Genomic DNA, 230,686 nt, shown 5'->3' on the forward strand with positions numbered 1-230,686 from the left:
AATTTCTAGAACTAGCATATTTAGTAGGATCTATAGAGTGCATTCTTTGGTAAATAGAATCTATGTCTGTGGGGAATTCTTGCATTTTACTCGTTTATTTTATACAATATATTGAGTATTGCAACCAACAACGAAAGCCTTTTCTTATTTACTGCTATTTAAAATCAAACTAAAACAAAAAACAGCGTGAAAACCCCCACTCTGTTTAAAAACTTAACCGATTAAATTAAACTACAAAGACGACTCTTATTTTATACGGTTGTTTAAAAAATACACCAAACAAACTCCAGAGCAATTTAGAGCAGCACAATATGGTGGAAATGGAAGAAGATGCTGCTAAAACAGCTTAAAGACCAGTAGTGTTAATTAAATATTTTTTTACATTTTTGAAACCTTAATTTGGTAAATTTGAACATGACAAAAATTGGATTAGGCTTAGCTGCATTGGGAAGACCCGAATATATTAACATTCGAAAAGAAAAAGACATAGATAAAAGTGAAACCGCTTTTAAAGCTAACGCTTTAGAAATGTTAGATACTTCTTACAAATTAGGTATACGTTATTTTGATACAGCTCCGTCTTATGGAAAAGGGGAAGCTTTTTTACAAGAATGGCAAAACACCAGAAAACATACCGATTCGCAATTGGCTACCAAATGGGGATATACCTATGTGGCCAACTGGAAATTGAATTTTAAAGGGGCACACGAGGTTAAAGAACACAGTATAGACAAACTATTAGAACAGTGGGAAATTTCTAAAGATTTATTACCTGCCTTAAAAGTATATCAAATTCATTCTGCTACCTTCGACAGCGGTGTTTTAGAAAATCAAAAAGTACTAAAAAAACTTTCCAAAATTAAAGAAGAAACAGGCCTGTTAATTGGCTTAACAAGCAGTGGTCCTAATCAGGCAGAAATTCTAAAAGAAGCTGCCGCTATAAAAATCCAAGGACAATTTCTTTTTGATGCTTTTCAGGTTACTTACAATATTTTTGCCCAAAATACTCTTGAAATATTATCGGAGCTAGTACAACAAGGCAAAAAAGTAATAATAAAAGAATCACTAGCCAATGGTCGTGTTTTTACCAATACTCCAAATCTAGTTTTAGATCTTGCTACAAAATACAATGTAGGAATAGATGCTATTGCTATTCGTTACGTTATAGACTCTCTAAACCCTTCTATCGTTTTAAGTGGTGCTGCCTCTAAGCAACAATTAACAGAAAACTTAAAAGCTTTGGATTTTAAGCTCACTTTGGATGAAATTGAAGCTTTAAAATTTTTAGCTTTGGAGCCTAAAAAATATTGGTCTGAGCGAAAAGCCTTAGCATGGAATTAAACCTTACATGAAGAAAAATTTAATCAGTAGAGATATCGATGTTTTCTATACCAAAGCATCAGAAGAGTCACGCCTAGAAAAAGGAATGGGTGTGTTTGAATTTGAGCGTATCAAATCATTAATCAATAGATATTTACCCAAAGAAAAAGCAACCATTATTGACGTAGGTGGTGGAACAGGTAAATATTCCGAATGGTTGGCTAAACAAGGCCACGCTGTTACCATGATAGAACCTGTGGACAAACATTTGGTATTGGCTCAAAAAAGATCGGACAAGCTTAAAAACAAATTCAAAGTTTTAAAAGGTGCTTCCCAAAAACTAGATCTAAAAAACAATAGTGCTGATTTTGTAATTCTTCATGGTCCTTTATACCACCTTCAAAAAGAAGAAGACCGCCTACAGACTATAGCAGAAGCCAAAAGAGTATTAAAAAAAGACGGAATTATTTTAGGATTTGCAATCAACCATGCAGCATCTACCGTTGCTGGTTTAATGCAAGGTTTGGTTCATAAAAAGCCATTCTTAGAAATGTGCAAAGAAGAATTAACTACAGGAATTCACACCCCCCCTAGTGAATATCCTTGGCTCTTGGCAGAAGCTTATTATCATAAACCAAGTGAACTAAAGCAAGAATTCTTAAGTCAAGAATTAGAAATACAAAATCTAATTGCTGTTGAAGGAATGATTTGGTTAGACAAAGACTATTTTGCCAATATGCTAAATAATAAAAACAAAAAAAACTTAGACCAATTACTAAAAGTAACCGAAGAAAACGAAGAGTTGTTGTCTTTTAGTCCTCATATGTTACTCGTTGCTAAGAAATAAAAACATTTTTTCTGATTTTATCTTTATATAGTATTGATAAATATCTATTTTTAAAGAAAAAAAATCGTGAAAAAATTCCTTGTAATAATTTCTTTTGTTGTAAGCTTTACCTCTTTTTCCCAAGAAGGACATTCTAAAAAAACTTTTTATAGAGACGGTGTTCTGGCTATAGAAAAATGGTACGGATTGGATTCTAAAATTGACAGCCTAAAATCTTATGATAGAACAGGAAAACCTAGTGAAATATTCTATTATAATGAAAAAGGAAAATTTCATGGTTTGTGCTACAAACTAGATACAAAAGGAAAGAAAACAACATCTTGGAAATTTAACAATGGTAAATTAATAGAAAGAGTAGACCACATTAAACATTATACCCTAAAGAATAAGGACATTATTTTAAAAAGGTATGAGAAAATAGAAAAACTAAATAAAAGATTAAAAAGAAAATACTCTTTCTCAGCTTTCTACAGTAGAGCTCATACCAGAGATCTACTTGGAGATCATACGCTTGCGCTACATGACTTCCTTTGGCTAAAAAAATTCTATGAAAAATATAGAGATAAAGAAACAGATTCGATTGGATTATTACGTAAAAACAAAACTCTAGCTTCTATTTACAATGTTTTGGGAGGTCTATATAGCTCTTATGAACAAGAAGAAAAAACAATTCACTACAGGTTTTTGGCTAAAAAGCACAAACCAAACGATGCTGTTTATGATTATAACCTAGGAGGATATTTAGTTTCTATTCAGCAATACAAACTTGGAATTCATTACTTAGAAAAACTACTAGAAAGAGGCTCTAAACACTCCTTTGCCAACTGGGCTATGAGTATTGCTCACACAGATTTAGGTAACTACCAAACGGCTCAGGAATATTTAAACACTGCTAGAGCTCACGAAAGAAGCTTATATACCCGTGGCTATGGTGCATCAGATAAAGAACTAAACACTTTAGAAGGATACCTTAGTCATAAATTAGGAGATACAGACAAAGGAATTAAATTTTTGAACAAAGCTTTAGAAATAAAACCAGACAATTCCTATGCGATGAAATATCTAGGAGAAATTTATTTAGATCTAAAAAATTATGACATTGCTTGCGAGTATTTAGAAAAATCTAAAGAGCTCGGTTATGAGAAAAAATTTGACAGAGACGACCTACAGCCGCTAATAGACCAAGCCTGTGATCGTGTTGTAGATACAACTCAAAAAGAGTTAGATGTATTTGCCAGTCCTAACCCTGTAATATACTTTACAGAAATACAAAACTTCCCTAAAAACTTTAACTACATATTGTTTGATTATGAACAAAGAAAAGTTAAAAGCGGAAAAGCGGTTGGAAATACTCTTAATTTAAGCTCATTACAATCAGGTTTATATATACTACAAATAGAAAACAATGGTGTAGTGAAAACACTAAAGATTATTAAGCACTAATCCTCTTGTAAATATTTTGTTTTTTCCGTAAATTAAAGTGAACTCAAAATGTTTATCATATGGATACTATTAAAAATATTGTCGTTTTTGATGGAGCTTTAGAATTGCCCAACCCAGACTTAAACAAATACGACCGATCAAGAGCAATTGTACAAAAGGTAACACGTTTTTTAATGAGCAGAGATTCAGATATAATCAAACAGATAAATAAAGAAAAAGCTACGCTCTATATTTATAGATATTCTGGTCAATGGAAAATTAAAAATGCAAGTAGAAAACTAATCAACCGAATTTTTGGGTAAAAGTAAACATAAGTCACCCATTTTTAACGGATAAGAGTCCTTTTAAAAAAAATATACACCCCTATTTTCTGTACTTTTAAAACTTTCTAAATTAAAATCTACAATTAGGATGAAATTAAAAGTACTTGCTTTATGCTGTCTTTGTTTAACATGGACACATGGAAACGCACAGCAGTCAAAAACACCGCAAAAAAACATCTGGAGTTCTTTAGACAATCACAAAGCCGCTCCTGAGTGGTTTAAAGATGCTAAATTAGGAATCTACTTCCACTGGGGTGTTTACACGGTACCTGCTTATGGTAACGAATGGTATCCTTATCATATGTATCGTAAAGACTCCGAATATTTCAAACACCACAAAGCCAAGTATGGAGATCAATCTAAATTTGGTTACCACGAGTTTGTTCCCATGTTTAAAGCAGAAAAATTCAATGCTAAAGAATGGACTCAACTTTTTAAAAAAGCTGGAGCTAGATTTGCTGGACCTGTGGCTCAACATCATGATGGGTTTGCAATGTGGGATAGTAAAGTAAATCCTTGGAATGCAAAAAACAAGGGGCCTAAAAAAGATATTACAGGTTTATTAGAAAAAGAAATAAAGAACGAAGGAATGAAGTTTATTACAACATTTCATCATGCAAGAAACTTACAACGCTACAGTAATAAAAAAGTAAAAGGCTTTGCTAGTCATTTTACCTACAATAAAGATTGGCATACATCTACTATCAATACAGAATTAAAAAAGTTATATGGTAATGTAGATAAAAATTGGTTCCATCAATATTGGTATGATCAGATTGATGAAGTAGTAACCCAATACCAACCTGATATTATTTGGTTTGACTCTTGGTTAGATTTTATTCCTGAAGATTTAAGATTTAAAATGGTTGCTAATTATTTGAATAAAAGTGCTAGTAACAATCAAGAAGTAGTTATAGCATACAAGCAAAACGATATTCCTAAACATATTGGTGTTAAGGATATTGAACAAGGAGGTAAAAGAGATGTTACCGAAAAAACTTGGATGACAGATATTACCTTGAGCAACAAATCTTGGTGCTATGTTAAAGGGCAAACTTATAAACCTACCGCTCTGGTCATTAGAAACTTTATTGATGTGATTAGTAAAAACGGTGTGGTTTTACTTAATATCTCTCCCAAAGCTGATGGTAGTATTCCACAGGTACAAAAAGATATTTTACTAGAAATGGGTGCTTGGTTTGATATTCATGGAGAAGCGATCTTTAATACACGTCCTTGGATTATGTATGGTTTTGGTAACGCTAAGGCTGATTCTGGAAAACACGGTGGACAAAGTGCTACCGTAAAATACACAGCTTCTGATATTAGATTTACACAATCTAAAGACAAAAAAACATTGTATTTATTTTCTTTAGGAGTACCTAAGCAAGGATGGACTGAGAAGTATTATTTAATGGCTGAACACAGGTATTTTCCAAATCAAAAAATTAAGAATGTATCGCTATTAGAAACTAAAGAAACTCTTGAATACGATTTAGACGGTTATGGTTTTAGCATTAAATACCCAAACACCTCCAAGCTCAACACATTCGCTAGTGTTGTTAAAATTGAATTTGAATAACACTTTTTACCAAAAAACCCGCTCGAATATCGGAGGCTACTGACAAAGTATGCTTATTTTGTAAAAAAGGTTTTTCAAAAAGAGATTTGACATGTAAATGTTGAATCTCTTTTTTTATTTCAATACTTTTTTGGGTTAATTTTTGAGACTTTAAAAGAGTTTGAAGAGGTTGTTTATAGCCTTTTTATAGGCTTTAGTTTTAGAACTATTCGTTCTTAGCTTAATTTCAAAATTCTTTTAAGATTTACAGCAAAAATGGTCAAAGCACCTTGCATTTGCATATTTTCAATACCATACGAGGTAGCTCTTCCATAACCATGAACATTTTTTAGTTCACCATTTTTAGCTTCTATCTTATAGCGATGCTTTGATTTTTCTTTAAAATAGTCTGTTTTTTCAAAATCAATTTGCTCTTGGTGTATTTTTGATTTTATGGATATCGAATATGTTTTTGACTTAGCTCCTTCTTTATAACATCCTTTTCTTAAAGGGCAGTTTTTACATTTTTCGACATTAAAATAATAGGTGATTACTTGATTTTTCTGAGTATTCTTCTTGCCTTGAATTGCTTTTTTTGTTGCTAGATGTCCAGCAGGACAAACAAACATATCTGCATCTTTATTATAATCAAATTCATTTTCTTTTTTTCTGAATCCTTGACTAATCGCAGGATTTAACTTTGCTACTATTTGAATGTTTTTTTCTTTGGCTAATTCTAAATTTTTCTTGCCTGAATAAGCTGCATCCCCAATAACTGTATCTACAGCTATTCCATTTTTTTGACTTTGCGCTATAAGTTCTGGCAAAATAGGTCCATCTCCTTTTTCGCCTGAAGTAACAACGGCTCCTGTGATAATTCTTTCTTGTGTCATGGCCAGATGACTTTTAAATCCAAAAAAGGAACTATCTGATGACTTGTGTCCTATTTTAGCATCCATATCTTTAGATACAACTTCTTGTTGGTGTTGTTCTATATCATCGATAGATTCTTTTAATAGGTTCAATTTTTCTTTTACAAAAGGTACTTCGCTAATTGTTGGGGAAGCTTCAAGTAAAGTTTCTAACTTTTTACTATAGGTCATTTCTTTTTCTAAATCATTACAATCGTTTTTAGTAGGCATTTTATGTTTCCAATCTTCCTTGTAGGTATAAACAGCTTTTCGAAGTTGTTTTGATCTTTCTCGCAAGATATCAATAGCTGAAGATGGATTAGATTTGGATAAAGTATGCGTAGCATCAACAATGATAGAACCCGAACGGATGATTCCTTTTTCGACAGCAATACTTACGGTTTTGTTAATTAATAAATCTAGTAAATTGGTGTCTTTAAGACGTTGCCTACGGAATTTTGTTAAGGTACTTGGATTGATTACTCCCTGCTCAGGTAGCATTTCTAAAAAATACTTAAAAGACATGTCATAACGAGAACGATCTACCACATCAACATCTGATAAAGTGTAAATCACTTTTAATAATAGGTACTTGAAAAGTTTTACAGGGCATTCAGCTGTCCTACCTTGATCTATGGAGTATTTATCTAAAAGTTCTTCATAAATAAAACTAAAATCTATTAAGTCATTGATTTTTCTTAATAAATTATCTTGGGGAACTATCAAATCGTAAAGTGAACTATATTCACTTAGACCTAAAGTTTGTTGTTGATTCAGCATAAAGAAAAATACAAAAAAAGAAGAATAGAATTTAATAATTCTATTCCTCTTTTTTATAAATATACTTTTTCAGTAGCCTCAAATATCGAGCGGGTTTTCTTATTGGTATCATCTAAGACTACTTATCTTTATTCAACTCTTCTAATGTCCAATACTCTTTTCGTTTGTTTGCCTGACGAACTTTAAAAACATCTCTAAATGGATTTAAAGCACTCTCATCATTCATAGCTCTAACATAACTAAGTACACTTGCTATCCATTTATGATCGTTGTCTTTTAAAGACATCATAACTCCATAGTCTACTCCATCCACTTCACCTATTAAACCATTCAACACTAATTTCACCAAACGTTTTTTATCTCCTTTTACCCTAGGACTTCCAATTAAAGGTGGTGCTACTAAAGAACCATCTTCTTTCTTAACTCCTTTTAAATCTCTAGCATGACAAGTAATACATAATTGATTGTAAATATCGTATCCCTTTAAGATAGTAACCTGATCGCCATCTGATCTATCAGCAATTCTTTTCTTTAAAGCTAATAAGGCTTCATCATCTTTCTTTAGACTTTCTTTAGTAGAATTTGCAATCGACATATTACCTGCATACTTTAACTGAATTCTTTTTAACAAAGAAGTAGATTGTTTGGTATCGTTGTATCGTAAACTTAACGCTAACTGATTAACAACTTCCTCAGAAGAATCCTCTGCCAAAACTTTATAATACTTGTACAAGTTGGTTTCTTTGTTCTTTAAAAAGTTTTCACTTAAACGGATTGCAGTAATTCTAACCCTAGGATCTTCATCAGAGAATTTTTCTACCAATAATTCTTTATCTACAATTCCTAATCCTTCTAAAGTCCACAACGCATGAATTCTTTCTAATCCGTAATCTTTATCGTTATTACCAAACCACTTAGACCAACTAGACTGATTGTTTTGCACAATTGCCTTTAACAAAGGAACAACAGACATATCCTCTTTTAAGATTAACAACTTCTGTGCAGTATTTCTATACCATCCATTTCTATGCCCTAAATAAGGAATTAACTCCTTAGCTGTTTTGTTTAATAATTTTGGCTGAACGTCTGGCTTAATATCTTCGTGTACAATTCTGTAAATACGTCCTCTACCAATGTTTTTATCTAAATTTTTACGCTTAATTACAGGTCTAATTTTACTTCCCTTTCTTGTCCAATTACTTTCCTGAATAATTCCTCTATACATATCTACTACATATAAAGTTCCATCGGGTCCTGTTTGCGACCATACAGGTCTAAAATTTAAATCTGTAGAACCCAAAAATTCTGTTTGATAATAGGCATTCTTTAACACTCTTAAACCATCTACATTTGTAACCTTAGCTCTTCTAATAAATCTACCTACTGGTTCAGGAATAAATAAATCTCCATACATATTCTTAGGCAATTTATGTCCTCTGTATATTTCCTGACCGGCAACTCCTGTAAAGTGGTTAAGTGTACCATCTTCTTTTAATCTTGGTGGTCCTCCTTGCACATCTGGAGTTCCTACAATTGGCCAAGTTTCGTTAAACCCTTCTTCCAAACGTTCCTTTGGGCTAAAATCTCCATACTGAGCAGGTTGACCAAAACCATACGCAGGATTTTCTCCACCAGCAGTAGAATAATACATTATCCCCATATCGTCTTGAGTTAATCCCCACTGCCCTCTTGGCATTCCAGTTAACTTGTACGCTTCTACAACTCCTCCTTTTTTAACCTTAAATCTGGTTGGATTATAAGTTGTGTATATGTAATTATCTAAATTCCAAAGTAAACCACTTTGCTGATGCTCTAAATTCCCTCCCCTTCTAGCTCCATTTCCATAAACTCTCTTTTTACTATCTGCTACACCATCGTTATTTGTGTCTTTATACAACCACAAATCATACGAGTAAGTTTCATTCACTAACAACTCACCATCTTCTAGAGGTAAAATCATTCTTGGCAGCATTAAACTATCAATAAAAACGGTACTCTTATCCATCTTACCATCACCATCTGTATCTATTAACTGTTTTATTTTGCTTACCGATCTATTGGTTCCCGAACCATCAACATCTTGCATGTAAGTATTCATTTCTGCAACATACATTCTTCCATCACCATCCCAAGCAATAGTAACTGGTTCATCTATCATAGGCTCACTAGCAACCAATTCTATTTTATATCCTTTAGGTAAATAAAAAGAATTTAAACTTTCTTCTGGTGTTTGAACCGCAGAAGAGGCTTCTTTTACAATTTCTGGTTTTGTATATTTTACATCAAAGTAATTCTTTTCACTTTTTTTACAATTCACAAAGAACAATAAAGGCGTTAGATACAAAAACTTTAATTTACTTTTTATCATCATAAATAGTTTTATTTTAATTTACTAGTAAGTACTGTTATATTTTATTAAATAAATAGAGGGATTCTCCATTAAAAAATACAGTTCTTAAAAATAATCATATCTACACTACTTTTGTTTAATTTTTTTCATTGAATGAAAACAAACAAAAAAACTTCTATAATTTATCGGTTTAATGGATAAGAGCTGTCAAATAAACATACCTTTTTTATAAAAAAGACTTAACAACTTTACTCGTATTTGGGAATGGTGAAATGAATACAAAGCTCTGTTTATATTCTATTTAGATTTAAAAATATAAATCCACAAAGTCCTTGACAGTTTAACGTTAAAATAAGTCAACAACACTAAAACAGTAGCTATAAAAGGAACTACTCTTAAATCAAAAGCATCTTTTAAAAACGGTATCACTAATACATAGGTAAGTATAGCCTCTACAACTCCTAATGCATAACTAACATACATAGCTCCAAAGAAAAAACCAGGCTCTTTTTCAAACTTATTGCTACAACTAGGACAAGTAGAATTCATTTCTGGTAAATTCCAAAAATTCTGTTTTGATTTAAAGATAGCTCCTGTATTACAATTAGGACATTTACCTTTAAAAATATGGGATACGTTTTTAAACATTCTATACTATTTATTAGCAAAATTAAGACACAACTCTCCTTAAAAAACCAACGATATTCACTACTTTTAGCACATTAGAGACACTTTATGAAAGAACTCCCTATATATACTATTGACCGTTTTAATAAAAACATAAAAAAGGATTTATATATAAACACATTTCACCAACACCTTTTAGAGCACGATTTTATTGAAAACTCGCATAGTCACGACTTTTACTTACTGGTGCTATTTACCAAAGGAACAGGAAAGCATAAAATAGACAATAATACGTTTCAGATAAAAAGAGGTAGCTTGTTTGTAATACAACCAGGCCAAGTTCATAGCTGGAGTTTATCTAGAGATATTGAAGGCTACATTGCTTTTTATTCAAAAGAGATTTACAATGTGTATTTTGGGAATCAAAAATTAAACTCATTCTCTTTTTACAATTCAAACAATCATATCTCAGAATTATTGTTAAACGAGCGTGAAATAGCACAAATCTCTATTTACTTTGAATTACTGATTAAAGAAAACAATTTAAAACTCCCTAACAAAATAGACAAAATACTAAACCTATTAGATTGTATTCACATAGAAATTGATAGAAAGAAACTGTCTGAAAACAGACACCAACAAAGTTCTTACTTAAAAAAAATGGAAGTCTTTAACACATTACTAGACACCCATTACAAACATTATAAAGCACCTTCTTTTTATGCAGATAAAATGTGTGTTAGTCTAAAACACCTTAACAGAATGTGTAAAGAAACCTACGATAACACCGTTACAGAACTGGTAGCACAAAGAGTGGTTTTAGAAAGCAAAAGGCTCTTAACTTTTACCTCATACCCTATTAGTAAAATCGCAGAAGAGCTAGGATATGTAAACCTTTCTTACTTTACCAAACTTTTTAAAAAGTACACCCACAAAACTCCAAATGAATTTAGAAAAAAACTAAAACAAGAAAATTGGTAAACATAAAAAAGCTCCCAAATTTCTTTGGGAGCTTCATCAGTTATAATAAACAATATGTTTATTATGCTATTTTATAAATACAAAATTCGTTTAAACTTAAAATGCTCTCAAACACTTTCTAAAAAACCAAACCAAAATATTTTTTAGAATTCCTAAAAGTTTAAAACTGTAATCTTATACCTTCTTTTGAAAAATTTTACTAAAAACCATAAATAAAATACCACATAACAACCACGCAGGGAATGTTACAAAAGATAAGAAAACATCGAACTTAACAGATATAAAATAAAACAATCCAAAACTAATTGCCCATGCTAGAATAACCGATTTATTAAATTGTAAGCCTGCCACCTCTGCATAATTTTTAGTAATCCCCCAGTCTTTATGGAAAAAATGCTCGAAAGCTATAATTGCACCAAAAGGAGAAAGAATGAAACCATACAAAGCGACAAAACCTAAAAGTTTCATTGCAAACGCTGGGAATAAACCAGCAATTGTTGCTACAACTCCCGCTATAATAGTTACTGTTGCAGTAGACAACTTTGGTAAAATTGCCTGAAACGCTAAACCTGCTCTATATATAGTTGGATTTGCTGTAGTCCAACCTGCAAGCACAACCGCTAAAATTCCTAAAAACCCAATAGCATTATTAGCCATAGGACCCGGAGCTACCGGTGGAGCTTGTCCATTGTTTAAATAAGATAACGCTTCTGGAGATTTAATATATACAGCATATAATAATGCAGCTGCAATCCATGCCATGTAGTGACCTACATACATACCAGCTGCTGTAGCCCATCCTGCATTTGCTTTCTTCGCAAATCTAAAAACAGATAAATCAGACATACCAATATGCATGGCTCCATTAGCAAACCAAGACCAAATAACTACATGCCAAAAGGTAAACTTTATTTGTCCAGGAAATGGTTCTGCACCTTCTCCCCAAATGTTCCAAAAGTCTGAAAAACTAGAAACATTTAACTGTGTTAAAGCCACAATACCACATGCTACAAAAGCTAAGACAATAATTGGAGACATCCAATTTGCTGCTTTTGTTACGGTATCGTATCCTCTTGCTGCAATAACAGATATTACCGCTCCAATTAAGACAACAATAATAACCCAAGTCATTCCGTTAGGCAATGTATCGTCCAGTTTTGGCATAGGCATATCAAAAGGAATACCTACAGCCGTGGCAGATACAGTAATCATAGATCCGGCTAAGAAGCAGAACAAGACACCATTTGCAAGATTATATGCAGTTACTAATTTCTTACCACATATTTTCTCTAATTGAAAATACAACGTTAATCTATTCTTTACGGCAATTTCAGCTGTTAAATACCTCCAGCTTAAAACAGCTAAAATATTACCGAAAATTAATCCTACAATTAAGTCAAAAGCACTAACACCAGCAGTTAAAAACAAGGGTCCTATCATAAACTCTGTTCCCGCTGCATGCTCTCCAGCATACATTCCAATAAAACTTTTCCATCCTTTTAATTTCGATTGGGGTACGGGCTCTCTTTCAAATTCTCCCGAAACTTCTTCTACTGCTGCTTGTTCTATATTTGCCTGACTCATATTATTTAATTTTAATTACTTAAAAAAATTCTATTGGTACTTAGCGTAAACTACACGTGTGTGTAAGTACTCTTCCATACCATGTTTACCATCTGCTCCTCCAATTCCAGATTTTTTCCATCCTGCATGGAAACCTTGAATCGCTTCGAAGTGCTCTCTATTTACATAAGTTTCTCCGAAATCTAAATTATTCGTTGCATGCATAATTTTATTATAGCTCTCAGAGAAAATAGATGATGTTAATCCAAACTGACAATCATTTGCTAATGCAATTGCTTCGTCTAAATCTCCAAACTTCATCACTGGTAAAACAGGTCCAAATACTTCTTCTTGTATAATTTCCATGTTTTGTTTTACGTTTGTAAGTAAAGTAGGATTGTAGAAATATCCTTTGTCAAACTTTTCTGGGGAATTACCACCTACAAGTACTTCTGCTCCTTCTTTCTTAGCAAACTCTACCATTTCTGATACTTTATCTAACTGTGCTTTAGACACCAAAGCACTCATATCTGCACCAACACCAGTTAAAGCATCTTCTACTGTTACTTGACTCATTTTAGCAGAAATCTTACTTACGAATTCATCGTAAATACTATCTTCTACATAAACACGCTCTGCACAGTTACAAACTTGTCCACTAAAAATAACTCTAGAAGAAACAACTGAATTTACAGCCAAATCTAAATTAGCATCAGCACAAACAATTGCTGGAGCTTTTCCTCCTAACTCTAAAGATACTTTAGTAATATTTTCTGCTGCTGCAGAAATAATTTTTTGTCCAGCACCTACACTTCCTGTTAAACTAATAATTCCTGTAATAGGACTCTTAGACAATGCATTTCCTACCGTTCTTCCAGATCCACAAACAAAGTTTAAAACTCCTGCTGGTAATCCTATAGACTGAATTAAATCTACAAATTCCATAATTGTGTTTGGAGCTTCAGAACTTGGTTTAATTACACAAGTGTTTCCAGTTATTAAAGAAGCGGCAACCTTTCTTGCCATTACAAAAAATGGGAAGTTCCAAGGACAAATACCTACAGCTACACCAATTGGCACTTTGTGTAAATAAATATGCTCTTTTTCACGATCACTCTGAATAATTTCTCCTTCAATTCTTCTAGCCCATCCTGCATTGTAATCAAAATAATCTGCAGTAACATCTATTTCTACTTGAGCCAATCCAATAACTTTTGCTTGCTCTTTAGACAAAGTCTCTGCTAAAAAAACTCTGTTTTGTCTAATAACAGTAGCCATTTTGTGTAAAAACTCTGCTCTTTTAATTGCTGGTAAAGCTGCCCATGCCTTTTGAGACTGTTGAGCTGCTTCTAATGCATTGTTTGCATCTTCTACCGTTCCCGATGAAATTGTACTTAATACTTCTTCCGTACAAGGGTTTAAAATTTCTATAACAGAGGTTGCTTTTGACTCTACAAACTCTCCGTTAATATATTGCTTATAATGTTTCATTTATAAAATTATTATTTACTAATTCGTACTTTTAAAAAGACTTTTAAGTTTTGGCAAACTCAATAACAAAAAAAACACATGTATCAAGCACAAGGCTTAACACACATGTTTTCTGTGTTTATGATAAAAACTTTTTTCTTAAATCTTCTACTTGATCGTCGTTAATAGGTACCATTTCTCCTAAAGAATTACCTAAAACGATAGACTTTGCACTAAACTCTGCAACTTCTAAATAATCAAAAGTTTGTAATAATTTGTCTCCTGTAACAATTACAGAATCATTTTCTATAATTAAGGCTGTAGAACAATTTTCTACAATCTTAGAATAGTTCTCATTTGCTTTAAAATGAGCTCCATACTCAACAGTATCTATATCTTGTAAAAAGATCCAACTTTCTGGAATAGTTCTTACATTAAGATAAGCTCCTGTAACTCCAAATGCCATTAAATAAGGAGACTGAGTCATAATGATAGAGTTAATATCTGGATTATTCTTGTAAATTTCTTGGTGAATCCAACTTGCTCTACTTGGTTTTTTCCCTTTCTCTCTCTTACCATCTTTAATCTGAACAACATCGTCTATATCTATATCCCATCTGTTCAAATTTGTAGGCGTAATTAAGAAATCATCTCCTTGCCATCTCATAGAAATTGTTCCGTAAGAACTAATCATTAAACCTTGCTGACAAGATCTCTTAACAATCTCACAAATTTCTAATCTCTTTTCAACTTCGTCAGAAGAATAAGTTGTGCTTTCCATTTCTGGTAATTCAATCGCAGCTTGTTCTTCAAACTCTTCAATCTGACTATCTGTTAAATACTTAGGCTCACCAATTTGTGTACCATGTAGTATTGTTTTTGCACAAAATTCTAAAGCTTCAAAACGTTCGTATGCATCTGTTAAATCACTACCTCCTAATACAGTACCGTGATTTTCCATTATGATTGCTTTGAAACCTTTTTTAAACTCATCTGCAATTACATCACCTAAATCTTCACTTCCTGGTAAACGGTAATCTGCATAACCAATAGGTCCACAAATATGTTTTGCCTGAGAAATAATGTTCGTATTTGGTATTTGACGTACAATACTAAAAGAAACTAATGCTGGTGGATGCGCATGAATAACCGCCTTTATATCTGGTCTTGCCTCATAAATAGCTCTATGGAAAGGAAACTCAGAAGAAGGTTTGTGTTTACCAATGATGGTACCATCTTTCTTAACACAGATAATATCTGAAGATCTTAAAGATCCTTTGTCTATTGCAGATGGGGTTACCCAAATATCTCCATTTTCATCTATAATAGAAATGTTACCTCCAGAAGTAGTAGTCATACCTCTTTTGTATATTCTATCTATTACCTCTGTAATTTGGTCTCTTGGATGAATAAGTTTAATATTTTTTGACATTATATTCTATTTTTGATTAAGTAACAATGAATGGAACATGCTTTTTAAGGGCATAATTCTCTTTTAAAAACTTTGAATTTAGTTTTGTATCTGAAATGGATATAGCAGCTCCTAAAGCTGACCCCAATGAAGCACTGGTGGTTCTTAACTTTTTATCTCTAAAGTAATGAGACAAAAGCTTTATATAAATATCATTATCTCCAAAACCTCCATCTATATACAATTCAGGAATTTCATCCTCTCCTATAGCATCTTTAATATACTTTATTTGCAGTAGGACCAATTCTGTCATTAATTGATGGTATGCAGATTCAAAATTATCATGTGTATACACAGTTTCTTTTGACATGTCAGCATCTTCTATACTCTCCCACTTAAAAGAAGGTTTGTAATCCTCAATTATTGAAGAATATATATCATAATTAAACTTTACAGATTTATGACGATCTTCATCTACTCCGTAATGTTTATTTAATTTTTCTACCTGAACCTTATATTCGTTTCCTAAAAATAATCGTGAAGCCTTTACAGGTTTACCATTAATCCTCATGTAATTAATAGCATCATTTTCATTCTCCGAAATAGCATTCTCTGTAAAAGGATTAAAACTGATACTCCAAGTACCTGTAGAGATAAGGATAAACTTATTCTTTATACTTCTTACATATGGTAATAAAGCCGCAGAACTATCGTGAATACCTACACCTATCTTCATACGATTACCATTGTAATTCATATTAATACTTGTTTCTGTAGAAACAATTGGAGGTAATACATTGTTAATACCTTCTTTATATACCCATGGGTGGTAATCTTTTTTACCATAATCCCACAAAGCAGTATGACAACCTATACTTGTATACTCACTTAAAGCAATCCCTGTAAACACATAACTTAAATACTGTGGCAAGTGCATTGAGTATTTAATTTTACTAAACACTTCTGGTTTGGTTCTCTTTAACCAGAACAATTGTAACCCAGAGTTAAGCATACTTAAATCTCCGCAACCTGTATTTTTTAAGAATTCGTCTTTAGGACCATAAGATTCAAAGAAAGAAGTAACAACTTCTTTGGGTAACACCTTTGTATAATTATACAAAGGTGTTAATGGATTCCCTTCTTTATCTATATGTACAAAACTAGCTCCGTAAGTTGAAAAGTTTATTGCTTCTACAATAAAGTTATCTGATTTTAAGATCCTATTAAAAACATCTTTTAACCACTTCTGCAATTCAGCTAAGTTCTCTGTAGGATGACCATCTTCATCTTCTATTTCTTCAAAAGAAATATACTCTTTATGAACTTCTTGGAAATCCTCATCAAATAAAAAAAACTTCTTATTTGTTTTTCCTATGTCGAAAACGGCTGTTACTTTTTGTTTCATAACTAATTATTAAAGTCCAGTAGCTACTGTATTTCTACCTCTTTCAGTAATTAATTGATTTCTGATATCTAAAGATCTATAAGCTTGAATAGGGCTAATTACTCCACCTCTATTTAAACGAGCTTTTTCAATTAATGGACGTACATCTGTTCTATAAGCTCCTTGTAATATTTCTTGACATTTTACAACATCATTGTCTATTTGAGCTGCTTTTAATGCTGCCTGATCTATTAATAAAGCTTTTGCATATGCCTCTTGAATAGCTTCTAAAGATTGTATTAAATCTTCTAATGGATCTTTTACATTGTGACTTGCATCAATCATCCAAGCTAAATCTGGATTTTGAGGATTGTTTTCCATACCATACACTAATTCATTAAAAATTAAGAACAATGCATAAGGCTTAATACTTCCAACAGTTAAATCATCATCTCCGTATTTACTATCGTTAAAGTGGAATCCTCCTAACTTACCTTTTAACTGTAAAATAGATACAATTTGTTCTATGTTAGAGTTTGGTAAATGGTGTCCTAAATCTACAAGTGTAAATGCCTTATCTCCACACTCATTAGCCAACATTAAAGAAGCTCCCCAATCTTGAATAACAGTGCTGTAGAAGTTTGGCTCGTAAGGTTTATACTCAACTAACATTTTCCAATCATTTGGTAAATGCTTGTAAATATCTTTTAAACTATCTTGTGTGTTTTGAAAAGCAGTTTGGAAATTATTCTGACCAGGAAAACAAGAACCATCTGCCAACCATACCGTTAAACTTTTAGACCCTAACTTATCTCCAATGTTAATAACATCAATGTTATGTTGAATAGCCTGATCTCTAACGGCTTTACTTACATTACTTAAAGACCCGTACTTGTAGCTTTCTGCTGCATCTTTCTGATCTTGAAAAGTGTTTGAGTTTACAGAATCAAATTTAATATCTAAAGATTTTGCCAACTCTCCTATTGCATTGTAGTCAGAAGGTACATCCCATGGAATGTGTAACGAAACCGCTCCAGCTGTTTGAGTTAAAGAATGTAAAACACCAACATCTTCTATCTTTTGTTCTAAAGTAGAAGGCTCTCCATAATGAGAAAATCTACCAAAACGCGTACCACCAGCTCCTAAAGCCCAACTTGGAATAGCAACCTGAAAAGCAGCTAATTTGTCAATTATTGTATTAACATCATGACCATTCTTAGCAAGTTTATTAGTGATAAAATCATAATTTTCATTGTGATCTTGAATTCCAATCTTGTTATATTCTGAAATTTGATTCTTGTTTATTTTCATATTCTTACATTTTATAAAGGAAACTTTTTGCAAAACCTAAGCGTATTTTACAAAGAAGTTTCCTTTTACTAACTAAAACACTTATTTTTAATATTTTCTGTTTTTTTATCTTACAAAAGCATTAGCCATTCCTCCATCAACATTAATTATATTCCCTGTTGATTTATCTAAAACACCTACTAATGAGAATACTCCATTTGCAATATCTGCTGGTGTAATAATCTCGTTTAATAAGTTTCTTTTTGCATAAAATGCTGGCAACTCTTCTACGGTAATTCCATTTGCTTTAGCTCTTCCTTCTGCCCAAGCACCTTCCCATATTTTACTTCCTACAATAACACCATCAGGGTTTACTGTATTTACTTTTACTTTATCTTTAGCTAATTCTGCTGCTAATAATCTAACCATGTGCTGTTGAGCCGCTTTGGCTGTTCCATATGCTACATTGTTAGGGCCTGCAACCAATCCGTTCTTACTTGCAATAGAAATATAATCTCCTCCTAAACCTTGTTTACGAGCTAAGGCTGCAAATTGTTTTGCCAAGTCGAACTGACCTTTTACTAGGATATTCTGTAAAATATTCCAATCTTTATCTGTAGTATCTTCTATAGGTTTAGATATTGCCAATCCTGCACTGTGTACAATAATATCTACTCCTCCAAATTCTAAAACTGCTTTTTTATATGCTCCCTCTATAGAATCTGTACTTGTTACATCACAAACTGCGTAAGTAGACACATCTCTCTTGTACGTTGCATTTGCCTCTACTAAAGCCTCTTCATTAATATCTGTTAAAACAATATTGGCTCCTTGTTCTGCTAACTTGTCTGCAATTGCTTTACCAATTCCACCACCTGCACCAGTAACTAAAGCAACCTTACGAGACAAAGGCAATTCTTTAGGCATACGTTGTAACTTTGCCTCTTCTAACAACCAGTACTCAATATCAAACGCTTCTTGTCTTGGTAAAGATGTGTACGCAGTAATTGCCTCTGCACCTCTCATTACATTAATTGCGTTGATGTAAAATTCGCTAGCAACTCTTGTTGTTTGTTTGTTTTTAGCAAAACTGAACATCCCAACTCCAGGGTAAATAATTATTACTGGGTTTGCATCACGAATTGCAGGACTATTGTCTTTTTTACAAGTATTATAGTAATCTGCATACTCTTGACGATATGCTTCAAAAGCAGGTTCTAACTTTGCTTTTATTGCATCCGCATCAGATAAATCTTCATTTTTATCCAAGGTTAAAACTAAAGGTTGAATTTTAGTTCTTAAAAAGTGATCTGGACAAGAAGTTCCCATTGGAGCTAATCTTTCTAAATCGTTACTGTTAATGTATTGCATTACAACATCAGTATCCGAAAAATGACCAATCATTCTATTTTCTGAAGAACACAAACCTCTTAATAAAGGCATTAATTGAGCTGCTTTTTCTAAACGCTCTTCTTTAGGTAAACTTTCAACTTTTTGACCACCAAAAACCTCACCTTGTTCTTCTAATTTTTGTTCTATATACTCAGAAGCCATTTCAATAACCTCTAAACTATTCATGTAACACTCGTAAGATGTATCTCCCCAAGTAAATAAACCATGACTACCTAATACAATACCTCTAATTCCTGGATTATCTGCCAAACACTTCTCTAATTGTAAACCTAAATCAAAACCTGGTTTCTGCCAAGGCACCCACCCCATTGTATCACCCCAAATCTCTTTGGTTACTTTCTCACTATCTTCTGCAGCAGCTACAGCAATCAATGCATCTGGATGCAAATGATCTATATGTGCAAAAGGCAACAATCCATGTAATGGAGTATCAATAGAAGGTGCTTTACTATCTAAATCGTAAATACAGTGATTAAACAAACCAACCATTCTATCTTCATCATGTAAACCTTGATATACATTTTTTAAATCACGTAATCTTCCAGTGTATAAACCTGCAATACCAGCTCTGTTTAACGTACCAATATCACCACCAGAACCTTTAACCCACATCACTTCTACTTCCTCATTAGTTAAGGGATCTTTCTCAATAGTTTTACAACTAGTGTTCCCTCCACCATAATTGGTTATCCTTAAATCTGCTCCTAAAATATTAGATCTGTACAAAAATAATTCAACCTGATCATCTCCTATTGCAGCTACTTTTGCTTCATCCCACAAATAGTCAACATATTTAAAAGTCTTAGTGTTGTTTTCCATGATTAAATTTTAAAAAGGTTATTCTATATCCCAAAAATATCTTTAAATAGAAGTTAAAGTATCCTGTACTGTACCGTTCACCTTATTTTTCCTTTTTAAAACTTCTAAAAAACTAACTCACTATTAGTTAGACTTATCAACAGAACAGTACACTTCAGTAGTCTTACCTAAAAATGGAGAACTAATTTGTTTTTTTACTGGTAGAAAATAATTCTACCTTAAAATACGCAATTCATAGGTATGAATCAAAATTATATTACTCTTGGGGAGCTTATTATAAACTATGAAGTTGACATAGCTGGCATCTTAGATATTACAAGTGCAGGCAGAAACGCTACTAGTTTCCAAAGAACACTTAACATTGTGCCCAACAAACTACACGAAAGAGTTCCTATTTTTTGTAGTTATGTTGGTATACTAGAAAAAGTAGAATTCTTAGTTTAAAGTAAAAACCATTAGCCTCTACTTTTTTATAAAAAACAGGGTATCGCTACAAATTAGCCAAACCCTGTTTTTAATTTTACATCAGTTTAAAATTAATGTTATCCTACTTATATTCTTTGTAAAAGGATGTCCCTTCTTCTAGGTTGATAACGTTGTTTTTAAAAACCAATTGTGTTCCATTTCCTACATAAACATCCTTTAGCTTATTTTCTCCTTTTAAAGTAACTATTGCAAATATACCTTTAAAAGAAAGTCCTAAACTAGCATTGTTATATTCCTGACCTTTAGACAAGGTAAGAATGTATTGTGTAATCTTATCCGTACCTACAGTGCTCTTTACAATTAAGCCCTTGTAAATTCCGTTCTCCTCTAATTTTTCTACAGTATCTACAGTAGGAGTCTCACTAGCATTGTAAGGCTCAAAAACTACCGCAAATGGTTTCTCCCATGCCTCCCCATTATTTCTAATAACGACTGTTGGAGTTTTTTTATCCTTATATGCCTTTGGTGCTTCGTAAGTTGCTGGAGCTTTTACTTTAGAATATTCCCTATTTGGAAAACCAACAATATGCATATCCATATACACAGGGGTATCTTTTAACTTTTCGGTTAAAAAAGTAACCTTTACATTGTTACTATAAGGTTTAGATGTATAGACTTTATCAAAGAAATGCCAGCCTGGATTTCGGTATTTTCCTCTCCCCCATTCTAACTTAGAAGATTCCATATATCTATTAGGGGTTGATTTTAATTTTAAATCTGTTTTATTAAACACCAGCTTATCACCTATATTATGATATAAGTAATCATGAAATTCGTTTGGCAACGTTGATTTTGAACGAAATACATCTACATAATAACCTGTTGTTGGAGAGGTTCTTACTAAAGCCAATGTCCTTTCTTGATCTGCTTCTGCTTTTTCTCCTTTGGTATCTTTAAAGCTGGTTTGACTAAAAGAATAGTTAGGAGATATCGCTTTTGTATTTATTTGTGGCTCCATAGTAAGTACCTTTACCTTGTTAATCCCTAAATTAGACCAACCTCCTTTTCCTCTAGAGCTTCCATTTACAATAACAGTATTGTGTGCAGCATATAATCTTGAATAATTTTCATGTATATCTTTTGCATATCTACCTCTACCATTATCTACACCTAAAACTTCTCCCTCTCCGTACAACTCTATATTCATTCCCTCCGCGTGTCCATGCACCATATGTGCCCCACCTACAAAACACATTAAACCATCTTTAGCATTGTTAGTGGTGCTTATATTACGCTGCATCACTATTCCTGCATGAAAAACTTTGTCCGTTCTTGGCAACTTAAACACACTAGGATCAGCATCTATAGGGCTGGTACTCCAAAATAAATTTTCTAGCTCTTTTCTATTGTACTGTTTGTTTTTAAGCACCCTACTTAGGATTGGTCCTAATTCATCAGTAACCTCTGTATTATTATCCATTTTAGCTAATCTATAAGCATTTTCTATTGCTTCATAAGGAGCATGTCCATGTCTATGCCCATCTCCCCATCTTATAATTTGCTGGTTTGGATACACAAAATAATCCAACCTTGGCAAAGCAAATAGAACATTAGGATACTTTTTAGACATATTTAAACTTGGGTTATACCTATTTACAACTAACATTAATTTTGCTAGAATAGCTGTAGAATGGTTTAAATACTGAGAAGTTTCTGGCCAAATGTCTCCTTTTTCTTTGTAGTTTTTTGCCATCACATCCAAAGCGTCTTGATGTTTTGTAGATGTAGTTAAAAAATAGGACAGCCATCTTTCACGTTCTTCTGGATTATCCATTGCCAAAGCATTGTATACCAAACTTGGAGCCTCTAATACTGAGTGATTAGAACCTGTATGACCATAATGTACAGTTATTGATGCATACGTTTTAAATACATCCTGTACTTCATGTATTGGAAATTCAACATATTTATGCTGCAACAAATCAAAAGCTTTACCTCCACTTTGCAAGTAAGGTGCTATAAAATCATAAATTAAAGGTATTCTGTAACCAAGAACTCTAACCTCTCTAAATCCGTCGTAAGGAAACAGCCACCCCCCACGCGCATGCCAACTAGACAAGGTTGATTTTTGTGAAGATTTTACAAATGAGTAGAGTATTGACGAAGCAAGTGCTGCATATTGTTTATCTTCTGTAAGATAATACATTACCCCGCAATCTAAAGCAAGCTGAAGATTATCTATTAGTGCCTGTGCGGGTTCCCATTCTTCTCTAGTTGCATTATCTAAATTTTTATGCACTCCATTTACAACATGATCTGTCAATCGAAACGCAGGAAACTCTTTGGTTCTATAATTTAAATTCTCAAAAGGTAATTGTTCTAGAATTTTTTCGGGAGCTATTTTAAAAAGCTTTACCGCAACATTGGTTTTACGAGCTAACTTTGTGTATATTTTATTTCCCCAAGTAGTTGTTTTTATCTTTTTTAGAACTTGCTCTTTGTCGCTTTCTTGCACTAAAATAAATGGCCGCTTACGGTTTTGTGCATTGGTATACAAAAAAGATAAAAACAAGATTAATATTAGTCCTTCTCTTAGGTATGTTTTTACCCCTTTAAATCGCACCATTTTTATTGACATTTTTAGTATTAATTCCTTCTTTATATTTTTCTTTTTAGCAATTCTATTTTCGCTTTTAGATGTTTTTTAAAGATCAAATCTGAATCGTAAAAAACATTTAAACACAACAAACCTATTCTTAAAAAAGGTACTCGCTTGTTACTTGTATTTTTTTACCCCATCTTTTTTGGGAAAAGGCACCTTTTCTCCATTTTCAACCCAAGTTCCAGTAGGTGCTTTGTTTTGTTTTAACCACGCTAACATATCCTTATTCATGTCTAACGCAATTTTCATTTCCTTAGTTGTTGGGTTTTCTAAAAGATTGTTTTTTTCTGATAAGTCTTTGTTTATATGATACATTGCAAATGAATCAGACTCATAGAAGTAAAAAAGCTTATAATAATCGTCTCCTACTCTTTTCTGAATAACAGTTGACGGTGAAAATCGCTCATCCATATAACCAGGAAGGTGCCAAAATAAATTCTCTCTATCTAAAGCTTCTTTTTTACCCGTTAAAACGTTTGCAAAAGAAACACCATCAAATTTAGGTTTTTCGCCATTCTCCTTTTTTAAACCAGAGATATCTGCCCCTGTAAATTCGGCTAAAGTTGGAAGAAAATCTATACAATGAACTGCTTGATTTGTAATTGAATTTTCTGGTATTACGCCTGGATAACGAAAAATTAACGGTACTCTAATTCCACCCTCTGTTAAATTCCCCTTTTTTCCCGTTAAAGGTCTATTGCTAAACATTCCTCCATTGTCTGAGTACACAATCAAAATGGTGTTATTTGTAATATCATCCGAAAAATCACCATCTCCGTTAGGATCTTTTATCGCTTTATTAATCTTCCCTATATTTTGATCTAAAAGCTCAATCATAGAGGCATATTCTGCCTTTCTTTTATTCAATCCTTTTTTAGCATATTTTTCGGTTAAATCTTTTCTCCCTACTACCTTGGAATGTACAGCATGAAATGGCACATATAAAAAGAAAGGGGTTTCTTTATTTGCTTTTTCTTTGATGTAGTCTACAGTAAAATCACCAATAGCATCTGTAAGGTGTTTAGGAGTACCATTTAAAACAGATAGATCACTATTTGCAGCATATGGTTTTAATATTTCGTTGATGTATTTTTCATCGTATGGACTTGCATATGCATCTACATATTTTGAAGAAAAAGTCCATCCTTTTCTATCCGATTTTAATGCTAAATAATACGATTTTGTTCTAGTTCCATTAATAGGAGCCGCAATTATATGATGAATATCTGCAGGCAAGTCTATTCCATAACCACCTTTTAAAGGATGTGGTGTACCATGACTTTTTCCTACCAATGCGGTTTGATACCCTTGTGTTTTTAGAACATCAAAAATATTAATCCCGTCTTTAGAAATAACTTTTTGTTGTTTAAACGGCTTAATTGGCAAATTTGGAAATCCCTTTGTCCTTTTATCTTGTCTGCTTAACGAACCTACATTATACACCTGATTGTCTATACCAGTTGGATATTGACCACTGATTAAAGAGGCTCTTGAAGGAGCACAATTTTGATTGGTGTATGCGTTGGTAAAAGACATCCCTTTGGCTGCAATTTTATCAATTTCAACTGTGTGATATAATTTAGAACCTCTATTGCCATTGGTATTTCCTGTACTTACATCTGTCCATCCTAAATCGTCTGCAAACAACAATACAATATTAGGTTTTACTCCATTCTTTTTTTTAGTCTGAGCAAAACTTAACAAGGGTAATATTGAAAAAAAGATTGTTGAAAATTTTAAAAACTGTTTCATTCTATTTTATTTTTTATCAAAAAAATTAGTTGCTTATTTTTACTAGTTGTTCCTTTTTTTTGTTCTAAACTCGAATTTTTCGAAAGCAAAAGATGGAATATCCGTGTTTATTCTAATCACCGATCCTGCTGATCCGTCAGTACGTGGAGTGGTTTTAATTTTTTTCCACTTTGTATATTTAAAAGTATTTGGATTTTCGTAATTCTTGTAAGCTTTTAACCCTTCCTTATTTAAAATTTTAGACGGAGATCCCTTGGCATCAAATCCTTTTTTCACCCATCCTGATGCAGGTTCGTTCTCTAAAAAATTCTGAAGCTTATTATGTGATTTGTTGTACGCAATACTTCTGTAATATATTTTTGTCTTAACGGGTAATTCTGTAGTTAATACAATTTCCACAGGTTCTTTTTCTACATACGCTAACGACTTGCTATTGTAATTATACACCAAAACATCGTAGGCAGATTTTTTTTCGTCTTTAGCAAAAAAAGCATCCAAACAATTATTTCTAGTTTTAGGTTTCCCAGCAATATCTGTTGTATAAAGCACTTTCTTGTTCATAGAATTTAACGTCGTAATTCCTGGTGAATCTATAGACCTTTTTCTATTTCCCCATCTGTAAATAAAGCCAAAACCTTGTTCTTTATTTTTATAAAAAATATTAGAAAAAGACAATTCTATAATTTCTGTATGTGTAGTTTCTGCAGTAATGTATGCGTTTCCTAAAGGATGCATCATTGTTATAGTTGCATACTCCATAATATCTACTGTAGCACTTTTATTCCATTTTGGATGGTTAACCAAAGCTCCAAATAGTTTATCGTATTTAGTACGCATGTTTCTTAAACCTGCATTCTTTAAAATTACATAATCAGATACTCCCCAAAAATCGTAACGTATATTATTGTCGTAACAATAACGTATCAAACCATCTGCAAAAGAAGCATACGGTTCTCCTTTATAATTTAACACAGTTCCCTTTTTGTATAAAAAATCAGGAGCTCTAGTATGCAACCCAATTTTAGCATCTGGCAACACAGCTCTTATAGCATTCACAGTATTTACAAAATGTTCTATAAAATCTTGCTTGGTACCAAACCAATGGTCTGGTGTTTCTATTTCTGACCCCACTCTAAAACGCCACGATGTTACTTTTTGCTCTCCATAAGTATCAACTAATTTTGTTATCAAAGCTTTTATATAATCATGATACGCTTTTTTATCTGCTGGTGGAAGTGAGTTTCCATAAATAGACATTTCCTCATTTTCTCTAAAATGAATACTGTCTATTGTACCTTTGGGAATAAATGTATACCCATGTTGAAAAGCCCAACAAGGTTGATCTAACACTATTTGATGAATCTCAGTTTGAGAATTCACAATTTTATTTAATCTTCGAATTAAACGCTCAAACTTATACACATAAGTATTGTTTACAGAATCATACAAACAGGTATCAAAATCTAAATCCTTTACAAATTTCCCATTTACCTTTTTTCTAATTCCACCAATCATTCGAATCGTGTTTATTTTAAGTCCCTCCCTTACATTAGAACCATATTTAGGACTAATTCTATTTGCTACAGACCAAATATTATGCATACTCGATTTCTGATATCCATCATCAGAAAAATCAGTTGACAATTGCACCTGACCAACAGCTGTTGAAGTACATATAAGAACAAAAACTATATATTGATTGAAAATTATTTTAGTAAACATAAATACCAAGTGTTATAAACTTAATTATAGAAGTAAAGCGTGTTTATTTGGTTCAAAAAACCTTGTCTTATTCTTTACACAACTCTTTAGCCAATTGATTAAAGAGTTGTAAATGCTCTTACAGCGATTCTTTATTTATAATTCTTTGCTTGTTCTTGCTTTTCCCTCAAAGCTTTTCGCATGTCTTCAAGAACTTTCTTATAGCTGGCATCTGCCACAACATTCTTGTTCTCTTCAGGATCTATTTTACGGTTGTATAACATCTGCTCACCGTTTTCATATAAAGAATATGTAAAATCCTCACTTACAATAGCATCAGCCTTTTTAAAACGTGCATAAGTATTTTCTCTAAAAGACTTCTTTGGATTGTTTAGAACCGATTTAAAGCTCTCGCCCATGATATAATCAGGTGTGTTTAAATTCGCCAAATCACAAAGTGTAGGATAAATATCAACGCTCTCCACCAAAGCTTTGGTTTGCTGTCCTTTTACTTTTCCTGGTACTTTTACAATTAATGGTACTTGCAACGCATTATGCAAAGTGTTGTGTTTACCCCAAAACTCATGTTCTCCCAAATGCCAACCATGGTCACCCCATATTACAACAATCGTGTTGTCTGCCAACCCAAGATTTTCAAGTTCTGCTAGAACATCTCCAACCATTTGATCTACATAACTTACACAAGCATAATAGCCATGACGCATCATTTTATGAAACTCTTTGGTATTTGGCTTATAATCACCAAAGCTATAGCTTTTAAACTCTCCACTACCACGCAACAACTTAGGTGCATTTTTAGGTAACTGACGATTCTCTGCAATTTTTATTGAATCTCTGTTGTATAAATCCCAATACTTTTTAGGTGCATAAAAAGGCATATGAGGACGAAAAAATCCACAAGCCATAAAAAAGGATTCTCCAGTTTTCTTAAAGCGACGTAAATCGCTTATCGTTTTTTGTGCAATTTTATAATCTGGATACGCGTTCTCATCAACTTCTGGTGCTTCATATATACGACCATTACCAGATTTCATTAATACTTTATTGGTACTTTTATCGTAACTCACTCTATGACCACCGGCTGGCATCCATGGATTTTCACTCCAACTCGCTTCTTTAACATCCTTATTATAATGAAAAATCTTTCCGTTTGAAATACTCGTATATCCTGCATCTTTAAAAATACTCGGAAGCGTTTTTGCATTAGGTACATCTTCCTGTGCCTTGGCTCTATAATCTACAAAACGCGTTTTTGTAGGTAAAATACTAGTTAACAAACTAGCTCTTGAAGCTCCGCAAACTGGTACATTACAATACGCTCTATTAAAAACAACCGCTTCTTTTGCAAATTGATCTATGTTTGGTGACTTTACCTGTGGTGCATTATAACACCCTAATTCGGTTCTTAAATCGTCTATAGCAATAAACAAAACATTCATTGGCTTGTTTTGGTTTGCAATCTTTGTTTTATTAGGCTGACTTTTACACGATACAATAAGCACAACTATAGTTGCTAACAAACTAATTTTCTTCATAATATAATTGGTGCTTTTTATTACCAATGTTTAATAATTTTATAATCTTCAGGGTTCAATGTATTTTTTATTGAATCTGGTATTTTTCTTCTTGGTGTGTCACGATCTAGTTTAAATCCTTTTTTCCCTTTGGCCGTTATAAGAGGCATATTTCCTATTGTTTCATCTAAAAAATCTCCCTGAGATTGCATCCAAGTAAACATGTCTTTTTTCAACTTTTCTTTAATGGATTGCAAGGCAGGATTATTGGCCAAATTGGTTGCTTCGTAAGGATCCTGTTGTAAATCGTATAATTCTTCTAAGGGTTCATTTTTATATTTGTTTGCACCTCGTTTTATAAAGTAGTCTATATTAGATTTCCCCGTTAAATTTTGTTCAACAACTTCAATAGAATTAAAATTTCTTATGTATTTATATCGTTGGTCACGAATCATTCTAGAAGGAAATACTTCAGAATTTAAAATGTTTTGATTTGTTCTAACTCCATAAACATATTGGTTTATTGCAACCTCCTTACCTTCTAAAATCGGTAAAAAACTCTTCCCATCCATGTTATCAAAAGACTTGGCACCAGCCATGTCCATAAAAGTTGGCAACACATCTGTGTAATGAATTAATTGATCTGACCTAGAACCTGGCTTAATCACCTTTGGCCAACGAACTACAAAAGGAACTTTTAAACCTATATCTTTTACGGTAAACTTTCCAGAAACCCCATGATCTGCACTATAAATAAACATGGTATTTTCGTTTAAATAACGATCTACTAATGCCAATACTTTTTCTATTTGTGTATTATCCTCTTCAATACTTCTGTAATAGCCCGCTTTGGCTTTTACAAATTCAGGTTTGTTTTTTTTACTCCTATTAAAAGGGTAAAACTTTATCTTATTTGCATCTGGGTTTTTAACATCAAAGTATTTACCATGTGGGTATTTTGATGTAATGAACATACAAAATGGTTTTCTTGACGTTTTAAAATAATTTTCAATGCTATCTAAAGGAATGTAATCTCTAGGTACATTTTTCTTAGGAACCGGTTCCCATTCTTTGTCCCAAGTATAAACAGAAGAAGGCTTTACATGACTTTTTCCTGCCAAAACAACCTCATAGCCCATTTTTTTCATACGAGTAGTTACACTCTTAATTGTAGGTCTTGTAGCAGAATGGTTGGCAAAACAACCATTTTTTAGAGGGTAATTCCCTGTAAAAAGCTGCGATCTACTTGGTGCACAAATTGCTTGAGCAGTAAAGGCATTCGTAAATAACATTCCCTCTTTTGCTAGTCTATCTACAGCTGCGGTTTTCACTTTTTTATTTCCATAACAACCATAATCATATACATCTTGGTCATCTGCTAAGTAAAAAATCATATTTGGTTTTTCCGCACTTTGTACATCTAACCCTACTTTACTTTCTTGATTTTTAGGTTTGCTTGCACAACCAGTAATTAACAGTAACAACACACCTGCCACTAGCTGTTTCAAAACTTTACTAATTTGTATCTGTTTTACACTCATCATTTAATATTAGCTCTATTTTATTTTTTTTTCATTCATACTCCTTTCTTTCTGATTCACAAAATAAGGTTGAAAGGTATATTTAGAATCTATACTCCAAGAAGCATTGGTTTTTGGCATATAGTTTTTCATTTCTTTTATCTTATCCGTGTACAAAGAATTATTCCATTGATTGTGCCATTCATTAGGATCTTTGGAATGATCGTAAAATTCTCCCGTACCGTCTTCGTATTGTATGTACCTATACCCCTCTACTTTTACAGCATGATTATTCATTCCGTAAGTAGTAAGTGCATAAGCTTTATTTTTAACAGCTCTGCCTTGTAGTAAAGGAACAAGACTTACACCTTCGTTTCTATGATATGCTGGTAAATTACTTAACTCTAATAAAGTTGGATATATAGATAACATCTCAACAGGTGCATTCACTTTCTTATTTTTTTGGATATTAGGACCTGCAAAAATTAGCGGTGCTTTTGTTGCTGTTTCCCACAATGCGTGTTTGGCAAATGTTCCTTTTTCCCCAAGCCTATATCCATGATCTGACCACAAAACAACAATAGTGTTTTTAGAGTATTTACTTTTCTCTAAAGCATCCAACACACGTCCTAATTCATAATCTACATAACTCATACAAGCCAAATAAGCTTGTACTATTTTTTTCCACTCCCCCGTTTTTTTAGCCCAATCGGTTGAAGGCATCATTGGTAAATCGTTAATTCTGCACCCTACCGGAGGCACATCGTCTAAATCATTCTCCAAATAAGGCGGTGTTTCTATTTCCTCTAAAGGATGCATATCAAACCATTTTTGAGGTACATATAAAGGCACATGTACTCGTAAAAAACCTAAGCCCATAAAAAAAGGCTTGTTGTATTTTCTCTTTAAGCGTTCTACTACCCAATCTACAGATTGATGGTCTGGCATTAACGTATCGTTTTCTGGAAAAGCTCCCCAATCGGTACTTGTTCTTCCGTGGACTCCTTTAATACCATCCCCATATCCATTCCAAACAAATCGTTCTTTTGGGTAAGGACCAAAACCTTTTACTCTACCTCCCGATTCATCAAATACATTTTTAGGAGCATGGATATGAAACAATTTACCAATACCCATTGTATGATATCCATGTTCTTTAAAATACTCTGGTAAAAAAGTAATGTCTTTAGTTGCTGAGTTGGTATTACTTCTAATTTTATTATCCGGAGTCATTCCATATATTCCTGTGGTAGAAGGACGTAATCCTGTCATGATTGAAGCTCTAGATGGTCCACACAATGGAGCTTGTACATGCGCATTGGTAAACACCACCCCCATTTTAGCCAACCTATCAAAATTAGGTGTTTTTACATTTGGATAATTATCAATACAACCAATCCAATTATTAAGATCGTCTACCGCTATAAATAATATATTGGGTTTTGAAACTGGCTGTTTTACCGTTCCTGTTTTGTTAATATTACAAGAAATAACAACTAACAAAGAGGACAATAATAATATATTTATATTTTTCATATTGTTTTCTTATGATGGTATATATACTATTATTTAGGACCTATCTATAAGTCTTTTAGAAATAAACATAGTTGATATAATTTCTCCGTAAATTGAGTCTATATATTTTAACTAAGATAGTTTTAGCACTTAGGTTAACTGTTATGGAGTCTTATGAGTATTTAACTCTTAAACACAGTTTTGAAAATTTAAAAAGCATTTTTTATTGTTTAAAATTGACAAATAAAATGGAACAAATCTCTTAAACTACCAGGGATAGAACAGCAGATATCCATGTGCATTTATCAACAATTAAAACATATAAATAAAAAGCATGCTACTTGTTAAAATAAGTGTTATTAAAACAATCTGAATTATAGTAATCTTTGTCTTATTGTAATTCATACTACAAAACTAAAAAGCTCCGTTTGTATGTAAGTCTTAAAATGGTGTACTAAAAATCCAAAACACTAGAAAACAGGAAACAAATGGTTAAAATCAATCCATTGAATCGTCACTAAATTTGTCCATATATTGTGTAGGTGTTAAACCGTATTTTTTTTGGAAACACTGACTAAAGTATTTTGGCCTTTTAAACCCTACTTTATACCCTACCTGAGAAACTTTAATTTTATTTAGCTCTAAGAGATGAGCTGCTCTTTTTAATCTAATTTCTCGTATAAATTCATTGGGTGTAAAATTAGTCCAGGCTTTAATTTTAGTAAAAAGTAAAGATCTACTTATTCCTAATTCAGACGCAAAACTAATCACATCAAAATCTTCGTTTGAAATATTATTCTCTACGACAGAAAAAGCTTTTTTTAATAAAATTTCGTCTCTAGAATTTACAACCATATCATTTGGAGCAATTGTATCTTCTGTCTTAAATTTTTCGCTAAGCTGCTTTTTTAATTTTAATAGATTTCTAATTTTAAGTTTAAATTCCTTTAAATTAAACGGCTTGCTTATATAATCATCTGCTCCACTTTCTAAACCTTCAAATTTATATAATAATGAAGTTCTAGAGGTTAAAAGAATTACAGGTATATGACTCGTTTTGATATCTTCTTTTAATTTAGCACACAACTCTGTACCTACCATTTCTGGCATAATTACATCACTCACAATTAAATCTGGAAAATGTTCTTTGGCTTTTTTATATGCTACTTTTCCATTTTCTGCTTCAAGAATATTATATTCATCTTTTAAAAGCTCTTTCATAAACTTCCTTAACGAAGCATTATCTTCTACCAATAAAATAGTATTCTCTTTTTCTTTTAAAGCTACTTCTGTTAACTCCTTTGTTATTTTCTCCTTTTCCTCGTTCAGTTGAACTCGATACTGAGACACATCATCACTTTTCTTGAAATTTTCTAAAATCTCACTATCATTCAAATGCGCTCTTCCCAGTTTTAACTTTACTGTAAAAACAGCTCCTTTGTCTTTGTTGTTCTCAACACCTATTTCACCTTGGTGCAGTACTACAATGTTTTTAGCAATAGATAAACCAATACCTGTTCCTTGGTTGTATTTTTTATCAGGATTGTTATGAATTGCAACTTCAAAGAATCTATCAAAAATTTTATCTAGGTGTTCTGTTGCTATTCCAACACCAGAATCTTTTACCTTAATAGATACTTCATCCTCTAGTTTCTCTACAACTACTTCTATAGTACCTCCATTAGGGGTATATCTAAAAGCATTTGAAATTAGATTATAGAATACTCTTTCCAATTTATAACGATCATAATACACCTGTATTTCCTCTTCTTTACACACAAAAGAATACGTATAATCTCCTGCTTTAGCATACTCGGTAAAAGATAGAAAAACCTCATTTAAAAATTTAACTATATTTCCTTCTGCTGCTTCTATTGTAAATTGCTTATTCTCAAATTTTCTAAAATCCATTAACCTATTTATCAAACGTAATAAATGGTTTGCACTACTCTCTACAACCTTTAACTTTTTATACATTGCATTTGACCCCGAATAATCTTCTAGTATTTGCTGTAATGGTCCTAAAATTAATGTTAATGGAGTTCTAAACTCGTGAGATATATTTGTAAAGAACTGTAACTTGGCCATGTTAATTTCTTTGGTCCTTTCGCTTTCTAAATACTCTAACTCTAATTTGTGCTGAAGCTTTGTTTTAGATTCCATTATTCTATTTAGACCTAACAACCCTAAAAGAATTATCATACCATACAATGTAAATGCCCACCAAGTTCTCCAAGGTGCAGGTTCTACTTTAACCACTAATTTAGTTACATACTTATTCCAAATTCTATCGTTATTAGCACCTCTAACCTCAAATGTATAAGTACCCGGATTTTGTAGTGTATAATAGACTTCTGTTTTGTTGGTATAATTCCAATTCTTCTCTAAGCCTACCAACCTATACGCATATTCATTGTTATGAGAATTGATAAAACTAGGCATCGCATAACTTATAGAGAAATTAGAGTTGTCATGACTTAGTTTTATCTTTTTAGTAAATGAAATATTTTTAGTTAATACTTTGTTCTCGTCGTTAATACCTACAGTTTTGTTCTTAATTTTTAAGTCTGATAAAATTACCTTTGGAGCATAGTAGTTTTTTACAATATCTCTAGGATTAAAAAAAACAACTCCATTTCCTCCACCAAAACAAAACTTGTTTTCGTTTATTACAGCACCAGAATTGGGAAAATATTCATGAGAATTATTTCCTCCTTCTTGATTAAAAAGGGTGGATTCATTTTTTTCTGTATTGTATTTAACAATACCTCTATTGGTACTTAACCAAAGGTTATTGTTACTATCCTCTAAAATGGTATAAATGGTAGATACTGGAGTTACTCCGTCTAAATCTATTTTTTTAAAACCGTCTTTGGTGTATTTTTTAAGTCCTTTAACATTGGTTCCAAACCAAATAACACCTTTAGAGTCTTTAAAAATAGTTTTAATATTACCTCCAGTCTTAGTATCTATATTATATTTTTCAACAGAATGCGTACCGTTATTGTTAAACTTTACCATGTTTAAACTTCCTAAGCCCCCTGCCCAAACATTGTCTTTATTGTCTATCCAAATAGTTTTAAAAATATTCGTAGACAAATGAGGGTTTTCCCCTAAGGTTAAACCAAACACTTTAAATGATTTATTTTTAATATCATATCGTATCAATCCTTTTCCAAAAGTTCCTATCCAAATACAGCCTGTATGATCTTCTTTTATAACATATACACCTGTATTTTTTAAATAGGCTTCTAGTTCTTTTGAAATCGCATTGCGAATTCTTTTTTTGGTTTTTAAATCATAAATAAAAAGTCCGTGGCTGTGTAATCCTACCCATAGTTGATCTTTATTGGTTATGAACAGGGTTTGAATTGAGTAAAACCTTGAATTATCCTTGTCAGATATAGATATTACCTCTTCTACAGATAAGTTTTTATCAATCTTAGAAATTACACCTCCTTCTGTACTGTAATAGAGCTCATTTTTCTGAGTCAAAACAATGGAAGTAGCTACATTATTATTTAAAAAAGGGTTGTTTATAGTAACAAAATTTTCATTTTCTTTATTCCATATATTTACACCTCCTGTATAAGTTCCTAACCATATAGAACCATTACTATCTTTAAAAATAGACCTGATATGATCTCTACTTAAACTTGCACTATTAAATTTATTACTGGATACTTTGTAGACTTTTTTACTTGGTGTAACAACCATAACTCCATGAGTTGTTCCAATCCATATATTTCCATCATTTGCCTTCTCTAGTATTCTTACATCCGAATTACTTGCAATTTCTGGATAAGGGTTTAAGATATACTCTTCTTTTAAAGTGTCAAAAAGTAAAAAACCATTATATCTGGTAGCTATTCCTAAAATATTATCACTTACCTGAATAATGTCTTGAATAAAGAATGTTGTGTCTTGTAAATTGCTATTAGACTTAAAGCGTTTAAACTTAAACTTATTATCTTTTCTATTTGTATACTTGGCCAACCCATTATTAGTACCTAACCAAATTTGATTATTTGAATCTAAAAAAACGCGCATGATATTCCTTGAAGGAATCCCCTGTTTATTGGATGCTTTAAAAGGTATACTTATAAAAGTTTCAGAAACTTTATTGTAAATGGATATACCTCCGGCTGTACCAAACCATATTTCTTCATTTGGCATTTCGGCACTACAGATAACTGCATTATTAATAATTGATTTTTCATCTTTCCCTCTGGTATAACGAGTAAATGTTTTGGTTTTAGGATTGTATTTATTTAAGCCACTATAAGTTCCTACCCAAATAAATCCATCAGAATCCTCAAAAACATCAAAGATGTCATTATTACTTATGCTATTAGGATCTTCAGGATCGTTTTTAAAAACCTCAAAATCAACCCCATTGAATTTGTTTAAACCATTTCTTGTTCCCAACCAAATATTACCTAATTTGTCTTGAGTAATACTTATTACAGAATTATTAGAGAGTCCATCTAAGGTAGAAAGATGTCTAAAATGAAACTCATTATTCTGAGCATTTGTATTGATGGTAATTAAACAAAATAATGTTAGTAGTAATAATCTCATTCTTATTAAGGTGGCAAAGTGTATAGCCTCTACAATATAAAAAAACTATCTAAAATATAATTTTAGATAGTTTTTAATTTTAAACAAAATATAAACCTACTAATTGAAAATTAGTATTTGACTTGCTCCTTTATTAGATTTGATAAAATACTTTCCTTTAGATAAACTTGAAATATCAACTACTTTTCCGCTTCCTTTTAATAAACTTTGACCAAGAATAGTGTATACTTCCCACTCTACATCTTCTGCCAAAGTAAATACTCCTCCTTCTGAAGGATTTGGAGTAACAGATAATTTAGTTTTCTTAATGTTACCACTACTTAAAGTCTCAGATTCTAATTTAATGTCTATATAATCGTAATTAGGTCCTCCAGAAACATATCTAGGTTGTAAAACATAAGTACCAGCATCTAACTCTACATCTGCTTTTACAAAATCTCCATATGTAGATGAATTTCCTGTATTTGGTAAACCTTCATTTATTATAGTTCCTTCACTAGCTAAAGTAGAAGCATTTCTTAAGAACAGTTGCAAAGTCTTGTTAGTTGCTGACCCGTGTGCATATCTTACAGTGAAAGTATACTTACCAGATGTAACAACGTTTACAGTATGCAATTGGTATTCTTGCCCCTGAACACCTGAAACAACTTGTCCTATAATATTAAAACTCTCATCTTCAAGATCTGTAATATCAACATCTCCTCCTCTTAAAGTTGAAGTTCCTAAATTCCCCGCAGACTTATCATAGTAAGTACCTGTACCTGGAGGTGTAGAGTGACTTGTGTGTGTTACATTTACTCCATCAACACTAGAAGCTGTTCTATCGTAATTCTCAAACTCTAATCTAGCTGTACTTCCTACCGAAGTTCCAATTTGTAAAGCTGTACCAGAAAATGGCTGCCCAATGTATTGAGCATTAAGAGTAGTAAAACCTACCAAACTAAGTGCAGTAAGCATCACTGATTTGTGTAATTTTAATTTCATAAATATATGTTTTTGATTTCTATTTAAAACTACGAGCTATTTATTATCAAACTGTTATGAAGTCTACCGAAGTAAAATATTAGACAAATAAAAAGGGCTGTTAAAAAAAACAGCCCTTTTCGCGTAGTATAAATAACTTTAATAGAATAGTTAAATATTTCCTTTTATAAACCTATGTCTTCTAAACCAAACTTATATTTTCTTGTCATCTTGTTGGTTGGTAACACATGCGCTACAGAATTTCCATTAGAGAAAATATAGTTATGTAAAGATGTAACCGCATTAATTCTTCCATTTCCTCCTGTAATAAGATCTGGAGAAGTATTTAAAACCATTCTGTACTGCCAGTCTCTACTAATAGTCATTGTTTTGTTATTAGGATCGTCTGTTAGAGTGTTAAATACATAATGAACATCTAAAGTTTTAAGATTATCTGGTCCTTGATCCACATACTGATCTAAGATAAGATGCTTCAAAATTTCTCTCATAATATCTACATCTACTCTAGCATCATCAAAAACATCTACAGGATCTAAAGATGCAGTATTTCTAAAACCAAATTGTCTACTAAATACTCCATTTCCGTTGTTGGTAAAAGCTCCATCTTTCATTATAAAAAAAGTATAGTTTACCGTTTTGTCATTGTACAAATCAACCAATCCTGTACGTTGGATTGCTTCAATCATAAAATTATACTCACCTCCTGGGTTTGTTTCTAACCACTCCCATAAAGATGTTTCTCCAAAAGTTACCTGTGGAGCAACTTCTGAATCAAACTCCCAAGTTTCTTGTAATTCTAAATCACATCCTACAAATGTTAATGCTGCTAACAGTAGTAACATTGTAGAAGTAATTCTATGTTTAATATTTAATGTTTTCATTACTTAATATTTTTTACTGTTATTATTATTTATAAGCTTCTGTTTGCTCCAATTTAGGGTTATCTATTAAGTGATCAAAGTAGATTGGGAATGGAATAGTTTCTTCTGTTTGACCATTTATTGGTCCCATAACCTCTACAGCTTTGTCTGTTCTTACTAAATCCCACCATCTGTAACCTTCTGCTAATAATTCAAACTGTCTTTCGTCTAATATAAAATCCTCTAAAGCATCTTCATCTGTTGGATTTGCAATATCAGGAACGGTACCTGAATTCACCTCTGGCAATCCTCTAGCAACTCTAATGTCATTTAAAATATCTAAAGCTTCTGCCTGTCTTCCTGTTTTGTTTAAAGCTTCCGCTTTTAAATACAAGATTTCTGCTAATCTGAATAAAATAATGTTTGTATCATCAATAGCGGCAGCATTACGTGACTTAGCATATTTAGAAACTACAAGTGCTCTTTCATCGTCTCCTAATTGAGTAAAACATTCGTAAAGTCTGTAATCTCCGTAAAACAAGTCTCCATCTTCACTTAAATCATCTGTTGCATGTGGTAAAACACCTGGATACTTAGTTACCCATTCTGTAGAATCAGTAGGATATCTTTCGATCCATTTGTTTATTAAATTTGGAGATCCCCAGTAGTTTGGTAATCCTTGGAAATAAGTTGAAAAAATACCCGATGCATTATTTCCATCTTCCACTAAATCATATCTAATAGACATAATAATTTCTGGTCCGTCTTGTCCTTCTCCTGGATAATTTACTTCATCATTGATAAACAAATCTCTCCATTCTTTTTGACTAGAAGCTAAACTAAATGGTCCTGCTTCTACTACAGCAATTTCGGTTAAAGCATCTTCATATCTCTTTAAGTGCATATATACTTGTGCCTTTAAAGCAGCTACACTTGTTTTAGTAAAAATATGCTTATCATTAGCCGTAGAAATATTCTCTTCTGCTTTTGCCAAATCAGACAATACTAAGTCTAACACCTCTTGAGCTGTAGCTCTTTCTTTAAATGAATCATCAGAGAATGATAACACTCCTGTTTGGAATATTGGTACACCTCCCCAAACTTTGTAAGCATCAAAATAAGCCATTGCTCTTAGTGCGTAAGCTTCTCCTAAAAGTTGAGGATTGTAACTTTGAATTTGAGGAATTTTCTCAATTGCTAAATTCACTCTAAAAATCATTTGATAGAACTCATTCCATCTTAAATAATTAGGAGATGATTCTGCAGATAAATTGTTCTCAATCAAATCCTGAGTTATAGGCTGTGGTAATTCCGAAACTACGTAATTGTCTCCTCTAAATTCCCCCCAATACATTTTCTTTAATCGGTAAGTTTTTTGCATTGCATCATACGCTGCAGCCAAACCTACTTCGGCATCGTTATTTGTTTTCCAGAAAACATCGTCAGAAATCTGACTCACTGGCTTTACGTCGTCTAGTACGCTTTCACAAGAACTTAAGACCATAATGGAAAAAAGCAGTGAAAACACCCTATATATATTAACTTTATTTTTCATGTTTTTATAATATTAGATTTTAAACTTTTTAGAACTGAGCATTTAACCCAAAAATGAATTCTCTTTTGTTAGGGTAACGCAATCCATCCCAACCTGGTCTTAATGGATCTCCTCTTCTTCCTAATTTAGGGTTGTAACCTTCATAATTTGTAAACATGAATAGGTTATTAGCAGATGCAGTAAACTTTAAACTCTTAACAATACCAATTTTCTTAAGAATCTTTTTAGGCACTGTATAGTTTAACCTAACATTACTTAACTGAATGTAATCTGCTTCACTTACGTATTGAGATTGGTAACCTGTTCTGTTTTGTGGTCTATTACTGTGTAATATTGGATAAACAGTAATGTCTCCTTGTTGTTTCCAAGCCTGATCAATTCTGTCTGGGTGTGGTGGTTGGTTAGAAGAAGCTCCTCTGTTTCTGTTCCAATCGTACCAACGGTAAATATCGTTTCCAAAATTAAAGTTTAACAAGAATGACATAGATAAACTCTTGTATCTAAATGTATTTGTAAAACCTCCTACGAAATCTGCCAAACCATTACCAATAACTACACGGTCATTAGAAGCTTCAATGTTAAAGTCACCATTCTGATCTTGGAAAATGTAATCTCCTCCTCTTAAGACTCTGTTTTGAAAACGTAATTGACTAACATCTCCTGTATATTCTTCACCATTTAATGTGTGATTTACAAAAGTTCCATTTTCATCAAAATTTGGTGTTAATTGAACTCCATCAGCTGTAAAAGCATTAGATTGATCGTATCTAAACACTCCTAAGTTCTTGTATCCATACATGTTACCAACAGACTCTCCTTCTCTAATAATGTATCCATTATTTTCAAATCCGTCCTCGTCTGCTAACTTAAGAACCTTATTCTCGTTGTAAGAAACGTTGAATGCTGTGTTCCAAGTAAAGTTTTTAGTTTTAACTGGTGTACCAGAAATAGAAACATCCCATCCTTTGTTTTGTACAGAACCAATATTTGTTCTAATTGTGTTAAATCCAGTTTCTTCAGGAATTGGAACACTATACAATAAGTCATCTGTAGTCTTAATATATCTATCAACCGAAATGCTAAATTTATTTCTAAAGAATGATAAATCTACACCATAGTTCTCTTGAGTTGTTTCTTCCCAACCTAAATCGTTATTTCCTAGCTGACTTGGAGCAATACCACTAACTGAGTTGTAAAAGTTACCTGGATCATATAAAGCTACACTCTCAAAATCTCCAATACGCTCGTTACCAGTAATAGCGTAACTCGCTCTAATTTTAAATTCGTTAAGAACAGATTTAATAGGCTTCATAAACTTCTCTTTGGCTACTTGCCACCCTACCTGAGCTGCAGGGAAATTACCCCATCTTCTGTTAGCACCAAATCTAGAAGATCCATCTCTACGTAACGATCCAGAAACTAAATACTTTCCTTTATAGTTGTATTGAAGTCTTCCGTAAACTGAAGATAAAGCATTAGAAGTTTCTGTTGTTCCTGTATTATCTAAGTTAAACTCTTTAACGTTGTTAAATGTTGGAATGTAATCGTTATTAAATTCAATAGCTCTTAAATCTGAAAACTCTCTAGTCCATTTCTGAACAGACATACCTAATAAAGCATTTACATTATGATCTTTAAAAGATTTAGTATATGTAAAGTAACTTTCACTTTGATAATCTATATAGTTTCTTTGTCTTTCTCTACCGTTAATTTTAGCTCTATCAACATCTACAGTTGCCTGAGGGTTAAATTCACTTAACTTTTGGTTTCTGTAATTAAGCCCTAAAGTAGTTTTAAACTTTAAACCATCGAAAATATTAATATCTATGTAGTTAAAAATAGAACTTCTTAATTCTCTAGTATCATTAGTAGCTAAAGTTGCATTTGCAATTGGGTTTGCAATTCTATACTTCTCACGGATAAAAGAACCATCAAAATCTATTAAAGCAACATCTGGTCTTCTAATAGCTAACTGATAAAATGTTCTTCCTTCGTTTAAACCATTTCTAAGAGAATATGAATTGTTAATACGAATTCCAGCTTTGATAGATTTATTCAGCTTTGAATCTAATCTTAAGTTAGAAGTAATTCTTTTGTAAGAACTACTAATAATAATTCCATTGTCCTCTAAGTAACTATTGTTCCAGTAGTATTTTGTGCTTTTATCACCACCACTAACACCAATATTTACTTGGTTTTTAATTCCTATTCTTTTAATTGCTTCCTGAGCATCTTCTACAATTTGATTACGAATTCCTAAAGAATCGGCAACCTGCCCTGTAGCATTCGTTCCAGTTGGAGATCTTAAAGCTCTAAACACATTGTATTGTCTTGTGTTAGACACAGGAATCTTACTTGCTAAAATACTGGCAGATCTAATGTAATCTACTTTTAACCTAGGATAACCTGGTTTTCCTTGCTTAGTTGTAATTAAGATTACACCATTTACAGATCTAGATCCGTAGATTGCAGCAGAAGCTCCATCCTTTAACACATCTATTGTTTCAATATCTGCTGGGTTAATATTATCAATATCATCTACTTGTTGACCATCTACAACATATAAAGGAGACGTACCAGCACCAAATGTAGAGATACCTCTAATTGTAATATCTGCAGACTCTCCTGGAGACGAACCTGGTGTAATTTGCACACCTGCAATACGTCCTTCTACACCATCTAAAGCAGATACTGGAGCCGCTTGTTGTATGGCTTCACTTTTTACAGAACCTACAGCACCAATTACATCCTTCTTTTTAACAGCACCATATCCAATTAATACTACCTCCTCTAAGTCTTCTGTACTTTTTCTTAGACTAATAACAATGTTTTTTTTGTTTTTAGCAGAAACCTCTGCCGACTCATATCCTAAGTACTCTACAGTTAATACTTTATTAACTGACTTTAATTTAATTGAATAGTTACCATCAAAGTCTGTTAACGTAGCGTTAGAAGTTCCCTTCTCTACTACATTAGCCCCTGCAACTGGTTCACCATCTTCTCCTTTTACCGTTCCAGTAACAACATTATCTTGTGCCGAAACAGTAAAACTACAGACAACAAACATCAGAAATGCTGTAAGTAGCTTATACCTACTCACAACACTTTTTGGTCTTTTAATTTTTTCTTCCATTTTTGGTTAGTTTGTAATTAATTTATAAATATTTAGTTTAAGAAAGCCGAAATCAATAAGAGTTTTAACTTTCTTCTAACAAATAACTTGTTTTATTGTAAAAACACTATCCTGAACAGTACTGACAACAAAACAAGAAAGTAGATAACAAATAGACCCTTTCTCTGTTTTTTCTATACAAAAAACAACCAACAACACTACATGTCACAATGTTTTCTCTTAAAATTTAGATAATTTCTAAAAACAGAAAACACAACAGTATAAGTTCTATAAAGTGTAGGTGCGTTTGCAAGAATTTTACTTTTTTGAAAAAGCTCTTTTAAAACCAAGAAAATATAAAAGAGCTTTTTTTAAAATTATAAAAATAATCCTTTTTAAAAAAGTATTGATAAAGAGTCTAAACTCATTAAGCAGATTCTCTATCTATAAAGTTAAATGGAGTTTTAACTTTGTCTTTCTTATGATTCAAAATCATATCTGCGGTAAGTTTCCCCATAACAGTAAAGTCTGTAGATATAACTGTAATACCTAATAGAGCTTTAAGAGGAGTATCATTGTACGAGATAATTCCTAAATCATCTCCAAGTGTAAAATCACTTAATTTTACTTGATTCATTAAATTAACAAGATCGTCTTCTTTAATGGTGATAAATAAATTCCCTCGTTCTAAATGTATATCTTCTTTAACTTCCTCTAGAATTTCAAATTCTAAATTGTGATGAACACAAAACTTTCTAAAACCATGTAATATTCTCTTTGGATAAGGATATAGGGATTTTTCGGGATATACCAATGTAATCTTATGGTATTTATTTACTTTATTGATCCCTTCTTTTAAGGCATTGTAAATATCATCTTCAAAATCCTGATATACTTCTGCTACCTCCCCTTTTAGATTGTGTTTATCATTATCTAAAATGACTAATTTATCTTCTGGAATAGAGTTCAACATTTTATTTACATTGTCTGTAAAACTTACATGCTTTAAATTCTCAGTCTTAAAATGAGGCATTACAACATAATAATCATATGCCGATTTGTATTTCTTTATAAGTTCTAAAAATAGATATTCATCGCAGTGATATACTTGCAAATCTGTATGAATGTTGTCTCCTAAACTTTCTCTAAAAGAGTTAAATATTTTAAGCTTGTAGTTACTTAATTTATTCACTAAGAAAAGGATGTTAACTTTAGATATTAATTTTGTTTTGGCAATGTAATTTCCTTTTCCTTGGATTGATACAATCACCTTACGTTCTTTTAATATGTTGTAGGCACGAGCAACCGTATCTCTGGACAAATAATATTCTACGCTTAAAGAATTTATAGAAGGAATCTTATCACCCGCTGTAATATTCCCTACTGAAATATTATGAACAATAGAATTAATAATTTGCAAATACTTTGGAATAATTGAATTCTCATCAATTTTTATGAACTCTAACATCATTGAACTACACATATCTAAATCGTTTTAAGTTATACAATACTACGATTACAAATCTAGACACATTCGTATAACCAAAAATCTAAAAACAGTGAACCAAAAATCTAACTAACTGATTTTAAACAACTAAAAAACATCATTATAATACTGCACTTTGATAAACATGTACAGTTTTGTATTAAAAAAACTCCGTTACAACTATTCATTTTAAGACCCTAAACCCAATAACACACCTATTTCTTATACTTTAAAAACATCTTTTTAAAAATAAAGACACCCAACTGTTATATCTATTTTAGAACGAATTATTAATCTATAAACAACTCATCTATATACAAACTACTTCCCTCTGTAGTTTGCAATTTTATATTGTTTGCACCAGATCTTAATCTAATTATTGTTGGAACAAACTTCCATTCTTTTTCCCAACCTCCAGTAGCTTTAAACTCTAATGTTCTTATATATTCATCGTTTACAAATAATTTCATTGGATATAATTTTCCTTTGTTATTATGCATGTAACGAAACCTAATACTGTAATCACCGGCTTCTCCATCATTTTCTTGATACCAAGTTATTGAACCTTGTCCGCCTTTAAAATCTACAAATCCACTTCCTTTAAAACGACGTGCTTCTTTACTTGCTTTTGCGGTACCCGTTAATTGTCCTTCTTCTGCAGAAATATTTACACCTCTACCAACCCATAGATCTAAAGAATGTTCATCTCCCCAAAAAAGTCCTTCGTTTTTACCAAAACATTCTTCCATCTCTATTATTACAGTATCGTTTTGCTTTACAATTGCTTTTACCGTAGTCCCATATTTTACCTTAAACGGTTTTGTATAAGCAAGAGCTTCTTTTTTTGGATCTGTACCATTTATAGTATAGAATATCTTTATATTCTCATTTTTTTCATCTCCCAATAATTTAATGTTTTGTACATCAATAGCAACTTCATCAGAAATAAACAATGCTTTATCTCCTAAAATAGAACCTACTATTACAGATGCAGATGTTGCATTTTGCTGCTCTTCTAAAAACAATCTTACTTTTCCAAAAAACATACTTCTAAAGGTTGCTTTGGTTCTACTTGTTGGGTCTATTGGATTTCCATTTTCAATAGATACTTTATCTATAGCTCCATTTAAATGGTAATACACTTTGTTTTCCGCATAAGGGAATAAGTTTCCTGTATGGTCAATTCCTTCTGATGTTAAAATATAGCTAGACCTAAAGCTATCCTCTGCAGGTAGTTTTAAGATCGTATTTTTTAATGCAGCGGGCTGTTTACTGGTTGTAAAAGAAGTCCTGTTAACTTCTTTACCATTGATATAACCAACCGCTTCTAGTTTTCCTTCCTCATAAGGAACCTTCCATTCGCACTGCATCTGGTTCCAAACCGTACCTGGAATATCTTTACCCAGAGATCTACCGTTTAAAAATAATTCTACCTCTTCTACATTTGCATATACCCAAACAGGAACAACAGTCCCTTTTTTCATTCTTGGATGTGACCAGTGTGGTAAAATATGAATCATTGGCTCTTGGGTCCACTGACTTTGATAAAAAGCATATAAATCCTTTTTAAAACCTGCTACATCTAACACTCCTCCCATAAATAAGTTAAAAGGCAAACCTCCATGTACCAATCCTGCTTCTCCATAATAATCAAATCCTGTCCATCTAAAATTTCCACTGTGCCAAGGATTGTCTCTTACTACTTCCCAATATTTTCTAGCAGAAACTCTTACAGTTGCATTGTCATATGAAGAATTAAATCTTTGTTTCCTATTTTTCCACTTCTTAGGATTCATACCTTCATAAAAGAAGATTTCCTTTTCAGTTAAATTTGGTAACTCATAAGTTCCTGGTAACTCATTATCTCTCCACCATGTTTGAGTTCTATAGTAACCTCTTGTTTGCCATGTATGTGGTGCTTCTGTAGATACAAAAGGTCTCTCGTATTTTTTATTTTCAATAAAGCTTTTATTCTCAGACCCTCCATTTACTCCAATAATGTCCATATCCTCCGGATTTCCAGCTCCAGAAGTAAACAATCTAGTAGCATCTAAACTTTTTCCAAATTTCACCATTTCTGGAGCAATAGCACTATGCGTTTCGTTCCCCAAACTCCAAACAAATATACTTGGGTGGTTTCTATCTCTTGTAATCCACTCTTTAACATCTACCTTCCACCACTTGTCAAAAGCTTGTTTTCCATAATCTTGTGGTGCTTTTTTATGCCATCCATCAAAAATTTCATCCATTACTAACAAACCTATTTCATCACAAATATCATAAAACATAGGAGGTGTTGGGTTATGAGAAGGACGAATAGCATTAATTCCCATTCCTTTTAAAGACTCTAGCTTCCAACGTAACATTGGTTTGGTCCATGCTCCACCTACAGGCCCACCTTCCCAGTGTTCGCAAACACCTTTTAGTTTTACATTTTCACCATTTAACCAAAACCCTGTTTTAGCATCCCATGCTACTGTTTTAAAACCAAAATTGGTTGTTACTTTATCTAAAGTTTTCTCTCCCAATATAAGTTCTGTTACCATTTTATACAAAACGGGGGTATTTGGACTCCATAATTTTGGAGCTTGTACTTCTAAGTTTGTGTTAGAAAAACCATTAACTACCAAAGTAGTTTCCGTTTTTAAAACATCTCCTTTTGAAGACAAAATAGAAGCTCTAACTTTTAATCCTTTAATAGGATTTATAACCGTTAGCTTTGTATTTACTGCAGCATTTCTTTCCGTAATACTTGGTGTTGTTACAAAAATTGTATTAGGCTTTATGTGTGTTTTGTTCTTTTGCAATAAAGATACTGGTGCGTATATTCCACACGGATGATACCACCTTGCAGAAGGTTCTAAACTATTATCTACACGAACTGCAATTGTATTTTTCCCTTCTTTTAAATAATTAGAGATATCGTATCTAAAACTAATATAACCATAGGGTCTTTTGTTTATATAGTTTCCGTTTACCCAAACTTGGCTATTCATATACACTCCGTCAAAATTAACATAGGTAACCTTATTTATGTTCTCTTTTGAGACTGTAAAATATTTTCGGTACCAACCAATTCCTCCATCATGATAACCTCCTCCTTGTCCTTGGTCTCCTCCTTTGCGTACTCCTTTTTCAAAAGACCAATCGTGAGGTACATCTATACGATTCCACAAAGTATCCTCTAATTTTTCATTAGAAAAACTCTTGTTATCTTTTAAAATAAACAACCAATCATTATTAAAGTTTACGGTACTACTCTGGGAAAAAACAGAAATAGTAAGTAAAAACAATACTAAAAATCCCATTCTATTTTTAAGATGAATCATAAACACTGCTGTTTTCATAATCTAGATTACTTTATTGTTTTCTTTTTTGTGGAATTATATCTTTCCCTTTTATAAGTAAGACCTCGCTTTTTAAGCGTTTAACAGGCCCATTGTCTCCTAACAAATACATTTTTCTAAAATCAGAACCTGGTTCTTTTTGAGCCACAATTAATCTTGCATCTGGGTGTGGATTTTCTATCAACGACGAAATAGCAAACTTTGACTTTGCCTTTGTTAAATACACCTTGCCTCTTTTAAATTTATCTCCTCCATTAAAACTGTCCCATCGAACAACCTCTCCTTGTCCATTAACATTGGTACCAGCAATATAAAAACTTACATTGGCAGCTTTATGAACCTCTATATCTCCGGCTCCTAGTGGCAAACCATCATTAACACTTGCTTTCCATTCTAAGCCGTTCCACTTATAGTGATTCATTCTTTTTGACTTGCTTCTTTTACCACTTATATACTTCCCTATAGTTATTGCCACATGTGGATTTCCTTTTTCGTCTAGATCTGTTATTCCCTGAAAAGTCCAATGGCCATCAGTTCTTGTAATTAAAGTTTTCTTATCTGCAACTTCTTTTGTTAGCGGCATTGGTAAAACTTCTCCTTTTACATTTTTCCAAAGATTTGTTTTGGTATCCATAACCATGTAATATAGGTTGTATCTCTCTGCAATGTGACCTAGACTTTTTTTGTCTTTGGCCAAATCACTACATAAATGATAATCAAAAGCAACTATTAATTCGTCTCCTTTTCCTCTTGTAATCCAAGGATACCATGAATCTTCTGCTGCTTTGTCTGTTCTTCTTTTGTGTTTTAAAAAAGACACCGGCTTTGCAAACGTTCTTCCATTGTCTGTAGATTTCTGATATACCCAATTACTTCTATGCGCTCCATGACGGTAAAAAATGTACAAATCTCCATTATCCATTTTCACCAATTGATTATAGGTTCCAAAAGGAGGAATTGTATTTAGCTTTTCCCAACTAGAAATATCTAGAGGCTTTTTAGAAACCACGTGTTCATTTTCACCACCATTATAATTTCCTAGTTTATTTACCCCATATTTTCTAGTAGCTCCATGACCACCAAAAAACAAATGGATGTAGCCTAAATCATCTATAATGATAGACGGTTTTCCGTGATTGTCTATTTTCTTTCTTCGATAAGGGTCTTTTCCTAAAACACTTGTAGCTGCCTTAAATGGCCCACTCCAAACTTTTGTTTTATGATTGTACGAAGCCACATAAGGATCTTCTAAAGCACCTTGATAACAAACATAAGTAACACCTTTATGATACACACCTGCAGGATGTTGCACCACAGCGACAGCATTTCCAAACCCATTGTCCGAAAAATATTCTACTCTCTCTTCCTCCTTCTTAGAGTCAACCGTTTTGGTATGCATATGACAACCTGTAAGTAACAAGCCAACCAATACTAAATATTTACAAACGTTATGTATCATTTTCTATACTTATTTTCTGAACCTTATGTATAACTTTTATTTAAATGGCTTTACCATTACCGTGTACATTCTACAATTTTCTGGTAAGTCTCCATCACTGTTACCTGCCATAATAATACTTTCTCCTTCTTTGGCTACTCTATGAAACACAGACATTTTTACCTTTTGAACCACCACATCATCTCCTGTATCCTTATAATCTTTTAATAAAAAGTTAGGCCTGGTTACACGATCATCATGTAAAACATAAATATGCATTTTTTTACCAGCAATAAACTGCAATTGATCTCTTGCCCAATAACGTTTATCTGCGTTAGGAGTTCTTACATATTCACAACCATTTAAATACCTAGGTAAAACAGTATAGTTATATTCCAAATCTGTATAAGCCTTTTTTCCCCAGTGAATATTGGTTCTTAACACGGCTTTATGATCTCCTGTATAACTAAACTTTTTAAACAAGTTACTCTTATTGGTAATACCAGGAACATATACAGGAATTTTAGGACTGTATTGTGGTAGCGGCTCTTCTTTTAAACTTGTTTGGTAAATTTGAGGCAATTCTGTTGACAATCCATCGACCAACGATACTTCTTGTGAATTGATTTCTATATTTGCTGATGTCAATCCATCAGTAGTAGCAGTTACCTTTACCAATCCTGCTTGTAAAGTAGAACGAATAGCAACTCTGTTAATTCCGGCTTCTATATTTAAATATAAATTATTGGTACTATTTGCCATACCACTATTATATCCTCCTCGCCATATGGCAGGTCCAGAAACCTTAAACTGAACTTTGTTTTGTGCTAAAGGACATCTTCTTCCTTTGGCATCTACCGCTTCAACATCCAATAAAACAACATCACTACCATCTGCCAACCATCCTTTCTGACCTGTAATTGCTTTTAATTTAAGCGCTACTGGTGCTCCTGTTGTTTCTTTTGTCTGCTGAGTCTTTAAGTCGCTATTAATGTACCCTTCTGCTCTAATTTCTCCTTCTTTCCATTGTACATTCTTAAATTTAAATACGTAACCATTAACAGCTTTTTTATTAACACCAATTAATTCATCATTAACAAATAATTTAACCGACTGACAATTAGAAATTACATACATATCTTTTTTAGTTGAATCTTTGTAATTCCAATGTCCTACAATATGTACCTGTGGTTCTGGTCTCCACATAGATTTTAAGGCATAGAAACCTTCTTTGGGTAAACGTACTGCATCTACTTCTCCACTAGCTCTTGTTACCTCTGTCTGACATCTTCCTCCATGTGGTCCATCGGTAAAAATCCAATTTGCTCCACCAGAGTGGTAAGCTTTTTTACCCATTTTGTTCCACCAATGATCTGCTTGTCTTACTGCAAATTCTTCTGAACTAATTCTATAGGTATTTTTTTTAATGTTAGGGTGACTCCAAAAATGATCGTCTGGGGATTGTTTGTCCCAAATTCTTCTTGGAGCTTCATCTCTCATATATTCACTTTCAATTATTGGAATATTTGGGTACTCTCTTTCCCATCCTTCGGTACCAATTTCTATTGATACATACCCTTCAGAATCATTTTTAACATCAGCTCTTCTGTTCCCCATTAAACGCTTTCCTTCTGGATCAAAAGTATTAATGATAGTAAGAATTTGTTCGTAATGAGCTTTAGATTCTGCCCAATTTCCACCTTCCCAAATAAATATAGAAGGATGGTTTCTGTAGTAAACAATTAAATCTCTAAAGGCATTGATACGAATATCCCATGTTTCTCCTTCATCTTCTGATTCACCACTTACTCCTGGCATTAATGTTACAAAACCATACTTATCTCCCATGGCAACTTCTGCCGGAGAACTCGCACAGTGTCCCCATCTTATAAAGTTTCCACCTGCTTCGTCCATTAAATTATAAGTAAAGTCTCTTAACCAATCTGGTAACGCAGCACCTAATCCTGCCCAACTATTGGTAGGTTTTTGTCCCCATCCATGTAATTTCACATTTTCTCCGTTAATCCAAAAACCAGAATCTTTGTTAAATTCAAAATTTCTAATCCCCAAAGGAGACTCATAACTATCTACAATTGTTCCTTCCTGTTCTATAGAAGTAATCACCTTATAGGTATATGGGTATCTTGTATTCCATAAAATTGGATTTGTAATACTTGCAGTCGCTTTTATAATATTTTTTTCTCCAGACTTTACACACTGCTTTATTTTTTTTGTAGCGACTACATTTCCATCCTTATCAACAATTTCTGTAACTAACGTAAATTTCTTTTTTGTAGCGTAATTGTTTACTACTTCTGTTTCTACAAAAACATCTGCTTTATTAGCATTAATATTTTTAGCATAAACATAGGTACCTGTAGTTTTTAAATTATCATATAATGGAAGTGTAATGTGTAATGGATCCATAGTATGCAAGAACACATTTCTATAAATCCCTCCATGTATTGGGTGCCAGTGTTCGTGATTCCATACCAAAGGAAAGTTATTTCTAAAATTGTCTCCTCTATCGTTGTTTACTTTTACCGCAATAATATTTTCCTCTCCAAACTTTAGGTAAGGAGTTAGATCAAATCCAAAGGGTATAAAACCTGTTTGGTTTTGTCCCAAATGCACTCCATTAATATATACATCTGCTATTTGACGTACCGATTCGAACTCAATAAATACTTTCTTATTTTTAGCTACAGTTGGAAGTTTAAAGTGTTTTCTATACCAAACTGTACCTCTCCACTGATTTTCTTCTCCATTGTGATGACCAAGACTAAAATCATCAAAGGTGTCTACATCGTTAAATGTATGTGGACAACTAACAACACTCCAAGAAGCATCATTATAATTAAACGCTTCTGCATTTTTTGGATTGGATTTGGTGAATTTCCAATCTAAATTAAAATTAAACTTGGTTCTATTGCTACTCTTAACGGTTTGTGCAACTGCTCCATTAATAGTAAAAGCAATAAATAAGAGTACTAAAAATTTGTTTTGTAAATTACAGGTATTCATAATTATTTTCTAGGTAAATCATTTTGTAAAAAAGGAACATTGTTCTTTGGGAACCCAGCTTCTATTAATGCTTTCATTTCTTGTTCAACTTTTGCATATTCCGGATTTCCAGCTCTGTTTACAAAAGAAAGTAGGCTATTTTTATGTTCGTACAATTCAGCAGCTAGTACATTATGTGTTTTAGAATCTCTCCACTCAGTATACCTCCAGTCTCCGTTAGTAGTAGTACAGCCCATTATGTTTTTACCTCTTGCATACAAGCTATATGCTGCTTTACTCCATGGCATTGTAGGCTTGTCTATTAATTTTGATAAGCTCTTACCATCTGATTTTATTTTATTAAGACCACAAATATCTACTAGCGTAGGAAATATATCTACATTCTCTACCAACGCATTAGAAACTTTACTAGTTACTCTTTTTTTGTAGTTGGTTTCTCTACTTATAATTAAAGGAACTCTAACATCTATTTCTACATTAGAATGTTTACACCATGCTCCATATTCTCCAATTTTATAACCATGGTCACTCATAAAAACAATCATCGTATTTTTACGCAAATCCAAATTATCTAAAGCATGCATCACTTTTCCTACCTGCGCATCCATATAACTAACAGCTGCATGATAACCGTGAATTAAGGTTCTAGTTATATCATCATTTAATGGATCTTCTTTAGGAATACCATGGTAACCTTTTAACTCTCCCCACTTACTTAACGCCAATCTATACATTCCTTCTGGCTTTTGTTTTGAAGGAATTTCAAACTTCTCCTTATCATGCAAATCCCAATATTTTTTAGGAGCATTAAAAGGCAGGTGTGGTTTGGTTAAACCAACAAATAACACAAACTTATCATCTTTATACTTATTTAACATTTCAATAGCATGGTTTGCTATTTTACCATCTACATAAGCTTCATCTGGAACATCTGCACCTTCATATGCAGGTCCTTTAACTCTCTTTTTACCACTAGCTTTTGCAGCTGTAATTACTTTTTTAGTTTCTGGATCTAAATAAACTTTAGAAGGTCTTGGAACAAGTTGCGACCAATTTTCTTTATCATCTATAGTATGATGGTAAACTTTACCTGTACTTATAGTTTTATAGCCGTTTTGTTTAAAGAACTGAGGTAATGTAACAACCTCTTTGTTTATTTTCCTTAAAGGAGTAAATATGCTATATACACCCAACGTTTGAGGTCTTAATCCTGTTAAAATACTCATTCTTGATGGTGCGCATATAGCCTCTTGACAGTATGCTTTATTAAATAAAACTCCTTGACTTGCTAACTTGTCTATTTGTGGTGTTATAGCTGTCTTACTACCATAACAACCAAGTTCAGCTCTTAAATCATCTATTAAAAAAACCAACACATTGGGTTGTTCATCTTTCTGAGCCATTACTGTAAGCGAAAATAATGCTACGAATATCCCTACTACTTTTCTCATATTATCTTTCTGTATTTTGTTACCTTAAAAAACTACTAATTAACTGGTTTAGGAGATTGAACCACACCAGTTCCTTTTTCAAAAAGCCAAAAAGGAATGGCATTTTTCTTTTTACCAAAAGAATACCCCCACTTGTTCATATAATATTCTCTGGGTTTAAATTCATCATTAACTGATTCTAATGCTAGTTTTAATTTTTGATCCAGGTCTTGCTTGATAGCCTCATAATTTTTATCGTCTAAAAGGTTATTTAACTGATAAGGATCTTTTACATTATCAAACAACATACTTGGCCCTTGCAACGTTTTTGTATAGGTATACCTATTGGTTCTAATGGCTCTATATTCTGGATCTCTATGATTAGAACCAAAAGGAACTGCATTCATAACCAACGCAACTCTATCTGCTTTTGGGTCTGGGTTTCTAATCAAATCAGACAAATCTTCTCCTTGAATCACCTTTGGTACTTTAATACCTGTTAACCCTAACAAAGATGGTAATACGTCTGGAGTATTAATAGGTGCATATACCGTTGCCCCTTTATTTTCACCAATATTAGGATAACTAATTAAAAAAGGTACTCTTATGGATTCATCCCAAGCCAATTGTTTTACAAAAGGCTTTACTCCGTGTGCTCCCATCATTTCTCCATGGTCTGCAGAAAAAACAATAATTGTGTTATCCTCTATTTTTAGCTCTTTAATTTTATTTAATATCAAACCAATAGCCTCATCCGTTGCTGTGGCATGGGCATAATATCCCTGTAACTCTTTTCTACTAGATGCTTTGTATTTTTCTGCAACGTTTGGATTTAAGGTTAAGGAATCGGGATTGTACAGGTTCTTATATTTCTTTGGTGCACTACCATGTGGATAATGTGGTGCTGCAATAGATACAACTGCTAAGAACGGTTTTGCATCCAAAGCATGAGCTTCTAAATATTTGTTAGCATCTTTAGCAATTGCAAATGGAGAATACTCTTTCCAATATTTTTTCTCTGGATTATTATTATCGTAATAAGGCATTTTATTGTAGCTATGAGAACACTCCAAAGCTCTCCAAAACTCAAACCCTTGTCTTCTTTCTTTAGGTATATAGGTTTCTCGTCCATGACCGTCTAAATGCCATTTACCCCAATAAGCAGTATTATATCCTTCTTTCTTAAAAATTTCGGCAATGGTTAATTCTTCTGCTGGCAAATAAACATCGTTTACTACCATTCCTGTTGTTGTTGGGTACCTACCTGTAAACAAAGCCGCTCTATGTGTAGTACAAATTGGTGTTACGGATACTGCATTTGTAAAATTAACCGCACGCTTAGAAAAAGCATCTAAATGAGGGGTTTTTACATCTGGATTACCTGCATAACCTAATGCAGAACCTCTCCACTGATCTGTTAATAGATAAATAATATTAGGCTTCTTTTTAAGACTAGTAGTCGATGCTTTTTCTTTTGTTACTGTTTTACAATTTGTAAGTAATAAAAGAGTTCCTAAAGCATAAGGTAAAATTCTTGCAAGCTTCATTTAAATGAGTTTATATAGAGAACTCGTAAGTTCCAGGTTGAACAATTAACTTAACTACGTTGTTTTCTTTTCTTAATATTTTAATATTCTTATTCTCTTTTACTACTGCTCCATTTTCTCTAATTACTTCTTTATGAAACTGACTAGGAATTATAATTTCTGCTGTAGTATTAGGCGGTATTACAACCTTTAAGTAAAAGTTTTGATTCTTAATTTCCCACGAAGTAGCTACTTTACCGTAAGGTGTATGTAAACTAGCAGCAGCGGACGTTAATGGTTTTCTTGGCTCAGGAGCAATTTGAATGATTTTATACCCTACTTCTGCAGCCGAAATACCTGCAATTCTTTCGTACATCCATTGCCCAATAGCACCGTACGCATAGTGATTTAAACTATTCATGCTCATTGCATTATATCCTTCTTCTTTATTGTAGCTATTCCATCGTTCCCATATGGTAGTTGCTCCTTGGTTAATTGAATAAAACCAAGACGGATATGTTTCATTAAACAAAAGCTTGTAAATTACATCTACCTCTCCTACTTTGTCTAAAACTAGAGATAGTAAAGGAGTTCCTAAGAAACCTGTTCTTAAATGATTATCTGCTTCTTCTAACTTTCGTAACAAGTTATTCTTTGCATTTGTTTGCTTGTCTGTAGGTAACAAATCAAAAGCCAATGCCAATAAATAAGACGTTTGTGTTTCTGCAACTCCTTTTATTTTTCCTGTTTCATCAAAAAATTCTGTATCAAAAGCTTTTGCTACTGTTTTAAAAATAAGTTCATATTTAGCCTGTTCTTCTGTTTTACCAAGAGCTTTGGCTGTATTTGCAGTTAACTTAGCAGAATAGGCAAAAAAAGCTGTTCCAATTAATTTTCTAGAAGTATCTCCTGTGTTTTTTCCATTCTCTGGAAAAGGTTGCAACCAATCCGAAAAAGACATCATATTAGATATGTTTTTTCTAGATTTCATTTTATGATGAGCTACCCAAGCTTTCATCATTTCGAAATTATCTTCTAAAAAACCAATATCTCCTGTTCTTTTATAAATTTCCCAAGGAATTATAGTACAAACATCTCCCCATCCAGAACTAGCAATTTTATTAGCTCTTGTAGCAGGAACCGTCCAAGGTATTGCACCATCTTTTAACTGTGCCTCTCGAACACTCTGAAACCAACCTGCCCAAAATTTATATACATCTGCATTAAACATAGATGTTGGTCCAAATACCTGAGCATCTCCTGTCCAACCCAAACGCTCATCACGTTGCGGACAATCTGTAGGAAGATCTACAAAATTCCCACGTAGTCCCCACACAATATTACTTTGTAACTGATTCAGTTTTTTATGAGATGAAACAAATGTTCCGTTATCCTCAAAATCGGAATACTGAACAATTCCCGTTACCCAATCTTTAGTTGGCTCCTTAGAAGTATCGAACCCTTTTAACTCCACAAAACTAAAACCATGAAATGTAAATTTTGGCTGGTATTCTACCTCTCCATCTTTAGAAGCAATGTAGTAATCTGTAGAATGTGCACTCCTGTAATTTTCTGTGTAGAATGTACCGTCTGGAGCTAACATTTCTGCAAATCTAATTCGTAAAGTATCTCCTTTAATCATAGGAACCTTAATACGTGGTACTCCTACCATGTTTTGTTTTAAATCGAAAATTACTGCTCCATCCTTTTTAAAAATTTCTTTGGTAGTAAGTGCTATTTTTTCTTTAACTGTTGCATGTCTTTTTGGCTCTAGTTTTACATGAGTATCAACTTCCTGTACTTCAACAGCCCTCCAATTTATATCGTTATAATTACAGGTAGTCCAGTTTGCCATTTCTAAATTCGCGTTATACACTTCTCCGTCATAAATTTCTGCAAATTGAAGAGGTCCATTGGTCGTTCCTTTCCAATCTGCATTAGACACGATTGTTTTTTTTGAACCATCTTTTGATATTATTTCTAATTGACATAAAACTTTAGGAGAAACAGTGTTGTCCCAAGGAGTATTTCCCCAAAGCAATCTACCAGAATACCAACCAGAAGCCAATTCTACTCCTATAGCATTTTTTCCTTTAGTTAATAAATTGGTAACATCGTATGTTAATGTTTCTATACGTTTGTCATAAGTTGTAAAACCTGGAGACAAAACATCGTTACTAACATTTTCACCATTTAACGATACATCAAAAATTCCTTTAGCGGTAATGTATAATCTTGCTGAAGCAATCGCATTAGAAAGCTCAAAATCCTTCCTTAAGTATTGAGGTTTATGAATTAAAACATTTTCTGTTCCTCTTACACTGTCTTTTGCAGTGTTTAAGCCAATCCATTTAGCTTTCCAATCCGAATTCTGTAATAACCCTAACTCAAAACTATTTACATCACTCCAAGCAGATGCCTTTTCATCTTCGTTCCAATATTTTACCTGCCAATAAACCTTCTGTCTAGATTGTAATGCTTTGCCCTTATACTTTATATAAATAGATTGAGATGATTGCGTTTTTTTAGAATCCCACAAATCTGCATTGTCTGGTAACAGACTAGGAGAACTTGCTACAACCACCCTATAAAAAGACTGCGATTTTATATTCTCTTGTACAGGTAATTTCCAAGAAAATGTGGGTTTAGAATCATAAAATCCTAATGGGTTTTTAAACCCTTCGGAAACAGTAAGGCTCCAAGGTTTTTGAAGTTTTTTGTTACCACAAGAAACAATGGAAAACAATAAAAAAAATGTGATGCAAAAAGTATGTAAAAACCTATTTTTCATATTTATAATTGTAAAAGAAATTGAACCGAAATCTAACATACAATTATATCCATTTAAGCATATTAAGCTATCCTGAACTGTATTGGAAGATTTTTAATTATTTGACAAATAACACATTGATAAACACATTATTTCTTAATTGTTTCTAACATAAGAAGTAGTATACTCACTACCTCTTTTCCACATAATTAAGGAGGATTGTTTTTACATCTTTAACAGTCCCCATTTTTAAACCACCATTTACATTTGCTCCTGTAATCCAATACAAAACCATACCAGCATCAGAACAATCCCATTTTCCCTTTTGGAACTTAACTACATTATCTACCTCTGCTATTTTCCCTTGTACCCATACCTGTTGTATGCGTTTATCTTTGTGATCTCTAGCCCAATCCCACTCAGAAATTTTAACTTTTAGATTTATATTCTGGTCTGGAATTCTTACTTCTTCAACACCAAAATCTAAAATTTGTTTCCAAGTATAAAAATCCCCTGCATTGTCGTTTGCAGGATGGTGTGTAATTACTTTTACATACTTATGCTTACTTTTTTTAGAAGCATCTAACGCAAAGCCTATAATGTCTGGCTCACCAGCTTCTATAATCCAAAGTGGATCTTTTTTAGAAGATTTGTTAATGGCTGTAATTAAGTCTTTAATTGTCTTTTCTTTTTCCCATTTGGCATCTAAAAAAGTTAAATGGTTAAAACCTCCCCACCTTCTAGCGGTTACATCACAAGCACTTTGCATAAGTCCATGACGTTCTTTTTCGGCTTTATCAGAAATTCTTTGCGGTCTTACCAAATCGCAACTATGAGAATAATGTACCAACTTTGCCTCTAAGCCTACCGCTCTTAACAAAGCTAAAGAAACAGCTGTTCCTCCTAAATCGTCTGGGTCGGGAGAATTACCATCTGCTACAATTGCAATTCTCCCTTGGGGTGGATTAATTACTTGCGAAGAAACAAATGTATGCATCAGTAAAGAACAAGAAAGTACTAAAAATATATGCCTCATATCTATTGATTTAATCTATTTTGATATTTAAAAAAACGCTAATAACCTTAAATTTAAAGCGTACAAATAAAGATAACCAATAACTTTCTAGAAGCTGTCCTGAACTCTATTGCAGAAGTGTGCTGATTAAAATAAGACATAAAAAAAGGCCTGAGAACTTACAATCTCAGGCCCAAACCATATAGTAAACGATCACTCTAGACGAGTAACAAACTTAAACTCTAAGCCATATAGAACACCTCTTCTAAAGAGGTAGAAACTGGAGAATTATCCTCATTTACCTCCATAACATCGGCCATAAAATCCCACCATTTCTTTACAATTTTATTCTCTGACAAATCTTGAGAACTCCCTGTACCAGAAACCTTTTGAAAAGCAAACAACACATCTGTTTCTTCATCAAAAAAGATAGAATACTCACTTACACCACAATCCTTTAAGAGCTGTGTAAGTTCTGGCCAAATTTTATCATGGCGTTCTTTATATATCTCTTTTTGATTTTTATTTAATTTCATTTTAAAAGCCAATCTTCTCATACCATTTAACTTATTATGTAATTCAAATAAAAAATCTAACTATAGGCAAACATATAGCGAATTAAAGTTAATGCCATCCTGCACTGTGCTGTTATACACAATGTAGCTGCATTATAAATTACCTAATCACCAATTTTGAGTAGTATTCAGTTCTATGTTCATCTACTATTTTTATCAAATACAAACCAGGGCTAAACTGCCCATTATTGTAAATTTTAACTTTGCCAGATGTTATAATAGTCTGGTATACTTGTTTACCTAACACATCTGTAATACTAACAGTTGCTTTGTTTCCTTTACTTAATACAATCGTAAATGTATCGCTTGCAGGGTTTGGATACAGTGCGACTAAAGTAGGATCTAAACCTATCTCTTCATTACTCAACGTAGTAGATTCAACAATCCATTTAGACCTATCGTCTGTATTAGCAATATGTTCTATAACCCCATTTGCACTGTGATATAGATAATTAGCATTGTTTCTGGTTTTAAACTGGTATGTTTTATCCGTACTATTGTAACTAATTACAAACTGCTTATCACTATCTTCTCTTGGAGCTCCAAAACCGGTATTAATTATATCATTCGCAGGGTTTCCTGCAGCCCTAAGAATACCTCTATCTCCTCTTTTACTTTCAATATTAAAGTAATCACCTGCAGTTACAAACTCCCATTCTTTATCACCACTTTCTTCATTTTCTCTATCTGAGCTCTCCACAACATCACTTCCCACGGAATGTAAATACTTACCTGTTACATAATTTTTAATTCTGTAAACGTCTCCCGTTAAATCTAAAGGATCTTTTATTTCTAAATTTACCTTTACCTCATTAGAACTTAACATTTCGTTGCTATTATTATAAGCAACTACTTGCAATGTATATTCTCCTTCTGTTGTTGGCAACCAATCTATAGCATAAGGAGCTGCTGTGGCTTCTCCTATAACGGTATTGTTTACTAAAAACTCTACTTTAGAAATACCTCCACTTTCATCTATAGCATTTGCTTCTATTTTTACCGTTTGCCCAACATTGTAAGTTGCTCCGTTTACTGGAGTTTGAATGGAAGTTCTAAAAGGCACAAAATCTATCCCTAAATCTATTACTTGTAAATAAGTTGCTCTTGCACTCCCAGAAGTTGCTCTTTCCATTAGGTAATAGTACAATTTACCCTTAGAAATATACACCACTCCATGATTGAATCTTCTTCCTGAAGTTGCTTGATAAATTCTTGAAAAATTATTGGTACCACCAGTCGCCTTTTCTACAAATACATATCCGTTATTTAAACCTATTAGGTAAACATTCCCTGCATAAGTATACAATTCAGATCCTCCCGAAAATTCTGAAGTAGTTACAAAGTCTGATGCACCAGCTTTTCTATAGGTATGTAAATTTTTAGTTACATTATTTTCATTATCTCTAACTTGACTAATAATATGCTCATCCCCATTTTCGGTAACAGTCCAATCGAACCCACCTACTATGTAAACTTTATTTTGCGCTGTTGTCGTTACAAAATCTCCTGGCTCTACTACTTTTGTTTTATCTGCATCTAACAATGGTAAATTAAAAGTTTCTCCTTTGTGATTTTTCCAATCTGTTGCTCCTGTCTGATCGTCTGAATACGCATAATACACTCCATTTTGATACAAGTATTTATCGTTGTTATTTGCAGACCTTCTTTGAAATCCAACTCTAATTTTACCATTTACATATTTCATATTACCGTAAAGACCCCAGTTAAAACTTTCGCCTTTAGATTTTGCATTTAATACATTAAAATGTGTAAAATCTGACCAGGTAGAAGTAGCTGCATCGTATTTAGAAAATTTATACGCTCCATTATTATTTCCTCCTTCTCTTATGTAAACAAATAAATCTCCTAGATTGTTTAAAAAGAATTGCGGATAAGTAAGTGCAGAAAACGCACTGTAATTCTCAACAGCATTTAAACCCAAATGCTTGTATCCTCCGGATGTGTTTTTAATAAACTGATCCAATGTAAAATCATCATCGGATACTGATGCAGCATTCTTTTTAGAAAAACTATATCTAAAATAATCGTTTGAAAAAGAACCATCCGTAGGCTTAGTTCTACTGTAAGCATGCATGTCATAAATCATATGGATTGTTCCGTCTAAAGGACTTATCCCTATAGCTATTGAATTATGAGATTCTCCAATCCACCATTTATTTAAATACCCAGTGTGTCTATGAGGAAATTCAATTGTTTTTTGCGTACCTGTAATGGTATTGTAACGTGTTAACATAACATGTCTATCTTCCTTTCCTCCTCTGTACCATGTCATAAAAATAAACTGCTCGTACGACTTTACACAATCTCCATGTACGGTATTTTTGTTCCCAAAAAAATAGTCATAGCTATCACCAATGTTTTCAGTTTCAAAAGGTACTTTGGAACCATCAAAAAACAAGGCTGTATCTGTTATCTTTATTTCATTTTCTAAAACTACTTGAGAAAAAGAAGTAATTGAAAATAAGAAGAATACGACTATTAAAGTTTTGTATAGTCTCTCTGTGAATATTACATTTTGTAATCTCATAATATTTAATCTTTAGTGTATTGTATTTGATAAGATCCAGACCCCAATACAATGTTACCATCTAAAAATTTAGCCTTGTATTTATTCTCTTTTAAAGAGAACTTCTCTCCATTAATCTTTAAAGATTTTAACTCCTGTGAACTTAGTTTAACGTTAGCCTTTGTATTAAAAGGAACTTTTAAATTCATTGTAAAACTCTTACTTTCTAGCACCCAACTATTGGCTATATCTCCATATGGTGTAGGCACTACAACTTCTGCATTTGTTACCTTACTTGGGAAAATTGGATTTACATTAAACTCTTTAAAACCAGCATTGTTTTTAGATGATTTAATTCCTCCTATACACTCAAAAAAATAGGCTGCAAAACCACTATGCATAGGATGGTTTAAAGAATTGCTTAACCCTTTCATTGTTTCCCACTCAAACTGTCTCTCTGGCCAAGTTGTAAAACCATAATTCATTACATACGTCTGACTAGGAAATTCTGGTGTTGTTAATATATCGTATGCCAAATCTGGTTTTCCATATTTAGACAAAACTGTATATATGTATCTATTTCCATGAATCCCTGTTGAATGATGTCCCTTTTTAACAACATTAATATCATACACCAATCCATTTACCACATTTTCTATTTCTTCTTGTGGCACAGCATTAAACTGTAATGCCATTACTGTAGCGGTTTGACTTCCATACCACTTATACGTTGTATTAGGAATTTCTTTTAAGTAGACTTTATTAAAAGCTTGTTTTAATTCGGCTCTTTCGTTGTTTAAAAAATCAGCATACTTTGCATCTCCATTAATTTTAGCAATGGCCTCCATAGCCTCCAACACATCAATAAAATATGCATTTGCAGATACTACAGGATGACACTCCATTGCTTTAGGATTACTTCTTCTATCCCATCTTGGAGGACACCAGTCTCCCATTCCATTCTGAATAATTCCTTTTGCATCTTTAAAAGACAAGTAATAATCTGTTAGTCCTTTCATATCCTTGTAATAATTACTTACCATCTCTTTATCTCCGTAGTACAAGTAGTTGTACCACGGTAAATACATGGTTGCAATTCCCCAATCCAATTTAGCAATGCTAGATGTTCTCTTACCCGGAGCAATCATAGTAGGAACGTTAAACTTTTTTAAAGGATCGTTAAAAGCTTTTACAGGTCTCATTTGCGTTTTAATATCCTCCATATATTTTTTATAAAAATGCTCCATATTGTAATTGTATAATGCGTATTCACAAAAAGCATGAGCATCTCCTAACCAACCACACTTTTCTCTATGAGGGCAATCTTCTGGTATTCCATGTACATTGTCTACAACCGTCCATTTACTTATAGCATGCATTTTATTAAAAAGAGGCTCCGAACAAGAAAAACTACCTTTCTCTTGTATATCCGTTGCCACCAACACAGAGGTAATTGTTGCTGCAGTAGGCTTGGTTGTTAAACCTTTTATTTCTGCATATCTAAATCCGTGATAACTGAATTTTGGTTCCCATTCTTCCTCTGCACCTCCTTTACAAACATATTTGTAAACCTGTCTCATACCATTAGCACCACCTCCTGTAGAACCAGGGTAAATATCTTTACCGTCTTGAGTTAATGCTTCTGTAGTAGTAATCTCTATTAATTTACCTTTGGTTTCTTTCACTTTAATTTTTACCCAACCAGCAATATTTTGTCCAAAATCTACAATCCAATTCCCAGTAGGTCCTTTAAAAATTCTCTTAGGTGTAAATTCTTTTAATTTCTTTATAGCTGGTATTTGCTGACCACTTAACTTGGTTACTTTAGGATATACAACCTTTGCATTTCTCCATGTAGCATCATCAAATTCAGGAGTCGTCCAATTCCCCAATTCGTAACGAGCATCATAAGTATCTCCTCCATAAATATTGTTAAAAACTATTGGTCCCGTAGACTCTTTCCACGCTTCGTTTGTTACAAATTCTTCTGTAGAAGAATCGTTGTATTCTACCTTTAACTTTAATCTAACAGCAGGAGTCCCATAAGACATATCTCTGCTTGCCTCTGGATCTCTTTTCCAAGAAATATCTTGACCATAAAAACCATTCCCTACAATTACACCAATAGAATTCACCCCCAATTTTAAATGTTCAAGTACATTATAATCTACATAATACGATTGCTTATCGTAGTTAGAAGGTGCAGGATCTAAAACATGATCTTCTACTTTTTGTCCATTTAAATACAGTTCATAATAACCCAATCCACAAACATAAACCGTTGCCTTTTTTATTTTTTTACCTACTTTAATCGTATTTCTAAAATAAGCTGCAGACTGCCCTTTAACAGGTACCCCCTTTTTCATTCTTCCTGTTTTATAAGAACGATAACTATGCTCTGATACTCTATCGTCTTTACTTAAAGCAATCCATTTGGCTTTGCTCCAATTTACTTCTGCTAACAAACCGGTTTTAAAAGACTGCGGTTTACTCCATTCTGATGTATTTCCAGACTCATCCCAGATCTTAACTTTCCACCAATATTCTTTTTCTGCCTGTAAACCTAAACCAGCATATTTTATATAAGTAGACTTAGAAGAGCTTACCTTTTTAGAATTCCATAAATCTGCATTAGCCTCATTTAAAAGATCTATTGTAGAAGCTACAATAAGCTGGTAAGAGGACTGACTCTTATGATATCCATCTGCATTTATAACCCACGAAAAGTTAGGGCTAATGGTGTTTATTAATGTTGGATTCTCTTTGGAATCACATAATAATTTTTCGAACTTAATTTCTGATAACTTATTTGAAACATTAGTCGTATTGTTCGTATGACACGAAATAAGCAATGTTACAACTGTGATAAGAAGAAACTGGAAAATTGATTTTCTCATTTTATTTTTAATTATTTACGGGAACTAGTTCTATTAATTTTACACTATTTGATTTCATATCCACTTTTAAAGTCAATTCGTTATTACTGGTACTAATAATTGAATCTTTAATAGTTTGAGGTAACACCGCCAATTGACTGTATTTACTTTTATTTGTAGTAAAGACATTCTTCCATCCTTCTTGAAAATAATCGTCTACTCTATTACCATAAATACGTCCGTTCTTAACTCCAATACCTGCAGCTTTTACATCTTTATAAAGTTCATTCATAAAAACACCATTGGTTTTATCTACCGTCCATTGGTTCATCTTCCATTTTTCTACTGTACTAAAGTCTCCTCCTTTAAATCTAGGAAAAACAACTCTACCGGTACTGTTTGCTCTAGCTGTATTGTGATTGTATATCAACGCATAATACTTTCCCTCTTTACGAACTGGAATTACCCCATAATAATTGTTATTGGTAACACTTGCTGTAGGTTTTACCGCTTTTAATCTTTCTCCATTTTCTAGCTTTAAAAACATTTCTGTAACATTTCTCCTACCAGAAGCCAAGCCTTCAGACTCTTGTCCCCAATCGTATATTTCTGTAATTTTATATTGAAACGCTAAATCGGCAATAGTTGCATACCAACTAGCCCCATACTCTGTAGCATCACTTAAACTTTGACCTCTTATTCCATTGTCTCCTCTAAGTATTCCAAACTCCTGAATATCGAAAGGAATATTTCTAAACTGAGGATAACTATTTAGTTTGTTTCTATATTCTGTTACTACATCCTTAAAATGCACTCTATTCTGATCTATTTTTTCGTAATACGAAAGACAAAAGAAACTCATTCTTGTACCTCTACCTCCTGTGGCATAATTTACTCCATTTGCACAGTGATCTATAATTTCGGTTTTCCATTTGGCTGCATTTTCGGTTAACAAATTCCCTGGCCCTATAATAGCATCTGGTATTACTTTTAAAACCTCATCTACAGTTATATCGTAATGCCTAAAAAATTGTTCTTGGGTTCCATTCCAATGATGAGGCACATAATTTGGTTCCGTTGCTACTCTAAACCTCCATGTTTTTACCTCCTCTATGCCAAATTCATTAATTAAAGTCGTTAAAAAAGCATTAATATATTGCCTCCAAATATCATAATTGTCTGCTGGTTTAGAATTTCCATAAGTATCTATAACTTTATCGGCAGTCATTTCCCAAGGAACATTATCTAACACAATTCTTGGTTTAAATCCTGTATTCATAAAAGCTCTCATACTAGATAGCAATCCAGAAAAATTGGTTCTTATTTTTCCATCTCCATCAACCCCTAAATAAAAAGTATTCTTATTATCGGTTCTACCTCCTAACACTCTTACTAGATTGTAACTCTTTACATAATTTTTTATAGGATCTAACGTATTTACAAAATTAGAACTTAAAAACCTCGTTTGGTTTACCATAGGTCTTGTAGACCAAAAATTATAAAAATCACCCTCCTGGTTATCTGCAGTAATCGTTACCAACTTGTTTACGTCTACTGCCAAATCCTCATCAGGAGTATTGTCTATTATTGGGTCGTCTACCGAGTCTACATTACTAGAACATTGTACAAACAAAAAAGGGAGAAATAAATACAGTAGTAATGTTTTATTCACTTTACACATGAAATTTATGCTATCATTAGGATTAAATAATCCAAAAATCTATTAATTATCTAAAAAAAGTAGCCTGTACTGTATTGATAACAATAGTATCTTAGTTATTTATTTTTAATGACATAGCCCACAAAAAAAGCTTCTTTTTAATGAAAATACACTTATGGCATATACATTAAAAAAAAGCTAAATTTTAAAAATAAAACACTGTACAATCAATATAGCACACCTTAGTGCCTATAGTACACGTTTTAATTCTTGCTAGACTTAGGCCCATCGTAGTCGTAAGTAAACCAATCTACATCTATATAACCTCCATCTTCTTTTTCGTTCCAAGAAAAGAAACCTAATCGATCTCCTGTCCACTTTCCAAACTCTATTGTAAATTCGGGACCAAACCTTTTGTAATCTGTTCCATCAAAACTATATTCATAAGTAGCTTTGTTCACTTTATTGTTTGTTCTTACATACAACTCATTTCCTATTAGTTTTGGACCTCTAGTTACTTCTCCCAAATGATTCATATAAAACAAAAACTTATCGTTATTTTCATCCATTTGTGCACCTAATAAATTGTACACTCCTCCGTACCTTACAAATCCTGCCAATTGATGTGGTTGCATTCCAGAAATATCAAATTTTGCAACTGCTGTACCAGTAGTTATCCCCATCATACGTTGGCTAATTGTATTACAAGCTCTCCAAAAATCCGAAGAGGAACCACTATCATTGGTCCACTCGTTTACCTTTGGCCCATAATTTTTCTCGTTTGGCAACACTTTACTTGCTTTTAAACGCAACCATCCTGTTCTTTCTGTTAAAGACCAATGTGTATTTCTTGGATTGTGATTCCACCCCCACTGAAGCCCTAATTTAGCACTCGAAAAATCATCATCCGATGCAGGTGCAGCAACCGGATATCCACTTATAGGTTTTTTATATCTTTTTACAGGTTCACCAATTCCATCATTGTCTTCGTCTACTCCAATAATTGGCCAACCATCTACCCAATTTACAGGTTCTAAACATTGTGGTCTTCCCTGAAAAGGAATGTCATCATTCTGAATTAATTGGTGCATGTACCACCACGATTTATCTGCTGTCTGAACCAACGCTCCCTGACTGGCACTTCTATTATTAAAAACAGTTCCTTTTTCTAAAACTGTTTTTACTTCATAAGGTCCATAAATACTTTCTTTAGACCTAAGTACAATTTGTTTTCTATCATTTTTTGGATTTTTAACCCCAGGCTTTGTAGACTTATCTCCAATGGTCCATTGTGCCAAAAAGATATACCAAGTATTATCAATTTTGTAAATCTTTGCTGCTTCTGCTCCCATTCCAGTATAAACCAATTTTCCTTCATCTAGAATTTCAGTTCCATCCCAACTCATTTCGTAAATTCTATTTTCATTCCCCTCAATAGTATTACTTGCTTGTTTTTGTTTACCAGCCGTGTTAACTATTACATACGCTTTATGAGCTTCTTCATCCCAATAAACAGCAGGATCGTCTAACACTTTGGCTTTAGGTAACATAATCTTTGGTTTGGACCATGGCCCCTTAATATCTTTAGCAGTAGTTACCATTAATCCATGCTGAAAATCTACCTGGTAACAAAACCAAGTATTATCATGATAGGCTAAATCTCCAGCCCATACACCAAAAGAATAACCATTCATTCTATCCCATTCATACTCCTTAGCCCAAGATAAACTACCAAATACATGCCCTACATTTGTCCAATTCACCAAATCTTTAGACTCTAAAATTGGCATTCCGGGTGATATATGTTGCTTAGAAGTAATCATATAATAAGTATCTCCTACTTGTTCTATATCATTATCTGGATAATCTGCATTTAGTATAGGGTTTACATAAGTACCATCTCCCTGATCTCCCCAACTACCTACATGTACCTGTTTTTCTACTTTTTGCTGTTCGTTGTTTTCTTTTGATTTACAACTGCATAAAACAGTAAGCAAAGCGCTTACGTAAACGAATGTTTTTTTCATCTTAGTATTCTTTAAACTCTAATTTTATTCCCTAGAACAAATAAATCTATTGGTTACAAAACTTTAAGAACCATTATATACAAATAGCTAGTTTTAAGTTCTAGGTATGCTAAAACTACAGTAAAATTAAAGTGTTACTATACTGTACTATATGTATTCAATCTATTACTGTACTAATAAAAGTCGTTATAATGTCCATAAACACAAGAATGATGATATATTTATAGAAGAGACTCTTAAGCAAAATCTATATTTAATAAATAATACATCTAATATTGCTTACATAATTTTTAAATCTATCTTATTCTATTTTATTAATATACTCAGGGTTTTTAGCTGTTGGAATTGGGGCATTTGTATCTTTCCACCATTTCTTTAATAACATTTTTAACGCTGCTACTTTTTGGGGATGTAGCGTTGCCAAATTGTGCCTTTCACCAATATCTTCTGATAAATTATACAATTCAACAGCATCATCCTCAAAATAATAGTGCAGTTTCCAGTCTCCATTTCTTACAACAGACCCTGGTCTAGTTCTAAACAATGGATCTCTGTTTTCATTATCATTTACGTTATAAGCTTCTAAATAAATAGGAAAATGCCAAAATAAAGAACGCTCTAAAACAACTTCTTCTTCTAAAATAGGTGCTAAATTAACTCCATCTAAATCTAGTGTGTTTGCATCTATTCCTGCATATTTTAACACTGTTGGAAAAATATCTAAGTTTGTTATAGGAACATCACTTTTAGTATTTGCTTTAATTTTATCTTTTAGCACAAAGAAAAAAGGTTCTCTAATACCACCTTCATAATAACTTCCTTTCCCTGCTCTTAATGGTTTTTGTTTGGTTATTCCATACAAACCTCCATTGTCCGAAGTAAAAACAATCAGTGTATTTTTAAACAGTCCTCTTTGTTTTAATTTATTAATAAGTAAGCCTATATTTCTATCTAAATTATCTACCATAGAAGCATATTTAACATTACCCTGACCTTGCCATGGCAACTTTTTTTCATATTTAGGCACAATGCTATCTACAGCCATTATTGGCACATGTACTGCATAAGGTGAATAATTTAAATAAAATGGTTTTTGAACTGTATCTACAAACTTTATAGCCTTTTCCATGACCAAATCTGTTAAATATTGGCTATTCCCTTTTTCAATTTTAACATTTTTATAAGGTGGATAATAACTTCTAGGTAACCCCGCATGACTCCCTCCAATATTTACATCAAAACCATAATCTAAAGGATTGTCACTTAAATGCCACTTTCCTGCATGACAGGTAGTGTAACCATTCTTATGTAACACCTTTGGTAAAATAAGATGTTTTGGAGATAAGGTATGCGTATTTTTTATAGGAATTATTTTTCTATCCTCAGATTTACCTCTGGTAGAAGGACTTACGGTGTAAACACCATGACGTGGTGTCCATTGCCCTGTCATTAAACTGGCCCTACTAGGTGCACAATTAGAAGCAGATGCGTAGCCATTGGTAAACACCATTCCTAAACTAGATAAATAATCTATATTGGGAGTTTCATAATATTCACTTCCCATAAAACCAACATCCTTCCACCCCATATCATCAACATTTATAATAATAATGTTTGGAGCCGTAGTATCTTCTGATTTGGTACATGCTACGGTTATTAATAGCAACAAAGACAGTATTCGTTTCATATATTATTTTAGATTTTATTAAAAGACTTACACTTATATTTTCGCCTTTTTCCGGTTGTATAGAACTCTTACAGGACTTTCAATTTAGAAACAACAATTTTAACCGGACCTAACAAACCTGATGGAAGTAATTTTGAATCTTTATGCCAATGTTTAAAAGCAGCTAAAGTTACTCGATCCGTTGGGCGTTTGGTTTTATTTAAAAGCCATTCTGGCCATTCTTTTATATGTGGCCCCCTACGCTTATAATCCAACGGTAATTGTTCATCTCCAATTAATCTATTAGGCCAAAGATTCGTTACTTTTACTTCAAGCGTATTAGTTCCTTTTACCACAGCTTCATCAATATTAATTTTAAAAGGAGGTCTCCATAATATCCCTATTTTTTTTCCATTCAGGATTACCTCAGCAATTTCCTTAACGTTACCTAAATCTAACTCTAAAGAATAACCAGACTTAAGTAAAGGTGAAGCTATTTGAAACTCTTTTTTATAAATGGCTGTTCCAGAAAAATAACGAATATCCTTTTCTTTTGCATTGGACCATGATGTTAAACTAGGAAATGTTTTCTCTAAATTAGTTTTATCTTTTAGAGGAAAACTCACATCCCAACTCCCAGTAATATCAATAGGTTTTGGTACTGACTTTACTTTAGATATTTTTGTTTCTCCAGTAGACAATTCATATCTAATTTCACCTGCATAGGGAGTTACCCAATTTAGTTTGTCATTTTTAAATGTCAATTTGGAGGTAGGAATGTCTTGTGTAAGCCTTAGCATACTTCCATCTGAAACTGAAACTTTTTGTTTTTCGTTGTTGGTTGTGTAAATTACATGCAAAGCTCTTTTATACTTATGGTCATTATCTTTAGAAAAAAGATCGTTTACTAGAATTTCATATTTTCCAGCAGCAACCATTGATTTTATCTTATCTGTAACATCATAAATTGGTTTGTTTGGAGGAATTCCATTTACCCCTGCAGCAAACTTTCCAAAGACTGCCTTTAACACCTTTAACTTTCCTGTATTTAAAGTATTTATATCTAGCCATTCTTTTTCCATAGCGTTCTTCAGAAACACCTCTTCTCCTATTTTGTATTGAACTCGTAATTCCTTTTTGTAACCAGGAGCAGGATCTCCAGAACAAAGACTACGAGTAGCGTGCACATGTAAATTATTGTTTTTAATACTTTGTACCACTACATCTGTTACATCAACCAAACCATCGGGTAAAAACGTTCCATACTCAGCTTTTATAATTTGCAAATTAGGCAACGCTTTTACTACTGGTTTTTCAACTAAAAAAGATGCATTTACAAGATGTTCTTCTGTAGCTATAGACTTTTTAAATACGACAAAAACAGAACCTTGTGAAGTAAAAGGAATAGAAACAGTTGTAGTACCATCTCCATTATTTTTCCATATAGAAGCATTTGTAATTTTTCCTGTTTCTGCATTCCAAAGTTCAGGTTGTTTTCCTGTAACTCTAAAACGACAGGCTAACTTTTTACTTTCTCTCTGAGAATTTACCACAAAATAAATATCACTTTCTCCTGTTTTTCTATGAATAAAATCTACTTGGTGATTACTTCCATTTTCAACTGAAAAATCTGGAGCTAATGTTCCTTTTTTTAAGAAATTTAAAATTGATTTTTCTTTTATAACTTTCGTATCCCATAAATTTATAGCCAACTGTTCTACTTGCTTATCACAAATTGGATACTTCTTAATACTTGGAGACCTTTTAGGCTTAGTTCCTATAATTTGCGCTCCTTGGCTAGCTAATTCTTTAATTTTAGAAAGTATTTCGGGGGTCATCCAATCTGTTGGAGGTAAAACCAATGCCTGGTATTTTTGTCCTACCGAAGTACAAACTAAGCCTTCCTTTACTGTTAACGAATTTATTTTATTCCCTCCAATTACATCATAATCGTAGCCTAATGCTTTTATTGCGGGCATTAAAAGAGCATCATTAGGAGATGCTTCTCCTGTGAATACTAAAACATCTGCCACAGAAGTACCTTGTTGTAATAAAAACTGTCCCCTACTAATATAAGACACAAAAGGTTTACCTTGATTCCACCACGTATTCAAACGGTTAAAATCAGTTCCAAAAAGTTGCAATGTTAAACCTGGCCCCACATTCCATGGCTGATGTACATAGGAATGAAAAACAAAACGATTGATTCCTTGTGCCCAAGCTAAGTCTCCCATAGCTTTAAGTGTACTTGGATGCTGATCCCAACCTCCCATTCCTGTAAAAGACTCTGCTTCGGCAATTGAATCTCCGTTTAATTTTGCAATAGAAGCCACAAATTTAGGGGAGTCAAAAAAGGCAAGGCTTCCGCTCCAAAATTCAGACATAACCCTATCTGCTTTTTCCCCAATTTGCATATTGTCAAAAGGTCCCCAGTAGGGTTCTATAGAAAGTAGCATGTTATTTTTATGACTTAGCTCCGCAAAACGTCCGTAATAATTTTCAGCAATTAAATCACCTATCGTACGACGGAAATCCCAAAGAAATCGCTCCGTTTCTTCCCCGCTTTCTACATAAAAACCTGCCAATGTAGGCAAATACAAATGACAGTCATAAGAACGAAGGTTCTTAAATTCTGTCGCAAAATTAGAAGTCCAATTGGTCGTACCAACTTCGTAACTATCTATATGACATCTTTTAACCGTAGTACCTACTAACGTGTTTAACTTTTTTAGAATAGGGTTTATGCTACCTTTCCAAAATACATCAACTGCTTGTTTGTTCATTTTATCACACTCTAAACCACGACCTCCGTCACTAGGAAAACGATTCATTTCACCTGTTGGTGTATGTCCAATTCTTAAAATAACCCAGTCTCCCGCTGGAGCATTCCACTCTAAAACTCCATTGCTGTTTAACTTAGCACTTAAATCAATAATATCCTGTTTTTTCACTACTGCTAAATCAGAAACATGCTTGTTATCAGGGTCTAAATGACTACGAACTTTATGAGAAAGTGTTTTTATTTCTAATTCAGAAATACGAACATCGCTCTTAGGTTTTGGAAAAGCCAATATGGCAATATCTTTATAATATCCTAATTTAGTTTTTGGTTGCTCTAACCTTGCTTTAAACAGTTTCCCCCCCTTATGTACAGTCTTGGTATAAACAAGTTCTTGCATTGCATATTCAGGAGTAATAGAAGGCCCTCCAGATGATGACCAACCTGCTCCGTTATGAAAACCAAGTTCAAATCCAAGACGTTGTGCTTCTAATGCAGCATAATTAAAATACTCCAACCACTCTGGCCCCAAATAAGGAGCAACTCCCATAGGGTTTCCCAAGCTAACATTAAATACAATCGCTCCTTGGATACCCACATTCTTCATGGCTTCTAAATCTGCAGTTATCCCAGTTTTCGTTACATTACCATTAATCCAAAACCAAATGGTCTGTGGCTTTGCATTTGATGGAGGATTTTTAAAACCCTGTTCCAATGACATATTTTGAGCTTGTAAAGCTGATACATACAAACTAAACAACAACACTACAAGAATAGTTTTACTTACCATTCTTCTACTTTTGTTACCAATTAATTTCTTGTGAAACATATTCAATACTTATTTTTTCGTTATTTTATTTGATAACCAAACCATCTATTAACAAACACGAACCACTCTTAAATTCAACAGTTTTTATAAACAGCTTTTATTTCTGAAGCTCCAAAACCAATTTTAAATTTTAAATACCTTTTATCTTCTTCTATAAACTGAATACCTTTGGTTTTCTTTTTCATTTTACCTTTACTCCACACACATTTTCCGTTTACAAAAACCTTTTCAATTGTTTTTTCTGTTTTAGGAATTCCGATGATCGCTTCTGTTCCTTCAGGCGAATTTAAACTTAGCTGATACTCTGAATCGTTAACGTTTATTTCAATATCAATATATCCTTTAACAGTAGGTATGATTTTCTTAATTTTTTTAAGCTGAACCAAAGCAGGCATAATTTCAAATTCACTCCAAGCTACTTTTGTCGGCCTTACACCTGCAATGTGTTTAGATAAAATTGTGTTTGGGGCATTCCATGCATGATTGTAACTACCTCCTTTCGGAAACATTTCATATAAGGTAGACATCGATTTTTTATCTACCTGACTTTGGTATTGATCTTTCATTCTTTCTAAAGAAGCCTTGTACCTTCCAGCAATACACATGGCATCTTCTGCGATCCATTCGAAATGAGGGCTAGAAAAACGGTTTGGAATTAAAACATTATCTACAATTTTATTGTAATATTCAGGTTTTGAAATTCCTGATACTATAGCAATAGCATTTGCTCTATCATCTTTAAACTTATCTAAATTAGAACTGTAAAAACCATCTTTCCAAAACATTTTATCAAATGCAGGCTTCATCATTTTCATTCTATCATCATACCATTTAACATCTTCTTTTTTAGACAACACTTCTGCCATTTTCTTAGCTTCTTTTAAGGCTAAATAATAAAATGCAGCTTGTATAGGTTTCTCATCAATACTATTTTTAACTCCCCAATCTACCCAATTCCAAGAATCAGGACTTTTACCCTTACGGTATTCTGGCAATCCATTTTCTTGCATTGGAAATAATGCTAAATAATCATACACAAACGGATATGCTTTTTCTAAGGTTTCTTTATCTCCGGTATTCAAATAGTATGGCCAAATTCCCTGAGCGATAAATTGTAAGCTTTGAGAAACTAGTTCTCTAACTCTTAACGGCCCTAAAGCTCCCATAACTCCATTTTCACTAAATGCTGTGGTCTGTAAAATAGCTTTTTTTAACAATTGACGACCCGCATTATCCATCGAGTAAAACAAATAACCTACTTGATCAGCAACGTCACCAATCCACAAAGCTCGTTCTCTATCCGGGCAGTCCATAAAGTTATCTCTAGCACATACAAATAATGTATTATTACCCATCCACCATAAACGCTGATAAAAAGGATCATCCATTTCAAACTTACCTGCCATTTTACCAACACTCATCCATCTATATTTCAAGGCTATTACTTTAACTCCTTTAGGAATAGTGTAATGTATCTCATTACCGTTCATCCAAGAAAAACTCTCAAAAGACTGTTTCCCTTCTTTGGTTATATATGTCGCGTGAATTCTATTCAATCTATTATCTGTAGTTATGAAAATAGTATCACCTGCTTTCGCTTCAATTTCTAAATATGGAGTAATTTGTTTATTGAAAGGCAATCTTGCCTTAATCGTTTTTCCGCTACTTACTAAAGGAAAATTTAAAGCATCATGATTTTCGTAATTCTTTAAACCATGATTTACTAAATGTGGAACTATATTTGATTTTACATTGTACCAAGGAGCAATTCCCAGTTTTCCTTTTTCGATAGCTTTTGGCCAATTTTCATCATTATAATTATTTTGATACCAAGCTTCATCAGACCAATCTCCCATAGATTTTTGCGCATCAAACAGCACGCTATATTGTATTATTGCTTTACTAGCTGGTGCTATCGTATTATCGTACCCAGGGTGCTGCAATGCTTTCCAAGATGCATCAGATACAACGTGTTGATTACCTATATCTACAGAAAATAATAAACCTCCTTTTCCGCTATCAATATGGGTTCCTTTGTGTGATTCTCTCCCCCAATACCAAGCTAAAATTGCAATTGTATTTTTTCCTTTTTTTAGATACGGCTGAATATTTACAGTATCGAACCAAGAATTTGCTGGTGTAATTTTTTCTTTTCTATTCCATTCTCCTGCCTGGCTTGGACCTCGTGATAAGCCACCTTCAAACAGCACCATTTCTCCATTAATCCATAGCCAAAATTTACTATCTACAGCTATTAATGCCTCTACCTTTTCGGGTACTTCATCTAATGTAACTGTTTTTCTAAAACTCATCCAAGTATTAGATGGCCCGTCTTCTTTTTGCCAAATCCATTGTGCATTATCGTTCCAATTATTGGAAAATGCAAAGGAAAAATTAAGTGTAAAAAATACTAGTAGCAACTTGTTCATAATTCTTGTGTTATTTTTCGTTAAATACTGTTTTGTTTAATAATTAGTATCAAATGAATAAGTTCCTGGGTTTACCTTAAAAACAAACGTTTTTTTAGTTTTGCCTAGTAATTTTATATCTAAACTCTCTTTAAACTCTACTCCATTCACCATAATACTTTCTTGTGTATTTCCTGGTACTGAAACTTGAGCTCTAGTATTTGGAGGTACAATTACATCTAACTTAAATTGCTTACCTACTAGTTTCCAACTAGAACTTACTTTACCATAAGGAGAATTGTAGGTAGCAAAAGCAGACGTTAAAGGACCACCTGGAATAGGAGCAATTTCTATTTCTTTATAGCCTACCTTTAGAGGTTTAATACCAGCAATACGTTCGTACATCCAACGTCCTATAGCTCCGTATGCATAATGATTAAAAGAATTCATACCTCCTTTGTTAAAACCATCTTTGTGAGTATAGCTATTCCAACGCTCCCACATGGTCGTTGCACCTTGATTAATAGAATAGAACCAAGACGGGTATGTTTCTTTAAATAAGATTTTATACATCAAGTCGGTCTCGCCAATTTTATCGAGTACTAAAGGCAATAAAGGGGTGCCTAAAAACCCAGTACGCAAATGATTGTCTGTTAGTTTTATTTGTTCTAACAAGTGTGGTATAGCCTTCTGCGCTACTTCCTTATCTAGCAAGTCAAATGCTAAGGCTAATAAATAAGCTGTTTGGGTTTCTGGACCTTCAATAACTCTCCCCTGGGTATTAAAAAAACGTTCTTGAAACACATTTCGAATCTCTTTAAATAGAAGTTCGTATTCTTTGGCTTCGGAATAAAATCCCAATACTCTTGCAGCCTGAGAAGTTAAAGCAACAGAATGGGCATAATGAGCAGTAACAATTAACTTATTAGAAGTCACACCAAATCGTTCATCCTTTTTGTGTGTAGAATAAGGTTGTAACCAATCTCCATGTGTAAACATTTTAACGCTATGGTTTTTGGCTTTTGATTGATAAAATGACACCCACTTTTTCATACTTGCATAGTTCTCCTCTAACACACCTATATCACCAGTACGTTGATAAGTTTCCCAAGGAATAATAGTAATAGCATCGCTCCAACCAGCACCAGCCCTGAGTCTACCTCCTAAAGAAGGAACCATTACAGGAACCGCACCATCTTTATCTTGATCCTCGCGTACACTCTGCAACCAACTCATCCAAAAAGAATGAACATCCCCTAAAAAAAATGAAGTTGGAGCAATTACCTGTGCATCACCTGTCCAACCAGCCCTTTCGTCTCTTTGAGGGCAATCTGTTGGTATATCTAATGTATTACCTCTTACCCCCCAAATAATATTACTTTGTAATTGGTTAAGTTTTTTGTGTGACGAACGAAACTCAACATTTAAATTATAATTAGAATGCTGAACAATACCTGTCACCCACGATTTATCTGGAGTAACACTTGTATCAAAACCACTTAATTCCACATATCTAAAACCATGAAAGGTAAATGTTGGTTGATACTCAATTTGTCCATCTTCCTTAGCTGTATAAAAATCTTTTGAAACTGCACCTCTGTAATTCTTAGTATACATACTCCCATCTTTCTGAAGCATTTCTGCAAAACGGATTTTTAAGGTTTCATCTTTATGCATTGGTACTTTAATGCGGGGCACTCCCACCATGTTTTGACCCATATCAAAAATTACCACACCTTTATCTATTTTGGTAATCGTAACTGGTGTTAACTCTTCTATAGATTTAACGGTATTGTGTCGCTTAGGTGTTAAGCTTACCTCTGGATCTATATCTTCTGCAACTACCTTTTGCCAATTTGCATCATCAAACGATGTTAACGACCATGCTATCTCTTCTTTTCGTGCATCATATTGTTCACCATCATATATTCCGGCATAAACAATTGGCCCTTCTTGGCTAGCTCTCCAACTATCATCGGTTGTAAAGGTCTCAACATTTCCATTGGCATATTTTACTTCTAACTGACACATTAATTTAGGCGATACCTTTGGATACCCTCTAAGCATTAATCTACCTGCATACCAACCCTCTGCCAAAGTAACTCCAATAGCGTTAGCTCCTTTCTGTAAATGATTTGTTACATTGTATGTTAGCGTTTCTATTCGCTTATTGTAGGGAGTCCATCCTGGAGTCATTACATCATCTCCTACCTTTTTACCATTTATTTCGGCCTTAAAAAGTCCCTTAGCTGTAATGTACAACCTAGCAGTCTCTATATTAGACTTCACAAAAAAACCTTTTCTCAAATACTGAACTTTATAAGTTCTTTTGTTGGTTTTGGGGGCTTTTGCTTTGTACGCTTTTGGTAAACTAATCCATTTAGCTTGCCAGTCGTTGTTATTTAGTAACCCTATCTCAAAATTGGCTAGCTTACTCCAACTAGATGCTTTTTTATCTTGATCCCAAAATTTTAACTGCCAGTACACTTTTTGTCGCGAAGAGAGTTTTTTCCCTTTGTATTTCACAAATAAAGTTTGATCACTTTCAACCTTTCCACTTTCCCATAAATCAGCATTATTGGGTAATAGTTCTGGTTTAGAAGCTACAACAATTGCATAAGCTGTTTGCTTTTTAAGATTTTTATTTTCAGGGAGTTTCCAAGAAAAAGAAGGTGTAGCATCATAAAAACCTATTGGATTTTTAAACTGCTCGCTTACCGTTAACTCCTGTGGTGAAATACAATTGTGAATTGTAGAACACGAGACAAAAAACAGTATTAACAATACAACAGATGCTAATTTATTACGGGTAATTATATACATGTTATTTTTTTCAACTATTAATGTGTATGTCCTTTTAAATGATCAATACCATCCCATTCGTACCCCCACGCTTTCATGTATACTTCTGCGGGTAAAAATTCATCCCCATTTTTGTCTAAAATAGCCTGCAACTTATCTTCTAAATCAGCTTGTACAGAAGCAAACTCTGGCTTATTTACTTGGTTATTTAATTGGTAAGGGTCATTCACATTATCATATAATAACCATGGTCCATTAAGATCTCTTACATAGGTGTATTTTTCAGTCCTAACCCCTCTATATTCGCGACCACCACGCTTAAATTTCCATTGATGAAAAGGTACTGGACATGTAATTAATGCTGTTTCTACATCTATCTCCTTAGTCCCCAATAATTGTCCTGTATAGTCATTTCCTTCTACAGATTTTGGAATAGGCAAACCGGACATACCTAATAATGTGGGCATAATATCGGGATATGAAAACATTTTTGTCATTTTAGTACCTGGTTTTAATTTAGCTGGGTATTTTAAAATGAATGGAACATTTATAGATTCTTCCCAAGGCTTTTGTTTCTTTACCTGCGAATGCGAGTATAACATATCTCCATGGTCAGACGTTAAAACAAAAATGGTATTTTCTTCAATCCCCAACTCTTTAATTTCTTTTTGCAAAGCAGCAATACAGTCGTCTAATGCAGATATATGTGCATAATACCCCTTTATATCTTCTTTAGCTTTTTTAGCTCTATTTTTTGGTACATTAGGGCGTAACTTAATATCCATATCTTTATACAAATCCTTATATCTTTGAGGTGCTGTTTGGTAGGGTGCATGTGGAGGGCCATAAGACACAAATAGTACAAAAGGATTATCTTTATTAGTTTGCATGTACTTTATCGCATCTTTTGTTTGTGCAATGGCATCATAACCTTCCCATTTATGCTTTACATTTTTTTCATCAAAGTATACTGAATTGTTATAGTTGTGTGTGCACTCATTTACTTTCCAATACTCAAATCCTTGACGGCGGTCGGCTGGTATTGGAAGTTTTCTACCTTCTCTATTCTTCATTCCTTTAGGATGCCCATTGATATGCCATTTACCAATATATCCTGTTTTATAACCATTCTCTTTGTATACTTCGGCAATACAGACCTCTTCAGACTTTAATGGCTTGTCGTTGTAAAACAGTCCATGACTTAGTGGATATTTACCTGTCATTAACGAGGCACGTGCTGGTGTACAAACTGGAACATTAGAAATAGCATTTGTAAAAACTACCGCTTCTTTTGATAGATTGTTAAGGTTTGGAGTAATCACCTGTTCGTTACCTGCAAAACCTAGATCATGTGCTCTCCATTGATCGGTTAATACAAACACAACATTAGGGTGTTTTTCTATTTCTTTTTTTAAACTTTTCTTTGATTTACAGGATACCATAAAAAGGAAGCCTGCTAGTAAAATTAGATATCTCATTTTATATTTTTTTATTCTTATTTAATACATTGATAAAACCGAGAACAGTTTTAATACAATACTTTTATTTTCCAGTCTCCCGAAGCAACTTTTATTTTTAAATACTCCTTGTTTTCGCTTTCGTAAACTACTCCTTTAACGTCTTTTTTAAACCTGTTGTTTTTCCAAATACTTTTACCATTTACCGTCATCCTTTTTATGCTTTTTCCTGCTTTAGGTATGTAAACTGATGCAATTGTATTTTCTGGAGAAATTAAATCTAATTGATAACGGTTTGCTGCTTTATTTACTTTAACTGTAATATCACCTTTAACCGAAGGTACAATCTGTTTTACAGAGGTCATATGTGCCAAATTTGGCTTTACCTCATATTTAGTCCAAGCTACATCTATTGCTTTTACACCTGCTATGTATCTTGAAAGCACGTAATTTGGTGCATTCCAAGCATGATTGTATGTTCCTCTTAATTTTGGATGGTATTTTTCATAAAGTGTTGTTAGCCATTTACGGTCTACTTGCTCTTGGTAGCGTTGTTTCATTCGCTGTAAACCTTTGTCGTATTGCCCTGTAAGCATAATAGCCTCTTCTGCTAACCACTCCATATGAGGACTGGATTTTTTAATAGGTACTAACACACTATCTACTAAAACATTGTAATGCTCTTTTTTAGCCAACCCACTAATAATAGCCAACGCACTTACACGTTCTTCAATAGGTTTGCTTTTGGTACCATAACGATTTCCCTGCCAATATTCTTTTTCGAAATTTTCTTTAATACTATTTATACGATTATTGTACCACGCAACATCTTTGGTTTTTCCTGTGGTTACTGCCATTTTTTTAGCCGATTTTAAGGCCATAAAATACAACACCACATTGGTTGCAACCGGATCTGTTTCTATCCCCCAATCTACCCAATTTGCATAGCCTTTTCTGTGTTTGGGTAAACCATTAGACTGCATACTCCATAACTTTAAATAATTCAGTACCGCTGGATATGCATTTTCTAGCGTGGCCTTATCCCCTGTATTGTAATAATATTGCCAAATTCCCTGGTCTATATATTGTAAACTTTGTCCTGTTAACTCACTACTTTTTCCTCTGTATGCTCCAAATCCGGGTGCTAAGCCTTGTAGAGTGTCTCCTTTACGGTAGGCAATGGTATTGTCTATCCCTTTTTTTAACAACAAACGACCAGGTTTGTCAAGAGTATAAAAAACAGCTCCTGTTTGATCTGCTACATCTCCTATCCACAAGCCACGTTCCCTGTCTGGACAATCCATATAACCATCTCTTGCACAAACATATAAAGTATTCCTAGCCATCCTCCATAAACGTGTAAAATAAGGATCACTGGTTTCAAAAGTACCTGTCATTTCCCCCACACCTGTCCAACGGTATTTTAATTCTAATACTTCTACACCTGGCGGAATTGTATACGTTACATTATGACCGTTTATCCACGAGTAACTTTCGAATGCCTGAACTCCATTTTTAGTAATGTAAGTTCCTTTTAACATATTAAAAGGATTATCCACATCTGCTATAATCGTTTTACCTGCTTTACTCTTCACTTTTAAATACGGAGTAATTTGTTGATTAAAAGGAAGTTTTGCTTTTAACACAACCAGTGAATCTGTTGTGTTGGTAAAAGGCAAGCTAATTTTACTTTCTCCTAAGCTAAGAGACTTGTAATTTGTTAACCCTCTATTATTCCACTGTGGAATAGCACGTTTTACTAACACGCCCCAAGGTTTACTATCTGCAGTTCCTTTTTCAATTGGTATTCCCCAATTGCTATCATCAAATCCATTAGAATACCAAGCCGTTTTAGACCAATCTCCCATTGCTTTACGAGCATCAAACTTTACATTATATGCATTTACTCTGTTTGCACTTTTTCCACCTCCCCCACTTTTGGCATCGTAAGCAGTATGTACTTTTAGTTTCCAATCGGCATTAGAAACCAACTCTTTCTCTCCTAGATCTGCATGAAATAACAGTCCTCCTTTACCACTATCATCGTGTACTTTTCGGGTTCTACCCCAGTACCAAACCAAAATAGCAATCGTATTTTCACCTTTTTTTAAATACCTTTTTAAGTCTACTTCATCGTAATAATTAGTATTGGGTGCAGCACCTCTAGCCAAACCACCTTCAAACAAGACCATTTCTCCGTTAACCCAAAGCCAATATTTAGTGTCTACTGCAATTTTAGCTACAACATCTTTGGGAGGATTATTAAGGTTAAATGATTTTCTAAACGCTACCCAAGTATTAGCAGGTCCCTCCTTTTGTTGCCAAATCCACTGTGCGTTCCCCCATGAATTGCTTGCAAAACCTATTGTTGTTATGAAGACTAATACGACAAAAACACCTAATTTCTTTCTATTAATTATACGCATTTTTCAATAATTATGTAATTTTTAGTTCTGTTAACTGATGTTTATTTAGGCTATAACATTCAATAAATATGTTTCGTATTTGATATTTTAATACAATAGAGATAGTATTATTCACCTTTACGACCGGACAATTCAACCAAGATCTTAGTATTTTAAAACACACTACAAGACGTTACTCGTTAAGGAGTAATTTCTAGATTATCAAATAAATTTTTATCATAAGAACTTGCCAACATAACATATCCCGTATTTTTTTTATGCGATATATTTACAACAGGGCGTTTATCTACAAATGCTTTAATTTCTTTATTTTGAAAAGTAAGTGCAAGACTATGCCACTTATTACCATTAAAATTAGAAACAACTCCCTCTTTTAACACCTGCTTATTAAACATAAGCTTCCATGTTCCTTGTTTGGTTAACTGAAAACGATACCCTTTTAAGTAACTCCCCTTAACATGTCCTCCTAGTTCTACATCACCTCCTTTAATAAAAACATCAACACTACAGGTGTAGTTCTCCCATTTTGCATCTCCCACTAATGTGTTGGGTTTAATATTGGGTCTTCTGTAAACACGCATCCAATCGTATCCTTGTTCTGGAATAATTTGTTGTAAACATTGTGTTCCGTCTTCCTTTAATGCAATTTCAAAACTACCCGTTTGATCTGAGTGATACTTAGGAAGATCTCCCACTTTTCTATCCTCATAATCTTCCTTATATGGAAAAGGAAAAGGTTCTTCTTTAGGAATTTTATAAGCTCCTTTTTGTTGCCCAGATGTAGTTGTTAAAGAATATATGCACTCAGGATCTAATGAAATACGAATACACCCATCATTTGGCACAATGCTTTCTTGTTGTACAAACTGTTCATTTTCATTAGACTTCCAAACGGTTACCACACCTTGTGAAAAGTCTTTTCCTATTTTAATTTTAACCTCCTCTTTCTTTTCGGTACAAATAATCATACTCCATTCTGGGCTGTCTTTTTCTTTTAGGGTTACACAACTCCCCTTGTAAGTTGAACCATTAAAAAGCCCGCATGCACCATTTAAATACTGCCACTTTAAAGGCTCTGCAAACTGAGTTGTATGGGCAGTTGCCCAAATAGTTGGCCACACTTCGTAATAACCACTCCAAGGGCTATTTGCTTTCATAGCTCCTGCTTTATCCCAGGTAACCGTTTTATAAATAGAACCTATGGGAGCCCAAATTAATGTTTTAGTAATTCTATCTCTTATGTAAAACTTATTGTAAATACGCGCTAAATTCAAAGCTCCTGCTCCTCCCCAATCTTTTCCTGTCCAACTCCAATCTTCACTTGCCCATAATGGCTTACCACTCTCTTTGGCTTTTTTAGTTGTAGGTCGTCCACGACCATCTACCATATTTTCAGTAAACTCACGTCCAGTAACATAGTGATACCCTACAGCTTTTACCACTCTATCTAAAGATTGGTTGGTTTCAAATTCATCAAAAATTTTCCAGTCTCCACTATTGTCATCCGGTCCTTGAATCTTTACATTTTTATACCCTCTAGCATCTAACAATGGACGTACATGATTTACAAGCCAGTTTGGATTTGTATAATTTTCATTTTCTGCAGCAGCTACCCAATCAATATCTAACCCCCATTGCTTTTTAGCTACATCCAAAAACGTTACAAAATACTCAGCAGACTCAGAAGTATAAATATCCGGTTTTAGATACCCTGGAAAACTCCAAGGTAAATACTCCAAAATAACCTCTGGATTTCTGGCACGAGCTTCTTTCATTAACCAAAATTCGTAGCCTCTTGATACCGGTTTTTTTAATTCTTCGCGTGTAATTGCATGCGATGGTTCTGAACCACAAGTTGAATTTTCACCTCCACCCATCTCTACTTTTAAATGCTGAAAACCAGCACCAAATTTGGGTTTAAATAAATAATCTAATAACTGACTCCTAATAGGATCTTTATAATCATACAATAAGTCTGAAGAAGCCCCTGCACTTACTCCACCAATTCCTTCAAACACCCGTCCTGTATCGTTCTTATTTAACGAGATTTGTACCACACCATTCCTTTTAGAAAATACATTTGGCTTAAATCCAACTTCTGGATTCTTAATAGTTCCCATTTCAAACCAAGATACTTTGCTATGTGCTGCCCCACGGTTATTTCCCCAAACTATTACTTTCCAATATACTCGTTGTCCCGACTTTAAAGGTTCTCCTAAATAAGTAAAAGGACCGGTTTTAGAAGTACTGGTTGGTCCTGTATCCCAAATATCTGGATATTTAAGTTTTTCGATAGATGTAGCCATACAAATACGATAACCTCCTTGCTTTGAACTCTTTTTGTCACCAATAAATGTCCAACTAAAATGAGGCTTAGCATGGGATATCCCCACTGGATTTACCTCTGAATTACATTTTAAATCTTTAACCTCTACGGCATAAACTAAAGAATGAACAAACAATAGAAAAAATAGTATTGTAATTCTATGATGTTTAAACAATGTATTCATAATCTCTAAATTTTCACATCTTAATTATACAACCGTATGTCTCTTAACCCCTTTGATTTATAATCCTTTTTAAGTTACTGGTTGACTGTCAGGTATATTTTTCTAGTATATTTGATGTTGTCTTGTTAATTAACAAACAGTTTTGCTGTATAATTTTTTCGGTCACTAGACAGTACATTTAAAAAATACAATCCTGGTTTAAACAAACCATTATTATGCACTTCAACTTGCTTTTCTTGTGTTAACTCATCGAATAACAACTTTCCTAATACGTTGTAAATTTTAATGTTTGCGCTTTTTAAGTTTCTCAGCTTAATTATAAAACTATCGCTTTGTTTTTGGTATCTAAAGTCTACTACAGAAGAATTAAAACTAACAGATTTAATACTAAGAGGCTCACTACTAGCAAGTTCAACTTTCCACTTGCTTCTTACATCTGTAGCTTCTGCCAATTCATTGTAGTATTGTCCACTAGAACTTTCGTATAAGAATCTATTCTGATTCCTCAATTCAAAACGATAAGTTTCATCTGCTTCATTGTAGTGCACTGTCCATATTTTATCGACATCTGGACTAGGTGGATTCTTTGTTGTACTTATAATAGCATATGGAAATGGATTGACATTATTAGCTCCGGTTCCTCTTAGTATTCCTCTAACTTGACTGTCTATATTATAATAAACCCTTTCGTCTCTTTCTGTTTTTACAAAATTCCACTCCAGAGCATCATCGTCTTTAACATACTCGGAACTTATCACATTAGCCCCCGATGATTTAAGATACATTCCAGTTTCCGCATTTTTCAACCTATATACATTCCCCGATAAGTCTGTCTTATCTACTTCTACTAAGGTAACTTTTCTTGTTTCCGAAGAAATATTTTCTCCATTTGTATTGTAAGCGACTGTCCTAAGATTGTACTCTCCTTTTATTGTTGGATTCCAATCTACCGTATACGGTTCTGTAGAATCTTCAAATAATACTTCATCATTTACAAAGAAAACAACCCTAGAAATAGTATGATCTGGATCTCCAGCAGTTGCCAAAACCTGAATATCATCTTCTAAAGTAAACGTTTGATTGTTTAACGGATACACCAACTTAGTTTCAAATTCTTTTGGTACTATGCTAGGTAATTTAAAAGAGTAACAATACAAAGTTTGCTTGTCTGTTCTATCTGTAATATCCGGACAAATAACGGTTAAATAACCTCCTCCAACATATGTGTTAGCATTAGCCAATCGTTTTCCTGTATTTAAAGTATAGTCTGTTCTAAAGTTTAGAGAACCAGGTTCGGTACTTTTTACAGTAATAACACCACTGGTAGAAACAGAAGATGTATAAATTCTATCTCCCCATCCATCGCCAGACGACAAAACTCCGGTACGTTTTACAAATGAGGTTTCTCCAGCCCTTTTTGTATATGTATAATGATAGGTATTACCTGTTCCTCTACCATTGTAACTTATATGAATATCTCCATTTGCAGTAACCGCTATACCAGGACCTCCACTAGAACCTTTGTCATAATTAGATGCCGGGTTGTCTATTAAAAAAGGGGAAAAATCTTTTATGGGAAGAGGGTGCTTTGTTCCCGAAAGATCTTCCCATGGATCTAACATACTAGGTCCACATTTTGCAAGATAAACTCCTTCGTTTAAAATCCCTAAAGACTTTTTTGCAGCCCATCTTACCGAAAAAGCATACCATATGTTTCCATCACCATTGGCAGGAGAACCATATGCATAATTTCTATCCTCTTCTAATATATCGGGCAAACCAACTCCTTTACTAACTTGTTTTGCCTTAGTCCATGTATCTCCATTGTATACATGTACTATTTCACTTCCTCCTACTGCAGAACCTTTTCTATAGTTTAAAACTATTTCTCCAAAATCATTTTCGGTAACTTTAGGATAAGTTATTCTTAAGTTCTCTCCTGTTACTAAATACTCCCTGGTTGGTTCAAAAGCTTCTAAGTTTAATGCACTATCTGGTGCAAAAGCAATGTTTTTTTTAGAAACTATATAATTTAAATCTTCATTATGATGATCGTAAAACACATGAATAGTACCATCTATTTTACTAACAGCTAATGAAATGGTTCTATGTGAATCTCCCCATTTATTTCCTGGCTGAATAAGCGTGTTTTTATGAGGAAATTCAACATGTACCCAATTTCCAGAACCTATTTTTTTTCTGGAAACCATTAAATTTCTATTGGTCATTCCCCCCTTATACCATCCAAAAAACACATAGCCATTAACTACAGTAAAAGAATCTCCTCTTGGACTAATATTAGGGTTGTAATGATAAGACTTAGAGCCATCTGCATACCAAAAATACAAACCACTATCTGTAATTTCACTTTCTTCTATAAATTCCACTTGTGCATTCACACAAAAACCGAAGAATAAAAACAACGTACGTAAATAAAATCTTTTTAATTTCATGCAAATAGGTTTTGTAGTAATTGTATGCTAAAACTCTTATATCTAAATAGGTATTAGTTTATAAAAATTTTAGCCATGTACGTTTGGTTGTTTTTAGCTAGAACTTTTAGAATGTAAATACCACTACTTAAAGAAGAGACATTTGTTAAGTTTATAGTATTACTTTTGGTTGCTCCCCTAAAAACTTCTTTTCCTAAAACACTATATACACTAAGTTCTACATCCGAAAGGTTTTGAAAAACAATAGTAACTCTTCCTTCTTTAAGATTGGATACTACCTCTATTTCTGTTGCTTTTAATTTAATAGCAGAAATACTTAAAGATTGGCTAGATGGTATTGCTTCCCAAACACTTCTTAAGTCTGTATCTGGAATACTAATATTGTATACATTGTTATTTGGATCTTGATACAAATACCTATTGTTTGTTTTAGACTCAAACCTAAAAGTATTATTGGTTTCGTTAAAATGAAGCTTCCATATTTTATCACTATCTCCAGTTGTAGGAGATTTCCCAGTACTTAGCACTAGGTAAGGATCTGAATAGCCACTTCCTGTAGAACGAAGAACACCATTAAAATTACTATCTATATTGTAGTACTCTACACCTCCAACTGTTGTTTTTACAAACGTCCAATGTGTATCGTCTGTTTCTGCTGTTTCGCTCATAACCACTGGGGTAGCAGTACCTGGACCAGCTCCTAAAAACTTCCCTGTGGCTTTATTTCTAAGTCTAAAAACATCTTTGGTTAAATCCGACTTATCTACTTCATTAATTTTCACAGATATTTCATCCGACTCAATGCTTTCTCCTCCTGTTCTATATGCTATGGCTTTTAACAAATAAGTACCTGTAGCAGCTGGAGTCCAATCCAATGTATACGGTTTAGTAGTATCTTCTTGTAACAAGTTGTTATCTAAATAAAACGCAACTTTTGTAATCTCGTCTTTATCTGTAGTAGCAGAAGCTATTACCTGTACATTTTTTCCTTCATCAAACTCCTGATTGTTACTTGGAGCTAATAATTGAACTGCAAACGGTGTATTACTATCTATACCTAAATCTATAATTTGTAAATAAGTAGGTTGTGTATCATCAGCATCAGCAGCGTTATTTTCTAACAAGTAATAATATAATTTACCATCGTGTATATAAACTTGCCCTTTTCTAAAACGTTTCCCAGAGGTTGCTTCATAAACTCTAGTAAATAAATTTGTTCCCCCTTGTGCAGATTCTACAAATGGCCTACCCGAAGATGTTAATCCAATTATGTAAACTTTATCACCAAAAGCATATAATGTTTCTGCTCCAGAGAAATCCGTTGTAGTTATAAACTCTGTAGCTCCAAATGGTTTGTAAGTATGTACTTGTTTTGTAACACTGTTTTCATTATCAATAACTTTACCTATAAAATGAACATCTCCATTATCTGTCACAGTCCAATCAAAACCAGATACCATTTTAACTTGGTCTAACGCAGTAGTAGAAACTAAATCTCCTGGCTCTGATATTTTAATTTTATCTGATATTGCTAAAGGTCTATCGAATGATGTTCCTGTATGGTCTTTCCACTGAGTTAGACCACTTGGATCGTCTGAGTACGCATAATAAAAACCATTTTGGTATTGGTACTTATCTGTTCTTATGTTAGCTCTTTGCTGAAAACCAATTCTTATTTTTCCATTTAAATACTTAATGTCTCCATACAACCCCCAGTTATAAGAACTTCCATGACTTGATGCCACCATTCTATTAAAATCAGTATATCCTTCCCAATCATTACCATCGTATTTAGCAAACAGAAATTTTCCATTTTCAGAATACCCGAATCTATTCTTCATAAATAAATCTCCTTGATCATTGGTAAAAAAAGCAGGGTAGGTTAATAATTTGGTGGTATTTACATCGTTTATTCCCGGAAAAGCTAAATGTTTGTAATTATTGTTAGGTGATTGTACGAATAAATCAATTGTAAATTCATCATCTAACACAGTTGCTGCATTTGCTGTTGTGTATGAGTATCTTAAATAATCATTTGCAAAAGCAGCTACATTACCATTCCTGTGCATATCATATACCATGTGAATAGTTCCATCTTTAGGACAAATACCAACAGCAATGGTGTTATGAGTTTCACCTATCCACCACTTATTATTATAACCCGTATGTTGATGCGGAAATTCTATCGTTTTTTGGACTCCAGTCTCTGTATTGTACCGTGTTAACATTACATGTCTATCCAACTTTCCACCTCTATACCATGTTAAAAAAACATATTTATCATAAACCTTAATACAATCTCCATGCGGTGTTAAAGCAGGACCATATGCGTAATCATAACCTGTAGTAGAATTTGTGCTTGTACTTATTGGCACTTTTTGACCATCAAAGTACATGGCCATATCCGTAATTTTAACCTCTGTTTCTAGTACAACTTGAGCAGAAATTAAAAATGAATTCAATAATAAAAAAGCTATTATACAGCTCTTAAAAGTAGTTTTACAGTTCATTGATGCTATATTTTCAATATTTATAAAGTTTTCTTAAAAACATATAAATTTCACTGAAAATGAAGACAATACAGTACTGAACTATACTGAAAACAAAGCTCGTATATCTCCAAAAGACAACTAAAGTAAAACACTTCTTAAGATTTACGCTAAGAAGTGTTTATGCCCTATAAAAAATTACGCAATTATACCACCTTGATTTCAAGAATCAATGATTCAGAAGAATCGTTAAAAAAAGCTTCTAAAGGTAGTGCTTCTACACCAGGGACCATGTTAAAAACTCTCTTGGTAGGAATTTCTCTTATGTTTAACTTGGCATTACTTGTTATTACAACAGCCCCCCCCTCTTTTTTTACAACCAATTCATAATCTGATGTAAAAGTATATTCCTCATTGTTTTTTGAAACTATAGGAAGAACAAAAGATGTTTTATTGGTAATTTTTTGTTCTGGTTTAACTTTTATTGTCGTTTTATCCTTATCAAACTGATAATTAATTGAAAAATTAGCAGCAGTACTACTTACTTGTTTTCTGGATGCATTTTTTAAAGAAACGTTGGCTATTAACTCTACCACTCCATTCTTATCAGAAGAAGTTGCAGTTGCATTTAAATCAAAAAGATTGGTATACCATTCGTCTTCTACAAATGTTTCAATTCTTGGCGTTAATGCAAAATCTACTCCTGGTTGTGGTTGCTGATTGTTTTTCTCAACCATTTCATAAACAGCCATACTTGCCACAGATAACAACCCTACTTTATTGTGGTAAAGCACTCCTAAAGCACCTCCACATGCTTGTCTAAAATCTTTACTATAATGATATTCTGCATCATATGTACTAACAGTACCTCTCCAATCTCCTCTTGCAAATAAAAACACATCCAAATCTTTAACATGTTTAACCCCATCTGCAACCAACCTTGGTAGCGGAGTATTTTTATTTAATTGTGGTAAATGTTCCCAATGATCTAACAAAGTAGCCAACGGTTTTGCATGTGTAAACGTATGGTGAACACATGGTTTTACACCGTGAGACACAAAGTGAGGACCTCCGTGTATTAAACCACTAGAGGTACATTCTTTTAACAATTCCGTATTTTTTATAGCTGCGGTTGCAAAAGCAGGGTTCATATCTGCCATTACAGCGTAAGCAAGCTGACTCCCATCACATGTTCTACTCCCCCAATAACTCCATTTGTACTGTCTGGTTCCCCAACTATTATCCCAAGCACCGTCTGGTAACATAAACTCTAAATGACTCGTTAAAGACTTTTCTACAAGTGTTAACAACTCCTCGTCTTGGTATTTTACAGCATACATAGCAAGGCTATTTAGGGTTTCTTCTACATTGTAACCTAAATCTACCCCATGCAAACCTTTTTCACTTAACTTATCCGACTCTTTTTTACATTCTCCAAACAAGAATGTTTCGTTATCAGTAAAATAATCTTTAACATCAGTTGCCAACTCTTTACTCTTCGTCAAATACTTTTCAACTTTTAAAACTTCACCAAATAAACTTAATCCGTAAATAGCTGTACCTCCGTAATTAATATTGGTAAAAGATATTGTAAAGACTTTATAAATATATTCAGCAGCTCTATGCAAACGATCTGTCCATGCTTTTTTGGTAGCAGCATCTAATATATGACCGTGATATTTTAAAGCTTCGGCCAACGCAATGGCTCCAAAAACAGTAATCCCTTTCCACGATTTAGGATTTTTAATTACCGTCCAAGCACCATTTGCTTGTGACACATTGTTCTCTGCCCATTGCATTACCAAAATAGCACCTTTTAAATACTTTTGATCCCCTGTAACATCTGCCATATATAAAAAAGGATACACGGCATCCATGCATCTACCATGAATATGAGAACATGAAGGACAACCCAATGCTCCATGGACATCTTTATCAGAAGGATTTATGATTTGTAATTTTAACATTTCATCACACCACTCTTTTAACAATGAATAGGTGTAATTTTTAAACTCTTTAGAATGTTCATTTTTATCATTGACACACGAACTGAGTAATGTTGAAAAAGGTAAAGAAACACCAACACCCAACATTGCAGACAACTCTATAAAATCTCTTCTGTTCATCTAATATCATTTTTCTTAAAAATAGACATAGTTCGGACTCCAAGCATCCTGAACTGTACTGAATTTAACTATATCAAAAAAAAACCAGTATCAGCTTTTAAACTTCTACTGGTTTTCAACCAAATTAAATCACTAGTATGTATGATCCTAATAAAAACTAATTGTTTTTCACTTTTAATGTTGCTGTTAACAAGTCTTTTTCTAACGATGAACTTCCAATATAGACTTTAAAGCTTCCTGGTTCTACCACCCTTACTAAGTCTTTATTTAGAACATTCAACGCATCAAAACCAAGAGTAAATGTTACTTTCTTCGTTTCTCCTGGCTTTAAGGTAACACGTTTAAAACCTTTCAACATTTTATTGTATCTACCTACAGAAGCTACCTCATCTTCTATATACATCTGTACTACTTCATCTCCAATTCTGGCACCTGTATTTGTTACTTCTACAGATACTGTTGTACTTCCATCTTTGCTTATTACCATATCTTCTAATTGAGGAGTACCGTAGCTAAACGTTGTGTAACTTAAACCAAAACCAAATGGAAACAATGGTGTTTTAACAGCATCTCTGTACAACCCTTTTCCAGAACCAATAAAATCTGGTCTTTCTAAGTAAGTAACCGGTATTTGTCCTACAGAACGAGGAAAAGAAACCGTTAATTTACCTCCTGGATTTACATCTCCAAAAATAGCATCTGCAATTGCATCTCCAGATCTCATTCCCAAGTACCATGTTTCTAATACAGAAGGAATGTTTTCTGCTATATAATTAATAGACAAAGGCCTACCGTTTATTAACACTACAATTACAGGCTTTCCAGTTTCCTTAATTGTCTTAACCAACTCTTTTTGAACCCCCGTTAAATCTAAATTAGATCTGTCAACACCTTCTCCACATGTTCTTCTAGAACCTCCAACCACTAAAATTACTGCATCCGATTTTTTTGCTGCATTTACTGCTGCTTTAAAACCTTTCTTAGATTTCCCTTTTAAAGTACATCCTTGTGCATAGTTTATAGCTACTTTTCCTTCTAACTTATTAGTTAATCCATCTAGAACAGAAACGTAATACGGTGGCACACCTGAGTACCCTCCTAATAATGAGTATGTCCCTTTTTTAGGCTTTCTTTCATGAGCATTTGGTCCAATAACCGCTAACGACTTAATTTTAGTCATATCTAACGGCAATAGCTTATTGTCATTTTTTAGTAAGACAATCGCTTTTTTAGCCATTTCATATGAGTAATCCTGATGCTCCTTCTTGCTAACTACAGTTCCCTTTTTAACTTCTTTCTTATTTTTAGCATCGAACAAACCTAATTTGTACTTAGCTGTTAAAATTCTTCGGTTGGCATCGTCTACATATTTCACCAACTCAGGATTCTTTTGTAACGTATCTTTTAACACCAAAGAATGATAGGTATAAAGCGGCAAATGTTTTCCTAAAACCAAATCCATATCTACACCTGCTTTAAGTCCCAAAATTGCAGCTTCTGCTCTAGTTTCGGTTATTTTATGCATGGTCTGTAATCGTCCAACATCGTTGTTATCAGAAACAATAAAACCATCAAACCCTAACTCTCCTCTTAAGACATCTTTTAACAACCACTCATTCATATGACAAGGAACGCCATTAAAATCTTGATGCCCAGGCATAATACATCCAATACCGGCTTCTTGTACAGCTGCTTTAAATGGTGGTAAAAAAATCTCTCTTAAACGTCTTTCAGACATGTCGCTAAAACCTCCATTAATACCTCTTCTATTTTCTGGATACCCAATAAAATGTTTTGCTGTAGCAATTACATGATTTTCATCAAACTTTTCTTCTCCCTCTCCTTGCATTCCCTGTACAAAAGCAACTCCCATTTTTGAAACCAAAAAAGGATCTTCTCCATACGATTCCTCTACTCTTCCATATCTGGCATCTCCAGTAATTACATCTAAGTTAGGAGAATATATGTGCGTAATATTTAATTCCCTAGCTTCTAAAGCTGTTTGTTGAGCCATCTTTTTTACCAAACTAGGATCCCAGGTAGCACCACATGCTATAGCCTGTGGATATACAGTAACTCCATCGTGCCAAAGACCATGTAAGCCTTCTCCAAACTTCATAAAAGGTATACCTAATCTTGTATTTGCTTCTGCATCCTGAGTTAATTCTGCAATTTTCTCATCCAATGTCATTTGCTCAATTAAAGCCTCTACTTTTTTAGAAACTTCTAAATCTACTCCTGAAATATTTTTGCTTTGATCTTCCTCTTTACAAGAAAAAAACAAAACTAAAAACGATAGGCATAATATTCTTTTAATCATTCTAGGGCATATATAATTTAACACTAAAATAATACTTAAGGCACTGTAGAGTGTCATGTAGTATACTGACAGGTATAATTCTTAACCCAAAAAACACCGTTATAAATAAACGCTGTTTTTTAATTAATCAACATATTCTAATATGTTACTCCATTTTTCTTACTACCGTTTTACTCGGTTTGTATCCTATTCTATGTGCTTTTATCTCTATTGTAGTATTAGTTAAAACTCTAAAAGGTTCTTTGTAAACACTCCATGATTTAAAGAGTTTGTTTGCTTTATCTTTTACTCTATACCCAATAGAAGCTCCCTCTGTTTTACAATTTATAGTTACCAAACCATTTTTAAAAATTATCTCAGGATTCTGAGTTAAGGGTTTTACATCGTTTCCACTCCATAGTTTTTTAATAAGCTCTATTTCTGGTAAGTTTGGAGTATCATTTATGGAGTTTAACCATTGATCCATCTCTAAACTTAGCTCCTTAATTTTATTTGCATATGTTGGATCGTCTGCTAAATTATTTAACTCATTAGGATCTAAATAACAATCAAATAACTCCTCTTTGGGTTTGTTTTTTCTAAACCACTGCATTTGTTGCTCGTTTAACATTCCTGTATCTCTTAACTTAAGCAACTCTTGCATAGAAGGAATTTTTTCTCTGTACGCCAATGGTAAATAATATTGCTGATTAGGTCTATAGTTTCTTATGTATTTAAACCTATCATCTCTTACCGCCCTAATAGCATCGGTAACTTCATCTAACCTGTCTACAGCTGCATGAATGTATTTTCTTTTCTCTTTAGATTTGTATTTTCCTAAAAAAGCCTGCCCTTGTAAATATGGCTTAGGCTGAACCCCTATAATAGACAATAAGGTTGGTGCAAAATCTACAAAACTTATTAGCTGCATATCTTTTAAACCTGCGTTTTTCTTATTCGGAAATCTAATAATCATTGGAGTATTTAAACCTGAATCATAAATAAGTCGTTTTTCTCTAGGCAAAGGACCACCATGATCTCCATAAAAAAATATGATTGTATTTTCTAAAAGACCATCATCCTCTAATTGCTTTAACACAGCCCCTACTTGATGATCCATTTCTGCAATATTATTATACAACTTCCATAAATCATTTTTAACTACTTGGGTGTTGGGTAAATAGGGTGGGATTTTAAACTGAGTATCTTTAGATAAATGAATGGGGGTTTTAGAAGGTAAAGTCTTTCCTTTTTCCCATTTAAAGGCTCTATCTCCTGCTTGATAATGTCTTGCCTCTATATTTCTAATACCATAAGGTTCAAAAAGTCCTGATTCGTGGGTTGTTGTAAAGTTAAAAATAGAGAAAAATGGCTGATCCTTTTTTCTATTTCTCCAATGCGCATATGCACTACTTTCATCCCAAGCCGTAACAGGTGCTCTAAACTGATAATCTTCTTTGTAATTATTGGTACAGTAGTAACCTTCTGAACGTAACAACTCACTTACCATTTTTACAGCAGCAGGAGGTACAGATTCATATTTTGGCAAACCTGTTATTTTTGTATTAGAAGTAGTACGCATATGATTGGCTCCAATGCTAGAAGGATACATACCCGTAGCTATGGCAGCTCTACTTGGTGCACAAACACCACAAGTAGAATACAAGTTAGGATATACAACACCCTCTTTAGCCAACTTAGACAAATTAGGTGTTTCTATGGTATTATCTCCAAAAGCAGGAATATAAGCCCCCATATCTTCTGTTACCAACCACAAAATATTTGGCCTTTCAATTTCTTTAGTCGATTCGTTTTCTTTAGCATACTTAGAACTAAGATTGCAAGAAAACAAACAAACAGAAATCATTACGTTTGCTAATTTTACTATATTTCTCATAATAATGAATTTAAAAAAAGCTAAATAAATAGGTAATACCGTATCTATTTAGCTTAAAAAAATAATATATGTGTATTTGCTTATTTTAACTTAAGCACTTCACTTCCAGCAAGTAAAAATGCTCCTGTTCCAAAATTCTGCCAACTGTTTTTAGATGCAGGTTCTGGAGAAGCTCCAATGTCTTGAACCCAACCTACTCGTCCATCTGCATGTTGACAAGCTTGTAAAGCTTTCCATGCCTTTTTAACAGCAGGAGTATATGTTGCAGCATCTAAGTAACCATTATTAACTCCCCAAGCTAAAGCAAAAGTATGAAATCCACTTCCACTTACCTCTCCATGATTAAAGCTCTCTGGACTTAATAAACTAGTAGTCCACAAACCATCTTTAGATTGTAAAGACAACATTCTTGCAGACATTTCTTTGAATAACTTTTCATAGAAAGCTCTGTGCTTGTAATCTTTTGGCATATCATCTAGAATTAAAGCCAAGCCTCCTATAACCCAACCATTTCCTCTAGACCAAAAAATCTTCTTTCCGTTTTCTTCTTTTAAATCTTTCTTAGTTCCTTTCCATACATAACGTAAATCCCTTGCAAATAAATTTTCTTCTTTGTCGTAAAGTCTATTGTACGTTTGCATGTAAAACTTATGCATATCGTCTAAATACTTTTCATCCTTAGTGTACTTAGCATACAAAGTAATTACAGGAGGTGCCATAAATAAAGCATCACACCACCACCACAATATATTCTTTCCAAATTTATTTTTAAGAGTACCTTCTTTCCAAGGATCATTTTCATATAAATGAGCTTGTAAAAAATCATGTGTTGGCTTTAAATCTACCAGCTTTCTTCTCTTTTCATTTAAGGCTTGATATAAATAACTATAAGAAATTGCAACATCATCTGCATGGTGTAAACGTGTATATGTTTCCCATTTATTCCAATATCCATGATTTTTTAATGCCGTTAAATAAATTGCATCTCTCGTGGTCTTATGAGCCCTTGCAACTCCTGTATAATAAGCTCCTACAGTCCAATCTGTTGGTGCAGCTGCAAAAATAGGATGAGCCTCTTGCCATTCAACAGCTTTAATCATAGCTGCTTTTACTTCTTCTACATTTAGTTCTTTATTAGAACTTGAATGTTGAACCGAAGCACATCCATACAAAGCGCAAATTAATACAGCCGAAATAATTGATTTGAATTTCATTTTACTTATTTAATTTATTTTTTAACTAATCTAAAAGCTCCTTCTAAATACTCCTTAGACGAAGTACCTACCATCACTTTATAATCTCCTACTTCTAATACTTTTTCCATTTTAAGTCCCGTAAACTCTAGCATTTTAGGAGTAATCTTAAAACTTACTTCCTTAGTTTCTCCTGCTGCTAATTCAATCTTCTCAAAACCTTTTAATTCTTTATCTGGTCTTGTAACAGAACCTATTACGTCTTTAACATACATTTGAACTACTTCTTTAGCCGTAACGTTACTTGTATTCGTAACTTTTACACTCACAGTAATTTCAGAATTTGAACTAATTTCAGAATTAGATAATTTTAAATCTGAATACTTAAAAGTAGCATAACTTAATCCAAAACCAAAAGGATAAATAGGTCCATCTTTTAAAAACAAGTACCCTTTTTTATAGTTTATTTCTTTCATACTATAGTGATACGGTAATTGCCCAATAGATCTAGGTACTGTAACAGGTAATTTTCCTGAAGGTGAAACCTCTCCAAAAATAATTTTTGCTGTAGATTGATCTCCAAACTCACTTAAATCCCAAGTATCTAAAATTGCATCTGCTTCTTTAGAAATAGTGTTAATAGATAAAGTTCTTCTGTGTTTTAAAACCACAATAACAGGCTTACCTAACGCTTTTACTTTCTCTACTAATTCGTCTTGCGCTCCCACAGGGTCTATAGTAGCTCTATCTCCAAGTGCACTATTAAAAAATGCTTCTTTAGATGTAAACTCGTCTCCTCCTAAAAACAAAATTGCCACATCGGAATTCTTTGCAATATTCACCATTTTCTCTATAGCCTCTGGATTTCTTTTAGATAAATTAGGCACTCCTTTTTTCTGATCTGTTAAAGGAAAACCTTTTTCATCTATGTATGTAATATTTGATCCAGTAACAGAACTAAACATTTCTTTAGTATTCTTTCTTACCAAAGGTCCTAACAAAGCTATTTTTAACTTCTTAGCAGGATCTAATGGCAATACGTCTTCTTTATTTTTTAATAAAATAACAGACTCTAAATCAGATTCTTTAGCCAAAGCCAATGACTCTTTTGACCTAACTTCTTTTTTAACTTTTTTGATCTTTATATAAGGGTTGTCAAACAATCCTAACACAAACTTTGTTCTTAAAACTCTTCTTACAGATCTGTCTATTAATTTTTCTAACTCTGGGTTCTTTTTAACCATTTCAGGCAAATATGCATAAGAATCTTCTGCATATAAATCTATATCAATTCCAGCTTCCAACCCCATTTGAGCAGCTGCTTCAGGAGATTCAGCTACTTTCATAAAATAAAATAAACGAGCTATATCATTAGAATCTGAAACCACGTAACCATTAAATCCCCATTGATTACGTAATACACCTGTAAGTAATTCAGGATTCCCGTGACTTGCAACTCCATTTAAATCACCATGTGAAGCCATAACTCCCAACGTTTTAGCATCTTTAACAGCTGCTTCGAATGGAGGGTAAATTTCATCTATTAAGGTTCTTGGAGATATTTCAATTGCCGCAAAATTAGAACCTCCTAATACCTGACCGTAGCCTGCAAAATGTTTTGCTACCGCTCCAATATGAGTCCCTTTTCCTAAACCTTCGTAATTACCTTGTACTCCTTTAATAGCACTTGTTACCATTTGAGTAGTTAAGTAAGTATCCTCTCCAAATGCTTCACTCATTCTACCAAATCTAGGATCTCTTACTAAATCGGCTTCTGGTGAATGACACATATGCATTCCTCTAAGTCTTGCTTCTTTTCCAACAACATCCCAAACTTTTTGTACCAATTCTGGATTGAATGAAGCCGCAGATGTAATAGGTCTACCAAATTTTGTACAACCTTCTGCATCTACACCGTTATAAGACTCTGTAACAAACAATGCCGGTATTCCCCAACGATTGTGCTCTATAATGTACTTTTGTAATTTGTTATTGTATTTTGCAGCTTCTACAGCGTTCACATGTTCTGCAGGGTTTTTAATACCTGCAATCCCTAACTTTAACTTATTAACTACTCTTTTAGAAAGTTTTAACTCTCCATTTTCATCGGCTTTAACACCTATATTGGCATGGAAAATTCTCATTTGAGCCACTTTTTCTTCTAAAGATAGTAACGGCAATAAAGCATCTACTCTTTCTTCTACAGAAAGACTCGAATCTTTATAATCTTTCTTTTTTGGTGGTTTTACAAACGATAACACCAAAGCGCTACACAGTATTATTGGGTATATATACTTTTTATTCATTTTATTAAGTTTCTCTATTTACATTCAGTTTTACTCAACTCAGCTTGTTTTGCTGTGTTCAAATTTTTATCCACTCTAAACAATACAAATTGATCTATAGCGTGTCCATTAGATCTACCCGAAATTTGAACATTATACACTCCTGCATTGTTAAATTTTGCAAAAATTCCATAAGGATCATGATCATTCGTTTGTGATTTCCACAACCATTCCCCTAATTTATTCATGTAAGATTTTAACCATCCATTTTTACTAGTTCCAGCGGGGTTTGGTGTTTTACCAGAACCTTTTGGATACACTTTAACTTTTGTAGTTGCGTGCTCCCCGTAAAACTCATCTGCATCTATTTTTAACCAAGAGTCGTTGTGTTCTCCTCTGTGATCTCCCTTAGAGATTCTACTACTCCAAACAAACTGATACACTCCGGGTTGAGTAATTTTAATAGGAAAATTAAGTACATCATTCCCTGGATTGCTAAAACTATCTGGACCAGTATATACTAAATACCCTGTACCCTCAAAACCAGTTAAGGTATTTTCTGTTGACCAGTTATTAGAAGGGTCTGTATTTACTATATCAACACGTAGTAGACCTTCTTTTTCTATATATACCTTGCCCAATTTGCAATCCGTATTATTTTCGTCTACTGGGTCTTTTACCTCTTGTTCCACATCTTCTACTGTTAACTTATTGCTAGAACAAGATGTTAGCACAACAGTTAAAAAAGCAACACTTAAAATTTTCGAAAAATTCATAAATAATTATTTTGTTGCTTAGGATTAAAATGAATTAATTTTTAACTGAATATCGTGTTTACCAGGTGTTAACCTAATAGACTTAAACGAAGAAGGAACTTTCTGACCATTGTGTAACAAATCTTTACCATTAAGACCGTTTAAAGAAAACTCTGCAACCATATTTCCAGGAATTTCAATTTCATATGTCTGTAATCTTTTTCCTTTGTATGTATACTTCCCTTTAATTGTTCCTCTAACAGTTGGAACCTCTATGGAGCTTGATTTTAATTTACCCATTTGAGGTTTAATCAAAGCAATACCATACCCTGCTGTTTTAGGTTTTATACCCCATAAACCTCTTGGAATTACGTTTGCTGGTACAGCTCCCCAAGCATGATTCCAGTCCAAATTATTTTTGTATTTGTTATCCCAAGCTTCTAAAGTAATGGTAGATCCAATTTTAATCATGTTATACCAACTTCTATCCGAAGTATCTGTTAATAAATCTAAAGCATAATCTGCCTCACCAGCATTGTACAAACCATCCATTAAAAATTGTGCTCCATAAACACTACATCCCATTCCTCTAGATTTCACATGATTTACTACCGATTGCTTATACTCATCTGGTACCAAACCAAAAGCCAAAGGCATCATATTGGCGTGTAAAGAAGCATGATCTGTTCCTATTCCATCTACATAAACCCCTCGTTTTTTATCAAACATTTGTTCATTTACCGCTTTTTTAGCTTTTGCAGCTCTATATTCAAAATCTAAAGCTTCTTCTGTTTTTCCTAAAATTTTAGCAAACTCAGCCATAATCTTCATATTCTCGTAAAAGAAAGAATTAATTACCGTGCTATATGGTTTAAATACAAATCCATCTCGTTCTCCTTTGGTTTTACTTCTGTTAAAATTAGCTCCTGGCCAATCTACAATATCAGTTAAAGGTTTTTTGTATCCTTCTGGGAAACCTAACTTTTTCATAAAAGCTGCATCTACCTTAGTAGACGTAATTAGTCCATCCTCATTAGATAATTCGTATAAAGATTTATGCTTTAATGACTCATAATAACGTGCTACTAACTCTGTATTACCTGTATACATATAGTCTGCATAAATTAATAAGGGTACATGTTGTTGCCATTCTGTTGGCCATGTTGGGTGTTGCATAAAGTACTCTATAGTTCTTCGTGCCATTGCAAATTCTCTATCAGTTGTATAATGGCTTAACTGATTTAAATAAGCATCTGCTTCGTAAGGAATACGCTCTCTATCACCATCTACATACAATCCATTAAACGTAGTTGCTTTGATAGAATATTTACATAAATCCCAAACTTTATCTAAAATTTTATTATTACTCTTAAAGCTACTTGCTTCTTCATTCCAATAGGTATGAAAGGCAAGTTGTGTAAAACTTTCTGCACTAAGTACACCTTTAAAACCTTCAATTTCTGCATACCTAAATGGCACTAAAGGAGGAAAGCCATTTGGTAAAGGAATGGCTTTATTAGGTCTTGTATTTCTTTCATCAGATTGTACTTTAATCTGATATTCTGTTTGACCTGGTTTTACATCAACTTTTAATTCTTGATAGCGAATATTACTAACCTTTGGAGGTGTTCTGTTTACATTACCTTTGCTATCTACCATTTCCCCAACTCTAACTGTTAGAGTGTGTGGTGTTGTAGCATTGTACGTAAAATTTAAAGTAGCAAAGGCTGCTTTTCCAAAATCCATAAAGTAAACGTCTCCTCTCTTTTGAAACTTCTTTGGCTTTATGTTACTTATTTCAAACTTGTTCTCTGTAGACTGAATGTAAGTATTGCTTTTTCCAATAGTAAACTTTTGAGGTGCTGAATAATCAACCAATCGATTTTCCTCGTCCCAAACTCTAACCTTCCAAAAATAAGTTTTACCAACCTCTAATGCTGTTCCTTTGTACTCTACATCTGTAGATTTAGAACTGGTTACTTTTTTACTATCCCAAACGTCTCCATTGTTCGCATTAATACTCGCTTTGTTAGAAGCTACTAAAATCTGATATGCTCTTTGGTATTTTGCCCCTAAAGGAACCGTCCATCCAAATTCAGGTTTAGTATCTAATATCTTTACATCTGTACTAGGCTCTCTAATTAACTCTACTGTTAAGTCTGATGGTGCTGCTCTATAATGATTGCTATTTCTGCTAATTAACTCCTCTGTTTTAGCTCTTAATGCTGCTAAAACTTTTCTATACTTCTTCTTTTTAACTAAATTCTTAGTCTCAAGCGGATCCTTCTTTAAGTTGTATAACTCTTCAATTGTTTTATCATTAACATATCTAAAGTATTTCCACTCTTCTGTTCTTACTCCTTCACTTGGTGGAATATGATCAAAGTCCCATATATGCTCTATAAGAACCGTATCTCTTAAAGATGTTTTTTCTTTGTTTACAATAGGCATTAAACTCTTTCCTTGCCATGTTTTTGGAGCTTTTACTCCTGCTAAGTCTGCAATGGTTTGTGGAACATCTATATTCAACACCATCGCATCAACATCTTGATGATTTTTAACTCTTGGATCGAAAACAATTAAAGGAACTCTAATAGAGTTATCATACATTAACCACTTTCCAGCAAATTGACGTTCTCCTAAGAAATAACCATTATCTCCCATTACGATAATTACCGTATTATCATCAACTCCTTGTTCTTTTAATTTCTTACGGATTTTTTTGATCTCTAAATCTACTCCAGAAATCATTCTATAATACCCTTTTAAACTATGTTGATATTTTTCTGGGGTATCATACCTCCATGTCCAACGTAATCTATTAAACCCATCTCTTACTATTTTTGGTTGTGCCAAGAAATACTTCTCATCATTTAAAGCAGGTTCTGGAATTGTTGCATCTTCTAACATTGCATCCATCTCGCTTTGCCAGAAGTATTGCTTTTTAGCACTATCATGTGCATGTGGAGCACTAAAACTTAACGACAAACAGAATGGCTTATCATTTTTTGCATTTTTATCTAGAAAGTCTAACGCTTGTTGTCCTGTATATCTTGTTAAGTGTACTGTATCTTTACCTATAGTCTTGTAGTAGTAACCTCTCCTATCTTTATACTTGTGATTTCTATCATAAGAATCGTACTCATCAAACTGCTTGTCCAAGTGGTTGTATCTTGTACCATATTTCCCAAAAAAACCAGTATAATAACCATTATCTTTTAACAATCTAGGATAAGAATTATCCATATACTCGTCTCTTACATTACCTGTCTGAAAGTTGTAGTTATGAGACCTCTCGTACAATCCTGTTAAAATACTTGTTCTACTTGCAGCACAAATAGGAGTTGTTACAATTGCTTTTTTAAAGTAAGTTCCTTTTTTTGCTAAGTCATCCATTTCAGGAGTTTCAACAAACTTATTACCTACATAACCTATCGCATCAAACCTCTGATCATCAGTTAATATAAAAATGATATTTGGTTTATTTATTTGCTTCTTTTTTTGTTGACTAAAAACACCACTTATATTCGTAATAATTACTACAGCAGCTAAAAAACACTTTAAATAACGCATGAATTTTGTTTATTTATTTTGACGTAAAACATTAATTCTCTTGTATATCCAAATATTAAAATTGGACAATGAGATACTCTGATGATTAAAATTAACTTTAAAAGAAGTCTTAAGTGTACTGATGTGTATGAATTTTGAACTCCTTTACACGCTTGCAATAGTGTTCAGCACACTTGTTTAACAAAGATTTTAGATATTGAAAAAACAATTAATCTAAAAGTTAAGAAATGAAAAAATTATTAGTGGTAGCAATGGTATTATTTGCTACAGTAACTACAAATGCACAGTCTAATTTTGAAAAAAGAGCAACAGCAATTACCAACCAAATAAAAGAAGTTGTCTCTATTGATGAATCAGAAGCAACAGAAATTTTCAACTTAAAAGTTGAAGCGATGAAACAAAAGAGCACTTTAGAAAAAGGAGATAAAGAAGGGCTTAAAACAGTTAATCAGACTTTCTTTAAAGGAGTAAGAGCTATCTTAGGTAAAGAGAGATTTAAAGCATGGAGAGACCACGCTAAAGCTAAGCAACACAAATAATACATACCTCTACATATTTACAACCAAAAGCACTGTTTCAAGTGAAATCGTCCAATGGCAACCCCATTGGACTTTTTTTTAGTTAAAACTACAAATTACAGCAAAAAAAAATCTAAGGTCATTACTCCTTAGATTTTTCATTTTTATATACGTACTTATAAACTACTTTAGAACAAACACCGAAAGACTTAATGCTCCATGTGCACCTATTACTAAAGATTGTTCTATGTCTGCGGTTTTAGAAGGTCCAGAAATAAACACTCCATAATCCGAAGGCCCTAATTTATTATAGGCCTGATGCATGTATGGTAAAATATCTTCTTCTTTAAGAATTACCACCAAATGCTTTGTTATAAAAGGTAAAACTCTCATTGGCAAATCTGAATGCTCTAACCAAAAGGCTCCATTTTCTGCCACTGCTACACTTGTTTTTACCACAAATAAATCTAAATCTTCTAATTTATCTGGAGTCTTAACCTCCTCTAAAGAAACAGTATTAAACACACCCAACTCCTCAATTGTTGAAAGATTCTTTTTTGTTCCTGGATACATTTTTAAGCTTTGCTCAATAATATCTTGATAAGATGTTGCCTGGAATACGTTACCCCCAACTACTTCTACTTTTTTGGTAAACTCTTTAAGCAAATCTAATCCTTCGTCAAAAATAGCAGCATCAATAGCTGGTAACGCTATACTTTCTGGCTTACTGTTCTTTATTCTTTCTAATATCTGATTTCTACTTCCCATTTCTGATATTATTTATTTGTTCTTATTCCTCTCTTTGTACCACTCATCAAAACTTTGCTTAGGTCCTTTAGGTAAGTCTCTTGATTTACCCCAAACATTCGGTTTAGAATCTATAACGGATTTTGGCAAATTCCTAAGCGACCACCTTGCAATAGACCCTACCTTTTCAAACTTTGTTGGTTTTGCAAAAAGATCCCCCATTAACTCCATTGATTTCTTCTTTACAAAAGGTTGAGGCGTGTTTTTGGTAATAATTTGCCTCCATTTATATAGTTGAGAATGAATATCAATTTTAACAGGACATACATCGGAACAAGAACCACATAAAGTAGAAGCAAAAGGCAATGTACTATGTTTCTTTAAATCTTTACCCGGAGATAAGATTGAACCAATTGGACCTGGTATTGTTGCATCATAACTATGACCTCCACTTCTTCTATAAATAGGACAAGTATTCATACAAGCACCACATCTTATACAATGTAATGATGCTCTAAAATCGGGTCTACTTAACTGCTCTGACCTACCATTATCTACAATAACAATATGCATTTGAGCACCTTCTCTAGGTTTCTTAAAATGTGAAGAATAGGTTGTAATTGGTTGCCCTGTAGCCGATCTAGCTAACAAACGCAAGAAAACTCCTAAATGCTCTTGTTTAGGAATAATTTTTTCTACTCCCATACAAGCTATGTGTACGGGTGCTAAATGTGCCCCCATGTCTGCATTTCCTTCATTGGTACAAACTACAACAGACCCTGTTTCTGCTACTGCAAAGTTTACCCCTGTAATAGCAACATCTGCACTTATAAATTTTTCTCTTAAGTGCTTTCTAGCTTCGTGAGTTAAATACTGTGGATCACCATCACAAGGTTCTGTACCCAAATGTTCTTGAAACAGTTCGTCTACCTCGTGTTTATTTTTATGAATTGCTGGTAAAACAATATGACTTGGTGGTTCTTTTGCCAATTGAACAATTCGCTCCCCTAAATCTGTATCTATTACCTCTATTCCATCTTTCTCTAAAAAAGGGTTTAAATGGCACTCTTCTGTTAGCATAGACTTGCTCTTAACCACCTTTTTAGCATTGTTCTCTTTTAGAATACCATGTACAATCTCATTATGCTCTTGTGCATTTGCTGCCCAATGTACTTTAACACCATTTGCCAAAGCATTTTTTTCAAATTCTATCAAATAGTTATCCAAATTAGATAACATATGAGCTTTAATTCCATGACCAAGGTTTCTTAGCTCTTCCCAAGCCTTTACAATATGAACACTCTTATCTCTTTTGTGCCTAACAAACCAAAGAGCTTTATCGTGCCAATCAACCTTTTTTTCATCTTTATTAAAAATACTCGCTAACTTAGGATGACTCATAATTATTTATTTTTAGATAAAATATTACTATTCAGTATTTCCGCAACGTGTAAAATCTTTAACGGCTTCTTATCTCTATTAACCAAACCTTCTAAATGCATCAAACAAGAGGTGTCTGTTGCTGTAATTACCTCAACACCACTCTCCAAATGATCGTTAATTTTATCTTTCCCCATTTTTACAGAAACAGCTTCTTCTGCCACTGCAAAGGTTCCACCAAAACCACAACATTCATCCGACCTTTTTACAGGCATTAATTCAAGCCCTTTTACATTTCCTAACAAATCTTCTAAATAGGAAAACCTAGCTCCAACCACTTCTGAACAAGATCCTAGCCTTAAACCTCTTAGACCATGGCAACTCTTATGAACACCAACCTTATATGGGAAATTGGCATTTACATTTTTTATTTTTAACACATTTACAATAAAATCGCAAAGCTCATAGACATTTTCACGAACCTTTACAACATCTGCTGTTTGCTCTAAAATATTGTAATGCTTTTTAACATGATAAGCACAACTTCCAGAAGGCGTAACAATGTAATCATAGTCTTTAAAATTCTCTACAAAATTATTACACGCCCCAAAAGACTCGTTCTCATACCCCGAATTTGCCATTGGCTGTCCGCAACAAGTCTGTCCCGAAGGGTATGACACATCCACATCTAGTTTCTCTAGTAATTCTAAAGTTGCAATCCCTACTTGAGGATACAATTGATTTATATAACAAGGAATAAACAATCCTACTTTCATCTTATTTCATCTTTTAAAATTAGTAGTATAGAATAAAATTAATGTTGATTATTCGGAATACTGTCCTGTACTCAATTGATAGGCTCTAAAAGCGTTTATTCATAAAGATTTTAAATAAAGACACTTGTTAATAAACGACTTCCCTTTTTACTAAATCCATATGTTTTAAACAACCTCTCGTTCTTAGGTTGATTGCTAAAAAACGTTTTAAAAGGAATACTCTAATTGATGAGACATGATGGATCTTCTCTACAAAAAAGAAAATAAGGCAATAAAAAAAGCTCTCAAATTTCTTTGAGAGCTTTCGCGGTCTGGACGGGACTCACCGAACACAACCAATATCTTTATATATAAGGGATTCAAAGCTACACTACAAAAAGTCCACCGATTAACACACCTTGTTATACGATAGTTTTGTACAAAATAAATGAACGTTATGCTTCTGTTTGCTTTGTAAAAATACAGATAAACACTAGCTTAATCAATTAAATAGAAATATTTAACAAATAAAAAAACCGCTTCTAAATCATATAGAAACGGTTGTCAAATATGTATCTAAACTTAAAAGTTTTAAGCAGCCGTACCAGAGCCTAAATACACACTATTCGATACTTGGTTACCATCCTCAGAAACAAATGCCATAAACAGCTCTACTGTATCTCCTGCAAAGCTTGTAGGAATAGAAACTGATTCAGAACCTGTAGATCTATCAGCACCATCTTTCACAATTACAGATTCTTTTCTTGTTGGATTGTAAACCAATAACATTGCTTTATCTGTTGTGCTTGCATTACCATCACTTGAATTATCATTCCAAGCAAAATCAACCTGTCCAGCAGTAGATAAATCACTCGTAGGATTCAATGCTGTAGACAAACTACCTCTACTTAATAAAGCTTGTGAATAATCAATTGTAAAGTTAGGTGCAGTACCTCCTATAGCATTATTTAATACATAAGACATTGCTGCATTAAACTCAGACTTTTTGGTTGCATATGCTTTATAACCTACCTTTAAAAACTCTTTGTTTGGTTGTAAATACTCTAACGCTAAAGTAAATTTTGTGCGTTGATTCACCTGTCCTTCTGTTCTTGGATTTGCTACATTAGTAGGCTTTACTCTAATGTAATTAATGCTTTTCCAACTTCCTCCAATAACGTTACCAACCTTACCAGAAACTCCCCCTAAAATACCTTGAGAAATCTTTCCCATACTTATAAAAAATTTAAAATTAAACTCGTTTAGTGTTGGTACGGACTTGTTATTGCTTTTAAACTTTTTTACGCTTATAAAGATACAATTTTTATATTTAAGCCTTTTATACACAAGGTATTGTCGTCAAAATACTATAGGCTAGGGCTTCAAAAAGCAAGAACGTATAAATCCTACTTTTAAAGCCTCCATTTTCTTTAGTAAATCTTTGTATTTCAATTCATTTTGATGAATTTCAGACACCACTTGTAAAATCGATTGAAAACTAGAGTTTGTAGTGTTATTTAAACCATTTTTAAGTGTGTTAGAGCAGTCTTTTATCGTGATAAACAGAATAACACTTCCTTTCAAATTAGGCTTATAAAAACCTCCTATTTGCAACATTAAACTTAAATGAAATAGTGTATTTCTGTCTGATTCTAAATCCGTTAGTACTACGTAACAATTCGGACAGGGTTCTACTAAGGATTTTCCGCTGTTTAATCCTTTATTCAGAATAAAGAAGTATGGTTTTTGGTATTCATTTCCTTTTCGATGGGTTTTAATTTCAAAACAAAACATAGCTATCCAATTTAAATTGTCAGCCTACCCGCCATCTGGCTCGTTCGCTAAAAGAGTCTACTAGACTCTTTCTTCACGCTCCGCCCTGCTACGCTTCGCACAATATTTTTTTTGGAAAAAAGATGCCTTTAGTTTTGTTGCTGTGGCAAATGCTGTCAAGGTTTTTGGTAAAAGTTTGGTATAAGATGTTTACTGTTACTTTTAACTCATCAAAGTTTTATCAAAACCCGTAGGGCTTGACCTTTACTGCATAGAGCGTTGGCTGATGGTAAGCAACTACATTTGCTATCTTTTATCCAAAACAGGATTTTAATCTCTATTATTATAGGGCAAAAAGTAAAGTGTTGGGAATGGAGAGTAACGGAATGGACAACGTTTTACCAAGCGGTGGTTTTAGTGGGTACTTTTAATACTTGCTTTTTATTTTACACTCCTTACCGACTAAAAACACATGGCAATTTGGAATTAAATCTATCGTTTAATTTTACTTAATGAAATGAGACAAACAAATAAGTTTGATAAGGAAAACTTGGACTTAGTAAAGTTTTTGTGCCGATGAATGAGGCTAAGGGAAATTTAATACTTATCAGCTTCTTGTGCCTCCTAATCTACTTTCTTTTTACTATAATCTAAAGCACAGGCATGCTGGCTATTTAACATAATTGAGTTATAACTATAGCTTTGGTGATGTGGCTGACTTCATGGGCTTTATTATAACTACCCATTATGTTACTTAGCTTTGGAAAATTTTTGTGTTTTTTGATGAAATAAGAACGCTTTTGCTTGTGGTAATTAGGGTTGATTTTATGAAACGCTAAGTGCCATATGCAAAACCTACTAGACTAAAAAAAGGCAAAACTTATGCGGCTGTATGCGGGAACAACACAAAACACAGAGGCTTTTGAGGTACGAAAAAACTGGGTTTTGGGTTGTGGGGAAATTACCTTAAATAATTTTTAAAATCTTCTTCAATTTCTTCACTTAAAAGAATACCCTCAACAATCCTTTCATACTCATCGTCATTTACTTCTCCTTTATATTTAATACGACCTTTATTATACAAAGACATAAAATCATTATAGGAATATTCCACTTTACTATTACAATTAATGAAAGTTGGTTTTGTAAGAAAAGAATGTGTTTTATAATCTAAATGAGCTATAGTTTTTTCATCATACCCATTACGCATTACGTATTTATAAACAGTATCATATTGAGAAGTACAACAAGAAAAAAATAACAAAGAATTATCTATGTTTTTTAGTACCACAAAATTATGAGGTACTTTATTTATTTGTTCTGAAACAAAATAAAAAACTTTTTTTTCTTTAACTAGAATAGAGGATAAACAAGAGGGTAACTCCATATGTTAGTAACAATATTGTGAGAAAAATTCTTGATGATACTTTTTTAAATCCTCTAACTCTTCTGATGAATTTTGAAATAAGCCTGAATCCTCAACAACATTCTTAAAAAACATATTCATATCAATTTTATATCTGCTTGAAGGATTTTTGTTTAATTCATCTTCATACACCTTCCATTCAGGAAAGATGTGAGAGAAATTAGATAAACTATCCCATGTTTCGTTTGAAAATGTTTTATAAATCAATTTTAAAATCTCTAGTTCTTTTTTTGAAAAAACTTTTAAATTAGGCTCTTTAACAGATTTTAAGATATAACCTGCTACCTCAAAAAACTCTTCTCTATAAGACAACTCCTCATCACTTAAATTATACGCTTTAATGATATCCGATGTACAAGAAGCTAAAGGACCATTTTTTAGAGCAAAATATTTGTCCCCTGTTATTGTTTTACCATGATTCCTTAAATAATATCTATCTGAAAGCCATATTAATTTTATAGCTTTCGTATAGTTAATCTCTCTCCCCTCTAAATTAGCAAAGAGATTTACTGCCTGAACAGATTTTTTATAATTAAACACTTTCATATCAAAACTTTACACAAAGATACATTAACTTTAAACAAATTATCTATATAGCTATCTTATTTTAACTTTCCCCAGTAACAACATCTACAAAACTCTCATAGCTATTTGCTACTTCTAAGCTTATATTATTACCAAGTGCTTCAAAATGTTTTTTACCACACTCAATTTTTCCTTTTTCTGTTGGTCGTAAAAACTCCCAAGATAAAGCTCCTTTGGTTTCGATAACAAAGTAGAGCTTTTTAGAAACTCCATCATCCCATAACACAGCCCAATCTGGATTGTATGTTCCTAAGGGAGTATCAATCTTAAACCAAGAAGGAAGCTTGGCATATACTTTTACTTCTTCACTTATTTCAAAATCAGCTGTAATATCTTTTTCTATTGCAGAATCGTAAATTACATGGTCAAATGGACTTTTTGTAGAAGTAGTTAAGTTTTGTTTAAGATAACCTACTAATTCATCATTTTGAAAAAGTTCTTGTTTGTAATATTCTCCTTCTCCAATTTTTTGATAAGAAATACCATCTACTATAGCATGCCTCATTTCTGTTTTTATCAATCTTATAGATTCATCTATGAATCTTTGAGGATTGTTTTTGAAAGCATCTAAGCGTTGACTTTGTGTTAGGATTTCTACAATAGCTTTTCTTGTTAAATTTGTTTCATTTTGCAAATAGCTAACTACATCAGGTAGACGAATGTATTTTGAATCTACAATGGAAGTGGAGGTTTTTGACTCTTTGGCAGACACCCCTCCTTTGGTAATTTCTGTTATCGCTTTTTTATAGATAAATTTACCTTTACCTGCTATTAAATTTTGATTGATAGACTTGGCACATCTTTCTATTAATTTATCCGAATCAAAATCTACGGCATAGGTTGTTTTGTATTTTACTTTATCCCATAAGTCTTTGAATTCATCACTTAAATAAACTTGCTTGTTAATTTTTATGTGCTTTCTTTCACCTGCATCTTTGATGTTTAAATTACCTGCTATTTTTTTAAGGATTTTAACAATAGGGCTTTTTAAATAATCGTAGGTTTCGGGAATTTCAACCTGATTATTTTTTAAATCTGTTTTTAGAGAGTCTTGAACTTTTCCCTTCAAATCTATATAGCCTTTCTTTAAAAGAAAATCATATAGGTTTTCAGAATTTTCTTCTCCAAAGTATTTATGCTCTTCATCATCAATACCTGTAACTAAATTGGCAAAAGTGTGAGTTTCTACAATTCCGAACCTTATACCTGTGTCTTTTTCAATTTCTTTTTGAAGTTCTTCAACAAAATCTTCATAAGATTCATTTGCCATTACGGTTAATGTATTCACTTCAAAACCTCTAACACGTTCTCCTTCTTGATTTACCGCCAAACGTAATCCACGACCGATTTCTTGTCGTTTTTTCATATCTGAACTCGTTTCATTTAAGGTGCAGATTTGAAATACATTTGGATTATCCCAACCTTCTTTTAGGGCAGAGTGCGAAAAGATAAAACGCAATTTTGAATCAAAACTCAACAAGCGTTCCTTGTCTTTCATTATAAGGTTGTAGGCATCGTTATCAGCATTGGTTTTACCTGAGGAATCTTTATAAAATTCGTATTTGTCTTTTTTATTGCTCTTCTTACTTTTTTTATCCATAGAAAAATACCCGTTGTGTATTTTGTCTACTTCGGTATCTAAGTCCTTAATTCCTTCAAAAAGCGTTTTGTATTTTGGATGCTTTATGTGTTTGATATATTCATCCTCAAACATCTGAGCATATTTTCCATTACTTGGTTCACCATCCTCATTATACAGTCTGTAATTTGAAACTTTATCTAAGAAAAATAAACTAAGTACTTTAATCCCTTTAGGGTTTAGGATTAACTCCTTGTTAAGATGCTCTTCAATGGTTTTGCTAATTTGTTTCCTTTTGATTAAATCATCATCCACCGAACCAATGGTTTGACCAAGGCTTAAAAACTCGGGTCTACTGGTAAAATCTATGTATTCATTATTAGCTTCGGCACTAATGTCTTTTATAATGTACCCTTCGTAAACTTCTCTCTTGGTAACATCCTCATACAAATCTACACCTTGTTTTACCCATTTTTTCTCTCGAGTAATTTTACCATTTTTAAAACTATCTATTTCTATATAAGCTTTTAATCCCTTTTTGTTATCTGTTTTTAAGAGCTTTATATAAGCTTGGTTGTGTACGTTTTCTACTTCTATGGATGCAACTTCTATTTGTTTTACCAACTTTTGTTCATAGGCATCTACAGAATCTAATTTGTACATTAGGTTGTATTTGTCTTTATGGGTAGCAGAATAACGTAAGGTGCATAGAGGTTTTAAAGAGTTGATAGCCTCTTTGGCTTTGGGAGTTGTGTCTACAGATTGTGGTTCGTCTATAATTACAACAGGATTTGTAGCACTGATAAAATCTATAGGTTTGTATCCATTTAGTTTATCGTTTGCACGGTGAATGATGTTTGCATTGGTTTCTTTTGTGGTGTCTGTAAAGCTTTTACGGAAAGCATCAATATTTATAACCATAATTTGGATATAATCATTGGTTGCAAAACTACGTACTTGCTCTAGCTTGCTAGAATCATAGGTGAAGAAGTCGTAATTTACATTGTCGTATAAGCCTTTAAAGTGGTCTTTGGTAATTTCTAAAGATTTGTTCGTTCCTTCTTTAATTGCTAATGATGGTACAACAACAATAAACTTGGTAAACCCATATTTTTGGTTCATTTCAAAAATAGAACGCAAATACACATAGGTTTTACCTGTACCTGTTTCCATCTCAACCGAAAAGTCTTTAGAGCTTAATTTTTGTGTTTGCTTTAAACCATTTCTAAGTTGTATTTTTTGAATGTTTTCTAGTAGTTCTTCATCTAGTAAGGTTAATTTGTTACCAACTCCTAAATTGGAGGTATACATGGTTGTTTGCCCATTCTCGGTTGGAGTGGGTGCTACCGTAAAGTTGGTGGTACATGTTTCTTGCCCCTCAAATATATTAACTACAGAATCTATGGCTTCTTGTTGGTAGACCAACTCACTTTCGAATTTTATCTTCATTGTTTTGGCCATTTTAAATACTTCTAACTTCTTCTATTTGGTGTTGCTTTAGCTTTTGTAACACATTGGTTTTATCTGCACTATTGGCAAAACCATTGTCTTTAAATACTACTCTACAAGTTTCTGGTTGTAGTTCTTCTTTTAGCTCTGCAATCCCTTGGGCTACGTCCACTGTTATTTGGTTAGCCATGCAAACCAACAATGCACCCAAACCAACACTGTATACTTTTGTATTCTCAATACTATGTTCTGTTATAGGAGCTGTAAGGTCTAGCCCGTATTTTAATAGAATTTCATACAACAAGTCATTTTCGGTTCTGTCTGCTTTTATGTTTTCTACACTGTCCCAAAGCTCTTGCTCTATATTTTCTGTGTCTGGAGACCACGTCTTTATATTAGAACTATCTAATTTAAATGCTTTAAACCCTAAGTCTAAATTTTTGACTTTTTCAGGGTGCTCTTCTGCTATTTTTTTACCTGCCCTACGGATACGTTCCCTTGAAAGCTCTGCAATTGTATTAAATTTATGCTTTTTAGCATTTAATGCTATTTCATTTTCTCCTCTAATTTCTTCGGGTAACTGAATACTTATAACTCTTCTCTGTATTAAATCCTCAACAGATTGATTTATCATGGAATCATGAATAGTACCAGAACCTGCAAAAAAATCTAAAATTATATCATTGTTCTTATTTGCAGAGAATGAAATTAGATGTTTTATTAAATTTAATGGCTTTGGATTAGAAAACACATCAGAGTTAAACAATTCAAAAACTCTAGAGCTTCCTTGGCTAGTAGTACCTAATGTATCGAAGATAGATTCTTCGAGGTATACAGTTCTTGGTTTTTTTCCTTTTGGTAGTCTTTGTTTAAATTGAATCGACCAACTGTTGGTTTTTTTATTTTTTAAAATTCTAACATCACCTTTAGTATAGTCCTCTTCAAATCTATTCTTTGATCTTAACCAACTAATTTTATTACCAAACTCATCTTTTTCTAAAGTTGTACCATCAGGACATAAAATAGGATAATATTGTTTACCTGATTTTCTTTTGAAAGTATCCCAGAAAAATTTGCTTTCAGAGTCTTCCTCATTGTATCTTTTTAGATATTCAGGCTTATAAGGTTCAAATAAATTATGTAATTCAATTTCGTTTTTGGCATACATAATTACATATTCGTGCTCAACAGCTACATATTTAGAATCATTTCCACCACCTTTTTTATTCTTCCAAACAAAATCAGCAATATGGTTTTCTTCACCAAATATTTCGTTACATAAAGACTTTAGGTTATTAAACTCTATTTCATCAATAGAAATAAAAATTACCCCATCGTCTTTTAATAAGTTACGTGCTAATTTTAAACGAGGGTACATCATGTTTAACCAATTGGAGTGGTAACGTCCACTAGCATCGCTATTGGTGTGTAGTTTGTTTCCCTCATTGTCTTTTTGCCCTGTTAGCTCTAGGTAATTGCTAAGATTATCTTTGTAGTTGTCTTTATATACAAAGTCCTTCCCTGTATTGTAGGGTGGGTCTATGTATATCATTTTCACCTTTTGGTGGTAGCTTTTTTGTAAAAGCTTTAACACCTCTAGGTTGTCTCCTTCTATATAAAGGTTTTTGGTGTTTTCCCAATCTACACTTTCTTCAGGACAAGGTCTTAACGTACCAGTACTAGGTTTTTGTGCTTCTTGCCTTGCCATGCTCTTTCCATTCCACGTAAAGTTAAAACGCTCATTTTCTTCATCTATATGCTCGCCTAAAGTAGCTTGTAGTTCTTGCCAATCAATTTTTCCTTCTTTAAAAACCTCAGGAAATAATTGTTTTAATTGGTCTATATTTTGGTCTACAATATTAGCACTTTGGCTTAATGGGTCGTTAGCTTCTATTTTTTCAATTTGTTTTGTCATAGTATTGGGTGCAAACTATTTTTAGAAAAGTGTAAAATCAAATTTAAACAACTTCAAAAACATTTTAGTTGTTTTGGTGTAGTTTATCAATTAATTGCTGTTTTTGTTGTTCTAAGCCTTTAATTTTTACGTTTAAATCTAATTTTTGGCTAAAGACACTTTCTTTTTTTATGGTGCTTTTAAGGCTCGTTATTTCTTTGTCTAATTCTTCTATGTTCAATAGGGTTTCTTTGTCATACTCAATAGCTTTATTATCTTTATTTTTATAGACACCTGTAATTGAGGCACTCTGAAAATTGACAATAGCATTTGCAAAGCCTTGATAAAACTCTTTAAGATTTGATTTATTAAATTTAGTTGTATCTAAATTGGTTTTAAAACTCTCAATTACCTCATTATTATCATTAGCGTTTATCCATTTGGTAATAGTAAAGCTCTCTATAACTAATTTATTAGCATCAACTTTATGTTTTATTTTTTTTGCAACGGATAAAGCCCAGTGGTTTTCAGATTCTAATATTAATACTAGAGGGAAAGGAATTATTTTTTGTAATAGTTTTACAATATTGTTAGCGTGTTTTTGATTTGTATGTGTTACAGCTATAATCTGTATTTCATTATACCTTTCGGTATCACTTTCATACGCATCTATATGACAATTAGAAAACACATAATTGGCAAGCAATCTAATTTCTACAATATATTCTTTTAGTATTTTTTTTTCGTTGAGAGATAAATCAACTTCTCTAAGAATCATAGCCTTTGGTACTCTTTTATCTACCCAAGACTCGTTTGGTATGTTAAGTATTTCTTTTGCATTTTTCATATCCTTATTTTTTTACTACCAAGTAAGAAATTACTTCAAAGTCGTTTAATGAGTTTAAGTTATTGTTGCTAATGTTTGTACCAGTAGCAGAAAACAAACTTGCCATTCCTTTTTCTTCATTTACACCAATAATCTCTTGTACTGAATCCTCAAGTAAATTTATGTAAGCAGACATATCTTTACCTCTCTTAGTTTCTTTTTTGAATATTTCTATTAATTCATCAGCTAAACTATTTTCAGATGATGCTATTTTTTGATAACAATCTAAAGCCTTTTTGCTTTGGTTGGGCGAGAATACTAATTCTCTATCCATATTTGTATATACTAAATGGAATGGAGCTATTGGGTTGTGATAATTATCTTTATTGTTTGTTTTACGTTGTTTTAAACAGAAAATAACTCCTTCTGGAATATCCCCCATATTTAGTTTTGCTATTGCGTGTATACCTGTTGGGGTTTGCTCTAAAATAGATTGATTGTTCTTTAAATAATCCATTAAATCCATTTTAAAGTCGTTAAATGTAAAGTCGGTAATAGAGATTCCTCCATGTACTTCTTCCAAATCAACTACTTCATTTTGCATTTGCTGTAATTGTTTTCTTCTGTAGTCCAAATCATTCATTTGTCCATTGTCCTCAATTACATTTTCTTCTCCTGTAGCAGAAATATCTAATAAAACCATTCTTCCACTTACACGAGCCTCTAGATTGATGTATTCATCTAATTCCATATTAGGCCAAAAATTTACCAACTGAATTTTGTTATTAATAGACCCTAAACGGTCAATACGTCCAAACCTTTGAATAATTCTTACAGGATTCCAGTGAATATCGTAATTAATTAGATAATCACAATCTTGAAGATTTTGACCTTCTGAAATACAATCAGTTGCGATAAGAACATCTATTTGTTCTTCTAAATTAGGTTGTGTTTTATTTCGTTCTTTTGAACGAGGAGAGAAGTTAGTTAACAGCTCATTTAAATCTGTTCTAATTCCTTTCATAGTAGTTTTGTTACTACCTGAACCAGTGATTAATGCGGTGTTTATTTGATGGGTATCTTTAGCCCATTTGTGAATTTCTTTGTATAGGTAAGTTGCTGTATCTGAAAATGCTGTAAATATTATTACTTTTTTGTTATCTAGGTTTAATGGAGAAGAAATTTTATTTGTAATTATTTTTTTTAATTGAATTAGTTTTGCATCTCTTTTTTCATCAATGGTAATTGCTTCTTTTAGTAATTTTTCTAATCGAGTCTTATCTTCATTTAAATCTTGTTTCCATCTAATAAGATCTAAATCTTGAATTAGAACTTTAACCTTATTACCTATTAAAAAATCATCTAAAGTAGTATCATCAGTATCAATTTCTTCTATTAATAATTTTTCATCTAAAAAGGCATCTTCATTTTCAATTTTAGACAACATAGTATTAATATTGCTCAGTAATTTATCTAAAGTAAGCCCAAACGAATTAATTGAACTTTCCATTCTTTTTAGGAGGTTTACTCGCATTAAGTGTATTAAACTTTGTTCTCGGTCAACTTGTTTAAATACACTACCTGATTCAAGTGTTAGGTCATAGCTCCTATTGTATTCATCTTTTTTATCAGACCTAACATATTTAAGAGGAGAGTAGGCACTTAAATTAAGTTTTCTTATTTCTTTGTTAATACTTTGTAGAGAGGAGTATTCACCTAGTATATCAATATCAGACTTTACGTTTTTAGGTGAAAGTCTTTCAGGGAACTTTCCTATATTTTTTAAATCATAATAACGTTCAATATGTTTTCTTGAGCGAGCTATCGTAATTAAATCAAGAAGCTTGAAATATCTAGCATCTAATGATTCTAGTAACTGTGATGCATTTTTATTTTCGTTTGGAGTTTTAAGCCATTTGTTAAACTGGGTTTGAGCTACTTTCATTACATGATTTATATTTTCAACACCATGTTCATTGAAAGCCGTTTCTTCACCTTCAGTAATAAACGCAACCTGATTTTTTAAATCGTTCATACGATTGTTCACAGGAGTTGCAGAAAGCATTAATACTTTTGTTTTAACCCCTGACTTAATGATCTGATTCATTAATTTTTCGTATCTCGTTTCTTTGTTCCTTCTAGGGTTATTGTTTCTGAAATTGTGAGATTCATCTATAACAATTAAATCATAGTTTCCCCAGTTTAAGGTTTCTAGGTTTATTTCACCAGACAAGCCTCTTTCTCTGCTTAGGTCTGTATGATTCAAGACATCATAGTTGAACCTGTCCTCATTTAAAATATTCCTTTTGTCATTTGTTGCATAAACAAGCCAGTTATCCCTTAATTTTTTAGGGCATAACACTAAAACTCTATCGTTTCTTAGTTCATAGTATTTAATAACAGCCAAGGCTTGAAATGTTTTACCTAGACCAACACTATCTGCTAGGATGCAACCTCCATATTTTTCTATTTTATCTATTGTACCAAGTACACCATCTTTTTGAAACTTGTATAACTTATTCCAAACAATAGTGTCTTTAAAACCCGTTTTAGACTTTATGATTTTCTCTTCATCTAAATCAGTTAAGTAATCTTTGAAAATATTATAAAGTGTAAAAAAATATAGATGTTGCGGAGTATTGTCTTTGTATGCTAATTCTATTTGCCTTAAAACGAGCTCCTTTACATCGACCATTAATTTTTCATTAGCCCAATTTTGGTTAAAAAAATTCAACATTTGTTCAGTTACTTCTTTTTCGGTTGTAACTGTATTCATAGTTATTTTATTATTGGGAGTATAGCCTAAATCTGATGCAGAAAGACTTGAATTAGATATATTGAAACCTGCGGATTCTTTATTGTTAATATGAATTAAATTCGTACCAATTACACCAGGTACTTTAGTTGTGTAGATAGCTCCTTTATCTTTTATCCAGTTTGCACACTCTTTAGAAATTTTGTGTATATCAAGCCTGTTTTTAAACCTATACTCTAACTCATTACCATTAATATCCAAAGGTTTATGTATGGCATAATTTTTATCTGAAAATTCAAATAAAGCTGAACTAAATATAAACCGAAAGTCTTTTATATCAGTTAATTCCTTCTTTAATTCATTAAAACCAAATATTGTGAAATATGAAGCAATAATAGAAAGCTTGTCATTTTTATTAATTTTTTGTCTGAGAAGTTCTCCTAATTTGTGATTTTGCAATGGTTGTAACTTTAGCAATTAGTATCAAGTTTGTAACTGATATAAGATTTTTTTTGTTAAAAATATAAAAACTTTGTGCAGTGTAAGCACATTGATAGAAGTTAATTCCACATGTACATCTATCATCCTTTTACAACACTATGATGATTACTCAATGTCTCTTGACTGAAATCCCCCTCTAATAAAAATTTCTTAAAAGCTTTTGTAAATCTTTTGTTTTTTTCTTCTAATTCCAATCCTTCATTCGCTTCTCTAAATGACTTTATAAAATCTAAGATTCTATCAGATTCAGACATACTATCCTTAAGAGCTTTATCTCTTTCTAAACCATCTCTATGTTCTTGAACTACTTCATAAGAAAAACCTCCCGTTTCTATAAAACTACCATAATCCTCTTTAAACTTACTGTTACTCTCTTCTAAGGATTCAAACTTATTTTCTTCCTCCCACTTTTTTATAAACTCTAATATTCTTTCATGTTCAAGATTCAATGTTTCCTCCTTATTTATGGCTATCTCATCTTCCCTAGTATTCTTTACTTTAGAAGAACGACCAAATATATTCCTAAATACAGCTCTAAAGCCTGTATAATTTTCTATTTCTTTAGACATTTTTTTATTTTTTTAACAAAAAACAAAACACTCCCCAAGAACATGTAAGGAGAGTGTCTAGAAATACTTCTGCAATTCATTAAATATTTACCAATTATTGTTTTCTTTCTTTTGTATGGCAGTTTCAAAGTCCTGTATTAAAGCCTGTATATCTCTATCTGCTTTCTCTTTGGTATACAAAGTAAATATATTTCCCTTAGCGTAGGTAAAGGATTGTGGAGTGATGGTAATTCTAGAAGCTCCATCTTTTACCTGTATTTTTATCATTGCATACGCATATTGTGCAGAACCATATTTACTTGCTGCTGCTATTGTACCTAATAAATATTTACCTGTAATTGTACCAGACTCCTTATCTGTAAATTGTATTACAGATTCGGCATTATTAAATACACTTACCATCCAGTTGTTTGCTTTTACATACAGTTGGTTTTTATTCTCTCCTGCTACTTCTACAACTTTAGATACAGGATTACTTTCTGTTTTAACAATTGCACAACTACATAGCATTAATAAAGCTGTAACAAGCGTTGTATTTTTAATTAATTTCTTCATTATAAATCGATTTTTGATGTTGCCCTACTTTGTATTGGAGTGTTCAGGTCTTTTTTTTCTCCATAGCATTGTATTTCTAACATCAAAAATCTATGGTATATGTGCAGTGTATTTGCAAAGGAAAAAAAATTTTCAAACACATCTAAAGACCTTAAATAAAAGAGAGACTAATACAATCACATCAATCTCTTTAACAAACCTCTATTATTGCTTTATATATGTTTCCAGTTTTTTCCTTTTTTTAAGGTCAATAAGAGGCAATACAGCATCTATTTCTTGTTCATAATACATTCCATTTTTAAAAACAAGATTTTTTTTAACGTCCCCTGCATTGTACTTTTCTATATACAATACCTCTTTTTTTGTTTGTTCAGAGATTACAAAGTTCTTTTTTACTTTAATTAGATTTTGACCTTGAGCAAGTTTTTTTATTCTAGATGCTTTGGCTTGTGAAATATCAAAAAGACTCTGGATTCCAAGTACAGAAATAGGAGCATAATGTTCTTTGTAATTGAAGAAAAAAGGACTAGACCTGTATGCACGTTGCTTTTTTCGTACTGCCTCAGCCCTTTTTTTTCTCCAAAAATCTTTATGTAAGTAGGTATATACAGCTGCACCTAACACAGCTTGTGTTCTATAGATATCATAAAAATAAAACTCTACGCTACTTCTTACTCTCCAATTGAAATTGTTTCTAAGTTTGTCTATTGCTATTAAGTAACAATACTTTTTTCTGTCTCTGTATCTTACCCAGCCTAAATTATTTAACTTTTTAATATTTGCAACGATTGTTTTTTCTGTTACATTTAAAGTTAAAGCTAAAAACTGGACTTCATTTTTATCTAACTTAACATAACCATTTGGATATGTTTGTTTTAACAGTAAGTACAGTTTAAATGGTTTTTCTAGATTGTGTTGTAGTACATAAACACATTGCTCTACTGGTATTTTTAAATACCTAAACTCTATTCTTTTTTTTTAGGATTGCCTTGTTCTTTTGCCTTTTTAATTGTGGCCTTTATATCTTTCATATCAAAATATACTTTACCCTCTAAGCTAATAGGTAAAAGTATCCCTTGGTCAGACCAATTACTAATTGTACCGTATGATATTCCAAATAGCTCTTTAACATCGGCCTTAGTTAGTAACTTTAGTTCTGTTTCTTTTTTATATCTCTCTGATTGTTCTAAAATAGTACACATATCTATATTTATTCTCTTTAATGCTTTTAAAATTGCTGTATATATTTGATTGTATTCTGGTGTCATACCTATTAGTTTTTAGAAGTGTTAGTGTTTCTTTTATAATACTCATTCAACAATTGGTCTACGTCTTTTCTTAGATAATAAATTTTACTACCTACTTGCGAAAAAGGTATTGTTCCATTGTCTCTCCATGTTTGAGCCGTTCTTTTGCTAATATGCATTAGCTGAATAAAGTCTTGATTGTCTAGAAATGTAGATTTTGGTTTTTGTGCTACTTTTTCTAATTTCTTCCCTAGGTTTTGGATAGTGTTTATTAAATCTTGGTACTGTGTTTCTGTTAATATTACTGCGTTCATTTGCTTTTGTTTTAAAATTACATTGACAAATTTGAGCAAATAACAAGTACGTAAACACTCTACGTTTTAAGGTGTAGAGTAGAGTGTAGAGTGTTAATTGGTCATTAAAAAAGCACCTACTAAGGGTGCTTTGTCTTAAATTAAAAAAAAGTTTTTGAAAAATATACTCTAAGTGTAGAGCCTATTTTAGTGTATTTAAACACATATCAACGTTATTTGATGTAACTGGCTTTTTTTGAGTTCTTAATTGCGTATTATTATACTCTTTTCCTTCTTTATCTACAAAACATGTTTTAGTAATATTCCAAATTTGTTGTTTTACATTTTCAACATAATTAAGCTCACTATGTAGTTGTTTTATAAAGTAGTGTAACTCTGATACGCTACCTGTCCATGTAATAGGTGCTTCTATTCTTTCCTGATTGAAAACTTTTCTAAAATTTCCTAAACTAGTTTCACTATCAATAAAACCTCTCTTTTTTAATGAATTCATTAAGTCAGTGAGTTTTGATTGTTCTTTTGCTTTCCCTGTATACTTAAAAGATTTAACAACAAATTGATGTTTAGTTTTATTACTCTCTGTATCTAAACAAGACTTTAAAGCCAATAACCTTTCTGCTAATGCCATTTTTTTAATAAAGTGTTTTACTAACTTTTTGTCCAAACCTAAATTAGTAAGTACTTCTAAATTCCAAAACTCAAAATCTTTATAGTTAAAGATGTTATCGTTCTTATGACATGACTTCAAGATTTCAATAATATCATCTTGAGAATTAATAAGAAAGTTTCGCACAATCTTTTCTTTTGTTTCATCAAAAGTTAAACCATCTAATTTTGTAAAGAATTCATGTGTTAAAAAAGCCTGAATAAATCCAGAAATCTCCGTATTACATTTAGTCAATTTAAATTGGATTTCCTTTATTTCACTCTTTGTTGTAATTGATTTTTCATCTTCATCTGAACACAGAGCGTACATAAACCTATCTTTCTCTATATTCTCCTCATTCAAACCATTTATTTCATCTAAAACAGTTTCTGTTAATTTTTTTATAATATAATCCTCAACTTCTAGTTCATTATTTTCCATAACAATACTTTTATAAATAGCAATTACCACACTATTTACTGAGAAACAATGTGGTAATTCCAAATATAATATTTATTGCTAGTTTTAGCTATTAAGCACCCCTTAAAACAGCCATATCTTGGCTAATCTTACTTTCTAACACCCTAGAATAGATTTGTGTAGTAACTATTTTTTTATGCCCTAAAAGCTTGGAAACTGTCTCCATAGGGACTCCATTGTTTAAGGTAACTGTAGTTGCAAATGTGTGTCTTGCCAAGTGTGTATGAAGCTTTTTAGGTATTTTGCATAAAGTTTGTATTTCTTTTAGGTATTCGTTCATTTTTTGGTTGGATGGTACAGGTAACAATCTGTTCTCTATCTCATTACATAAATGATTTTTGTATTTATTTAAAATTGCTTCTGCTGTTGGCAGAATAGGAATTTTACATTCTGTTTTTGTTTTTTGTCGTTTTACAACCAACCACTTATTACCATCTATACCAATAACTACATCTTTCCTATGCAGTTTTTTTAAGTCTGCAAATGCTAGTCCTGTATAACACTGAAACACAAACAAATCTCTCACAACATCTAATCTTTCGGTGCTGAACTCTTTTTCAACTATACGCTCTAACTCAAACTTGTTTAAACATTCTCTGTCTTTGTCTTTAATCACAACTTTATAATTTACAAATGGGTCTTTCTTTAGGTATTCATTTGCCAAAGCTAGATTAATCACTTTCTTTAAAGCTTTTACGTGCTTCATTGCTGAATTGTGTTGACATTTTGCATTGGTTTTAAGATGGCTTTCAAAACTTGTAACAAAGCTATGGTTTATCTCTGTTAATAATAGATGTTGATTTTTGTAATGGATTTTACAAAAGCTCATTATATGATTAAAAGCGGTCTCATACCTTGAGTGTGTTGTTCCTGAATATTCTACTCCAATTAATTCTTTCATTTGTTTGTTATGATTCTCAAACAATTCTTTTAACGTCCATTGTTTTTCTCCTTTACCTAAAAAGGCATTGGTTAGTGCTTTTGCTGTAATTGTCTTGCCTTGTTCTTGTAAAGCTTGTTGACAGTTCTGTATTTGTCCTCTAACACTATTTAAATACTCGTTTAAAGTTTTACTTTCTTTTGAGTTTCCTTTTACTTTATTGCGTGCTGTATCCCATATATTGGGCTGCACACTTCTTTTAATGGCTACTTCGGAACGTTTTCCGTTTACAGTTACTCGTAAATAAATAGGTGCTGTTCCATCTTTTAACGTCTTGGTTTTCTTAATAAAGAATAGAATGGTAAATGTGGCTCTTTGCATGGTACTAAAATTTTGGGTTATAAAATTAGAGCATCACGTTATATCTGTAAAGCACAAAACACTGAATAACAATGCAAAAGAATCTAAGAGGTGGACTTTTTATTTTATGGTTTTAGTCCTCCGATTAGTACACTCGCAATTGGGTGAAAGTGGGTGTTTTTAAAAGTAGTGTAAATTAAAAAAGCCCCATTTTAGTGGGGCTTTCGTTGAATCTCAATGATTCTCTTCATAAGAAGCGGTCTGGACGGGACTCGAACCCGCGACCCCCTGCGTGACAGGCAGGTATTCTAACCAGCTGAACTACCAGACCGTTGCTGTTAGCGGTTGCAAATATACAACTAAACTAAAGTTCTACCAAAGCTTTTTTCACTTTTTTTTCACTAAAAAAACGAGTGTTTACCTAGGTTCTTAGTTAACAAATTGTTACACAAAAAAAAAGACCACATAAAGTGGTCTTTTTTTTAAAAGCTATGCTAAAAATTTAGCTTAATAATGCATCAATTTTTCCTGCATATACATCTTTAGGAGCAACTCCAACTTGTTTGTCTACTTGCTCTCCTCCTTTAAAAACTAAAACAGTAGGAATATTTCTAATTCCAAACTTAGCTGCAAATTCTGGGTTCGCATCTACATCTACTTTACCTATTACAGCTTTCCCTTCAAAATCATCTGATAATTCCTCAATAATTGGAGCTACCATTCTACAAGGTCCACACCATGCTGCCCAAAAGTCAACTAATACTGGCTTATCTGAATTTAATACTACTTCTTCAAACGTTGCATCTGTAATTTCTAATGCCATAATCTTATATTTTTTAATTTTATTAATCTTGTTTTACTACACAAATGTAGTCAAATAAATGAATGATAACTTTCAATTAAAATCACTTTTTTTTATGCAACTATTTAAATTTCTTATGCTTATTTTTCTGAATCCAAAATAAGCTGCCAATAACCAACGTCTAACCACTGCTTAAATTTAAAGCCTATTTCTTTATAATGGGCTACTTTTTTAAAACCAAACCTCTCGTGTAATGCCTGGCTGGCTGCATTTGGTAAAGTCATTCCGCCTATAATCACATGGTAGTTTAATTCTTTTAATTGCTGAATTAATTCCGCATACAACTTTGTTCCAGCTCCTTTTCCTTTTTGATTGATATCTAAATAAACGGATACCTCCACTGAAAAACGATAAGAACACCTTCCTGCCCATTTACTAGCATAAGCGTAGCCAATAACAACTCCATCTTCTTCTACAACCAACCAAGGAAGTATTTTAGTATGCGCTTCTATTCTTTCTTTTATCTCTTCTGCGGTAACTAGCGTTTCCTCAAATGTAATTACCGTATGCTCTATATAGTAATTATAGATTTCTGCAATTCGCTGTGCATCTTTTAACGTAACATTCCTTATCATAGTCTAAAAATAAAAAATCGAATACACTAAAACTAGTCTATTCGATTTCTTAAATATTACTTAATGCACTTTTTGTTTATGAAATTGCCTATCCAAACGGATAAACACATATCTACAAAATGTTTGTATTAACTCTCTGCTAAATTAGGACTTAGCCAACGCTCAGCTTCTGCTTCTGTTAATCCTCTTCTTTCTGCAAAATTATGCACTTGCTCTTTTGTTATTTTTCCTAAACCAAAGTAACGTGCATCTTTGTGTGCAAAATAGTGCCCAGATACCGATGCAGTAGGGAACATAGCCAAACTATCTGTTAGCTCTACTCCTATATTTTCTTTTACCTGTAACAAGTCCCACAACTGAATCTTTTCGGTATGGTCTGGACAAGAAGGATATCCTGGTGCAGGACGAATTCCTTGATACGCTTCTTTAATCAACTCTTCGTTGTTTAAATTCTCATCCGTTGCATATCCCCAGTCCTCCTTACGTACTTTATCGTGTAAATACTCTGCAAAAGCCTCTGCAAAACGATCTGCCAATGCTTTTACTAAAATACTATTGTAGTCGTCTAAATTCTGTTTGTATTCTTCTGCTTTCTCTTCCACTCCAAATCCGGCAGTAACACAAAAACCACCAATATAGTCTGCTACTCCAGAATCTTTAGGAGCAATATAATCTGCCAGAGCCAAATGAGGTTTCCCAGCTGCTTTTTTAGATTGTTGACGTAGCGTTAACATTGTCTGAATGACCTCTGAACGAGTTTCATCAGTATACAATTCAATATCGTCTGTATTTACAGAGTTTGCAGGAAACAAACCAAACACGGCCTTTGCTGTAAACCATTTCTCTTTAACAATGGTATCTAACATTTCTTTAGCATCCTTGTACAAATCTGTTGCCTGAGTCCCAACTACCTCGTCTTCTAAAATAGCTGGGTACTTACCATGTAATTCCCACGATTGAAAGAACGGTGTCCAATCAAAATAAGGTAACAATTCTTCTAATGGTAAATCGTCTATTACCTGTACTCCTAATTTATTTGGCTGGTACGTAGTTTCTTTATTAAACTCTAACTTATAGTTATTCTCCCTAGCATCTGCCAAAGGTAAATACACCTTTTTCTTAGCTCTGTTTAAGAAACCTTCTCTCACTTTATCGTATTCTGCATAGGTCTTATCTCTAAACGCTTTTGCAGCTACTTTATCTTCTCCAATTAAAGTACTTGTAACAGGAACCGAACGAGAAGCATCTAATACATGTACTACTCCTCCATCGTACTCGGTAGCAATTTTAACTGCCGTATGTGCTTTAGAAGTTGTTGCACCACCAATCAACAATGGAATATCAAACTCCATACGCTTCATTTCCTTAGCAATGTGTACCATCTCGTCTAAAGAAGGTGTAATTAAACCACTCAACCCAATTACATCTACCTTTTCATCAATAGCTGCTTGTAATATTTTTTCTGGCGGTACCATTACCCCTAAATCTACAATAGCATAATTGTTACAAGCCAACACAACCCCTACAATGTTTTTACCAATATCGTGTACATCTCCTTTAACGGTAGCCAATAATACTTTTCCTTGCGGAGCACTATTTTCATCTTTAGCTTCCTCTATAAAAGGCATTAAATAGGCTACTGCTCTTTTCATTACACGAGCAGACTTTACGACCTGCGGTAAGAACATTTTTCCTTCACCAAACAAGTCTCCTACAACTCCCATACCTATCATTAAGTGCCCCTCAATAACCTCTAAAGGCTTGGCAACTTCCTGACGTGCTTGCTCTACATCTTCAACAATAAATTTATCTATACCTTTTACCAATCCGTGAGTAATACGTTCTTGTAAAGGCAACTCTCTCCATTCTAAATTCTCTACTTTGGCTTTACCAGAACCTTTAACTGTTTCTGCAAAGTCTAACAAACGCTCAGTGGCATCGTCTCTACGATCTAAAATTACATCTTCTACATGCTCTAATAAATCCTTAGGAATATCGTCATACACCTCTAACATAGCAGGGTTTACAATTCCCATGTTCATTCCTTTCTGAATGGCATAGTATAAGAACACCGAGTGCATGGCTTCACGTACAGGGTTGTTTCCTCTAAACGAGAAAGAAACATTACTTACCCCACCACTTACACTTGCATTGGTTAAATTGGTACGCACCCAGTGTGTAGCTTCAATAAAATCGATGGCATTTCTACGATGTTCTTCCATTCCTGTTGCTACTGGGAATATGTTTAAATCGAAAATAATATCTTCGGATGGGAAACCACATTCATCTACCATAATACGGTAAGAGCGTTCTGCAATTTCTATTCTACGTTGGTAATTATCTGCCTGACCAACCTCATCAAAAGCCATTACTATTACCGCAGCTCCATACATTTTTAACTTGCGAACTTGTGCCTTAAAATTCTCTTCCCCTTCTTTTAAAGAGATAGAGTTTACCACACACTTTCCTTGCACTACTTGCAGACCTGCTTCTATAATATCCCACTTAGAGGAGTCTATCATCATAGGAACACGTGCAATCTCTGGCTCAGCCATCATTAAGTTTAGGAACTTCACCATGGCCTCTTTACCATCAATCAAACCATCGTCCATGTTAATGTCAATAATCTGTGCTCCTCCCTCTACCTGATGTCTAGCAATTTCTAATGCCTCATCAAACTGCTCTTCTTTTATCAAACGTAAAAACTTACGCGAACCTGCTACATTGGTACGTTCTCCTACATTGATAAAATTCATATCTGGACTTAAAACCAAAGGTTCCAATCCTGATAAACGCATGTATTTTGTTTGTTTAATTTGACTCATTTTTTTTGAGCTTTAAGCTATAAGCAATACGCTCTAAGCTAGTTCCTTATAAAATTTAAAAAGCCTAAAGCATATAGCATAAGGCTTAAAGCAGCAAGTTACTTAACTTGCCTAGGCTCCACTTTCTCAGCAATATCTGCAATGGCTCTAATATGTGCTGGAGTTGTTCCGCAACATCCTCCAATTATATTAATCAATCCTTTATCAAAATATTTCTGAATTTGAACAGCCATTTCTTCTGGAGTTTCATCGTACTCTCCAAACGCATTTGGCAACCCTGCATTTGGGTGTGCTGACACTCCAAACTTGGTGTTAGATGCTACCGACTCTAAATGCGGTTGTAAGGCATCTGCTCCCAAGGCACAGTTAAAACCTACTGTTAATAACGGCAAATGCGATACAGAAATTAAAAATGCTTCTGCTGTTTGCCCAGACAAAGTTCTACCCGATGCATCGGTAATAGTACCACTTACCATAATAGGTACCTCTAAGCCTTTTTCATCGTTTACTTCCTGAATGGCAAATAAAGCTGCTTTGGCATTTAAGGTATCAAAAATAGTTTCTACCAACAATACATCTACTCCACCATCTATCAACGCTTCTACTTGTTGTTTGTAGGCTATTCTTAATTCATCAAAAGTTACTGCTCTATAACCAGGGTCGTTTACATCTGGAGACATACTTAACGTACGGTTGGTAGGTCCCACAGAACCTGCTACAAAACGTGGCTTGTGTGGTTCTTTAGCTGTAAACTCATCTGCTACTTCTTTGGCTATTTTTGCTGACTCGTAATTTAACTGATATACTGCATCTTCCATTTCGTAATCTGCCATAGCAATGGTAGTACTAGAAAAAGTATTGGTTTCTGCAATGTCTGCTCCTGCCTTAAAATATTTAGCATGAATTTCTTTAATAGCTTCTGGCTGTGTAATAGACAACATATCGTTATTTCCTTTTACAGACACATGCCAGTCCTTAAACTGTTCTCCTCTATAATCTTCTTCCGTGAATTTATATTGCTGAATCATAGTACCCATAGCACCGTCCAACACTAAAATTCTTTTCTTAAGTTCTTCTCTTATATCTGCCATAATCTTTGTTTGGCTAAGTGGTCGGAATTATTAAAAATTCTTACCCTTAATTCTAGCGTGCAAAGATACGGAATTTTGTTTAGTTGACTGATGATAGAATTCTTATTGTTCGCAGTTACAATAATAGATTATTGTGAATTAAAAATGTCTTGTTTATAATTACACCAGCCGATATTTCAAAAACTTTTTAAAAATAGCCAAACAGAATACAAAACCTACACTCCCTACATTATGCTAAGGCATTTACTAATGCACGATCACAGTCACTTGTACAAAATAGAAGACATGGGCTTTGGAATTGGGCATGTAAAATAAGCTAAGAAGAAGCGTATTTTTTTTCCACCATTAACCCCCACTCCACAATGGTATTGATAACAGGAATGGTTGTCTTGCCAAATTCTGTTAAAGCATACTCTACTTTTAAAGGTGGTTTAGAAGTATAGACTCTTCTAGATATCAACCCATCTTCTTCCAATGCTTTTAACTGCAAGCTTAACGTACGCTCTGTTACCTGAGGCATTTTTTTTCTAAGCTCGCTATAACGAAGCGTTCCTTGTGTTAAATAAAATAAAATTACCGTCTTCCACTTTCCCCCTATAATTCCCATGGTAAGGCTTGTACAACAAGGATATTCCTTGCCTTTAAACTTTATATTCTTATACTTAGTATCATTCATAACACCTACTATCCTTTTTGACCGTTATTGTGTAAACAAAAACCTATACTTACTTTTGCTACTATAATTTTTATAGTACAAAAATAATAAAAAAATGAGCATACCAAATATTGAGAAAAAAGACATTATAGAAGCGTTTGAATACAGACACGCAACTAAGGAATTTGATGCAACTAAGAAGTTATCTAAAGAGGATATCAACTTTATTTTACAAACCGCTAATTTATCTCCAAGTTCTTTTGGTTTTGAACCTTGGCACTTTATTGTAGTACAAGATCAAGAATTACGTGAACTGTTAAAACCTGTTGCTTGGGGTGCTCCTGTAAAGTTAGATACTGCCAGTCATTTTATATTAGGGCTAAGCATGAAAGCTCCATTAACCAAATGGGACTCTGACTACATTATGCACATGATGAAAGATGTAAAACAATTGCCACAAGATGTAATTGAAATCTACAACAAGTTTTATCGTGAATTCCAAGAGCGTGACTTTAAATTAGATTCCGATGAAAAGCTATTTGACTGGGCCTCTAAGCAAACTTATATTGCTTTAGGTAACATGATGACTGCTGCTGCTTTAAACGGAATTGACAGTTGTCCTATAGAAGGATTTCACAAAGAAAAAACAGAAGCTTTATTGGCAGAAAAATTTGGAGTAGATACAGAAAAATATGGCATGTCTTACATGGTTGCTTTTGGTCATAGAAAAGCAGCTCCTGAGTTCCCAAAATCTAGAAGAAATATAGAGGATATTGTTACTTGGAAATAAACTCCAACTTAGATATTTACAAACGAAAAAGCGATTCATTTTGGACTAGCCCCCAAAAGTTGGACGGTTAAAAATTACTTATAGAACTGAGCTCGATATTTTATCGGGCTCATTCCATTTAAAATCGATGAGATTCTCTCCTCATTATAATAGCTAATATATTCTTTAATTTCCTTTTCTAGTTGATTAATTGAGTTCCATTTTTTAAGGTAAAATAGTTCTGATTTCAAAGTTCCAAAGAAGTTCTCAATAATAGCATTATCTAAACAATTTCCTTTTCTAGACATACTTTGAATGATATTGTTTTTTTTCAATAAAGTCTGATATCTCTTCATTTGATATTGCCACCCTTGGTCAGAATGCAGTAAGGTTTTATTAAGCTTATGCTTTTTAAAAGCTTTGTCAAGCATGGTTGTTATTTGTTTGAAGTTAGGGCTTCTAGAGATATGATAACTTATAATTTCTCTGTTATATAAGTCTATGATTGGTGATAAATATAGTTTTTCACCCAGAACTTTAAATTCTGTAATATCTGTAGCCCACTTTTGATTAGGTTTTAATGCCTTAAAATTTCGTTGGAGAATATTAGGAGCTATTTTTCCCTGACTCCCTCTATAAGAACGATATTTTTTTATTCTGACTAGAGACTTTAACTTCATAGATTTCATTAGTCTAAATACTGTCTTATGGTTGATCATTATTCCTTGATTGTTTAACTCTAAGGTGATCCTTCTATAACCATATCTTCCTTTGTTTTGATGATAAATCTGAGTAATTAACTTTTTAATAAGTTCATATTTGTCAGGCTCTCTACTTTTTTGCAAATGATAATAAAAGCTACTTCTAGCCATATTCGCATGCTTTAACAATAGTGATAAATCATGTTTATGCCTTAACCCATCTATGGCTATTGCTTTTTCTCTCTGGTTTGAGCTAAGGCATGTAACTTTTTTAGCAAATCAAGTTCTGCTTTTAAAGATTGATTCTCTTTTAAAAGTTCTTCTTCTTTAGTTAATGGTTTAGATTTACTTCTTGTATGTTTAGTCTTCATACCAATAGGTCTACCTTTAGGTTTATCTTTTAGACCATCCAAACCTAAAGAATTATAGCGTACCCTCCAATTATGTATTACAGAATCTCCTCCGATATTAAAAATTAAACTAGCTTCAGCCATAGAGAGATTGTCTCTATCTATAGTCTGTAATACATTTAGTTTAAAAGATGGAGAGTAATGCTTTGTTTGTTTTGGTAATAATCCTTGTAGACCATCTTTCTCATACTGCTGACACCAACGGTAAACAATAGAATGATGAAGCTTTAATTCTTTACAAATACTAATAACCGATTGATGTTCTTTAAAAAACAACAAAACACATTTACGTTTAAATTCAAATGTGTACTTTACTTTTCTAGACATAAAAATACCCCCAAATTGTGTCTAACATTTTGGGGGCACTCTATTTTTTATTTTGAATCGCTTTTTTATTTCTATTGCTCTATGGCTTCTTGAATCATTTGCTGAATATTGGTACGGATATCATACCTTCCCAAATCGTTATTATCCATTGTAGGATACGTTCTATTGGATAAAAACACATAAATAAGCTCCGTTTTTGGATCCGCCCAAGTATAAGTTCCCGTAAAACCACTGTGCCCAAAACTTTCTTTAGAAACACAATTACACGTATTCCCTATTTTTCCCTTAGGATCTGGCTTATCTAACACCAGGCCTCTTCTATTATCTCTCGTTGCAAAATAAGCTTTATTAAAAACATTAAATGTATTCGATCTAAAATACTGTTTTCCTCCATAAAAGCCTTTGTTTAGATACAACTGCATTATTTTGGCTACATCATTTGCATTTCCAAACAAACCTGCGTTCCCACTTACACCACCCAACATAGCTGCAGCCATATCGTGTACATCGCCCTGTAACGTTTGATTTCTGTAATACGTATCCTTTTCTGATGGTACAATGCTATCCTTAGCGTACTTTAACAAGGGTTTGTAGGTTAGTCTAGTAGCTCCTAAATTTTTGGTATAAAAATCTTCATAGATTTTCTCCATTGGTTTGTTGTAAAACTTTTCGAACATCTTTTTAGACAATAGAAAAGTTAAATCGGTGTACTTATAATTAATTTTATCTCTTAACGGAGTTGTTTTAATTGTTTGAAAAACACTATCTACATACTCCTTTTTCATATACATATTCTGAGCTATTCTAACCGAATAATCTTTGTTTTTAGTAGAATGATACCACTTTTTCATTGGTTGCTTAGAAACACTATCCAATGTCTTTAAATAGAAAGGAATCCATGCTTTTAAACCAGACTGATGTGTTAACATATCTATAAGCAATAAATTGGCTATAGGCGATTCTTTAAATTCAGGCAGCACTTCAGCAAGCTTATTATCTAACTTGTACTTTCCCGTCTCAAAGCCTTTTAAAAACAAGGGCATTGCTCCTATTACTTTGGTTAACGAAGCTAAATCGTACATAGAATTAGTACTTACTCTCTGCACAGAATCGTAAGTATAGTACCCATACGCTTTCTCAAAAACCACCTTCCCTTTTCTTGCAACCAATACTTGCAACCCAGGAGTCATCTTTTTTTTTATGATAGCATTTGCAACTGAATCTATTTTAGACAATTTAACAGCATCTAAACCTACCTCTTTGGGAGTTCCATATTGCATTCTTTTTAATTCTCCCCTCGTTATTCCACTTCCTACTTTGTATTGATTAGAAACAGAAACTGGCAACTTACCCAAGTATGGTAAAGCCCCAAATATTTGTTGTGCTGCTACAGATTGAAAAACGGGATTGTTCTGATAAGCCACCACAACATTAGACACCTTTTTAAATCCGTTTAATTGCAACAAAGAGTAAGGACTCGTAAAAACAGTTAATATTACTTTTTTGTCTTGAGCTATTTTATTGATTAGCTCAACTTCTCCGTTGGTAAACTTATAGGATTTCCAAGGATGCTCGCTTGATTTATGAAAACCAATCACTACTGTATTGAAATCCGCCAACTTTTTTTGATAGTTCAGTACAGACAAACCTTTTACGTTAGTTACTGTTGTGTACTTATCTAATGTATTTTCAAAAATTAAAGAAGATGCATCTCCAAGGCTTACAGAAGCAACCTTTAAAGTATCCAGTCGTTGTAAAGGCAATAAATTCGCATCGTTTTTAACTAAAGTCACTGCTTTTTCGGCAACTTTCTTAAACAATCTATCATCCTCATTTGTATGAATTCTTTGTTGTAAACCTTCTTGCTTTAACTCTTTTAAATGTTGCAAGTCTGCTAAATACTTTGCTTGTAAGACCTTTTTAACAGAATAATTCAATCGTTCTTCAGAGATGTTACCTTTTTGAATTTCGGTCCTAATTTTGTCAACCCCATTCGCTACATCCATAGGAATCAACAACATATCATTCCCTGCTTTAAAAGCCTCCAAAGAAACCAAATCAGGTGTTGTGTAACTGGCAACCCCATTCATATTCAACCCATCTGTAAAAACCAAACCTCCAAATCCTAATTTACGTTGTAATAAATCTGTAACCACCCCTTTAGCCAAAGATGTAGGTCTTCCCATTTGTGTTTGTAAAGAAGGAATGTCTAAATGAGCCACCATTATACTGGCCAGATTAGAATTTACCAATTGTTTATACGGATACAACTCTAATGAATCTAATCGTTTCCAATCGAACTTTACAACAGGTAATGTTTTATGAGAATCCGCAGCTGTATCTCCATGTCCGGGAAAATGTTTTGCATTTGCTAGTACCCCAACACTTTGCATTCCCTCAATAAAAACCCTGGCTTTTCTGGTAACATTATTTCTATCCTCCCCAAAAGAACGATTTCCAATAATGGGATTTAAAGGATTGGTATTAATATCTACCACTGGAGCAAAATTGATATGCACTCCTACTTCCTTACAATGCTCCCCTATTCGTTGTGCAACTTTATAAATTAAGCGATCATCCTGCACTGCACCCAAAGTCATATTCCAAGGATAAGCAAAAGAGGGTTTTATACGCATCGACAACCCCCATTCCCCATCAAAACCTACCAATAAAGGAGTTTTCGCTTTGGATTGATACTTGTTATACAACTCCACCTGCTTTATTGGAGTTCCCTGCATAAAGATTAACCCACCTATGTGGTATTTTTCTATATAAGATTGAATTTCTTGTTCGTGTGCTTCGTCCTTATTGGAATACGCTTGTACCATAAACAATTGACCTATTTTTTCATCTAAGGTCATTTTATTTAACAAGCTATCTACCCAAACTTCTTGGGCAAAACGGTCTTTAGCCAATAAAGGATTATGAACGGTGAATTTTTGTTGACAAAAAGAATTGGTTGTAGCAACGAATACAAATAGTAAAACTATAACATACCTCATAAAACAATTACGTTTTTTTAAGAATTAAAAAAACGTGCGTGCCAACTATCCTTAGCAGCTACTTCCCACTCATTTGCAACTCCTGCTTTGGTATTTACCATATTATTAAATACAATGGTATCCTTATTTACTTTGTTATTCTTAGCTAAGTTGCTAAAATCTAACATTGGAACCACCTGTAAAGCCTCTTCACTTTTGTATGCTATAGCCAACTTGTTTAACATATCTACATTAAACAATGTCTGAATTTGTTGTACCAATTTTACAGAAGCATCTATAGAACACCCTGACACCTCTACAAAATCTTGATCTACTGCAATGATTAAAAACTGATCGTATTTTACAATAAAACTTCCACGAACATTTTCTCCATGTCTTGTCCATTGTTCTACAAACTCAACCGTCATTTTAGAAACAATTTCTTGTTCTTCTACCGATAACTTTCGGCTACATTGATATATCCAGACTCTTGAGTTGTCTGGCAATTCACTATAGGGTACGTACATATCTATTTAAATTTGTTGTTCAAGGTTTTTAATCGAATGTTCGTTAAAACCTTTTTGGTATATAATGGAAAATCAGCATTCTGCATCCAGTTGTAATATCCCGGATTCTCTTCTAACACATCTAAAACTCTTCTGTTCTTGTATTTTCCAAATGTAAAAACCTCTTCTTCTTTATTGTTAAACTGAATAAACCCAGCAAAATCTGCTCTTTTTTGATGTGATGAATACTCACTTAATGCTGCAACATCTGTACCAATGTCGTCGTATTTTTCTATCTGAGCTAACAATATTTCATATGTAGCATTGGTATCTGCTTCGGCAGAATGGGCTCCTTCCAAATCTTTTCCGCAATAAAACTTATATCCAGCACTTAAGGTTCTTTGCTCTTTTTTATGAAAGATAGTCTGCACATCTACAAACTTTACATTGTCTAATTCAAAGTCTACTTCTGCACGTAACATCTCTTCTGCAAGCAAAGGAATGTCAAAACGATTGGAGTTAAAACCTGCCAAATCGCAGCCCTTAATTATTTGATAAATATCTTTTGACAATTGCTTAAAAGTAGGCTCATCCTTTATTTTCTCTTCTGTAATCCCATGAATATCCGAAGATTCTTTTGGAATGGGAACCGTTGGATTTACCAGCCATGTTTTACTCTCTTTATTCCCATTTGGAAAAACTTTTAAAATGGAAATCTCTACAATTCTATCTACACCTATGTTAACCCCTGTAGTTTCTAGATCAAAAAAAACTATAGGTTTTGTTAATTTTAAATTCATCTACTTTTATATATTCTTATGTAAATTTAGAGAAAACAAGAGAATATAATCCATTATATTCAACAAAAAAAGACGATTTTATCAACTATGAAAAAAGTATTTACATACGGAACATTACAAAACCCTAAAGTACAGGCAGAACTATTTGGTAGACTGTTAAAAGGAAGTGTAGATAAACTTAAAGGATTTAAAAAAGAAAGCATTTTAATAGGAAGACAAACCTACCCTATTTTAACACCTGTCCAAAACTTTAAACAAGCTACTATAGATGGTGTTTGTTATGAACTAACAGAAGAAGACCTTTACAATTGCGATGCTTACGAAGGAATGGAATATAAAAGAATTCAGGTTGTTTTAGATTCTGGGACAGAGGCTTGGGTGTATATAGCTGCGTAGGTAGTAGGTAGTAGGTAGTAGGTAGTAGGTAGTAGGTAGTAGGTAGTAAAAATATTGGTTGCCGAATAAATGGTAAACGAAATTTATATAAAACAAAAAAGATTTAGCTATGCTAAACCTTTTTTGTGAATTTATCTTGACACTCAACCGAATGCCTACTGAATACTGGTTACCGCGAACTATATATTCGCTTCTCCTAATTCTTTTAATTTCTCTGTATTCTCTGTTAATTTTAACTCGTCTATAATTTTGTGAATATCTCCATTTACAATATTACTTAGATCGTACAATGTTAAACCAATTCTGTGTTCTGTTACACGTCCTTGTGGATAGTTATAAGTTCTAATTTTTGCAGATCTATCTCCTGAGCTTACCATTGTTTTACGTTGCGCAGCATCAGCTTCTAATTTCTTAGCCAATTCCACCTCATAAATACGAGAACGTAAAACCTTCATCGCCTTATCTTTATTCTTATGCTGCGATTTTTGATCCTGACACTGAGCTACAATTCCTGTAGGAATGTGTGTTAAACGTACTGCAGAATAGGTAGTGTTTACAGATTGTCCTCCAGGTCCCGAAGAACAGAAAAAATCTACACGTACATCTGCATTGTTAATCACAACATCAAACTCTTCGGCTTCTGGTAAAACCATAACCGTTGCTGCAGAAGTATGTACACGTCCTTGTGTTTCTGTTTGCGGTACTCTTTGCACACGGTGTACTCCCGATTCGAACTTTAAATCTCCATACACATCATCTCCTGTTACACTAAAAATTACTTCTTTAAATCCTCCAGAAGTTCCCTCTGCAATATCTTCTACTTCGCACTTCCAACCTCTACTAGATGCATACTTGGTATACATTCTGTATAAATCTCCGGCAAAAATACTTGCTTCATCTCCTCCTGTACCTGCTCTAATTTCTACAATTACATTCTTAGCATCTTCTGGATCTTTAGGAATCAACATAAACTTGATTTCTTCTTCCAGCAAAGGAATTCTTTCATTAGCTTCATCCAACTCCATTTTCGCCATCTCTACCATCTCTGCATCAGATCCGTCAGCTATAATCTCTTTAGCCTCTTCTATGTTACCAACTAAGCCTTCGTATTCATTGGCTTTTTCAACAACCTTACTTAAGTCTTTGTATTCTTTATTAAGTTTAGCATAACGTTTCTGATCAGAAATAATATCCGGTTGGATAATTAAATCCGACACTTCATCATAACGCTGCTTTACTATTTGTAACTTATCTAACATACTCTGTTTTTTGTAGGGTGCAAAATTACAATTTTTCGATGAACAATTCGCAATTTACACTGGTCAATTACGATGCCTTATACCAGCATGAAAGATTAGATATAAAAAAAACCCTGAAACAAGTTCAGGGTTTAGTCGCACTAAATAAACTAAGATGTTAAGTTTATCGTAACCTATCTACAGATTTTACGAGTTCTTCATCTTTCTTAATTGCTTTGTTTGCCATGACTAGCAAAACAATAACCAAAATAGGAAAGTACAACCCAATACCTTTCTCCGAAATTCCCATTTCTCCAGGTAGATTAATAGATACGTATAACAATACACCTAATAAATAGAAGTTGATAAGAATATTCAATCTGTTTACTACAAACTGACTTTGTCTTTTTTTGTAACCTAGTAATGCAACTATAGCTAACAAAGCAGACAAAATATTAAATACCCCTATGGATTTTAATAACAATGAACTATTAGACAATATAGAAGTTAAAAAAGCACCTCCTTGATCACCCAATTCAAAAAAAGAAACAAAATTTGTTACTACAGCCGTAATAACAAACACCAATAACAAGTATATAGATTGTATTCTTTGAATCATGATTTTTCTAATAACGGAAACAAATTTAAACATTCTTTTTATGTTTAAAGACTTTGTTGGATAAAAAAAAAAACTATATTTGTCACTATCAAACTAAGCCGTTATAGCACAAAGACTTACAAGCTGTAACATTTTCAAAAAAAATCAAATCATAAAATTTCTTTAATTTTTTAAGCTAAAAGCTAAGTTAAAGAAGCACAAATTTTTATTTATTTTATACATTTTACATGTTCGAAATTTCACAATTAAAAGCAAAAACACTTGCGGACTTGCATGAAATTGCTAAATCAATTGGTTTAAAAAAAGTTAGCCAATTGAAAAAACAAGATCTAATCTACAAGATCTTGGACGATCAAGCCGCATTTGAATCTTCAAAAAAAGAAGCTGCAAAAACAAAAGAAACAACTGCCAAAGTTGAACCTAAATCTGAAGTTAAAACTGAAGAAGTTACCCCAGAAAAAGCCTCTGTTAAAAAAACAAGAGCTAGAATTTCTAAAAAAAATACTCCAGAAACAGAAATTAAAAAAGAAAACACCCCTACCTCTACTCCAATTACCAAAACAGAAGCACCTATTAAGAATGATGAAAAACCTACAGGAGATACTAAAACAGAACCTGTAAAAAAACATCATCCTAAGAATGGTGAAAAAAATCACCATAATAACAACAATCAAAGAAATAATAACCACAAGAACAATAACAACCAAAGAGGAAATAAAAATAATAAGGGTAAGAATTTAAAAGACCCTAATTATGAATTTGATGGTATTATTGAAAGTGAAGGAGTTTTAGAGATGATGCCTGACGGATATGGCTTCCTTAGATCGTCTGACTACAATTACCTTTCTTCTCCTGATGATATTTACGTATCTCAGTCTCAAATTAAGTTATTTGGTCTAAAAACCGGAGACACGGTAAAAGGAAATGTAAGACCTCCTAAAGAAGGCGAAAAATACTTTCCACTGATTCGTGTTTCTAAAATAAATGGTCTTTCTCCAAAGGAAGTAAGAGATAGAGTTTCTTTTGAGCACTTAACACCACTTTTCCCAGAAGAGAGATTCAAACTAGCAAACGGTAAAAGTTCTTTATCTACTAGAATTATAGATTTATTTGCTCCTATTGGTAAAGGACAACGTGGAATGATTGTAGCGCAACCAAAAACAGGAAAGACTATGTTACTAAAAGACATTGCCAATGCCATTGCTACCAATCACCCAGAAGTCTATCAGCTGGTATTATTAATAGACGAACGTCCAGAAGAAGTAACAGACATGCAACGTAGTGTTCGTGGAGAAGTTGTAGCTTCTACGTTTGACGAACCTGCAGAAAAACACGTTAAAGTTGCCAATATTGTTTTAGAAAAAGCAAAACGCTTGGTAGAATGTGGGCACGATGTTGTAATCTTACTAGACTCTATTACTCGTTTGGCAAGAGCTTATAACACGGTTGCACCAGCATCAGGAAAAATATTATCTGGAGGTATTGATGCCAATGCATTACACAAACCAAAAAGATTCTTTGGTGCTGCCAGAAATATTGAAGGGGGTGGTTCTTTAAGTATTATTGCTACCGCACTTACCGAGACAGGTTCTAAAATGGACGAAGTTATCTTTGAGGAATTCAAAGGAACCGGTAACATGGAACTTCAGTTAGAAAGAAACATTGCCAATAGAAGAATATACCCTGCTATTGATTTAATTAAATCTAGCACACGTAGAGACGACCTATTACTTGACGAAAAAACAGTACAACGCATGTGGGTTTTAAGAAAATACCTAGCCGACATGAACCCTGTTGAAGCAATGGAGTTTATTAAAGACCGAATTAGAACCTCTAAAAACAATGATGAGTTTTTAATCTCTATGAATGGTTAAACACCTGTAAAACAACACGTCTCCAATTAAAAAGTAAAGGCATAGTTCAGAACTATGCCTTCTTTCGTTTTCTATACTACCAATCCACAATCAATAAAAGGCAGCTCTCTAACCATATGTTCCGATAAAACTCAACATCCCAAAGTAATTTTACTTCATTAATTCATAAAACTAATACATATGAAAAAAATTACTTTAACATTATTTACTATTGCACTTTCTGCTGTGTCTTACGCACAAAGAGTTGCTCCTACATTTGTTTTAACAAACAAATCAGACATGCAAATTGGGGGAGAGAGTGAATTAACTTTTGAACCCGGTCAAACTTATACATTCAACTACACATACACACTTGGTTCAACGGATGGAATAGATGATGCTTTTGAGTTTACTTTAGTTAGACTTCAAGACGAAACAGGTGCTGATGCTACAACTTGGGCAAACGCTCCAATGGAAGGTACAACTAACAAATGGCCAGGTGTTGGAACTGGAGGAATGATAAGTGCTACAATTGAAGTACCTGCAAGTACTCCTTTATCATCTGACACTTCAAACCCAATGAGCTACAGACTACATTCTTATTTATCTTTTCACCCTGATGGTGGTACACAAAAATATGGAGCTGAAGGAGCACAGGAAACCATTACAGCTTTTGTAAGAAGTGCTGCTGAAATCGCAACTCTATCTTTTAACAAAAAAACATTGGAAGGTGTAAGCATTGGAGACGACAGTATTGCTTTTGGTACACAACACTTAGAAGGAGCATACACCATCTATAACATAACTGGACAAAAAGCACAAAGCGGATCTGTGTCTAGCGAAGTTAACATAGCTTCTCTAGCTTCTGGAGTATATATATTAACTACAGAAAAAGGTTCTTTAAAATTTGTTAAATAACCGACAAACTAAACTATTTACTTCTTAAAAGAAGTAAAACAATTTCAACAAGAGTGTACTAGTATCCCTAGTACACTCTTGTTTTTTTAGCACAATTCACACTCAACAAAAAGGTTTTTTTAATTAAAAACAGATTGTTCAGAATTCATCTATCAAAACTCAATCTGAACATATGGTATACCTCACAAGTCATTTGTTGCATCTAGAAAATTAACAAAAAATTAACTTTAAAGAACTAATTTTTAAAAACTAACAAATGAAAAAAATTACTTTTAAATTTTTTGCAATTCTATCTTTAATGATTGCAAGTATCACCAATGCAAACGCAGCAGCTACAATTAAAACTATTAATGGTACAGCTCTTAATGATTACATAGCAGCCAACCCTAATTTTACCGGTGGAGATGTTTTAACTGTTGTTGTTGGTTATACAAGTGCAACAAGCACAACCCTTAACTTACGATTCTTAAATGACTGGACCGTTATAAGCGGTGCTACTACAGCAACTGAAACAATAATTAGTGGTGATGCTAATGAAAACGAAATAACATTCACTCTTACTGTTCCAGAAGTAAATCCAGCTATTACAACAGCTAGACTACAAGTTTACGGGGGAGCTAGTACTAATAAATCTGGTTTTGGAATTGCTGCTGCCGCAATTGCAGTAAATGCATCTGCAAGTATAACTAGTATTGATGGTCAAACTCCAGCTAATTATTATACATCTGTTAGCGGTGCATTAATAGAAGGAGATGTTTTAACTATTGGTTTTGACTACCTTGCTGTAAAATCGACTGACGGGATTGAATCACCTCTTGTTAAAATAAGATTTTTAGATGCAGGTTTTACACCTATACCTGAGGGTACTCAAGTGGATATCCCTGTTACTTATGACGAAAGCACAAACTCTTCAACCGCAGATATTACAGTTCCTAATGTTGGTACAAACTTAAGTGAAGTAAGAATACAAATTTTTGTTTATGGGTTTAATGGAACTACAGATGCCAATGCATTTTTCACGGCAAATGCTGGAGGTCTATTTAGTATTGATGCATCAACATTATCTTACAACAAAGCTAAATTAGAAAATGTTACTGTAGGTAGCGATGCTATTACTTTTAGTGCAAAATATTTAAATGACGAATACACCATCTACAACATTACTGGTCAAGCATCTCAAAGTGGATCTATTTCTAGCGAAGTAAGCATTGAGTCTTTAGTTTCTGGTGTTTACATCTTAACAACAGACAAAGGATCATTAAAATTTGTTAAATAAGCCTTCTTTATAAAGAAAGATAAAGCAAACCAAATAAGGTGCTTAAACTATTGTTTAAGCACCTTATTTTTTATGTAAAAACGGAGAAATCAGTCCAAAAACAGACTGACAAATTACAGTTTTTATAAAAAACAACAATACATAATCAATCTAAATAACTTAATAAGCTTTGCTACAACCAATTACAATAAACAACTGAGAATAAGGACTTAAGTTATGTTTTCAAGTCAAAAAAAACAAGGGCTTTATTTTATCATATTCACAATATTAAACCCTGTAATTTATCGTTTTCTCACCAAATGAAAGTTTAACCAAAAACAAACGTATTCATAATGAATGTTTATTTGTAATTCATATATAAATGCTTAATTTTGTGACCCTATATTTTTAGAGTATGATACAGAAACAAGGACTTTATTTACCAGAATTTGAGCATGAAAACTGTGGTGCTGGTTTTATCTGTAACCTTAAAGGTGAAAAGACAAACCAAATTATTCACGATGCATTAGAGATTTTAGTGAAATTGGAACACCGAGGAGGTGTTAGTGCAGATGGAAAAACAGGAGATGGTGCTGGTTTATTAATTGATATACCTCACGACTATTTTAAAAGAGTTTGTGAGTTTGACTTACCAGAGGCACGAAAGTATGCCGTAGGTATGGTATTCTTACCAAAGAATCCAAACCAATACAAATTCTGTAAGGCTGAATTTGAAAAAGAAATTAAAGATCAAGGCTTAGAAATCTTAGGATGGAGAACTGTTCCTGTAGATTCTACTCAATTAGGAGAGATTGCTTTGGCTTCTGAACCAAACATTGAGCAAGTTTTTATTGCACAAGGTGATTTAGAAGAAAACATCTTTAGAGCTAAATTGTATGCTGCACGTAAAATAGCAGAACATACTATCAGCAATTCTAAAATGTCAGAAGCGGATTACTTCTATTTACCAAGTTTATCTAATACGACTCTTATCTACAAAGGTATTATTATGCCAGAAGATATTGGTCCTTACTATACAGATTTACAACAACCAGATTTAGTAACTCGTTTAGCGTTGGTACACCAACGTTTCTCTACGAACACTATGCCTGCTTGGGAATTGGCTCAACCATTTAGATTCTTATGTCAGAATGGAGAAATCAACACCTTAAGAGGTAACGTATCTAGAATGCGTGTTCGTGAAGAGATTATGGCTTCTGGAGTATTTGGAGATCAAATTGAAAAATTATTCCCAATTATATTACCAGGAAAGTCAGATTCTGCTTCTATGGATATGTCTGTTGAGTTGTTAACTTTAACAGGTCGTTCTTTACCAGAAGTAATGATGATGACAATTCCTGAAGCTTGGGAAAAGCATGCTACCATGTCTGAGGACAGAAAAGCGTTCTACGAATACAACTCTTGTATTATGGAACCTTGGGATGGTCCTGCTTCTGTACCTTTTACAGATGGAGATTATGTTGGAGCATTATTAGACCGTAATGGTTTAAGACCTTCTCGTTATACTGTAACTAAGAGTGGTAAATTAATCATGTCATCAGAAGTTGGTGTAGTAGATGTTGAACCATCTGACATTGAGTCTCATGGACGTTTAGAGCCAGGGAAAATGTTCTTAGTAGACATGAACGAAGGTAAAATCATTGGTGATGAGGAAATCAAAAACAAAATTGTTTCTGAGAGACCTTACAAAAAATGGTTAGAAGAAAAGAGTTTAAAGTTAAAAGATGTGCCTAACAACAACGAGGCTTGTCCAATTGAAACTTTAGATTTAAAAACAAGACAACGTTTGTACAACTATACTATTGAAGATATTCAAGAAGTAATTGTACCAATGGCTCAGGTAGGAAAAGAAGCATTAGGTTCTATGGGTATTGATACTCCTTTGGCAGTATTATCAGATAGACCTCAGTTAATCTCTAACTACTTTAAGCAATTATTTGCTCAGGTTACCAACCCACCTTTGGATGGTATTCGTGAGGAAGTAGTAACTGATATCAGTTTGGCATTAGGTCATGATAAAAACATCTTTGACATTACTGCTGATCAATGTAAAAAATTAAGAATTCAGAATCCTGTTATCTCTAACAACGATTTAGAGAAAATCCGTCATATAAATGTAGATGGTTTCAAAGCTGAAACTATTGAAATGTTATATACTAAGGAAAAAGGGATGAACGGTTTAGAAGATGGTTTAGATGAAATCATCACTAAAATTTCTAAAGCGGTAGATAATGGTGTTAATATCATCATCTTATCAGATAGAGGTGCTAAAGAAGGATTGGCTCCAATTCCATCTTTATTAGCTTGTTCTTACGTTCACCACCAAATGAACCGTTTACGTAAGCGTTCTTACTTCGATATTGTAATCGAATCTGCAGAACCGCGTGAGCCTCATCATTTTGCTACCTTATTTGGTTACGGTGCTTCTGCAGTAAACCCTTACATGGTAAACGAAATTATCCGTTTACAAGTACAAGAAGGATTTATTGAATTAGACGAGCAAAAAGCTGTAGATAACTTTAACAAAGCAATTGGTAAAGGAATCTTAAAGGTGATGAACAAAATTGGAATCTCTACATTACACTCGTACAGAGGTTCTCAAATTTTCGAAATTGTAGGTTTCAACTCAGAATTCGTAAACAAATACTTCCCTTACACTGCTTCTAGAATAGAAGGTATCGGATTGTACGAAATTGAAAAAGAAATCAACGAAAGATATAAATACGCGTATCCAGACACTTATGTAGACAAGCGTTTAGGTTTAAACATTGGTGGAGATTACAGATGGAGACGTAATGGTGAACGTCATATTTTTAACCCAACTACAGTTGCTAAATTACAGCAAGCAGTACGTTTGAGTGATCAAAAATCGTATGATGTTTATAAGAATGCTATTAACGAGCAGTCTAAAAACTTATTAACCATTCGTGGATTGTTTGAGTTTAACAACTTAGACCCTATTCCTTTAGATGAAGTAGAACCATGGACAGAAATTGTAAAGCGTTTTAAAACGGGTGCAATGTCTTACGGATCTATCTCTCGTGAAGCGCACGAAAACTTAGCCATTGCGATGAACCGTTTAGGTGGTAAATCTAACTCTGGAGAAGGTGGTGAAGACAGAAGACGTTTCCAACCAGATGCAAATGGAGACAATAAAAACTCTGCAATTAAGCAGGTAGCTTCTGGACGTTTTGGGGTAACTTCTCATTACTTAAGTTCAGCAAAAGAAATTCAAATTAAAATGGCTCAGGGTGCTAAGCCAGGAGAAGGTGGTCAGTTACCAGGTACAAAAGTTTTACCATGGATTGCTGATGCTCGTAACTCAACTCCTTTTGTAGGATTGATTTCTCCCCCACCTCACCATGATATTTACTCTATTGAAGATTTAGCACAATTAATTTACGATTTAAAGAATGCAAATCGTGAAGCTAGAATCAACGTAAAATTAGTATCTGAGGTTGGAGTTGGTACCATTGCTGCCGGAGTTTCTAAAGCAAAAGCAGATGTTGTATTAATTTCTGGTTATGATGGTGGTACAGGAGCTTCTCCTTTAACATCTTTAAAACACGCTGGTTTACCTTGGGAACTTGGTTTAGCAGAAGCACAACAAACATTGGTATTAAACAATTTACGTTCTCGTATTGTTGTTGAATGTGATGGTCAGTTAAAAACAGGACGTGATGTTGCTATCGCGGCTTTATTAGGAGCTGAAGAATTTGGTTTTGCAACGGCACCATTAGTAGCTTCTGGATGTATTATGATGCGTAAGTGTCACTTAAATACTTGTCCAGTAGGTATTGCTACTCAAGATAAAGAATTACGTAAGAACTTTAAGGGTACTCCAGAACACGTAATTAACTTCTTCTACTATGTAGCAAACGAATTAAGAGAAATTATGGCTCAATTAGGATTCCGTACAATGGATGAAATGATTGGTCAGACTCAAAAAATAAATGCTAATAATGCAATTGAGCATTACAAAGCAAAAGGGTTAGATTTATCTGCTATTTTACACCAACCTGCTGGATACAGCAACTTACCGGTTAAGAATAGTGAAAAGCAAGATCATAACTTAGACAATGTAATTGACTTTACTATTTTAAAAGATGCACATGCTGCTATCTTTAGAAAAGAAGTTACCAACTTAGAATATCCTATTGGAAACACAGATCGTTCTGTAGGAGCTATTGTTTCTAACGAAGTTTCTAAGATTTATGGTCACTTAGGATTGCCAGAAGATACTTTAAATATTAAATTTAAAGGTTCGGCAGGACAATCTTTAGGAGTATTTGGAGCACATGGTATTACATATACTGTAGAAGGTAACACAAACGATTACTTAGGTAAAGGTTTATCTGGTGGTAAATTAATTGTTAAAAAACCTACAGATGCAGACTTTGTAGCAGAAGACAACATTATTGTTGGTAACGTTTGTTTGTTTGGAGCTGTAAAAGGTGAAGCATACATTAACGGTATTGCTGGTGAACGTTTTGCGGTTCGTAACTCTGGAGCTACTGCGGTAGTAGAAGGGTTAGGAGATCACGGATGTGAATACATGACTGGAGGTAGAATTGTAGTATTAGGAGATACAGGTCGTAACTTTGCAGCAGGAATGTCTGGAGGATACGCTTATGTATTAAACACTACAGGACAATTTACAAACGGATTGTGTAATGAAGAAACAATTGACTTTGATCCTATTACAGAAGAAGATGCAGCTGAATTGAAAGGATTGATAGAAAAGCACGTTTCTTACACAGGAAGTAACAGAGGTAAAGAAGTGTTGGCTGACTGGGAAAATAACTTAGCTAAGTTTGTAAAAGTAATGCCTAAAGAATACAAAGTAGCTTTAGAGCGTATTGCAAACGAAGAACCAATGGTTGAAGAATTAGTATAATTAGTAACAAGTAATGAGTACAAAGTATCAAGTTCTACTAAACTTTGTACTCACTACTTAATGCTTTATACAAAATAAAAACTCATAACTTATAAAATATGGGAAAAGTAACTGGATTTAAAGAATTCGAAAGAAAAGACGAATCGTACAAAGCTGTAGAAGAGCGTGTACAACATTATAATGAATTTACAGTTCCATTAAGCGAGACTGAAATTACAGAGCAAGGATCTCGTTGTATGGATTGTGGTATCCCTTTCTGTCACAGTGGTTGTCCGTTAGGAAACCTTATTCCTGACTTTAACCAAATGGTGCACCAAGGTGAGTGGCAAAAAGCTTCTTGGATATTACACTCTACAAATAACTTCCCTGAATTTACAGGACGTTTATGTCCTGCTCCATGTGAAAAAGCATGTGTATTGGGAATCATAGAGGATCCTATCTCTATTGAAAATATTGAAAAGAACATTGTGGAACGTGCTTTTAAAGAAGGATGGATTAAACCACAAGCTCCTAAAAATAGAACTGGAAAAACTGTTGCTGTTATTGGTTCTGGACCTGCAGGTTTAGCCACAGCGCAACAATTAAACAGAGCAGGACACTTGGTAACCGTTTTTGAAAGAGACGATGAAATTGGTGGATTGTTACGTTACGGTATTCCTAACTTTAAAATGGAAAAACACATTATTGATAGACGTGTAGCTATTTTAGAAGCAGAAGGAATTACTTTTAAAGTAAATGCAAACGTAGGTAAAAACGTTTCTGTTGAGGAATTAAAAGCTTTTGATGCAGTTGTATTAGCAGGTGGAGCTACAGAAAGACGTTCTTTACCAACTCCTGGTATAGATGCTGATGGTGTAGTACAGGCAATGGATTTCTTAACACAACAAACTAAAGTTGTTTTAGGTAAAGAAGTAAAAGACCAAGTAATGGCTACAGATAAAAATGTAATTGTTATTGGTGGTGGAGATACTGGTTCTGACTGTGTAGGTACTTCTAACAGACATGGAGCAAAATCGGTAACGAACTTTGAGATTATGCCAAAACCTCCAGGACACCGTTCTCCTACAACTCCTTGGCCATACTGGCCTTTACAGTTAAAAACTTCTTCTTCTCATAAAGAAGGATGTGATCGTAACTGGTTAATTAACACCAAAGAGTTTGTTAAAGACGAAAATGGAAAGTTAATCGCCTTAAAAACAGTAAATGTTGAGTGGGAAATGGTTCCAGGACAACGTCCAAAATTAATCGAGATCGAAGGTACTGAAAAAACATACCCTTGTGATTTAGCTTTATTAGCTTTAGGATTTACAGGACCAGAGAACTACTTAGCAACTCAATTAGGAATTGAAACAGATGCTCGTTCTAACTACAAAGCAGAATACGGAAAGTACCAAACAAACGTACCTAACATTTTTGCTGCAGGAGATATGCGTAGAGGTCAATCTTTAATTGTATGGGCTATTTCTGAAGGTAGAGAATGTGCTCGTCAAGTAGACATCTTCTTAATGGGTAAATCTGATTTACCTTCTAAAAACGAAGCAGGAGATTTAGTAGGAGTTCAATAAGAACTTTTAAACTCTAAAATATAGGTAAAACCTCATTCCAATTTGGAATGAGGTTTTTTTATTGTCTAATGGCTATATTTACGTTTATTAAGAAACTAGAATACATATTCATTAAAGGAACTTAGAGTTAATTATAAATGACTACAAAAGATATAGAATATCTCTTAGCTAATGAAACAGGTACTATTTTACTTAAAAAAGAATCTGAGAAATCTTTTTTTGAAAGTTTATTAGAAAATTGGACCTCTATAATTTCTCTTATATACTATTTAAAGAGGAGAAAATACGACTATTTGATTTTAACAAATAGAAGAATAATTATAATAGTCAGAAATAAAAAGTCCAAAGAAATACTAATAGAAGGCTTTACTTCATGTAACTATAATGGAATTAAGTGTGAATTAGAAATTAATAATTCAAAAGGCACCATAACTGTACCTCTTAAAAGTTTACGTATTAATTATGAGGGAGGGAAGTTACTACGAAGAAAATTAAGAATAGAAGACATCTAACCAATAATCAAAAATGAATCAACAGTTAAAAAGCGAACTACTAGCGACTATTACAAACGATGAATGGATGATTGGTATTTTAAAAACCGTTAGAAATTTAAACCTAAATGATTGTTGGATTGGAGCTGGTTTTGTTAGAAACAAAATTTGGGATGTAAAACACGGTAAAGAAAGAACAGCACTTAATGATATTGATGTCATTTATTTTGATGCATTAAGTACGACCAAAACACAGGACTTACAAATAGAGAATACACTCCAAACACTAAATCCTGAATTAAATTGGTCTGTTAAGAATCAAGCTAGAATGCACCTTAGAAACGGACACAAACCTTATAAAGATTGTAATACAGCTATTTCTTTTTGGCCAGAAACAGCTACTTCTATAGCAGTTAGAATTAATTTAGAAAACCAAATAGAATGTCTTGCTCCACATGGTTTAGAGGATTTATTTAACCTTGTAGTGGTACCAACACCCCAGTTTAATTTAAGCATCTACGCTCGTAGAATTCAAAAGAAAAATTGGAACAAAAAATGGAATCAACTAACAATAAAAATGGAATAGCATTGCTTCCTAAAACAGCTATACTAAAAGTGAATTATAAAAGAAACAAAAGCCATTCCTAACTAAAGGAATAGCTTTTGGAGTATAAATATATAATTAATCAGGATGGTTCTTAATATCCAAGTACCTCTAGCATTTCCCTACTAGATTGTTCTTTTCTGTACACATGATGTACAATTTCACCGTCTTCATTTTTATTTAAAATAATATGCTTTGGGGATGGAATTAAGCAATGCTGAATTCCGCCATAGCCAGAAATTGCTTCTTGATAAGCTCCTGTGTTAAAAAAACCTACAAATAACGTTTCATCTTCTTTATACTCGGGTAGGTAAATTGCATTTATATGTTGTTCAGAATTGTAGTAATCATCGCTATCGCAAGTAAGTCCCCCCAAAAATACACGCTCGTATTTTTCGTTCCAACGGTTTATTGGCAACATAATAAAACGTTTGCTAATTGCCCAGGTATCTGGTAAAGTAGTCATAAAAGAACTGTCTATCATGTTCCAACGCTCTCTGTCGTTTTGTTTCTTTTGGTTTAATACAGAATAAATCATTCCTCCAGATTCTGCTACCGTAAAAGAGCCAAACTCTGTAAAAATATTAGGATGTTTTGCTCCAACAGACTCTGCACCCATTTTAATCTGGCTGGTAATTTCTGTAATCATATACTGATAATCAAAATCGAACTGTAACGAATTTTTTACAGGAAAACCTCCCCCAATGTCTAAATGATGAATATTAGCTCCTACACTAATTAAATTGGTATATACATTGATAAACTTTCTCAATTCGTTCCAGTAGTAAGCATTGTCTCTAATTCCGGTATTCACAAAGAAATGCAACATTGTTAACTCAAAACGATCGTGGTTCTTAATCCTAGATTCATAAAATGGAACTACATCTTTATAGCCTATTCCCAAACGAGAGGTATAAAACTCAAACTTAGGATCTTCTTCAGAAGCAATTCTAATTCCTATTTGAAGTTTGGTATGAATTAAATCATCCAACAACTCAAACTCATCAAAACTATCTATAATAGGAATAATTCTATCAAAACCTAAGTCTATCAATCGTCTAATATTAGCAATGTATTCTTTGGTTTTATAGCCATTACACAATACATAAATATGATCACTTAACAGACCTTTTTGATAAAGAGAAATAATAATTTCTATATCAAAAGCAGAAGAAGTTTCTATATGAGCATTAAACTTAGCACATTCTTTTAGCACATAATTAAAATGAGAACTTTTGGTACAATAACAATAATGGTAACTTCCTTGGTAAGACAACTCTTTAAAAGCAGCAGAAAACCAATCTCTACACTTTTTAATTTGTTCACCAATTACAGGTAAATAGGTAAACCGTAAAGGAGTCCCATAGGTATTTACCAAAGACATCAAATCTATGCCTCTAAATTGCAATGTCTCATTTTTTAGTTTGAATTCTTCCTGTGGAAAATCAAACGTTTGTTCAATTAAATCTATATACTTATCCTTCATTATATATAAATCAATCCGTCTAAAAGGTTATTATGTATTCTTGTAATCGACTGGCAAAGTAAATTCAAATAGTGAAATTAATCACTATAAAACACTATTTCAGTAAATTTCCCTTTATATTTGAAAATAAAAAGTTAAAAACAATAACGATGGATGTAATTGATAAAAAAATACTTGAAATTCTCCAAGACAACGCATTGATAACCGCTAAAGAACTAGCAGAAAACTTGTCTTTAACAACCACTCCTATCTACGAAAGGATCAAAAAACTCCAGAAAACCGGAATTATAAAAAAATACGTAGCTCTTTTAGATGCTGATTTGTTGAATAAAAATATTCTGGTGTTTATGAATATTACCATTAAAGACCACCACTCGGAAAATAGAGAACCTTTTGTAAAGCAAATGGAACAATTAGAAGAAGTATTAGAGTTTTATCACACTTCTGGTAGTTTTGATTTTTTGGTAAAAGTAAGATTTTCAGACATTACATCTTTCCGTAATTTCTTAGTAAACAAAGTTGCTTCTATTCCTAACATTAGTGATATCGATAGTCAAATAGTACTAGAGGAAATTAAATACTCTACTAAAATATCAGTGCAGTAAGCCTTGCGAATAACCTGCCCAATTGCATAAACAATACAATACTCGCGCTCCTACATTTCCATCCCATGCTTGGCTTCCTCCTACCTCGCATAAGTCAAAACCAATAATTTTTCTTCCAGATTTAGCCACTTGCTCTATTAAATACATGGCTTGAGTAAATTCTAAACCTCCAGGTACCGGAGTTCCTGTTTCGGGACATAAAGAAGGAACTAAACCATCAATATCAAAACTTATATACACCAATTCTGGAAGGTTTTCTAGTATTGTATCACATTGATTTTTCCATGTAGTCCCAACAAATTGTTCCGATTTTAATTGATGATCATAAAATACAGATACCTCATGTTCTTTGGCAAAGGCAACTTCCTCATCGCAGTAATCACGAATCCCTACTTGCACCAATTTAGAAATAAAACGCTTGTTAATGGCATTGTTAAAAATAGAAGCATGCGAATAAGTAAAACCTTCGTAAGCAGTCCTTAAATCCATATGTGCATCTACCTGTAATACACCAAAATCTCCATACTTTTCTTTTAATGCTTGTAACAAACCAAGCGGACAACTGTGCTCTCCTCCTAACACAGCAGGAATTTTCCCCAAAGTAAGTAACGCTTTGCTTTGTGTATAAACATATTCTTTTAATTCTTGACAAGCACTATTCACTTCGTTTAAAACAGATTGCATTGCTGCATTGTTAGCAACAGATCCTCCATGCTCTAAAAATGCAATGTACGCTTCGGATTTTGCTCTTAAGTTCTTATTCTGTTCCAACAAGATTGCATCGCTTGGTTGCAGATAAATTCCCAATTTCCAAGCTTCTTTAATTCCATACACAGCTAAATCTAACTGTGTAGAAGCTTCTAATACATTTTGTGGTCCATTGCTCGTTCCATCGTTATAAGACACCGTAACGTCCCAAGGCACAGAAACAACTACTACATTGGCTTCTTCTTTGCTAAAAGGCAAGCCTATAAAGTGTCCGTTGTTAAGTCCTACTCCACTGGGATTGAAAGAATTGTTATCCATATTGCAAATAAAATAAAATCGAATTAAAAAATAAATTAATTTTGTCGGGAATAAACAATACATATTTATACGAAAAGAATTGGCAAAAGTCTTAATTATTGGAGCCGGTGGCGTTGGTAGCGTTGTCGCTCAGAAGTGTGCTTCTGTACCAGAAGTTTTTACAAAAATTATGTTAGCAAGCAGAACAAAATCTAAATGTGATGACATTGCAGCATTAATTAAGCATAGAAAAATTGAAACGGCACAAGTAGATGCCGATAATGTTCCTGAATTGGTAGCTTTAATGCAAAGCTTTGAACCCGAATTGGTGATAAACGTTGCCTTACCTTATCAGGATTTAACTATTATGGATGCCTGTTTAGAGGTTGGATGCAGTTATTTAGATACTGCCAACTACGAACCTAAGGACGAAGCTAAATTTGAATACAGCTGGCAATGGGCTTATCAAGATAAGTTTAAAGAAAAAGGATTAACAGCCATACTAGGTTGTGGTTTTGATCCAGGAGTTACCAGTATTTACACGGCACATGCTGCCAAACATCACTTTGATGAAATTCACTATTTAGACATTGTAGACTGTAACGGTGGAGACCACGGTAAAGCCTTTGCAACCAACTTTAATCCAGAAATTAATATTAGAGAGGTAACGCAAAAAGGACGTTACTGGGAAAATGGACAATGGGTAGAAACAGAACCTCATCAAATTAGAGCTGAATTAAATTATCCTAACATTGGAGAACGTAGCTCCTATGTAATTTATCACGAGGAATTAGAATCTTTGGTAAAGAACTACCCTATGCTTAAGCGTGCTCGTTTTTGGATGACTTTTGGCGATGAATATCTAACACACTTACGTGTTATTCAGAATATTGGAATGGCCAGTATAGAACCAATTGTGTACAAGGGAGTAGAAATTGTTCCTTTGCAGTTTTTAAAAGAAACTTTACCTAATCCTGGAGATTTAGGAGAAAACTACAGCGGAGAAACTTCTATAGGTTGTAGAATTAAGGGAATTAAAGATGGGAAAGAAAAAACCTATTACGTTTGGAACAACTGTAAGCACCAAGATGCTTATGACGATACTGCAAGTCAAGGAGTTTCTTATACCACTGGGGTTCCGGCCATGTTAGGAGCTAAAATGTTCTTAACTGGGAAATGGAAAAAACCTGGTGTGTTTAATGTAGAAGAATTTAACCCAGATCCTTTTATGCAAGAAATTGGGGGTTACGGGTTGCCATGGCAAGAAGAAATTAACGGAGACTTAGAAGTCTAATTTTTAAAAACTAGTTCTCAACTCCGCTCGAACATCCTTTATTATTTGTAAACGATAAATTAGGTTATCGAGCGGATCCCGAAACTTTGGAAAAAATGCAATTTAAGACACTTATTTATTCTTCTTATGGATACAACTCATATTCCATCCCCTTCTTTTGTGTTGAATGAAACACTATTTAGAAACAATTTACAACTGATTAAAAAAGTAGCAGACGAAGCAGGAATAGAAATTATTCTCGCTTTTAAAGGTTTTGCCATGTGGTCTGCTTTTCCCATAGTTAAAGAATATATTAATGGAGCAACTGCTAGCTCTTTGTACGAATCTCAACTGTGTGTAGATAAAATGGGAGCTTTGGCACATACCTATGCGGCTGCCTACCACCCCGATGAGTTTGATGGTATTGTAAAAAACAGTAGCCATATCGTTTTTAATTCCCTCACTCAATTCCATACATATTATGCCAAAACACAAAATGCCGCACACGCTATTTCTTGTGGTTTACGTGTAAATCCTGAGTATAGCGATGTAAGTACTGATTTGTACAACCCTAGTTCTCCTAAAAGTAGGTTGGGTATTTTACACGAAAACTTACCCAATACATTACCCAAAGGCGTAGAGGGAATGCATGTACATGTACTCTGCGAATCTAATTCTTATGCCTTAGAAAAAACAATGTTGGCTTTTGAAGAAAAGTTTGGAAAATACATACCGCAATTAAAATGGGTAAACTTTGGTGGTGGACATTTAATGACTCGTAAAGGGTACAATACCCAACATTTAATTTCAATTTTAAAAGCATTTAAAGAAAAACACCGTATTGATATAATTCTAGAACCTGGAAGTGCTTTTGCCTGGGAAACAGGTGTTTTAGTTGCACAAGTGTTAGATATAGTAAAAGGAAGAGGCATACAAACCGCTATGTTAGATGTTTCTTTTACCGCTCATATGCCAGACACCCTAGAAATGCCATACAGGCCCAATATTATCAATGTAAAAGACCCAAATAGTAAAAGCAAACGTGCTCACTTATATAGATTGGGGGGTGTAAGTTGTTTGGCAGGTGATTTTATGGAAGCATATGACTTTGGGAAAGAATTAAACATTGGAGATTGCGTAGTGTTTAAAGATATGATTCACTATACCATGGTAAAAACAACTATGTTTAATGGTGTAAACCACCCCAGTATTGTTATTGAAAAAACAAATGGTGAATTAGAAATTGTAAAACGCTTTACCTACAATGATTACAAAAACCGATTGTCTTAATTAAACTTTTAAAGGTATTGTGTGTCCAAAAAGAAACACTTAAACCAAAAGCATGCGAATTATACAACGAATCTGTATTGTCTTGTTATTGATGAGTTTTGCTACAATCACAGCTCAGAACAAAAAAGCAAACATCAACTTTACGGCTAAATTATTAGAAAGAAGACTCGAAAAAGTAAATCTTTCTCAATCTCAATGGAATCAATTTTACGATCTAAGCGAAGTGTTTAAGTCTGATCTACTGCAACTACGAAAAGAATATGGAATTTCTGACTTAATCAAAAAAAGAGATAAAGTACACAGGCAAATAATTAAAGAGCGTATTAGTAAAGATTTGTACTATGATGAACTACAAGAACGTATGGGCATAACAGCGCATCAAACCGAAGGCTTTAAGAAAACAGTTCCTCTAAAGAATACTTACAAAAAAGCAGTTATGGCTTTGCTGAGTAAAGAACAGAAAACTAAGTTTTCTAAAACGGGTAAAAAGAAACAAAAAAGAGACCATTAAGGTCTCTTTTGTATTTTATGCAAACGCTTAAAGCTTTCACTTTGTTTGATCAAAAAATCCAATACTTCAAACTCTTGATGATTCTTGTATAATTTAGTGATTTCTCCTCTTTTTTGATGTTCTCGGCAATACTCAAAGAAATCATCTATTAATAGCTCTGGTATGCCCAAGTCATTTGTAAAAAAAGATAGCTTTTTTTCTTCCATAAGATCAACTTTAAAACTCATCCATAGTTGGTCACTCTTTTTTTTACTTATTTGATTCTTATTTTTCTTTTTAAACAACTTCGTCACATAATAAAACACCTCTAATAAATCAATTCCAGACCCTCCTCCTACTTTTATAGGATTGGTGTCAGCTAATTGTCTTACTTCGTTCCTTCGCATCGCTATATCATCTGGCACGTATGGAGTATTTAAAGCAGCGGAAAAATCCAACGCTGCATCACTTAACAAACTATTTAAAACAACCTCTTTTAACTCATTAATTCTCGGTTTTAGTTCAACCGTTATTTCTTTCACTTTAAAAATCGTATCCGAAATAAAAAAGCTGTTATTCTCTATATGCACTGCGTTAATAACAATAGAATCTCCTTTCCGTACTGGAATTATAAACGCTCCTAACTGATTACTCGTTGTTACCATTTTAAAAGTTTTATTGGTAACTGTAACCGCATCCACTTTTAAAGAATCACTTTTTAGGAGTCCTTGTAGTTGAACAACATCGGTCTGTGAGAAACATTTAATGACAATAAAAAATACAAATAGCAATGTGACTTTAAACTTCAAAACTCTTTTTTAAAGCGTAAAATCACAAAAACAGCACCAAATTGGTATTCTAAATAAAATTATAAACCAACATCAAGTCCGTTGCTCTAATTAGAATTCATATTAGAACAACTTGATATGCCATAGATTCTTCTTTTTTCCCTCTCTTCAATCAATACAATTGACTACTTTTTTGTAATAAATGTTGAAGCCAAAACTAAAGGCTATCAATTATGGGTAAATCTGTTTCCACAAATGGGCAACCCTTACTTAATGTACTATATTGCAAGCTCTCATTTTTTTAATTTACAACCAAACCAATGAAATCTCATCTCCTTAATTTAAAAAAAATAGGACTTTGTATTATTTGTTGTACAAGTCTAACATCTGTAGCCCAAGAAAAAATATACGTACAACCACACACACAACGATTTGTTGAAGGTGAATCTACTTTTGATAGAAGTAAGTACTTTACCTTTCATAGTTTTTTTAGAAAACAAGATGCCGAATTCGAGAACTTTAAAGCCACATACAATCTAGATAAAGATTATATAGGATCCAGGTTATTTAATAGCCCTGTAAATAAACGTAATCATAAAAATACAGGCTCGTTCTCTAAGGTTCCTAAAAACTATAAAGGAGAAAGAGAAACCACTAATTATGTATCTACAGGACATCCCAATGGTCTGTTTTATGGAAAAGGTGTAGACTACTCGCAAATAGATATTCAACCCTTTATTGCAAATGCTGTAAAATATACGGTTGATTACTACAAACATAAAGAACAATATGTTCCATCTATCTTTGAGCCTTTAAACGAACCTATGGTACATGCTGTAGACTTTTATCCTCAAGAGGGAAAAAAGAAAAAGTACATCAAATCTAAGATTACCTCTATCATAGAAAAAATATGTGTGTACCATAGAGAACTTGCAAAAGGTATTCATAGTGCTCCAGAATTAAAAAATATGAAAGTAGGTGGTTTTGGTTCTGCTTTTCCTGAATTCGAAACGAATAACTTTGGTCTATGGAAAGCTAGATTTAAGCGATTTATTGATATTGCTGGAGAAGATGTTGATTTATTCACCGTTCACTTATACGATGGTAGTGGTATTAACAACAAAGGAGGTAGAAGATCGGGTTCTAACTCCGAGGCAATTTTAGACATGATAGAAACTTACAGTAACATTAAATTAGGAACTGTAAAACCTATTGCTATAACCGAGTATGGTCGTTTGGTACCAGATCAACCAAATTTCAAAGAAAACGGAAACTATGTGCCTTTAGTAAATGCTCAGGCTGTTAGATCTCAAAATCATATGGTGATGAACTTTATTGAAAGAGGTGGTAAACTACCTATTTCTATTCCGTTTACGATAGGTAAAACAAAGGTAAAGCAACGTTACTCTAAATCTGGATTGTGGCAAAAACAGCCAGACGGAAGTTGGGAGCTTTCTCAGAGAAAATACTTCTTTGAGATATGGAAAGATGTAAAAGGTAAAAGAGTATATACTAAGTCAACGAATGTTGATGTGCAAACACAAGCTTTTGTGAATAAGAACAAATTGTATTTAGTTTTAAACAATTTAAATGACAAAACACAAAACGTAGCACTAAATGTAAATGCTACGGACAAATTAAAAAAAGTACAGATCAAACGCTTAAAAATACACACTGATAAACTTCCCGAGCTTACCATAACAAAAAGTAAAAAAGCTCCAGATGCTATTAGTTTAGACTATGGAGAAACAATTGTTATTACTTATCAATACAAAGCTGCCATTGATTTTAACAATACAATACAAAGTAAAAAACATTATGCAAAAGAGTATTTACAGCCTATCATAGATGGAGTATCTAATTCTTTTCACTTCTCAGACATCAATGTAAAAAACGGAGAAGCAGTATTAAGATTAGGGGTTTCTAGAAAACATGGTGCTTCTTTACAACCCAACATTAAAATAAACGGTAAGGAGCTTACATTCACCGGTGATTTGATTAGAGGAAATGACCAAAACAAGAGAAAACAATTCTTTGGAATTTTAGAAATACCTGTTGCAGCAACCTATTTGAAAAAGGGAGCTAATACGTTAGATATTTCTTTCTCTGGTAATGGAGGAAGTATTAGTTCTGTTATTTTAAAAGTAGAGCAAGCTGAAAAAGCATTATAATAACTACTTTATCAAACAAGAAAAGGAGCTTAACAAATTTTGTTAAGCTCCTTTTTTATTGAAGTAATAAACTTACTAATTTCTAGTATCAGGTGTAAACCTAATTTTATATTCCTTTGGAGGTGTTGCCCTCATTAAGTGTTTCACAAAATAATCCCAACGTTTACGCATTATATACAAGGTATCTCCTCCGTAACCATGTCTTGCATTCGGAATTAAAAGAAAATCAAAATCTTTTTGAGCTTTTATCAAGGCATCTACCACCAAATAGGTATTGTAAGGTGGTACATTGTCGTCCATTCCTCCATGGATTAACCACAATTTTCCTTTTAAGTTTTTAGCATACTCTTGGTTGGCTTGTGCTTGGTAATTAGACACTCCTTTAGCATCGTATTTTTCTAAACCTATATAGCGTTCCCCCCAATCGTCTTCATAATTTCTATTATCGTGATTTCCAGATTCAGAAATCCCTACTTTAAAGAAATCTGGATACTTAAACATAGCGGCAGTACTTGCAAAACCACCTCCCGAGTGCCCCCAAATCCCAACTTTGTCTAAATCTAAGAAAGTGTATTTCTTTTGCAACTGCTCCAAACCAAAAATCTGATCTGGTAGGGTATTTTCTGCCATGTTTCCATAACAAGCATCGTGAAAAGACTTAGAACGATTTGGATTACAGCTTCCTTCTAACTGTACCACTGCAAAACCTAACTCAGCCAAAGCTTGGCAGTCTCTTGTCCCTCTTCTAAAATCCCAAGAACCAACACTTCCTCCTGTAGGCCCTGGATAAATATACACCACTACAGGTAATTTTTCGGCACTTGCTTGTTGGTACTTGCTTGGTAAAAACAACAGCCCATACAAATCCCAATCTCCATTAGAAGATTTTACAGTAAACTGTGTTGGAGCCTTCCAACCTGAAGCTTTTAACTTTGTGATATCGGTTTTCTCTAATACAGACCTCAACTTTCCATTCATATCTTTTACTTGGTGAACTGGAGCAACGTCTACTTGTGAATAAGAATCAATAAAATAATCTTCTTTAGGTGATAAACGAACGGTATGGTTTCCATATTCTGGCGTTAGTAATTTTAAACCTTTCCCATTGAATTTTACTTTGTACAAGTAATTGTAATAAGGGTTTCCTTCTCCTTTGTAATGATTTCCTACAAAGTAGATGGTTCTTTTCGCTTCATCAATCTTTACTATTTTCTTTACTAGGTACTCCCCTTTGGTAATCTGATGCTTTAGCTTTCCTGTTTTGGCATCGTGTAAATACAAATGTCCCCAATCGCTTTGCTCCGAATACCATATAAACTCATCGGTTTTAGAAAAGTATTTCCAGTTAATTGCCCCTTGTCCTGATTCATACTGCGTAGGAACTACTTCTTCAAAAATATCTTTTACCTCTCCTGTTTCCGTATTCGCTAATCGCAACTTTGCTTCTTTATGATCTCTACTGGTAGACACAAACATCAATTGCTTGCTATCTTCACTCCAAGCAACATCATCAAAGCCATCTTCGCAAGAAATATCATCACATAGAGTTCCTCTACGCGCATCGGGTGCTAAGGCTAATTTTACAACTTTAGGTTCATCAATATGAATAATTACACGGTGAATTTTAATAATCTCTTTATCGATTGGCAAAGGGTATTTCCAGGCTTTTAACTCTGGAGCTCCTACCTTTGTTTTTACCAAATACATGTCACTCACATGTCGTTGGTCTTGTTGAAACGTTGCTATCTTTTTAGAATCTGGAGACCAACTAAGAATCGGTTTGTCCGTTTGTTTCCATCCTGCATTATCTGTTGCATAGCCAAAGTTCTCTATTCCATCGGTTGTTAAAGCGGTTTCTTTCCCAGTGGCTACCTCCTTTATATACAGATTCCAATCTTTTATAAAAGCTACATATTGTTTATTGGGTGATGCTATTTCGGTAAACGAACCAGGTTCTCTTTCTATTTTAATATTTCCTTGACTTATCAATTCTCTTTGCCCCGAAGTAACAATGAATTTATTGGTTATAGGATTGTACAACTTAAACGCTGTCCCTTTAGCGTTGATGGTTTTGTACCATACCCTACCATCTGGCAGCCATTGTGGGTAAATGGAGTTGTCTATTAATTTACTAGTGTTGGGATACAACATACCAACTGCTTGGTGGTAATCTGCTTGGGTGAGTACTTTTTGCGCTTGTGTGGTTGTTACCAACAATACCCAAAGTAAGGCAATTCTTTTCATAGTCTATTTTCTATTCAAAATGAGTTACAAGCATTAAATTTAATTGTTTTACTACAAACTATCACTGCGTAAAATCAAGAATGACTGAATTTCTACCCTAAAAAAACAAAGGTGGTAAAACCTACAGTTTCACCACCTTTTGTATGCATTCGCCAAGGTATTTTTAATCCATGCAGTCGATATCTTTTTACGATTGAGTGTACATAAAATCCTTTCTCTTTACACCATTGTTTGTATTGAAGCTTCCTTTTCTTTGTCTTCTCTTTTACAAAAACAATTCCTATGTTTTTCTCCTTGAAAAGAATCAGGATCTGATTCAACAATACCAAAACAATATTGAATACATCTATCCATTCAGCTATCTGACCTACTTTAGCCATCGTTTGTTTGTTCATATTACTGATCCAACAAATTCTATAGGCTATCTGAAGCCAAAATATAAACTTTATCAAGAAGCTTATAATTACCAAATGGGTTACTACTCTTAGTAGTTTCTTCTGTAAATTAAATCTTCTCATTTTTTCTTTGTTTTAATTGGTAGCAACTAGTCAATACTCCCCTTTACCCGATACTTGTTACTAGATACCTGCTACCTTTTACCTACGTTAAAATCTCCTTTAACTGTTTTACCAAGTTACCGTTCCCATTGATAGAAATTTCACCTACTTTATCTGCTATTTTCTCTACGTACTCCATCTCTTTCATCTTTAACAACATCGTGTTTTCCTCCATCAACTTCGCTGTATTTAACATACTTCTTATAGCAGCAGTTTCTTCTCTACGTGTAATTACATTGGCCTGAGATCTTTTTTGAGCTTCTAAGACTTGATTCATAATCGTTCTCATCTCTCCTGGTAAAATAACATCCTTAATACCAACATCTGATATTTCGACACCTAATGCAGCCGCTTTTTCAGAAATCTCATTTAAAATAGCTACAGCCAATTCTTCTTTGCTTTCTAACAACTCATCCAAAGTATATTTTGCTACATAGGTTCTTAAAGACAATTGCAACAAGCTGTATATTTGATTCTCATAACTTTGATTATCAATTACTGCTTTTATAATATCTATCACTTTATAAAAAGCCGTCAAATTAATACGAATCGTTGCTTTGTCTTTCGTTAACAATTCTTGACCTGAAAGTTCTACTTGCTTTTGTCTTATATCTACTTTGCTAATTTTTATCGTTGTGTTGTTCTTCCAATATCTATAGATACCTGCATCTAAAACCTCCACAAACTGATCGTTCATTAACAAGATGGCTTTTTCATAAGAAAACACTTCAAACTCACGTATGTATTGTCTCAATGTCATATCAGCAAAGTCTAACTCCTTGTTTGTAGACAATTCTTCTGTATTGCTGATATCGTACTTTTTAAACGTCAATACTTGATTGGCTTTCCAGTACTTGTAAACACCTTTTTTTAAGATGTTACTTAAAATTCCATCTCTGTACACCAACACCAACTCGTTAGACAACACTTTTACAATGTTTAATAATTCTACCAATTGCTCATTTTGATACAATTCGGTATCCGTGATTAAAGTCACAAACTCATCTTCTACACTCTTTACATAGACTTTGTTAAACAACTCTGTCCAATAATCATTTTGTGTTAAAACGGTTTTAAACTCATTCTTACGATTGTATACAATCCCAATCTTTCCTTTTTTAATGTTAATTTCTCTCATCTCTTTTTATTTTTTATTTGGTAATTAGCTACAGCTATGTTGCTTAACTAATACTAAATACCCGCTACCTGATACTTGATACCAGCTACCTATTACCTAATTATTTAAAAGACAAAGCACTTTTGACAGATGGAAACGAACAGGTTTTTATTCTCTTTGGCACCATTTGTATATTTCTCAATTTCATAGCAACTGAATTGGTTTTAAACAGCCACCAGACTAGAATAAAAATGTGAACCTTTCAAGATCCATCAAAAGCTGTTGCAAGCAACCACTTTGTCTGTTGGTGTATCTATTTTATGTCTGATACAAGACGATGGCACAATTTGTTTAACGAGTAATTGCAAACTCTAGCTACTTCCTCAGAGTAGTCCCTTACCAATTGGGCGTTAACAGTTCCCTTAAGGAGAGTTTAACGATGGGATTCGAACCCACAAAAAAACTGATGTTCTAACCGGACTGAACTAACTTGGAAAACCAAGTATGGGATTCGAACCCATGACCGACAGTGTCGAGATCTATTTTATGGAAAAACAGAACAAAACCTTTAAACAAACTGTATATAAGACAACCATACAACACTTGCAGTTGCTTATACAACGGTGCTATACAGAAACACGCAACTAGGTTTGTTTAATTTCTTTATTAACTATTGATAACATTTTCAAATTATAAAGAGATATTAATAGTAGCATAATTCCTCCTACAAGCAGTCCGTACATTAGCCATTCCATTCTAAAAGAGAAAATAATCAAGAAGAAGCATATAAAACTCCAAAAAGAGCTTGCTATTATTTTTCTAGTTAAGCCCTCTCTTTTATCTAAATAAAACGACTTAACATATTTTCTTTCATTAGTTATACATTCTGGTATTGAATGATTTGGAATACCTGAAACAACATTATTATCAACTATTATTCTTTCTTCCTCTTGTATAATAATTGTGTCATTCGAAAGCTCTCCACTGCAATAGTCAATTAACTTTTCTAACTCATTTAGAGTTTTAACTTTTTCCAATTCTATTAGAAAATCATTAGCAAACTCCTTAGATACTCTATAAAAATTACTTAACTCAAACTCGTTATTATTATTAAAATCGTTCCACTCATCTATTTCTTCTATCAAATAAAAACAATCAGCTGTGAAACCAAAAAAACTTGGAGTACCATAGAATAGACTTACTTTTTCAACAGCATTGTAACATTGATTAAAATCTTTACTTTCAACAATCTGTAACGCATATTCTTTTAAGACTCTTGCTAAAAGTAAACTTTCATGAAACCTTTTATCTAAAATCTCTTTTAACCTATACCTCCATAAAAAATCTCTCTTAAAATCAATCTCCATCAAATCATATACAAACGCATTGGAATCCATTTGTAACACTACAGTTTCTGAATACAGTTCACTAGTAAACACTTCTAATGTAATAGCACCTGTATACAATTTCACCGCCAATTTTTCTATTCGTTTCATTTTTCTTTACTTTAAATAGTATCAAGTAGTGAGTATCAGGTAGCAAGTACTGTATACTCCACCTTTACCTGCTACTCGATACCTGCTACCCAACAACTATCTTCTCCTTTTCTTCTTTCTCTTCCAAGGAGCATTCTTGTTCACATCACCGGCCATAATACAACCGTACGGTAATACTCTATCAATTACTTTTCCTAAGCCGAACGTTTCCATTTGTTCTTGTACAGCTTGTGCGTTTTTGTAGGCACTTGGCAATTCTGTAATATCAATTTCATTAGAAAAGAACCTGATATCTAAACCTTTGGTCTCTTCTTTAAAAATCTCAAAATCAGTCTTACCACCTGCATGCTTTGTCTTTCTATGCTTGGTTCTACTAATATTTCTTCCCGCTCCGTGTGGTGCAAAACCTAGATTGTTCTCTGTGGTTTCACCATCTACAATTAACACCGGTTCTGCCATGTTCAACGGAATCAATCTTGGTCCTGTAATATCTGGCATAAATGTTTCGTCTAACGGAGTCGCTCCTTTGGCATGGTAGAACAAATCTCCTTGTTTAAACACAAAATTATGTTCGTTCCAAAACCTGTTCTCTTTCTCCATTCCTAACTTCTCTAGGGTTGCATCGTGAATTGATTCATGGTTTTTCTTTGTCCATTTTCTTATCAATTGTAAGGCCTCCCAGTATGCTTCTCCTTCTTCTGTATCAAACGGAATCCATGCATTTTGTGGCAACACCTCTGGTGCTAAATCCTTTCTAAACTTTTCTGCCACGTGCATTCCCGCCTTGTACAGCTTTGCCCCTGGTGCTCTAGATCCGTGATGCGTAACCAACATGGTATTTCCTGTCTTTTCAGAAATTCCCACGAACAAAAAGTGATTTCCATCCCCTTGTGTTCCCATATGTTCTTGTGCCGCACTGATCAAATTCTGAGAACTTAAAAATGAGTTATTCTCAAATCCTTTTCTCAGATCTTCGTCCAATCCCCATTGCATACCTCTTGGCCTTCCTCCAGGTCCAAAATGAGTAATACTATGTGCAGCATCTAGCACTGCTTTTGGAGCTGCTTTTCCAAAATCCGTCAGCATAACTGAACAACAGATATCGGCACTATGCATTCCTGGGTGAATCGCATTTTTGGTAGCTACTACCCCTCCAACAGGAATGGTTCCTGGAGGTCCAGCTGGACAAGCATCTGGCATTACAGCTCCCTTTACCACGGTTGGAGTTTTCATTAACTCGTACATGCTGTTCATCACACTGGTTACATTCTCTGCTTCCAAATCTGTAGCAGCTTTAATATTCACCGCAAATGGTTGTGGCTCGTTTAACAGTCCTATTGGATCTGGTAATCTGTATTGTGCTAAATATGTTTCTATTTCTTCTTTGTTTAATTTGTTTTCATTAATGTGTGCAATAGCTTCTGGAAACCACTTTCCAGCTCTAAATCCCATTGCTACAATCTCTTTTCCTGTAATAGGTGTAAATTCTTTCATAATTTTATTTTTTCTCTAACTACTATTCATTTTGTCTTGATACAAAACCCTTCGACTTCGCTCTGGGTAAACTAACAGCCTATGGCTGCAAAAAATCAAGACTCGAAGAACATTTCTAAAACACTATTCTTATAATCTAAAACAAAAGAACTCGACTATCGTCTCAAACACCTTTTGTTTTTACGATTATTTCTAATGTGTTTTTTACGAAATAACCTTTCAATGTCAACTTTTACTCTCCTTTAAAATCTCTATACTCAATACTAACTACTCAGTACTATTACTATCAATTACACTACAAACTTGCAACTCAACTGCGCAATTATTTTGCGTAGTCAAATTTTACTGCTATTTTTAATTTAAATTCTTGTTATGGCTCAGCATAAAAACGCACTCATTAGATACAAAACCATAGATAAATGCTTGCAAAACCATTATAAAGAATGGACTTTGAACGATTTGATTGAGGCCTGTTCCGATGCACTCTATGAGCTAGAGAACCGACCTCAAAACATTAGTAAAAGAACCATTCAGTTAGATATACAAAACATGCGAAGCGATAAACTAGGATACAACGCTCCTATTGTTGTGTATAACAAAAAATACTATCGTTACGAGGATGAAGATTACTCCATTACGCAACTTCCTGTTTCAGAAAACGATATTCAAGTTTTAACTGAATCTGTTAGTATGCTAAAACAGTTTCAGGACTTTAGCCTTTTTTCCGATCTCGGTGAAATTGTAACTCGCTTAGAAGATGTAATTCATACCGAGAAAAACAACCAACCGTCTATTATCCATATGGATAAAAACAACAACCTAAAAGGCTTAGAGCATTTAGATACCCTATACCAAGCCATCCTAAAAAAGATGGTATTGGAAATTGAGTACAAATCCTTTAAGGCACGTCACTCTAGCATCATCACTATTCATCCTTACATCCTAAAAGAGTTCAACAACCGTTGGTTCCTCATTGGTGCCAATCACAAGCGAAAAGACATTTTAAACTTAGCCCTCGATCGAATTATAAACATCAACTTTACCTCAGCGATTCCTTTTCACGATATACAATTCAATGCAGATGAGTATTACAAAAACACCATTGGTGCCACAGTAATGAATGACGAACAACTAAAACACGTTGTGTTTAAAATCAATGCTCGTAACGCTCCCTACGTGGTAACAAAACCTTTTCATCACTCACAAAAAACAATCGAGGTTTGCGATGATAGAAGCATGGTGTTTGAAATCTATGTACACCTCAACTTTGAACTAGAACGTATGATTCTTGGGTTTGGGGATAGCATTGAAGTACTTGCTCCAAACCAACTCAGACGAAGAATCAAACGTATACATAAAGATGCCTATGCTCGATATGCTCCAAATAACAGTTGAAATAAGACCAGGCTCTTAACTCCTTTAGAGCCTTGTTACACGATGCATGACTCGTGACTCTTGATTCCAAACCCCTACTAAATACTTGCTACCTTATACTCAATACTACTTTCCTCTTCCCCTTCACTCTCTTTTTCACCGACTTTAAAAAATACATATACTCTTCATTATACGTGTGTATCTCTGCTTTTTTTAGGTTGATTAACGACTCATCATACAACTGATTAATTTCAGCAATCAAGCTTTTTTGATAATACAACACCGCTTTATCGGAACCCTTTACTTTTAATGCATAACTTATAAATGCTGTTGCTTCTCCAAACCGTTCTGCATTAATTAAAGTCTCTACATAGGGTTTAAATACCCTTATAGCGGATGGATTTATACTCAATGCTTCTTTAAAATAACCAATTGCCTTTTCGTAATCCTCAAACGCTTCTGCATATACCTTTCCTAGTAAGCACAATACCTGTTCCTGATTTTCGTCTTGGTAAGACAGTGCATAGTTTAATGCTTCCATCGTTTCTTCTAAATCGTATGGATAGGCATCTAATGCTTTGCATAAATAATTATTTGTACTCATTTTTGTTTTTTGTTTTTTTCAGTATCAAGTATCGGGTATCTAGTAGCAGCTACTAATTGTTTACTCTATTATCACCTCCTGGTATCATCTTTTAGTTACAACAAGTAAAACTTCCACTTCTTACTTATTTCCCCAATACCCGATACCAGATACCAGATACTCACTACTTGCTACCTGTTACCAACATCCAAATCTCTTTTCCACCTTATCTTCTCGGCACTACGTTGATACTTTTCTTTCTTAACTTTGGGGGCTATCTTATTCCCTTTAAACACTCTTACAGGGTTTCCTCTAACTACCTGAGACTGCTGCCCCCACTGCTCTACTTTTTCTTCTTGCATTTGCAAGAGTTTAAACTCAATAAACTTTCCTTTCAATCGTTGCAAAGCCAAAGCTTTGTTCTGATGTTGCGAACGACTGTCTGATACCAATACCTGCAAACCTGTTAAAGCATGTGTTGCTCTAACGGCAGAACTGACTTTGTTGGCATGTTGCCCACCAGGTCCAGAACTGCGTATGGCTTGAAACGTAACATCCTGTTCTTTAAAATCTTGATAGTTTTTCGTTTCAATTTCAAAACAAGTAATAAACCAATTCTTACGTTTGTGGTTGGGTCTATAGGGAGAACTTCCTACCCACTGTATGCTTCCCAACCAGGTGTTTATATATTCGTTTACTTGCTTGCCAGAAACTTGTATAAGTACCGAACGAATTGTTCTTTCGTACTCCCCTAACGTTTTGGTAATTATCTGATACTGAATATTCTCTTGCGATGTTTCTTTTATAAATTCTTTTACTACCTGAGCCACTACCCAAGTACATTCCGCAGGCCCATTGCCCGCAGAAAACTGTATAATTTTTGTGTCCATAATTTGGATAACAATTATAGTTTTCTAGTGCTATAGCTAGGCTATAACATGCTTGTTGCTAAAATAATCTTGAAATCTTCGGACTCAGATGTGGCCAATAAAAAAGCCCGATAGTTTAAAACTTCGGACTTCTTATCATATGACTTATCTTATGTATGTGAGTTCTATGAAAAGTGAAGTACCGAAGCAGCAATCTCAATACCTGGTATTGGACGGCTATAGAAAGTTTGTCTGTAATCTAACATATCTTCGGGTTTACTAATTGTTTTCTTTATTCTTTTTTTGCTTTCGCAGGGCAAATATAAAAAGTAAATTTAAAATTCAAACAAAAAGTTTCAAAAAAGTTTAGTATTTAACATTTTGATAATATTAAGTCTTTCTAGGTAGCAGGCATGGGGTAACAAGTATTGAATAGCAAGTAACAGGTCCTTTTATCTGATCTGCGTTCGGATACAAGAATCACGAATCAAGACGATACACAACACATTTTCAAAACCAACTCCTAAGTCCTAGCTCCTAAATCTTGACTCATTTTAACTATACACGTTGCTACTGTCACTGCGAGGCACGAAGCAGTCCCACACTCCTACCGTCACTGCGAGGCACGAAGCAGTCCCACGCTCCTACTGTCACTGCGAGGAACGAAGCAGTCACACACTCCTACCGTCACTGCGAGGCACAAAGCAGTCTCACACTCCTACTGTCACTGCGAGGTACGAAGCAGTCTCACGCTCCTACTGTCACTGCGAGGAACGAAGCAGTCTCACGCTGCCACTGTCACTGCGGAGTCAGAATACCAAAACGGTTCTCGATACTCTTTTCTCATGCTTCAAAAAGAACTCGAACTGACATAAAGCATCACTTCAAATCTCTAACGAACTTGTTTTGAGCTTAGTCTAAATATAATTGCTAACTCCAGAACCTCGATACAAGAATCACAAATCAAGACGATACACAACAATTTGTAAAACCAACTCCTAAGTCCTGGTTCCTGAATCTTGACTCATTTTAACTATACACGCTCCTACCGTCACTGCGAGGCACGAAGCAGTCACACGCTCCTACCGTCACTGCGAGGTACGAAGCAGTCACACTCTTCTACTCAATACTGCCAACTGCTAACTGAATACTAAGCACTTCCATTTCTCAAACTATCTAACTGTTGAAATATTTTTTCGCCCAGTACTACATCACCAACAAAATCATCCCACTGGCATGTAGGTGCAAACCAAAGCCATAAATTATAAACCACACTGGTATCTCCATTGCTTAACTTCTGAATGCTCTCAACTAAGTCTCTATGAAATTCCTCCGCAGATGTATGTTTTCCATAATATCCTCCTGAATATTCCGAAAGTATTTGTTCCGCTTTGTGTAAGTCAGTTAATAAAGAATTCATTTTAAAGTTAGATTGATAATTTACCTATTGTTAATTGAAATACTTATTAATGATGTACCTACCAAAATAGCACCACCAACAAAAGGAAACCCAGCACCTATTAAATCTCCTAATTCAGCTGAGTATAAAAAAGGTAAGCAATATAGCATACCAAGAGTCCCAGCTCCACCAACTATTAATGCTACTATATTAATTAAAATCTTCTTTTTCATAATCATTATAATCAATTACATGTTCACAATTCCAACTCCATTCACCAACCATTTCCCTTTTTCTTTGAGCATTTTAATTTTTATCTCAAAGTCCTCTATTCCTTTACCCTTAACATTCACAATACCTTTCTCCATATCTGAATTCACCAATACAAAACCAACTTCTGGAAAATCTTGTGCGTTAAAAATAGGATCAAAGCCTAAACCATAGCCTGGGTTTTCTCTCTCTGCCTTTTCTAGTATGTTGCTTAACGCTGATTGTAATGCTTTACTTGTATTTGGGTTGGCATACACCCAGTCTAGCACTCCAATGGCCTTGTTTAATTGGTTACAATTTTCCGTATACCCATTGATAAACTCCAAAGCTATTTCCTCCATTGACTTTAACTCCTTGGTAACGTCGTTGCTTGGTTTAGTTACAGGACTTTCTACTTCGTTTGTAACAGGCATTTCTGTATATACTCCCAAAGTATTTTCTTTGCTTGCTTTTTTAGCACAGCTAACCAAAAACAAACTGAATATAAAGTAATAGTAGGGTTTCATAGTCAAGAAAATTTATTCAAAACTCTTTAAAGTCATCCAGTACTTGTCTTTATAAATACTAAAATCTATTGTAAAGTAGCTTTCGTAGATATATTTGATATCATGCATTACTTTAGAAACATGTCTATATTCTGTATTTGCCACGTAAATAACCCTTTGGTTCGCACCCGTTTCTCTCCCAATATTCAAGTGACCGTCTTTGTCCACTAATTTTTTATTGATTTCATTCTCAATTTCATCTAGTAACTCATAGTCCTTTTTAGTAGGCAAACCATTATTTTCTTCCCCATTATATTCAATCACAATTTTTACAAACCACTGATGAGAAGCTTTGGCATCCCAATGCAACAAATCTGTATTCATAACAGCAAATAGTGGCAATTCTGCATCCCCTGCTTTCCATTCAAATGATGAATAAGTATCATCTTCTGTATTTACTCTTATACCATCGTACTTTTCAATAAACTCTTTCTCTCTCCACAATAAATAATCTTTCAACTTATCAATGGGAATGAAATCTTCGTTTTCTTTTCTTTCACGAATGGAAACATTATCGATAGTTTCAGCAAATTTTAGTTCACCCAAATAATTTTCTAAAAATATATAGATACCATTTCCTATGGATTCATAGTTACCTTCCGTTATTTCCTTATGAGTAATTACCAAATCTATTTCATCGGGATATTTCTTAGACTCTTCTACACAAAAAGACAAAGTCTCTTTGCTAAAAATAAAGTCATACATGTTAATTTCACAATTTTTAATATCGTTCCCAGGCTTGTGTGCTGTAAATTTCCAGTTCTTTAATTGTGGTGATTTTTCTATCAACTCCTCTACCTTATAAAAGTCTTTAATTTCACCATCTACCGTAATGATTAATTCAGCCACCTCATCTGAATACATTCCGCACAAAACCCAGTAATTTTCATCTAAGGTTTTTAATTGTGGTAGTATTTTATCCAAAAAGTTTACAGCTACATTGTTCTGAGTATCTATTACTTTAAAGAACGTACTCTCGTTACTCTCAAACCACTTCCAAAAGTCAGCATCGTTTGTAATTACTGGGAGAGTCGTTTCTTTTTTAGCTGAAAATAAATTTTTAAAGAATTTCATTTGCAATTTTAACAACGGGTTTATCTACTATTTTTTTTAAAAGTACTGAAGTTTGGCTTAGCTACAAAGCATAAAATAAATCCCAAGGTATTGGTACTTAATTATATAATCTCGATACAAAAATCACGAATCAAGACGATACACAACAAATTCTTAAAACCAACTCCTGAGTCCAGAATCTTGACTCGTATTAACGATACCCGCTGCCACTGTCACTGCGAGGTACGAAGCAGTCACACGTTGCTACCCCATACTCGACTCTAACTCCATATCAATATGCATAATACCACAGTCATCATAAGGTTCTGACACTTGTCTAAACCCGAATACAGCGTAGAAATCTTTCAAGTGCTCTTGGGCTTCAATTACTATTTTCTCAACATTCACTTTTTGTTGGGTATCTTCTATTACTGTCTGAATTAACAAGTTGGCAAGCCCTTTTTTTCTTTGGCTTTTATGAATCACCACTCTCCCGAAAGAAGCTACAATAGCATCTTTTTTATACACTCTTAGATAGGCTATAATGCTTTCGTTTTGTTGTATAAAATAGTGCGTAGAAATATAGTCTTTATCATCAAACTCATTGTAAATACATTGCTGTTCTACCACAAAAACCTCAAATCTTAATTGTAAGATTTTGTACAACTCTGTAGTTGACAATTCTTCAAATCTCTTTTTTATGATGTTCATAGGTACAATTCTAATTTTTCAGCTTTCTTTAGTTCTATAACTTTTGTTTGCGGTAGTTTTTTCTTTCTTTTTTATATTTTTTCTTCTCTCTTCTGGTAAGAATTTTGCATCCAATCATTATTCCCCCATCTCTATAACATTCAAACGGTATTTTTGAAGTAAAATCAGTCCAAATTTCTTTTGCCTTAATTATTTCTAAACTTCTATCTGCAAAATTCTGAACAACAATAGCTTCTTTCAAAGAGTCTTGTGCTCTTGGTGTCCAATAAGTCTTAAAAAAGTATGCATCGGAATCTGCCGTTTCAATCATGTAAGTTACACCATCAAACCCTTGCTCCCAACCCTCAATAGCATCTTCATCAGGTATACTCTTAATGCGAGTAGAATCAACAAGTCCAATCAGCCTATTTATACTAATAGAATCCAAAGCTTTGCTCTCAGAAAATATTCTATTGGTAGGCTCTTCCTCATAAGGTGTATTTTCTACTACCCAGCTAGTTACTTTCCCAAAAGATTTCCCCTCTAAATCTTTCCAAACATCTATTGCTTGTTTATTTGTCCAAAGTCTAAAATGCCAATTATACTCTGAATTCTGAACACTGTCAAGTTCAGTTTTAGCACAAAGTTCCATTCTCCACTTATACCAAAGGGAGTTCTCTCCATTTACATACTTTTTAATATGAAGCTTTCGATTTTGTCCAAAACCTATCTGAGATATCAACGATATCAACGATATCAATACTACTAATACAATTCTTGTCATTTTCTTTTAATAACTACCACCGAGATTAAGAAGTTGAATATCTATTACAATCCAAGCAAAACATCTTCCTCTCAATTCCTTTAAAAATAGCGAACTAAACACTACAAACAAAGCCGAAAGGGGAACTTATTATTTGTTGTACTATATTATTTTTTGTCAAATTCTTCAATTAAACTATGTAATCTATCATCTTCTGAAATTCTTTCCAGCCACTTTCTTGCTGTTATTCCGTGATTATTTATTTTATCTAAATCTGCTCCACGATTCAGAAGTTCTTCTATTATCTCAAACCTCAATTGATTCACTTCTTTCTGTTCCTCTCTCCAAGTCAAACCATATTCTCTAATTGCTGTAAATATTGGATTATTTCCGTTTTTTTCGGTCGAGTTAATTTCTACTTTTCCTGTTTTAATTAAAATCAAAGATATATTTGACAGATTGTGATATGATAAAGCGATTTCTAATGCATTATAGCCGTCAGCCGATTTTGTATCAATTTCAGCTCCGTTATCAATCAAGTAAGAAATTAACCTGACGTGATTTTCAGTCCCCTTTTGTTCAGATGCACAGTCACTAATTACTTGTATTAATAGATTACAAGATTTGTCCGAATTCGTAAAACTATTAACATCTATCTTTTCCTTTTCAATTATTTCAATTACTTTTTCTGATGAACACTTGTACAAGTGTTCATAAAATTCTCTTCTGATTTTATCATCAATTTCGTAGAGTTGTTTAGTACGATTAATTTTAAATTCAGAGCTTGTTGATGAAAACATTTTTTTAAATAAACTCATTAGATTATTGGTTAGTCATAATGCTGTTTAGATTTTGTCGTGGTTCGTTTTTAAGTTTTCTTTGAATATCTTTTTCAATCTTGGTAGCATCTTCTAATGCCTCACTTTTTATTTTTTCTATATCAGCACCCGTTTTCTCTATTACAGACCCAAGTTTATGAGTCATTATCAATTTATAGACATTGTTAGAGGTTTCTTTTATTTCAGTTTTCCAGAGTTTCATAACCATTAAAATCTACATGCTATCGTTTGTTTATTATTATTGTCATAATACTGCTCTTTCCAATAATGAGGGTCATTTATTTCTAAGTATTCAAGATTTTCAAGATTATACTTTTTATGAAATGGTCTTTCCAATATTACTAAAGTAGATTCTTTTTCTGGCCATCCTTTACTTGATTCTACAATCCTATTCCCTTTGGTAATTTCTGCTTTAAGGATTGTCTCAATTGATTGACTTATTTCAAAATCCAAAGTTTTCATTTTATCAAATTAACTTCAACGAGTTTAATAAGCTAAGTTTTGGTTTTAAAAACAGAACTTTTTCAGCCGAAACCAATCTTATTTAAAAGTACTGAACTTTAAGCTTAGGACAAAGCCCAAATTAACGTTATGCGATGTTGGCTTATCGTTATTAGAATAGTGTTTCAGGGAACTCGTTATTATCTATTAGTGGTTTGTTTAATTCTTGTTTTGTTTGAATTTCAATATTTGTTTCTTTTTTTAAAATTTCAAGTGTTCTTTTATACTCTGAAGCTTCAGAATTTTTATAAAATTCAAACTCACTTTCAAAATTTTCTTTAATGCATTCCTCGACTTCATCAATTGTCACATTGAAATATTCTTTTCTATAATTAACCTTGTTTAGTCTTTTACTTTCAAATTTTTGATGTAGTATTTTCTCTAATTTTGGAGCATCTTCAGTATAAATCATAGCATGAGTATCAAATAAAAATGGTACTGAAGCATCTCCAAGTTCTTTAACTCTATCATAAGGGTCTAATCTTCGTGTCATACCTATTTTATAAATATTTTCACCAAAAGAACCTAAGTTAGAAACAACATAAACGTGACCTCTTTTAGTTTGTTGAGCCATAGATAATGCTCTTTCAGATTTTTCTTTTACTATAAGAAGTTCATTTTCAAGATTAGAAATTTTATTAAGTAAATGTGATTGCTCCTCCTCGGAAATTAAACCTAACTCTTTTCTAGCTTCTTCCAGAGCCTTTTCATAAACTTTCTTTTGTAGTTCAGATTCTTTTTGAACTTTTTCATATTCTCTTCTGGCTCTTTCTTCTTCCCTAATTTCTGCTCGTTGATTTCTTAATTCTTCTTTTTCTTCGTGTTTTTTTAGATTGTATTCATGTGTTATTTTTAGTTCTTTAATCTTCAAATCTAGATATTCATTTGTTAAACTAATTACATTTACTTCGTTAAACTTATTAATAGCTGTAAAGCTTTTTCTAATTCTCTCTTCCAAGTTATTTATGTTATTCCAACGAACTTTTGAAATTAAGGAGGAACATTCTCCATTGAATGCTCTAAGAGATAATCGTATTATTCTGTTAGTACTTTTAGTTCCCTCTCTTTTTGAACCGTTAATTGTCCATTCTGTTTCACAAATACAAGCCTTTTTATCTTTTACAAGTTTCTTTTGTGAATCAATAATTGATATCATTTTAACTTTGTAGGCCTCACTTGTTTCATAATCAAATATTGGTTCATAAAGTCCACTTTCAATTATATGATTTTGACTTGTGTAAAAATTAATGTTTTCAAGCAATTTTTCATAAACTATTCTAGCGTTTTTATATTCATCCTCAAGTTTCTCCTTGTTGTTAAGGAATTCATATTCTAAACTTTGAGTGTTTTTCGTGTAATCTTCTTTTAAGGTATTTAAACTTTCTTGAAGCTCTTCTATTTCCTTATCTAAGGTTTGTATTGGTCTAAATTCAGATATTTTTGAATTTAAACCATTTATTTTTTTATTCGAAATAATTTTTGAGACAATAAGAATGAAGAAAAAAATGAAGCTTATAATGATTTCATTTTGAAAGTTATTTTTTGTTTGAGGAAGTAACTCTTTTTTTATTACAACTTTCTCAATATATTTTTTTGAAGCGTAACCGATGTTACCATTTCTCAAATTTTGTACATGATACCAATTCTTTGTTGAGTCGATTACCTTTAATGTATCGTTTGGATTTAAGACTTCAATTATTTTAGATTTGATTGTCGGTTTATGTCTAAAATTTATTTCTCGCTTTGATCTGTAGTATTTGATGTATTCAAATTCCTTTTCATTATTCATTTTTTTTATTTGCAATTTTTAATGTAAGCCAACGAGTTTGCATATGATAAGTAGCGAATTCTAAACCAGTACCTTTCGTCTTTTTCAATAAGCTAGATTTAGAAAAATAAAGTTTCGGTTTAGAATAAAGCCGCTATTTTTTATATGCGTTGTTGTAAGTTGAGCGTTTTATTTAATTATAAACCAATTATATAAAGTTAAGAAGATTAGACAAATAACGATTAATCCATAAAAAAGAACTAATGTTTCAGACAGCATTATTCTAAATATTGATTTTTCTTCGTTTATAAATCTCTTATAGTTCAAATCATATTTATATTGGTCAGAAGTTTCTCGATTGTTAATAATCCATTCATAGAGTTTTATATAGCATTTTTCTTTGTGAAGAAAAAAAGCATCCAAGTACCAAAAAATTAAAACAGGAATTATAATAATTACACTGAAAATATTAAGATTCGTAGCTACGATAGTTTCTTTATTTAAAGCAAGTAAAATAGCTACAAGGGAAACTAACCATGCTTTTAGTAAAAATGAATTACTCGCCATTCGAGAGATAATATTTTGAACTAAATCAATTTCTTTATGTAAAATAATTTCTTTCTTATTTGTATCAGTCATTTAACCATTTTTTTAGTGGAGTAATATATCTAACACCTTGTTTATTTTCAGGTTTACATACATAATAACCTTTAGGTATCAACTCTTTACTCCTCATATATCTATTAGTTCCATCCTCATAATCTATACTCGGATATATCTGCAAGTATTCGTTTCCTTTGTATTCAAAATCATATTCTCCATTTTCCTTTATAGGTATTATTGCGATATGTTGAATGAAACGATGTGTATCTCCAATTCCTAATTCCCAATTACACCAATAAGATTCAATAGCTTTTTCAGTGGCTAGTAAAATAAATTTTTTGCAATATTTTATCACTTCCTTTATCCTAGCAGCAGTTTCTCCTGAAGTTTCATTTGGCATGTTATTATCCATGCTATCAATGTAAATTTTTGCTCCTAAATTTTCTAACATTCCCATTACTCCTTTTAAATCTTTCAAATCACTATGTTTGTGAGAAAGGAAAACAGTAGGTTTATATTCAATTTTATTTTTAAAACTATAATTCCGAGATTCAGATAAGGATAGATTTATAGTTCTTTCCTCTACTTCACTAGCTCTAAAATGTCCTCTTTCAAATATCATTTTTTTCTTTTTTAGCTTTACTTACAACTTATTATACGTACTAAAAATCTACAGTTATCAATCCAAATATAACCAATCCAAAACACAAAACCCTAGTACTTTAGAACCAAATCCGCCATCTAAAAAAAGAATCACCCAACACTATACTTACAAAACAACACTATTAGAACACATAAAAATCAATATAGTTAAAACAACAACGCTCCTTTACTAACTAAAACACTCCATTTTTCTTTCAAAAAAAAGCTTAGTAGCTCCCCAAATCCCCACACGTATGGCAAATGATTGTGACTATAGTCAAAAAAAATTCCCACTAGTGTGGTAAACCATTGCCACACTAGTGGGAATAGATTGCCATACGGTGCTTTTTGGGTAAAAAGCATAAAAAATCCCGAAAGCAGTGTTGCTTTCGGGATGAATTTTACGGGCTTGCTTAGCCGTTAAGAAGCTAACTGACTTTTAACCGTGGCTAGCATTTTCTTCATTCTAGGACTGGCTCTAAAATTTAAACGTCTTTTAACAATCTGGTCTACAGACACTTCTTCTTCAGAAGCTACACCTTCTGAGCTTACCCCTACTTTAAACGTTCCCATTTCGCCCAAATGCACGGTTCTACCCTGCTCTAACTGGTCTATGGTATGTACTGCCAAAGCAGTAATTACGGCTTTACAGTCTATTTCGCTTACCGTACTCTGACGAGCGATTAGCGTAGCCATACGGTCTATGTCTACTAAATCTTTAGAAATGGTTTGTAAATAAAACTTTTTGTCCGCTGCTCTGTCTTGCGGGTTGATCTTTTGTACTGAAATTACTTTTAACATAATACAACTTTTTAAAAATGACTCTCTTTCTTTTTCATTTGTTTTAGAGAGATAACTCCAATGGGAGCTACACTGTAAAGCTAGTGGCAAAAAGTGTTCGCATTTTTTTTTGACAATATTTAAGTACCACTTTTTACAGTTTGCACTTACAATCCTTAGTGTTTATCTGGGTATTGTAAAAAATTTGTTCAACAAGTGTTTAAACAAGTAGGTGAACACTTGTTCAAAAAGTGTTCAAACCTTCAATGTTTATGCGGGTTCTTAAAAGGGCTTTTTTTAGTACAAAATGCAAAAAGTTCACTTTTTTTAGAAAAACTTGACAAATAAGTAAAGGACATTTCACCTAAAACCTAGAGAAACAAAGGGCTGAGCTGCCTTTTTGGTTTTTGTCAAGTTTTTGGCTGTTTTTCTAGAATTGTCAAGTTTTAAAAAAAGTTGACAAAAAACTTGACACTTTTTTTGACATTGGGGCTATTCACGTACTACAATGTACCCCAAAAACGGTCTATTCTATTGCTCGTTTTCTATTCTTAAAACTACGCTTATTTCCTGATGCTCAGCTCCTTTTTCCAGTTGAAAAGTTCCTGTATACTGTTTTCCTTGGTGCTCCACCTCCACCTGGTAACTTCCATAATAGCCTTTTACCTGAACTTCTCCATGGGCATTGGTGCTTAGTTCTTTTTGAGTCGTTAAAAAACCATCCATTAACTCCATCCACTTTTGTCCGTTTACTTTGGGAGTTCCATCGTAATTAAACAAAGGATAGTCCAAGCCTCCTTTGGGTTTGTCTAAAAAGGTCCAATGCCAAAATCCTTCTACTTTGGGATGGCTAAAATAAAGTACCATCATATATTCGGTTAACAACCTTCGTTCAGCATCGGTATATACATAGCGTTTTTTATCATCTCTAATCTCAAACTCTGTGGCATGATAAGGCAAATTAAACTCATCAAAACTACACAAGCGTTGGTAAATGCTATCTGGGCTTAGCAAGCCCATCTTAATTCTAGACTGAAATCCGATGCCCTCTATGGGTGCTCCCAAAGCCAATTGTTTGCGAATGGTTTCTTTGTAAATAGCGGGTCTCCCTATTCCTTTATAACCTTTTTTACGCAAACTTAAGGCCCAAGGTGCAATGGCAGTAATTACCTGATAGTCGTTTTGAAACAACTGTACCTTGTCTTTTCCATGCACTTTGCGAATGCTATCTGCTAGTTGAAACCAATGTACATGAGTATCCTTATTAGCAAACAGCTTGTTTACTTTGTTGTTGCCTATAGGTTCGTTACTTACATCCCAACATTGCACGTTCCATTTGGGTATGGCATGTACAAAGTGTTTTTTACAAGAGGCTAGCAAAAGTGCTCCTTTCTCTGTATCGGATAAATCGGGGGTGTTATAAATTGCTTTGTCTTCAGGTCGCATAAACTTGTCGTTGTCCCAAAACAAGGTATGCCCTCTTACATAAAAGTCGTTTGCTAAAAACCAAGGCATGGAAATATTTTCGGCTTTGGCTTCTATGGGTTTGTTTCTAAACTTAGGTTTTAAGGCCACGGTAAAACCGGTAGCATTAAAGTATTTTAAAAAAAGGGCTTTGTACCTATCTGCATAAGGAGAAGTTGCAAAGTATTGATTCACCACTGCTCCCCACTTAAAAGCATGACGTTTTAATGAAACCTTTGCGGTTCCATTGGTAGCTAACTCTCCATTGGGTAACTGCATGCGCACTACTACGTTCCCTTTGCGATACTTTTCTATTCGCTGAATGGCTTCTTGTTTAACACTTTCGTATTTACCCCAGTCTTGCAAGCCTTTTTCACAAGTTGTTTGCCCCAGCAAACTAAGCGTGCATAAAAAACAATAAAACAGTAAATTCTTTAGAATGTTATCAAGTATAGCTTTCATAATTTTTAAGACTCCTAATAAAACCAAACGTTTAACACATATTCTTAAATAGTAAAATAAAAAATCTAAACATCCCCTTAACAAAGAAGCTTTCTCTGTAAAAAAAACAACTCAAAACTCGCTGTTTATCAACACACTACACTTAAACCACTAGAACATAAGTTTAACAGCCCTATCTCCCTCATATACACTAAAGTTAAGTAATAGTAAAGTCCTTTTCTAGAGCAGTAAAGTCCTTGTAAATGGGTCTTTGCAAACAAAAGTCACTCCACTAGCTAATTTAGCCACAACCAAACTTATTGCTTTCATCAAAAGCAATATACAGCCTTAAACAAACCACCAACCAACCACACAAATGAAAAAACTTACCTTACTGTTGTGCTTTTTAGTAGCACTGCCATTCTTTGCACAATCCTTAGGATACAACAACCACAGAATTGCAATAAGTGCAGACGGAAACAAACAAGCAGACAACCATGCAGAGGCCAGATGGCCTAGAGCCGATCCGGACGATTGGGCAGGAACACCCGCAGCATTGGCCATGATTGCCAAAGCAGCACTACAAGACAAGTTGGTTCATTTTTCTTACAACAACTTTATTGGAGCACCACCGCACACCACAGAAACCAACCACATGAAAAACAGTGTAGATGGTGCTATTCAGCGTTGGAACTTTGACAGCTCTCGTTTTTTTGATGCATCTGCAGACCACGCAGTAGCCATTACACACCTAGCCAACGAACTTAAAAAATCTACAGCTTCGGATCCTTTGTATTTTATTCATATGGGACCTGCCGAATTCTTTTATTTAGCAGTTAAACAAACCATAGATGCAGGTAATTTAGAAGCTTTGTCGCATGTATATGTTATTTCTCATAGTGGTTACAACGACGATCACTTGCGTAGATTTGCACACCACACCATGGCACAAACCATTGCACTAAGTGGAGACCGCATTCAATACACCAAAATCCAAGATCAAAATGCTTGTGATAACCCAGCCTTAAAATGGTGTTCTAACGATAATTTTACACCTTACCACTGGATGCGTAACAGTGCAGACGAAAGCATGCGTTGGTTGTATACCCGAATGCAAATTCCAGGAGGGAAAGAAGCAGACATATCAGATGCTGGTATGGTTTGGTACTTGCTAAAAGGAGACGAAGTAGGAAACCCTGCCAAACTAGCTACCTTTATTGGAGACGGAATCAATACTTTAACAACAGAGGGTTGTGTAGATTATAGCTTTAACGGAATACAAGATTTTGAAATAGCTACGGTTGCTGGTTTTGTACCTCATTACAAAGACACGGGTAGAAATGCCATTGGAGTAAATGCAGGAATGTATAAGGACCAAGTTGCTGCTACTCAAAAAACCTTTGAAGGAAACTCTGGAACCTACGACATTACCATTACTTCGTTAACCGAAGAAGATGGAGAAAGTACCTACACTGTAAAAGTAAACGGTTCTTTGGTGGGTTCTTTTCAAAATCCAGAAGTTGAAGCCAGTGGAGACATGCAACCGCACACTCATACTTTTAGCAATGTATCTATTAAAAAGGGAGATGTATTACAAATAGAATCGAACACTCATACCAATGGTAAAATTCCAGAAGGAACAGGTACCGCTTGGGCTAGAGGAAGATGGAGGTCTATAGATTTTAAATGTTTGGGAGTAGAAAGCGATACAAAAACTTGTACTGTAGAAGAAGTAAACGGTTTATTGGTTTTTGAAGCCGAACGTTTTGAACTAAAAGGTGCTTGGAAATTAGGAACCGATGCGACCAAAGCATCGGGAGGAAAATACATTTATTTTGATGGAGCTAACTCGTATGGTAGTGTAAATCCTAGTAATAATATTTCTTATACGTTTAAAATTAACAGCCCAGGAACTTATACGTTTAAATGGATGATGAGACAACCCGAAGGAGAAAGAGGTTCCGATTTGGGAAACGATGCTTGGTTCTATTTCTCGGATGATATAGGGAAAGGACGAGACAAAGACAAGAACGATATAGTACTAGGGCAATTTTACAAATTTGTAGGTCGTAGTACCGACGATTTTACCTTAAATGGTGCTGTAGAAGTAAACCATGCACAGTCTTGGGTAAGAGCTATCTTTCCTGCTGCTGGTGAGTATACACTAAACTTAAGCGGACGTTCTCATGGCTTTCAGTTAGATAGATTGATTTTATACAAAGGAATTGCTTTTGACGATCTACCTGCAGAACTAGCCAAAACCGCAGAAACCGAAAATTGTAGCGATGCCACGCCTACTGCCATTACCTTAAGCCCTTCTCCTTTAGAAGTTCGTGTAGGAATTACAGAAAGCTTAAGCCCTTCTTTTCTGCCTTTAAATGCAAACCCAACCGTTACATGGGCATCTAGCAACGAAAGTATTGCAACGGTAGATGCTAACGGAAACGTAACGGGTGTACAAGAAGGTAGCGCAACCATTACAGCAACCTCTACGGTAGACAATAGCATTGTAGGAACGGCTACCGCAAACGTAATTGCTTTCTTTGCCATTCCGGTAACAGGTATTACAGTTACACCAGAAACCAGTACTGTGTTTGTTGGAAATACTAAAAAAGTAACCGCTACCATTAGCCCTGCAGATGCAGACAATCAAAATTATTCTTGGTCTAGTAGCAACGAAAGCATAGCAACGGTAAATGCTAACGGAACTGTAACAGCCATAGCAAACGGTACAGTAACTATTACCGCTACTACTGCCGAAGGAAACTTTACAGATGCTGCTGTAATTACAGTAGATGTGTTTACTGCTCCGTCCATTTCTTTTGATGATCCTAACACCTACAAAACCACTACGTATTACGAAAATGGAGAATTAATTGTTAATGCTGAATTCCATGCAGGTTCTGGTAATACGGTGCTATCAGACAATAATAAGGGAGTACGTTTCTGGTTACGAGAGTTGGATAGCGGCTGGAAAGTAAAGAAAGATTATATTGCCAACGATGCCAGTGTTATTGGTCAACAATCGGGTACAGCTACTGCTAGTATTCCTTTAGATGGAGCCATTCCTACAGATGAACTACCAACAGGTAACTTCTACTGGTTGTGGATTAATTTTTACTCTAGTGGTGATAGCACCAAGAGAGTTGCAACACAGGTTAAAGATATCATCATTTTAGACGAAAGCTTAAGTGTACGTACTATAGACATTCAGCATAAAATTAACTTTACACCAAACCCAGTTAAAGACATTCTACACTTAACAGACAATAGTCTTAACGGAAAAGAAGCCTTTATATACAATACCAATGGAAAAATTGTACTAACAGAAACCATTGGAAACAATGCACAGATTGATATTAGCAAATTAAGTTCAGGGATGTACTTGCTTCATGTAGACAAAGGACTGGCTAAGTTTATTAAAGAATAACAACCTATAAACATGGTGCTAGTACGCTAGCATTTGCAAAAAAGAAAAAGTATTACAAGAAAGAGGTAGCTGCCAATTACTACCTCTTTCTTTTTTTTGATGAACAGTAAGTTCCTTTACTCATTAAATAGCAATCAATACATCTGCCACACCGTTGGTAGGATCTGCAGCCCTATCATCGTATACTTCTATGTCTGCCGTGTATTTTCTATCTAAAGGTGCATTCCAAATTTGCATCCATGTACCAATTACTGCTTCTTTGGTTAAATCTCCTTGTGCGGTAAACTTTGCATAGGTTGACTCTGGTATTATCTTAACACTAAACTCTTCTGGAATGTTGTCCAAACTAGAAACCTCGTAACCTATAATTAAAGTATATGGGTTGGTGTGGTCTCCTTCGTAATCTGTATATACTCCGTAAATAGTTTCGTCTACTTTATTCGGAATTTTAGCAGCGATGCCCTCTTCCATAAATCTGTGCCATAGTGCAGGAATGTCTTTGGCAGCTTGTCCTTTTCCATTGGTGGTTCTTACCTGAATTCCGACAATGTTTAAGGCTTTAAATGTTACTGTGTTTGCTGTTGCTTCTGTTGGATTTTGTTGAGATACTTCCATATTTTTTTTGTTTTTTAATGAATGTACTACAAAACTAATTCCGCAGAATGCCAAAGAGTGTCAGGGGTTATTTTTCTTTTTGCTGTATGCTTTAGGCAATAGGCTATATGCTAAAATCAAAAAAGCTTAGAGCATAAAGCCTAGAGCTTAAGGCATAAAATTTTTATATTAGCAATATAAAGCTACAACTGTAAGTAACAAACTACTTAGTTCCCCCGCTAAAGTACATACATTTTTAAATGCAATTCTTTATCCTATGCGTAAACTACACCTAACAACCCTTGTACTGTCCTTATGTGTTTCTGTTCTTTTTTCTCAAAAAATAATGGTAAAAAACATACAAGGAGAAAGCGTAAACTTTAGCCAAGTATTGGCTAAATCAGAAAAAAATCAACCTACTTTAATAGCCACTTGGGCAGATTCGTATTGTGCTGTTTGCGAAGACATTTTAAACGAGTTTAAAAAACACTATGCTAGCTTAAAGAAAGAACACAACCTAAGAGTGATAACATTAAATACAGATATTAATGCTACCTCCTTTAAAAAAAGCTACAAAAGAAAACATCAAAATACCATGGGGCCTTTTAAATCTATTACTGATTTTGTAAAAAACTATAAAGGAATTAAAGGTTGGCCTTACGAAAAGTACATAGATGAAGAGGGAGCCTTTTTTAAAACTGCCCAACTAACAGGAGCTCCCGCCTTTTACTTGTTCTACAACAATGAGGTTAAATTCTTTAGAAAAGGCTTTTATGCATCTAGCTCACTAAAAAGTTCAGACAATCCAGCCAAATTAAAGCTAAGCACCAGTCAACTTACCGCTAGTAACTTAAAAGAGATTATAGAAAGTTTGTATGCTACCGAATCTTACTACGATGCAAATTGGAAACTTACCTTAAAAGACTATCAACCTACCTATAAGAGAACGGTTTTAAAAGAAGGAAACTTATACGAAATTACAGACAGCTGGATAACAGGAGAAAAACAAATGCGTGGTTTGTTTAAAGACAAAACAGGAGATGTACATGCAGACGATAGATGTGTGTGGTACTACAAAAACGGGAACAAAGAATCGGTTCGTAATTTTACCAACAATAAAACCGACGGTGCCTATGTAGACTATTACGAAAACGGTACTATTAAATGGAAAGGAAACTATAAAAACGGTAGATACAACGGCACATGGATGGGGTATTATTCCAATGGAAATGAGATGACCAAAAAAAATTGGGAGAACGGTAGCTTGGCTTCTATCTCATTTTTTAAAAGCAAATCTGGAACAACGTTATTAACCAACGGAACAGGACTCTATATAGAATATGCAGCAGATAATTCCAAAAACTACGAAGTCAGTTATGTCAATAATATTTTAAATGGTAGCTATACAAAGTATCATCCCAACGGAAAAATAAAAATCAAAGGAAGCTATTGGGAAGGTAAAAAAGACGGTCTTTGGGAATATTTTGATGACAAAGGAAGCAAAGAAAGCCAAACCAAGTGGGACAAAGGAGAAATCGTTAAAATAAAAGAGCCTAAAGAACCCAAACCGATACTAGAAAGTACCGATGAGGATGAAGGAGACAGCGGAGATAGCCATGCTCCCGCAAAAGAACCCAAACCTTTTAAAATTGTAGAAACCCAACCAAGCTTTATAGGTGGTAAAAGTGCGCTGGTAAATTATTTATCTCGCAATGTTGTATATCCAAAAAAATCTAGAAAACGAGGCATAGAAGGAAAAGTAATTGTAGAGTTTTTAGTAGCTAAAACAGGAATGTTAAAGGATATTAAAATAGCCAAAAGTGTTACCAAAGAATTAGACCAAGAAGCCTTAAGAGTGGTTAAAAGCATGCCCAACTGGAAACCCGGAACCCAACAAGGAAAAACGGTGAATGTATTAATGAGAATTCCTATTTCTTTTAAATTACAATAAAGTCCAAATATTAAAAAGCATACCGCACAAAGCGTAGCGTTTAAGGCTTAAAACATTTATCTTAGCCGTATGGATACAGCTACCGTTAAACAGTTAAAAACAGAACTAGAAGCACTAGACCGTTCTGAATTAATTCCGATTGTATTACGCTTAAGTAAGTTTAAAAAGGAAAACAAAGAACTGTTAACCTATTTGCTTTTTGAGAGTGACGACGAACAAAACTACATTCAGGAAATAAAACACGAAGTAGACGAACAGTTTGCCAAAATAAACATCACTTCTTTCTTTTACATTAAAAAAAGTGTACGAAAAATTTTAAAAACCGTTAAAACCTATATCCGCTATTCTCATGTAAAAGAAACCGAAGTAGAACTGCTCTTGTACTTTTGCAAGAAATTAAAAAGCATGTCTCCTTCTATTACTAGAAACCAGCAGTTATTAAACCTGTTTATAAGAGAACTAAAACTAGTAGAAAGAAAAATTGCAAGCCTACATGAAGACTTGCAATATGATTATTTACAATTAATAGAAAACTTAAAACAATAGTTTTTTAGACAATACCTGTAAAACAACCGTTATTCTTTTTGCCATACTCGCATATATTCTACGTGGAATTCGGCAGGTAAATCTGCTATTTCTGGCTCTCCCCACCAAGGAAAAATCTCAGAATCTATCCACACTCTTTGCGGTCCGGTCATAGGCCATTTTTTAGAATCTATCCCATTAGCCTCCACCCAATCTCTGGTAGCCGTTTTTACCAAAACACCATCGGCATAAATCTTAACCCAGTCGTTTTCCCATTCTGCTCCGTATACATGAAAACCATCGGACATACTAAACGGTAACGTATTGGTAACCGTCCACACTTTGTTAGGGTTTGGAATAGACCAATCGTGAACCGTAGACCACATTAATTGCTGCCTGTCCCCTTTTCCAATTCCTTCAAAAACATCCAACTCAGACAACACACCATCTCCTGTAGTCCAGAAGGCATGTACTGTCTTTGCTACGGGTAACTTACACTTTATCTCCATGTAACCATTTTTAAATGATTTCTTAGTGTTGATTCCTGCAGTGGTGTACTTGTACTTATCTTTATCTTCTTCTGCCACACCAATCCATGCAAAATCAGGCTCATGTTTGGTCACCAGTTTAAGCATTCCATCCTCTAAACGGAAATTACCTGTAGAGTACTGCCAAGGCAAACGTCCTTTAAAATTAGAACGATACACACCTCCTCTACCTTGTACCAACCATTTATCTTCATCCAACACATCGGCTTCAAACTCATCGGTTAACTCTTCATTCAACACCCAACCTTGTGTATTATTTGCATCCGATACCGGAAAAACTCCTTCTACTTTTTCTTCACACTCACACGAATTGGCATTTAACACAAACCCCGCATCACAAACTTTTTCACAGGGTTCTTTTTCGCATTTACAGTTGTCACTATCTAACACAAACCCTGCATCGCAAACTATTTCACAAGGCCCTTTTACACATTTACAATCGTCATTTAGTACATAACCTGCATTGCAGACTTTAGAACAAATTTCCTCCGTTTTAGTTTCCGATGAACAAGATAAAACGAACACCGAGAACAAAACACAACACCATCTTAGCATGGATGAAAAAGGTTGAATCTTTATACGCATATTTAGTTTTTTTGATTTAATACAAAATTAGTTGAGAAGACAACCTTACATCAGCACTATTTTAACACATTCCCTACCAACACTGACATATGCTGCAATATCCATAAGAATAAAACCACTTCTTTAACCATAAGACAACACTTACCGCGTTTTAATACTAAAAACCACTGTTTATTCTGCGATATGTACCGCACCTACGGAGCTCATTGTATGTAACCCGTCTAAAGGCTATGGATATTCCACTCCTAACGGAGTTATAAGAAATAACTCAACCCTAACAGAACTATAACAAACAGCCTACTCTTAAAGTAAAAGCTACAGAGTAGCGACATATTAATAACACACAAGAAAAAATCAAACCGAACCGAACTATAACAAACAGCCTACTCCTAAAGTAAAAGCTACAGAGTAGCGATATATTAGTTACACATAAGAAAAAATCAAACCGAACCGAACTATAACAAACAGCCTACTCCTAAAGTAAAAGCTACAGAGTAGCGATATATTAGTAACACACAAGAAAAAATCAAACCTAACAGAACTATAACAAACAGCCTACTCCTAAAGTAAAAGCTACAGAGTAGCGATATATGAATAACACACAAGAAAAAATCAAACCTAACCGAACTATAACAAACAGCCTACTCTAAAGTAAAAGCTACAGAGTAGCGATATATTAGTAACACACAAGAAAAAATCAAACCTAACAGAACTATAACAAACAGCCTACTCTAAAGTAAAAGCTACAGAGTAGCGGTATATTAATAACACACAAGAAAAAATCAAACCTAACAGAACTATAACAAACAGCCCACTCCTAAAGTAAAAGCTACAGAGTAGCGATATATGAATAACATACAAGAAAAAATCAAACCTAACAGAACTATAACAAACAGCCCACTCCTAAAGTAAAAGCTACAGAGCAGCGATATATTAGTAACACACAAGAAAAAATCAAACCTAACTGAACTATAACAAACAGCCTACTCTAAAGTAAAAGCTACAGAGTAGCGGTATATTAATAACAAAAAAAAATCAAACCTAACCGAACTATAACAAACAGCCTCCTCTAAAGTAAAAGCTACAGAGTAGCGATATATTAGTAACACACAAGAAAAAATCAAACCGAACTATATCAAACAGTCTACTCTAAAGTAAAAGCTACAGAGTAGCGGTATATTAATAACAAAAAAAATCAAACCTAACCGAACTATAACAAACAGCCTACTCCTAAAGTAAAAGCTACAGAGTAGCGATATATTAGTAACAAACAAAAAAAATCAAACCTAACAGAACTATAACAAACAGCCGACTCTAAAGTAAAAGCTACAGAGTAGCGATATATGAATAACACACAAGAAAAAATCAAACCTAACGAAACTATAACAAACAGCCCACCCCGAAAGTAAAAGCTACAGAGTAGCGATATCTTAATAACAAACAAGAAAAAATCAAACCTAACCGAACTATAACAAACAGCCTACTCTAAAGTAAAAGCTACAGAGTAGCGGTATATTAATAACAAAAAAAAATCAAACCTAACCGAACTATAACAAACAGCCTCCTCTAAAGTAAAAGCTACAGAGTAGCGATATATTAGTAACACACAAGAAAAAATCAAACCGAACTATATCAAACAGTCTACTCCTAAATTAAAAGCTACAGAGTAGCGGTATATTAATAAGGCACTAAACCATAAAGTGTGTAAGTTCTAAAAACAGGGTTTGAAGATGTTCAAACCCTGTTTTTTTGTTTAATTATTAATTTTACACTTTATGAAACCAGAAGACTTATTAAACGACGACTTTTTAAAGCAATTCAAAACGGGCGATGAATTGAGTAATTTTTTAGCCAAGATTCAAAAAAGAGGAATTGAAAAAATGTTAGAGGGAGAATTAGATGCTCACCTAGACTATGACAAACACCAAACTTCTCTAAGTGATAATACACGTAACGGCTACTCCAAAAAGAAAATCAAAACTAGTTTAGGGGAATCTGAAATCACAGTTCCAAGAGATAGAGACGGTAGTTTTAACCCTATGATTGTAAAGAAGAGACAAAATACTTTAGATGGTGTAGAAAACATCATTATTAGCCTCTATGCCAAAGGGATGTCCGTATCTGATATTGAACAACAAGTCTTAGAGCTTTATGATTTCAATATCTCTAGTTCTGCTATATCTCGAATTACAGATAAAATCAACTCAGATATCGTTGCTTGGAAAAACAGACCTTTAGACCCTTGCTATTTGATTGTTTGGATGGATGGAATTGTATTTAAAGTTCGAGAAAACTCAAAAATCATCAACAAGACCATCTATATAGCTGTGGGATTGAAAACCAATGGTAAAAAAGAAGTACTAGGTTTATGGTTAGGTAAGAATGAATCTTCCGCTTTTTGGATGACGGTTTTAACTGATATCAAAGCTAGAGGAACTCAGGATATTTTAATCACAGCTACGGACAATCTAAATGGATTTACAGATACTATAAAGACCGTATTCCCTGAATCGGTAACTCAAATATGTGTGGTACACCAAATTAGAAACTCTTGTAAATATGTGGTCTGGAAAGATAGAAAAGTGTTTTCTAAAGATATGAAAGAAATCTATACAGCTCCTACTAAAGAGGCAGCCAAAGCTGCTTTAGAAGACTTTAAGCAGAAGTGGAACTCTAAGTACTCCTATGCTATTAAAAGTTGGGAAAACAACTGGGATGAACTAACTGTGTTCTTTGACTTCCCTGTAGAGATTAGAACTATTATTTACACTACTAATCTTATTGAAAACTTAAATGGAAAAATTAGAAAGTATACCAAAAATAAACTCTCATACCCAACCGATGATGCAGTAATTAAATCCGTGTTTTTAGCTTTAAGAGAATCAACTAAAAAATGGACGATGCCTATCAGAAATTGGGGAGTAATACTAAACCAGTTTTTAGCTATATTTGAAAATAGGATCCAGCTATAAGTAGCTAAACCCTATTTTTAGAACTTACACAAATTAAGGGACAGTGTCATTAATAACACAACACGACACCACAATAAAGCTCCGTAGGTGCGACACACCATCACACAGAGGACTCTTTTCTTGTATAATAAGTTAACCGAATACCTACCAAAACAAAAACTCCCTCAGGTTACTGAGAGAGTTTTGTATTTCTATATTTACATTAAGTATATAATCCGTGTACTTGTAGTACTATTCAATAGAAAGCCAATCCTTAGGATTCATTAATACGCTAACCAATTTCTCTTCCCAACTTCCAGCTTCAGCTTCGTGACAGTAATGCCACTGTACATGGGGTGGTAAGCTCATCAAAATAGATTCTATTCTACCATTGGTTTTTAAACCAAACAAGGTTCCTCTATCATGTACCAAGTTAAACTCTACATAACGTCCTCTACGAACTTCCTGCCACGCTCGCTGAGCGTCTTGATATTCAATGTCTTTACGCTTATTTACTATTGGCACATAACTGTTCAAGAAAGAATTCCCTACTTCCGTTACAAAATTATACCATTGCTCCAAAGACATCTCATCGGTTGGTTTGCAATAATCAAAAAACAAACCTCCAATTCCTCTGGCTTCATTCCTATGTGCATTCCAGAAATACTCATCGCATTTCTTTTTGTACAATGGGTAAAACTCTGGGTTGTGTTTATCACAAGCTTCTTTACATACCGAATGGAAATGCACTGCATCCTCCTCAAACAAATAATAAGGAGTTAAATCCTGTCCACCACCAAACCACTGGGTTACAATGTTTCCATCACCATCGTACATTTCAAAATATCGCCAGTTGGCATGTACTGTTGGCACCATTGGATTCTTTGGATGGATTACCAAACTTAAACCACAAGCATAAAAGTCTCCTGCTTCTACACCAAACTGCTTTCTTAAAGGCAAAGGCAGCTCTCCGTGCACCGATGAAATATTCACACCTCCTTTTTCAAAAACCGCTCCGTTAGAAATTACACGAGTTCTTCCTCCTCCACCTTCGGGTCTATCCCATAAATCTTGTACAAAGGTAGCTTCTCCATCTATAGCTTCTAAACCCGCACAGATGGTATCTTGTAACTTTTGTATGTATTGATAAAATTGTTCTTTCATTTATTATTAGTATTGAGTACAAAGTATTAAGTACAGAGTTTAAAACTAAATACTCTGTACTAAGTACTCAGTACTAATTTCCGTACTCTTTCACCGCTTCTATAAACGCTCCGGCATTCTCTAAACCTATATTTGGTAAAATACCATGTCCTAGATTTACAATGTACTTGTCTTTTCCAAAGGCATCAATCATTGTTTTTACTTGCTTCTTGATTTCTGCTGGTGGTGAGAACAAACGCGTAGGATCAAAATTACCTTGTAGTGTAATATTTCCTCCTGTTAACTTACGAGCCCACTCTGGTGTAATGGTCCAATCTACTCCTAAAGCAGATGCATTAGACTTAGCCATTTCTTCCAAAGCAAACCAACATCCTTTTCCAAAAGCAATTACTGGAGCATCGTCTTTTAAGGCTTCAATAATCTGATTGATGTACTGCCAAGAGAACTCTTGATAATCAACCGGAGATAACATTCCTCCCCAAGAGTCGAACACCTGAACAGCATTTACACCTGCTTCCACTTTTTTCTTTAAGTAAGCAATTGTAGTATCTGTTATTTTTTGCAATAAAGCATGCGCAGCCAAAGGTTGTGTAAAACAAAACTCTTTTGCTTTGTCAAAATTTTTAGAACCCTGTCCCTGAATACAGTAACACAAAATTGTCCATGGAGAACCCGCAAAACCAATCAATGGAATTTCGTCATTCAACATCTGTTTTGTTAACTTAATCGCATCTAGCACATAACCTAAGGTTTCTTCAATATCTGGAACAATTGCTTTTTCTACATCGTGCATGTTCTTAATAGGATTTGGCAACCAAGGTCCAATTCCGTTCTTCATTTCCACCTCAATATTCATCGCTTGCGGCACTACCAAAATATCCGAAAATAAAATAGCAGCATCCATTCCGTACCTACGAATAGGTTGCACGGTAATTTCTGCAGCCAGCTCTGGCGTTTGACAACGTGTAAAGAAATCGTACTTCTTTTTTATCTCCTGAAACTCTGGTAAATATCTTCCAGCTTGTCTCATCATCCAAACAGGTGGTCTTTCTACTGTTTCGCCTTTTAAGGCTCTAAGGTATAGGTCGTTTTTTATCATTTCTTAGCTTTAGGCTCTAGGCTATATGCTCTAGGCTAGTTGTTAAAAAGGCTTAAAGCCTATTGCTTATTGCTTATCGCTTATTGCAGCAAATGAATTATCAATTGCCACTTCTAGTTTTTCTAATTCGTTTTCACCAATCTTAGTTGATAAGAACCAAGCTTCAAACTGAGAAGGTGGTAAGAACACACCATTTTCAATCATTGCCCAGAAGAACTTTGCAAACGTTTCTGTATTTGACGATTGTGCTTCTGTAAAGTTGGTAATTTCTTTACTGGTAAAGAATGGATTTATCATAGAACCAAATCGGTTTACCGTAATTTCTACCCCATGCTTTTTAGCAGACGTTAATAACATTCCCTCTACTTTTGCTGCAACCTCGTTAAACTGATCGTAAGGGTTTTGGTTCTTTAATTCTGTTAATGTAGAAATTCCCGCTGCCATTGCAATTGGATTTCCAGATAAAGTTCCTGCTTGGTACATTCCTCCTAAAGGTGCAACATTGCTCATAATTTCGTTAGATGCTCCGTAGGCTCCTACTGGAAAACCTCCTCCTATTACTTTTCCTAAACAAGTAATATCTGCTTGCACACCTATCAACTCTTGCGCTCCTCCAAATTTAGAACGGAACCCTGTCATTACTTCATCGCAAATTAGCAATGCTCCGTTTTCTTTGGTCAACGCTCTAATTCCTTGAATGAATTCCTGAGACGGCTCTACCACTCCCATATTTCCTGTTACAGGCTCTAAAATTACTGCGGCAATATCATCGTTCTTCTCAAAATGTGCTTTTACACTTTCTAAGTTATTGTACTCAGCAATCAACGTATTTTCTACTGCCTGTGCAGGTACTCCTTTAGATCCTGGCAAACTCAATGTTGCCAATCCAGATCCGGCAGCTACCAACATAGCATCCATATGCCCATGGTAACACCCAGAGAATTTTATAATTTTATCTCTATTGGTATGCGCTCTTGCCAAACGAATGGCACTTAATACCGCTTCTGTTCCAGAATTTACAAAACGAACTTTGTCCATTCCAGGAAACGCATCGCATACAATTTTTGCTAATTTTATTTCTGCATTGGTAGAGGCACCAAAAGAATATCCTTTTTTTAAGGCTTCTGTTACTGCTTTCTCCACCTTTTTGTGTCTATGTCCTAAAATCATAGGCCCATAAGACAACACTAAATCAATATACTTGTTTCCATCTACATCTTTAATATAGGCTCCTTTGGCTTTATTAATAAACAAAGGATTTCCTCCTACAGATGCAAAAGCTCTTACTGGGGAGTTTACGGCTCCCACTAAATTTTCACAACCTTTTTTGTATAATTTTTCTGAATTTTTAAATTCCATAATTACAATATTGACTTGTTTTAGTTTCCTATTTCTTTTGTTTTTAACAGCACACTTTCTACTGTTTGCTCGTCGGCAATGTATACGTTTTCAAAACTTTGTACTGCTTCTGTAGCCGTTGTAGTACCTATACAAATTACGGGTACACTTGTGGGTTTATTTTGCTTTAAATAACTTCTAATTCCAGATGGACTGTAGAACAACAAAGCATCTAATTCCTCTTCTATTTTTTTTGAGATCAACGTTGTTTGGTACACTAAATATTCTGTAACCAACACTCCGTTTTCGGCCATTAATGTAGGCAAATCATTATTTCTAAGATTTCCACAAAACCAACTAATCTCTTGTATGTCTTTAAACTTAGCTATTAAGGTCTCTGCTAGCTCCAAGGCATTATTTGCGACAGCTTCAACCACTACTCCTTGTTTCTCTAGCAAATATTTGGTCTTTTCTCCTACACAAAAAACAGTATGGAACAAATCCTTGTTATTTTTATGCACTCCAAATACAGACTTTACACTGTTACCACTCGTAAAAACAGCAAAGGGAATTTGTTCTTCTATTTTAAATCCTTCCCCGTAAGAAATCTCTATCATAGGCACCTCTAACACTTCGTAATCTGCTACGATTTGTTTTTGTGTTTCGGTTAGTATTTTAGTGGATAGAATTCTCACTTCTCGATATTATTTTTCGTCCCTCAAAATCACTCGAAGTGACAATTTACTTCTTTATTACAGATTTAATCTCAGCCATCAATTCCTTTCCTCCGTCTGCTAAAATTTCCTCTGCACAAATCTTTCCTAAGTCAGCAGCTTTTTTAGCATCCGTTATTTTAAAAACGGACTTTTGTTGTTTCCCATCAATAGAACTTAGCAAACCGTTAAAAGAAACTTTGTCTCCTAAAATTTCTGCATGCCCTCCAATAGGAGCTGTACACCCACCTTCTAAAGTCCTCATAAAATCACGCTCTATTGCCACACAAGTAGCAGTTTCTTCGTGATTTAATTGAGCACAGGCTGCTAAAACTTCTGGGTTTGAGTCCAATGCAGTAATCATAATTGCTCCTTGCGCAGGTGCGGGTACCATCCAATCTAAGACCACATGTTCCTCTGGCAATAAGTTGATTCTTTCCAAACCTGCTTTGGCAAAAATAGCTCCGTTCCAATTGTTATCTGCCAACTTTTGTAAACGCGTGTTTACGTTTCCTCTTAAGTCTGTTAATGTATGTGTTGGGTATTTGTGTAACCACTGCGCTGTTCTTCGTAAACTTCCTGTGGCAATAGTTGCTCCCTCTCCTAACAATGCTTCTTGGGTTCCTTTGTAAACAATAATATCGTGAATATCGGCTCTTTCTAAAACCGCAGCTTGCACAATAGTTTCTGGTAATTGCGTAGGTACGTCTTTTAAAGAATGAACGGCAATATCTATCTGTCCACGCAACATGGCTACATCTAAAGTTTTGGTAAATACACCCATACTACCTATTTGATGTAAAGGGATATCCAAAACCTCATCACCTATGGATGATAATTCAATAATTTCTGTACTATAACCTAACTCCTCTAACTGCCCCTGTACCAAATGAGCTTGCCATAACGCCAGCTCACTATTTCTGGTACCTATTCTAATAGGTTTATCCATTCTGTATTTCTGCATTAAATATTTTACTCACCACCTCTATACTCTGATCTACAGAAGTGCTTTCGTCTTTAAGGTGTTTTACGAACTGAGTGGTAATTTTTTGAATAATTCTTGAAGTAATTTGCTCCGCATGCTCCGTATTAAATCCATCAATCTTCTTTTGGTGGAAATTAATTTCATCTTCCTGAATAGACTGTAATGAAATTTTTAAAGCATTTACAGCTGGGGTAAATTTTCGGCTTTCTAACCAAGTAGCAAACTCTTGCTTGTGTTTGTCTATAATTTGCTGAGCTTTTGGAATCTCAGCTTTTCTTAACTCTAATGTTTTATCGGTAATTTTAGACAACTGATCTACATTTACCAATGTGATATTTTCGTAGTCTTTTACTGCTCTATCTACATTCTCTGGCATAGATAAATCTAACACCAACAACTTCTTCTTAGGTTTGATGTTTTTGGATGTAATTGTTGGAGTTTCTGCCCCTGTTGATACAATTAACACATCTGCATCTTCTATCTCAACCTCTAAATTCTCCAATTTGTTAACCGCTACATTCTCATGGGTTTCCGCAAACTCTTCGGCCTTGGCATGTGTTCTGTTGATTAAATGGATATTGGTATTCTCTGTATACTGCAATAAGTTCTTACAAGCATTTTTACCAATTTCCCCTAAACCATATACCAATACTCTTTTAGAATTGTGATTTTCTACATTGTCTATAATATACTGCGTAGCTGCATAGGCAACCGACGTAGTTCCTGAACTAAGCTGGGTATTGTTTTTTACATCTTTACTAGCTTGCAACACCGAGTTCATTAACCTTTCTAAATAGGTATTTAACGAACCGTATTTCTGAGCCATTTGATAGGCTTGTTTTAACTGTCCTACAATTTCGTAGTCACCTAAAATCTGACTTTCTAAACCTGTCCCTATTTTAAATAAATGCTGAATAGCTTCGGAACCTTTATAAATATTAGAAAACTTTACAAAGTCTTCTACCGTTCCATTGGAGTGCTCACACAACAATCCTATCAATTCAAATGGGTGTTTTGCAAAACCGGTAATCTCTGTTCTATTACAAGTAGAAATCACCATCACACCATCTATGCCTTTAGATTTAGCATCCTTAAGCAAACTAATTTGCTTTTGTTTAGACAAACTAAATGCACTTCTTGTTTCTACATCAGCCTTCTTATAACTAACCCCAACATTGTAGAGTTTCGTTCCAGATTTTTTTATGTTCATATGTTTACAAGCCATAAGTATCGACAAAAGTACTACGGATATACTTCTCAGAATATCGCTAAAAGTACTATAAACAACTCCACAAGGTTTTTTCCTTAATTTAAAAACATTCTAGATTGCTTTAAAACCTACACAAATCAGTTGTTTTATGATAAAAATCATACTTCAACATGGAGTTATCGCAGGTAGAAAAAAACACTTTTTAAAGCTATTTTTTAAGCATTTTGACGTAAATTTGTCCTATTACTTACGAAAAACATCGACAAAAAATGGTTCATTTTGATGCTCATAAATATCAAAACATCGACAAAAGTTCTCTACTACTCGTAGACGAAAAAAGTCAGTTTTCGTTATTAATTCTAGAGAATAACAGTTCTGATTCCCAACACTTTGTACACAAAACACACCACAACTATATACAGTTGTACTTTACAGTTAAAAGCACCAACAAAGTTGCTTTTAACATGGAGCACTGTGCTATAGAACTCGCAAAAAACGAATCTGGAATGGTGTACTTTAACGAAGAAGAAACGCATATTCTTTTTTCTTTAGCTCCAGAATCTCAACTAGTTGTCATGTTAATTCCTGTTAAATACTTTCACTCACTTTTTACTACAGAAGAGAACTATTTATTGAATTTTGACAACTTTGTGATAGGTAAACCTATTATAGAAAAGAAAGATGCCTCTCCTGCTCAACAAGTTGTTCTGCATCAAATTATTAATAAAAATGATAATTCTCCGTTAACACAGCTATTTATTAAAGCAAAAGCTTTTGAGTTGTTTAGCTTGTATTTTAGCAATGCAGAAGAAAACAGCAATGAAAATTGTCCCTTCATGTCTAACGAAGAAACCATGTCTCAGCTAAAACAGGCCAAAGACATTATATTAGAACACATGGCAGATCCTCCATCGTTAGAAGAGCTTGCTAAAACCGTTGGATTAAATATTAAAAAACTAAAACAAGGATTTAAAGAAGTATATGGAGCACCTGTATTTACGTTTTTATTAAACTACAAACTAGAATATTCTAAAAAGCTATTATTAGAAAACAAGTTAAACGTTAACGAGATAGGGAATAAAATTGGCTACAGCACCTCTAGTCATTTTATTGCTGCTTTTAAAAGAAAGTTTGGTATTACACCTAAACAATTTACCAAGCAAAATAATATTTAATGGAGCAATTAGACCATACAGATATCGTAAACAGTAAAAAAACATTTCCGTTGGTGGTTTTAGGTGATGAGATAAGAACCCCTCAGAATATAGGAATGTGCATTAGAGCCTGTGAAGCTTTTGGGGTAGAACGTTTTTACCAAAGTGTAAACTCTCCAGACACAAACAACAGAACCGTACAACGTACCGCTAGAAATACCGAAAAAAAGTTACCGGTTACTAGCTATACAGATATTGTTGAAGCTTCCAAACAGTTAAAAAATGAAGGCTATACCATTATAGCTCTAGAGATAACAGATAAAAGCAAAAGCTTGCATCAGTACAATTTTACACAGCATGGTAAAATAGCACTAATAATAGGTTCTGAACGATTTGGGATTACTCCAGAAGTTTTAGAGCTAGTAGACAGCAGCATACACATTCCTATGTTTGGAAACAATTCCTCTATGAATGTGGTAAATAGCTTAAGTGTAAGCTTATACGAAATAACAAAACAACTAAACAAACTAGATACAAAAGATTAATAATGAAAGGAATTTTATTAGTAAACCTAGGTTCGCCTAACAGTACTTCTGTAAAAGATGTTAGAAATTATTTGGATGAATTCTTAATGGATGATAGAGTAATTGATGTGCCATATGTAACAAGATGTTTATTGGTTAAAGGAATTATCCTAAACACCAGACCTAAACAATCTGCAGAAGCTTACAGCAAAGTATGGACAAAAGACGGTTCTCCATTAATTGTAATCTCAGAAAAATTTACCAAAAAAGTTAAAAACTTAGTGGATGCTCCTATTGAACTAGCAATGCGTTACGGAAGTCCATCCATTGAATCTGGAATTGAAAAATTAGCAAAAAAAGGGGTTACAGATATTTTACTGGTTCCTTTGTATCCACAATTCGCCATGGCTACAACAGAAACAATAGAAGCTTTAGCAGACAAAATTGTGCGTAAAAAATTCCCAAACATTACGTTGACCAACTTCCCCGCTTTTTACAACAAACAAGACTATATAGATGTATTGTCTAAAAGCATTAAGGAAACTTTAGACAAAGAAGAATACGACCACCTTCTTTTCTCTTACCACGGGGTTCCAGAAAGACACATTAAAAATTCTGATGTTACAGGAAAACACTGTTCATTAAACGGTGAATGCTGTAATACGAAATCTGAGGCTCATGAGTTTTGTTACAGACACCAATGTTACGCAACTACACAAGGAGTCGTAGAAAAACTAGGCCTACAGCCAGGGTTTTACAGTACTTCTTTTCAGTCTAGATTAGGAAGAGACCCTTGGTTACAACCTTATACAGACGAAACAATAAATGATAGAGCTCAAAACGGAATTAAAAAATTGGCGGTTGTAACCCCAGCCTTTGTTGCAGACTGTTTAGAAACCATTGAAGAGATTGGAATGGAAGCTAAAGAAGAGTTTGAAGAGAACACCGGAGAAGTATTCACAACCATTCCTTGTTTAAACGACAGAGACGATTGGGTAGCTACAGTAAGTAACTGGCTAAATGAATGGTTAAAAAAATAAAGAAAAACAATTGGCAATTTACAGTTACGGAACATTTGTAATTGCCAATTCCTAATTCAATACACATGGAGTATTTATACATTAAATCACTACATATTATTTTTGTAGTTACATGGTTTGCAGGTCTTTTTTACATGGTAAGATTATTTATTTACCATAAAGAAGCAGAAACCAAACCCGATGAAGCTAGAATTGTGTTACAAACACAATACAAGCTAATGGAAAAAAGGTTGTGGTACATTATCACTTGGCCATCTGCAATACTAACAGGCTTAACTGCGGCTTATTTATTGTATTTATCTCCTGGTTTTTTAACCCAAAGCTGGATGTGGGTAAAACTATCTTTTGTGGCTGCTTTGTTCTTTTATCATTTTGCTTGCCATAAAATATACAAGGAACTACAAAACAATGTATGCAAATACTCTACTCTACAATTAAGACTTTGGAATGAAGTAGCAACGATTATCCTTTTTGCAGTGGTATTTTTAGTAGTACTGAAAAGCGCTATCAACTGGATCTGGGGAGTAGTTGGTATTGTATTAGTATCTGTTATTTTAATGCTAATGGTTAAAGTTTATAAAAAAATGAGAGCTAAAAAAAGCTGGGATAAAGAGGAAATACCTGTAGTGAATGAAGAAACAGATAGAGAATAATTTTACTTTAAGAAAATAACTTCGCCTCTACCATCTGCAGAATTACTACCTATTAAAAAATTGGTTGAGTTAGGAAGAATTTTAAACAAAACTTTATTAAATCTATGTGTACCAATGTGATTAATAATCTCTTGGTATGACATAGATTTTTCTTCAAACCACACCTCCTCTATTTCATTTTCACGAACCAATTCTTCAATTTTAATCACACTCTGAGGAGTTACAGACATGATTTCTTTATTCAGTTGTAGATCTTTTATAATATTTCTATTACCTACAAATAAAATCTTCTTTGTATCCTCTATTAAAATAGGAGCATTGCTTAATTGAAAATACTTCAACAAAAACCAGATTTTAACTCCTGCTTTCATTAATAAAACATCTAGTCCATTTACACTAAAATGTTTTCTGTAAAAAATATTCATTGCCCCGTAAAAATGCCTTAGATATTTAACATCCTTTCTTGTACTCTCCCCTTTGTAATGAACAACAGTTGACTCTCCGTTATAATAATTTGCATAACCAGCCTTGGTTAATTTGTAACTCAAATCAATATCTTCTCCGTACATAAAATAATCTTCATCAAAACCACCAACCTGAAGATATCTTTCTCTTTTTATAAGCATAAAAGCACCAACTAAGACCTCTATTTTACCTATACCATCCTTAGTTAAGTAATTCGAATAATAACCAGTATTACTGAGCCCTAACATCCTTCCTAAAGATCTTTTAGGAGTTGGTAACCCTCTCTTACTTTCTGGTAAGAAAATACCTGTACCATCAATAAGTCTAACTCCTAATGCTCCTAAATCAGATAAAGAATCGGCAAAGGGGATAATCTCATCAAACAAACCTTCGCCAACAACAGTGTCGGGATTTAATATTAATACATACTCCCCTTTAGCTATTGCAACCCCTTGATTATTCGCTTTTGAAAAACCAACATTTTCAGCATTCTCTATTAAAACAACATTAGGGAACCTCTCCTGTATCATTTGACAACTAGTATCCTTAGACACATTGTCAACCACTATAACTTCCGAAGGAACACCCTTTAAAGCTTTAGTAACACTTAACAAACATTGTTCTAAGAAATATCTAACATTGTAGTTTACGATAACAACAGAGACTTTCATTTATAAATTGATTAGGTTTAATTTAAATCGAATATAATTCTTTTCACAAAAACAGTGATAGTATCAAATAAAAAAAAGGAGGTTATACCTCCTTTTTTATTCTAAAACTTATAAATCTCTATGACCTTTTCCAAAACTGATACCATTTCTTTTGGCTTTCATCATCTTCCGAATAGGTATAACCATAGGTATAAGCATACTCATAATTATAACCATAACCATATGTGGACGTATCAACACCATTTAGAACGTAACCTACGTTATTTAGTTTTTTATCCTCCACTAACTTTTTAGAATACTCGATTACTTGTTTTTCTGTATATTTCGAACGCGTAACATATACAGTAGTATCAGCAATGTGGCTAAAAATTAAAGTGTCACTTACTAATAATGTGGGTGCTGAATCAATAATTATATAATCGTATTTCTGTTTTAACTCAAGTATTAGCTGTTCAAATCTTCCATTAGAAAAAAGACTTGTAGGATTCGGAGGAATAGACCCCGCTAACAATATATCCAAATTTTGATTTTCACCGTCGTTTAAAATTTCTAAATCTGAAACACTTATATTGTCGTCGTGCAAATAAATTGACAAACCTTTATTAACATTATTTAACTTTAGGTACCTATGCAACTGTGGGTTTCTTAGATCGGCTCCTATTAAAATCACTCTTCCAGAATGACTAATAGCCTCACTCGCAAGACCATACGAAACCATAGTTTTCCCTTCTCCCTTTATAGAAGAAGTAATTAAAATTGCACTACCAATACCCTCTTTTTTAGGCAAGATAAACTTTACATTAGTCAATAACGTTCTAAAAGACTCTCTTAAAATACTTCTATCACTATCATCTTTAAACCTAGTATCATCATTATTTTTTAGCAAAGGAATCGTTCCTAAAATAGATTGATTTTTAGAAAACACCTCAAGATCTTTTATGTCTTTTATTTTTGTATTGAAAATACTGGCTAAATAAATTATACTAAAAGGAATCATTAACCCTAAGAAAATTGCTAGTAAATAAATTGATTTTTTATTCGGAGATGCTGGTATATTAGAAGTCAACGCATAATCCACCACTTTTATAACTGGTTCTTTCACAGCGTATTTAATAGCTGATGTTTCTCTTTTCTCTAATAACAACAGGAATAAACTCTCCTTTATTTCTTGTTTACGTTGTATTTCTCTAAACAGCTTTTCCTTTAAAGGAAAACTTTCAATAGATTTCTTGAAAATAATATTTCTTTTCTGAACTCTATTCTTTGTCTCTTTCAATTGAGAAATATATCCCTGAATAGAATTTATAACCGCCATATATGTTATCTCTATAGACTCATTCATTAGTTTTACTCCAGGATTATTCTCTCCTCCACTATTTAGTAATTTACTTCTACGTAATACTAATGAGTTATAATCATCTAACAATCCGTTAACGGTTAAATTATCTATCCCTAAATTATTTGGGAGTAAACCTCCTTTATTTTCCTTATTGAAATTTTTCAAAAGCATTTTTGAAAGTGAAAGCTGATTCTCTATTTTGAACAATTCCTCCTCACTAAACATATCTTTTTCAATTTCTAATCTAGCATCGCTTTCAAGGTCAAATAGTTCATTCTTTTGTTTAAACTCTTTTTTATAGACTTCAATCGTATCTAATTCTTTAGCTAATGTTACAAACCTTTGATCAATAAAATCTATTGTATTCTTATCTACTAATCTTTTCTCTTCAATACCTTCCTCTCCAAAAATTTTAACTAAACTATTTAAAATTCGCTCTGATTTGTTTTTCAAAACACCTTTCATCGAAATATTTAACAAATCACTTGACTTACCTATACTTGAGACTTTTATTTGTCCCTGTAAAGAAAGTGTTGCACCTTTAATAGTTGTCAGTTTTATTTTAATTGGATCTTTTCTCTTAAATCCATTTTCTACAACAGTCAATTCAAAAGGAAGTGTATGTTTATCTTTTTTTGTTGTTAAGCTATTGAATTCAAAATTCTCTTCTGTAGCAATATTTTTTAATTCAAACCCTCCTTTTATAAAACTAAACACATAATTACCAGTTGGTTCAATTTCGCTATTGACTCGTTCAATTATAAAGGGGACATTTTCTATTTCATCATTTTTAACAGTTCCAAGATTAAAAAAAGATTGCGTTAATTTTTGATCTTTAACTACTTTTTCCATCATTCTGTAAGAAGTCAAAATCGCAATCTCATTCTCTATATTAACTTTAGAACCTACAAAAGATGTAATGTCTGTTAAATCAGGTATCGTATTACTCTCTTCCTCGGATAGAATCTTCACTTTAGTTGTAGTAATATAAGTATATGGTGTATACTTTAATTTAAAATAAGCTATTGATATTGCCAATATAAAACACACACAAAACCATGACCAATGCTTTAAGTATTCAAAAAATATTTTCTTATAATCTATCTTAGACTCTTCAATATTTAAAGCTCTTTCTTGTAATAAATTACTCATACAACGTGTTTAATTTGTTAATAATATAGTTATGCTAATTATTAAAGAAGCGACACTTAAAATTGTCCCAGGACTACCAATAAAACCTGCGCTCTTAACTTTAGAATAATTAGGTTGTACTATAATTATATCGTTTGATTGAATTTCATAATACGGTTCTTCCAAAAGTCTTATATCTTTTAAATTAATATGTATTGTCTTCCTCTTACCTTCAATCTCTCTTATTAATAAAACTTCCTCTCTTTTTCCGTTAATCGTTAAATCACCTGCCAAACCTAAAGCCTGCAAAATAGTAATCCTTGGCTCTGTAATATAAAAAGTGCCTGGAGTTTTTACCTCTCCTAATACAGTAACTTTACTATTTAATATTCTAGTTGATATTGTTGGGTTTTCAAGATGCATATTTTCAATTAAAATATTTTTCAACTTATTTTCTAACATTGAAAGGGTCAAATTTTTAACAGAAACAGTTCCCAAAGTAGGCAATTCAATTTGAGACTTTAAATCAACCACATATCCATTTAATTGCATTTGTTCTAAACTCGTAACATTAGATCCTGAAGCTTGCATTTTATTATAAGGAATGGCTGCTTCTGGAATTGTACTTCCTATTTCTATTTTTAAAATATCATTAGGTTGTATGTATCGTTCTTTGTAATCTATGTTTTTAGATTTATAGCTATATTTATTTTGAAAATATATGATATCCTTTTCCGAACTACACGAGAACAAACATAGTATCGTAATAGAATATATAAGAAATAAACCTAAATCTTTACTTATGTTATTTTTATAATTTTTCATCATTAATTTTTAATATTTATATATTTTAGGTAGTAAATACTGTCTAATCTTTCTTATAATTTTTGACGATAATGTAAACACACCTAATAGATTATGCCTAGCTATAATCTGTAAATCTTCTTTTGATTTTTGTTTTTGTAATTTTGCAGTAGTACTTTTACCTCCTAATCTCATTTTTACTACCCAATTATTCAAATAAACTTTATGTACTAGCTGATTTTTTAATAAACGTAGAGTAAATTCATAATCACTAGCAATACGATAACTTTCATCATATAGTCCAAATTCTTCAAAAACTTCTCTTTTTATATACATCGTGGTATGTAATGGAACCCAACCATAATATAAGGTCCAATGCTTATATGGTTTACCTTTATAGATTCTTTTTACATCTTGAGTATTATTTTTTGCTACATACTTCCCATCGGCATAAACAATATCTGGAGCGCTTTGTTTAAATACCTCAACAACTTTCTGAATAGTAGTTGACTCATATAATAGATCATCTGAATGTAAAATTCCAATCACATCTCCTGTACAGTAATTAATCCCTTTATTAAGTGCATTATATAAGCCGGTATCTTTTTCGGAAAGATAAAAGCCTAGTTTATCTTTATGAGATTCTAATATCTCTTTTGTACCATCAGTCGATCCACCATCTATAACAACATGTTCGATGTTATTATATGTTTGAGACCAAACTGACTCTAAAGCATCCATTATGCATTCTTTATTGTTATATACAATAGTAACAATTGATATCTTCATAGAATTACATTATTTGTTTCTGAAAATTTAAACTGAATATTTTTCTTTTACCCAAGCAATAATTACGTCACTATCCGTTCCTACTTTTTTCTTTAATTCATATATTTTGGCATCCACTAAAAATCGGTACCAAAAAGCTTGTAAAATATACCAAACAAAGCCAGACTTACCATCCATAAACCCAAACTTTAAAATATAAACATAGAAAAAATATATAAAAGGTCTTATGAATAATGGCAATTTTAAATATTTAAGTTTCAAGTAACGTTTTCTTTGTTCTGAACTACCAAACAACCTAGGTTCTACACTACTTTTACTGAAGATTTCGTATTCAGAATCCAACAAATCAATCATTTCTCGACTAGCATAACTATTATGTTTAGTTGTCCACCATGTCAAATCATTAAAATTCTCATCAGTTTGTATAATATCTAATTCAACAGTTTCACCTTCAGAGAGCTTAATATGTTCATCCATCCATCTGTTCTCACAATATCCTTTTCCATATCTCCATATTTTTAAATGTAAAACTGGATACCACCCCCCATGTAATATTTCTTTTCCCATAAAAACAATCTTACGTTTCACATATACGCCAGATATATCACTGCTTAAATGTGCTAACGCATAATTTAAATTAATTTCGTTCGGATTCTCAAAAAATTCGTCAGCATCTATTCTCCAAACCCACTCTGTATTGATATTGCAATTCTCTAAAGCCCAATTAAATTGAGTTGCATAATTAATCCATTTATTTTGATAGACATTCGCTCCCATTTTTTTTGCAATTTCAACAGTCATATCATTACTAAATGAGTCTACAATGTAAACTTCATCAACAATATTCTTTAATGATTCTATACATCGTTCAATATGTTTTTCTTCATTATATGTTAAAATAATCGCTGCAATACTTGTCTTCATATTTTTTTGTTTTCTAAACTAAAAGCTTAACTTTTAAACTCTCTCTCTTTAATAAACTTTGCAGGGTTTCCTCCTATAATTGAAAATGGTTCTGTATTTTTTAATACTAAAGATTTTGCACCAACAACAGTATACTTTTCCAAAGTTACACCAGGTAAGATATAAACACCTGTTGTTACCCAACAACCTTCTTTAATATGTATAGGTTTTGTAATCATGTCAAAAGTTAAACTATTCACATCATGACTCCCAGTAATCAAATATGAATATTCACCAATACAACATTTGTCTCCAATTATAATTTTATCCAAACAATAAGCCCATGATTTATTTCCTAAACTTGACAAATGCCCCATTTCTAAATTCCATGGATGATCAATCTTAGCTGTTCTATTAATATTTACAGTGTCACTTAGCTTAGCTCCAAAAACTCTCAATAAAAAAATACGTGGTTTCTTTATCTGATTTGGGAAAACTCTAAAAAGGGTTGCATTTATAATCTTCCATAAATGACTTTTTATTTTCTCCTTTAAACTAAAAGGAGTTGTTTGTACAGGGCTAAAATTAATTTCCATTTAATACTCTTTTTTTTATAAATTTTGCAGGATTACCTCCAACAACAGACCAAGCTTCAACATTTTTAAATACTGCTCCTTTAGCTCCCACAACAGCTCCTGTATAAATAACAACGCCTGGGCCTACAAATGCATCTGCTGCTACCCAAACTTGATCTTCAATTACTATTGGTTTTAGGACTAAATTGTTTTTAGGATCAGAAATATCATGTGTTGATGCACATAAGTAACTCTTTTGGGATATTGTGGTATTAGAACCAATAGTTACTTTTCCTTGATTGTAGCAATCTACATTTTGTCCCAAACAAGTATACTCACCCACCTCTAAATTCCATGGTGCCCATATTTTAACATCAGAATGGATAATTGATCCTTTTCCTATTTTTGCACCAAATAGCTTAAGTACAGTATTTCTCCAACTGTTAAAAAAATTTCCTTTAAAAGGTATAAAAACAATTATTCTTGAAATATTCCATATTAATCTTGCTATTTTATTTTTCAAGCTAAAACTATGAGCATATTTGGATAAATCAATTTTATTTTGCATATTATATTAGTTTTTGTTTAAACACCTCTCATAAAACCTAAACATATCTTTTGCAACAGTTTGAATAGTATATTTATTTTCTATCAAGTTGATACCATTCTCTCCCATCTTTTTTATATCATCGTACTCTAGATCTAAAGCCTGTTTTAAACTACTTACTAAGTTTGTTAGAGATAAATCTACCCACCAACCACATTTTTCAGAATCTAACTCGCTCCATGGAGTTCCTTTAGTGGTTATTACAGGTATGCCTATACACAGAGCTTCAGCCACAACAATTCCAAAATTTTCGCTATGAGTAGGTAATACAAATACATCCGAATCACAGTATAACTTCCACTTTTTGTCTCCATATACTGCTCCAACAAAATCAAATTTATCTGAGACATTATACTCTACAGATAGATTTTTCAATTCTTCAATGTAACTATGTTCACCATTTCCAGCAATTGTGACTTTTATTCTAGTATCTTCAATCATAGAAACAGCTTTTATTAATAAGTCTATCCCTTTCTTTGGATGTATTCTAGATAGAAATAAAAATTTTACAGTTGTTTCTAATTTATTATCCCACTTCTTTTTAGGTAATGTATGTGTTTCGATTCCATTGGGTATAATAATAGATTCATTATTATATCCTAATTTTTTAATCTGTTTTAGTTCAGTGTCAGCAGTTGCATGTAAAGCAACTGCTTTTTTTAACGACTTATTCTGATATAAAAGTAATGCTAGTTTTTTCTTTAAAGGATTTCTATTTAGTATATAAGGCTCTAACATACCATGAGGAGATATAATTACCTTTATACCTAATTCTTCTGCACTCTTTTGAAATAATGAATTCTCATAGTTCCACAATCCATTAATATGAACAAGATTAGGACACTCTTTTTTCAAAAAAGAAAGATATTCCACTTTTAATTTTTTAACTCTGGTATTTTGAAAAGGCGTTAAAGAATTACTTTCAAAAAACTTTACTTCAACTCCTTTAATTTCTACAGGTTTTTTGCTCAATCCTGATACAACCATCTGTTCAAAATTAAACTTTGCTAGTTCTTCAGCCAACAACTTCATATATGATGTTGTACCTCCACCCGTCTTGTCTATAGATGCTATAAAATGGACTACCTTCATAATTACTTTTTTGATTAATTACTATTCCTGCTTAAAGTTTTATCATTTCCTCCCTATAAAACATATCTAACACTCCACCTTTAGTTAAATTAATAATAGATATATTTTCTTTTTTTGCCTTTTTTGAAATTTTATGTAAGTCATTTAAATGCCTTGAATGCATTAATAAGTCTATTATGTAATTGCTTGATGTTTTTAAATTATTTTCATCATTAACTCCATAAAAGTGACTTGTTGAATTTATAATCTCATGAGCAATACCAGTAGCTTCAAAACCAGTAAAATATATGTTTTTAAAACACTGTTTTATTGCAAATTCAATACAAAAACCTCCTACTCCGACACAACTAAAAGGTGACTGAAGTGCAACCCAATAAATTGATGTCCCCTTATCAATATGATCTTTAAATTTAGGATGATTTGCCCAAGAAGCTGGCATCACAAAAGTAATGTCAGGTACCATCTGTAATATTTCATCTAACCACTCCACAGACCATTCTCCACTGATCATTTTTGGATCTATAAAAAAATGAAATTTTGGTCTCAACTTTTTATATAAAGGATGCTTAAAACCTCTATTGACAAAAATTGTATTCCACCCTTCAAATTTGTTCAAATCCTGTTCTTTTACTGAGGGAGAATTTAAAACTATCAACACATTCTTACCTTTACATATGCTACTAATATCCTTATTCGTGTTAATAGCTTTTCTTTCTTGTTTATTAAATAATTTTATAGTTTTTACCATACTATTAGCAATGGAACATATAAAATCATCTTTTCTAACCATTAATTGCCAAAAATTCATATGCGTTTATTTTTTATTTTTTTGTTCAGAAGTTCATATAGTTCTACATAACTCTCAGCTATCTTCTTAGCTGAAAATCGTTCTAAATTTTTTGTCCCTTTTTCTACAAGTTTCATCCTAAGCTCAGGGCTATTCTGTAAATTTTGTAATGCTTTTTTTATTTCTTTAACATCAAAAGGATTTACCAATATTGCACCTTTACCAGCGACATCATTCATAGGTGCTATATTACTTGTAATTACCGGGCGTCCTACTTGTTGTCCTTCTAAAATAGGTACTCCAAAGCCCTCATGCTCAGAGGCGAAAAAAACAATATCAGACTCATAATAACACTGTAGCACTTCCTCTCTTGTTAAGTTGTATCTAAATTCATAACAAATATTTTCAGAAGTTAACAACTGTTTAAGTTCCTCTGTAGGTTTTCTTAACAATAACAATTTAAAGTCCGTTCCTTTTACAGCCTCTATTAATCTATTCAAATTTTTTATAGGGCTACTTCCTATCTGTAAAACAACAGGATTTGTTTTGTCGAACGCTTTAGGTATAAATTTAAAATCGGTACTGCAAGGATTAGGTATAACAACTATTTTGTCTGGACTAATATTGCATGTGTCGATTAATTTCTGTTTCGTATAGTCAGATATTGTTGTTATGTAAGCAACCTTTTTTAAGGGCCATTGTAACCATAAATACTTTATTACAATTTTACGGATACCCTTTAGATTTCTTTCATACCTACCTATATCATGTACCGTTAAAATAGTATTACTTCCTTTTAAAAATAAGGCAATGGTATGAATATCTCCTGTAATATGATTTATTTCACCTTGATGATTACGAGCTTTCCAAAAACTATGGTATCGTTTCCATTTTTGTGTACATTTAAAAATACTTATGCGTAAATTACTAGGAAGTGCAGTAAACAACTGTTCAAAAACGGTTTCTATGCTAAATACCCCCTCCATTTTGGGACGAAAAAAATAACTTATTTTCATAATCAAATTCTTTTTATTTTTAATAAGAAACTTGTGTATGGCAATTTTAAAAAAGACAATTTCCACAGAATTGATTTTTTTTCCAAAAGATAACTTATATATAGAAACGGCATTAAGAAAATAATTTGATAAGTTAAGTTTACTTTTTTCACATCAAAAAACAAAAGTATTGGATAATGTAAGACATATATAGCATAACTTCCTTCTCCTATTTTAAAAAAAAGCCAATTTAATATATTCTGTAAATAAGAAAATTTCACCAAGTTTCTACAAACTATAAAAAAGTAAAAAATAGCTCCAATAATCATTCCTCCACTTATCGACAAAAATGTTTTTGAAGGAATATATTCTTTGAATATTTCAAGTAAAATTCCTAAAATAAAAACAAGTGTAAAAAATAAATGATATTTTCTTCCTTTTAAATAGGTTTGTGCAACTAAATACCCAAAAATCCATGTACCGAAAGAAGCGAAGAAAAGAAGATAGGGTACAAAAAATATTTTTTTACAAAATATTACAAATGCTATTGAAACACATAAGTAAGAAACATATTTAAAATAAATAGATAAACGATTTAAGTAATAATAATTAACTAAATAAATAATTGGAAAAAAAAGATAGAAGAACATTTCTACACTCAATGACCATAAAGAACCATTTAAACCATATGGTACAAACCATGAAGCTTCCATTTCTCTACCTGTCTGTAAAAATAGTAGATTTCCTATAAAATTATTTAAACTATAATCTTCATTTTGAACTAAGTTACTTAGCTTCCCCAGTATTAAAGTAAATATCAACGTAATTAAATAAAGCGGTAAAATTCTTTTGATTCTTCTAAAATAATAGAAATCAACACTCTCAAAAGAAAGTAAATTTCTTTTGTTCAGACTCAGACCAATTGAAAACCCTGATAGTACGAAAAAAAACATCACAGCTTCATGGTTCAAATCAGATAAAAATTGCAGCAAATTAAATATTATTTGGCTTGTGTTATTGTAGAACCTTTCTCTATTTATTTTAAATAAGTGATGAAACAAAACCAACAAAGCAGCCATTCCCCGTAGGCTATCTAATATTTTTATTCTCTTTTTTTCCATTTCCAAAATAATTTTATAAGATTAATTTATCTAGATTAATTTTTTTTATAAATTCATATATTAAAACAGATATAAACAAAACCATAGAAGTAGCTATATAAGGAAAAACAAACTTAAAGCCTATAGACAAAACATCTAACTTGTTTATTTCCAAAACATTATACATTATAGTTTTACTTATAGGATTTAATATATATACAGCTAATGTATTAACTCCTAAAAAACCTATTAAATGTTTTATTTTAGAATTAATTATAATTTGTTGTTGTAAGATAGAAATACAAAATAAAGAAGAACTTACTAACACTGTTAAGGTTATATATTGAGAATGATTTTTCCCAAAATACTCAAGTATACTAAATTCTACTGGGATAAAAACTACACATACCCAACTATATTTATTTAATCTTGGAAAATTATTTTTAGCCAACTCAATCCCCAAAAACACATACGGTAACCAAAACACAAAAGGTCTATCTCCCAATTTCTGAATTGAAGAGGGTAGTATATCAATAAAATATCCAACAATTATGTAAGTTATTACTATTAATACTATTATACATATTCTTATCCATTTAATAGCGTATAATTTTAATATAAATGGGAATAAAACAATTAATTGTAATAACACTATAAAAAAATATTGACCAGGCCATCCGTAACCAGAAAAATATCTAGTGATTAAAGACCTTAAAGTTAAATCATTCCAATCTACCGATATTAAAAAATAAAAAAAACTCCAAATAAAAAACACCCTAAATACATCTAAAAAACGTTTGACTATATATTCTTTTTTTTGTGTTTTATTTCTTTTGTCGTAAGATGTGTAAAAAAAATAAGCCCATAAAATAACAAAACATGGCACAGCAAAACTAAATATATTTACAACAAACATTCTTGATACTTCATTAGCTCCAAACAAATTTGAACTGTGTATAAAAACAACTCCTATAATTGAAAAGCATTTGATAAAATCTGCCTGAAAATTTCTAACCATATATACATCTTTTAAACAATTTTACGATAGTGTACATTATCAAATAAGTGACAATGCCTTGCCAAAACATTCTTAAACAAAAAGCTATATCTAACAATATTCCATTAGAGTTTTTAAATAGGCCAAACAAACTAAAAATATTCATTAAACCATATGCCGAATAAATAAAACTACCCGATTTAAAAATCACTAAATTATTCAATAGAAAAAAAACAAAACATGAAACAATAAATTGAAAAGGGAAGTACCAAAAACTAAACGTAACCAGTCCATCTCCTACATGACTTGTTACTAAATAACTTCCCAAACTACCATTTGATAATAAATCGGCTCTACTATAAGTGAAATTTTGCTTACTCAAACTAACCCCAAACATCTTTAAAACTGGATTAGGAAAAATTAAAATTAATTGATTTATAAAATCCTCTTGCATCTCTTCATCGCCAAATCCTCTTCTATTTGCATGATAAAGTGTTTCGTCTGTAATACGAATATTTGCAAAACGATTCAACATAAAATTATCAATATATTTTTCAGTCCAACCTTGGCTATAATGCGTAACATCATTCTCACGTTCACCTCGGCTAATCTTAATTTCATTCATTAATTCTTTATTCTGGAATGTCTCAACCGTTATTTTAAATAATTCTTCTTTAGAAATATCAGACCTCATTCCTCTCGTGTACAACATGGCATATGACATATCAGTTAACATATTTAAACCGTAAACAAAAAACAGTAACAATAAAATAAATAGTTTTGGAGACATGACTTCACTAACCTGGATGTTATTTTTTATCATGTAGAGAAAGAACAAAAGACCATAAATGGCAATTGGAGTAATCATTTTTCCTCGGCTGTTAGAAGCTATATTAATAACAAAAACAACCAACAAATACAACCACACCAATCTTTTATTTTTATATTCTGGTAATCTCATCATATCTGGAAACAACAAAACTGTAGGAGCATATAGTAAATAGCCTAAACCATCTAAAAACTTACCTCCTACATTTCCGTATTCCGCTATTCCTTGGTTAAATGTATAAAGGCGTACAGCAAAACCTATAATTCCCAAATACCATATAAGCTTAGGTTCTATTTTAAAAAAATTTAAATCTATCAATACTGATTGTAACCCGGTAGTTTTAAATCTATTTTTGGGTTTACAAATCAAATAAAAAGCTAATGAACTTAAAAGAAATAAAAGAGTTTCATAAATAAATGTTTGATACGGTAACTCTAGACCTATAGTTATAGGATTTCCTTCTGCCAGAGTAGCAATTAATGGTAAAAACCTGTACATAAACATGGACAGATACATTAAAAAAGCAAATGGAGAATATAGTATATATTTATTTTGCAAAAAAAATGAAAAAACAAAATAAGATATTAACGCCATTACACACCCCACAACGTTTGGTAGCGTAGGAAAAAAAAAGATTTCCAAGGGTATTGCAATTAAAAGAATAATACCTAACCATTTTTTTAGATGCTGTAATATGTATGATACTTTTACTTCTTGCATTTTTAATTATGTACCTTTTCTAACATTCTTTTAATTGTTTTCATATTTGAATAACCCGAACTTTCACAGCGTTCTCTACCTAATTTAACAACAGAATTACGCTCATTCTCATGTTCTAAATAAAACTTACATTTATTCAATAACTCTTCATTTGAGTCAAAAAACTCTGCTTCTTTTCCCTCTTCAAACAGCCTTTTATGTTCGTCGGTTCTTTCTGCAAGCATAAAACCTCCGCAAGCTGGTATTTCCATAGTTCTAGCGGTTTGCTGATCTGCGTTAATTTTTCTTAAAAAACATAAAGAAATCTTAAAAGCTCTGAGTGCTTTAGGATAATCGTCTGAAAACAGACCATCATACACTTCTAAATTAGGATGATAATTCTTATAATCTCTCCATTTTTTATTTCCAAAAACTTTTACACGAATACCATTATTTACTAAAAAAAGGATACTATCACATCTTTCCTGCTCCCAAGTTCCTATAAACCCAACATCTCCACCTAGTTTATCTTTTTCTTCAATGGTTAATTCTCTTGGAAAATGAAAATCTTCATGATAGGTCTTATTAATAAAATTTACATTTTTAAAACCTACTCTTTTCAAATCTTTTACTATGTGAGATTTTGTTGTAAAAGTGTAGTCATAGAGAGAAGCACATTCTAAATAATTTTGACTTTGATTAAAGCGCATCATCATATTATCTGGTGAGAACCCAACGATACTGCACTTTGGTAGTTTTTCTTTAATTTTTTTTAGAGTACTCTTTTCGATAGTTATTCCTTTATCAATCCAAACAACATCGTATTTGTTTTGATTGACAAATGAAATAATTTTTTTATTTGCGTTAGCTAAATCAGGTAACTTTATAGGAAGCCCCATATTAAATAACTTATTACATACTTTATAAATAAGAGAAACATTAGCTGTTGTATCCACTTCATTTGTGGAAACTGAACATTTAGTTATGGCCTTATGTCTGTGCAAGCATGTATTACTGTTTCCATATGCACTAAAACCACCAATAGATAAAACTTTTATACCTTCTTTTCCGCCTGACATAAGTTAGATTCTAATTAAATTGTTTTAAAACTATCGATTAATGACTTCCATTGATTACCATAATCATCCCAACCACCTATGTTATTTGCTTTCTGTATTGCCTTTTGACTCATATTATACTGAATGTCTGGATTATCAGCCAACAATTGAAATTTTTCCAAAATTTCATCTGAGGATCTAATTTTAACAATAAAGCCCTCATCACCATCTTCAAACAAATCTAAACCTCCTGTATTTGTTGTTGTTATAACAGGACAACCACAAGCTAGTGATTCACCGAGAACCATACCAAAGCCATCTTCAATACTAGGCATTACAAATACATGAGAAGAACTATAATATTTTTTTAATTCAACATTACTCACATTCCCTTTAAAAACAACATTCTCTATGTTTTTATTAATCAACAAACTCTTTATCTCTTTAGAAATATTTCCAATAACTAGAAATTCTTTATTAGGATGATTTAGTTTTTCAAAAGCATCAAGCGCATACATAAATCCTTTTCTTAAAGAAATTCCTCCAACCCAAATAACTCTAAACAAATCTTTTGGGGTTTCTACAGTTTTATTAAACCTTGATAAATTTATTCCGTAAGGAATTTTTATAATTTTATCAGGATTCACTCCTTTAGAAACAAAAGAATTCTTAGAAAATGTAGATGGTATTGTTATTCTATCAGCTAAATCATATTCTTCTAACTCTTTATCAATAATTCGTGGATCTATTCCTTTGTAAATAAAACCCCATTTATTATATTCTTCTTTTAAAATTTCATCTTGAAATTGAATATGAGAAGACCCCCTATCACAAATATATACACCTCCTTTACTTTTAGTAACTTTTGCGCTTTGAAGACCTGAGCTTGACAATGCTATTAAAATAGTTTTGTCTTTTATTTTAGAAGCAGCATATTTATCTACAAAAAACTTATCTAGCCAAACCCAATCTTTATTTAATTTATCAAAATTATTGAGTCCTACGAGATGTCTTTTCATGTATGGAGCATGTAGGTATGGAAAAGTTTTTATTTTGTTTCTATCAATCCCTCTTTCTTCCTTTAATTTAAACATAGGGTATCCAGTGTAAATTTTATCTAACAATCCAAATCTTTCCATTTGTCTGGCCAGATGAAAATGATGGAATCTACCTATTGATATCTGAGTAATTTTCATGTTTTTGTTTTTGAAAATGTAACTAATTTTTATTTTTTACCTAATAAGCTCTTTAATTGTAAATTACTTAACTGAAAGCTAATGAAAATATCTTTAAGACTCATTTTCATTAGCTTTAAACTTTTAGGGATAATCATAACAGCCATCAATACATCTAAAGTTACTGAGCCAATAGCTGCCCCCAATAAGTTTAAATTAAGTGCAAAAAAATAAGTCATAACAACGGAAATAATTGCAGATACAATCCCTGCTATAGCAAATTGGTAAGGTTCATTTTTAGCTCTAAATACAGGCTCAGAAGACCACCAAATCGCATTAAATAGAATACCTACTAAAAAAACATACCATATCGTTGGTTCTAAATACAACTGTTTTTGGGTCCAAACACCATAAAACCAAATACCAAAAAAAGCTAGAAACAAAACACCTAAGAATGCTAGGAGCAATGAAAAAATCATACAAAAACTATAGATTTTAGTAGCTTTGCTTTTGTTACCAGCCCCTATTTCAAACTGTAATTCTGGAAAAATACTTGAACTAACTATATTTAAAACTTGATTGACTGACCTACTTAAAGTTCTTACTGTATTAAAAACAGCAACCGCCTCTGGACCAAGAACTATTCTAATGACAAAAGTAGTTCCTTGAAAATAAATGGCTTGCCAACCAGGGAACAACATATAGCCTAATCCCTTTTTTGTAATATTTTTAGTTTCAACATTATCAACAACTCCTTCGACATTTCCAAAATCTAAAAGCTTGCTACCTTTATACCAATAGAATAAGTTAAATAGAATAATAACTACCAATTGCGATAATGAAAACGCAATAACTCCATAGCCTAATAATAGTACCAACATACCACTTATAACACTTAACAGTGATTTAACCGTTTTTAAATTTATACTTAATGAGGCTTTACGAGCAGCAATGTATAATGAATCTATCAACTGAATATAAAAATTTAAAAATCTAGCTAGAATTAGAACAGAAACTGCTACTGTAGCATCGAAAGCATTAATTAAAGACTTTTCAAATACATCATTATATCCAAGAACACATAGCACTAAAACACTTAATGTTATAGCAATTATTAACATTTTAGAAATAATTTTTAAACCACTCTTTCTAATATTAGCCGCTTTTTGTTTGTCTCCAGAAGCATATGCCAACACAAAGCTATTTGCTGCTGCTGAGCCAAAACCTAAGTCACTAAAAGCAAAAACACTAGGAATTATTGTTAATGTCAACCACTCGCCATAATAAGCAGCTCCCCAACTAGTTATAAAAAAAGGAACTAACAACAACTGTTCTAACATCCTAACCCCCTTTGTAAGTACTGATGCAAAACCATTCTTTAAGATGTTCTTTTTTACTGTTGACATTATTTTATCTTCAATTTTATTATTTACATAAACAATTCAAAATTATTTATGTATAAATTCGTATTTTTTATTTCCTTGCTACCGCTCCCTCAAACAACTTATCTACAAATCACTATAGCTTTCACTGAATAAGCAACTTCTTGTTAATACTTATACTCTTTTAATGCATGTTTAACAATTTCCATTTTAAGTGTTATCAATCTACATAATGTTAAAATACTAGCTCTTTTCTAATTCTTTATATAGATATATTAATTTGATAAGTACCTATACTCCATAAAACCTAGGTTATATACTATCAATTTCAGAAAATTTACAATCTGCGCTCCTTTTTGAAAATATAATTTAATTACTAATTTCCTTAGAAAACTTATTGTATTCCTCCTTTTCACCAAGTTTTTTTCTCCAAAATTCAATAATTTTCATTTTAAAACTCTTATATTATTAATTATCCTGAGTGTTTCTTAACTTGTAAATCATCTCTGCCAATAAAAAGTCATCTGGCCAATCAACATCAATTTTTTCATACCCTTCAGATTGTAACAAGTATGGTTTTACTCCAATTCTGTCTTTAAGAGCTATATAGTTTTCCCTACTGTTGATAAAAAAACCACTATTTAGCTCATATAGTGGAGGTAAAGTTTGAGTCCTTGGCCATTTCTCAACTTCTCTATCGTAATTGTATGCCTTCTCATCTTCTCCCCACAAAAAAGTTTGAATTTTATTAACAGTCATCAAACTGTCATAGCCTTTATCCAAGTTCTCGTAGTATTTTTTAATTCCTCTATTGATAGAATCTGAGGTAATGAAAGGAGAAGTTACATGAGTCCACAAAATATGCTCATCCTCAATTATTGTAGGCACATAATCGACAACATCATCAGTACTAGTAGAAGACATCGCTAAATACTCAGGGCGAACGTCAATTACAATTTTTTTATGATTTATTCCTTCAGCAATTTCCATCACTTTTTTATCATTTGTTGATACTACTATTTTGTCAACCAAAGTTGCATTGATCAAACTTCTAAGCTTGACTTCTAACAGTCCTCCCTCTACTCCAGCAAATTCTTTTGTGTTTTTGTTTGGAATTCTTTGACTTCCAGCTCTACACGGTAAAAAAACAGTCATATTATTGATTTTATAGCTTTAATTTTTTGTTTTATCCAACTCAGTCCAAGTTATCTGTTTAAACCTCTAACAACTTCTTTAAAAGTCTTCATCAATATCCCCACATCTACCGAATAAGATATGTATTGCACACCGACTTCTTTCCACATTTTTGCACTTTCATAAGATTCTGTAAAAGTTCCTATTAACTTACCCTCATTCTTAGCTATTTCAACTGCATCTTTCATTGCTTTTACAACATCGGGATGAGTTGTCTGTCCCGGAACACCACAAGATTGTGATAAATCATAACAACCTAGAAAAATAACATCAATACCATCAATCTTTACAATTTCACTCAAATTTTCCACCCCCTCTAAACCTTCTATATGTACGATAGTAAGGATTGAATCATTGGCTAAACTAAAATGATCATCTGATTTTATATTAGTATACTCTGCAGCCCTTACATACCTACACATTCCTCTTTCGCCTTTTGGAAAAAATTTAGTTGCTTTTACAACTTTATTAGCATCTGCTACTGTACAAACTTGAGGAACTTGTATACACTTAACCCCAACATCTAATAGTCTTAATATTAAAGTCTCTGAGTTTTCCGTTACTCTGACAACTGGTTCAATCCCTGATGCTTGTGCTGCTCTTACCATATTTTGAACCGATTCAACGCTATATGGACCATGCTCCATATCTATAATCACAAAATCAAACCCACTATAAGCAGCTATATCAACAATTGCTGGATCTTGTATTTTGCAGAAAGGTCCATAAACAAACTTGTTATCGCTTAGCTTTTCTAACAATAAATTTTTTCTCATTTTTTTTTATTAAGTGATCAAATATACAACATACTTTACGCCCCCATATACTACTTCTCGAAATTTAACATAACGACCATAAGAAATTGAATTATTTAACTTAAATATTACATACTTATAAAAACCTAAATTAAAAACCAGACATGCATCAAAACATTTAGTACCTTGTTACAGTCCTTTACTTTTTTTATGCTAAATTATAAAAGAACCAACTATAAAAAACAACCAATACGCAGGTTTAAAACCGACTTTAAAGTAAAGACATAGCAGTCAACAATTTAGACGATAGTTTTTTCTAACATTTTTTAAAGCCCCTAAATATATGTCTCAATCTCAAAAGTCAGATTTGAATTAGGATAGCGTTAGTTTTTGAGTTTAAAAATTATTGTTTTAGAACCATCTCTAAACCTATTAAAACTTATACTTCCTGAATTCTTAATCGATAATTTCCATTTAGTACAGCACACTAAAGCAGATGAGACACTTCATCTATATTTTAAAAAGAAAACAACACCCCCTGAAGAGTTTGAGAATCAAATAATCATTGCATACGGTAGATTTTCACAAGGAAATAACCGTACAAGACTTTCCTATTAGAGGAAACACAGTATATCTACATATGAAACATAGAAGATAGCTTAATAAAAGTAATGGACAAATTCTTCAAAGAGATAGGGAACAAGCAGCTAATCCTATACATCTAAACTACAGATCAATATTAAATTACTTTAACAATAGAAGTACAAATGCTGCTACGGAATCCTTCAATGCCAAAATCAGAGCATTTAGAGCTCAGTTTAGAGGGCTTAAAAATGTAGAATTCTTCCTCTTTAGACTAACTAATATTTACCTAAACACAACTACTAGGAATGCCCCCCAGAACCCTTTGCATCAACTTATTTCAGGATAGGACAAGACAATAAAAAAAGCCTCTCTAATTCCTTAGAGAGGCTTTGCGGTCTGGACGGGACTCGAACCCGCGACCCCCTGCGTGACAGGCAGGTATTCTAACCAGCTGAACTACCAGACCGTTGCTGTTAGCGGTTGCAAATATACAACATATCCTTACTTTTACAACAAAAAAAGAAAGTTTTTTTCATAAAAAAATCGATGCGTAAGGCATCGATTTTTTAGTAACTCATTTATAGCTATTTACGAAAACTCTAACCAAGAACTTTCGTTTTTATAATCTGTAATTAACAAAGTACTTTCTTGAAAAGTTAAAGAACTTACGCTTGCAACAACTTCATGCCTTAACGAAGTAATACATTCAGCAACCAAATCAGACCTAAATCCTTTAGCTCCTAAATCAACCACAAAATTTGCAGAAACCACACGTCCTATAATCTTTCCTAAATCTACCATTTTACGTTGTGGTAAATCCATATTTAAATTAAAGCTTAGTGCTTCTTTAAAAAACTCAGAAGATTTCGTTGTTAAATCGTACTGTGTTAAAAAGTCAAATAAATTGGTAATCTTCTTACGCTTCATTAACTTCATAACTGCTTCAGAAATTTGAGTATATAACATTTCGTTAGATCCTTCAAAAATCATAAAAGCCCTACTGTCCATAATTCCTCTAGCTCCAATGTTCTCTTCTTTATAACCAGAAGAACCCGATAACTGAACTAAAGTTTGTGCAGCTGCTTGCATCATATCTGTAATAACAGATTTCATACTATTGGCTTCTACTTGTTGCATCGCCAATTCGTTATCTATTCCACTGTTCTCAGAACTACGAGCACACATAGCAGAACATACTGTAAATGCAGACTGAATATTGGCTATTTGTTCTTTTACCTTATCCAATGCCAACAAATTCTTACCACCTACTATTCTGGTATTACAGTGTTCAATAGCCTCGTCCATCATTCTCTTAATGAACCCCATTGCCATACCAGGAAATTGCATTCTAGACCTGTGTAACAAATCCAACATCAATTTAATTCCTGTACTTCCTCCTTCTAACTTTTGATCTTCGGGAACCGTTAAATCTAACTTATTATTACCATATGGAATTGCATACAATCCTGCATTGTTATAATATTCTTCTACAATAACTCTTTGCTCAGGATCTTGATTGTCTGCGATAAAGAAATCTATATCTCTACCTAATCGTCCATCTTCTCCTTTATTTCTAGAAGTAATTAACCAGTAATCTGCTAATCCTGTTAAACCTTGCCAATGCTTGTATCCTTCTATGTGGTACTTCCCATCTTTATAAGTATTAGAAGTCTCCATACTTAATGCATCAGATCCGTAACTTGGTTCTGTAATCATTAACCCCCCCATGTTTCTTTCTTGTAAGAAACGTTTAAAAATAGGAGCCTTAACAGTATCCTTAGCATATTTTGCTACGGGTTCTAGAAATAAAGCAATGTTAATTCCAAAAGTTAAAGACAGTGGTAACGATTCGTAAGATGCAGCTTCTAGAACACCTAAACATTCTTTTACTTTTACTCCTCTACCTCCGTATTCTTTAGGAATAGCAACAGATAAAGGATTCTTTGCCATTATGTCTCTAAAGACTAATGATGGAAACCCTCTAACTTGGCTAAATTTCTGAATATCATCTTTCTCGTAAAAAACACTCTTTAAAGTATCCTTAAAGTCCTTTAAAAAAGCTTCGTAAGAAATATTTGGAATTTCTTTTAGTGACATATATATTGTTTGTCTTTTTTATTTGGTGATGCAAATATACAATTCTTATAAGGATTTTTTGCTCCGTACTTTGTTAATACTGTTATTTATAACGTATTTTATCAACATTTAAACTTCTATTTTTAAATATTTTGTTAATTTTGGCACGTGAAAAATGGTAAACTTACATATACAACTATTACTTTCTTAACTATCACCCTTTGGGGTTGTCTTTGTTATTTATATGTATAAACCAGAAAATCTTGAAATTTAATCGATATGAATTCAGTTAAAAATCAAGTACAATTATTTTTCTCATTCATCACATTAATCATATGAAAATTTTAAAGTTTGGAGGTAGTTCTATCGCCTCATCTGCAAATATTTTAAGAGTTATAGATATCTTAAAGAGTAATAATCAACAAGTAGCTGTTGTTTTTTCTGCAGTTGGTAAAACTACAGATGCTTTATTAAGCATGGCTGCTAAAGCCGAAATTCAAGATGACTCTTACACTGATGATTTAAATCAACTGGAAGAAAACCACTTTAACATTGTTAGAGAATTAATTCCAGTAAATAACCAAGGAAACGCTCTAAGTGGTGTTAAAAAAATCGTCAATCAATTAGAAAATATTTTAGAAGGAGTTTCTTTATTACAAGAGCTTTCTCCTAAAACTAACGACACTATTGTAAGTTATGGTGAGTTTTTATCTACTTACATTATTACAAAAGCTTTGCAATGTTTAGACATAGATGCTGCTTATAAAAACTCTGGTGAGTTGATTATTACAAACAGCAACTTTGGAAATGCTACAGTAATACAAGATATTACAGCTAACAATATTAAAGAACACTTCTCTAGCAACAAACACGCAATTACTGTTTTACCAGGGTTTATTGCTTGTAACGAAAAAGGAGAAAAAACTACTTTAGGACGTGGTGGTTCTGATTATACTGCTGCTATTATTGCTGCTGCTTTAGAAGTTGAACAATTAGAAATTTGGACTGATGTTAGTGGTATGTATACTGCCAACCCAACAATTGTAAAGCAAGCTAAACCTATAGAGAAATTAACTTATAGCGAGGCTATGGAATTGTCGCACTTTGGAGCATCTGTTTTATATCCTCCAACAGTGCAACCTGTAATGAACAAAAACATTCCTTTATATATTAAGAATACTTTTTCTCCAGAAGATGCAGGTTCTTTTATAAATGATGAGAACACTAAAGGAAATGGAATTGTTAAAGGAATTAGCCACATAGACAATATCGCTTTAGCTACTGTAGAAGGAAATGGATTGATAGGAATTCCTGGAGTTTCTAGAAGATTATTTAGTGCTCTTTCTAAAAGAGATGTAAACGTAATTTTAATTACACAAGCATCTTCTGAGCATTCTATTTGTATTGCTATTGATCAGTTAAATGTTGAGCAAGCAGAATTGGCAATTCAAGAAGAGTTTGCTTATGAACTAAGCTTAGGAAAAATTGATCCTTTGCATATTGAGAAAGACATGGCTATTGTTGCCATTGTAGGTGAAGAAATGAAAAGCCACCAAGGGATTAGCGGAAAAATGTTTAGCGCTTTAGGTAAGGATAATGTAAATATTCATGCCATTGCTCAAGGGGCTTCAGAAAGAAATATATCTACTGTAATAGATAGTAAAAACGTTAAGAAAGCTTTAAACAGTTTACACGAAGAGTTTTTTGAAGATCATATTACAAAACTGAATTTATTTGTTGTAGGAGTTGGAAATGTTGGTGCCAAATTAATTGAGCAAATAGAACAACAAAAAGACTATTTATTAGAAAAGTTACAATTAAATATTCAAGTAGTTGGAATGGCAAATTCCAAAAAAATGATTTTCAATGCTGAAGGTTTAGATTTAGTTTCTGACTGGAAACAAAACTTGATTGATAATGGACAGGACTTAAATCTAGATTTGTTTCTAGAACATGTTAAAGAAATGAACTTAATTAATAGTGTATTTGTAGACAATACTGCAAATGCAACTATTGCTAGTTTATATGCCGATTATTTAAAAGAGAGTATTGCCATTGTTACTTGTAACAAAATTGCAGCTTCTTCTGAATATGCTACCTATGCAGAGTTAAAAAAATTATCTCAAGAATACAACGCTCCATATTTATTCGAAACAAATGTGGGTGCTGGGTTACCAATTATAAACACTTTAAACAACCTAGTTCAGTCTGGAGATCAAATTAAAAAGATTCAGGCAGTAGCTTCTGGTTCATTAAACTTTATTTTTAATTCGTTTGTTGGCGATGCCAACTTTGCAAAAATTGTAGACGAAGCTGGTGAATTAGGATATACAGAACCAGATCCAAGAATTGATTTAAGTGGTGTTGATGTTGCTAGAAAAATATTAATCTTAGCGCGTGAAAGCGGTGCTAAAATGAATTTAGAAGATATTGAAAACATACCTTTCTTACCTAAGACTAGTTTAGAAGCAGATTCTATCGAAGACTTTAAAAAGACGTTGGTAGCAGAAGCGGCTCACTTTGAAGCTATCAAAGAAAAAGCGGCTGCAAACAATGCTGAATTAAAATATGTAGCAGAGTTTGTAGATGGTAAAGCCAATGTTTCTTTACAAGAGGTAGACAACAAACACCCTTTTTCTAATTTACAAGGAAGCGATAATATTGTATTGTTCTTTACAGAAAGATACCCTGAGTATCCTTTAATTGTAAAAGGTGCTGGTGCTGGTGCAGATGTAACTGCTTCTGGTATTTTTGCAGATATTATTAGAATAGGAAGAGGGTAATTGATTAGTACAAAGTATTAAGTACAAAGTACTCAGTATTCAGTGCAAGGCAATAACCTTTGTACTATGTACTCAGTACTAAATACTATAAAACATGAAAGAAGTAAAAATATTTTGTCCTGCTACCATAGCCAATGTATCCTGTGGTTTTGATGTATTAGGGCTTTGCTTAGATGCTACGGGTGATGAAATGGTAATTAGAAAGGTAGAAGAACCTGGTGTAAAAATTACCCAAATAATTGGACAAGACTTACCTTTAGAAGCCACAAAAAATGTAGCCGGTGTTGCGGTAATTTCTATGTTAGAGAAGTTAAACAATACTACAGACGGTTTTGAAATAGAAATCTATAAAAATATAAAGCCTGGTAGTGGAATTGGAAGTTCTGCTGCAAGTAGTGCAGGTGCAGTATATGGTGTAAACGAATTATTAGGAAAGCCTTTTAGCAATCACGATTTGATTGAGTTTGCCATGAAAGGGGAAGAACTTGCTAGTGGAGTACCACATGCAGACAATGTAGCTCCTGCCCTTTTAGGAGGATTTACGTTGGTTCGTTCTACAGACCCTTTGGATGTGATTAAACTAAATACTCCATCGGAATTATTTGCAACCGTAATACACCCTCAGATTGAAGTAAAAACGGCTGATGCTCGTCAAATATTAAAAGGAAAGCTTCGTTTAAAGACTGCTATAACCCAATGGGGTAATATAGGAGCCTTGGTTAGTGCGTTGTATACGGAAGACTACGACTTGTTATCTCGTTCTTTACATGATGAAATTATAGAGCCTATTCGTTCTATTTTAATTCCTGCTTTTGACAAAGTAAAGGAAGAATGTAAAAATGCAGGAGCATTAGGATCTGGAATTTCTGGTTCTGGTCCTTCTATTTTTGCGTTAAGTCGTGGAGAAGATACCGCCAAAAAAGTAGCCGAAGCAATGAAATCGGTTTACGACAACGTGGGTGTTGCATACGACATTCATATTTCCAAGATTAACGATCAAGGAATGAAAATTTTATAAAAAAAGTGTATTCGTTTATTTGTGTATTCGTTAAACTAAAGACGAATAAACAGATACACAAAAAACATATCAACATAATAAAATGAAATATTTTAGTTTAAACGAAAATGCTCCTGATGTATCTTTTAGAGATGCTGTAGTAAATGGTATTGCTCCGGATAGAGGGTTGTATTTTCCAGAAAGTATTACGCCTTTATCAAAAGATTTCATCAACAACTTAGACAAGTATAGTAACGATGAAATTGCCTATGAAGTAATTAAACAATTTGTAGGTGATGAAATTCCTGAGAACGACTTAAGAGCAATTGTAAAAGAAGTACTTTGCTTTGATTTTCCTGTAGTACCTATTGAAGAGAATGTGGGTTCTTTAGAGTTATTTCATGGACCAACAATGGCCTTTAAAGATGTAGGTGCACGTTTTATGGCTCGTTGTTTAGGGTATTTTAATCAACAAGAAAAAAACGACAAAGATATTACCGTTTTGGTTGCAACTTCTGGAGATACAGGAGGTGCTGTGGCAAGTGGTTTCTTAGGAGTTGATGGAGTAAATGTTGTTATTTTATACCCTAGTGGAAAAGTATCTGAAGTACAAGAAAAGCAATTAACTACTTTAGGACAAAACATTACTGCTTTAGAGGTTGAAGGGGCTTTTGATGATTGTCAGGATATGGTAAAAACAGCCTTCTTAGACGAGTCTTTAAAAGAATACAGAACATTAACTTCTGCAAACTCTATTAATGTTGCACGTTGGTTGCCACAAGCTTTCTACTTTTTCTTTGCATACAAACAATTAAAAGACAAGTCTAAAGAGGTAGTCTTCTCTGTTCCTAGTGGAAACTTTGGAAATATTTGTGCTGGTATGATTGCTCAAAAATTAGGATTACCTATCAAAGAGTTTATTACTGGTACAAACGTAAATAGAGTCGTTCCTGCTTATTTAGAGTCTGGAGTATACGAACCTAAAAAAACCATTCCAACCATTTCTAACGCAATGGATGTAGGTGCACCAAGTAACTTTATAAGAATTGAAAAATTACACGATTTTGATTTAGAAAAGTTACGTAGTAACTTAAAAGGGTTTTCTTACACAGATGAGGAATCTACAGCTGCTATGGGTCACTTATACAAGAAGTTTAACTACGTTGCAGAACCTCATGGTGCAATTGGTTACTTAGCTTTAAAAAACTACCTAAAAACCGCAGAAAACACACAAGGTGTATTTTTAGAAACTGCTCACCCTGTTAAGTTTTTAGATGTTTTATATACTGGTGTTGCAGAAACTATTGAATTGCCAGAACAAATTAAAGCAGTAATAGACAAGCCTAAAACGTCTATTAAAATATCAGATTATAACGGATTAACTGATTTCTTAAAATCATAATCCTAACTATCATAAAATAAAAAAGCTCAAGTAAAATTACTTGAGCTTTTTTATTTCTATTTTTTTCTGTTTCTAAAATTTCATTTCATCACCTAATTTAATAAAGTAACCTTGTTGGTTTGTATTACCTTCAACTCCCCTCTCCATAAGATTATCCTTATTCTCTTCTAAATAGATTTTATACATCTCTTCATAATCTCGAGTGTACTCTGCATTAGTTACTACATTAACATCAAAGACAACTGTTTGCTTCATCTTATCTTTAATATTCGCATAAATATCTATGTATGCCTCTACAAACCCAATATTCTTTCTACTATCATAAGACACATTAATGTATCCAAAGCTCTCTGGTAAAATTACAGATTCTGGATATTCTACTTCTATACAACCACAAGAGGTAATTACATCTTTAATAACTAGAGCTTTATCACCAGTATTATAGAACTTGTACGCAGTATTTAAAACCGAACCTCTAATTATAGGGTAA

167 protein-coding genes and 2 tRNA genes (2 of these 169 only partly in view) are annotated in these 230,686 nt (G+C 33.2%); 35 read left to right on the plus strand and 134 right to left on the minus strand.

All coding sequences use genetic code 11. The features are described 5' to 3' along the window. On the minus strand, nucleotides 1–85 hold the beginning of the coding sequence (locus ACXHHC_RS04080) for an FAD-binding domain-containing protein (protein ID WP_458228381.1). It extends 1,004 nt beyond the left edge of the window; the window shows 85 of its 1,089 coding nt (coding positions 1–85); the start codon lies at nucleotides 83–85; the stop codon falls past the left edge of the window. 135 nt (nucleotides 86–220) lie between these two features. Here ACXHHC_RS04080 and ACXHHC_RS04085 point away from each other — a divergent pair, with 135 nt between their 5' ends. The 6 genes from ACXHHC_RS04085 to ACXHHC_RS04110 all read left to right on the plus strand — a co-directional run bounded on the left by ACXHHC_RS04085 (nucleotide 221) and on the right by ACXHHC_RS04110 (nucleotide 5,515). After that, nucleotides 221–340, plus strand: coding sequence for an AraC family transcriptional regulator (locus ACXHHC_RS04085; RefSeq protein ID WP_458229221.1), 120 nt, complete (start codon nucleotides 221–223; stop codon nucleotides 338–340). A 74-nt stretch (nucleotides 341–414) separates the two neighbouring features. Beyond that, a complete protein-coding gene (locus ACXHHC_RS04090; RefSeq protein ID WP_458228382.1) occupies nucleotides 415–1,341 on the plus strand; it encodes an aldo/keto reductase in 927 nt (308 codons plus the stop codon). Between the two features lie 7 nt (nucleotides 1,342–1,348). After that, nucleotides 1,349–2,167, plus strand: coding sequence for a class I SAM-dependent methyltransferase (locus ACXHHC_RS04095; protein WP_458228383.1), 819 nt, complete (start codon nucleotides 1,349–1,351; stop codon nucleotides 2,165–2,167). A 66-nt stretch (nucleotides 2,168–2,233) separates the two neighbouring features. Beyond that, complete coding sequence (locus tag ACXHHC_RS04100; RefSeq protein WP_458228384.1) at nucleotides 2,234–3,610, plus strand: T9SS type A sorting domain-containing protein; 1,377 nt, start codon at nucleotides 2,234–2,236, stop codon at nucleotides 3,608–3,610. A gap of 59 nt (nucleotides 3,611–3,669) precedes the next feature. Beyond that, on the plus strand, nucleotides 3,670–3,912 hold the full coding sequence (locus ACXHHC_RS04105; protein ID WP_458228385.1) for a hypothetical protein: 243 nt from the start codon (nucleotides 3,670–3,672) through the stop codon (nucleotides 3,910–3,912). 109 nt (nucleotides 3,913–4,021) lie between these two features. Then, nucleotides 4,022–5,515 (plus strand): alpha-L-fucosidase, encoded by a 1,494-nt coding sequence (locus ACXHHC_RS04110; protein ID WP_458228386.1) that lies wholly within the window; start codon nucleotides 4,022–4,024, stop codon nucleotides 5,513–5,515. A gap of 215 nt (nucleotides 5,516–5,730) precedes the next feature. Here the strand turns inward: ACXHHC_RS04110 and ACXHHC_RS04115 are convergent, their stop codons facing one another. The 3 genes from ACXHHC_RS04115 to ACXHHC_RS04125 all read right to left on the minus strand — a co-directional run bounded on the left by ACXHHC_RS04115 (nucleotide 5,731) and on the right by ACXHHC_RS04125 (nucleotide 10,183). Further along, nucleotides 5,731–7,185, minus strand: a complete 1,455-nt coding sequence (locus ACXHHC_RS04115; RefSeq protein ID WP_458226392.1) for an IS1182 family transposase — start codon at nucleotides 7,183–7,185, stop codon at nucleotides 5,731–5,733. Nucleotides 7,186–7,303: 118 nt separating this feature from the next. Next, nucleotides 7,304–9,556: a DUF7133 domain-containing protein gene (locus tag ACXHHC_RS04120; RefSeq protein WP_458228387.1), complete on the minus strand. Its 2,253-nt coding sequence runs from the start codon at nucleotides 9,554–9,556 to the stop codon at nucleotides 7,304–7,306. 276 nt (nucleotides 9,557–9,832) lie between these two features. Next, nucleotides 9,833–10,183, minus strand: a complete 351-nt coding sequence (locus ACXHHC_RS04125) for a DUF983 domain-containing protein (RefSeq protein WP_458228388.1) — start codon at nucleotides 10,181–10,183, stop codon at nucleotides 9,833–9,835. A gap of 87 nt (nucleotides 10,184–10,270) precedes the next feature. Between ACXHHC_RS04125 and ACXHHC_RS04130 the strand changes: the two genes are divergently transcribed. After that, nucleotides 10,271–11,143 carry an AraC family transcriptional regulator gene (locus ACXHHC_RS04130; RefSeq protein WP_458228389.1) on the plus strand — a complete coding sequence of 291 codons (873 nt, stop codon included), beginning with the start codon at nucleotides 10,271–10,273 and terminating at the stop codon, nucleotides 11,141–11,143. Between the two features lie 174 nt (nucleotides 11,144–11,317). Here ACXHHC_RS04130 and ACXHHC_RS04135 read toward each other — a convergent pair whose 3' ends face one another. The 46 genes from ACXHHC_RS04135 to ACXHHC_RS04360 form a co-directional block, all read right to left on the minus strand. After that, nucleotides 11,318–12,727 carry a purine-cytosine permease family protein gene (locus ACXHHC_RS04135; RefSeq protein ID WP_458228390.1) on the minus strand — a complete coding sequence of 470 codons (1,410 nt, stop codon included), beginning with the start codon at nucleotides 12,725–12,727 and terminating at the stop codon, nucleotides 11,318–11,320. A gap of 30 nt (nucleotides 12,728–12,757) precedes the next feature. Further along, nucleotides 12,758–14,197, minus strand: a complete 1,440-nt coding sequence (aldA, locus tag ACXHHC_RS04140; RefSeq protein ID WP_458228391.1) for an aldehyde dehydrogenase — start codon at nucleotides 14,195–14,197, stop codon at nucleotides 12,758–12,760. A gap of 118 nt (nucleotides 14,198–14,315) precedes the next feature. Beyond that, complete coding sequence (locus tag ACXHHC_RS04145) at nucleotides 14,316–15,608, minus strand: class II aldolase/adducin family protein (RefSeq protein WP_458228392.1); 1,293 nt, start codon at nucleotides 15,606–15,608, stop codon at nucleotides 14,316–14,318. Nucleotides 15,609–15,624: 16 nt separating this feature from the next. Beyond that, entirely contained in the window at nucleotides 15,625–16,992 is a 1,368-nt protein-coding gene (locus tag ACXHHC_RS04150) for an FGGY-family carbohydrate kinase (protein WP_458228393.1), read from the minus strand. 9 nt (nucleotides 16,993–17,001) lie between these two features. Continuing rightward, nucleotides 17,002–18,282 carry a sugar isomerase gene (locus tag ACXHHC_RS04155; RefSeq protein WP_458228394.1) on the minus strand — a complete coding sequence of 427 codons (1,281 nt, stop codon included), beginning with the start codon at nucleotides 18,280–18,282 and terminating at the stop codon, nucleotides 17,002–17,004. A gap of 105 nt (nucleotides 18,283–18,387) precedes the next feature. Beyond that, nucleotides 18,388–20,493, minus strand: a complete 2,106-nt coding sequence (locus ACXHHC_RS04160; protein ID WP_458228395.1) for a bifunctional aldolase/short-chain dehydrogenase — start codon at nucleotides 20,491–20,493, stop codon at nucleotides 18,388–18,390. Between the two features lie 547 nt (nucleotides 20,494–21,040). Continuing rightward, nucleotides 21,041–23,557, minus strand: a complete 2,517-nt coding sequence (locus tag ACXHHC_RS04165) for a heparinase II/III domain-containing protein (protein ID WP_458228396.1) — start codon at nucleotides 23,555–23,557, stop codon at nucleotides 21,041–21,043. Between the two features lie 138 nt (nucleotides 23,558–23,695). Continuing rightward, on the minus strand, nucleotides 23,696–25,333 hold the full coding sequence (locus ACXHHC_RS04170; protein ID WP_458228397.1) for a sulfatase-like hydrolase/transferase: 1,638 nt from the start codon (nucleotides 25,331–25,333) through the stop codon (nucleotides 23,696–23,698). 42 nt (nucleotides 25,334–25,375) lie between these two features. After that, entirely contained in the window at nucleotides 25,376–27,055 is a 1,680-nt protein-coding gene (locus ACXHHC_RS04175) for a GH39 family glycosyl hydrolase (RefSeq protein WP_458228398.1), read from the minus strand. Nucleotides 27,056–27,186: 131 nt separating this feature from the next. Further along, on the minus strand, nucleotides 27,187–28,590 hold the full coding sequence (locus tag ACXHHC_RS04180; RefSeq protein ID WP_458228399.1) for a sulfatase: 1,404 nt from the start codon (nucleotides 28,588–28,590) through the stop codon (nucleotides 27,187–27,189). Nucleotides 28,591–28,610: 20 nt separating this feature from the next. After that, entirely contained in the window at nucleotides 28,611–30,077 is a 1,467-nt protein-coding gene (locus ACXHHC_RS04185) for a sulfatase family protein (protein ID WP_458228400.1), read from the minus strand. Between the two features lie 48 nt (nucleotides 30,078–30,125). Then, nucleotides 30,126–31,625: a sulfatase gene (locus ACXHHC_RS04190; RefSeq protein ID WP_458228401.1), complete on the minus strand. Its 1,500-nt coding sequence runs from the start codon at nucleotides 31,623–31,625 to the stop codon at nucleotides 30,126–30,128. A 477-nt stretch (nucleotides 31,626–32,102) separates the two neighbouring features. Then, nucleotides 32,103–36,185: a hybrid sensor histidine kinase/response regulator transcription factor gene (locus tag ACXHHC_RS04195; protein WP_458228402.1), complete on the minus strand. Its 4,083-nt coding sequence runs from the start codon at nucleotides 36,183–36,185 to the stop codon at nucleotides 32,103–32,105. 99 nt (nucleotides 36,186–36,284) lie between these two features. Beyond that, nucleotides 36,285–37,169 (minus strand): T9SS type A sorting domain-containing protein, encoded by an 885-nt coding sequence (locus ACXHHC_RS04200; protein WP_458228403.1) that lies wholly within the window; start codon nucleotides 37,167–37,169, stop codon nucleotides 36,285–36,287. Between the two features lie 164 nt (nucleotides 37,170–37,333). Beyond that, on the minus strand, nucleotides 37,334–38,050 hold the full coding sequence (locus ACXHHC_RS04205) for a hypothetical protein (RefSeq protein WP_458228404.1): 717 nt from the start codon (nucleotides 38,048–38,050) through the stop codon (nucleotides 37,334–37,336). A gap of 25 nt (nucleotides 38,051–38,075) precedes the next feature. Next, nucleotides 38,076–39,584: a RagB/SusD family nutrient uptake outer membrane protein gene (locus ACXHHC_RS04210; protein WP_458228405.1), complete on the minus strand. Its 1,509-nt coding sequence runs from the start codon at nucleotides 39,582–39,584 to the stop codon at nucleotides 38,076–38,078. 28 nt (nucleotides 39,585–39,612) lie between these two features. Then, a complete protein-coding gene (locus ACXHHC_RS04215; protein ID WP_458228406.1) occupies nucleotides 39,613–42,717 on the minus strand; it encodes a SusC/RagA family TonB-linked outer membrane protein in 3,105 nt (1,034 codons plus the stop codon). A gap of 406 nt (nucleotides 42,718–43,123) precedes the next feature. Beyond that, on the minus strand, nucleotides 43,124–44,164 hold the full coding sequence (locus ACXHHC_RS04220) for a GntR family transcriptional regulator (RefSeq protein ID WP_458229222.1): 1,041 nt from the start codon (nucleotides 44,162–44,164) through the stop codon (nucleotides 43,124–43,126). Between the two features lie 308 nt (nucleotides 44,165–44,472). Then, nucleotides 44,473–47,529: a glycoside hydrolase family 2 TIM barrel-domain containing protein gene (locus tag ACXHHC_RS04225; RefSeq protein ID WP_458228407.1), complete on the minus strand. Its 3,057-nt coding sequence runs from the start codon at nucleotides 47,527–47,529 to the stop codon at nucleotides 44,473–44,475. 13 nt (nucleotides 47,530–47,542) lie between these two features. Further along, the gene (locus ACXHHC_RS04230) at nucleotides 47,543–48,988 is read right to left on the minus strand and encodes a BNR-4 repeat-containing protein (RefSeq protein ID WP_458228408.1); all 1,446 of its coding nucleotides are present in this window, start codon (nucleotides 48,986–48,988) and stop codon (nucleotides 47,543–47,545) included. Between the two features lie 36 nt (nucleotides 48,989–49,024). Beyond that, the gene (locus ACXHHC_RS04235; RefSeq protein ID WP_458228409.1) at nucleotides 49,025–51,991 is read right to left on the minus strand and encodes a glycoside hydrolase family 2 protein; all 2,967 of its coding nucleotides are present in this window, start codon (nucleotides 51,989–51,991) and stop codon (nucleotides 49,025–49,027) included. A gap of 2 nt (nucleotides 51,992–51,993) precedes the next feature. After that, nucleotides 51,994–53,442, minus strand: a complete 1,449-nt coding sequence (locus tag ACXHHC_RS04240) for a sulfatase (protein WP_458228410.1) — start codon at nucleotides 53,440–53,442, stop codon at nucleotides 51,994–51,996. Between the two features lie 35 nt (nucleotides 53,443–53,477). Then, nucleotides 53,478–54,968: a sulfatase family protein gene (locus ACXHHC_RS04245; RefSeq protein ID WP_458228411.1), complete on the minus strand. Its 1,491-nt coding sequence runs from the start codon at nucleotides 54,966–54,968 to the stop codon at nucleotides 53,478–53,480. A gap of 10 nt (nucleotides 54,969–54,978) precedes the next feature. Continuing rightward, entirely contained in the window at nucleotides 54,979–57,738 is a 2,760-nt protein-coding gene (locus ACXHHC_RS04250; protein WP_458228412.1) for a family 78 glycoside hydrolase catalytic domain, read from the minus strand. A gap of 169 nt (nucleotides 57,739–57,907) precedes the next feature. Next, nucleotides 57,908–58,753 carry a hypothetical protein gene (locus ACXHHC_RS04255; protein WP_458228413.1) on the minus strand — a complete coding sequence of 282 codons (846 nt, stop codon included), beginning with the start codon at nucleotides 58,751–58,753 and terminating at the stop codon, nucleotides 57,908–57,910. A gap of 221 nt (nucleotides 58,754–58,974) precedes the next feature. Further along, complete coding sequence (gene rhaM, locus ACXHHC_RS04260; RefSeq protein WP_458228414.1) at nucleotides 58,975–59,289, minus strand: L-rhamnose mutarotase; 315 nt, start codon at nucleotides 59,287–59,289, stop codon at nucleotides 58,975–58,977. A gap of 118 nt (nucleotides 59,290–59,407) precedes the next feature. Next, nucleotides 59,408–61,855: a BNR-4 repeat-containing protein gene (locus tag ACXHHC_RS04265; RefSeq protein ID WP_458228415.1), complete on the minus strand. Its 2,448-nt coding sequence runs from the start codon at nucleotides 61,853–61,855 to the stop codon at nucleotides 59,408–59,410. Nucleotides 61,856–61,860: 5 nt separating this feature from the next. Further along, nucleotides 61,861–64,731, minus strand: coding sequence for a family 78 glycoside hydrolase catalytic domain (locus ACXHHC_RS04270; protein ID WP_458228416.1), 2,871 nt, complete (start codon nucleotides 64,729–64,731; stop codon nucleotides 61,861–61,863). Between the two features lie 7 nt (nucleotides 64,732–64,738). After that, complete coding sequence (locus ACXHHC_RS04275) at nucleotides 64,739–66,382, minus strand: GH39 family glycosyl hydrolase (protein ID WP_458228417.1); 1,644 nt, start codon at nucleotides 66,380–66,382, stop codon at nucleotides 64,739–64,741. A gap of 251 nt (nucleotides 66,383–66,633) precedes the next feature. Then, nucleotides 66,634–68,397, minus strand: coding sequence for a glycoside hydrolase family 43 protein (locus ACXHHC_RS04280; RefSeq protein WP_458228418.1), 1,764 nt, complete (start codon nucleotides 68,395–68,397; stop codon nucleotides 66,634–66,636). A gap of 301 nt (nucleotides 68,398–68,698) precedes the next feature. After that, nucleotides 68,699–70,084 (minus strand): sulfatase, encoded by a 1,386-nt coding sequence (locus ACXHHC_RS04285; protein ID WP_458228419.1) that lies wholly within the window; start codon nucleotides 70,082–70,084, stop codon nucleotides 68,699–68,701. 68 nt (nucleotides 70,085–70,152) lie between these two features. After that, nucleotides 70,153–73,671 (minus strand): glycosyl hydrolase, encoded by a 3,519-nt coding sequence (locus ACXHHC_RS04290; RefSeq protein ID WP_458228420.1) that lies wholly within the window; start codon nucleotides 73,669–73,671, stop codon nucleotides 70,153–70,155. A gap of 74 nt (nucleotides 73,672–73,745) precedes the next feature. Continuing rightward, the gene (locus tag ACXHHC_RS04295; RefSeq protein WP_458228421.1) at nucleotides 73,746–76,100 is read right to left on the minus strand and encodes an alpha-L-rhamnosidase-related protein; all 2,355 of its coding nucleotides are present in this window, start codon (nucleotides 76,098–76,100) and stop codon (nucleotides 73,746–73,748) included. Between the two features lie 36 nt (nucleotides 76,101–76,136). Then, nucleotides 76,137–78,902: a family 78 glycoside hydrolase catalytic domain gene (locus tag ACXHHC_RS04300; protein WP_458228422.1), complete on the minus strand. Its 2,766-nt coding sequence runs from the start codon at nucleotides 78,900–78,902 to the stop codon at nucleotides 76,137–76,139. Nucleotides 78,903–78,919: 17 nt separating this feature from the next. After that, complete coding sequence (locus ACXHHC_RS04305; protein WP_458228423.1) at nucleotides 78,920–80,359, minus strand: sulfatase family protein; 1,440 nt, start codon at nucleotides 80,357–80,359, stop codon at nucleotides 78,920–78,922. A gap of 50 nt (nucleotides 80,360–80,409) precedes the next feature. Beyond that, complete coding sequence (locus ACXHHC_RS04310; RefSeq protein WP_458228424.1) at nucleotides 80,410–82,764, minus strand: alpha-L-rhamnosidase-related protein; 2,355 nt, start codon at nucleotides 82,762–82,764, stop codon at nucleotides 80,410–80,412. Nucleotides 82,765–82,943: 179 nt separating this feature from the next. After that, entirely contained in the window at nucleotides 82,944–85,274 is a 2,331-nt protein-coding gene (locus ACXHHC_RS04315) for a glycoside hydrolase family 78 protein (RefSeq protein ID WP_458228425.1), read from the minus strand. A 125-nt stretch (nucleotides 85,275–85,399) separates the two neighbouring features. Next, nucleotides 85,400–87,727 carry a BNR-4 repeat-containing protein gene (locus ACXHHC_RS04320; protein WP_458228426.1) on the minus strand — a complete coding sequence of 776 codons (2,328 nt, stop codon included), beginning with the start codon at nucleotides 87,725–87,727 and terminating at the stop codon, nucleotides 85,400–85,402. Between the two features lie 53 nt (nucleotides 87,728–87,780). Beyond that, nucleotides 87,781–90,237, minus strand: coding sequence for a BNR-4 repeat-containing protein (locus ACXHHC_RS04325; protein ID WP_458228427.1), 2,457 nt, complete (start codon nucleotides 90,235–90,237; stop codon nucleotides 87,781–87,783). A 185-nt stretch (nucleotides 90,238–90,422) separates the two neighbouring features. Continuing rightward, nucleotides 90,423–92,342 (minus strand): hypothetical protein, encoded by a 1,920-nt coding sequence (locus tag ACXHHC_RS04330; protein ID WP_458228428.1) that lies wholly within the window; start codon nucleotides 92,340–92,342, stop codon nucleotides 90,423–90,425. Nucleotides 92,343–92,499: 157 nt separating this feature from the next. Beyond that, nucleotides 92,500–94,662 (minus strand): glycoside hydrolase family 3 N-terminal domain-containing protein, encoded by a 2,163-nt coding sequence (locus ACXHHC_RS04335; protein WP_458228429.1) that lies wholly within the window; start codon nucleotides 94,660–94,662, stop codon nucleotides 92,500–92,502. Nucleotides 94,663–94,807: 145 nt separating this feature from the next. Continuing rightward, nucleotides 94,808–96,538: a sulfatase-like hydrolase/transferase gene (locus tag ACXHHC_RS04340; protein WP_458228430.1), complete on the minus strand. Its 1,731-nt coding sequence runs from the start codon at nucleotides 96,536–96,538 to the stop codon at nucleotides 94,808–94,810. An 80-nt stretch (nucleotides 96,539–96,618) separates the two neighbouring features. Beyond that, on the minus strand, nucleotides 96,619–97,752 hold the full coding sequence (locus tag ACXHHC_RS04345) for a glycoside hydrolase family 88/105 protein (protein WP_458228431.1): 1,134 nt from the start codon (nucleotides 97,750–97,752) through the stop codon (nucleotides 96,619–96,621). Between the two features lie 14 nt (nucleotides 97,753–97,766). Then, nucleotides 97,767–100,037: a glycoside hydrolase family 3 N-terminal domain-containing protein gene (locus tag ACXHHC_RS04350; protein ID WP_458228432.1), complete on the minus strand. Its 2,271-nt coding sequence runs from the start codon at nucleotides 100,035–100,037 to the stop codon at nucleotides 97,767–97,769. A 14-nt stretch (nucleotides 100,038–100,051) separates the two neighbouring features. Beyond that, a complete protein-coding gene (locus ACXHHC_RS04355) occupies nucleotides 100,052–100,792 on the minus strand; it encodes a hypothetical protein (RefSeq protein WP_458228433.1) in 741 nt (246 codons plus the stop codon). Between the two features lie 24 nt (nucleotides 100,793–100,816). After that, nucleotides 100,817–104,344 (minus strand): sulfatase-like hydrolase/transferase, encoded by a 3,528-nt coding sequence (locus ACXHHC_RS04360; protein WP_458228434.1) that lies wholly within the window; start codon nucleotides 104,342–104,344, stop codon nucleotides 100,817–100,819. Between the two features lie 227 nt (nucleotides 104,345–104,571). Between ACXHHC_RS04360 and ACXHHC_RS04365 the strand changes: the two genes are divergently transcribed. After that, nucleotides 104,572–104,883 carry a hypothetical protein gene (locus ACXHHC_RS04365; protein ID WP_458228435.1) on the plus strand — a complete coding sequence of 104 codons (312 nt, stop codon included), beginning with the start codon at nucleotides 104,572–104,574 and terminating at the stop codon, nucleotides 104,881–104,883. A 162-nt stretch (nucleotides 104,884–105,045) separates the two neighbouring features. Here ACXHHC_RS04365 and ACXHHC_RS04370 read toward each other — a convergent pair whose 3' ends face one another. The 24 genes from ACXHHC_RS04370 to ACXHHC_RS04485 all read right to left on the minus strand — a co-directional run bounded on the left by ACXHHC_RS04370 (nucleotide 105,046) and on the right by ACXHHC_RS04485 (nucleotide 131,612). Next, nucleotides 105,046–105,630, minus strand: a complete 585-nt coding sequence (locus ACXHHC_RS04370; protein ID WP_458228436.1) for a LutC/YkgG family protein — start codon at nucleotides 105,628–105,630, stop codon at nucleotides 105,046–105,048. Between the two features lie 12 nt (nucleotides 105,631–105,642). Then, entirely contained in the window at nucleotides 105,643–107,010 is a 1,368-nt protein-coding gene (locus ACXHHC_RS04375; protein ID WP_458228437.1) for a lactate utilization protein B, read from the minus strand. Between the two features lie 2 nt (nucleotides 107,011–107,012). Then, nucleotides 107,013–107,765, minus strand: coding sequence for a (Fe-S)-binding protein (locus tag ACXHHC_RS04380; RefSeq protein ID WP_458228438.1), 753 nt, complete (start codon nucleotides 107,763–107,765; stop codon nucleotides 107,013–107,015). 570 nt (nucleotides 107,766–108,335) lie between these two features. After that, nucleotides 108,336–108,977 (minus strand): DUF6266 family protein, encoded by a 642-nt coding sequence (locus ACXHHC_RS04385; RefSeq protein ID WP_458228439.1) that lies wholly within the window; start codon nucleotides 108,975–108,977, stop codon nucleotides 108,336–108,338. Between the two features lie 141 nt (nucleotides 108,978–109,118). Next, a complete protein-coding gene (locus tag ACXHHC_RS04390; RefSeq protein ID WP_458228440.1) occupies nucleotides 109,119–109,538 on the minus strand; it encodes a DUF6943 family protein in 420 nt (139 codons plus the stop codon). Between the two features lie 940 nt (nucleotides 109,539–110,478). Beyond that, a complete protein-coding gene (locus ACXHHC_RS04395) occupies nucleotides 110,479–110,904 on the minus strand; it encodes a hypothetical protein (RefSeq protein ID WP_458228441.1) in 426 nt (141 codons plus the stop codon). Between the two features lie 3 nt (nucleotides 110,905–110,907). Further along, nucleotides 110,908–111,489, minus strand: a complete 582-nt coding sequence (locus ACXHHC_RS04400; RefSeq protein ID WP_458228442.1) for a Panacea domain-containing protein — start codon at nucleotides 111,487–111,489, stop codon at nucleotides 110,908–110,910. 61 nt (nucleotides 111,490–111,550) lie between these two features. After that, complete coding sequence (locus ACXHHC_RS04405) at nucleotides 111,551–114,556, minus strand: type III restriction-modification system endonuclease (protein WP_458228443.1); 3,006 nt, start codon at nucleotides 114,554–114,556, stop codon at nucleotides 111,551–111,553. A 13-nt stretch (nucleotides 114,557–114,569) separates the two neighbouring features. Continuing rightward, complete coding sequence (locus ACXHHC_RS04410) at nucleotides 114,570–116,471, minus strand: site-specific DNA-methyltransferase (protein ID WP_458228444.1); 1,902 nt, start codon at nucleotides 116,469–116,471, stop codon at nucleotides 114,570–114,572. 64 nt (nucleotides 116,472–116,535) lie between these two features. Next, complete coding sequence (locus ACXHHC_RS04415) at nucleotides 116,536–117,297, minus strand: DUF4391 domain-containing protein (protein ID WP_458228445.1); 762 nt, start codon at nucleotides 117,295–117,297, stop codon at nucleotides 116,536–116,538. A gap of 4 nt (nucleotides 117,298–117,301) precedes the next feature. Continuing rightward, on the minus strand, nucleotides 117,302–120,490 hold the full coding sequence (locus ACXHHC_RS04420) for a helicase-related protein (protein ID WP_458228446.1): 3,189 nt from the start codon (nucleotides 120,488–120,490) through the stop codon (nucleotides 117,302–117,304). 122 nt (nucleotides 120,491–120,612) lie between these two features. Beyond that, entirely contained in the window at nucleotides 120,613–121,101 is a 489-nt protein-coding gene (locus tag ACXHHC_RS04425; protein ID WP_458228447.1) for a hypothetical protein, read from the minus strand. Nucleotides 121,102–121,188: 87 nt separating this feature from the next. Further along, nucleotides 121,189–121,656 (minus strand): DUF4468 domain-containing protein, encoded by a 468-nt coding sequence (locus tag ACXHHC_RS04430; RefSeq protein WP_458228448.1) that lies wholly within the window; start codon nucleotides 121,654–121,656, stop codon nucleotides 121,189–121,191. 204 nt (nucleotides 121,657–121,860) lie between these two features. Continuing rightward, complete coding sequence (locus ACXHHC_RS04435; protein ID WP_458228449.1) at nucleotides 121,861–122,280, minus strand: hypothetical protein; 420 nt, start codon at nucleotides 122,278–122,280, stop codon at nucleotides 121,861–121,863. Between the two features lie 341 nt (nucleotides 122,281–122,621). Next, nucleotides 122,622–122,924, minus strand: a complete 303-nt coding sequence (locus tag ACXHHC_RS04440) for a helix-turn-helix domain-containing protein (protein ID WP_458228450.1) — start codon at nucleotides 122,922–122,924, stop codon at nucleotides 122,622–122,624. A gap of 5 nt (nucleotides 122,925–122,929) precedes the next feature. Further along, nucleotides 122,930–123,217: a helix-turn-helix domain-containing protein gene (locus tag ACXHHC_RS04445; RefSeq protein WP_458228451.1), complete on the minus strand. Its 288-nt coding sequence runs from the start codon at nucleotides 123,215–123,217 to the stop codon at nucleotides 122,930–122,932. Nucleotides 123,218–123,398: 181 nt separating this feature from the next. Then, nucleotides 123,399–124,304, minus strand: coding sequence for a hypothetical protein (locus ACXHHC_RS04450; protein ID WP_458228452.1), 906 nt, complete (start codon nucleotides 124,302–124,304; stop codon nucleotides 123,399–123,401). Between the two features lie 91 nt (nucleotides 124,305–124,395). Further along, nucleotides 124,396–125,604, minus strand: coding sequence for a site-specific integrase (locus ACXHHC_RS04455; RefSeq protein WP_458228453.1), 1,209 nt, complete (start codon nucleotides 125,602–125,604; stop codon nucleotides 124,396–124,398). Nucleotides 125,605–125,840: 236 nt separating this feature from the next. Continuing rightward, nucleotides 125,841–125,914: transfer RNA gene (locus ACXHHC_RS04460), tRNA-Asp, on the minus strand. Nucleotides 125,915–126,085: 171 nt separating this feature from the next. After that, the gene (gene trxA / locus ACXHHC_RS04465) at nucleotides 126,086–126,406 is read right to left on the minus strand and encodes a thioredoxin (protein ID WP_458228454.1); all 321 of its coding nucleotides are present in this window, start codon (nucleotides 126,404–126,406) and stop codon (nucleotides 126,086–126,088) included. A 119-nt stretch (nucleotides 126,407–126,525) separates the two neighbouring features. After that, nucleotides 126,526–127,020, minus strand: coding sequence for an arsinothricin resistance N-acetyltransferase ArsN1 family B (locus ACXHHC_RS04470; protein WP_458228455.1), 495 nt, complete (start codon nucleotides 127,018–127,020; stop codon nucleotides 126,526–126,528). A gap of 128 nt (nucleotides 127,021–127,148) precedes the next feature. Next, entirely contained in the window at nucleotides 127,149–129,845 is a 2,697-nt protein-coding gene (gene metH, locus ACXHHC_RS04475; protein ID WP_458228456.1) for a methionine synthase, read from the minus strand. Between the two features lie 98 nt (nucleotides 129,846–129,943). After that, on the minus strand, nucleotides 129,944–130,936 hold the full coding sequence (locus ACXHHC_RS04480) for a homocysteine S-methyltransferase family protein (RefSeq protein ID WP_458228457.1): 993 nt from the start codon (nucleotides 130,934–130,936) through the stop codon (nucleotides 129,944–129,946). Nucleotides 130,937–131,252: 316 nt separating this feature from the next. Then, the gene (locus tag ACXHHC_RS04485; protein ID WP_458228458.1) at nucleotides 131,253–131,612 is read right to left on the minus strand and encodes a winged helix-turn-helix transcriptional regulator; all 360 of its coding nucleotides are present in this window, start codon (nucleotides 131,610–131,612) and stop codon (nucleotides 131,253–131,255) included. Between the two features lie 94 nt (nucleotides 131,613–131,706). On the opposite strand from ACXHHC_RS04485, the gene ACXHHC_RS04490 reads away from it, so the two are divergent. Continuing rightward, nucleotides 131,707–132,381, plus strand: a complete 675-nt coding sequence (locus tag ACXHHC_RS04490) for an NAD(P)H-dependent oxidoreductase (RefSeq protein ID WP_458228459.1) — start codon at nucleotides 131,707–131,709, stop codon at nucleotides 132,379–132,381. A gap of 74 nt (nucleotides 132,382–132,455) precedes the next feature. Here ACXHHC_RS04490 and ACXHHC_RS04495 read toward each other — a convergent pair whose 3' ends face one another. The 5 genes from ACXHHC_RS04495 to ACXHHC_RS04515 form a co-directional block, all read right to left on the minus strand. Next, nucleotides 132,456–133,292, minus strand: coding sequence for an IS3 family transposase (locus ACXHHC_RS04495; RefSeq protein ID WP_458229223.1), 837 nt, complete (start codon nucleotides 133,290–133,292; stop codon nucleotides 132,456–132,458). After that, on the minus strand, nucleotides 133,289–133,798 hold the full coding sequence (locus tag ACXHHC_RS04500) for a transposase (RefSeq protein ID WP_458225989.1): 510 nt from the start codon (nucleotides 133,796–133,798) through the stop codon (nucleotides 133,289–133,291). Before ACXHHC_RS04500 ends, ACXHHC_RS04495 begins: the two co-directional genes overlap by 4 nt. Before the next feature lie 71 nt (nucleotides 133,799–133,869). Beyond that, entirely contained in the window at nucleotides 133,870–136,800 is a 2,931-nt protein-coding gene (locus ACXHHC_RS04505) for a glycoside hydrolase family 3 N-terminal domain-containing protein (RefSeq protein WP_458228460.1), read from the minus strand. Nucleotides 136,801–136,817: 17 nt separating this feature from the next. Further along, nucleotides 136,818–137,306 (minus strand): ABC transporter ATPase, encoded by a 489-nt coding sequence (locus ACXHHC_RS04510; RefSeq protein WP_458228461.1) that lies wholly within the window; start codon nucleotides 137,304–137,306, stop codon nucleotides 136,818–136,820. 2 nt (nucleotides 137,307–137,308) lie between these two features. Further along, nucleotides 137,309–138,085, minus strand: a complete 777-nt coding sequence (locus ACXHHC_RS04515; protein WP_458228462.1) for an exonuclease domain-containing protein — start codon at nucleotides 138,083–138,085, stop codon at nucleotides 137,309–137,311. 87 nt (nucleotides 138,086–138,172) lie between these two features. Between ACXHHC_RS04515 and ACXHHC_RS04520 the strand changes: the two genes are divergently transcribed. Further along, nucleotides 138,173–138,481 carry a gamma-glutamylcyclotransferase family protein gene (locus tag ACXHHC_RS04520; protein WP_458228463.1) on the plus strand — a complete coding sequence of 103 codons (309 nt, stop codon included), beginning with the start codon at nucleotides 138,173–138,175 and terminating at the stop codon, nucleotides 138,479–138,481. 179 nt (nucleotides 138,482–138,660) lie between these two features. Here the strand turns inward: ACXHHC_RS04520 and prfA are convergent, their stop codons facing one another. Both prfA and ACXHHC_RS04530 read right to left on the minus strand, forming a co-directional pair. Beyond that, nucleotides 138,661–139,740, minus strand: a complete 1,080-nt coding sequence (prfA, locus tag ACXHHC_RS04525; protein WP_458228464.1) for a peptide chain release factor 1 — start codon at nucleotides 139,738–139,740, stop codon at nucleotides 138,661–138,663. A gap of 163 nt (nucleotides 139,741–139,903) precedes the next feature. Further along, nucleotides 139,904–140,338, minus strand: a complete 435-nt coding sequence (locus ACXHHC_RS04530; RefSeq protein WP_458228465.1) for a DUF4293 domain-containing protein — start codon at nucleotides 140,336–140,338, stop codon at nucleotides 139,904–139,906. Nucleotides 140,339–140,565: 227 nt separating this feature from the next. Here ACXHHC_RS04530 and rho point away from each other — a divergent pair, with 227 nt between their 5' ends. The 7 genes from rho (at nucleotide 140,566) to ACXHHC_RS04565 (ending at nucleotide 151,924) form a co-directional block, all read left to right on the plus strand. After that, nucleotides 140,566–142,212 carry a transcription termination factor Rho gene (gene rho, locus ACXHHC_RS04535; RefSeq protein WP_458228466.1) on the plus strand — a complete coding sequence of 549 codons (1,647 nt, stop codon included), beginning with the start codon at nucleotides 140,566–140,568 and terminating at the stop codon, nucleotides 142,210–142,212. Between the two features lie 180 nt (nucleotides 142,213–142,392). Next, on the plus strand, nucleotides 142,393–143,109 hold the full coding sequence (locus ACXHHC_RS04540; RefSeq protein WP_458228467.1) for a T9SS type A sorting domain-containing protein: 717 nt from the start codon (nucleotides 142,393–142,395) through the stop codon (nucleotides 143,107–143,109). A 256-nt stretch (nucleotides 143,110–143,365) separates the two neighbouring features. Beyond that, a complete protein-coding gene (locus tag ACXHHC_RS04545; RefSeq protein ID WP_458228468.1) occupies nucleotides 143,366–144,385 on the plus strand; it encodes a hypothetical protein in 1,020 nt (339 codons plus the stop codon). Between the two features lie 394 nt (nucleotides 144,386–144,779). Continuing rightward, nucleotides 144,780–149,282 carry a glutamate synthase large subunit gene (gltB, locus tag ACXHHC_RS04550; protein ID WP_458228469.1) on the plus strand — a complete coding sequence of 1,501 codons (4,503 nt, stop codon included), beginning with the start codon at nucleotides 144,780–144,782 and terminating at the stop codon, nucleotides 149,280–149,282. A 98-nt stretch (nucleotides 149,283–149,380) separates the two neighbouring features. After that, the gene (locus ACXHHC_RS04555) at nucleotides 149,381–150,847 is read left to right on the plus strand and encodes a glutamate synthase subunit beta (RefSeq protein WP_458228470.1); all 1,467 of its coding nucleotides are present in this window, start codon (nucleotides 149,381–149,383) and stop codon (nucleotides 150,845–150,847) included. A gap of 137 nt (nucleotides 150,848–150,984) precedes the next feature. Next, the gene (locus ACXHHC_RS04560; protein ID WP_458228471.1) at nucleotides 150,985–151,359 is read left to right on the plus strand and encodes a hypothetical protein; all 375 of its coding nucleotides are present in this window, start codon (nucleotides 150,985–150,987) and stop codon (nucleotides 151,357–151,359) included. 13 nt (nucleotides 151,360–151,372) lie between these two features. Beyond that, nucleotides 151,373–151,924: a nucleotidyltransferase family protein gene (locus tag ACXHHC_RS04565; RefSeq protein ID WP_458228472.1), complete on the plus strand. Its 552-nt coding sequence runs from the start codon at nucleotides 151,373–151,375 to the stop codon at nucleotides 151,922–151,924. Between the two features lie 112 nt (nucleotides 151,925–152,036). On the opposite strand, the gene ACXHHC_RS04570 is transcribed toward ACXHHC_RS04565, so the two are convergent. Beyond that, nucleotides 152,037–153,428: an arginine decarboxylase gene (locus ACXHHC_RS04570; protein ID WP_458228473.1), complete on the minus strand. Its 1,392-nt coding sequence runs from the start codon at nucleotides 153,426–153,428 to the stop codon at nucleotides 152,037–152,039. A 149-nt stretch (nucleotides 153,429–153,577) separates the two neighbouring features. Between ACXHHC_RS04570 and ACXHHC_RS04575 the strand changes: the two genes are divergently transcribed. Beyond that, nucleotides 153,578–154,033: an Lrp/AsnC family transcriptional regulator gene (locus ACXHHC_RS04575; protein WP_458228474.1), complete on the plus strand. Its 456-nt coding sequence runs from the start codon at nucleotides 153,578–153,580 to the stop codon at nucleotides 154,031–154,033. Here the strand turns inward: ACXHHC_RS04575 and ACXHHC_RS04580 are convergent. Next, nucleotides 154,022–155,059: an agmatinase family protein gene (locus ACXHHC_RS04580; RefSeq protein ID WP_458228475.1), complete on the minus strand. Its 1,038-nt coding sequence runs from the start codon at nucleotides 155,057–155,059 to the stop codon at nucleotides 154,022–154,024. The genes ACXHHC_RS04575 and ACXHHC_RS04580 overlap by 12 nt on opposite strands. Before the next feature lie 79 nt (nucleotides 155,060–155,138). Between ACXHHC_RS04580 and ACXHHC_RS04585 the strand changes: the two genes are divergently transcribed. The 3 genes from ACXHHC_RS04585 (at nucleotide 155,139) to ACXHHC_RS04595 (ending at nucleotide 158,112) form a co-directional block, all read left to right on the plus strand. Beyond that, complete coding sequence (locus ACXHHC_RS04585) at nucleotides 155,139–156,332, plus strand: saccharopine dehydrogenase C-terminal domain-containing protein (protein WP_458228476.1); 1,194 nt, start codon at nucleotides 155,139–155,141, stop codon at nucleotides 156,330–156,332. Nucleotides 156,333–156,458: 126 nt separating this feature from the next. Beyond that, entirely contained in the window at nucleotides 156,459–157,601 is a 1,143-nt protein-coding gene (gene nspC, locus ACXHHC_RS04590; RefSeq protein WP_458228477.1) for a carboxynorspermidine decarboxylase, read from the plus strand. A 52-nt stretch (nucleotides 157,602–157,653) separates the two neighbouring features. Continuing rightward, nucleotides 157,654–158,112, plus strand: coding sequence for a hypothetical protein (locus ACXHHC_RS04595; RefSeq protein WP_458228478.1), 459 nt, complete (start codon nucleotides 157,654–157,656; stop codon nucleotides 158,110–158,112). Here the strand turns inward: ACXHHC_RS04595 and ACXHHC_RS04600 are convergent. After that, nucleotides 158,109–158,900, minus strand: coding sequence for a hypothetical protein (locus tag ACXHHC_RS04600; protein WP_458228479.1), 792 nt, complete (start codon nucleotides 158,898–158,900; stop codon nucleotides 158,109–158,111). The genes ACXHHC_RS04595 and ACXHHC_RS04600 overlap by 4 nt on opposite strands. A gap of 299 nt (nucleotides 158,901–159,199) precedes the next feature. Between ACXHHC_RS04600 and ACXHHC_RS04605 the strand changes: the two genes are divergently transcribed. Then, the gene (locus ACXHHC_RS04605) at nucleotides 159,200–161,050 is read left to right on the plus strand and encodes a hypothetical protein (protein WP_458228480.1); all 1,851 of its coding nucleotides are present in this window, start codon (nucleotides 159,200–159,202) and stop codon (nucleotides 161,048–161,050) included. 75 nt (nucleotides 161,051–161,125) lie between these two features. Here ACXHHC_RS04605 and ACXHHC_RS04610 read toward each other — a convergent pair whose 3' ends face one another. From ACXHHC_RS04610 to ACXHHC_RS04630, 5 genes are all read right to left on the minus strand, one after another. After that, nucleotides 161,126–163,294: a DPP IV N-terminal domain-containing protein gene (locus tag ACXHHC_RS04610; protein WP_458228481.1), complete on the minus strand. Its 2,169-nt coding sequence runs from the start codon at nucleotides 163,292–163,294 to the stop codon at nucleotides 161,126–161,128. Nucleotides 163,295–163,386: 92 nt separating this feature from the next. Further along, the gene (locus ACXHHC_RS04615; RefSeq protein WP_458228482.1) at nucleotides 163,387–163,812 is read right to left on the minus strand and encodes a hypothetical protein; all 426 of its coding nucleotides are present in this window, start codon (nucleotides 163,810–163,812) and stop codon (nucleotides 163,387–163,389) included. An 82-nt stretch (nucleotides 163,813–163,894) separates the two neighbouring features. Beyond that, nucleotides 163,895–164,989, minus strand: coding sequence for a slipin family protein (locus ACXHHC_RS04620; RefSeq protein ID WP_458228483.1), 1,095 nt, complete (start codon nucleotides 164,987–164,989; stop codon nucleotides 163,895–163,897). Nucleotides 164,990–165,612: 623 nt separating this feature from the next. Further along, on the minus strand, nucleotides 165,613–166,464 hold the full coding sequence (locus tag ACXHHC_RS04625) for a hypothetical protein (RefSeq protein ID WP_458228484.1): 852 nt from the start codon (nucleotides 166,462–166,464) through the stop codon (nucleotides 165,613–165,615). 96 nt (nucleotides 166,465–166,560) lie between these two features. Next, on the minus strand, nucleotides 166,561–167,958 hold the full coding sequence (locus tag ACXHHC_RS04630; protein WP_458228485.1) for an RtcB family protein: 1,398 nt from the start codon (nucleotides 167,956–167,958) through the stop codon (nucleotides 166,561–166,563). Between the two features lie 372 nt (nucleotides 167,959–168,330). Between ACXHHC_RS04630 and ACXHHC_RS04635 the strand changes: the two genes are divergently transcribed. Next, nucleotides 168,331–169,353, plus strand: coding sequence for a helix-turn-helix transcriptional regulator (locus ACXHHC_RS04635; RefSeq protein WP_458228486.1), 1,023 nt, complete (start codon nucleotides 168,331–168,333; stop codon nucleotides 169,351–169,353). A gap of 88 nt (nucleotides 169,354–169,441) precedes the next feature. On the opposite strand, the gene ACXHHC_RS04640 is transcribed toward ACXHHC_RS04635, so the two are convergent. The 16 genes from ACXHHC_RS04640 to ACXHHC_RS04715 form a co-directional block, all read right to left on the minus strand. Beyond that, complete coding sequence (locus ACXHHC_RS04640) at nucleotides 169,442–169,936, minus strand: tetratricopeptide repeat protein (RefSeq protein WP_458228487.1); 495 nt, start codon at nucleotides 169,934–169,936, stop codon at nucleotides 169,442–169,444. 170 nt (nucleotides 169,937–170,106) lie between these two features. Further along, nucleotides 170,107–170,805 carry a peptide chain release factor H gene (gene prfH, locus ACXHHC_RS04645; RefSeq protein WP_458228488.1) on the minus strand — a complete coding sequence of 233 codons (699 nt, stop codon included), beginning with the start codon at nucleotides 170,803–170,805 and terminating at the stop codon, nucleotides 170,107–170,109. Nucleotides 170,806–171,934: 1,129 nt separating this feature from the next. Continuing rightward, the gene (locus ACXHHC_RS04650) at nucleotides 171,935–172,204 is read right to left on the minus strand and encodes a hypothetical protein (RefSeq protein WP_458228489.1); all 270 of its coding nucleotides are present in this window, start codon (nucleotides 172,202–172,204) and stop codon (nucleotides 171,935–171,937) included. 20 nt (nucleotides 172,205–172,224) lie between these two features. Beyond that, a complete protein-coding gene (locus ACXHHC_RS04655) occupies nucleotides 172,225–172,416 on the minus strand; it encodes a hypothetical protein (RefSeq protein ID WP_458228490.1) in 192 nt (63 codons plus the stop codon). 15 nt (nucleotides 172,417–172,431) lie between these two features. After that, on the minus strand, nucleotides 172,432–172,959 hold the full coding sequence (locus tag ACXHHC_RS04660) for a hypothetical protein (protein ID WP_458228491.1): 528 nt from the start codon (nucleotides 172,957–172,959) through the stop codon (nucleotides 172,432–172,434). A 12-nt stretch (nucleotides 172,960–172,971) separates the two neighbouring features. Then, nucleotides 172,972–174,072 carry a DUF695 domain-containing protein gene (locus tag ACXHHC_RS04665; protein ID WP_458228492.1) on the minus strand — a complete coding sequence of 367 codons (1,101 nt, stop codon included), beginning with the start codon at nucleotides 174,070–174,072 and terminating at the stop codon, nucleotides 172,972–172,974. A gap of 243 nt (nucleotides 174,073–174,315) precedes the next feature. Beyond that, nucleotides 174,316–174,762 (minus strand): GNAT family N-acetyltransferase, encoded by a 447-nt coding sequence (locus ACXHHC_RS04670; RefSeq protein WP_458228493.1) that lies wholly within the window; start codon nucleotides 174,760–174,762, stop codon nucleotides 174,316–174,318. A gap of 34 nt (nucleotides 174,763–174,796) precedes the next feature. After that, complete coding sequence (locus tag ACXHHC_RS04675) at nucleotides 174,797–175,525, minus strand: hypothetical protein (protein ID WP_458228494.1); 729 nt, start codon at nucleotides 175,523–175,525, stop codon at nucleotides 174,797–174,799. Between the two features lie 146 nt (nucleotides 175,526–175,671). After that, nucleotides 175,672–176,322, minus strand: coding sequence for an ankyrin repeat domain-containing protein (locus ACXHHC_RS04680; protein WP_458228495.1), 651 nt, complete (start codon nucleotides 176,320–176,322; stop codon nucleotides 175,672–175,674). A 4-nt stretch (nucleotides 176,323–176,326) separates the two neighbouring features. Beyond that, on the minus strand, nucleotides 176,327–176,545 hold the full coding sequence (locus ACXHHC_RS04685; RefSeq protein WP_458228496.1) for a hypothetical protein: 219 nt from the start codon (nucleotides 176,543–176,545) through the stop codon (nucleotides 176,327–176,329). A gap of 5 nt (nucleotides 176,546–176,550) precedes the next feature. Then, a complete protein-coding gene (locus ACXHHC_RS04690; protein WP_458228497.1) occupies nucleotides 176,551–176,805 on the minus strand; it encodes a hypothetical protein in 255 nt (84 codons plus the stop codon). A gap of 151 nt (nucleotides 176,806–176,956) precedes the next feature. Continuing rightward, complete coding sequence (locus ACXHHC_RS04695; protein ID WP_458228498.1) at nucleotides 176,957–178,633, minus strand: DUF4041 domain-containing protein; 1,677 nt, start codon at nucleotides 178,631–178,633, stop codon at nucleotides 176,957–176,959. A 168-nt stretch (nucleotides 178,634–178,801) separates the two neighbouring features. Beyond that, nucleotides 178,802–179,251, minus strand: coding sequence for a hypothetical protein (locus ACXHHC_RS04700; protein ID WP_458228499.1), 450 nt, complete (start codon nucleotides 179,249–179,251; stop codon nucleotides 178,802–178,804). Then, nucleotides 179,244–179,837 carry a TIR domain-containing protein gene (locus tag ACXHHC_RS04705; RefSeq protein WP_458228500.1) on the minus strand — a complete coding sequence of 198 codons (594 nt, stop codon included), beginning with the start codon at nucleotides 179,835–179,837 and terminating at the stop codon, nucleotides 179,244–179,246. The genes ACXHHC_RS04700 and ACXHHC_RS04705 overlap by 8 nt, the downstream gene beginning before the upstream one ends. 440 nt (nucleotides 179,838–180,277) lie before the next feature. Next, on the minus strand, nucleotides 180,278–180,658 hold the full coding sequence (locus ACXHHC_RS04710) for an HU family DNA-binding protein (protein ID WP_458228155.1): 381 nt from the start codon (nucleotides 180,656–180,658) through the stop codon (nucleotides 180,278–180,280). Between the two features lie 510 nt (nucleotides 180,659–181,168). Then, nucleotides 181,169–182,563 carry an endo-1,4-beta-xylanase gene (locus tag ACXHHC_RS04715; protein ID WP_458228501.1) on the minus strand — a complete coding sequence of 465 codons (1,395 nt, stop codon included), beginning with the start codon at nucleotides 182,561–182,563 and terminating at the stop codon, nucleotides 181,169–181,171. A gap of 355 nt (nucleotides 182,564–182,918) precedes the next feature. Here ACXHHC_RS04715 and ACXHHC_RS04720 point away from each other — a divergent pair, with 355 nt between their 5' ends. Next, entirely contained in the window at nucleotides 182,919–185,972 is a 3,054-nt protein-coding gene (locus ACXHHC_RS04720) for an Ig-like domain-containing protein (RefSeq protein WP_458228502.1), read from the plus strand. A gap of 123 nt (nucleotides 185,973–186,095) precedes the next feature. Here ACXHHC_RS04720 and ACXHHC_RS04725 read toward each other — a convergent pair whose 3' ends face one another. Next, nucleotides 186,096–186,587, minus strand: coding sequence for a GyrI-like domain-containing protein (locus ACXHHC_RS04725; protein ID WP_458228503.1), 492 nt, complete (start codon nucleotides 186,585–186,587; stop codon nucleotides 186,096–186,098). A 325-nt stretch (nucleotides 186,588–186,912) separates the two neighbouring features. On the opposite strand from ACXHHC_RS04725, the gene ACXHHC_RS04730 reads away from it, so the two are divergent. Beyond that, nucleotides 186,913–188,517 (plus strand): TonB family protein, encoded by a 1,605-nt coding sequence (locus ACXHHC_RS04730; protein ID WP_458228504.1) that lies wholly within the window; start codon nucleotides 186,913–186,915, stop codon nucleotides 188,515–188,517. Between the two features lie 69 nt (nucleotides 188,518–188,586). Then, nucleotides 188,587–189,063 (plus strand): hypothetical protein, encoded by a 477-nt coding sequence (locus ACXHHC_RS04735; protein ID WP_458228505.1) that lies wholly within the window; start codon nucleotides 188,587–188,589, stop codon nucleotides 189,061–189,063. 29 nt (nucleotides 189,064–189,092) lie between these two features. Here the strand turns inward: ACXHHC_RS04735 and ACXHHC_RS04740 are convergent, their stop codons facing one another. Continuing rightward, nucleotides 189,093–190,175 (minus strand): glycoside hydrolase family 16 protein, encoded by a 1,083-nt coding sequence (locus tag ACXHHC_RS04740; RefSeq protein ID WP_458228506.1) that lies wholly within the window; start codon nucleotides 190,173–190,175, stop codon nucleotides 189,093–189,095. Between the two features lie 1,775 nt (nucleotides 190,176–191,950). Here ACXHHC_RS04740 and ACXHHC_RS04745 point away from each other — a divergent pair. Further along, entirely contained in the window at nucleotides 191,951–193,147 is a 1,197-nt protein-coding gene (locus ACXHHC_RS04745; protein WP_458226684.1) for an IS256 family transposase, read from the plus strand. Nucleotides 193,148–193,378: 231 nt separating this feature from the next. Here the strand turns inward: ACXHHC_RS04745 and hemF are convergent, their stop codons facing one another. From hemF to hemA, 6 genes are all read right to left on the minus strand, one after another. Next, complete coding sequence (gene hemF, locus ACXHHC_RS04750) at nucleotides 193,379–194,290, minus strand: oxygen-dependent coproporphyrinogen oxidase (protein ID WP_458228507.1); 912 nt, start codon at nucleotides 194,288–194,290, stop codon at nucleotides 193,379–193,381. Between the two features lie 73 nt (nucleotides 194,291–194,363). Continuing rightward, a complete protein-coding gene (gene hemE, locus ACXHHC_RS04755) occupies nucleotides 194,364–195,389 on the minus strand; it encodes a uroporphyrinogen decarboxylase (protein ID WP_458228508.1) in 1,026 nt (341 codons plus the stop codon). Between the two features lie 66 nt (nucleotides 195,390–195,455). Next, nucleotides 195,456–196,748 (minus strand): glutamate-1-semialdehyde 2,1-aminomutase, encoded by a 1,293-nt coding sequence (gene hemL, locus ACXHHC_RS04760; protein ID WP_458228509.1) that lies wholly within the window; start codon nucleotides 196,746–196,748, stop codon nucleotides 195,456–195,458. A 20-nt stretch (nucleotides 196,749–196,768) separates the two neighbouring features. Beyond that, nucleotides 196,769–197,422 carry a uroporphyrinogen-III synthase gene (locus tag ACXHHC_RS04765; protein ID WP_458228510.1) on the minus strand — a complete coding sequence of 218 codons (654 nt, stop codon included), beginning with the start codon at nucleotides 197,420–197,422 and terminating at the stop codon, nucleotides 196,769–196,771. A 46-nt stretch (nucleotides 197,423–197,468) separates the two neighbouring features. Continuing rightward, a complete protein-coding gene (hemC, locus tag ACXHHC_RS04770; RefSeq protein WP_458229224.1) occupies nucleotides 197,469–198,389 on the minus strand; it encodes a hydroxymethylbilane synthase in 921 nt (306 codons plus the stop codon). After that, the gene (hemA, locus tag ACXHHC_RS04775; protein WP_458228511.1) at nucleotides 198,382–199,635 is read right to left on the minus strand and encodes a glutamyl-tRNA reductase; all 1,254 of its coding nucleotides are present in this window, start codon (nucleotides 199,633–199,635) and stop codon (nucleotides 198,382–198,384) included. The genes hemC and hemA overlap by 8 nt, the downstream gene beginning before the upstream one ends. Before the next feature lie 269 nt (nucleotides 199,636–199,904). On the opposite strand from hemA, the gene ACXHHC_RS04780 reads away from it, so the two are divergent. The 4 genes from ACXHHC_RS04780 (at nucleotide 199,905) to ACXHHC_RS04795 (ending at nucleotide 203,006) form a co-directional block, all read left to right on the plus strand. Continuing rightward, complete coding sequence (locus ACXHHC_RS04780; protein WP_458228512.1) at nucleotides 199,905–200,810, plus strand: helix-turn-helix transcriptional regulator; 906 nt, start codon at nucleotides 199,905–199,907, stop codon at nucleotides 200,808–200,810. After that, on the plus strand, nucleotides 200,810–201,334 hold the full coding sequence (locus ACXHHC_RS04785) for a TrmH family RNA methyltransferase (RefSeq protein WP_458228513.1): 525 nt from the start codon (nucleotides 200,810–200,812) through the stop codon (nucleotides 201,332–201,334). The genes ACXHHC_RS04780 and ACXHHC_RS04785 overlap by 1 nt, the downstream gene beginning before the upstream one ends. 2 nt (nucleotides 201,335–201,336) lie before the next feature. After that, entirely contained in the window at nucleotides 201,337–202,353 is a 1,017-nt protein-coding gene (gene hemH, locus ACXHHC_RS04790; RefSeq protein ID WP_458228514.1) for a ferrochelatase, read from the plus strand. A gap of 65 nt (nucleotides 202,354–202,418) precedes the next feature. Next, nucleotides 202,419–203,006, plus strand: a complete 588-nt coding sequence (locus ACXHHC_RS04795; RefSeq protein ID WP_458228515.1) for a CopD family protein — start codon at nucleotides 202,419–202,421, stop codon at nucleotides 203,004–203,006. Nucleotides 203,007–203,008: 2 nt separating this feature from the next. Here ACXHHC_RS04795 and ACXHHC_RS04800 read toward each other — a convergent pair whose 3' ends face one another. The 18 genes from ACXHHC_RS04800 to ACXHHC_RS04885 all read right to left on the minus strand — a co-directional run bounded on the left by ACXHHC_RS04800 (nucleotide 203,009) and on the right by ACXHHC_RS04885 (nucleotide 222,374). After that, the gene (locus ACXHHC_RS04800) at nucleotides 203,009–204,142 is read right to left on the minus strand and encodes a glycosyltransferase family 2 protein (RefSeq protein ID WP_458228516.1); all 1,134 of its coding nucleotides are present in this window, start codon (nucleotides 204,140–204,142) and stop codon (nucleotides 203,009–203,011) included. 118 nt (nucleotides 204,143–204,260) lie between these two features. Further along, complete coding sequence (locus tag ACXHHC_RS04805) at nucleotides 204,261–206,633, minus strand: GumC family protein (RefSeq protein ID WP_458228517.1); 2,373 nt, start codon at nucleotides 206,631–206,633, stop codon at nucleotides 204,261–204,263. A 9-nt stretch (nucleotides 206,634–206,642) separates the two neighbouring features. Then, nucleotides 206,643–207,437 (minus strand): polysaccharide biosynthesis/export family protein, encoded by a 795-nt coding sequence (locus tag ACXHHC_RS04810; RefSeq protein ID WP_458228518.1) that lies wholly within the window; start codon nucleotides 207,435–207,437, stop codon nucleotides 206,643–206,645. Nucleotides 207,438–207,446: 9 nt separating this feature from the next. Continuing rightward, nucleotides 207,447–208,205: a glycosyltransferase family 2 protein gene (locus tag ACXHHC_RS04815; RefSeq protein WP_458228519.1), complete on the minus strand. Its 759-nt coding sequence runs from the start codon at nucleotides 208,203–208,205 to the stop codon at nucleotides 207,447–207,449. Nucleotides 208,206–208,232: 27 nt separating this feature from the next. Then, nucleotides 208,233–209,129: a glycosyltransferase family 2 protein gene (locus ACXHHC_RS04820; protein ID WP_458228520.1), complete on the minus strand. Its 897-nt coding sequence runs from the start codon at nucleotides 209,127–209,129 to the stop codon at nucleotides 208,233–208,235. A gap of 26 nt (nucleotides 209,130–209,155) precedes the next feature. After that, nucleotides 209,156–209,704, minus strand: a complete 549-nt coding sequence (locus tag ACXHHC_RS04825) for a putative colanic acid biosynthesis acetyltransferase (protein ID WP_458228521.1) — start codon at nucleotides 209,702–209,704, stop codon at nucleotides 209,156–209,158. After that, on the minus strand, nucleotides 209,694–210,251 hold the full coding sequence (locus ACXHHC_RS04830; RefSeq protein ID WP_458228522.1) for a putative colanic acid biosynthesis acetyltransferase: 558 nt from the start codon (nucleotides 210,249–210,251) through the stop codon (nucleotides 209,694–209,696). Before ACXHHC_RS04830 ends, ACXHHC_RS04825 begins: the two co-directional genes overlap by 11 nt. Before the next feature lie 6 nt (nucleotides 210,252–210,257). Further along, nucleotides 210,258–211,382, minus strand: coding sequence for a glycosyltransferase (locus tag ACXHHC_RS04835; protein ID WP_458228523.1), 1,125 nt, complete (start codon nucleotides 211,380–211,382; stop codon nucleotides 210,258–210,260). A 31-nt stretch (nucleotides 211,383–211,413) separates the two neighbouring features. Next, the gene (locus ACXHHC_RS04840; RefSeq protein WP_458228524.1) at nucleotides 211,414–212,190 is read right to left on the minus strand and encodes a hypothetical protein; all 777 of its coding nucleotides are present in this window, start codon (nucleotides 212,188–212,190) and stop codon (nucleotides 211,414–211,416) included. Then, nucleotides 212,187–213,185: a glycosyltransferase family 4 protein gene (locus ACXHHC_RS04845; protein WP_458228525.1), complete on the minus strand. Its 999-nt coding sequence runs from the start codon at nucleotides 213,183–213,185 to the stop codon at nucleotides 212,187–212,189. Before ACXHHC_RS04845 ends, ACXHHC_RS04840 begins: the two co-directional genes overlap by 4 nt. A 2-nt stretch (nucleotides 213,186–213,187) precedes the next feature. Further along, nucleotides 213,188–214,285: an acyltransferase family protein gene (locus ACXHHC_RS04850; protein WP_458228526.1), complete on the minus strand. Its 1,098-nt coding sequence runs from the start codon at nucleotides 214,283–214,285 to the stop codon at nucleotides 213,188–213,190. Between the two features lie 13 nt (nucleotides 214,286–214,298). Then, entirely contained in the window at nucleotides 214,299–215,282 is a 984-nt protein-coding gene (locus ACXHHC_RS04855) for an acyltransferase family protein (protein WP_458228527.1), read from the minus strand. Next, a complete protein-coding gene (locus tag ACXHHC_RS04860) occupies nucleotides 215,275–216,810 on the minus strand; it encodes a hypothetical protein (protein WP_458228528.1) in 1,536 nt (511 codons plus the stop codon). The genes ACXHHC_RS04855 and ACXHHC_RS04860 overlap by 8 nt, the downstream gene beginning before the upstream one ends. Before the next feature lie 2 nt (nucleotides 216,811–216,812). Next, nucleotides 216,813–217,868, minus strand: coding sequence for a CgeB family protein (locus ACXHHC_RS04865; protein ID WP_458228529.1), 1,056 nt, complete (start codon nucleotides 217,866–217,868; stop codon nucleotides 216,813–216,815). Nucleotides 217,869–217,882: 14 nt separating this feature from the next. Then, entirely contained in the window at nucleotides 217,883–219,043 is a 1,161-nt protein-coding gene (locus ACXHHC_RS04870) for a glycosyltransferase family 4 protein (protein ID WP_458228530.1), read from the minus strand. Nucleotides 219,044–219,072: 29 nt separating this feature from the next. After that, nucleotides 219,073–220,293 (minus strand): lipopolysaccharide biosynthesis protein, encoded by a 1,221-nt coding sequence (locus ACXHHC_RS04875; RefSeq protein WP_458228531.1) that lies wholly within the window; start codon nucleotides 220,291–220,293, stop codon nucleotides 219,073–219,075. 579 nt (nucleotides 220,294–220,872) lie between these two features. After that, nucleotides 220,873–221,559 (minus strand): acylneuraminate cytidylyltransferase family protein, encoded by a 687-nt coding sequence (locus ACXHHC_RS04880; protein ID WP_458228532.1) that lies wholly within the window; start codon nucleotides 221,557–221,559, stop codon nucleotides 220,873–220,875. Nucleotides 221,560–221,609: 50 nt separating this feature from the next. Beyond that, nucleotides 221,610–222,374 (minus strand): HpcH/HpaI aldolase family protein, encoded by a 765-nt coding sequence (locus tag ACXHHC_RS04885; protein WP_458228533.1) that lies wholly within the window; start codon nucleotides 222,372–222,374, stop codon nucleotides 221,610–221,612. A gap of 658 nt (nucleotides 222,375–223,032) precedes the next feature. Between ACXHHC_RS04885 and ACXHHC_RS04890 the strand changes: the two genes are divergently transcribed. Then, complete coding sequence (locus tag ACXHHC_RS04890; protein ID WP_458229225.1) at nucleotides 223,033–223,284, plus strand: transposase; 252 nt, start codon at nucleotides 223,033–223,035, stop codon at nucleotides 223,282–223,284. A gap of 46 nt (nucleotides 223,285–223,330) precedes the next feature. On the opposite strand, the gene ACXHHC_RS04895 is transcribed toward ACXHHC_RS04890, so the two are convergent. Further along, nucleotides 223,331–223,404: transfer RNA gene (locus tag ACXHHC_RS04895), tRNA-Asp, on the minus strand. Nucleotides 223,405–223,526: 122 nt separating this feature from the next. Then, nucleotides 223,527–225,035 (minus strand): acyl-CoA dehydrogenase family protein, encoded by a 1,509-nt coding sequence (locus ACXHHC_RS04900; protein WP_458228534.1) that lies wholly within the window; start codon nucleotides 225,033–225,035, stop codon nucleotides 223,527–223,529. A 314-nt stretch (nucleotides 225,036–225,349) separates the two neighbouring features. Here ACXHHC_RS04900 and thrA point away from each other — a divergent pair, with 314 nt between their 5' ends. The 3 genes from thrA to thrC all read left to right on the plus strand — a co-directional run bounded on the left by thrA (nucleotide 225,350) and on the right by thrC (nucleotide 230,196). Next, nucleotides 225,350–227,797, plus strand: coding sequence for a bifunctional aspartate kinase/homoserine dehydrogenase I (gene thrA / locus ACXHHC_RS04905; RefSeq protein ID WP_458228535.1), 2,448 nt, complete (start codon nucleotides 225,350–225,352; stop codon nucleotides 227,795–227,797). Nucleotides 227,798–227,891: 94 nt separating this feature from the next. Next, nucleotides 227,892–228,815: a homoserine kinase gene (locus ACXHHC_RS04910; RefSeq protein ID WP_458228536.1), complete on the plus strand. Its 924-nt coding sequence runs from the start codon at nucleotides 227,892–227,894 to the stop codon at nucleotides 228,813–228,815. A gap of 82 nt (nucleotides 228,816–228,897) precedes the next feature. Then, the gene (gene thrC, locus ACXHHC_RS04915; RefSeq protein WP_458228537.1) at nucleotides 228,898–230,196 is read left to right on the plus strand and encodes a threonine synthase; all 1,299 of its coding nucleotides are present in this window, start codon (nucleotides 228,898–228,900) and stop codon (nucleotides 230,194–230,196) included. Between the two features lie 72 nt (nucleotides 230,197–230,268). Here thrC and ACXHHC_RS04920 read toward each other — a convergent pair whose 3' ends face one another. Then, nucleotides 230,269–230,686, minus strand: partial view of a DUF1573 domain-containing protein gene (locus tag ACXHHC_RS04920; protein WP_458228538.1) — the 3' portion only. It continues 125 nt past the right edge of the window; only the last 418 of its 543 coding nucleotides appear in the window; its start codon lies off the right edge, out of view; it ends in the stop codon at nucleotides 230,269–230,271.

Source organism: Wenyingzhuangia sp. IMCC45574, assembly GCF_054182685.1.

Coding starts and splice junctions, on each gene's coding strand:
- ACXHHC_RS04090 (WP_458228382.1), top strand. CDS start 415: ATGACAAAAATTGGATTAGGCTTAGCTGCATTGGGAAGACCCGAATAT.
- ACXHHC_RS04095 (WP_458228383.1), top strand. CDS start 1,349: ATGAAGAAAAATTTAATCAGTAGAGATATCGATGTTTTCTATACCAAA.
- ACXHHC_RS04105 (WP_458228385.1), top strand. CDS start 3,670: ATGGATACTATTAAAAATATTGTCGTTTTTGATGGAGCTTTAGAATTG.
- ACXHHC_RS04110 (WP_458228386.1), top strand. CDS start 4,022: ATGAAATTAAAAGTACTTGCTTTATGCTGTCTTTGTTTAACATGGACA.
- ACXHHC_RS04115 (WP_458226392.1), bottom strand. CDS start 7,185: ATGCTGAATCAACAACAAACTTTAGGTCTAAGTGAATATAGTTCACTT.
- ACXHHC_RS04120 (WP_458228387.1), bottom strand. CDS start 9,556: ATGATGATAAAAAGTAAATTAAAGTTTTTGTATCTAACGCCTTTATTG.
- ACXHHC_RS04125 (WP_458228388.1), bottom strand. CDS start 10,183: ATGTTTAAAAACGTATCCCATATTTTTAAAGGTAAATGTCCTAATTGT.
- ACXHHC_RS04130 (WP_458228389.1), top strand. CDS start 10,271: ATGAAAGAACTCCCTATATATACTATTGACCGTTTTAATAAAAACATA.
- ACXHHC_RS04135 (WP_458228390.1), bottom strand. CDS start 12,727: ATGAGTCAGGCAAATATAGAACAAGCAGCAGTAGAAGAAGTTTCGGGA.
- aldA (WP_458228391.1), bottom strand. CDS start 14,197: ATGAAACATTATAAGCAATATATTAACGGAGAGTTTGTAGAGTCAAAA.
- ACXHHC_RS04145 (WP_458228392.1), bottom strand. CDS start 15,608: ATGTCAAAAAATATTAAACTTATTCATCCAAGAGACCAAATTACAGAG.
- ACXHHC_RS04150 (WP_458228393.1), bottom strand. CDS start 16,992: ATGAAACAAAAAGTAACAGCCGTTTTCGACATAGGAAAAACAAATAAG.
- ACXHHC_RS04155 (WP_458228394.1), bottom strand. CDS start 18,282: ATGAAAATAAACAAGAATCAAATTTCAGAATATAACAAGATTGGAATT.
- ACXHHC_RS04160 (WP_458228395.1), bottom strand. CDS start 20,493: ATGGAAAACAACACTAAGACTTTTAAATATGTTGACTATTTGTGGGAT.
- ACXHHC_RS04165 (WP_458228396.1), bottom strand. CDS start 23,557: ATGTCAATAAAAATGGTGCGATTTAAAGGGGTAAAAACATACCTAAGA.
- ACXHHC_RS04170 (WP_458228397.1), bottom strand. CDS start 25,333: ATGAAACAGTTTTTAAAATTTTCAACAATCTTTTTTTCAATATTACCC.
- ACXHHC_RS04175 (WP_458228398.1), bottom strand. CDS start 27,055: ATGTTTACTAAAATAATTTTCAATCAATATATAGTTTTTGTTCTTATA.
- ACXHHC_RS04180 (WP_458228399.1), bottom strand. CDS start 28,590: ATGAAGAAAATTAGTTTGTTAGCAACTATAGTTGTGCTTATTGTATCG.
- ACXHHC_RS04190 (WP_458228401.1), bottom strand. CDS start 31,625: ATGAAAAATATAAATATATTATTATTGTCCTCTTTGTTAGTTGTTATT.
- ACXHHC_RS04195 (WP_458228402.1), bottom strand. CDS start 36,185: ATGAGATTATTACTACTAACATTATTTTGTTTAATTACCATCAATACA.
- ACXHHC_RS04200 (WP_458228403.1), bottom strand. CDS start 37,169: ATGAAATTAAAATTACACAAATCAGTGATGCTTACTGCACTTAGTTTG.
- ACXHHC_RS04205 (WP_458228404.1), bottom strand. CDS start 38,050: ATGAAAACATTAAATATTAAACATAGAATTACTTCTACAATGTTACTA.
- ACXHHC_RS04210 (WP_458228405.1), bottom strand. CDS start 39,584: ATGAAAAATAAAGTTAATATATATAGGGTGTTTTCACTGCTTTTTTCC.
- ACXHHC_RS04215 (WP_458228406.1), bottom strand. CDS start 42,717: ATGGAAGAAAAAATTAAAAGACCAAAAAGTGTTGTGAGTAGGTATAAG.
- ACXHHC_RS04220 (WP_458229222.1), bottom strand. CDS start 44,164: ATGTTAGAGTTCATAAAAATTGATGAGAATTCAATTATTCCAAAGTAT.
- ACXHHC_RS04225 (WP_458228407.1), bottom strand. CDS start 47,529: ATGAAAACAGCAGTGTTTATGATTCATCTTAAAAATAGAATGGGATTT.
- ACXHHC_RS04230 (WP_458228408.1), bottom strand. CDS start 48,988: ATGATACATAACGTTTGTAAATATTTAGTATTGGTTGGCTTGTTACTT.
- ACXHHC_RS04235 (WP_458228409.1), bottom strand. CDS start 51,991: ATGAATACCTGTAATTTACAAAACAAATTTTTAGTACTCTTATTTATT.
- ACXHHC_RS04240 (WP_458228410.1), bottom strand. CDS start 53,442: ATGAGAAAAGTAGTAGGGATATTCGTAGCATTATTTTCGCTTACAGTA.
- ACXHHC_RS04245 (WP_458228411.1), bottom strand. CDS start 54,968: ATGAAGCTTGCAAGAATTTTACCTTATGCTTTAGGAACTCTTTTATTA.
- ACXHHC_RS04250 (WP_458228412.1), bottom strand. CDS start 57,738: ATGAAAAATAGGTTTTTACATACTTTTTGCATCACATTTTTTTTATTG.
- ACXHHC_RS04255 (WP_458228413.1), bottom strand. CDS start 58,753: ATGAGGCATATATTTTTAGTACTTTCTTGTTCTTTACTGATGCATACA.
- rhaM (WP_458228414.1), bottom strand. CDS start 59,289: ATGAGAAGATTGGCTTTTAAAATGAAATTAAATAAAAATCAAAAAGAG.
- ACXHHC_RS04265 (WP_458228415.1), bottom strand. CDS start 61,855: ATGAGATTACAAAATGTAATATTCACAGAGAGACTATACAAAACTTTA.
- ACXHHC_RS04270 (WP_458228416.1), bottom strand. CDS start 64,731: ATGAGAAAATCAATTTTCCAGTTTCTTCTTATCACAGTTGTAACATTG.
- ACXHHC_RS04280 (WP_458228418.1), bottom strand. CDS start 68,397: ATGAAAAAAACATTCGTTTACGTAAGCGCTTTGCTTACTGTTTTATGC.
- ACXHHC_RS04285 (WP_458228419.1), bottom strand. CDS start 70,084: ATGAAACGAATACTGTCTTTGTTGCTATTAATAACCGTAGCATGTACC.
- ACXHHC_RS04290 (WP_458228420.1), bottom strand. CDS start 73,671: ATGTTTCACAAGAAATTAATTGGTAACAAAAGTAGAAGAATGGTAAGT.
- ACXHHC_RS04295 (WP_458228421.1), bottom strand. CDS start 76,100: ATGAACAAGTTGCTACTAGTATTTTTTACACTTAATTTTTCCTTTGCA.
- ACXHHC_RS04300 (WP_458228422.1), bottom strand. CDS start 78,902: ATGTATATAATTACCCGTAATAAATTAGCATCTGTTGTATTGTTAATA.
- ACXHHC_RS04305 (WP_458228423.1), bottom strand. CDS start 80,359: ATGAGATATCTAATTTTACTAGCAGGCTTCCTTTTTATGGTATCCTGT.
- ACXHHC_RS04310 (WP_458228424.1), bottom strand. CDS start 82,764: ATGCGTATAATTAATAGAAAGAAATTAGGTGTTTTTGTCGTATTAGTC.
- ACXHHC_RS04315 (WP_458228425.1), bottom strand. CDS start 85,274: ATGAATACATTGTTTAAACATCATAGAATTACAATACTATTTTTTCTA.
- ACXHHC_RS04320 (WP_458228426.1), bottom strand. CDS start 87,727: ATGAAATTAAAAAGATTTTATTTACGTACGTTGTTTTTATTCTTCGGT.
- ACXHHC_RS04325 (WP_458228427.1), bottom strand. CDS start 90,237: ATGAACTGTAAAACTACTTTTAAGAGCTGTATAATAGCTTTTTTATTA.
- ACXHHC_RS04330 (WP_458228428.1), bottom strand. CDS start 92,342: ATGAACAGAAGAGATTTTATAGAGTTGTCTGCAATGTTGGGTGTTGGT.
- ACXHHC_RS04335 (WP_458228429.1), bottom strand. CDS start 94,662: ATGATTAAAAGAATATTATGCCTATCGTTTTTAGTTTTGTTTTTTTCT.
- ACXHHC_RS04340 (WP_458228430.1), bottom strand. CDS start 96,538: ATGAGAAATATAGTAAAATTAGCAAACGTAATGATTTCTGTTTGTTTG.
- ACXHHC_RS04345 (WP_458228431.1), bottom strand. CDS start 97,752: ATGAAATTCAAATCAATTATTTCGGCTGTATTAATTTGCGCTTTGTAT.
- ACXHHC_RS04350 (WP_458228432.1), bottom strand. CDS start 100,037: ATGAATAAAAAGTATATATACCCAATAATACTGTGTAGCGCTTTGGTG.
- ACXHHC_RS04355 (WP_458228433.1), bottom strand. CDS start 100,792: ATGAATTTTTCGAAAATTTTAAGTGTTGCTTTTTTAACTGTTGTGCTA.
- ACXHHC_RS04360 (WP_458228434.1), bottom strand. CDS start 104,344: ATGCGTTATTTAAAGTGTTTTTTAGCTGCTGTAGTAATTATTACGAAT.
- ACXHHC_RS04365 (WP_458228435.1), top strand. CDS start 104,572: ATGAAAAAATTATTAGTGGTAGCAATGGTATTATTTGCTACAGTAACT.
- ACXHHC_RS04370 (WP_458228436.1), bottom strand. CDS start 105,630: ATGGGAAGTAGAAATCAGATATTAGAAAGAATAAAGAACAGTAAGCCA.
- ACXHHC_RS04375 (WP_458228437.1), bottom strand. CDS start 107,010: ATGAGTCATCCTAAGTTAGCGAGTATTTTTAATAAAGATGAAAAAAAG.
- ACXHHC_RS04380 (WP_458228438.1), bottom strand. CDS start 107,765: ATGAAAGTAGGATTGTTTATTCCTTGTTATATAAATCAATTGTATCCT.
- ACXHHC_RS04385 (WP_458228439.1), bottom strand. CDS start 108,977: ATGGGAAAGATTTCTCAAGGTATTTTAGGGGGAGTTTCTGGTAAGGTT.
- ACXHHC_RS04390 (WP_458228440.1), bottom strand. CDS start 109,538: ATGTTTTGTTTTGAAATTAAAACCCATCGAAAAGGAAATGAATACCAA.
- ACXHHC_RS04395 (WP_458228441.1), bottom strand. CDS start 110,904: ATGGAGTTACCCTCTTGTTTATCCTCTATTCTAGTTAAAGAAAAAAAA.
- ACXHHC_RS04400 (WP_458228442.1), bottom strand. CDS start 111,489: ATGAAAGTGTTTAATTATAAAAAATCTGTTCAGGCAGTAAATCTCTTT.
- ACXHHC_RS04405 (WP_458228443.1), bottom strand. CDS start 114,556: ATGAAGATAAAATTCGAAAGTGAGTTGGTCTACCAACAAGAAGCCATA.
- ACXHHC_RS04410 (WP_458228444.1), bottom strand. CDS start 116,471: ATGACAAAACAAATTGAAAAAATAGAAGCTAACGACCCATTAAGCCAA.
- ACXHHC_RS04415 (WP_458228445.1), bottom strand. CDS start 117,297: ATGAAAAATGCAAAAGAAATACTTAACATACCAAACGAGTCTTGGGTA.
- ACXHHC_RS04425 (WP_458228447.1), bottom strand. CDS start 121,101: ATGTCTAAAGAAATAGAAAATTATACAGGCTTTAGAGCTGTATTTAGG.
- ACXHHC_RS04430 (WP_458228448.1), bottom strand. CDS start 121,656: ATGAAGAAATTAATTAAAAATACAACGCTTGTTACAGCTTTATTAATG.
- ACXHHC_RS04440 (WP_458228450.1), bottom strand. CDS start 122,924: ATGACACCAGAATACAATCAAATATATACAGCAATTTTAAAAGCATTA.
- ACXHHC_RS04445 (WP_458228451.1), bottom strand. CDS start 123,217: ATGAACGCAGTAATATTAACAGAAACACAGTACCAAGATTTAATAAAC.
- ACXHHC_RS04450 (WP_458228452.1), bottom strand. CDS start 124,304: ATGGAAAATAATGAACTAGAAGTTGAGGATTATATTATAAAAAAATTA.
- ACXHHC_RS04455 (WP_458228453.1), bottom strand. CDS start 125,604: ATGCAAAGAGCCACATTTACCATTCTATTCTTTATTAAGAAAACCAAG.
- trxA (WP_458228454.1), bottom strand. CDS start 126,406: ATGGCATTAGAAATTACAGATGCAACGTTTGAAGAAGTAGTATTAAAT.
- ACXHHC_RS04470 (WP_458228455.1), bottom strand. CDS start 127,020: ATGATAAGGAATGTTACGTTAAAAGATGCACAGCGAATTGCAGAAATC.
- metH (WP_458228456.1), bottom strand. CDS start 129,845: ATGAGTCAAATTAAACAAACAAAATACATGCGTTTATCAGGATTGGAA.
- ACXHHC_RS04480 (WP_458228457.1), bottom strand. CDS start 130,936: ATGGCAGATATAAGAGAAGAACTTAAGAAAAGAATTTTAGTGTTGGAC.
- ACXHHC_RS04485 (WP_458228458.1), bottom strand. CDS start 131,612: ATGAATGATACTAAGTATAAGAATATAAAGTTTAAAGGCAAGGAATAT.
- ACXHHC_RS04490 (WP_458228459.1), top strand. CDS start 131,707: ATGAGCATACCAAATATTGAGAAAAAAGACATTATAGAAGCGTTTGAA.
- ACXHHC_RS04500 (WP_458225989.1), bottom strand. CDS start 133,798: ATGTCTAGAAAAGTAAAGTACACATTTGAATTTAAACGTAAATGTGTT.
- ACXHHC_RS04505 (WP_458228460.1), bottom strand. CDS start 136,800: ATGAGGTATGTTATAGTTTTACTATTTGTATTCGTTGCTACAACCAAT.
- ACXHHC_RS04510 (WP_458228461.1), bottom strand. CDS start 137,306: ATGTACGTACCCTATAGTGAATTGCCAGACAACTCAAGAGTCTGGATA.
- ACXHHC_RS04515 (WP_458228462.1), bottom strand. CDS start 138,085: ATGAATTTAAAATTAACAAAACCTATAGTTTTTTTTGATCTAGAAACT.
- ACXHHC_RS04520 (WP_458228463.1), top strand. CDS start 138,173: ATGAAAAAAGTATTTACATACGGAACATTACAAAACCCTAAAGTACAG.
- prfA (WP_458228464.1), bottom strand. CDS start 139,740: ATGTTAGATAAGTTACAAATAGTAAAGCAGCGTTATGATGAAGTGTCG.
- ACXHHC_RS04530 (WP_458228465.1), bottom strand. CDS start 140,338: ATGATTCAAAGAATACAATCTATATACTTGTTATTGGTGTTTGTTATT.
- rho (WP_458228466.1), top strand. CDS start 140,566: ATGTTCGAAATTTCACAATTAAAAGCAAAAACACTTGCGGACTTGCAT.
- ACXHHC_RS04540 (WP_458228467.1), top strand. CDS start 142,393: ATGAAAAAAATTACTTTAACATTATTTACTATTGCACTTTCTGCTGTG.
- ACXHHC_RS04545 (WP_458228468.1), top strand. CDS start 143,366: ATGAAAAAAATTACTTTTAAATTTTTTGCAATTCTATCTTTAATGATT.
- gltB (WP_458228469.1), top strand. CDS start 144,780: ATGATACAGAAACAAGGACTTTATTTACCAGAATTTGAGCATGAAAAC.
- ACXHHC_RS04555 (WP_458228470.1), top strand. CDS start 149,381: ATGGGAAAAGTAACTGGATTTAAAGAATTCGAAAGAAAAGACGAATCG.
- ACXHHC_RS04560 (WP_458228471.1), top strand. CDS start 150,985: ATGACTACAAAAGATATAGAATATCTCTTAGCTAATGAAACAGGTACT.
- ACXHHC_RS04565 (WP_458228472.1), top strand. CDS start 151,373: ATGAATCAACAGTTAAAAAGCGAACTACTAGCGACTATTACAAACGAT.
- ACXHHC_RS04570 (WP_458228473.1), bottom strand. CDS start 153,428: ATGAAGGATAAGTATATAGATTTAATTGAACAAACGTTTGATTTTCCA.
- ACXHHC_RS04575 (WP_458228474.1), top strand. CDS start 153,578: ATGGATGTAATTGATAAAAAAATACTTGAAATTCTCCAAGACAACGCA.
- ACXHHC_RS04580 (WP_458228475.1), bottom strand. CDS start 155,059: ATGGATAACAATTCTTTCAATCCCAGTGGAGTAGGACTTAACAACGGA.
- nspC (WP_458228477.1), top strand. CDS start 156,459: ATGGATACAACTCATATTCCATCCCCTTCTTTTGTGTTGAATGAAACA.
- ACXHHC_RS04595 (WP_458228478.1), top strand. CDS start 157,654: ATGCGAATTATACAACGAATCTGTATTGTCTTGTTATTGATGAGTTTT.
- ACXHHC_RS04605 (WP_458228480.1), top strand. CDS start 159,200: ATGAAATCTCATCTCCTTAATTTAAAAAAAATAGGACTTTGTATTATT.
- ACXHHC_RS04610 (WP_458228481.1), bottom strand. CDS start 163,294: ATGAAAAGAATTGCCTTACTTTGGGTATTGTTGGTAACAACCACACAA.
- ACXHHC_RS04615 (WP_458228482.1), bottom strand. CDS start 163,812: ATGAGAAGATTTAATTTACAGAAGAAACTACTAAGAGTAGTAACCCAT.
- ACXHHC_RS04620 (WP_458228483.1), bottom strand. CDS start 164,989: ATGAGAGAAATTAACATTAAAAAAGGAAAGATTGGGATTGTATACAAT.
- ACXHHC_RS04625 (WP_458228484.1), bottom strand. CDS start 166,464: ATGAAACGAATAGAAAAATTGGCGGTGAAATTGTATACAGGTGCTATT.
- ACXHHC_RS04630 (WP_458228485.1), bottom strand. CDS start 167,958: ATGAAAGAATTTACACCTATTACAGGAAAAGAGATTGTAGCAATGGGA.
- ACXHHC_RS04635 (WP_458228486.1), top strand. CDS start 168,331: ATGGCTCAGCATAAAAACGCACTCATTAGATACAAAACCATAGATAAA.
- ACXHHC_RS04640 (WP_458228487.1), bottom strand. CDS start 169,936: ATGAGTACAAATAATTATTTATGCAAAGCATTAGATGCCTATCCATAC.
- prfH (WP_458228488.1), bottom strand. CDS start 170,805: ATGGACACAAAAATTATACAGTTTTCTGCGGGCAATGGGCCTGCGGAA.
- ACXHHC_RS04650 (WP_458228489.1), bottom strand. CDS start 172,204: ATGAATTCTTTATTAACTGACTTACACAAAGCGGAACAAATACTTTCG.
- ACXHHC_RS04655 (WP_458228490.1), bottom strand. CDS start 172,416: ATGAAAAAGAAGATTTTAATTAATATAGTAGCATTAATAGTTGGTGGA.
- ACXHHC_RS04660 (WP_458228491.1), bottom strand. CDS start 172,959: ATGAAACCCTACTATTACTTTATATTCAGTTTGTTTTTGGTTAGCTGT.
- ACXHHC_RS04665 (WP_458228492.1), bottom strand. CDS start 174,072: ATGAAATTCTTTAAAAATTTATTTTCAGCTAAAAAAGAAACGACTCTC.
- ACXHHC_RS04670 (WP_458228493.1), bottom strand. CDS start 174,762: ATGAACATCATAAAAAAGAGATTTGAAGAATTGTCAACTACAGAGTTG.
- ACXHHC_RS04675 (WP_458228494.1), bottom strand. CDS start 175,525: ATGACAAGAATTGTATTAGTAGTATTGATATCGTTGATATCGTTGATA.
- ACXHHC_RS04680 (WP_458228495.1), bottom strand. CDS start 176,322: ATGAGTTTATTTAAAAAAATGTTTTCATCAACAAGCTCTGAATTTAAA.
- ACXHHC_RS04685 (WP_458228496.1), bottom strand. CDS start 176,545: ATGAAACTCTGGAAAACTGAAATAAAAGAAACCTCTAACAATGTCTAT.
- ACXHHC_RS04690 (WP_458228497.1), bottom strand. CDS start 176,805: ATGAAAACTTTGGATTTTGAAATAAGTCAATCAATTGAGACAATCCTT.
- ACXHHC_RS04695 (WP_458228498.1), bottom strand. CDS start 178,633: ATGAATAATGAAAAGGAATTTGAATACATCAAATACTACAGATCAAAG.
- ACXHHC_RS04700 (WP_458228499.1), bottom strand. CDS start 179,251: ATGACTGATACAAATAAGAAAGAAATTATTTTACATAAAGAAATTGAT.
- ACXHHC_RS04705 (WP_458228500.1), bottom strand. CDS start 179,837: ATGATATTTGAAAGAGGACATTTTAGAGCTAGTGAAGTAGAGGAAAGA.
- ACXHHC_RS04710 (WP_458228155.1), bottom strand. CDS start 180,658: ATGTTAAAAGTAATTTCAGTACAAAAGATCAACCCGCAAGACAGAGCA.
- ACXHHC_RS04715 (WP_458228501.1), bottom strand. CDS start 182,563: ATGAAAGCTATACTTGATAACATTCTAAAGAATTTACTGTTTTATTGT.
- ACXHHC_RS04720 (WP_458228502.1), top strand. CDS start 182,919: ATGAAAAAACTTACCTTACTGTTGTGCTTTTTAGTAGCACTGCCATTC.
- ACXHHC_RS04725 (WP_458228503.1), bottom strand. CDS start 186,587: ATGGAAGTATCTCAACAAAATCCAACAGAAGCAACAGCAAACACAGTA.
- ACXHHC_RS04730 (WP_458228504.1), top strand. CDS start 186,913: ATGGTAAAAAACATACAAGGAGAAAGCGTAAACTTTAGCCAAGTATTG.
- ACXHHC_RS04735 (WP_458228505.1), top strand. CDS start 188,587: ATGGATACAGCTACCGTTAAACAGTTAAAAACAGAACTAGAAGCACTA.
- ACXHHC_RS04740 (WP_458228506.1), bottom strand. CDS start 190,175: ATGCGTATAAAGATTCAACCTTTTTCATCCATGCTAAGATGGTGTTGT.
- ACXHHC_RS04745 (WP_458226684.1), top strand. CDS start 191,951: ATGAAACCAGAAGACTTATTAAACGACGACTTTTTAAAGCAATTCAAA.
- hemF (WP_458228507.1), bottom strand. CDS start 194,290: ATGAAAGAACAATTTTATCAATACATACAAAAGTTACAAGATACCATC.
- hemE (WP_458228508.1), bottom strand. CDS start 195,389: ATGATAAAAAACGACCTATACCTTAGAGCCTTAAAAGGCGAAACAGTA.
- hemL (WP_458228509.1), bottom strand. CDS start 196,748: ATGGAATTTAAAAATTCAGAAAAATTATACAAAAAAGGTTGTGAAAAT.
- hemC (WP_458229224.1), bottom strand. CDS start 198,389: ATGGATAAACCTATTAGAATAGGTACCAGAAATAGTGAGCTGGCGTTA.
- hemA (WP_458228511.1), bottom strand. CDS start 199,635: ATGAACATAAAAAAATCTGGAACGAAACTCTACAATGTTGGGGTTAGT.
- ACXHHC_RS04780 (WP_458228512.1), top strand. CDS start 199,905: ATGGTTCATTTTGATGCTCATAAATATCAAAACATCGACAAAAGTTCT.
- ACXHHC_RS04785 (WP_458228513.1), top strand. CDS start 200,810: ATGGAGCAATTAGACCATACAGATATCGTAAACAGTAAAAAAACATTT.
- hemH (WP_458228514.1), top strand. CDS start 201,337: ATGAAAGGAATTTTATTAGTAAACCTAGGTTCGCCTAACAGTACTTCT.
- ACXHHC_RS04795 (WP_458228515.1), top strand. CDS start 202,419: ATGGAGTATTTATACATTAAATCACTACATATTATTTTTGTAGTTACA.
- ACXHHC_RS04800 (WP_458228516.1), bottom strand. CDS start 204,142: ATGAAAGTCTCTGTTGTTATCGTAAACTACAATGTTAGATATTTCTTA.
- ACXHHC_RS04805 (WP_458228517.1), bottom strand. CDS start 206,633: ATGAGTAATTTATTACAAGAAAGAGCTTTAAATATTGAAGAGTCTAAG.
- ACXHHC_RS04810 (WP_458228518.1), bottom strand. CDS start 207,437: ATGAAAAATTATAAAAATAACATAAGTAAAGATTTAGGTTTATTTCTT.
- ACXHHC_RS04815 (WP_458228519.1), bottom strand. CDS start 208,205: ATGAAGATATCAATTGTTACTATTGTATATAACAATAAAGAATGCATA.
- ACXHHC_RS04820 (WP_458228520.1), bottom strand. CDS start 209,129: ATGAAGACAAGTATTGCAGCGATTATTTTAACATATAATGAAGAAAAA.
- ACXHHC_RS04825 (WP_458228521.1), bottom strand. CDS start 209,704: ATGGAAATTAATTTTAGCCCTGTACAAACAACTCCTTTTAGTTTAAAG.
- ACXHHC_RS04830 (WP_458228522.1), bottom strand. CDS start 210,251: ATGCAAAATAAAATTGATTTATCCAAATATGCTCATAGTTTTAGCTTG.
- ACXHHC_RS04835 (WP_458228523.1), bottom strand. CDS start 211,382: ATGAAGGTAGTCCATTTTATAGCATCTATAGACAAGACGGGTGGAGGT.
- ACXHHC_RS04840 (WP_458228524.1), bottom strand. CDS start 212,190: ATGAATTTTTGGCAATTAATGGTTAGAAAAGATGATTTTATATGTTCC.
- ACXHHC_RS04845 (WP_458228525.1), bottom strand. CDS start 213,185: ATGAAAATAAGTTATTTTTTTCGTCCCAAAATGGAGGGGGTATTTAGC.
- ACXHHC_RS04850 (WP_458228526.1), bottom strand. CDS start 214,285: ATGGAAAAAAAGAGAATAAAAATATTAGATAGCCTACGGGGAATGGCT.
- ACXHHC_RS04855 (WP_458228527.1), bottom strand. CDS start 215,282: ATGGTTAGAAATTTTCAGGCAGATTTTATCAAATGCTTTTCAATTATA.
- ACXHHC_RS04860 (WP_458228528.1), bottom strand. CDS start 216,810: ATGCAAGAAGTAAAAGTATCATACATATTACAGCATCTAAAAAAATGG.
- ACXHHC_RS04865 (WP_458228529.1), bottom strand. CDS start 217,868: ATGTCAGGCGGAAAAGAAGGTATAAAAGTTTTATCTATTGGTGGTTTT.
- ACXHHC_RS04870 (WP_458228530.1), bottom strand. CDS start 219,043: ATGAAAATTACTCAGATATCAATAGGTAGATTCCATCATTTTCATCTG.
- ACXHHC_RS04880 (WP_458228532.1), bottom strand. CDS start 221,559: ATGACTGTTTTTTTACCGTGTAGAGCTGGAAGTCAAAGAATTCCAAAC.
- ACXHHC_RS04885 (WP_458228533.1), bottom strand. CDS start 222,374: ATGAGAAAAAATTTATTGTTAGAAAAGCTAAGCGATAACAAGTTTGTT.
- ACXHHC_RS04900 (WP_458228534.1), bottom strand. CDS start 225,035: ATGTCACTAAAAGAAATTCCAAATATTTCTTACGAAGCTTTTTTAAAG.
- thrA (WP_458228535.1), top strand. CDS start 225,350: ATGAAAATTTTAAAGTTTGGAGGTAGTTCTATCGCCTCATCTGCAAAT.
- ACXHHC_RS04910 (WP_458228536.1), top strand. CDS start 227,892: ATGAAAGAAGTAAAAATATTTTGTCCTGCTACCATAGCCAATGTATCC.
- thrC (WP_458228537.1), top strand. CDS start 228,898: ATGAAATATTTTAGTTTAAACGAAAATGCTCCTGATGTATCTTTTAGA.